General features: G+C 51.2%; 209 protein-coding genes, 5 tRNA genes, 1 pseudogene and 1 riboswitch (2 of these 216 only partly in view). Of the genes and pseudogenes, 83 read left to right on the top strand and 132 right to left on the bottom strand.

The window, feature by feature from the left end; translation table 11 throughout:
* The 6 genes from LDL70_RS07820 to LDL70_RS07845 all read right to left on the bottom strand — a co-directional run.
* On the bottom strand, positions 1-627 hold the 5' portion of the coding sequence (locus tag LDL70_RS07820; protein WP_156831460.1) for a hypothetical protein. The gene continues 162 nt to the left of window position 1, outside the view; the window shows 627 of its 789 coding nt (coding positions 1-627); its start codon is at positions 625-627; its stop codon lies off the left edge, out of view.
* Positions 628-1131: 504 nt separating this feature from the next.
* Entirely contained in the window at positions 1132-1845 is a 714-nt protein-coding gene (locus LDL70_RS07825; RefSeq protein WP_033316175.1) for a GGDEF domain-containing protein, read from the bottom strand.
* A 309-nt stretch (positions 1846-2154) separates the two neighbouring features.
* Entirely contained in the window at positions 2155-2805 is a 651-nt protein-coding gene (locus LDL70_RS07830; RefSeq protein WP_028233863.1) for a transcription termination/antitermination NusG family protein, read from the bottom strand.
* Positions 2802-3962, bottom strand: a complete 1161-nt coding sequence (locus LDL70_RS07835) for a helix-turn-helix domain-containing protein (RefSeq protein WP_033316181.1) — start codon at positions 3960-3962, stop codon at positions 2802-2804. Before LDL70_RS07835 ends, LDL70_RS07830 begins: the two co-directional genes overlap by 4 nt.
* On the bottom strand, positions 3959-4357 hold the full coding sequence (locus tag LDL70_RS07840; RefSeq protein ID WP_225684782.1) for a helix-turn-helix domain-containing protein: 399 nt from the start codon (positions 4355-4357) through the stop codon (positions 3959-3961). The genes LDL70_RS07835 and LDL70_RS07840 overlap by 4 nt, the downstream gene beginning before the upstream one ends.
* Positions 4354-4635 carry a DUF2312 domain-containing protein gene (locus LDL70_RS07845; RefSeq protein ID WP_022711876.1) on the bottom strand — a complete coding sequence of 94 codons (282 nt, stop codon included), beginning with the start codon at positions 4633-4635 and terminating at the stop codon, positions 4354-4356. Before LDL70_RS07845 ends, LDL70_RS07840 begins: the two co-directional genes overlap by 4 nt.
* Positions 4636-4739: 104 nt before the next feature.
* Between LDL70_RS07845 and LDL70_RS07850 the strand changes: the two genes are divergently transcribed.
* Positions 4740-5327, top strand: a complete 588-nt coding sequence (locus LDL70_RS07850) for a hypothetical protein (RefSeq protein WP_225684783.1) — start codon at positions 4740-4742, stop codon at positions 5325-5327.
* A gap of 212 nt (positions 5328-5539) precedes the next feature.
* On the opposite strand, the gene LDL70_RS07855 is transcribed toward LDL70_RS07850, so the two are convergent.
* Positions 5540-6028, bottom strand: a complete 489-nt coding sequence (locus tag LDL70_RS07855) for a phage regulatory CII family protein (RefSeq protein WP_022711878.1) — start codon at positions 6026-6028, stop codon at positions 5540-5542.
* A gap of 413 nt (positions 6029-6441) precedes the next feature.
* Between LDL70_RS07855 and LDL70_RS07860 the strand changes: the two genes are divergently transcribed.
* The 6 genes from LDL70_RS07860 (at position 6442) to LDL70_RS07885 (ending at position 10205) form a co-directional block, all read left to right on the top strand.
* Entirely contained in the window at positions 6442-6939 is a 498-nt protein-coding gene (locus tag LDL70_RS07860) for a hypothetical protein (RefSeq protein WP_225684784.1), read from the top strand.
* A 239-nt stretch (positions 6940-7178) separates the two neighbouring features.
* Positions 7179-7397 (top strand): hypothetical protein, encoded by a 219-nt coding sequence (locus tag LDL70_RS07865; RefSeq protein ID WP_225684785.1) that lies wholly within the window; start codon positions 7179-7181, stop codon positions 7395-7397.
* Positions 7398-7517: 120 nt separating this feature from the next.
* Positions 7518-7724, top strand: coding sequence for a helix-turn-helix transcriptional regulator (locus LDL70_RS07870; RefSeq protein WP_225684786.1), 207 nt, complete (start codon positions 7518-7520; stop codon positions 7722-7724).
* 428 nt (positions 7725-8152) lie between these two features.
* A complete protein-coding gene (locus LDL70_RS07875; RefSeq protein ID WP_225684787.1) occupies positions 8153-8926 on the top strand; it encodes a DUF5131 family protein in 774 nt (257 codons plus the stop codon).
* Between the two features lie 2 nt (positions 8927-8928).
* Positions 8929-9117 carry a hypothetical protein gene (locus tag LDL70_RS07880; protein WP_075655016.1) on the top strand — a complete coding sequence of 63 codons (189 nt, stop codon included), beginning with the start codon at positions 8929-8931 and terminating at the stop codon, positions 9115-9117.
* Positions 9117-10205, top strand: a complete 1089-nt coding sequence (locus LDL70_RS07885) for a tyrosine-type recombinase/integrase (protein WP_225684788.1) — start codon at positions 9117-9119, stop codon at positions 10203-10205. Before LDL70_RS07880 ends, LDL70_RS07885 begins: the two co-directional genes overlap by 1 nt.
* 171 nt (positions 10206-10376) lie before the next feature.
* On the opposite strand, the gene LDL70_RS07890 is transcribed toward LDL70_RS07885, so the two are convergent.
* A tRNA-Cys gene (locus LDL70_RS07890) sits at positions 10377-10450 on the bottom strand.
* 155 nt (positions 10451-10605) lie between these two features.
* Entirely contained in the window at positions 10606-10866 is a 261-nt protein-coding gene (locus tag LDL70_RS07895) for a hypothetical protein (RefSeq protein ID WP_225688459.1), read from the bottom strand.
* 480 nt (positions 10867-11346) lie between these two features.
* On the opposite strand from LDL70_RS07895, the gene LDL70_RS07900 reads away from it, so the two are divergent.
* Positions 11347-11421, top strand: a tRNA-Asn gene (locus LDL70_RS07900).
* 271 nt (positions 11422-11692) lie between these two features.
* Positions 11693-11767 (top strand) — tRNA-Asn (locus LDL70_RS07905).
* 135 nt (positions 11768-11902) lie between these two features.
* On the opposite strand, the gene LDL70_RS07910 is transcribed toward LDL70_RS07905, so the two are convergent.
* The 13 genes from LDL70_RS07910 to LDL70_RS07965 all read right to left on the bottom strand — a co-directional run bounded on the left by LDL70_RS07910 (position 11903) and on the right by LDL70_RS07965 (position 24746).
* Complete coding sequence (locus LDL70_RS07910; RefSeq protein WP_075655012.1) at positions 11903-12598, bottom strand: response regulator transcription factor; 696 nt, start codon at positions 12596-12598, stop codon at positions 11903-11905.
* Positions 12595-15354, bottom strand: coding sequence for a sensor histidine kinase KdpD (locus LDL70_RS07915; RefSeq protein WP_225684789.1), 2760 nt, complete (start codon positions 15352-15354; stop codon positions 12595-12597). The genes LDL70_RS07910 and LDL70_RS07915 overlap by 4 nt, the downstream gene beginning before the upstream one ends.
* A gap of 31 nt (positions 15355-15385) precedes the next feature.
* Positions 15386-15949, bottom strand: coding sequence for a potassium-transporting ATPase subunit KdpC (gene kdpC / locus LDL70_RS07920; RefSeq protein WP_225684790.1), 564 nt, complete (start codon positions 15947-15949; stop codon positions 15386-15388).
* Positions 15950-15960: 11 nt separating this feature from the next.
* Positions 15961-18021: a potassium-transporting ATPase subunit KdpB gene (gene kdpB / locus LDL70_RS07925; RefSeq protein ID WP_225684791.1), complete on the bottom strand. Its 2061-nt coding sequence runs from the start codon at positions 18019-18021 to the stop codon at positions 15961-15963.
* Positions 18022-18108: 87 nt separating this feature from the next.
* Positions 18109-18294 (bottom strand): hypothetical protein, encoded by a 186-nt coding sequence (locus LDL70_RS07930; protein WP_225684792.1) that lies wholly within the window; start codon positions 18292-18294, stop codon positions 18109-18111.
* Positions 18295-18324: 30 nt separating this feature from the next.
* Positions 18325-20022: a potassium-transporting ATPase subunit KdpA gene (gene kdpA, locus LDL70_RS07935; protein WP_225684793.1), complete on the bottom strand. Its 1698-nt coding sequence runs from the start codon at positions 20020-20022 to the stop codon at positions 18325-18327.
* A 119-nt stretch (positions 20023-20141) separates the two neighbouring features.
* Positions 20142-20231 (bottom strand): potassium-transporting ATPase subunit F, encoded by a 90-nt coding sequence (locus LDL70_RS07940; RefSeq protein ID WP_022711895.1) that lies wholly within the window; start codon positions 20229-20231, stop codon positions 20142-20144.
* 74 nt (positions 20232-20305) lie between these two features.
* On the bottom strand, positions 20306-20428 hold the full coding sequence (locus tag LDL70_RS18005; protein WP_255618250.1) for a hypothetical protein: 123 nt from the start codon (positions 20426-20428) through the stop codon (positions 20306-20308).
* A gap of 184 nt (positions 20429-20612) precedes the next feature.
* A complete protein-coding gene (locus LDL70_RS07945) occupies positions 20613-21749 on the bottom strand; it encodes an aldo/keto reductase (RefSeq protein WP_225684794.1) in 1137 nt (378 codons plus the stop codon).
* A 58-nt stretch (positions 21750-21807) separates the two neighbouring features.
* Positions 21808-22647, bottom strand: coding sequence for an ABC transporter substrate-binding protein (locus tag LDL70_RS07950; RefSeq protein WP_225684795.1), 840 nt, complete (start codon positions 22645-22647; stop codon positions 21808-21810).
* A gap of 30 nt (positions 22648-22677) precedes the next feature.
* Positions 22678-23340: an amino acid ABC transporter permease gene (locus tag LDL70_RS07955; protein ID WP_022711898.1), complete on the bottom strand. Its 663-nt coding sequence runs from the start codon at positions 23338-23340 to the stop codon at positions 22678-22680.
* A complete protein-coding gene (locus LDL70_RS07960) occupies positions 23337-23978 on the bottom strand; it encodes an amino acid ABC transporter permease (protein WP_075654996.1) in 642 nt (213 codons plus the stop codon). The genes LDL70_RS07955 and LDL70_RS07960 overlap by 4 nt, the downstream gene beginning before the upstream one ends.
* Positions 23979-24746 (bottom strand): amino acid ABC transporter ATP-binding protein, encoded by a 768-nt coding sequence (locus LDL70_RS07965; protein ID WP_210307614.1) that lies wholly within the window; start codon positions 24744-24746, stop codon positions 23979-23981.
* 501 nt (positions 24747-25247) lie between these two features.
* On the opposite strand from LDL70_RS07965, the gene LDL70_RS07970 reads away from it, so the two are divergent.
* Positions 25248-26096 carry a D-amino-acid transaminase gene (locus LDL70_RS07970; protein WP_151159112.1) on the top strand — a complete coding sequence of 283 codons (849 nt, stop codon included), beginning with the start codon at positions 25248-25250 and terminating at the stop codon, positions 26094-26096.
* Between the two features lie 472 nt (positions 26097-26568).
* Positions 26569-27600, top strand: a complete 1032-nt coding sequence (locus LDL70_RS07975) for a P1 family peptidase (RefSeq protein WP_225684796.1) — start codon at positions 26569-26571, stop codon at positions 27598-27600.
* 59 nt (positions 27601-27659) lie between these two features.
* On the opposite strand, the gene LDL70_RS07980 is transcribed toward LDL70_RS07975, so the two are convergent.
* The 4 genes from LDL70_RS07980 to LDL70_RS07995 form a co-directional block, all read right to left on the bottom strand.
* Positions 27660-28085: an OsmC family protein gene (locus LDL70_RS07980; RefSeq protein ID WP_225684797.1), complete on the bottom strand. Its 426-nt coding sequence runs from the start codon at positions 28083-28085 to the stop codon at positions 27660-27662.
* Between the two features lie 4 nt (positions 28086-28089).
* Positions 28090-29085: an LLM class flavin-dependent oxidoreductase gene (locus LDL70_RS07985; protein WP_220159801.1), complete on the bottom strand. Its 996-nt coding sequence runs from the start codon at positions 29083-29085 to the stop codon at positions 28090-28092.
* A 156-nt stretch (positions 29086-29241) separates the two neighbouring features.
* Positions 29242-32334: an efflux RND transporter permease subunit gene (locus LDL70_RS07990; protein ID WP_075654984.1), complete on the bottom strand. Its 3093-nt coding sequence runs from the start codon at positions 32332-32334 to the stop codon at positions 29242-29244.
* Between the two features lie 9 nt (positions 32335-32343).
* Positions 32344-33504, bottom strand: a complete 1161-nt coding sequence (locus tag LDL70_RS07995) for an efflux RND transporter periplasmic adaptor subunit (RefSeq protein ID WP_225684798.1) — start codon at positions 33502-33504, stop codon at positions 32344-32346.
* Positions 33505-34079: 575 nt separating this feature from the next.
* On the opposite strand from LDL70_RS07995, the gene LDL70_RS08000 reads away from it, so the two are divergent.
* Complete coding sequence (locus tag LDL70_RS08000) at positions 34080-34385, top strand: hypothetical protein (RefSeq protein WP_225684799.1); 306 nt, start codon at positions 34080-34082, stop codon at positions 34383-34385.
* 212 nt (positions 34386-34597) lie between these two features.
* On the opposite strand, the gene LDL70_RS08005 is transcribed toward LDL70_RS08000, so the two are convergent.
* Together LDL70_RS08005 and wrbA are read right to left on the bottom strand one after the other, a co-directional pair.
* Positions 34598-34873, bottom strand: a complete 276-nt coding sequence (locus LDL70_RS08005) for an HU family DNA-binding protein (protein WP_022711909.1) — start codon at positions 34871-34873, stop codon at positions 34598-34600.
* Between the two features lie 380 nt (positions 34874-35253).
* Complete coding sequence (wrbA, locus tag LDL70_RS08010; RefSeq protein ID WP_022711910.1) at positions 35254-35853, bottom strand: NAD(P)H:quinone oxidoreductase type IV; 600 nt, start codon at positions 35851-35853, stop codon at positions 35254-35256.
* 276 nt (positions 35854-36129) lie between these two features.
* Between wrbA and LDL70_RS08015 the strand changes: the two genes are divergently transcribed.
* The 4 genes from LDL70_RS08015 to LDL70_RS08030 all read left to right on the top strand — a co-directional run bounded on the left by LDL70_RS08015 (position 36130) and on the right by LDL70_RS08030 (position 39886).
* A complete protein-coding gene (locus LDL70_RS08015) occupies positions 36130-36876 on the top strand; it encodes a competence/damage-inducible protein A (protein WP_022711911.1) in 747 nt (248 codons plus the stop codon).
* Positions 36877-37055: 179 nt separating this feature from the next.
* Positions 37056-37952, top strand: a complete 897-nt coding sequence (locus LDL70_RS08020) for a universal stress protein (protein WP_022711912.1) — start codon at positions 37056-37058, stop codon at positions 37950-37952.
* A gap of 600 nt (positions 37953-38552) precedes the next feature.
* Positions 38553-39050, top strand: coding sequence for a xanthine phosphoribosyltransferase (gene gpt / locus LDL70_RS08025; RefSeq protein ID WP_022711913.1), 498 nt, complete (start codon positions 38553-38555; stop codon positions 39048-39050).
* Between the two features lie 356 nt (positions 39051-39406).
* Entirely contained in the window at positions 39407-39886 is a 480-nt protein-coding gene (locus LDL70_RS08030; RefSeq protein ID WP_022711914.1) for an NUDIX hydrolase, read from the top strand.
* 171 nt (positions 39887-40057) lie between these two features.
* Here LDL70_RS08030 and LDL70_RS08035 read toward each other — a convergent pair whose 3' ends face one another.
* From LDL70_RS08035 to LDL70_RS08075, 9 genes are all read right to left on the bottom strand, one after another.
* Positions 40058-40804, bottom strand: coding sequence for an SDR family oxidoreductase (locus LDL70_RS08035; protein ID WP_225684800.1), 747 nt, complete (start codon positions 40802-40804; stop codon positions 40058-40060).
* A 129-nt stretch (positions 40805-40933) separates the two neighbouring features.
* Complete coding sequence (gene alaS, locus LDL70_RS08040) at positions 40934-43594, bottom strand: alanine--tRNA ligase (RefSeq protein ID WP_225684801.1); 2661 nt, start codon at positions 43592-43594, stop codon at positions 40934-40936.
* A 298-nt stretch (positions 43595-43892) separates the two neighbouring features.
* Positions 43893-44978, bottom strand: coding sequence for a recombinase RecA (gene recA / locus LDL70_RS08045; protein ID WP_028233868.1), 1086 nt, complete (start codon positions 44976-44978; stop codon positions 43893-43895).
* Positions 44979-45298: 320 nt separating this feature from the next.
* Positions 45299-45961, bottom strand: a complete 663-nt coding sequence (locus LDL70_RS08050; protein WP_075654967.1) for an OmpA family protein — start codon at positions 45959-45961, stop codon at positions 45299-45301.
* A gap of 240 nt (positions 45962-46201) precedes the next feature.
* Positions 46202-47203 carry an ABC transporter ATP-binding protein gene (locus LDL70_RS08055; protein WP_225684802.1) on the bottom strand — a complete coding sequence of 334 codons (1002 nt, stop codon included), beginning with the start codon at positions 47201-47203 and terminating at the stop codon, positions 46202-46204.
* Between the two features lie 62 nt (positions 47204-47265).
* The gene (locus LDL70_RS08060; RefSeq protein WP_151159102.1) at positions 47266-48333 is read right to left on the bottom strand and encodes a Gfo/Idh/MocA family protein; all 1068 of its coding nucleotides are present in this window, start codon (positions 48331-48333) and stop codon (positions 47266-47268) included.
* Complete coding sequence (locus LDL70_RS08065) at positions 48330-49169, bottom strand: carbohydrate ABC transporter permease (RefSeq protein ID WP_225684803.1); 840 nt, start codon at positions 49167-49169, stop codon at positions 48330-48332. Before LDL70_RS08065 ends, LDL70_RS08060 begins: the two co-directional genes overlap by 4 nt.
* Positions 49170-49179: 10 nt before the next feature.
* Entirely contained in the window at positions 49180-50109 is a 930-nt protein-coding gene (locus LDL70_RS08070; protein WP_022711922.1) for a carbohydrate ABC transporter permease, read from the bottom strand.
* Positions 50110-50283: 174 nt separating this feature from the next.
* Positions 50284-51558, bottom strand: a complete 1275-nt coding sequence (locus tag LDL70_RS08075; protein WP_121993202.1) for an ABC transporter substrate-binding protein — start codon at positions 51556-51558, stop codon at positions 50284-50286.
* Positions 51559-52203: 645 nt separating this feature from the next.
* Between LDL70_RS08075 and LDL70_RS08080 the strand changes: the two genes are divergently transcribed.
* A complete protein-coding gene (locus LDL70_RS08080) occupies positions 52204-53082 on the top strand; it encodes a BadF/BadG/BcrA/BcrD ATPase family protein (protein ID WP_022711925.1) in 879 nt (292 codons plus the stop codon).
* On the top strand, positions 53082-53474 hold the full coding sequence (locus LDL70_RS08085; protein ID WP_225684804.1) for a pyrimidine dimer DNA glycosylase/endonuclease V: 393 nt from the start codon (positions 53082-53084) through the stop codon (positions 53472-53474). The genes LDL70_RS08080 and LDL70_RS08085 overlap by 1 nt, the downstream gene beginning before the upstream one ends.
* Positions 53475-53553: 79 nt before the next feature.
* Here the strand turns inward: LDL70_RS08085 and LDL70_RS08090 are convergent, their stop codons facing one another.
* Positions 53554-54957, bottom strand: coding sequence for an L-serine ammonia-lyase (locus tag LDL70_RS08090; protein ID WP_022711927.1), 1404 nt, complete (start codon positions 54955-54957; stop codon positions 53554-53556).
* Between the two features lie 223 nt (positions 54958-55180).
* Positions 55181-55417: a hypothetical protein gene (locus LDL70_RS08095; RefSeq protein ID WP_225688617.1), complete on the bottom strand. Its 237-nt coding sequence runs from the start codon at positions 55415-55417 to the stop codon at positions 55181-55183.
* Positions 55418-55860: 443 nt separating this feature from the next.
* On the opposite strand from LDL70_RS08095, the gene LDL70_RS08100 reads away from it, so the two are divergent.
* Positions 55861-56862 carry a DUF1624 domain-containing protein gene (locus LDL70_RS08100; protein WP_225684805.1) on the top strand — a complete coding sequence of 334 codons (1002 nt, stop codon included), beginning with the start codon at positions 55861-55863 and terminating at the stop codon, positions 56860-56862.
* A gap of 35 nt (positions 56863-56897) precedes the next feature.
* On the opposite strand, the gene LDL70_RS08105 is transcribed toward LDL70_RS08100, so the two are convergent.
* Positions 56898-57284 (bottom strand): MerR family DNA-binding transcriptional regulator, encoded by a 387-nt coding sequence (locus tag LDL70_RS08105; protein WP_022711931.1) that lies wholly within the window; start codon positions 57282-57284, stop codon positions 56898-56900.
* Between the two features lie 278 nt (positions 57285-57562).
* Positions 57563-58984 carry a magnesium transporter gene (mgtE, locus tag LDL70_RS08110; protein WP_116087907.1) on the bottom strand — a complete coding sequence of 474 codons (1422 nt, stop codon included), beginning with the start codon at positions 58982-58984 and terminating at the stop codon, positions 57563-57565.
* A gap of 497 nt (positions 58985-59481) precedes the next feature.
* Between mgtE and LDL70_RS08115 the strand changes: the two genes are divergently transcribed.
* Both LDL70_RS08115 and LDL70_RS08120 read left to right on the top strand, forming a co-directional pair.
* On the top strand, positions 59482-59841 hold the full coding sequence (locus LDL70_RS08115; protein ID WP_022711934.1) for a hypothetical protein: 360 nt from the start codon (positions 59482-59484) through the stop codon (positions 59839-59841).
* On the top strand, positions 59842-60189 hold the full coding sequence (locus LDL70_RS08120; RefSeq protein WP_022711935.1) for a VanZ family protein: 348 nt from the start codon (positions 59842-59844) through the stop codon (positions 60187-60189).
* Between the two features lie 160 nt (positions 60190-60349).
* Here LDL70_RS08120 and LDL70_RS08125 read toward each other — a convergent pair whose 3' ends face one another.
* Complete coding sequence (locus LDL70_RS08125) at positions 60350-61615, bottom strand: Glu/Leu/Phe/Val dehydrogenase (RefSeq protein ID WP_022711936.1); 1266 nt, start codon at positions 61613-61615, stop codon at positions 60350-60352.
* A gap of 371 nt (positions 61616-61986) precedes the next feature.
* Positions 61987-62183: riboswitch (cobalamin riboswitch) on the top strand.
* A 61-nt stretch (positions 62184-62244) separates the two neighbouring features.
* On the opposite strand from LDL70_RS08125, the gene metE reads away from it, so the two are divergent.
* The 3 genes from metE (at position 62245) to LDL70_RS08140 (ending at position 66534) form a co-directional block, all read left to right on the top strand.
* Complete coding sequence (gene metE / locus LDL70_RS08130; protein ID WP_225684806.1) at positions 62245-64593, top strand: 5-methyltetrahydropteroyltriglutamate--homocysteine S-methyltransferase; 2349 nt, start codon at positions 62245-62247, stop codon at positions 64591-64593.
* 372 nt (positions 64594-64965) lie between these two features.
* Positions 64966-65820, top strand: coding sequence for an acyl-CoA thioesterase (locus tag LDL70_RS08135; RefSeq protein ID WP_225684807.1), 855 nt, complete (start codon positions 64966-64968; stop codon positions 65818-65820).
* Between the two features lie 210 nt (positions 65821-66030).
* Positions 66031-66534, top strand: coding sequence for a Dabb family protein (locus LDL70_RS08140; RefSeq protein WP_225684808.1), 504 nt, complete (start codon positions 66031-66033; stop codon positions 66532-66534).
* 69 nt (positions 66535-66603) lie between these two features.
* Here the strand turns inward: LDL70_RS08140 and LDL70_RS08145 are convergent, their stop codons facing one another.
* The 7 genes from LDL70_RS08145 to LDL70_RS08175 all read right to left on the bottom strand — a co-directional run bounded on the left by LDL70_RS08145 (position 66604) and on the right by LDL70_RS08175 (position 74708).
* Complete coding sequence (locus LDL70_RS08145; RefSeq protein ID WP_225684809.1) at positions 66604-67776, bottom strand: iron-containing alcohol dehydrogenase; 1173 nt, start codon at positions 67774-67776, stop codon at positions 66604-66606.
* 34 nt (positions 67777-67810) lie between these two features.
* Positions 67811-69196, bottom strand: coding sequence for an aldehyde dehydrogenase family protein (locus LDL70_RS08150; RefSeq protein WP_213598089.1), 1386 nt, complete (start codon positions 69194-69196; stop codon positions 67811-67813).
* Positions 69197-69223: 27 nt separating this feature from the next.
* Positions 69224-70594: a glutamine synthetase family protein gene (locus LDL70_RS08155; RefSeq protein WP_225684810.1), complete on the bottom strand. Its 1371-nt coding sequence runs from the start codon at positions 70592-70594 to the stop codon at positions 69224-69226.
* Between the two features lie 82 nt (positions 70595-70676).
* Entirely contained in the window at positions 70677-71747 is a 1071-nt protein-coding gene (locus LDL70_RS08160; RefSeq protein ID WP_075654949.1) for a TRAP transporter substrate-binding protein, read from the bottom strand.
* 175 nt (positions 71748-71922) lie between these two features.
* Complete coding sequence (locus tag LDL70_RS08165; protein ID WP_075654947.1) at positions 71923-73248, bottom strand: TRAP transporter large permease subunit; 1326 nt, start codon at positions 73246-73248, stop codon at positions 71923-71925.
* On the bottom strand, positions 73245-73805 hold the full coding sequence (locus tag LDL70_RS08170; protein ID WP_116087403.1) for a TRAP transporter small permease subunit: 561 nt from the start codon (positions 73803-73805) through the stop codon (positions 73245-73247). Before LDL70_RS08170 ends, LDL70_RS08165 begins: the two co-directional genes overlap by 4 nt.
* A gap of 129 nt (positions 73806-73934) precedes the next feature.
* Entirely contained in the window at positions 73935-74708 is a 774-nt protein-coding gene (locus LDL70_RS08175) for an N-formylglutamate amidohydrolase (protein ID WP_225688461.1), read from the bottom strand.
* Between the two features lie 213 nt (positions 74709-74921).
* Between LDL70_RS08175 and LDL70_RS08180 the strand changes: the two genes are divergently transcribed.
* Together LDL70_RS08180 and LDL70_RS08185 are read left to right on the top strand one after the other, a co-directional pair.
* Positions 74922-75770 (top strand): MurR/RpiR family transcriptional regulator, encoded by an 849-nt coding sequence (locus tag LDL70_RS08180; RefSeq protein ID WP_051139069.1) that lies wholly within the window; start codon positions 74922-74924, stop codon positions 75768-75770.
* Between the two features lie 266 nt (positions 75771-76036).
* On the top strand, positions 76037-77272 hold the full coding sequence (locus LDL70_RS08185) for an MFS transporter (RefSeq protein ID WP_225684811.1): 1236 nt from the start codon (positions 76037-76039) through the stop codon (positions 77270-77272).
* 76 nt (positions 77273-77348) lie between these two features.
* Here LDL70_RS08185 and LDL70_RS08190 read toward each other — a convergent pair whose 3' ends face one another.
* Together LDL70_RS08190 and cckA are read right to left on the bottom strand one after the other, a co-directional pair.
* On the bottom strand, positions 77349-78452 hold the full coding sequence (locus tag LDL70_RS08190; protein WP_022709445.1) for a branched-chain amino acid ABC transporter substrate-binding protein: 1104 nt from the start codon (positions 78450-78452) through the stop codon (positions 77349-77351).
* Between the two features lie 115 nt (positions 78453-78567).
* Entirely contained in the window at positions 78568-81189 is a 2622-nt protein-coding gene (gene cckA / locus LDL70_RS08195; RefSeq protein ID WP_225684812.1) for a cell cycle histidine kinase CckA, read from the bottom strand.
* Positions 81190-81740: 551 nt separating this feature from the next.
* Here cckA and LDL70_RS08200 point away from each other — a divergent pair.
* Complete coding sequence (locus LDL70_RS08200; protein WP_225684813.1) at positions 81741-82892, top strand: flagellar biosynthetic protein FliO; 1152 nt, start codon at positions 81741-81743, stop codon at positions 82890-82892.
* A gap of 94 nt (positions 82893-82986) precedes the next feature.
* On the opposite strand, the gene dksA is transcribed toward LDL70_RS08200, so the two are convergent.
* Positions 82987-83403: an RNA polymerase-binding protein DksA gene (dksA, locus tag LDL70_RS08205; protein ID WP_022709440.1), complete on the bottom strand. Its 417-nt coding sequence runs from the start codon at positions 83401-83403 to the stop codon at positions 82987-82989.
* A gap of 473 nt (positions 83404-83876) precedes the next feature.
* Here dksA and LDL70_RS08210 point away from each other — a divergent pair, with 473 nt between their 5' ends.
* The 4 genes from LDL70_RS08210 to LDL70_RS08225 all read left to right on the top strand — a co-directional run bounded on the left by LDL70_RS08210 (position 83877) and on the right by LDL70_RS08225 (position 87828).
* Positions 83877-84401 (top strand): histidine phosphatase family protein, encoded by a 525-nt coding sequence (locus LDL70_RS08210; protein ID WP_225684814.1) that lies wholly within the window; start codon positions 83877-83879, stop codon positions 84399-84401.
* A gap of 172 nt (positions 84402-84573) precedes the next feature.
* The gene (locus LDL70_RS08215) at positions 84574-86049 is read left to right on the top strand and encodes a YcjX family protein (protein ID WP_225684815.1); all 1476 of its coding nucleotides are present in this window, start codon (positions 84574-84576) and stop codon (positions 86047-86049) included.
* Between the two features lie 9 nt (positions 86050-86058).
* Positions 86059-87114, top strand: coding sequence for a YcjF family protein (locus LDL70_RS08220; RefSeq protein ID WP_225684816.1), 1056 nt, complete (start codon positions 86059-86061; stop codon positions 87112-87114).
* A 177-nt stretch (positions 87115-87291) separates the two neighbouring features.
* Entirely contained in the window at positions 87292-87828 is a 537-nt protein-coding gene (locus tag LDL70_RS08225) for a hypothetical protein (protein ID WP_028233258.1), read from the top strand.
* A gap of 48 nt (positions 87829-87876) precedes the next feature.
* On the opposite strand, the gene LDL70_RS08230 is transcribed toward LDL70_RS08225, so the two are convergent.
* From LDL70_RS08230 to folP, 4 genes are all read right to left on the bottom strand, one after another.
* Positions 87877-88542: an O-methyltransferase gene (locus LDL70_RS08230; RefSeq protein ID WP_225684817.1), complete on the bottom strand. Its 666-nt coding sequence runs from the start codon at positions 88540-88542 to the stop codon at positions 87877-87879.
* 68 nt (positions 88543-88610) lie between these two features.
* Positions 88611-89138, bottom strand: coding sequence for a 2-amino-4-hydroxy-6-hydroxymethyldihydropteridine diphosphokinase (gene folK, locus LDL70_RS08235; protein ID WP_075654932.1), 528 nt, complete (start codon positions 89136-89138; stop codon positions 88611-88613).
* Complete coding sequence (gene folB, locus LDL70_RS08240; protein WP_022710840.1) at positions 89135-89497, bottom strand: dihydroneopterin aldolase; 363 nt, start codon at positions 89495-89497, stop codon at positions 89135-89137. The genes folK and folB overlap by 4 nt, the downstream gene beginning before the upstream one ends.
* Before the next feature lie 112 nt (positions 89498-89609).
* Positions 89610-90476: a dihydropteroate synthase gene (gene folP / locus LDL70_RS08245; RefSeq protein ID WP_225684818.1), complete on the bottom strand. Its 867-nt coding sequence runs from the start codon at positions 90474-90476 to the stop codon at positions 89610-89612.
* A gap of 193 nt (positions 90477-90669) precedes the next feature.
* On the opposite strand from folP, the gene LDL70_RS08250 reads away from it, so the two are divergent.
* Positions 90670-91305 (top strand): DUF922 domain-containing Zn-dependent protease, encoded by a 636-nt coding sequence (locus LDL70_RS08250; protein ID WP_221719678.1) that lies wholly within the window; start codon positions 90670-90672, stop codon positions 91303-91305.
* Between the two features lie 206 nt (positions 91306-91511).
* Here the strand turns inward: LDL70_RS08250 and LDL70_RS08255 are convergent, their stop codons facing one another.
* Positions 91512-92537: an NAD(P)/FAD-dependent oxidoreductase gene (locus LDL70_RS08255; RefSeq protein WP_225684819.1), complete on the bottom strand. Its 1026-nt coding sequence runs from the start codon at positions 92535-92537 to the stop codon at positions 91512-91514.
* 463 nt (positions 92538-93000) lie between these two features.
* Positions 93001-93324: a 2Fe-2S iron-sulfur cluster-binding protein gene (locus LDL70_RS08260; RefSeq protein ID WP_028233614.1), complete on the bottom strand. Its 324-nt coding sequence runs from the start codon at positions 93322-93324 to the stop codon at positions 93001-93003.
* A 1572-nt stretch (positions 93325-94896) separates the two neighbouring features.
* On the opposite strand from LDL70_RS08260, the pseudogene LDL70_RS18055 reads away from it, so the two are divergent.
* The 4 genes and pseudogenes from LDL70_RS18055 to LDL70_RS08275 form a co-directional block, all read left to right on the top strand.
* Positions 94897-96204: pseudogene (locus LDL70_RS18055) on the top strand (kinesin); the annotation flags it as partial.
* Positions 96196-98670, top strand: a complete 2475-nt coding sequence (locus LDL70_RS18060; RefSeq protein ID WP_370637819.1) for a hypothetical protein — start codon at positions 96196-96198, stop codon at positions 98668-98670. The pseudogene LDL70_RS18055 and the gene LDL70_RS18060, both read left to right, overlap by 9 nt.
* Positions 98671-98868: 198 nt before the next feature.
* Positions 98869-100320, top strand: a complete 1452-nt coding sequence (locus LDL70_RS08270) for an NAD-dependent succinate-semialdehyde dehydrogenase (protein WP_225684821.1) — start codon at positions 98869-98871, stop codon at positions 100318-100320.
* 187 nt (positions 100321-100507) lie between these two features.
* Complete coding sequence (locus LDL70_RS08275; protein ID WP_370637820.1) at positions 100508-102151, top strand: ABC transporter substrate-binding protein; 1644 nt, start codon at positions 100508-100510, stop codon at positions 102149-102151.
* A gap of 67 nt (positions 102152-102218) precedes the next feature.
* Here the strand turns inward: LDL70_RS08275 and LDL70_RS08280 are convergent, their stop codons facing one another.
* Positions 102219-102668 (bottom strand): universal stress protein, encoded by a 450-nt coding sequence (locus LDL70_RS08280; protein ID WP_075654927.1) that lies wholly within the window; start codon positions 102666-102668, stop codon positions 102219-102221.
* Positions 102669-102989: 321 nt separating this feature from the next.
* On the opposite strand from LDL70_RS08280, the gene LDL70_RS08285 reads away from it, so the two are divergent.
* Positions 102990-103562: a hypothetical protein gene (locus LDL70_RS08285; RefSeq protein WP_022711693.1), complete on the top strand. Its 573-nt coding sequence runs from the start codon at positions 102990-102992 to the stop codon at positions 103560-103562.
* A 70-nt stretch (positions 103563-103632) separates the two neighbouring features.
* On the opposite strand, the gene LDL70_RS08290 is transcribed toward LDL70_RS08285, so the two are convergent.
* Both LDL70_RS08290 and LDL70_RS08295 read right to left on the bottom strand, forming a co-directional pair.
* Entirely contained in the window at positions 103633-104430 is a 798-nt protein-coding gene (locus LDL70_RS08290) for a hypothetical protein (protein ID WP_022711694.1), read from the bottom strand.
* Positions 104431-104623: 193 nt separating this feature from the next.
* Entirely contained in the window at positions 104624-105433 is an 810-nt protein-coding gene (locus LDL70_RS08295) for a helix-turn-helix domain-containing protein (protein WP_022711695.1), read from the bottom strand.
* A 258-nt stretch (positions 105434-105691) separates the two neighbouring features.
* Here LDL70_RS08295 and LDL70_RS08300 point away from each other — a divergent pair, with 258 nt between their 5' ends.
* Complete coding sequence (locus LDL70_RS08300) at positions 105692-106897, top strand: MFS transporter (RefSeq protein ID WP_075654926.1); 1206 nt, start codon at positions 105692-105694, stop codon at positions 106895-106897.
* Between the two features lie 151 nt (positions 106898-107048).
* Here the strand turns inward: LDL70_RS08300 and LDL70_RS08305 are convergent, their stop codons facing one another.
* A complete protein-coding gene (locus LDL70_RS08305) occupies positions 107049-107321 on the bottom strand; it encodes a hypothetical protein (RefSeq protein ID WP_075654925.1) in 273 nt (90 codons plus the stop codon).
* A gap of 190 nt (positions 107322-107511) precedes the next feature.
* Here LDL70_RS08305 and LDL70_RS08310 point away from each other — a divergent pair, with 190 nt between their 5' ends.
* Positions 107512-107880 carry a hypothetical protein gene (locus LDL70_RS08310; RefSeq protein ID WP_022709434.1) on the top strand — a complete coding sequence of 123 codons (369 nt, stop codon included), beginning with the start codon at positions 107512-107514 and terminating at the stop codon, positions 107878-107880.
* A gap of 27 nt (positions 107881-107907) precedes the next feature.
* Here the strand turns inward: LDL70_RS08310 and LDL70_RS08315 are convergent, their stop codons facing one another.
* Positions 107908-108432, bottom strand: coding sequence for an N-acetyltransferase (locus LDL70_RS08315; protein WP_225684822.1), 525 nt, complete (start codon positions 108430-108432; stop codon positions 107908-107910).
* Positions 108433-108680: 248 nt separating this feature from the next.
* Between LDL70_RS08315 and LDL70_RS08320 the strand changes: the two genes are divergently transcribed.
* Positions 108681-109436 (top strand): GGDEF domain-containing protein, encoded by a 756-nt coding sequence (locus LDL70_RS08320; protein WP_225684823.1) that lies wholly within the window; start codon positions 108681-108683, stop codon positions 109434-109436.
* 95 nt (positions 109437-109531) lie between these two features.
* Here the strand turns inward: LDL70_RS08320 and LDL70_RS08325 are convergent, their stop codons facing one another.
* The 15 genes from LDL70_RS08325 to LDL70_RS08395 all read right to left on the bottom strand — a co-directional run bounded on the left by LDL70_RS08325 (position 109532) and on the right by LDL70_RS08395 (position 126615).
* Positions 109532-110605: a linear amide C-N hydrolase gene (locus LDL70_RS08325; RefSeq protein ID WP_225684824.1), complete on the bottom strand. Its 1074-nt coding sequence runs from the start codon at positions 110603-110605 to the stop codon at positions 109532-109534.
* Between the two features lie 26 nt (positions 110606-110631).
* The gene (locus LDL70_RS08330) at positions 110632-111438 is read right to left on the bottom strand and encodes a hypothetical protein (protein ID WP_075654921.1); all 807 of its coding nucleotides are present in this window, start codon (positions 111436-111438) and stop codon (positions 110632-110634) included.
* Positions 111439-111608: 170 nt separating this feature from the next.
* Positions 111609-111929 (bottom strand): Dabb family protein, encoded by a 321-nt coding sequence (locus LDL70_RS08335; RefSeq protein WP_225684825.1) that lies wholly within the window; start codon positions 111927-111929, stop codon positions 111609-111611.
* 214 nt (positions 111930-112143) lie between these two features.
* Positions 112144-113799 carry a GMC family oxidoreductase gene (locus tag LDL70_RS08340; RefSeq protein WP_225684826.1) on the bottom strand — a complete coding sequence of 552 codons (1656 nt, stop codon included), beginning with the start codon at positions 113797-113799 and terminating at the stop codon, positions 112144-112146.
* Between the two features lie 39 nt (positions 113800-113838).
* Positions 113839-114615 carry a 3-ketoacyl-ACP reductase gene (locus LDL70_RS08345; RefSeq protein WP_225684827.1) on the bottom strand — a complete coding sequence of 259 codons (777 nt, stop codon included), beginning with the start codon at positions 114613-114615 and terminating at the stop codon, positions 113839-113841.
* Complete coding sequence (locus LDL70_RS08350) at positions 114612-116147, bottom strand: FAD-dependent oxidoreductase (protein ID WP_225684828.1); 1536 nt, start codon at positions 116145-116147, stop codon at positions 114612-114614. The genes LDL70_RS08345 and LDL70_RS08350 overlap by 4 nt, the downstream gene beginning before the upstream one ends.
* 9 nt (positions 116148-116156) lie before the next feature.
* Positions 116157-117272: an ABC transporter ATP-binding protein gene (locus LDL70_RS08355; protein WP_225684829.1), complete on the bottom strand. Its 1116-nt coding sequence runs from the start codon at positions 117270-117272 to the stop codon at positions 116157-116159.
* Positions 117273-117275: 3 nt separating this feature from the next.
* Positions 117276-118160 (bottom strand): carbohydrate ABC transporter permease, encoded by an 885-nt coding sequence (locus tag LDL70_RS08360; RefSeq protein WP_022709424.1) that lies wholly within the window; start codon positions 118158-118160, stop codon positions 117276-117278.
* Complete coding sequence (locus tag LDL70_RS08365; RefSeq protein ID WP_022709423.1) at positions 118160-119038, bottom strand: carbohydrate ABC transporter permease; 879 nt, start codon at positions 119036-119038, stop codon at positions 118160-118162. Before LDL70_RS08365 ends, LDL70_RS08360 begins: the two co-directional genes overlap by 1 nt.
* A gap of 151 nt (positions 119039-119189) precedes the next feature.
* Positions 119190-120431, bottom strand: coding sequence for an ABC transporter substrate-binding protein (locus LDL70_RS08370; RefSeq protein WP_370637623.1), 1242 nt, complete (start codon positions 120429-120431; stop codon positions 119190-119192).
* A gap of 199 nt (positions 120432-120630) precedes the next feature.
* A complete protein-coding gene (locus tag LDL70_RS08375) occupies positions 120631-122157 on the bottom strand; it encodes an aldehyde dehydrogenase family protein (protein WP_225684830.1) in 1527 nt (508 codons plus the stop codon).
* Positions 122157-122936, bottom strand: a complete 780-nt coding sequence (locus tag LDL70_RS08380; protein WP_225684831.1) for an enoyl-CoA hydratase/isomerase family protein — start codon at positions 122934-122936, stop codon at positions 122157-122159. The genes LDL70_RS08375 and LDL70_RS08380 overlap by 1 nt, the downstream gene beginning before the upstream one ends.
* Positions 122929-124554 carry an acyl CoA:acetate/3-ketoacid CoA transferase gene (locus LDL70_RS08385; RefSeq protein ID WP_225684832.1) on the bottom strand — a complete coding sequence of 542 codons (1626 nt, stop codon included), beginning with the start codon at positions 124552-124554 and terminating at the stop codon, positions 122929-122931. The genes LDL70_RS08380 and LDL70_RS08385 overlap by 8 nt, the downstream gene beginning before the upstream one ends.
* 4 nt (positions 124555-124558) lie before the next feature.
* Positions 124559-125569, bottom strand: a complete 1011-nt coding sequence (locus LDL70_RS08390; protein ID WP_225684833.1) for a Gfo/Idh/MocA family protein — start codon at positions 125567-125569, stop codon at positions 124559-124561.
* Complete coding sequence (locus LDL70_RS08395) at positions 125566-126615, bottom strand: LacI family DNA-binding transcriptional regulator (protein ID WP_225684834.1); 1050 nt, start codon at positions 126613-126615, stop codon at positions 125566-125568. Before LDL70_RS08395 ends, LDL70_RS08390 begins: the two co-directional genes overlap by 4 nt.
* A gap of 170 nt (positions 126616-126785) precedes the next feature.
* Between LDL70_RS08395 and LDL70_RS08400 the strand changes: the two genes are divergently transcribed.
* The 4 genes from LDL70_RS08400 (at position 126786) to LDL70_RS08415 (ending at position 130683) form a co-directional block, all read left to right on the top strand.
* Positions 126786-127958 carry a dihydrodipicolinate synthase family protein gene (locus LDL70_RS08400; RefSeq protein ID WP_225684835.1) on the top strand — a complete coding sequence of 391 codons (1173 nt, stop codon included), beginning with the start codon at positions 126786-126788 and terminating at the stop codon, positions 127956-127958.
* A 126-nt stretch (positions 127959-128084) separates the two neighbouring features.
* Positions 128085-129404 (top strand): Hsp70 family protein, encoded by a 1320-nt coding sequence (locus tag LDL70_RS08405; RefSeq protein ID WP_075654908.1) that lies wholly within the window; start codon positions 128085-128087, stop codon positions 129402-129404.
* Positions 129405-129480: 76 nt separating this feature from the next.
* The gene (locus LDL70_RS08410; protein ID WP_028233253.1) at positions 129481-129723 is read left to right on the top strand and encodes a YdcH family protein; all 243 of its coding nucleotides are present in this window, start codon (positions 129481-129483) and stop codon (positions 129721-129723) included.
* 210 nt (positions 129724-129933) lie between these two features.
* Complete coding sequence (locus LDL70_RS08415; RefSeq protein WP_225684836.1) at positions 129934-130683, top strand: F0F1 ATP synthase subunit A; 750 nt, start codon at positions 129934-129936, stop codon at positions 130681-130683.
* 25 nt (positions 130684-130708) lie between these two features.
* Here the strand turns inward: LDL70_RS08415 and LDL70_RS08420 are convergent, their stop codons facing one another.
* Positions 130709-131635: an alpha/beta hydrolase gene (locus tag LDL70_RS08420; RefSeq protein ID WP_225684837.1), complete on the bottom strand. Its 927-nt coding sequence runs from the start codon at positions 131633-131635 to the stop codon at positions 130709-130711.
* Between the two features lie 214 nt (positions 131636-131849).
* Between LDL70_RS08420 and LDL70_RS08425 the strand changes: the two genes are divergently transcribed.
* From LDL70_RS08425 to LDL70_RS08455, 7 genes are all read left to right on the top strand, one after another.
* Positions 131850-132311, top strand: coding sequence for an EF-hand domain-containing protein (locus LDL70_RS08425; protein ID WP_221719700.1), 462 nt, complete (start codon positions 131850-131852; stop codon positions 132309-132311).
* A gap of 135 nt (positions 132312-132446) precedes the next feature.
* A complete protein-coding gene (locus tag LDL70_RS08430) occupies positions 132447-132671 on the top strand; it encodes a hypothetical protein (RefSeq protein ID WP_028233250.1) in 225 nt (74 codons plus the stop codon).
* A 228-nt stretch (positions 132672-132899) separates the two neighbouring features.
* A complete protein-coding gene (locus LDL70_RS08435; RefSeq protein WP_022709411.1) occupies positions 132900-133097 on the top strand; it encodes a hypothetical protein in 198 nt (65 codons plus the stop codon).
* 153 nt (positions 133098-133250) lie between these two features.
* Positions 133251-133550, top strand: a complete 300-nt coding sequence (locus tag LDL70_RS08440) for a hypothetical protein (RefSeq protein WP_225684838.1) — start codon at positions 133251-133253, stop codon at positions 133548-133550.
* 39 nt (positions 133551-133589) lie between these two features.
* Positions 133590-133835: a hypothetical protein gene (locus LDL70_RS08445; RefSeq protein WP_022709409.1), complete on the top strand. Its 246-nt coding sequence runs from the start codon at positions 133590-133592 to the stop codon at positions 133833-133835.
* Between the two features lie 227 nt (positions 133836-134062).
* The gene (locus LDL70_RS08450; protein ID WP_225684839.1) at positions 134063-134749 is read left to right on the top strand and encodes a hypothetical protein; all 687 of its coding nucleotides are present in this window, start codon (positions 134063-134065) and stop codon (positions 134747-134749) included.
* Positions 134750-134969: 220 nt separating this feature from the next.
* Complete coding sequence (locus LDL70_RS08455; protein ID WP_022709407.1) at positions 134970-135233, top strand: hypothetical protein; 264 nt, start codon at positions 134970-134972, stop codon at positions 135231-135233.
* Positions 135234-135327: 94 nt separating this feature from the next.
* Here the strand turns inward: LDL70_RS08455 and LDL70_RS08460 are convergent, their stop codons facing one another.
* A complete protein-coding gene (locus LDL70_RS08460; protein WP_370637625.1) occupies positions 135328-135579 on the bottom strand; it encodes a hypothetical protein in 252 nt (83 codons plus the stop codon).
* 361 nt (positions 135580-135940) lie between these two features.
* On the opposite strand from LDL70_RS08460, the gene LDL70_RS08465 reads away from it, so the two are divergent.
* Positions 135941-136402 (top strand): DUF2165 family protein, encoded by a 462-nt coding sequence (locus LDL70_RS08465; RefSeq protein ID WP_370637821.1) that lies wholly within the window; start codon positions 135941-135943, stop codon positions 136400-136402.
* 172 nt (positions 136403-136574) lie between these two features.
* Here LDL70_RS08465 and LDL70_RS08470 read toward each other — a convergent pair whose 3' ends face one another.
* Positions 136575-136997, bottom strand: coding sequence for a VOC family protein (locus tag LDL70_RS08470; protein WP_225684840.1), 423 nt, complete (start codon positions 136995-136997; stop codon positions 136575-136577).
* 824 nt (positions 136998-137821) lie between these two features.
* Between LDL70_RS08470 and LDL70_RS08475 the strand changes: the two genes are divergently transcribed.
* Complete coding sequence (locus LDL70_RS08475; RefSeq protein WP_225684841.1) at positions 137822-138892, top strand: porin; 1071 nt, start codon at positions 137822-137824, stop codon at positions 138890-138892.
* A gap of 255 nt (positions 138893-139147) precedes the next feature.
* On the opposite strand, the gene LDL70_RS08480 is transcribed toward LDL70_RS08475, so the two are convergent.
* A complete protein-coding gene (locus LDL70_RS08480; protein WP_225684842.1) occupies positions 139148-140050 on the bottom strand; it encodes a LysR substrate-binding domain-containing protein in 903 nt (300 codons plus the stop codon).
* Positions 140051-140167: 117 nt separating this feature from the next.
* Between LDL70_RS08480 and LDL70_RS08485 the strand changes: the two genes are divergently transcribed.
* The gene (locus LDL70_RS08485) at positions 140168-141088 is read left to right on the top strand and encodes a DMT family transporter (RefSeq protein ID WP_225684843.1); all 921 of its coding nucleotides are present in this window, start codon (positions 140168-140170) and stop codon (positions 141086-141088) included.
* Between the two features lie 432 nt (positions 141089-141520).
* Here the strand turns inward: LDL70_RS08485 and LDL70_RS08490 are convergent, their stop codons facing one another.
* On the bottom strand, positions 141521-141742 hold the full coding sequence (locus LDL70_RS08490) for a hypothetical protein (protein WP_139316355.1): 222 nt from the start codon (positions 141740-141742) through the stop codon (positions 141521-141523).
* Positions 141743-142028: 286 nt separating this feature from the next.
* Here LDL70_RS08490 and LDL70_RS08495 point away from each other — a divergent pair, with 286 nt between their 5' ends.
* Positions 142029-142340: a hypothetical protein gene (locus tag LDL70_RS08495; protein WP_225684844.1), complete on the top strand. Its 312-nt coding sequence runs from the start codon at positions 142029-142031 to the stop codon at positions 142338-142340.
* Positions 142341-142600: 260 nt separating this feature from the next.
* On the opposite strand, the gene LDL70_RS08500 is transcribed toward LDL70_RS08495, so the two are convergent.
* Positions 142601-142676 (bottom strand) — tRNA-Thr (locus tag LDL70_RS08500).
* Between the two features lie 141 nt (positions 142677-142817).
* Here LDL70_RS08500 and LDL70_RS08505 point away from each other — a divergent pair.
* Both LDL70_RS08505 and LDL70_RS08510 read left to right on the top strand, forming a co-directional pair.
* Positions 142818-143591, top strand: coding sequence for an NAD kinase (locus LDL70_RS08505; RefSeq protein ID WP_022711433.1), 774 nt, complete (start codon positions 142818-142820; stop codon positions 143589-143591).
* Between the two features lie 371 nt (positions 143592-143962).
* Positions 143963-145498: a DEAD/DEAH box helicase gene (locus LDL70_RS08510; protein ID WP_225684845.1), complete on the top strand. Its 1536-nt coding sequence runs from the start codon at positions 143963-143965 to the stop codon at positions 145496-145498.
* 56 nt (positions 145499-145554) lie between these two features.
* Here LDL70_RS08510 and sufA read toward each other — a convergent pair whose 3' ends face one another.
* A complete protein-coding gene (sufA, locus tag LDL70_RS08515; protein WP_075654899.1) occupies positions 145555-145935 on the bottom strand; it encodes a Fe-S cluster assembly scaffold SufA in 381 nt (126 codons plus the stop codon).
* 311 nt (positions 145936-146246) lie between these two features.
* On the opposite strand from sufA, the gene LDL70_RS08520 reads away from it, so the two are divergent.
* A complete protein-coding gene (locus LDL70_RS08520; protein WP_225684846.1) occupies positions 146247-147101 on the top strand; it encodes a hypothetical protein in 855 nt (284 codons plus the stop codon).
* A 56-nt stretch (positions 147102-147157) separates the two neighbouring features.
* On the opposite strand, the gene LDL70_RS08525 is transcribed toward LDL70_RS08520, so the two are convergent.
* The gene (locus LDL70_RS08525) at positions 147158-147604 is read right to left on the bottom strand and encodes a carboxymuconolactone decarboxylase family protein (protein ID WP_225684847.1); all 447 of its coding nucleotides are present in this window, start codon (positions 147602-147604) and stop codon (positions 147158-147160) included.
* 86 nt (positions 147605-147690) lie between these two features.
* Here LDL70_RS08525 and LDL70_RS08530 point away from each other — a divergent pair, with 86 nt between their 5' ends.
* Positions 147691-148185 carry an Rrf2 family transcriptional regulator gene (locus LDL70_RS08530; RefSeq protein WP_225684848.1) on the top strand — a complete coding sequence of 165 codons (495 nt, stop codon included), beginning with the start codon at positions 147691-147693 and terminating at the stop codon, positions 148183-148185.
* A gap of 35 nt (positions 148186-148220) precedes the next feature.
* Here LDL70_RS08530 and LDL70_RS08535 read toward each other — a convergent pair whose 3' ends face one another.
* From LDL70_RS08535 to LDL70_RS08560, 6 genes are all read right to left on the bottom strand, one after another.
* Entirely contained in the window at positions 148221-148628 is a 408-nt protein-coding gene (locus LDL70_RS08535) for an SUF system Fe-S cluster assembly protein (RefSeq protein ID WP_225684849.1), read from the bottom strand.
* A gap of 5 nt (positions 148629-148633) precedes the next feature.
* Positions 148634-149878: a cysteine desulfurase gene (locus LDL70_RS08540; RefSeq protein ID WP_225684850.1), complete on the bottom strand. Its 1245-nt coding sequence runs from the start codon at positions 149876-149878 to the stop codon at positions 148634-148636.
* Positions 149879-150010: 132 nt separating this feature from the next.
* Entirely contained in the window at positions 150011-151288 is a 1278-nt protein-coding gene (gene sufD / locus LDL70_RS08545) for a Fe-S cluster assembly protein SufD (protein WP_370637627.1), read from the bottom strand.
* Between the two features lie 8 nt (positions 151289-151296).
* On the bottom strand, positions 151297-152052 hold the full coding sequence (sufC, locus tag LDL70_RS08550) for a Fe-S cluster assembly ATPase SufC (RefSeq protein WP_022711442.1): 756 nt from the start codon (positions 152050-152052) through the stop codon (positions 151297-151299).
* Positions 152053-152142: 90 nt separating this feature from the next.
* Positions 152143-153666, bottom strand: coding sequence for a Fe-S cluster assembly protein SufB (gene sufB, locus LDL70_RS08555; RefSeq protein WP_225684851.1), 1524 nt, complete (start codon positions 153664-153666; stop codon positions 152143-152145).
* 221 nt (positions 153667-153887) lie between these two features.
* A complete protein-coding gene (locus tag LDL70_RS08560) occupies positions 153888-155102 on the bottom strand; it encodes a cysteine desulfurase family protein (RefSeq protein ID WP_225684852.1) in 1215 nt (404 codons plus the stop codon).
* A gap of 287 nt (positions 155103-155389) precedes the next feature.
* Between LDL70_RS08560 and LDL70_RS08565 the strand changes: the two genes are divergently transcribed.
* Positions 155390-156064 carry an alpha/beta hydrolase gene (locus tag LDL70_RS08565; protein ID WP_022711445.1) on the top strand — a complete coding sequence of 225 codons (675 nt, stop codon included), beginning with the start codon at positions 155390-155392 and terminating at the stop codon, positions 156062-156064.
* Positions 156065-156106: 42 nt separating this feature from the next.
* Here LDL70_RS08565 and LDL70_RS08570 read toward each other — a convergent pair whose 3' ends face one another.
* Positions 156107-157228 carry an anhydro-N-acetylmuramic acid kinase gene (locus LDL70_RS08570; protein ID WP_225684853.1) on the bottom strand — a complete coding sequence of 374 codons (1122 nt, stop codon included), beginning with the start codon at positions 157226-157228 and terminating at the stop codon, positions 156107-156109.
* Positions 157229-157479: 251 nt separating this feature from the next.
* Between LDL70_RS08570 and tyrS the strand changes: the two genes are divergently transcribed.
* Positions 157480-158733, top strand: a complete 1254-nt coding sequence (gene tyrS / locus LDL70_RS08575; protein WP_022711447.1) for a tyrosine--tRNA ligase — start codon at positions 157480-157482, stop codon at positions 158731-158733.
* A gap of 71 nt (positions 158734-158804) precedes the next feature.
* Here the strand turns inward: tyrS and LDL70_RS08580 are convergent, their stop codons facing one another.
* A complete protein-coding gene (locus tag LDL70_RS08580; RefSeq protein WP_225684854.1) occupies positions 158805-162446 on the bottom strand; it encodes a DUF3971 domain-containing protein in 3642 nt (1213 codons plus the stop codon).
* 383 nt (positions 162447-162829) lie between these two features.
* On the opposite strand from LDL70_RS08580, the gene bcp reads away from it, so the two are divergent.
* Both bcp and LDL70_RS08590 read left to right on the top strand, forming a co-directional pair.
* The gene (gene bcp, locus LDL70_RS08585; protein WP_225684855.1) at positions 162830-163327 is read left to right on the top strand and encodes a thioredoxin-dependent thiol peroxidase; all 498 of its coding nucleotides are present in this window, start codon (positions 162830-162832) and stop codon (positions 163325-163327) included.
* A gap of 256 nt (positions 163328-163583) precedes the next feature.
* A complete protein-coding gene (locus LDL70_RS08590; protein WP_225684856.1) occupies positions 163584-163943 on the top strand; it encodes a hypothetical protein in 360 nt (119 codons plus the stop codon).
* A 68-nt stretch (positions 163944-164011) separates the two neighbouring features.
* On the opposite strand, the gene prfB is transcribed toward LDL70_RS08590, so the two are convergent.
* The 3 genes from prfB to LDL70_RS08605 all read right to left on the bottom strand — a co-directional run bounded on the left by prfB (position 164012) and on the right by LDL70_RS08605 (position 169406).
* Positions 164012-165140 (bottom strand): peptide chain release factor 2 gene (prfB, locus tag LDL70_RS08595; protein ID WP_225684857.1). Its coding sequence is split into 2 segments (ribosomal slippage): positions 164012-165070 and positions 165072-165140, totalling 1128 coding nucleotides; the frame shifts between segments, so codons are not numbered across the junction.
* 231 nt (positions 165141-165371) lie between these two features.
* Positions 165372-167840, bottom strand: a complete 2469-nt coding sequence (locus LDL70_RS08600; RefSeq protein ID WP_022711452.1) for a penicillin-binding protein 1A — start codon at positions 167838-167840, stop codon at positions 165372-165374.
* A gap of 381 nt (positions 167841-168221) precedes the next feature.
* Positions 168222-169406, bottom strand: coding sequence for an N-acetylmuramoyl-L-alanine amidase (locus LDL70_RS08605; RefSeq protein WP_370637822.1), 1185 nt, complete (start codon positions 169404-169406; stop codon positions 168222-168224).
* Between LDL70_RS08605 and LDL70_RS08610 the strand changes: the two genes are divergently transcribed.
* The gene (locus LDL70_RS08610; RefSeq protein WP_225684859.1) at positions 169333-169524 is read left to right on the top strand and encodes a hypothetical protein; all 192 of its coding nucleotides are present in this window, start codon (positions 169333-169335) and stop codon (positions 169522-169524) included. The genes LDL70_RS08605 and LDL70_RS08610 overlap by 74 nt on opposite strands.
* Before the next feature lie 1135 nt (positions 169525-170659).
* Entirely contained in the window at positions 170660-173635 is a 2976-nt protein-coding gene (locus LDL70_RS08615; RefSeq protein ID WP_225684860.1) for a ribonuclease E/G, read from the top strand.
* A gap of 108 nt (positions 173636-173743) precedes the next feature.
* On the opposite strand, the gene LDL70_RS08620 is transcribed toward LDL70_RS08615, so the two are convergent.
* Positions 173744-174847: a pyridoxal phosphate-dependent aminotransferase gene (locus LDL70_RS08620; protein WP_370637823.1), complete on the bottom strand. Its 1104-nt coding sequence runs from the start codon at positions 174845-174847 to the stop codon at positions 173744-173746.
* 594 nt (positions 174848-175441) lie between these two features.
* Here LDL70_RS08620 and LDL70_RS08625 point away from each other — a divergent pair.
* The 6 genes from LDL70_RS08625 (at position 175442) to aat (ending at position 181061) form a co-directional block, all read left to right on the top strand.
* The gene (locus tag LDL70_RS08625) at positions 175442-176779 is read left to right on the top strand and encodes a M48 family metalloprotease (protein WP_116087922.1); all 1338 of its coding nucleotides are present in this window, start codon (positions 175442-175444) and stop codon (positions 176777-176779) included.
* Between the two features lie 108 nt (positions 176780-176887).
* Positions 176888-177661, top strand: a complete 774-nt coding sequence (locus LDL70_RS08630) for a DsbA family protein (RefSeq protein ID WP_022711458.1) — start codon at positions 176888-176890, stop codon at positions 177659-177661.
* Between the two features lie 178 nt (positions 177662-177839).
* Entirely contained in the window at positions 177840-178289 is a 450-nt protein-coding gene (aroQ, locus tag LDL70_RS08635) for a type II 3-dehydroquinate dehydratase (protein WP_022711459.1), read from the top strand.
* Positions 178290-178507: 218 nt separating this feature from the next.
* Positions 178508-178981, top strand: coding sequence for an acetyl-CoA carboxylase biotin carboxyl carrier protein (gene accB, locus LDL70_RS08640; protein WP_121993418.1), 474 nt, complete (start codon positions 178508-178510; stop codon positions 178979-178981).
* A gap of 104 nt (positions 178982-179085) precedes the next feature.
* Positions 179086-180441, top strand: coding sequence for an acetyl-CoA carboxylase biotin carboxylase subunit (accC, locus tag LDL70_RS08645; RefSeq protein WP_022711461.1), 1356 nt, complete (start codon positions 179086-179088; stop codon positions 180439-180441).
* Between the two features lie 86 nt (positions 180442-180527).
* The gene (gene aat, locus LDL70_RS08650) at positions 180528-181061 is read left to right on the top strand and encodes a leucyl/phenylalanyl-tRNA--protein transferase (RefSeq protein WP_245257327.1); all 534 of its coding nucleotides are present in this window, start codon (positions 180528-180530) and stop codon (positions 181059-181061) included.
* Positions 181062-181073: 12 nt separating this feature from the next.
* Here the strand turns inward: aat and LDL70_RS08655 are convergent, their stop codons facing one another.
* The 12 genes from LDL70_RS08655 to LDL70_RS08710 all read right to left on the bottom strand — a co-directional run bounded on the left by LDL70_RS08655 (position 181074) and on the right by LDL70_RS08710 (position 192288).
* On the bottom strand, positions 181074-181499 hold the full coding sequence (locus tag LDL70_RS08655) for a DUF2155 domain-containing protein (RefSeq protein WP_051139045.1): 426 nt from the start codon (positions 181497-181499) through the stop codon (positions 181074-181076).
* Positions 181500-181721: 222 nt separating this feature from the next.
* Positions 181722-182117 carry an NADH:ubiquinone oxidoreductase subunit NDUFA12 gene (locus LDL70_RS08660; RefSeq protein WP_022711464.1) on the bottom strand — a complete coding sequence of 132 codons (396 nt, stop codon included), beginning with the start codon at positions 182115-182117 and terminating at the stop codon, positions 181722-181724.
* Between the two features lie 215 nt (positions 182118-182332).
* Positions 182333-182836 carry a GNAT family N-acetyltransferase gene (locus LDL70_RS08665; RefSeq protein WP_225684862.1) on the bottom strand — a complete coding sequence of 168 codons (504 nt, stop codon included), beginning with the start codon at positions 182834-182836 and terminating at the stop codon, positions 182333-182335.
* The gene (gene gatB / locus LDL70_RS08670) at positions 182836-184335 is read right to left on the bottom strand and encodes an Asp-tRNA(Asn)/Glu-tRNA(Gln) amidotransferase subunit GatB (protein ID WP_022711466.1); all 1500 of its coding nucleotides are present in this window, start codon (positions 184333-184335) and stop codon (positions 182836-182838) included. The genes LDL70_RS08665 and gatB overlap by 1 nt, the downstream gene beginning before the upstream one ends.
* A gap of 247 nt (positions 184336-184582) precedes the next feature.
* The gene (locus LDL70_RS08675; protein ID WP_225684863.1) at positions 184583-185050 is read right to left on the bottom strand and encodes a GNAT family N-acetyltransferase; all 468 of its coding nucleotides are present in this window, start codon (positions 185048-185050) and stop codon (positions 184583-184585) included.
* A 103-nt stretch (positions 185051-185153) separates the two neighbouring features.
* Positions 185154-186572 (bottom strand): trigger factor, encoded by a 1419-nt coding sequence (tig, locus tag LDL70_RS08680; protein ID WP_116087516.1) that lies wholly within the window; start codon positions 186570-186572, stop codon positions 185154-185156.
* A gap of 412 nt (positions 186573-186984) precedes the next feature.
* Positions 186985-188451, bottom strand: coding sequence for an amidohydrolase family protein (locus LDL70_RS08685; RefSeq protein ID WP_225684864.1), 1467 nt, complete (start codon positions 188449-188451; stop codon positions 186985-186987).
* A gap of 295 nt (positions 188452-188746) precedes the next feature.
* A tRNA-Leu gene (locus LDL70_RS08690) sits at positions 188747-188829 on the bottom strand.
* 134 nt (positions 188830-188963) lie between these two features.
* Positions 188964-189545 carry a GDYXXLXY domain-containing protein gene (locus tag LDL70_RS08695; RefSeq protein WP_022711470.1) on the bottom strand — a complete coding sequence of 194 codons (582 nt, stop codon included), beginning with the start codon at positions 189543-189545 and terminating at the stop codon, positions 188964-188966.
* On the bottom strand, positions 189542-190717 hold the full coding sequence (locus LDL70_RS08700) for a DUF2157 domain-containing protein (protein WP_225684865.1): 1176 nt from the start codon (positions 190715-190717) through the stop codon (positions 189542-189544). The genes LDL70_RS08695 and LDL70_RS08700 overlap by 4 nt, the downstream gene beginning before the upstream one ends.
* Before the next feature lie 93 nt (positions 190718-190810).
* Positions 190811-191749, bottom strand: a complete 939-nt coding sequence (locus tag LDL70_RS08705; RefSeq protein WP_225684866.1) for a sterol desaturase family protein — start codon at positions 191747-191749, stop codon at positions 190811-190813.
* An 83-nt stretch (positions 191750-191832) separates the two neighbouring features.
* The gene (locus tag LDL70_RS08710) at positions 191833-192288 is read right to left on the bottom strand and encodes a hypothetical protein (protein ID WP_225684867.1); all 456 of its coding nucleotides are present in this window, start codon (positions 192286-192288) and stop codon (positions 191833-191835) included.
* Positions 192289-192737: 449 nt separating this feature from the next.
* Here LDL70_RS08710 and LDL70_RS08715 point away from each other — a divergent pair, with 449 nt between their 5' ends.
* Both LDL70_RS08715 and trmFO read left to right on the top strand, forming a co-directional pair.
* Positions 192738-192890 carry a DUF1127 domain-containing protein gene (locus LDL70_RS08715; RefSeq protein WP_022711474.1) on the top strand — a complete coding sequence of 51 codons (153 nt, stop codon included), beginning with the start codon at positions 192738-192740 and terminating at the stop codon, positions 192888-192890.
* 395 nt (positions 192891-193285) lie between these two features.
* Positions 193286-194689 (top strand): methylenetetrahydrofolate--tRNA-(uracil(54)-C(5))-methyltransferase (FADH(2)-oxidizing) TrmFO, encoded by a 1404-nt coding sequence (gene trmFO / locus LDL70_RS08720; RefSeq protein ID WP_225684868.1) that lies wholly within the window; start codon positions 193286-193288, stop codon positions 194687-194689.
* Between the two features lie 141 nt (positions 194690-194830).
* Here the strand turns inward: trmFO and LDL70_RS08725 are convergent, their stop codons facing one another.
* From LDL70_RS08725 to yajC, 4 genes are all read right to left on the bottom strand, one after another.
* Entirely contained in the window at positions 194831-195706 is an 876-nt protein-coding gene (locus tag LDL70_RS08725) for a phytoene/squalene synthase family protein (RefSeq protein WP_225684869.1), read from the bottom strand.
* Between the two features lie 4 nt (positions 195707-195710).
* A complete protein-coding gene (locus LDL70_RS08730) occupies positions 195711-196100 on the bottom strand; it encodes an Mth938-like domain-containing protein (RefSeq protein WP_022711477.1) in 390 nt (129 codons plus the stop codon).
* A 189-nt stretch (positions 196101-196289) separates the two neighbouring features.
* Positions 196290-198539: a protein translocase subunit SecD gene (gene secD, locus LDL70_RS08735; protein ID WP_225684870.1), complete on the bottom strand. Its 2250-nt coding sequence runs from the start codon at positions 198537-198539 to the stop codon at positions 196290-196292.
* A 290-nt stretch (positions 198540-198829) separates the two neighbouring features.
* Positions 198830-199171 carry a preprotein translocase subunit YajC gene (yajC, locus tag LDL70_RS08740; RefSeq protein ID WP_225684871.1) on the bottom strand — a complete coding sequence of 114 codons (342 nt, stop codon included), beginning with the start codon at positions 199169-199171 and terminating at the stop codon, positions 198830-198832.
* Positions 199172-199639: 468 nt separating this feature from the next.
* Here yajC and LDL70_RS08745 point away from each other — a divergent pair, with 468 nt between their 5' ends.
* Positions 199640-200506 carry an ATP-binding protein gene (locus tag LDL70_RS08745; RefSeq protein WP_075654874.1) on the top strand — a complete coding sequence of 289 codons (867 nt, stop codon included), beginning with the start codon at positions 199640-199642 and terminating at the stop codon, positions 200504-200506.
* Positions 200507-200614: 108 nt separating this feature from the next.
* Here LDL70_RS08745 and LDL70_RS08750 read toward each other — a convergent pair whose 3' ends face one another.
* From LDL70_RS08750 to LDL70_RS08805, 12 genes are all read right to left on the bottom strand, one after another.
* Positions 200615-201838 (bottom strand): LysM peptidoglycan-binding domain-containing protein, encoded by a 1224-nt coding sequence (locus tag LDL70_RS08750; RefSeq protein ID WP_370637824.1) that lies wholly within the window; start codon positions 201836-201838, stop codon positions 200615-200617.
* Positions 201839-202261: 423 nt separating this feature from the next.
* Entirely contained in the window at positions 202262-202939 is a 678-nt protein-coding gene (locus tag LDL70_RS08755) for a protein-L-isoaspartate(D-aspartate) O-methyltransferase (protein WP_022711482.1), read from the bottom strand.
* Between the two features lie 137 nt (positions 202940-203076).
* Positions 203077-204357: a serine--tRNA ligase gene (serS, locus tag LDL70_RS08760; protein ID WP_225684873.1), complete on the bottom strand. Its 1281-nt coding sequence runs from the start codon at positions 204355-204357 to the stop codon at positions 203077-203079.
* Between the two features lie 155 nt (positions 204358-204512).
* Complete coding sequence (gene tatC / locus LDL70_RS08765; RefSeq protein WP_022711484.1) at positions 204513-205349, bottom strand: twin-arginine translocase subunit TatC; 837 nt, start codon at positions 205347-205349, stop codon at positions 204513-204515.
* Positions 205346-205996 (bottom strand): Sec-independent protein translocase protein TatB, encoded by a 651-nt coding sequence (tatB, locus tag LDL70_RS08770; protein ID WP_225684874.1) that lies wholly within the window; start codon positions 205994-205996, stop codon positions 205346-205348. Before tatB ends, tatC begins: the two co-directional genes overlap by 4 nt.
* A 111-nt stretch (positions 205997-206107) precedes the next feature.
* Positions 206108-206332 carry a twin-arginine translocase TatA/TatE family subunit gene (locus tag LDL70_RS08775; protein ID WP_022711486.1) on the bottom strand — a complete coding sequence of 75 codons (225 nt, stop codon included), beginning with the start codon at positions 206330-206332 and terminating at the stop codon, positions 206108-206110.
* A 286-nt stretch (positions 206333-206618) separates the two neighbouring features.
* Entirely contained in the window at positions 206619-207329 is a 711-nt protein-coding gene (gene scpB, locus LDL70_RS08780) for an SMC-Scp complex subunit ScpB (protein ID WP_151159353.1), read from the bottom strand.
* 35 nt (positions 207330-207364) lie between these two features.
* Positions 207365-208267 (bottom strand): ScpA family protein, encoded by a 903-nt coding sequence (locus LDL70_RS08785; protein ID WP_370637825.1) that lies wholly within the window; start codon positions 208265-208267, stop codon positions 207365-207367.
* Between the two features lie 37 nt (positions 208268-208304).
* On the bottom strand, positions 208305-209327 hold the full coding sequence (gene nagZ, locus LDL70_RS08790; RefSeq protein WP_225684875.1) for a beta-N-acetylhexosaminidase: 1023 nt from the start codon (positions 209325-209327) through the stop codon (positions 208305-208307).
* A 132-nt stretch (positions 209328-209459) separates the two neighbouring features.
* On the bottom strand, positions 209460-213044 hold the full coding sequence (locus LDL70_RS08795; RefSeq protein ID WP_225684876.1) for an SPOR domain-containing protein: 3585 nt from the start codon (positions 213042-213044) through the stop codon (positions 209460-209462).
* Between the two features lie 189 nt (positions 213045-213233).
* The gene (argS, locus tag LDL70_RS08800) at positions 213234-214991 is read right to left on the bottom strand and encodes an arginine--tRNA ligase (RefSeq protein ID WP_225684877.1); all 1758 of its coding nucleotides are present in this window, start codon (positions 214989-214991) and stop codon (positions 213234-213236) included.
* A 128-nt stretch (positions 214992-215119) separates the two neighbouring features.
* Positions 215120-216319 (bottom strand): deoxyguanosinetriphosphate triphosphohydrolase, encoded by a 1200-nt coding sequence (locus tag LDL70_RS08805; protein WP_225684878.1) that lies wholly within the window; start codon positions 216317-216319, stop codon positions 215120-215122.
* A 266-nt stretch (positions 216320-216585) separates the two neighbouring features.
* On the opposite strand from LDL70_RS08805, the gene erpA reads away from it, so the two are divergent.
* Both erpA and xth read left to right on the top strand, forming a co-directional pair.
* The gene (gene erpA, locus LDL70_RS08810; protein ID WP_075654866.1) at positions 216586-216912 is read left to right on the top strand and encodes an iron-sulfur cluster insertion protein ErpA; all 327 of its coding nucleotides are present in this window, start codon (positions 216586-216588) and stop codon (positions 216910-216912) included.
* An 80-nt stretch (positions 216913-216992) separates the two neighbouring features.
* On the top strand, positions 216993-217772 hold the full coding sequence (gene xth / locus LDL70_RS08815) for an exodeoxyribonuclease III (RefSeq protein WP_225684879.1): 780 nt from the start codon (positions 216993-216995) through the stop codon (positions 217770-217772).
* Positions 217773-217879: 107 nt separating this feature from the next.
* Here xth and LDL70_RS08820 read toward each other — a convergent pair whose 3' ends face one another.
* Complete coding sequence (locus LDL70_RS08820; protein WP_183956639.1) at positions 217880-218626, bottom strand: tetratricopeptide repeat protein; 747 nt, start codon at positions 218624-218626, stop codon at positions 217880-217882.
* A gap of 777 nt (positions 218627-219403) precedes the next feature.
* Here LDL70_RS08820 and LDL70_RS08825 point away from each other — a divergent pair.
* The 3 genes from LDL70_RS08825 (at position 219404) to LDL70_RS08835 (ending at position 221340) form a co-directional block, all read left to right on the top strand.
* Positions 219404-219946 (top strand): thermonuclease family protein, encoded by a 543-nt coding sequence (locus LDL70_RS08825; RefSeq protein WP_225684880.1) that lies wholly within the window; start codon positions 219404-219406, stop codon positions 219944-219946.
* Between the two features lie 133 nt (positions 219947-220079).
* The gene (locus LDL70_RS08830; RefSeq protein WP_225684881.1) at positions 220080-220742 is read left to right on the top strand and encodes a uracil-DNA glycosylase family protein; all 663 of its coding nucleotides are present in this window, start codon (positions 220080-220082) and stop codon (positions 220740-220742) included.
* Between the two features lie 118 nt (positions 220743-220860).
* Positions 220861-221340, top strand: a complete 480-nt coding sequence (locus LDL70_RS08835; RefSeq protein WP_022711499.1) for an Lrp/AsnC family transcriptional regulator — start codon at positions 220861-220863, stop codon at positions 221338-221340.
* Between the two features lie 444 nt (positions 221341-221784).
* Here LDL70_RS08835 and cobT read toward each other — a convergent pair whose 3' ends face one another.
* Positions 221785-222810 carry a nicotinate-nucleotide--dimethylbenzimidazole phosphoribosyltransferase gene (gene cobT / locus LDL70_RS08840; RefSeq protein ID WP_225684882.1) on the bottom strand — a complete coding sequence of 342 codons (1026 nt, stop codon included), beginning with the start codon at positions 222808-222810 and terminating at the stop codon, positions 221785-221787.
* Positions 222811-222990: 180 nt separating this feature from the next.
* Here cobT and LDL70_RS08845 point away from each other — a divergent pair, with 180 nt between their 5' ends.
* Positions 222991-223695, top strand: coding sequence for a TIGR02281 family clan AA aspartic protease (locus tag LDL70_RS08845; protein WP_022711501.1), 705 nt, complete (start codon positions 222991-222993; stop codon positions 223693-223695).
* A gap of 138 nt (positions 223696-223833) precedes the next feature.
* A complete protein-coding gene (gene dusA / locus LDL70_RS08850) occupies positions 223834-224823 on the top strand; it encodes a tRNA dihydrouridine(20/20a) synthase DusA (protein WP_370637826.1) in 990 nt (329 codons plus the stop codon).
* A gap of 152 nt (positions 224824-224975) precedes the next feature.
* Here dusA and LDL70_RS08855 read toward each other — a convergent pair whose 3' ends face one another.
* The 4 genes from LDL70_RS08855 to LDL70_RS08870 all read right to left on the bottom strand — a co-directional run bounded on the left by LDL70_RS08855 (position 224976) and on the right by LDL70_RS08870 (position 229708).
* Complete coding sequence (locus LDL70_RS08855) at positions 224976-226136, bottom strand: alpha-D-ribose 1-methylphosphonate 5-triphosphate diphosphatase (RefSeq protein WP_151159030.1); 1161 nt, start codon at positions 226134-226136, stop codon at positions 224976-224978.
* Between the two features lie 24 nt (positions 226137-226160).
* Positions 226161-226910 carry a DUF1045 domain-containing protein gene (locus LDL70_RS08860; RefSeq protein WP_022711504.1) on the bottom strand — a complete coding sequence of 250 codons (750 nt, stop codon included), beginning with the start codon at positions 226908-226910 and terminating at the stop codon, positions 226161-226163.
* A 343-nt stretch (positions 226911-227253) separates the two neighbouring features.
* Complete coding sequence (locus tag LDL70_RS08865) at positions 227254-228711, bottom strand: NAD-dependent succinate-semialdehyde dehydrogenase (RefSeq protein ID WP_022711505.1); 1458 nt, start codon at positions 228709-228711, stop codon at positions 227254-227256.
* Positions 228712-228826: 115 nt separating this feature from the next.
* Positions 228827-229708, bottom strand: a complete 882-nt coding sequence (locus tag LDL70_RS08870) for an AEC family transporter (RefSeq protein WP_370637633.1) — start codon at positions 229706-229708, stop codon at positions 228827-228829.
* A gap of 445 nt (positions 229709-230153) precedes the next feature.
* On the opposite strand from LDL70_RS08870, the gene LDL70_RS08875 reads away from it, so the two are divergent.
* Both LDL70_RS08875 and LDL70_RS08880 read left to right on the top strand, forming a co-directional pair.
* Positions 230154-230435: an acyl carrier protein gene (locus tag LDL70_RS08875; protein ID WP_022711508.1), complete on the top strand. Its 282-nt coding sequence runs from the start codon at positions 230154-230156 to the stop codon at positions 230433-230435.
* 226 nt (positions 230436-230661) lie between these two features.
* Positions 230662-230686, top strand: the 5' portion of a protein-coding gene (locus tag LDL70_RS08880; protein ID WP_225684885.1) for a beta-ketoacyl-ACP synthase. It continues 1139 nt past the right edge of the window; only the first 25 of its 1164 coding nucleotides appear in the window; it begins with the start codon at positions 230662-230664; its stop codon lies beyond the right edge, outside the window.

Consider the following 230686-nt stretch of genomic DNA (forward strand, 5'->3'; position numbering starts at 1 on the left):
CCATACCCCCGGATGCAAATGTGATCCGCGCTCTGGCACAAAGAACCGGGCATTCTTGTATCGCGCATTGCGCTTGGTGGAAGCTGCCGTTCGCTTACGATTATAACCAGCAGTACGTTCAGCAATTTGCAAATCAGCCAGAATGCGTACAATCAATGCCACGCGAACATTGCCATACTGATCAAGAGGACAATCCTTTGAAGGAACGGCATAAAGCCCCTTGTCCATATGCCCTGCGGAGATCAGCTGGCGCTCAAAGGATTTGAGATTGCGCTGACCACCGAAAAATTGCGGCGTCAGAAAATTAGCAGGCGGCGTTGAATTCTTAGCCCATGACTTTCCTGCAATGATAACAGCTGCTGAAAGACTAGAACTACTTGCCTGCTCATAGGCAACACCCCGTTTTGCAAAAGGTGTCACTCGATCAAGCTTAGCCTCCATCTCATCCTGCACAGCCAATCGGCCAACTGCCGCGGTTCTGTTCAATGCATTGATCGTTGCCTTTGGAACTACTTCCTGCTCGAACCGGTCAAGCTCCTGCTCCCACCCCTTCGTGTCAAAACTCATGAACACGGATGGACCATCAGATAACAATGGTCCACTCAATGATGAGGTGACATTCAGCATGGTCAATTATTCCAGTGAAAGAGAGATCAGCAATACTCAGTCCTGACCGCCAAATATTCGCGCATGTTGAAATGTGCATGAATCTCAACACTCATGGTCCGCACGCATTTTACCGCGCACTACATTAATTCATACGCATTTGACGGAATAATATTCGCATGATTAGTGAAAGATGCTGCTGGCGGGGAAAATAATCCGGTCGGCAATTTCTATTGTACTTACGTGCAGCAAGGTCACGACTAGAACGTGGCTTGAGTGACGGGCTCGACCCCGTCTGCACCGGAGTGTGAATACAATGGAAACAAAGTTGAAACGCAAGTTAGTCGCCGTTCGGGCTTATGTTCGTAAGCGATATGGAAAGTTAGAATATGTATGTGCGCATTTTCGCTCACATCCTAATCAGCTTTCCTTTAACTTTTAGGAAGAGTCACGCCCTTTCCCCTCAGCCAGCAGCACCCATCACTAAGCACCTTCATTATCTGGTTTGTGCCTGCCATAGAGCCGCTATCTTGCTCTTTTCTTGCGATACATTCGCTCATCAGCAAGAGACATAATATCTTTGAATTTCTGATTAGATTTTAATGGCATATATCCAACAGAAAGCGATAAAACATGCGTAATACCAGTCTGTCGATGCTGAAACTCATCATGCGCTTTCGCATTCATCTGCTCAATTGCTCCATCAACATCAGCACATGATGCTTTTGGTATGAAAGCACAAAACTCATCCCCACCAATACGCGCAATCAAACTATCTGACGGCAATACGTTGACCATTGCCTGAGCGACAGAAACAACAGCATCATCACCGACAAGGTGACCATATTTGTCATTTATCACTTTCAGATAATCAATATCAGCTAACATAAACCAGCCTCGAACACCCGCTGCACTTGCTGCATTAAACTGCTCGATAAAACTACGGCGGTTAAGGATACCGGTTAAAGGGTCCACACTCGCGATGCGCGTAAGCTCATTGGCTCTGCGGATGGCGCTGCGATAAGAGAGTTCCAGTTTTTCCAGACGAGAAAACCAAAAAATACCAATCGGTATCGCGATCAGAAATGGTAGCGTCAATCTAACAAAGACCGTTATTAAATCGGACTCTGTTCCCGTGATTATTCGAACACCAGTTGAAAATGATATTGAAATAGCCGCTGCAAATACTGCGACTATTGCCGTTCGTTTCAACACAAACTTCGATAACAACCGCCCCACCTTCCGGGATCATATCTTATTAAAAAAACTGCAATCTAGCTTTTTAATCCGCGATGCAGTTTTACCGATATGGATTTCAGAAACACCAACATTTGTGCATCATACGAATATAATCCACAACTCAGCTATGATGCGGGTGTATTGATTTGTTAGGGCTCGAAATTTCCACATAGCTTCGCACTTGGGGAGAAGCGGTTGCCGGTCTTCCGGTCGCTTCTCCGAGGTCTGTGCCGAGCTCTGCCATATAGGCTGCTACAGGGTATCGGAAGCACTACGCTCCACAGTCCACAGTCGTCTCTGCGACTATGGCTATGCCGATTTGATCAAATTGGCAAGAGGCACTTCTATTGTCCGCTCTTGACCAAATATGAAGGCAAGAACACGGGCTGCTCTTGCCCCGACATAGCCTTCTATGACGCCCTCAAAAACACCTGCAGAGCCAACAGGAAACGATACGCGTTCACCGTTTTTGTAACGTGGGAAATTCTTTAAATCATTAAATGAACCAACGTCATTCAAACATTTGAGATCATTCATATATTTATCGCTAACAACCAAAGCGCCACATTGGCCAAACACAACAGAAATAGCACCATCAATACGCGACAGGCCTACCCAACTTTCAGCACACGGAACAGCTTTAACAAAGAGATATCCGCCAAATACTGGCACCTCAATCTCCTTTGCAGGACGGGTATATCGACGTGGCTGCAAGGCTTTTTTCATGGGCAACCATGTCTCAATTCCAAAGTTACTCACCGATTTACTAACAGCTTTCTCTTGTTTGTTCGCAGTTTTGAGAACAAACCACTGTTTTTCAGACTGCTCATTACCGGCTGCAATAGCCAAAAATTTCTCTTGCATCCGTATTTTGATGCGATCTGGATCCCGTTCATCAAGCTGTCGTGCTGTTTCCAAGATACGCGCTTCCTCAAATGGTCTGTTATTTGGCATCATCATTTTTCAATTCCTCGCAACAGAGCCTGCAATTCATTCAATGCATCGGGTCCGCCCTCCGGCAGATAGACATATTCCATAGTTCCGGTATTAGGCAGCCAAGGCCAGCCACGCGCAGCATGAGCATCAAACCACGCCTGCCACAGATCGCCACCAACCTTCACCGCAACCATGCGCTCAGCCACCGGCTGCAAATAGGCCGGAACAAGCGCACCGCGACGAACAGAAGCGTTTTCAAACAGTTCATTCACAACTGGAAAACCAAACTTAACCTGCTTTTCGGAAAGCAGTCTCTCAGCCGTGAAAGTGCCGTCATCAACCATTCGCTGCTCAAGTGCAGTCAGCCTGCCGATATGTGTCGAACCTGCAATCAGTTGCTCATAAACCCGTGCAGCCCACATTTTGCCAAATGGTGCGGCCCGATCCAGCGTATTGGCAACGACCTCAGCCTTCGCCGGTAACTTTTCCCAACGCTTTTCGCTAAGATAGACCGCAAATGTACAAAATTTGCTCCGACCGGAAACCTTGGAGGCCTCAAGATAGCGACCAAGTTCCTGAGAAGCCTGTTGACGATCATCGTCACTCAGACGCATCCATGCCTTAAACGCCTTCGGTTCACTATCCGTCACGAATGTCGGCCATTGCTGGTAAGCTTTTTTGAAAGCCCGTTCGTTTGCCCTCCTGATTTCCCTGTTTTCAAGTTCGCTTGCGCGCCCTCTCTCAAGTAATGGTTTATTTAATGGTTCTATTACGGTTTGGGTGACATGGTGACACCCGTCTATGTCGTCAGTGTCACCCGTCTCTGCATCCAGTGTCACGGGTGTCGTGGTGTCACCCGTGACATGGTGACACCCGTCAGACACAGTTTTACCCCTCACAAGAGCTTCCAATTTCATCATATCGAAATCGTATCGTGTAGCCTGTCCGGGGCGACCGCCGCCCTCAGCGACCACGATCAACAGACCTTCATCAACAAACTCTTTCAGAAGGCGCTGCACGGTACGCTCTGACAACTCAGTTTCGTTTGCCAACCGTCCAACAGTCGGCCAAATTCCGCGCCCCTCATCATCAGCGAAGTCACCTAGCCGGATCGCAAGTATCTTGCGGCTTGGAGAACCGATCTGCGCCTTGAAAAGACGCGACATGACTGCAATGCTCATTGTGCAGCCCTCCGCAGTTCGCGCAAATTCCGCCCCATAGCAGCCCGTTTGCGCCGGTAGGTTCTAATCCCATACAAAACGGTGGTGTGATCACGATTACCCATGCGACGGCCGATCTGGGAGGATGAAAGCTCGGTCAGGCGCCAAGCCCAATAATAGATGGCCTGCCGTGCCATAGAGACTTCACTATCACGGCGTTGAGAACGGATTTCCGTTAAGCTGACATTGAACACACGGCAGAACCGGTGCGCAATCTTATCAAGACGAGGCCTATACCCCTTATCGCCCGGCATTTGCGCAATCATCGCCGCGTCATTTACAACGGAAGCAATAAACCGCTCGAATTTGACGGCTGTCGCATTGCGCATCGCAATAACTGCAGGATTGAAATTCATATCAGCCCCCGAAACAAAGGCATGCCAAGCGCATCAGCATAGAGCTGCACCATGGCCTCCTCTTCCTGCCGCTCATGATCCTCTTTTTTGCGTAACCGGATGATCGTGCGTACAGCCTTCGTGTCGAAGCCGGAGCCTTTCAGTTCGGCAAAAACCTCTTTGATATCATCACCGACAGTTTTCTTTTCTTCCTCAAGACGCTCAATTCGTTCAATAAAAGCACGAAGTTGCCCCACTGCGATGGTCTGCGAGCTGTCTCCTCCAACATCGTCAGTCATGATCTTGCCTCCGCAAAAGATTCGGATGTACAAAAACATGACAAAACGTAATGTCGGACTAAAAGATCACTGAACAAAAACGAAGGAACGAGCAGAATTAAAAGATGCATGAATGGATCGCGACTAACTTTCTGAACCTTCTGACCGTCATTGGCTCGGTAATTGCAGCATGTGCCGCACTCTGGAATGTTCACCTCACGCGCACTCAATTGCGACTTCACCACAATGCAGAAATGAGCAAAAATCTGCCTGTTATCCATGCAATAATAGGTGGAGAAATCGATAATTGGATTTGGGTGACAGTAACAGTCAATACCAGAGATCTGGGCATCTTCATTGAAACCGTTCATATGCGCAGTCGCAACAACCCAATGATGGTTCAATTTGCTTATGGAGATCTGATTGATAGCGGAATTAAAAGAATTTATTCCACCACTGACTTCAAGAGCGCCGCAGAGAGTTTTGAACTCATGGGAGAGATACGCTCCAACTCCAAGTTTAGATTCTGCTTCTGGTATCATTTGGAACCACCAGTGCGCACACGCTTTTCTAAGTTACGCACATGGATCAACAAAAACGAAAATTCGGATTCAATCTTTGTGAGCCTCCTGTCCATGGACAACCAGAGCCAACGCACCGAAATGGACGTCGCTATAAAAGCTAAGGCGAGAAAAAGCAGTGCAACCCCATAAAAATAATAAAATGTTTCAGTCATGATCTTGCCTCCGCTTTTTATCGGAACGAACAGGCACGAGACAAAGCCGCTGCAAACGGCCTTCTATGGTCAGCCGCGCCAGCCGGTCAGCATTATTAGGAATTTTTTTCAGCACGGCTTTAGATTTGGCCGCACCATACCGAGAGTGGGAAACAAACGGTTCGGAGCCGTGGAAGCGAAAGTGACACATCATGCGTCACCGCCTTTTGAAAGCGCGCCATCAACCTTCCGTTGAAATGCTCGAAGCATTTGCACGGCTTCCTCAATTTCAATGTCAATTTGCTGCTTTTCACGGGGTGTGATTGAACCGTCTGCAATCGCCTGCGCGTATTCATGCATCACATCAGATACAGACTTACTCAGGCGGGACATATCCCCGATATCCGGCAAGGTGTTGCCGAAATTCTGATTGCCAAGCGACACCAGTTTATAGCCAAGCTGTGCGGCCATAATGGAAACAATGCCGTTCGAGCGCGTGTCGAGCATTAAATCCATAGCCACATCAATCGGCATATGGTTGATCGCCTCATCCGGCGCACCATAACGCGAAAGCGCCGAAGCATTGACCCGCGTCACCTTTTCAAAAGCAGAAACACCGCCAGCCATCGGCAGCAATCGACGTACAGCAGCCTTGAGAGCCTGCCGATCTTGCTCAGTTGTCGGGCGAATTTTCACCATGACAGAACCTCATAAAAAAGACCTGTCTTCGCGCTGACGGGAGCCAAAGCACGAAGACAGGCCAGCATCTGCCGTGGGAGGTGCCGGCAGAGATAAGGGAAAAATCTTTTGTGTGATTTTCGGTGACAGCTGCAGTGCAGCCGTGTTCTGTGAGGCGAAGCAATCATTGCACCACCTCATGACTTTGAAAATTAACACATACAGCAACGGGTGTGACTGCAATAGCATCGGCCAATTGCTGAAGGCCAATGCCGTTAATGGAACGCCTTGCAGCGGATGCAACTGTCGAATTCCAGTACTGTGCTGGAATAGAACCACGACGACGCATTGCCTTTGCAGTCCCGTATGGAACCGAAAGATCGCGGGCGAATTCGGCCAAGGAGGGCCACTGGTCAATGATATCTGAGTGCGTCATGGCTTCAATGGGTACTATTAATACCCACGCCAGTCAAGCCAATAGGATATTACTTATACCCTTGTCAGTGGGTATAAATTGCACCATGACAAACAATAGCGAACAACGTGAAAAAGAACGCCGCGCAGAAAGATTAACTCTAGCGCGGGTGAGAGCCAATGTAGGCGGCACAAAAGCAGCCTCAGTAAAATTTGGCTGGAATGCTAACAACTATAAAGCCCATGAGTCAGGGCGGAATGGTTTTGGGATTGCTGATGCTAAAAAGTATGCAAAAGCATACAACGTTTCAGTCACTTGGCTGAATTTTGGCATCGGATCAGTAGAAGAAACTTTCACAGATACCGACGAACTAAAAATTGAAGCAATCAATCTTTTTGATAGTCTTCCTGCTGCACTACAGGAGGCTGTAGTTCAGAACATGAGGACGCTTGCGACCTTAAGCACTCCACAAACTCAAGCAGACAAGCAGGCGGAAGACAACCAAGCAGATGAATAAAATCATTTCGTAGCTTCTCCTTGTCTACTTCCGTACTCATGAAACGCCCTCACAGAGAATATTTGTTCTCATTTCGTTCATGTTAAATGATCAGTTTGAAATTGGTCAAGTGAAGAGTCGTTATTTAGTATATTATACATACCCATTTTAAATTTGGGTATTTAAAATACCTTTTTGACTTGACAGTAATGGGTACACATAATACCCATTATGCACCGACCCAATATTAAGGTGCAAATATGATCATCTATGAAACCCGCCCTGCTCCGGCACCATCAATTCAAGAATTGTGCATCGTCTCTGGCATGGCCGCAATCATGCAGGACATGGATGCTGCAGGTGAAGCCGTTACACCGGATAACTTGCGCGGACGTGGCTACACAATAGCCGACATTACCCACTACGGCCTCAAAGCCGCCAACCTTGCCCGCAAGCGCTCAGTTAAAACGGTGATGTGAGCGACTTAGAAGCGGCAATCATTCAGATTATTCTGAATTGCAGAACCGAACCTGACTAAGCCACCCCAACAATCTGACACTGCCACAACTGCCGCACCTTCCGGCAGAAGGAGAACTTGTATGCAAATTAAGGTCAATATCAAAGCTCGTATAGCTCAAGCAGGCATCCGCGGCCGCCAATTGGCACCACTGCTCAATATCACGGAGCCAAATGTCTCCTTGCTCATAAATGGCAAGTCCAAATCCATTTCCTACAAGCAGATGGCTACATTATGCCAGATATTAAACTGCCAGCCAAACGACCTGTTTGAGTTAGTGCGGCCATGACAAGATTTCTATTCATTCAGACCGTTCCTTTGTGCTGTTTCCATGAAGGAATGAGAGGTGATGGATCGCGTTCCAGCGCGATTCATCACCGCCAATCTTGCTACAAATATTTGATTTTGTCCGTTTATAAGGCCGCAAAAACAGCTCTCTCCCAGCTATTCACAGGCCATGCAGCACTATTGGAGGCAGGCAAGTGAAACTGACAATCGCACAGAAGGAAACGCTTTTACTTATCGATAACGGTGAGGTCTACCGCGCAAATCATGGGTATGCAGCATGGCGTATAAATGGCGCAAACCCTCAGGTTGTTGGACGTTTAATTGCAATGGGTTTGGCTACATGGGGGCAGCGTAACGACACGCTTAACCAGTATCCATGTGTATTAAGCCTCTCAGGCCGCACAGCCTTGGCGCAAGGAGATTATGGTAATGGCTGAAAACAGTAGAATCGAATGGACTGACCACACGTTCAATCCGTGGATTGGTTGTACCAAAGTTTCCCCTGCATGTGACGGCTGCTATGCTGAAAACCTCATGGCAAATCGTCTCGGTCGTGTTGAATGGGGTGCCGGCGAAGACAGGCGACGCACCAGCGAAAGCAATTGGCGCAAGCCTTTGGCATGGGACAAAGCAGCATCTGGCCTAACCGGCGCGTCATTGGTGTTTTGCGCATCACTTGCCGATGTGTTCGACAATGAAGTTGATGACCTTTGGCGGCGAGATCTGTTTAAGCTGATCGAGGCAACACCGAACCTTACGTGGCTGTTGCTGACTAAGCGCATTGGCAATGTTATCAAAATGACAGATCCAATGCGCGGCAACCCTCTTCTGCCGAATAATGTGGCGATCGGCGCGACCATTGCGAACCAAGAGGAATACGATCGGGATAACTGGAAGCTTAAGGAGGTAAAGGAGCGGCGGGAGCCTGTATTCACCTTTGGCAGCTTCGAACCCCTGCTCAGTCCTATACGACTGGATGCGCACGCGCCGGACTGGATTATCACCGGTGGAGAAACAGATCAGGGCGCTCATAAAGCGCGATACGCGAATCCGGAATGGTTTCGATCGCTGAAGCATCAATGCGCCAGCCTTAACCGGTCGTTCTTCATGAAGCAAATGTCACGAAAAGCGGAGATACCGGCCGATCTATTAATCAGACAATGGCCGGGAATGCGTGCCGCTTTGGCACAGGGAGGTGAGTAAGCATGGATCACAAAGCCGAAAGAGAGAAAATGCGTTACACCCGCGCGCAAATCCGCAGTGCAGCAATCATTGCCAAAGAGCAGGGCGTGAGTGTGCGCCTAGAAGCTGACGGCTCTTTATCAGTGCAACCTGCACCACTCACAGATACCTATCCTCATTTGATTGAACATAAAAATATAGTGCGGCTGTAATGACCAAACTGAGACGTAAACTCCCACCTCATGTTGTGCGTGAAGTGAGCAGACACGGCAAAGTGAAATATTTTTACCGGATCGGGAAAGGTTTGCGCGTGCGCCTGCCCGATGATGTTAACTCACGGGAATTCAAAGAAGGCTACAAGCAGGCTGTAATGGGCTATATAATCGAAGAAGCCCCGCGTGGTATTCCTGCCCAGCCCTATAGCTTGCGATGGCTTATTGACCGTTATCGCGAAAGCTCCACCTGGAGAGCATTTTCGATTGCAACACAGCGCCAACGAGAGAACATTTTTATTGAGGCAATAAAACGCTCCAATAATACCCGCTACACAGCAATTGACCGCCGCTCGATGGTTATGGCTCTTGAAGCACGAGCTGACACGCCTGCCCAAGCTAATCACTTCCTGAAAGCAATGCGAGGTCTCTTCAGCTGGGCACTCCAAAATGATTATGTGACCATTGATCCAACTGCAGGCGTATTGCCGTTAAAATACAAAACCGTTGGTTTCGCGCCATGGACAATGGAAGATCTGCTACAGTTCTATGATCGATGGCCAGTAGGGACCAAAGCTCGTCTTGCGGTAGAATTGTTACTGCATACCGGATTGCGTCGATCTGACGTTGTGCGCGCTGGCCGCCAGCACATGCGCGGCAATATTTTCAGCATTAAAACTCAAAAAACCGGCTCCCAGATTACCGTAGAGTTTCCTAAGGCGTTACTGGATGTGATTTCCGTTACTGAAACCGGCATCAACACATTCCTCATCAGTGAAGCTGGTAATGCATTTGAAGTTGCCAGTTTTGGAAACTGGTTCAGAGACAGATGTAATGATGCCGGCATCAAGAAAAGCGCACACGGGTTGCGCAAACTTTCTGCAACTCTATCTGCAGAAGCCGGTGCAGCCACACATGAGCTAATGGCACAATATGGCTGGTCAAATGTTAAACAAGCAGAACTTTACACCAAAGGCGCAGACAGAGTGCGCCTGGGCATTAAAAACTCCAGACGCGTTGCAGACCAGATTGAGAGTGAAATCGCTCTCACCCGCTCAAGAAGAAAAAATAAAAAACAAGCCGATTAAAAATGGAATTTTACAACCATTAATGCCAGCTAATTCTCTAGCTGGCTTTTTTATTTCATTGTTTTTCATGATAGAAATTCAGAGATTATCTACGCACTTTGCCCTCACCTCGTTCATTAGTGAGGGATTTAAGCAAAATAAATCATATATAACAGTTGCTTAGAATTTGGATGGAGGCCTCGCCCGGAATCGAACCGGGGTGCAAGGATTTGCAGTCCTCTGCGTAACCACTCCGCCACGAGGCCATCCGTATGTGGTTGAGTGCTGAATAGGTTAAGCCGCATGACTCGTCAAGTACCCCCGCCATGCTTTCCGCGAAATTTTAAATTTCCTATCAAAATAATGCAGATAGCCGGGGTTTTATTCACAGCACATACAATAATCACTCAGGAAAAGCCGGTTACTCATGCTGCTCCGCCTTCTCTGCTTTCTTACGCGTCCGGTATTCACGCCAGCGGCGCAACAAACCAACCTCAGACTTACGCCTGATCCGTCTGATGCGTCTGGAATCACGGGAAAGAATGATCAGTCCGAGCGGCAACATCCAAACGCCGAGCACCGGCAAAAAGCTGAATACACCACCGACAATAAGTCCGCCGCCAAGGATTCGCCTGAGCCAGACAGATTGCGGGAGCGGCAAATGTTTCCCGAACAATCTGATCCGGTGCTGCGTAGCAGCCTCCCCGCTTTCAGTACTCTGCTGTTCTGCAGCATTATTTATATCAGCATCCGGTTTCAGCAATCTGTCTGCCCTGCCTGCACTCTCTCTGTTTATATGCCCCTTATATAAGTGTCCTTTTGTTCAAAAAAATACCACTTCCGCCAAAGCTGCATTTTTCTGAAAATTACGACTGCTGTGAATGGGATCATGAAATACTATCCGCCAAGTTGCGGAATCAGAGCGCATAATCATTACTCCTGATTCCGCAACGCGTTGCGTGCAATGCACAGCGCCAGCAACTCTAAGATGTTGGAAACACTCAAAGCAGCGTCTTTAAACTGCGATATTTCAGATTTTAACACCTGAAATACACGCCTCATCCACAGTTCCGCTAAAAAGTTGATTGAAAAGCGAAAAAGGGCTTGGCAAAACCAAAATGCTTTTGCTATACGCCAAATCGCTGAAAGCAAGAGCACCTGTTCCTCGGTAGCTCAGCGGTAGAGCAACCGGCTGTTAACCGGTTGGTCGCTGGTTCGAATCCGGCCCGGGGAGCCACTCTTTTCTCATAAAGAGCGTGCATAAAATTTCCAAAAACTAAAATCAGAAATACCTATACTGCGTATCGTAGTGCTCGTTTTCACGCATCATCTAATTATTTGAAATAAATGATTTTTATCATTTTCAGATGATGGCCGCTGTCTTTCAAACTGAAAAACAATACTCCCCGTCATAAATCTGCTTTTTTCCTGTACAATATCAAAATTAGGGCTTGGCAAGAGCATTTTGCGTTGCTATACGGCTGTCATTGCAAATGCAGAGCAACTATTCCTCGGTAGCTCAGCGGTAGAGCAACCGGCTGTTAACCGGTTGGTCGCTGGTTCGAATCCGGCCCGGGGAGCCACTCTTCTTTAAGAGTTCCAATCTGCACAAATCTCCCGATCAAAAATTATCCTAGTTCTATCACTCAGAGTTTCTTGACGCGTATAAAATACGTTTCGCCAGAGACTTTATAAAATCTCCGGCGAATCCATCACATTTAAGCGTCCGGCTCACGCAACCGGTAGCCGACACCTGTCTCTGTCAGAATATAAAACGGCTGATCGGGCGAATCTTCGAGTTTCTGGCGCAATTGGCGCACATAAACGCGCAGATATTGCACATCACTCATGCCGCCCCAGATCTGATTAAGAATGAAACTATGCGTCAGCACTTTGCCTGCGTGCTGCACCATGATCCGCAAAATATCATATTCTTTCGGCGAGAGCTTAATCTCCTGCCCTTTGAGCCGTACGATGCGCTTCACCAGATCAACCGACAGCTCACCGGTCTGGAAGACCGGCTTTTCACCCTGCTCCTGCAATTTATGACGCAGTGCCACGCGGATTCGCGCTGCCAGTTCTTTCATGCCAAATGGCTTGGTCACATAATCATCCGCACCAAGCTCGAGCGCTTTGACGATTCCACTTTCATCCGTACGGCTGGAAAGAATAATCACCGGCAGATCAATCAGTTCCGAGCGCCATAGCGTCAGAAGATCATGTCCCGACATATCCGGCAGGCCGAGATCCAGCAGCACCAGATCAGGCCGGTCATCTCGCATAATCTCTCTGGCGATAGCTGCGGATGGTGCCTCAAGGATCAAAAAACCTTCCGTCCCCAGCCCGACGCGCAAAAGTTTACGGATTGGCGGCTCATCATCCACCACAAGGATTTTGACGATATTCTGTGTCATCGGGGAGATAATCCCTCTTCTGTTCCGCTCATCATTTCAGCGCAGCTGCTAAGCGGTAATCGGATTGTAAAAACAGCACCACTGCGACCACCGTGGTCGCTGCGATTGGCCGCTGTAATGGTGCCGCCCATCGCCTCTGTAAAGCCCTTGCAGATTGCCAGCCCAAGCCCTGTACCGGCACGCACCTGATCGGTTTTGCGCACGCGGTAAAAACTGTCGAAGATCCGCAATTCATCACCCGCCGGTATGCCCGCGCCCTCATCACTGATGCGCAGCACAATATCGCCCTGCTCCGCCTGCCCATAAATATAGACCAGACTGCCTTCCGGTGCATATTTAGCGGCATTGTCCAGCAAGTTGAACAACACCTGCTCAAACAAAACCGGATCAAGTTTCAGCATCGGCAGATCGGCGGCAATATCGGTTTCAACACGGTGATGTTGGAGAATTTTCGCCGCACGTTTCAAAGCACTGCCGACAATATCGCCCAGATAATGCAGCGATTTATTCGGCTGCATGGCACCTGATTCAATCCGCGTCATATCCAGCAGATTGGCGATAAAGCGGTTGAGCCGCTCGGACTCATCCACCACAGTTGTCAGCAGTTCTGCACGGTCAGTATCAGGCAGAGAGCCGGAATAGCTCTTCAACGTATCCGCAGCGCCAAGAATAGCAGCGAGCGGCGTTTTCAGGTCATGAGAGATCGAGGTCAGCAAGGCCGAGCGCAACCGGTCTGCCTCCACTGCAAGCTGCGCACGATCCAGATCATCCACCAGTTGAATACGCGCAATCGCCAGTGCCGCCTGCTCTGCCAGTGCATCAAACAAACGTTGCTGCTCCGGCGTCAGGATCGGCCCTTGCCGGTCATCATCCAGCCCGACCACACCAATTGTATTACCGACAGCACGCAACGGCAGATAAAGGCGCTTGGCACCAGGCAAGGTGTCCGCACCACGCCCTGCAGGATGGTCATGCTCCCATGCCCAGCGGGCAGCAGCAATATCTGCATCGGCAAGCGTATCATCCGGCGGATAACCGGCACGCACGGAAATAGACGTATTGGCTGTGCCTTCATCCGGCAACAGCACCACCACACGTACTTTGAGCAGCGCTGCAATCTGATAGACCGTTGCCCAGAGCACATCTTCCAGCGTTCCGGCACCAGCCAGCTTTTTACTGAACTGATAGAGCCCTTCCATTGTTCTGGCACGGTTACGCGCTGCAGCAGCCTGCCGCTGCACACGCGCAGTCAGATTACTGGCGACCAGCGCCACACAAATGAAGAATGCCAGTGCAATCACACTCTCCGGCCCTGCAATATGCAAAGTGTAGAGCGGCGGCAGGAAGAAGAAATTGAAAACAAGCGCACTGACCAGCGAAGCGAACAAGGCAGGCCGCAGACCGGAGGCCACAGCCGTCGCCAGCACGGCCATCAGAAACACCAGCGCGATATTGCGTACATCCAGCACATGATCGAGCAAAGTGCCAACAACCAGCGCAATCGCGATATAGCCAAGGCTCAGCAGATAAGGCCGCAGCGAAAATGCTTTTTCCTCTGCGGTCGCCACCTGACGCACCGGCGCAGCTTCCTGCTGCGTACCGGAAATAATATGGATACTGAGATTACCGGCCTTACGGATCAGGTCATGCGAGACTGACCCTTCAAACATTTCACGCAGACGCGACTTATTCGGCTTACCGATAACAATATGACTGAAATTATGCGCCAAAGCATAGTTGATTATGTCCTGCGCCACATCATGGCCGGTCAGCGTAATAATTTCACCGCCGAGCTGCTCTGCCAGCCGTGAGGTGGCGGCAATACGGTCTTTCTCTTCTTCCGAAAGCGTTGCCGCGCGGGATGTCTCCACATAGAGCGCTGTCCACGGCGTACGCAGCCGGTCGGCCTGTCTGCGGGCATAGCGGATCAGTGCCGCGCCATGCGGCTGTTCATCAATGCAAACAAGCACACGTTCACCGGCAGACCACGGTCCCGAAATGGCATTGGCTTGCATATGGCTAAGCAACTGATCGTCGACACGTTGTGCCGTGCGCCGTAGGGCAAGTTCGCGTAAAGCAGTGAGATTACCGGCAGAGAAGTAATTTTGTGTCGCGCGTTTCGCCGTCTTGGGCAGATAGACCTTGCCTTCTTTCAGGCGCTTAATCAGGTCTTCCGGTGTAATATCAACAATCTCGATATCATCAGCGCGGTCGATAATACTGTCCGGCACGGTTTCGCGCACACGGATACGGGTGATCTGCGCCACCACATCATTAAGGCTCTCGACATGCTGGATATTCAGCGTGGTATAAACATCAATGCCGTTGGCAAGCAGTTCCTCAACATCGAGATAGCGCTTGGGGTGTCGACTGCCCGGAGCGTTGGTATGCGCCAGCTCATCCACCAGCACCAGCTTGGGATGACGCGCCAGCACGGCATCGAGATCCATCTCCTCGAGTACATGACCTTTATAATCGACACGTGCACGGGGAATAATCTCATAGCCTTCGGTCAGAGCCTGCGTTTCCTGACGACCATGAGTCTCGACAACCCCGATCACCACATCCTCGCCGTCAGCCAAAAGACTACGGCCGGACATCAGCATTTCATAGGTTTTACCAACGCCCGGAGCCGCCCCGAGAAAAATCTTGAGGCGGCCGCGTGTTTCCTGTTCGGCTTTGGCGAGCAGCGCATCCGGCGACGGTCTGTTGTCACCATTGCGCATGCTTTCCTGCAGCTGACTGTCATCATTCATCAATTATGATCCGGACTCTGCATGTTCTGTCTTATTTAACCTGATCCAGTGCGAGATTAAGCGCAAGCACATTCACAACCGGCTCGCCGAGCACGCCCAGCAAACGCTCCTGTATCTGAGCATCGACCAATGTTTTGAGCTTGGCCTCATCCAGTCCGCGTGCCTTGGCAATGCGCGGTATCTGGAACAAAGCCGCTTCCGGCGTAATATGCGGATCAAGCCCGCTGCCGGATGCAGTTACCAGATCAACAGGCACCGGCTGGTTTGGATTCTCAGACTTCAGTTTGGCCACATCTGTCTTTACGCGATCCAGTAACGCAGCGCTGGTTGGCGCCAGATTGGAACCGCCGGACGATGCAGCATTATAGCCATCGCCAGCAGCACTTGGGCGACCATGAAAATAGCGCTCAGAGGTGAATTGCTGGCCGATCAGGGATGAGCCGATCACCTTATTGTCCTTCACGATCAGACTACCATTGGCCTGAGAGGGAAACAGGGTCTGCGCCACGCTGGTCATAGCCAGCGGATAAGCAACACCAGTAATCACAGTCAGACTGACAATCATCACCACAGCAGGACGTAATTGTTTCAACATGGGTTTATTCCTTATACCAGTGCCAGAGCGGTAATCGCCATATCAATCAACTTAATCGCTACGAAAGGCACGATAATCCCGCCAAGACCATAGATCATCAGATTGCGGCTCAGCAGTGCACCCGCACCAACCGCCTGATATTTAACCCCGCGCAGTGACAGCGGGATCAGCGCCACGATAATCAACGCATTAAAGATGATGGCCGAGAGAATGGCACTCTGCGGGCTATGCAGCCCCATAATATTCAGCACGCCGAGCTGCGGGTAGAAAGCGAGGAACATTGCCGGAATAATCGCGAAATATTTGGCAATATCATTGGCAATCGAGAAGGTTGTCAGCGCACCGCGCGTCATCAGCAATTGCTTGCCGATTTCCACGATCTCAATCAGCTTGGTCGGATCACTATCGAGATCGACCATATTGCCCGCCTCACGCGCAGCTACCGTACCGGTATTCATCGCCACGCCCACATCAGCCTGTGCCAGTGCCGGCGCATCATTGGTACCGTCACCGCACATTGCCACCAGCTTGCCCTTGGCCTGCTCCTCACGGATCAGCGACAGCTTGTTCTCCGGTGTTGCCTGCGCGAGAAAATCATCCACGCCCGCTTCTGCAGCAATCGCCGCCGCTGTCATCGGATTATCACCGGTAATCATCACTGTGCGGATGCCCATACGGCGCAGTTCCGCAAAGCGCTCACGGATACCGCCTTTGACAATATCCTTCAGCGAGACAACGCCCATCAGCTGCCCGTCTTTGACCACAGCCAGCGGCGTACCGCCTGCCTTGGCAATTTGCGCGGCAATTGACTGGATTTCCTGTAGCTGGGCAGGTGTAGAAGCTTTACTGCCTTCTGCCTCGACATATTTCAGCACCGCATCCACCGCGCCTTTGCGGATGATACTGCCATCCACATCAACGCCGCTCATCCGGCTTTGTGCGGTAAAAGGCACAAAGCTTGCATGCAGGCTTGCCATATCGCGGGCACGGATACCGTATTTCTCTTTAGCCAGCACAACGATGGAACGGCCTTCCGGTGTCTCATCGGCCAGTGAGGCAAGCTGCGCCGCATCAGCCAGTTGCTGTTCGCTGACACCTGTGACGGGACGGAACTCTGTGGCCTGACGATTACCAAGCGTAATTGTGCCGGTTTTATCGAGCAGCAGTGTGTCCACATCACCGGCAGCTTCCACCGCACGACCGGACATTGCCAGCACATTAAACCGCACCAAGCGATCCATACCGGCAATACCAATAGCTGAGAGCAAAGCTCCGATAGTGGTCGGGATCAGCGTGACGAACAAAGCCACCAGCACAATCACCGGCACTGAACCGCCCGCATAAGTGGCAAAACTCGGAATGGTCACCACAGCCAGCACAAAGATCAGCGTCATACCGGCAAGCAGAATGTTCAGTGCAATCTCATTGGGTGTCTTCTGGCGTTCTGCGCCTTCTACCAATGAGATCATCCGGTCAATAAAGGTCGATCCGGCAGCAGCGGTAATACGCACCCGTATCCAATCGGACAGCACTTGCGTACCGCCGGTCACAGCCGAACGGTCACCGCCTGATTCACGGATTACCGGCGCGGATTCACCGGTGATAGCCGCCTCATTCACCGAGGCCACACCTTCGATAACCTCACCATCGGAAGGGATAATGTCTCCGGCTTCCACCAGCACAATATCGCCGACCTTAAGGCTGTTACCCGCAACAACCGTATAATTGGTTTTGCTGTCACCGCTCAGCAGTTTGGCTTCGGTTTCGGTACGGGTGCGGCGCAGGGATTCCGCCTGTGCTTTACCGCGCCCTTCAGCCACCGCTTCGGCAAAATTGGCAAACAGAATAGTAAACCACAGCCACAGAATAATCTGGAACGAGAAGCCCAGATCAGAGCCGCCGCTTGCCATATCTTTGATAAACAGCACAGTCGTCAACAGTGTGACAACGGCAACGACAAACATCACCGGATTTTTAGCGAGGCTTCGCGGGTCGAGTTTGCGAAAAGCGCCGCCAATGGCAGGCAGCAGGATTTTGGCATCCAGAATACTGGAAGATTTTGACTGGCTCATGAGAGCCCTCCGTCTTGATTTTATGCAAGTTAATTCAAAACTGCATAGAATTTTCATTGATATAGAGTGATAAGTTAATGTTTTAACTTAAACTCCGGTCAGCGCCTTCACGAGGAAAACACCGGCCAGCATCGCCAGCACAAGGATCAGCATGATACTGGTGAGTTTGGGACAATCATCCTTGTCCGTGCCGCGCAGATTTTGCTTCTGCGCGGTATTGGAGCCGCACAGATTTTGCTTCTGTGCAGTATTCGAACGGAACAATTGCTTCATCAGAAAGGAACTCTTCGCCATCATGCACCTTTAAAACAGCTGACCGGAAAGCATCGCGAAATGCTCGACAACCGGCCCCAGCGCCAAGGCCGGGAAGAAAGTCAGACCGCCGACAATCATCGTCACGCCAAAGACCAGCCCGACAAACAGCGGACCTGTGGTCGGCAATGTACCGGCAGAGGCAGGGACAGTTTTTTTGGCGGCCAGTGAACCGGCAATCGCCAGCACCGGCACAATGAGGAGAAAGCGCCCCATCAGCATCGCAAAACCAATGGTGAGATTGTAGAAAGGCGTATTGGCATTGAGACCGGCAAAGGCACTACCGTTATTGTTGGCACCGGAAGAATAAGCGTAGAGCACTTCGCTGAAGCCATGCGGACCTGCATCCTGAATGCTCGACAGTCCTTGCGGCAGAACCACAGCCAATGCAGCAAAACCGAGAATGGCAAGCGATGGTCCGAGCGTGGCCAGCAGGCTCATCTTGACCTCTTTGGCCTCGATTTTCTTGCCCAGATATTCCGGTGTGCGGCCAACCATCAGACCGGCAATGAAGATCGCCAGAATGAAGAACAGCAACATACCATAGATACCGGCACCAATACCGCCAAGATTTGGAATCTGCATATTGAATAGCGGCACCAGACCGCCGAGCGGCATCAGGCTGTCATGCATATTATTGACCGCACCGGTGGAGGCCGCAGTCGTGACCTCAGAGAACAGCGCCGACAGCGCAATGCCAAAGCGCGCTTCTTTGCCTTCCATATTGCCGCCAACAACACCAAGCGCCTGCATCAGCGGATTACCGCCGGATTCAGCCCAATAGAGTACCGAAGTCCCCAGCACCACCAACACACCGAAGACGGCGAACAATACCCAGCCCTGACGCTGATTGCCGACCATACGGCCGAACACATTGGTCATGGCGGTAGAGATCACAAAAATCGACAGCAGATGAATAAGATTGGTCAGTGCAGTCGGATTTTCAAACGGATGCGCTGAGTTGGCATTGAAGAAGCCACCGCCATTAGTACCCAGATGTTTGATAATCATCTGCGAGGCCACAGGCCCTTGCGCAATGGTCTGCTGCGCACCTTCAAGTGTGGTTGCAAGCGTATAGGCATTGAGATTTTGCGGCACACCCTGCCAGACCAGCACAATCGTGCCGATAATGCAGATCGGCAGCAGCACATAGAGCGTGGCGCGGGTCAGATCGACCCAGAAATTGCCGATTGTATTGCTCGAAGAACGGGCAAAACCACGGGTAATCGCCATAGCACCGGCAATACCTACCGCTGCAGAGACAAAGTTCTGCACTGTGATTCCGGCCATCTGGGTGAAATAGCTCATCGTGCTTTCACCACCATAGCCCTGCCAGTTGGTGTTGGTCATAAAGCTGATGGCCGTATTAAAGGCAGATGTCGGCTCCACAGCCTGCATACCCGCAGGATTATAAGGCAATGCCCCTTGCAGACGCTGCAACAAATAGAGCGCTACAAAACCGGCAATGCTGAACATCAGCAGCGATGCCGCATAGACCGTCCAGTGCTGTTCTTCTTTTTCATGGGTTCCGGCCAGTTTATAGAGGCCGCGTTCAACCGGTGCGATCACCGGCGAGAGGAAGGTTCGTTCACCGGTGAACACGCGGGTCAGATATCCGCCTACCGGTTTCACCAGCAGAATTGTGAGCCCGAACAGGATCGCAATCTGCAATATTCCGTTGAAAGTCATTGGAAGATACTTTCTGTCTTTTAAAGCATTAGTACGAAGCGCCTACGCGGGGAAATCAGTTCACCGGACTGATTTCTGTTCCCGCTTCGATGCGTAGGACAATGCGGCAAAACAAAGTGTTAGAAGCGCTCAGGTCGTGCCAGTGCGTAAAGCAGATAGAGGCTGAGCAATGCGGCTACCGAGCCGCCGAGAACATAATCAAACCACATGACGCGCCCTCACAGCCAGTCGCAAACAAGGGCGTAAAAATAAGACAGGCCGATAAATCCGGCGCCTGCGGCAATCATGATGACATCCATTTTTCGAACTCCTGAATTTCAGCCGGTGCAAGTGCAGCGGCCACTTCCGGCAGCAGCGCTAAGCGCGACGAGCCGAAATCAGGCGGAACTATGGCGCCAAAACGCATAGTGGTTCGAGAGAGGGAAAGAAGGAGAGATATAAAAATCTCATATATAAAATGCTGTTGCCTTGCACATCACGCCAAGTAAATAAATCATAATTAATTGTTATAATTCAAAAATTTATTTAAATTTCTTAAGGTATAAATTTAAATAGAGAGGCAATATATACCGCTCTCCGTATAATAAAAATCAGCCTTTGCCATAGGTGAAATCATCCACCTTCGGCATCCATTGCGGCGGCGCGTAAGAGGCAGGTTTATCGCCAACCGATGTACCGGTATTCAGCACCCCCGCCTGATAATCCGCATCAAACAAAGCATAAGGCTGCGGTGAAGGCAGAGCACTTGCGGCATCCAGTCTTGCGCTCAGTTCCGCAGGTATCTGCAGTTCAAAGGCCGCAATATTATCCTGCAACTGTGCCAATTTACTCGCACCGATAATCAGTGATGCAACAGACGGGCGATTCAGCACCCAGCTCAAAGCCACCTGTGCCATCGGACGCTCAAGCTCTGCTGCCACATCCTGCAAGGCCGAGAGAATGGCGTGATTGCGCGCCGTAAACAGCCCCATGCCTTTGCCGGATGCATCAGTAGTCAGGCGACCTTCTCCTGCCCAGCGATCACCCTCAACGCGGTATTTCCCTGAAAGCAGCCCCATGGATAACGGGCTCCAGACGGTAATGCCCAAGCCCATATTCTGCGCCAGCGGCACAAATTCCTGTTCAATATTCCGCTCGGCAAGTGAATATGGCAATTGCAGACTGATCAGCGGTGTCAGCGCATGGCACTCCGCCCATGTCTGTGCCCGAGCCGCATACCATGCAGGCACATCAGACAGTCCGCCGTAACGAATTTTTCCTGCCCGCACCAGATCATCCAACGTGCGCACCACCTCTTCCGCTGGCGTTATCCGATCCCATGTATGCACCATATAGAGGTCGATATAATCCGTTCCCAAACGGCGCAGAGAATCCTCAACCGCCCGCATCATCGCTTTGCGGCTGTTACCACCTGCATTGGGATTGCCGGGTTCAAGACTGTTGCTATATTTGGTCGCCAGCACCAGCCGTTCACGATTACCTTTCTCGCGCATAAACTGCCCGATCAGGCTTTCACTGGCACCTGCACCATAGGAATTGGCGGTGTCAATAAAATTGCCGCCCATATCGGTATAATGATCAAATATCGCGCCCGATATCTCATCGGCGCTGCCCCAGCTGCCGCTGATCCCGCGAATAGCTGCATTGCCGAAAGTCATGGTGCCGAGCGCCATCCGGCTAACCCGCAAACCTGAGCGACCAAGCGTATAATAATGATCCAGCGCCATGAGCTTTCTTTCTGCAAAAGAGAGACCGGACTAAAATTAATCCGGTCTTTTATTATTTTTAGTCAATCAGACGTGGCTCGCCGACATCACCGGCTGAAGCTTCCATGCCATTGGCAGTCAGAATAGATTTGATTGTACCATCTTCATGCAGTGCCTTGATATTGGCATCAAGCGCTGCACCAAGTTCCGGATTTTTCTTGGAATAAGGGAAGCTGCCCTGTCCGGCCTCAGTCGTGGCTTTCACACGATCGTCGCTCTTGGCAACCTTCACTTCAATATCCGGCATGGCTCCGGCCTTCTTGGCGACAACACCGGTAGAATAGCCGTCAATACCAACAGCAATACGTCCGGCAGCCAGATCCTGCTGCATGCTCACGGAATTCGGATAGAGCTTGAGATTGCTGCCGAGCAGCTTCTTCAGGTCAGCAACCCAAAGATACCCCTGCACGGTACCAACGCTTTTCCCCTCAATATCCTTGACCTCTTCAAAACCTTCCTTGGTATAAATACCCATCTGGTCATTATAGAGCGGCCATGAAAGGTTCATCACCTTGGCGCGTTCTGCCGTACGATACCAGTCGCCGGTGGTGATATCGGCCTTGCCAGACAACACATATTGAATACCGGCAGCGGTATCCACGGCAACGGCCTTAACCTTCAGGCATTCCATCTCGGCGATCTTATTGGCAATATCGCCGTCAACGCCTTTGGCTTCGCCTTCCGGTGAGAGATAGGAATAAGGCGCATAAGTGGTAACAGCGATGGTCAGCACACCTTCTTCAACAGTTTTAAAACTGTTTTTCGGTGTGCAGCTCTGTGCATTGGCCTGCACTGCAGCCAGTGCCGTCGCACCGGAAAAAACCGATGCTGCGACGATCATTTTTCCCATTAATTTCATATCACTGCCCCATATTGTTTATTGTTATATTTACCGCGAGAAACGTCCCGCACGTTTTTCAACCCAGCTTACCAGCATAGATGCCGGAATGCAGATCATTGCATAGAGAATACCTGCCGCCAGCAGAGCCGGAAAATACAGGAAAGTCGTCGAACCGATTTCATAGGCACGGCTGATCAGTTCCGGCATGGCAATGGTGAAACACAGAGATGTTGCCTGAAAAATCAGGATCGAAAAACCGAGCAAAGCCGGTACAGCCACACGCAATCCCTGCGGCAGGATCACATAGCGCAAACCGTCAATCCGGCTCATATTCAAAGCCATCACCGCTTCTTTCTGCCCTGCAGGCACGGATTCAAGCCCTGCACGGATGATCTCGCTTGTATAGGCACCGGTATTCCAGCTCAGCGCCGCAATCGCTGCCACAATCGACGTCATCGTGATACCGGCACTCGGCAATCCGAAATAGATGAATTGCAGCAGGATCAGAGCCGGAGCACCGCGCCCGATTTCGACAATCACCAGACACAGCCCGCGCGTGAATTTCGACTTTGCCTGCACACCCAGCGCCAGTAGCAAGCCAAAAGGAATGCCAATCGCCAGACTGGCCAGTGTGACTTTGACACTCAGAGCCAGACCATCAAGCAGTTCCGGCATCCATGAAATGACATCATCAATCGGAAAATCAATCAACGCGCCACCTTTGCCCGCAGATAGATATCCGCAGTCCGTGACAGCCATGCAACCGGCAGGCTGAGAAGAATGTAAAGCAAAGCCACCACGGCAAATACCTCAAGGCCGCGGAAGGTCATCTGTGACAGCTGGCTGCCCTGATAGGCCAGTTCTGTCACGCCAATGGCTGAGGCAATCGCACTGTCTTTAAGCAGGCCAATCGCATAACTGGCAGCAGATGGCAGCGATACGCGCAGCATCTGCGGTGCCACCACATCCTTGAAAGCATGATAACGGCTGAGATTAAGCGCTTCTGCAGCTTCAAACTGCCCGTGATGGACAGCCATCATGCCGCCGCGAAAAATCTCCGCCATATTGGCTCCGGCAATCATGCCAAAACCGGTCAGCGCCGCCATAAACGGATTGATTGTTATGTAACCGGTGCCAAGACCGAAAAAGATCACAAACAGCCACACCAGAGGCGGGATACCGCGAACCAGATTGATATAGGCGGTTGCCAGCAGGCGCAGCGGCCAGAACTTGGAACGCCGCATCAGCATCAGGATCAGTCCGAGTATCGTACCGACAGCCAGAGCCGAGACCGTGAGTGCAACAGTCCAGGGCAATCCGCGAATGATATAGGAGAAATCTGCCAGCATTTAACGCTCATTCACCGCTTTGAGGAAACGCTGCGCCCGCTCCGTCTGCGGATTGCGCATCACTTCGCGGCTGGGCCCGCTTTCAATCACATTACCGTCGGCCATTACCATCACTGTGTCAGAGACGTTCTCGGCAAAGCCCATCTCATGGGTCACAACAATCATGGTCATGCCGCTGTCAGCCAGCCTGCGCATGACACTCAGCACTTCCAACCCCAGCTCGGGATCAAGCGCCGAGGTCGGCTCGTCAAACAACATCACTTTCGGATCAAGTGCCAGAGCGCGGGCGATAGCAATCCGCTGCTGCTGGCCACCGGAACAGCGCATCGGATATTGCTGCGCTTTGTCAGCAAGACCGACTTTCTCCAGCAGATCCATCGAGCGCTCATCGGCCTCTTTCTTCGAGCGGCCAAGCACACGCTCCTGTGCCAGACTGACATTGCGCAGCACACTCATATGCGGGAACAGATTAAACGACTGGAACACCATGCCGATCGAATGGCGCAGATCATGCAATTGTTTGGCAGAGGCTTTTTTCTCGGCCTGCAGGGTCACATCACCAACCGTGACAATACCGGCATCCGGCGGCTCAATATAATTGATGCAGCGCAGCAATGTGCTTTTGCCCGAACCGGACGGCCCGATAATCGCCAGCACCTCACCGGAGGTCACAGTCAGATCGATCTCTTTGAGAACAATATGCGCGCCATAATGCTTTTGCAGTTTTTCAAGCCGGATAACCGTTTTCTGACTGGTTTTCACCCGCAGTTTCTCCCCTTATGCATTCTCCATGCCTGTCCGCAACATTGCACAACCGGCACAGGATATTTCGACGGATCACAGCGTTCTTTTATCTGATTGCAGACCGACGCTTTATGCCGTCCGGCTTGTTTCTGTTTTTATTGTTATAAAACAAAGCCCGTCATACATATTTATAAACCGGACAGGCTGAGAGCCTGTAACCGGCATAGTTCCTCTTATGCTTATCAGCTTAGGCAAACTGGCCGTGCCAGCGAGAGCATAAAAAATAGCGGTTCCGATAACCCGTGGTTATGACTTGACCGCTATTAAAAGTTATTGCTCTTTTTGCGCCCCGAAACACGCTTTTCCGGCATTTTATGTCGCATTATCACAGACAGAATATCTGTCATGCAGAATATGCAAATCTTGCATAACAACCAAAAAACAAAGCATTGGCTCTGCCGGATTTTTTTTCATAGCTTCAGTTTCAGCAGATTCCCATAAAATTTTAACGCCAAGGAATGCGTTGTGAGCCGAATTGTATATGTAAACGGTGCCTATGTCCCTGAAGAAGAAGCCAAGATCTCGGTCTTTGACCGCGGTTTCGTATTCGCAGACGGGATTTATGAAGTCAGTGCAGTTATCGATGGCAAGCTCGTTGACAATGATGCCCATATGGCGCGTCTCGGCCGTTCTTTGAAGATGATTGATGTACCGGCGCCGATGAGCGACGAAGACATCATCACCATGCAAAAAGAGCTGATCAAGCGCAACAATCTCACTGAAGGTGTGGTCTATATGCAGATCACCCGCGGTGCTGCGGATCGTGACTTCGTTTACAGCGCGGATATGAAACCGACACTGGTTGCTTTCACACAGGTGAAAAAGCTGATCGGTTCCGCCTCCCAGCAGAACGGTATTGCCATTCACGTTGTGGATGATATCCGCTGGCAGCGCCGCGACATTAAAACTGTGATGTTGCTGGCTCAGGTACTTGCCAAGCAGGAAGCAACCGCGCATGGTTGTCAGGACGCATGGATGCAGGAAGACGGCTATATTACTGAAGGTGCGTCCTCCAGTGCATTCATCATCACCGCAGAAGGCTCACTGATTGTGCGCCCGAATTCGAATGCAATTCTGCCGGGCTGCACACGTCTGGCCATGCTTAAAATTGCTGAAGAACAGAGCCTGAAGATTGAAGAACGCCGCTTTACGCTTGAAGAAGCCTTCAAAGCGAAAGAAGCCTTCCAGACCAGTGCTTCCGGTTTTGTGACCCCTGTTGTGAAAATTGCAGGCACAGTCATTGCAGACGGCAAGCCGGGTGCAATTACCCGCAGCCTGCAGGAAAAATATATCGAGATTGCTAAAGCAGTTTAAAAAACAGAACCGGTTTTCTTTGAAAACTGTGTTTCAAAAACTGTCGGCTTAATTTTTTCGATAAAACTGAATTCATCCGGCCATAATTTCGTAATTCTGGCCGGATACCGTCATGATCGCAAGCGCCCCGTAAACGGTTCTGATCTTTTGGGCCTCCCCCGGAAAAGACCGTTTAATTTCCTTGGCACTGATCATATGTCGGGCATTAGCACCACACTGAAACGGCAGTATCGCCGCAGAAGTGATACTACGTTTCTTTTTAATGCCTGATGATAATGCCCTGACAGCCCCTCCGGAAACCGGTCGGGCTGTCATTCTTTATCTGCGATCTGTTTCTTACCTCATGCCTCTACGGATTTAGAGCCGTTGCATTTAAGATGGATTTTTAACCGCTCTAAATCTTTGTTTTCACGCATTATCCGACGCAATCCGCTTCGCACTTTTGTTGGAAATGCTTTAACAGGAGTATCCTATGTCTGCTTCAGCACGCGATTTCGGTATTGTTTGCGGCATCATGCCGACCGGTGCGCATAATGCCATTACCGATGTTCCGGGCGTTAAAGTCGGTCACACCACCATCCGTGAAGGCAATATCAATACCGGTGTTACTGCGATTGTGCCGCATGACGGCAATATGTTCCGCAAGAAGGTTCTGGCAGCATCAGAATCCATCAATGGCTTTGGCAAAAGCGCCGGTCTTGTGCAGGTCAACGAGCTTGGCTCACTGGAAACGCCAATCCTGCTGACCAATACACTCAGCACCGGCACCTGCGTAAATGCACTTATCAAGCGCGCTATTGCTGCGAACAGCGATATCGGCCGCACCACCTCAACCGTTAATGCGGTTGTCGGCGAATGCAATGACGGCCCGCTCAATGATATTCAGGCTATGGCCGTTACCGAAGAGCACGCTTATGCGGCACTCGATGCTGCAACCACCGGTGCAGTGGCACAGGGCAATGTCGGCGCTGGCACCGGCATGACCTGTTTCGGCTTTAAAGGCGGCATTGGCACTTCATCCCGCCGCATCAAACTGGATGGCAAAGACTATCATCTGGGCACATTGGTACTCTCCAATTTCGGTCGCAAAGGCGATCTGACACTGCCGGATGGCCGTCATCCGACACCGGATTTCCCCGACAACGAAGAAAAAGGCTCGATCATGATGATTATGGCAACCGATATTCCGCTGGAGCACCGCCAGTTACAGCGCGTCATTCGCCGCTGCGGCGCGGGTATCGCACGTCTTGGTGCATTCTGGGGTCATGGCAGCGGGGATATTGTGATCGGCTTTACCACCGGCAACACTATTGATCACGACCAGAAGTCCGATCTGGTGACCATGCAGGCGCTGCATGAAGATAAGATTGACCAGTTGTTCCGTGCAGCTACAGAATCCACACAGGAAGCCATTCTCAATTCCATGTGCGCTGCAGAGAGCTTTACCGGCCGTGACGGTAACAGCCGAAAATCGCTGGCAGACTGGTTGAAGCTCAATAGCTAATCGCCAATATTCCACCCAATGAAAAAGCCTGCCGTGATAATCGCGGCAGGCTTTTTAATTTATCCAGAGACCGTGAAAGCCACATCAGCATTGGCCTTCAGTGTATTGCTGACCGTACACATGGCTTCAGCCGCTTCTGCCAGTTCATGGCGCTCATCATCAGACAGTTCACCGGCAATCAAAAACTGCACATTGAACCGCGTGATGCGATATGGCTCATGCTCCGTTTTCTCACCGCTGACTTTGACCTCATAGCTGCTGATACGCTCAATCAAACCGAGCTTGCGCGCGGCTATACGTGCACTCATCACCAGACAGGCCGAGAGAGACGCATAAAGCAGATCAATCGCGTTGAAACCCGCACCGGAAACCGTATTTTCCAGCGTCAGTTCCCCGCCGGTCAGCGAGCGGATCAGCGGCTTCTCCTGCCCCTGTAATGTCGCTACTGCGCCTGTTTCTCTGGTACGTACTGCCAATCCAACCATGCTCTTATTCCGGTTTTAGTCCGACTGCTTCCGCCAGCAATTCAAATGAATGCAGACGCGCCTGATGGTCAAAAATTTGCGCTGTAATCATCAGTTCGTCAACATCGGTGCGGGCAACAAAAGCATCAATCTGCTGGCGTATCGTTTCTTTATTGCCCACAGCGGAGCAGGCAAGTGCGGCCTTGATAATCGGCACAAAGCGCGGATCGAGATTTTCCTCATAGCCTTCTACCGGCGGCGGCAACTGCCCTGCATTACCGGTACGCAAATTCACAAAAGCCTGCTGGATGGAAGTGAACAGCAAACGGGCTTCCGCATCCGTATCAGCTGCAAAGACGTTAAATCCGGCCATCACATAAGGTTTATCGAGATATTGCGACGGTTCAAAACGGTGCCGGTAAAGCGCAATCGCATCATCCAGATCACCCGGGGCAAAGTGGGAAGCGAAAGCATAAGGCAGACCAAGCATAGCCGCCAGCTGTGCTCCAAACAGGCTGGAGCCGAGAATCCACACCGGCACATTCAGGCCCGAACCCGGATAAGCACGCACCCGCTGTTCTGTAGTCGGCTCGCCGAAATAACCCAGCAGCTCCACCACATCCTGCGGAAAAGACTGCGCATCCGAGCTGGAATTGCGCCGCAAGGCATAGGATGTCACCTGATCCGTGCCCGGCGCACGCCCTAGTCCCAAATCAATACGGTTCGGGTAAAGCGAGGCCAAGGTGCCGAATTGTTCGGCAATCACCAGTGGCGAATGGTTGGGCAGCATAATACCGCCTGCCCCGACACGGATGGATTTTGTGGCGCCGGCCACATGGCCGATCAGCACAGCTGTCGCCGCACTGGCAATGCCCGGCATATTATGATGCTCGGCCAGCCAGTAACGCCGGAAGCCGAGTTTCTCGGTATGTTGTGCAAGCTCAACGCTGTTCTGCATGGCTTGTGCTGCGGTGCTGCCGAGTGTGATCGGCGCGAGATCAAGAACGGAAAATTTGGTCATGCATCATATATATAGTAATGACTACACAATACCAGAGCCTCAAATCACCACAGTGAATAATTTTGTATTTTTCTTTGAATAAATCCGGAAGCAATATCTTCAAAATAAAAAGGCCGGTCATAAAGACCGGCCTTTTTCTTATTTTACAGAACCATCTTAGTGATGGGCAGACTGCACTTCCGCCTTCAGCTCTTCCTCTGTAGGAACCGAAACCAGAGGTTTAACGGTCTTCGCAGAGATCAGCGTGTAGAACATCGGCACCACAAACAAGGTGAACATTGTACCGACCATCAGACCGGTGAAGATCACCAGACCCATGGAGTAACGCGCTGCCGCACCGGCACCGGTTGCCATCATCAGCGGCACAACGCCGAGCGCCATAGCTGCAGTTGTCATCAGGATCGGACGCAGACGGGTTTTAGCCGAAGCGATAATCGCATCGTGACGGCTCAGTCCGTGTTCATGGCGCTGCTGATTGGCGAATTCCACCATCAGAATACCATGCTTGGTAATCAGCCCCACAAGGGTAATCAGACCAACCTGCGTATAGATATTCAGCGTACCGAGACCAAGGTTCAGCGGCACAATCGCACCGAAAATCGACAGCGGAACGGTCATCATAATAATGAACGGATCGCGGAAGCTTTCGAACTGTGCAGCCAGCACCAGATAAATCACGATAACAGCGAGCGAGAAGGCGATCAGGATTGTATTACCCTGCTCGATTTCCAGACGTGACTGACCCGAATAGTCAATGAAGAAGCCTTCCGGCAGCTTGGCATTGGCAATATCAAGGATCGTTTTCAGACCGTCACCGGTTGTAACACCTGGCAGCGGCAGAGCCGAAATCGTTGAGGAGTTCAGCTGGTTGAACTGTTCAATTGCAGTCGGGGAAGCCTGATTTACAATCTTCACCACGGCAGACAGTGGCACCATCTCACCCGAAGCACTGCGAACATAGAATTCACCGAGCTTGGACGGATTGCGGCGATACTCATCCGGCACCTGCATGATAATATCATAGCTGTTATTATCACGGTCGAACTGGGCAACCTTACCACCACCGGTCATCAGACCGAGGGTCGCGCCGATTTCGCTGACAGTCACGCCCATTGCGGATGCACGTTCACGGTCAACTTCAATCGTTGTCTGCGGAGAATTGAACGACAGGGAGTTCTGAACAATGATGAACTGTCCCGAAGCCTGCGCTTCATTCTTGATTTCCTCAGAGATTTCGAAAACCTGATCCGACGAACCTGTCGACTGGATAGCGATCGAAATCGGCAGACCACCACCGGTACCCGGCAGCGACGGCGGAGCAAAGATGAAGGCCTGTACGCCGGTCACATCTTTAATACGCTTGGTCAGGTCTTCCTGAATCTGCTTCTGCGAACGGTCACGCTGCGACCAGTCTTTCAATGCCCACAGAGCAATACCTTCGTTTGTCGCACTGCCGAAACCGACAATGTTAAAACGGGCTTTCAGTTCAGGCAGATCTTTTGTCAGTTCATCGATCTGGTCTGCATAAAGCTTGGTATAGTCTGATGTCGCATATTTAGGGCCGCTGAACATCGAGAACAACGCACCGGAATCTTCTTCAGGAGCGAGTTCCGATGAGGTGTTCACGAACAGGAAGCCCATAACACCAACCAGAGACACAACGACCAGCATGGTGATCGGACGATAGTTCAGAGAACCGGAAACCCAGCGTTCATAGCCGTTTTCAAAACGGGTGAACAAACGGTCTACAAACTGGGCAAAGCGGCTGGCTTCACCATGTTTCAGCATGCGCGAACACATCATCGGAGAGATGGTAAGCGCCGCCACACCGGACAGAATAACCGCACCGGCAAGTGTGAACGCAAATTCACGGAACAGCGAACCGGTCAACCCACCGGTAAAGCCGAGCGGTGCAAACACCGCAGCCAGTGTAATCGTCATCGCCACGATGGAAGAGGTAATTTCCTTCATGCCCACAAAGGATGCATGGATCGGTGTCAGACCTTCTTCAATATGGCGGTGAATATTCTCAAGCACCACGATCGCGTCGTCCACCACCAGACCGATGGCCAGAACCATCGCCAGCAAGGACAGAAGATTGATCGAGAATCCGAGAATGAACAGGAAGAAACACACACCGATCAGCGAGATAGGAATGGTAACAATCGGGATCAGAACCGAACGGAACGAGCCAAGGAACAGCAGGATCACGATAACAACGATAATCATCGCTTCTGCAATTGTCTTGAAAACCTCAACAATCGAAGAAGAAATCTGCTCGGTCGCATCATAAACCAGAATGATGTTCATGCCCTGCGGCAGGCTGTCCTGAATGCTCGGCAGTTCCTTGTTCACGGCTGTTGCCATGTCAATCGGGTTAGCCGAAGGCGTCGGGAACACACCGATAAATGTACCGCTGGAACCGTTGAATGTCACAACAGTATCCGTGCTCTTTGCGGCCAGTTCAACATTGGCAACATCGCGCATACGGATAATATCGGAACCTTCCGCACGGATCGGCATCTCCGCAAAAGCCTCAGGCGTCTGCAAAGTGGAACGCAGAGTAATCGCAGTTGCGAAATATTCGTTCTTTGTCTTACCCGGTGCCGACAGGAAGTTGGATGCTTTAATCGCAGCCAGCACTTCCGAAGCTGTCACATTACGGGCAGCCATACGGATAGGATCAACCCATACGCGCATGGAATATTCCTGACCACCGAGGATCTGCGCATCAGCCACACCTTCAATGGTGGACATGCGCGGACGGATCACGCGGTCAATATATTCCGTGATCTGCTCATTGGTCATATTCGGGTTCTGTACGGCCAGATACATGGTCGCAAAGGACTGACCGGTACCTTTGGAGATGACCGGATCTTCCGATTCACTCGGCAGATCGCCGCGAACCTGATTGACCTTGGAGATAACCTCTGTCAGCGCCGCATCGGGATTAGCCCCGAGCTTCATCTGAACCGTAACAGTGCTGAGTGACTGGCTACTTTTGGAAGTCACATAGTCAACATTTTCAGTCGTCGCCACTGCTTTCGCAATAGGCGCGGTGATGAAGCCCTGAATGAGCTCCGCGCTGGCACCGGCATAGGCGGTCGTAACGGTAATAACCGTTTCGTCCACTTCCGGATACTGCCGCACTGACAGATTGAAAATCCCCTGCAAACCAAGCAGGATAATCATCAGTGCAACAACAATCGAAAGAACCGGCCTGCGTATAAAACTATCAGAAAAGCTCATCTCTCGACCTTATGGTTTCTTCTGGGCATCAGCAGGATTGACCTTATTGTCAATATGCGCACCCATCCCGTTGCTCAGGCGGTTCTGGCCGGAAGTCACGACAATATCGCCTTCCTTGACGCCGCTCAGAACTTCAACATTATTACCGGTACGGCGGCCAAGCTTCACAAACACCTGATGCAGGATCAGATCATCAGTTGTTGCTGCTGCATCTGTCTTTGGTGCCTCTGCTGCCTGCGCGGTATCGGTTTTCGCAGCTTCTTTTTTCACCACAGTGAAAACATAGTCACCATAAAGGCTGGTCACGACACTGGTCAGCGGCAGAACAATCACATTGTTTTCTTCCGGCAGAACAACACGAACCTGTACGAACTGACCCGGTACCAGTGATTTTTCAGAATTATCAACCTGTGCCTGAATGGAAACCAGACGGCTTGCAGGGTCGATTTTCGGATCAATACCGATGATTTTGCCTTTGAAAGCGTAATCTGCAGCGGATGCACCGATCTGAACTTCCTGACCGATCGACAGGTTCTTCAGTTCCTGTTCCGGCACGGTGAAGTCCACACGCATCGTGTCAACATTCTGCAATGTTGCCACAACATTGCCGGGTGCCATGAACTGACCAATATCCACGCGGGAAATACCGATCACACCGGAGAAAGGTGCAATAAGACGCTTCAGATCAACTGTTGCCTGTGCCTTGGCAACATTTGCCTTTGCAGAAGACAAAGCCGCAGCGGTTGTATCAACATTGGATACAGCGCCGACGCCCTGTGTGCGCAATGTCTGCGCACGCTTGTAATTCTGCTCGCTCAGCTCGGCTTCAGCCTTGCTTGCTGCGAGATCAGCTTTCTGGATTTCATCATCCAGCTGCACCAGAAGATCGCCTTTTTTGACGTGCTGGTTAGGCTTGAAGAGGATTTCTTTGACAATACCGTCGATCTGGAAAGTCAGATTGACACCGTCTTCAGCACGGGCGGAACCGATTGCTTCAACGCCGGGCAGCCACTGGCCCGGTTTGACCTCGAGGGTTGAAACGGCCTGTGACGGCTGCTTCATATTTGCAAAGAAGTCCTTAATGGCCTGCGCACGGAACAGGTTAAACCCGATCAGCCCTCCGCATACCAGAACAAGCAATATAATCGCGATGATGAAACGCTTAATCATCTTATGTGGCACTCCTGCCGCAGAATGGATACAGAACGAAGAATGTCCAATCGGCATGGCTGGACACACGTTTTTATTAAATAGGGTGCGATAACTGTACGTTAAGCTGAAAATTGTCAACTCATGCTTGGTCACGCTATGGTCATCAGCATTGTCCGGCAACGAAATTACCGGCTCATATCAGGCCGGTTGATAAACCCGTTTCCGGCTCAACGCATTCACAAGAAGGAAAATGCGGATCAGAAATGTCAGGATTTGCCCAATTTCGGCACAAGATTTTGTCTGCAAACGGTAAATTTATCTCCGATCAATATAATTTTTGCCGTTTTCACATCAACTCTTTGAAGCTTAGACTAAAAACCGGATTTTTACACCTTATATTATCGGCCGCGCATCTTCCGGCATTACTCACGAAATTGTTATGAATTTTAACCATTCCGCCGGCGCGATCCGGCGGCTGTGCACTACGGGAATTGTTTTCCTGCACTATATTATGCCATGATTCATTGCTGATTATGAAGACAGCTATTATGCCAAATTCATCTCAGCCTGTAACAAACGGACAATGCTTTCCCATGAGAAAACGACAAACGGCAACATTATCCGCATTCATGACAGGGGCAGCCCTGCTGCTGACCTTGCCCGCCTCGGCTCAGGACATGCGCGCACCGGTAAAGGCAACGCAGGAAACTCCCGAACCTGTCTACTCCCTGCCCGGTGTTAAACCTGCCAAACCCATTGTGACACCGCCGCAGGCAGAACCGGATGAAACCTATCTTCAGAGCAATCCGGACGGGAGCTTTATGGTCGGCAAGACCAGAGTGAAAATCAGCGGCTCGATCATCATGGATATCGGCAACAATCCGCCGAGCAATAAATAACAAGCGCCGCTCAAAATTCGGGCCACATATATTCCTGCATAAAATAAAAGCCGCAGAGACCAGACAGTCTTCGCGGCTTTTTTATATCAATTCAGATCGGCCGGAAATTACCGGCACTTGCTGCTCTTGTTAAAATCACAGCAATGCCGTTTCCGCAGATCTCTGGCCGAGCAGGAATAATCTGAATTTCCCCTGCCCTCGTCACAGACTGATTAGCTGTTAACAGCGTCTTTCAGGCCTTTACCAGCCGAGAATTTTGGTACGTTGCGCGCAGCAATTTCAACTTCCTTGCCGGTCGAAGGATTACGGCCTGTGGAAGCTGCGCGATGGGAGACGGAGAAAATACCAAAACCTGGCAGACGAACTTCGCCGCCGTCCTTCAATGCACCGGTGACGGATTCAAGCACAGCGTCAACGGCTGAAGCAGCATCGGTCTTGGTGAGACCTGATTTTTCTGCAACGGCAGCAACCAGTTCATTCTTGTTCATGAGGTAATTCCTTTCGTGTTTTTTTCCGCTGGTTACGACTCAGCCGGATTGGCGAAGTTTATTCAAAGAAACAGCTGAACCAAGCAGAGTTTTCCTTTTCGACCCCGCAAAAGCAGGGTTAAACACAGAAATAACCCCTGAAAACCGGCATTTTGCCCTCTGTAGCACCAAGAGGTTCCCAATTTTACACGATCCAAGGCACGAAATGCCGGCATTGCGAATCTGCAGACTGCTAAGGGATTCTGTCGCTGACAGGCCAGAATTCACCTGTTTGCCGGTCATTTTTCACGCAAGTTTCCGGCCGTGAACGCGCAATAAAAAAAGCGGCCGGAGCCGCTTTTTCAGATTATCCGCGAGGGCATTCCTGCCCTGCTCTATAATCAGCCGTGAACTTTAGCGGCGATTTCAGCAACGCGCTTGCCCTGGAAGCGTGCACCTTCGAGCTCCTGCTCGGAAGGCTGGCGGGAGCCGTCACCATCGGCAGTGGTTGTCATACCATAAGGTGCGCCACCGCGAACAACATCATTACCGAGCTGCCCCTGATAGGCATAGGACAACGGAACAATAATCATACCGTGATGCTGCAGCTGCCACTGGGTGGAGATCAGCGCCAGTTCCTGACCGCCATGCTGTGTTGCAGACGAAGCCATAACGGAACCGATTTTATTCACCAATGCGCCTTTGGCCCACAGACCGCCGGTCTGGTCAAAGAAGTTTTTCATCTGTGAAGACATGGTGCCGAAGCGCGAAGAAACGCCAACGATGATCGCATCATAATTTTCGAGATCTGCAGGTGTTGCAACTTCTGCTTCCTGATCCAGCTTGAAGCCGGAAGCCTTGGCAACTTCAGCAGGCACCAGTTCTGCAACGCGTTTAATATCCACCTGAGCACCGGCTTCGCGCGCACCTTCTGCAGCGGCTTTAGCCATCTGTTCCATGTGACCATAAGCGGAATAATAAAGTACCAGAACCTTAGCCATATTCGAAAATTCTCCGTTTTAATCAGGTCTGCCGATGCTGTTCTGAGACAAAACCGACAACCACATTGATATCCATGCATCCTATTTAATACAGAAATTGAAATGCACCAGTCGCGACTTACAGGACGCACTGTTCAACATTCAGGACAATAACCGGCTGTTAACACAGCAATGCTTCCGCTTTATGAAACAATGCGGATCGTAAATCAGCACATCAGGATCACTTGACGATCGGTGCCCAGTCCGGTCATGTTCTGGTTGTGAATGGAGTCTCCCATGACGAATAAACAACCCGTGATTATCCGTGCGGCAATGCTGGCAATCGGCGACGAACTGCTCTCCGGCCGTACCAAAGATAAAAATATCGGCTATATGGCCGACCGTCTTTATGATGCCGGTATTGATCTGACCGAAGTTCGTATTGTCGCCGACGATCAGCCGGCCATTGTTAAGGCCGTGCTTGAGCTGAGTGAAGCATATGATTATCTGTTTACGTCCGGCGGTATCGGCCCGACCCATGACGATATCACTGCGGATGCCGTATCCGCCGCTTTCAGCCTGCCTTGTATTTATGATGAAAAAGCCATGGCATTGCTGGCTGCTCATTATAAATCCAGAGACATGGAATTCACGCCGTCGCGCCAGCGCATGGCGCGTATGCCGCAAGGCGCACAGCATATTGACAATCCGGTCTCTGTTGCCCCCGGTTTCATTATTGCCAATGTCTATGTGATGGCCGGTGTGCCTTCCGTTTTTCAGGCAATGGTCGAGAATATTCTGCCAACTTTGCGTACCGGCAGCCGCTTTCATTCCCGCACAATTATCTGCCCGTTTGGCGAGGGCGTGATCGGCATTCCCCTGCGTGAAGTTCAGGAAACCCATCCTGAAACAATCATCGGCTCTTATCCGAAATTCGAGAACGGTAAGTTTTCGACAGAGCTGGTTGTGCGTGCACGCGATGAGGAAAAACTCGCCGCGGCAGCCGCAGCTGTTGAGAAAATGCTGGCAGATATTCAGCAATAATTGCAAGCATTTGCGTTTATCACCGCCATAAAATACGTTATAATACACGTCAGGTATTATTGAGGAAACGGACAGCAGATTATGACTGATCCCCCGCTATAAAAGGGGGATTGATGCCGAGAAATAAAATCATCTGAATTTGCGCAGCTTTCACGCGTAACGAATACGGAGTGTTATCCATGTCCTATCGTACCGTCATCGCCTATATCCGCAGCACACAGGAATTGCAGAGAATATACAGGGCTCTTGCGCTGCTCGCGCAAGACGGGGAGCCCATGCATGTAACCGGCCTCTATGTTATTCCGACACCGGTTATTTATTCTGATGCAAGCGGCTTTATAGATGCCAGTTTTTATGAAGGGCATCTTCGGCATCATCAGAAAAATGCCGAGGCTGTTGCCCACCTCTTTCAGGAACAGATTACCCGCTATGCCACAACGTCTGAATTCCTGATCGTCCGCTCCGAAAGCGACAATGCGAGCCAGACCATCAATGAATTCGGCATGGCTGCAGATCTCATCCTTGCCGGACAGGCCGATCCGGATGATCCGGACACACAGATCACCCCTCTGGATCAGCTCGTATATAATACCAAAACCCCGACACTTATCGTGCCGTATAATTTCCATCCGCCCCGCAGCATCCGCCAGCTCGCTATCGCTTTTAACGGAAAATATGAAGCGTCCAGCGCTGCTTTCGATGCTTTGCCGCTGGCACGCCATTGCGCAACCGTGCGCATTGTCTGGGTCAACGCACCAAAACCCGAGAGTGAAGAAGCAGCAACAACGGTTATCCCTGCCCCGCACCGCGACCCTGACGCGCCGCGCGAAGCACCGGAAATCGCGGTCAGATTGCAGCAGGCCTATCAGCGCCACGATATCTCAGCCAGAATTGATCTGATCCCTTCCGAAGGGCAAACCGTTCAGGATCGCCTGCGCGCCTATGTCGAAGCCAATGAAATTGATGTGCTGATTATGGGGGCTTACAGCCAGTCGCGCTTGAAAGAGCTGATCTTTGGCGGTGTCACACGCTCATTTTTGGCGAATATGCCCTGCCTGACACTGTTTTCACGCTGATCCTTGTTTCCAGAGCATTTCCGGCAAAAGTGCGAAGCGGTTTTGCGTAGGATAATGCGACAAACTAAAGAATCTAGAGCGAGTATTGCGATCCAGCATGGACGTAAACCGCTCTAGAGCGTGTTGCGTTGAATTGCATTCACTGCGCTCGCTCTATCTCTTTGTTTTTACGCATGTCACTATCGGAAAACCAGCACCCCTTTTCCGCGACATGCTCCAGCGCAGAAGTGCTCTATATCCGGCGCCAGAAACGAAAGAAAACGAAAACAAGTGAAAATCACGCACAACTGCAGATTTATCTGCGGTTGTGGCAAAGTTAATATTGCCAGAAAAGTGCTTTTTCGTTTATCACGGTAAATCACCTGAAAACGGTAAATCTGCAATGATGTGCCGAATTTAGGGTCTTGTACTCTGCCAGAATACCGTCATTATTTCTGATAAGAAGCGGATGTAATGAATCCGGTTCCCGGCGGATATTTTACTGTTTTCAAACTCTCTGCCGGTTTGAATCATACTGAAACGAAACAACAGTACAGAGCCACCGCAACTTTCATCTGAGACGGCGGATCTGTCAGACTATTTTATAAACGGAGCATTTCGATGTCCTTGCCTGATAAAGCTTTCCCGGTTTCCTGGGACCAATTTCATCGCGATGCCCGCGCACTCGCATGGCGTATTTCCGGACAGGGTAAAGACTGGCACGCAATTGTCGCCATCACCCGCGGCGGTCTGGTACCGGCAGCCATTATCTGCCGTGAGCTTGGCATCCGCATGATCGAGACCGTCTGCATTGCCTCCTATCATGATTACAGTGAACAGGGTGAATTGCGCGTTATCAAATCCATCGGTGAAAAACTGCTGGAAAACGGCGGCGAAGGCGTTCTGGTCATTGATGACCTCACCGACACCGGCAAGACCGCAAAAATTGTACGCGATATGATGCCAAAAGCACATTTTGCGACTGTTTATGCCAAGCCGCAGGGACGCCCGCTGATTGATACATTCGTCACCGAAGTCTCGCAGGACACATGGATTTATTTCCCTTGGGATATGGGTTTCACCTATCAGGAACCGATTGCCAAAGGCCATCGTGGTTAAATGATTTGTGTCGCCGTCAGATTTTTCTGATGGCGACACTGCAATGCCGGCTCCGAACAACTGATAAAACCGGCAGCTGTGCTAAATTTTTATCTGCGTAAACTACAAAAAATAAGCGCTGCCAGATCATACTGACCGGAATGGGTGGTCAACATGATTTCCTGACAGACAAAGCGCCGGAACTTAACAAATATAACTCGTCTTATTTTTAAGATGATCACACCTCAGACAATTAAAAACCACATTGATGAGGATAATGATTTGCATAAATAAAATGCAGATCAGAATAAGCATATGAATAAATGCCATATATTCAAAAATGGCCAACAAAATATATAAAAAGGTAAGTAAACTCAGTGAATATACAGGGAAGCGGAATTGTCGCGACAGATAAACGAATTTTAACAGCTGCAGGACGTCTTCTGCAGGTTGCGGCATTGGTCTATCGAAATCCCGGCCCCTCTCCTGAAATTCTGTTGATTACAAGTCGCGGCACCGGTCGCTGGATTACACCAAAAGGCTGGCCTAAAGCCGGCAAGACATTGCATGACATGGCACTGCGTGAGGCTTTTGAGGAAGCGGGCATTCGCGGCTCTGTTAATCCTGATCCTGTTGGCCAGTTTGATTATATGAAATATGATCTGCCAGCCGAAGCCATTCCAAGCTTTACCGTTAATGTCTATGCCGTTGAATTTGAACGCATGGCGAAGAACTGGCCGGAGCGCGGTCAGCGTATCAGTGAATGGGTCAGCCCTGAAGAAGCCGCAGCGCGTGTTGATGAACCGGAATTGAAAAAACTGCTGCTGAACCTGCCGGACTTCATCTACAGCAAATAAATTTCAGTAGTGCGCCGTGTCCGGACTTGGCACACAAACTCGTTCTGATTTTAAAGGCGCTGTGCATCAAGCACAGCGCCTTTTACTTTGTCTCAGATTTCCACTGCAATGCTGCAGGGCGCCCTGCATTTTCGTCTCTGCTTAAATCAGTACGGTTTTGGGCATTATGCTTCAGCGACCACCGGATACATCCAGCAGCGCACCGGATGTATAAGATGAAGCATCACTCAGCAGCCAGACAATTGCTTCGGCAATTTCAGCGGCTTCACCCGGACGCCCCATTGGCGTATTCACACCCAGCCTGTGCGCTCTGTCCGGCTGCCCGCCGCTGGCATGAATATCCGTATTCACCAAACCCGGCCGCACAGCATTGACGCGCACCTTCTGAGCGCCGAGTTCTTTTGACAGGCCGAGCGCCAATGTATCCACGGCAGCTTTTGAACCGGCATAGTCAATATATTCAAACGGCGAGCCAATCCGCGAAGCAACGGATGACACCAGAACAATCGAACCGCCCTTGCCGCCCCGTTCAACAGACAGGTGTCGTGCACTTTCACGTGCGCAGAGATAGGCACCCAGCACATTCACGTCGAACATGCGTTTCAGCCGTTCCGCACTCATATCAGCCAATTGCTGTGACGGCGCAACAATACCGGCATTGACCACAACGCCATCCAGCTGACCAAACTGCTTTTCAGTCTCGTCAAACATCGCGATGACATCGGCTTCAACAGCGACATCGCCCTGTAAGATGATCGCTTGTCCGCCTGCTTTGCGCACATCCTCGGCAGTCAGCTCTGCAGCTTCGCGATTTCCGGCATAGTTAATCCCGACCGACCAGCCTCTTTCACCGCACAAAATTGCTGCCGCCCGCCCGATACCACGGCTTGCACCTGTAATCAGAACAACTTTACTCATAGTTCTCCGCCCGTTTCCTCAACCCAAATTCGTGATGAAGATACCTCCTCCGGCATCTTCATATCTTTTATAAACAAAAAGCCGCCGGAAAATTCCGGCGGCTTTCTTATCTCAGCATGTTCTCAAAGCTCAGCCTTCAATGGCTTTAACGAGGGCAGCCAGTGCTTCATCAGCCTTGCTGCCATCAGGACCACCAGCCTGCGCCATATCTGCACGTCCGCCGCCGCCCTGACCGCCAAGCGCTGCCGACGCAACACGTACCAGATCAACGGCACTAAAGCGGGATGTCAGATCATCCGTCACCGCAACAACTGCACTGGCCTTACCGTCTTCGCTTACACCGATGAAAGCAACAATGCCGGAGCCGAGTGCTTTTTTACCTTCATCCGCCAATGGCTTCAGGTCTTTCGGTGCAACGCCGGTCACACTGCGTCCCATGAACTGAACACCATTGATGGTCTTCGCTTCATTGTCCGATTTGGAAGAGCCGCCACTGAGAGCCAGTTTCTTACGGGCTTCCGTCAGCTCTTTTTCCAGTTTGCGGCGCTCATCAATCAGACTGTTCACGCGATCAAGCGCTTCAGACGGCGTGGTCTTCAAAGCAGATGCAATCGCTTTAACACGGTCATCCTGTTCTTCCAGATAAAGACGTGCGGCCTCACCGGTCAGCGCTTCCATACGGCGAACACCGGCTGCAACCGCGCCTTCCGATACGATGCGTACCAAACCAATATCACCGGTCTGACGGACATGCGTACCACCGCACAGTTCCAGAGAATAGGTTTTACCGGCTTTTTCGCCCTGCGTCGCAGTACCCATGGAAACCACGCGGACTTCATCGCCGTATTTCTCACCGAACAGAGCCATCGCACCGGCTTCGATTGCATCATCCACGGCCATCAGGCGTGTCGTTACCGGTGAGTTCTGCAGAATGATCTCATTGGCAATGCTCTCAACCTTGCGCAGCTCTTCTTCGCTGATCGGTTTCGGATGCGAGAAGTCAAAACGCAGGCGTTCAGGAGCAACGAGAGAACCCTTCTGCGCCACGTGATCGCCAAGCGTTTCGCGCAGAGCTTCGTGCAGCAGATGGGTTGCCGAGTGATTGGAGCGCATACGGCTGCGGCGGTCATGTTCAACCACCAGCTCAACAGCATCACCGGTTGCGAGCTTACCCTCACGGATTGTTGCCTGATGGACAAAAACACCGTCAGCTTTTTTCACAGTATCGGTCACTTCAATGACAAAACCATCGCCATAGATGAAACCGGCATCACCCTGCTGACCACCGGATTCCGCATAGAATGGTGTCTGGTTGACGATAATGCTGACAGTTTCACCCTGTGCAGCTTTATCGATGATCTGACCATCACGAACCAGAGCGGTTACAACGCCCTCAGCCTTTTCGGTATCGTAACCGAGGAACTCTGTCGCGCCGACTTTATCGCGTACCGAGAACCAGACTTTTTCCGTTGCCGCATCACCGGAGCCTGACCAATTGGCACGGGCTTCAGCCTTCTGGCGTTCCATCGCAGCGCTGAAACCATCGGTATCAACAGTAATACCGCGCTGGCGCAAAGCATCCTGCGTCAGGTCAAGCGGGAAACCATAGGTATCATAGAGTTTGAACGCAGTCTCACCATCAAGGCTCTGACCTTCGCTCATATTCTCTGTTGCATCGCTTAAGAGACCAAGGCCGCGTTCCAGTGTTTTACGGAAACGGGTTTCTTCAAGCTTCAGCGTTTCAGAAATCAGAGCTTCTGCACGCACCAGCTCCGGATAAGCCTGTCCCATTTCACGAACCAGTGTCGGCAGCAAACGATACATCAGCGGGTCGCGTGCACCAAGCAACTGCGCATGACGCATGGCACGACGCATAATACGGCGCAGCACATAGCCACGACCTTCATTCGACGGCAAAACACCATCGGCAATCAGGAAGCTGGCAGAACGCAGATGATCGGCGATTACGCGATGGCTGGCGCGCTGTCCGCCTTCAGCTTTAACGCCGGTTGCTTCTTCCGAAGCACGGATCAGTGCTTTGAACAGATCAATATCATAATTGTCGTGAACGCCCTGCAAGACGGCAGCAACACGCTCCAGTCCCATACCCGTATCAATCGACGGACGCGGCAAATCAATGCGCTCTTCTTTTGTAATCTGCTCGAACTGCATGAAAACGAGATTCCAGATCTCGATAAAACGGTCACCGTCTTCATCTGCTGATCCCGGAGGGCCACCCCAGATATGGTCGCCGTGATCGAAGAAGATTTCCGAGCAAGGGCCGCAAGGGCCGGTATCACCCATCGACCAGAAATTGTCATTGGTAGCGATACGAATGATACGATCATCCGACAGACCGGCAATCTTTTTCCAGTAATTCGCAGCATCGTCATCCGTATGATAAACGGTAACAAGCAGCTTATCTTTGTTCAGACCAAATTCTTTGGTGAGCAAATTCCATGCAAAGGTAATTGCCTCCTCTTTGAAATAATCGCCGAAGGAGAAATTCCCCAGCATTTCAAAGAATGTGTGGTGGCGTGCAGTATAGCCGACATTATCCAGATCATTATGCTTACCACCGGCGCGCACGCATTTCTGCGCAGTTGCAGCACGGCTGTAAGGGCGCGTTTCAAGACCGGTAAAGACGTTCTTGAACTGAACCATACCGGCATTGGTGAACATCAAAGTCGGGTCATTGCGTGGCACAAGCGGGCTCGACGCCACCGCTTCATGGCCATTCTTACGAAAATAATCGAGGAATGTTGACCTGATCTCGTTAACGCCGCTCATTATTCACCTTTGGGTTCTGCCCGATTTTAACCGTAGTAACACGGCCTGTCATATCTCAAATAAGTATGGGATCCGGTTTGCGCAACAGCTTGATCCGGCCAGATAATTACCCGATCGCCTTCAGCATGTAACCATATCCGTTATTGTTACTGCCTGCTTTTAAACAGATGATCATGCAGTGTCCAGATATCCGCCCATATATCTGCATGCATTGAAGTGCCGCAGCAACAAAAATACCCCGCATCACGGCATGTAATGCGGGGTATTGCGATCTTATCAATGACCTGAGCGCAATCAATTACGCTTCAGCGGCATCCGGTGCATCATCTTCACCGCCGCCATTGTCGAGCATCTGCTCGGCAATCAGACCGGCATTCTGACGCAAAGTCAGTTCGATCTCATTGGCCACTTCCGGATTTTCTTTCAGGAAGTTTTTCGCATTATCGCGTCCCTGACCAAGGCGCTGCGAATTATAAGAGAACCATGAACCGGATTTCTCAACAATACCGGCCTTTACGCCAAGATCGATCAGCTCACCAGTTTTGGAAACACCGGCACCATACATAATATCAAACTCAACCTGCTTGAACGGAGGAGCCAGCTTGTTTTTAACAACCTTAACGCGGGTCTGATTACCTACGATTTCATCGCGCTCTTTGATCGAACCGATGCGGCGGATATCCAAACGAACAGAAGCATAAAACTTCAGCGCATTACCACCGGTCGTGGTTTCAGGCGAGCCGAACATCACACCGATCTTCATACGGATCTGGTTGATGAAGATAACCATCGTATTCGATTTGGAAATCGAAGCGGTCAGCTTACGCAGAGCCTGACTCATCAGACGTGCCTGAAGCCCCGGCAGGGAATCGCCCATCTCACCTTCAATTTCCGCACGCGGTGTCAGAGCTGCAACGGAGTCGACAACCAGCACGTCAATCGCACCGGAACGCACCAGCGTATCCGTGATTTCCAGCGCCTGTTCACCGGTATCCGGCTGCGAGATCAGCAGGTTTTCAAGGTCAACGCCGAGCTTACGGGCATAGACCGGATCAAGTGCATGTTCCGCATCCACGAATGCACAGATGCCACCTTTTTTCTGCGCCTCAGCAATGGTGTGCAGCGCCATTGTTGTTTTACCCGAGCTTTCAGGCCCGTAAATTTCAACAATACGCCCTTTAGGCAAACCACCGACGCCCAGCGCAATATCCAGAGACAGCGAACCGGTCGGGACAGTTTCAATTTCCACTACCTTGTCATTCTGGCCAAGGCGCATGATCGAGCCCTTACCGAATGAGCGCTCAATCTGTGACAGTGCCGCGTCCAGAGCCTTTGATTTGTCCACTGATTTATCCTCAACAAGTCGTAATGAATTCTGAGACATTTTACACTATCCCTTTGCGTCACTTGAAGTCCGCAGAATGAAACTTTATGGATAATATGTATCCTATTTGTTCTCAATCTGCAATAGGCTTAAGCTATTGATTTTAAATCAATATAACATTTTGTTCTTCTGATGTTCTAATTTATAAATAATGCAACGCTAAAAAAGATTTCGAAAATTAAAACAAGACGGGAACGGATTTAGCCAAACGTCGATTCGATCATATTGTCGTAGCGGCACAGACTTAGCCCTCTTCCGGCAGGCAATAAAAAACCGCCCCGGCATGACCGGAGCGGCTCTTTGAAACAGCTTTAAAAGCCTTACACGCCTTTGAGCGGAGAAATCTCGATTTCCACGCGACGGTTCTGCGCACGACCATCCGGTGTTGCATTGGAAGCAACCGGCTGGGTTGAGCCGAAGCCCATAATCGCAAAACGACGGCCATCGATGCCCTGACCGCTCAGATAATTACCAACGGACATAGCGCGGCGCTGCGACAGGTTCTGGTTATGTGAAGCAGAACCGGTTGAATCCGTATGGCCTTTAATATCAACCAGTGTCTTGTCGAATTTACGCAGAACAATCGCCACTGAAGACAGTGTCGAATAGAATTGCGGCATTACAACATCCTGATCGGTGTTAAAGGTAATGCTGGAAGGCATGTTCAGGATAATGCGATCACCGTTACGGGTAACCGAAACGCCGGTGCCCTGCAGCTGAGCACGCAGTTCATTTTCCTGACGATCCATATAGTTACCGATTGCACCGCCACCCAGCGCGCCAAGACCGGCACCGATCAGAACAGCATTACGCTGCGCAGTGCTCGAGCCGCCGACCATCAGACCGCCCAGCGCGCCGACAGCAGCACCGATACCTGCACCGCCGGCGGTGTTGGAGATCTTCTGTTCGCCTGTATAAGGATCTGTTGTACAACCGGCCAGAAAGGTCGCTGCGGTTGCGGCAATAGCAATCTTTTTCAACATGGTTCAATTTTCCTGATTCAAGATGTGCCGCAGGATAACGGCAAATACGGCAGCATGTTGGTTAATTTTGGACGTAAGGTCAAATTCATATCGCGAAAAGCGTGTTTTAAAGTTTCACACTTCAATAAACACGCTTTAAAGCTGATAATTACATCCATAATTGCCCGTAATATTGGGCAATACAGAAATGCAACCGGAAAATCCGCAAGGATTTTACGCTTATTTCAAGAATCGCAGCGCTTAGCGGATCGCACGCCCCTCGCCGTCAAAGCGATGGACTTTATCGCTCTCCGGCGTCGCATAAATCGCAGTTCCCGGTTCCACGCGATACTGGCCGAAAATACGAACTGTCAGCAGCCCTGCAGTCTCCGTATCCAGATAGACATTGGTATCAGCACCGAGTTGTTCAACGTGAACGACAGAGCCTTTCCACTGACCTGAATTTGTATCCAGCGTAATATGTTCCGGCCGGATACCGATGCGCTTTGCCTGATCGTCATTCAGCGCAGTAGCATCGACGAAGTTCATCTTCGGTGAACCGATAAAGCCTGCGACAAACTCATTGTCCGGTGCATTATAGAGATCCATCGGTGCACCGACCTGCTCAATCTTACCGGCATTCAGCACAACAATCCGGTCTGCCAGCGTCATCGCTTCCACCTGATCATGGGTCACATAAATCATGGTTGCAGACAGCTGGCGATGCAGCTTGGCGATTTCCAGACGCGTATTCACACGTAATGCCGCATCAAGATTGGAAAGCGGCTCATCGAACAGAAACAATTTCGGCTCACGTACCAGCGCACGGCCAATCGCCACACGCTGACGCTGACCACCGGAAAGTTCGGCCGGACGGCGCTGCAAATAGCTCTCCAGTGAAAGCATGCCGGAAGCCTGCGTAACCCGTTCATTGATTTCAGCTGCCGGTTTACCCGCCTGTTTAAGACCAAGCCCCATATTGGCTTCAACCGTCAGGTGCGGATAGAGCGCATAGCTCTGAAACACCATGGCAATACCGCGCTTGGCAGGCGGCGTCTGATTAACCACCTGATCGTCAATACGCACTTCACCGGAATTGGCATCCTCCAGCCCCGCAATAATACGCAGCAGTGTGGATTTTCCGCAGCCGGACGGCCCGACGAAAACGACCAGTTCCCCGTCCCGCACATCCAGATCGATACCTTTGATAATATCGACCTGACCATATGATTTACGGATATTATTGAGTTTCAGAGTTCCCAAAGTCGTTTTCCTGTCAGAATGTTTTCAAGGCCAAAGCTACGCAATGCAAATCGCAGGCTGTTTTATAATTTCACAGCCAGACCGCTGCGCACGCTTTCATCCGCGGCAAGACAAATACGCAAAGACTGTACCGCATCGTCCATATGACGGGTCAGGTCAATATTCTCAGTGATCGCTTTCAGCATGAAAGCCTGCTCGCGGTCACACAATTCCTGATGATCCGGCTCACCCTGCATAGATAAAAGCTCGTCCTGCCTTTTGAACTTGCCCTCTGCATCGGTTTCAGCCTGATGCACGCGGATCACAGAGGTTTTGGTGTGGGTATTGATATCAGCAGAGCTTGCGCCCTCTTCCATCACGATGGAAACACAGCCCTTAGGCGAGATCACATCTTTCACGAAGAAAGCTGTTTCCGACATCATCGGCCCCCAGCCTGCTTCATACCAGCCGACCGAGCCATCGGCGAACAGCACCTGCAAATGGCCGTAATTATACATGCCTTCCGCAACTTCATCGCTCAGACGCACGCCCATGCCGCGCACTTCTACAGCCTTGGCATCGGTGATCTGGCACATCACATCCAGATAATGCACACCGCAATCAACAATCGGCGATGTGGTTTTCATCAGCTGTTTATGCGTCTGCCAATGGGCACCGCTGGACTGCTGGTTCAAATTCATACGGAAAACATATGGCCCGCCGAGATTGCGCGCCTCTTCAATCAGGCGTACCCATGACGGATGATGGCGCAGAATATAGCCGATCACGAGCTGGCGGCCTGTCTCTTTGGCTTTTGCAACTACACGCTCCGCATCCGCCACGGTTGTCGCCAATGGCTTTTCAACGAAAACGTCACTGCCGGCTTCCATTGCCATAATCGCATAGTCCGCATGGCTGTCCGAATAGGTCGCAACACAAACCAGATCAGGTTTCAGCTGCTGCAATGCCTCTTCATAGGAGGTCAGCAGCGGATAGGAGCGCAGTTCCTCCGGCAGATTAACGCTTGAACGATTAACCAGACCGACAATCTCGAAGCCCGGATTTTTATGATAGGCCAGCGCATGGCTTAAGCCCATATTCCCCAGACCGGCGACCATTACGCGCAGTTTTTTTGCCCCGACTTCACTCATTTGACTGCTCCTGCGGTAATGCCGCGAATTAACTGACGGGAGAATATGAAATACAGGATCAGTACCGGCAGGATTGCCAGCGACAGCGCGGCCAGAACCGCATTCCAGTTGGTTACATATTGCCCGATAAACATCTGTGCGCCCAGCGTAACGGTTTTGGTTTCCTCAGACGGCGCAAGGATCAGCGGGAACCAGAGATCATTCCAGATCGGGATCATCGTAAACACCGCAACAGTTGCCATAGCCGGACGCACCAGCGGCAGCACGAGGCGGAAGAAAATACGATATTCACTCAGACCATCCATACGGCCGGCATCTTTGAGGTCTTTCGACACCTGCCCCATAAATTCAGACAGGATGAATATCGCCAGCGGCAGTCCCTGCGCCGTATAAACAAGGATCAGCGATGTCAGCGTATTCACCAGACCACTGGCAACCATCAGTTCCAGAATGGAAACGGTGCCGAGGCGGATCGGGATCATGATGCCCAGTGCCAGATATAGCCCCATCAGCGTATTGCCGCGAAAGCGATATTCCGACAGTGCGAAGGCGGCCATTGCCCCGAAAATCAGCACCAGCGCAATCGCAACCACTGTAACGATCATACTATTCTGGAAATAGAGGAAGAAATTCCCCTGCGACGTGACTGTCTGATAGCCGATCAGACTGAATGTTTCCGAATTCGGCAATGACAAAGGCGAACGGAAGATTGCTGCCTTGGTCTTGAAGGAATTGATGATGATAATCACCACCGGAAACAGGGCGATCAGCGTATAGAGGATAAGGATCGCATGGGCGGCGATACTGCGTACCGGAGACTGGTTTGCGCGGCTCATATTATTATCCTCAGAACTGGTAGCGACGCAGACGTCGCTGAATACCGAACAGATAGACACAGACGCCGATCAGAATGATGAAGAACATCAGCGAGGCGATCGTTGCACCCATATTCTTGTCGCCAACCTGAAGCTGGAAACCGAAGAAGGTGCGGAACATGAATGTGCCGAGAATATCGGTGGAATAATTAGGCCCTGCCAGCGCACCCTGCGCCGAATAGATCAGATCGAACGCATTGAAATTGCCGACAAAGGTCAGAATGGAGATAATCCCGATGGATGGCAGGATCAGCGGCAGCTTGATCTTCCAGAACTGTGATGCGCCGGTAATCCCGTCGCATTCCGCAGCTTCAATAATCTCATCAGGAATAGACAGCAGCGCCGCATAGATCAGCATCATCGGAATACCGATAAACTGCCAGACCGAAATCAGGCCAAGTGCTGTCAGCGCATATTCTTTCTGGCCGAGCCATGGTGCGAACAGGCTCTTCAGCCCCACCAGATCCAGCATATTCGGCGCCACGCCCCAAAGCGGTGACAGGATCAGCTTCCACACGAAACCGACAATCACAAAGGACAGAATGGTCGGAATAAAAATCGCCGAGCGGTAGAAAGCGGCAAAGCGCAGTTTCGGATGGCTGAGCAATGCGGCAAGCAAAATACCGATCGGGTTCTGCACCACCATATGGATGATAAAGAACCACATATTATTGCCCAGCGCGTTCCAGAAACTCGCCGACCAGCGCTCATCACCGAGCAATGTGCGGAAATTATCCAGACCGACAAAAAAGCTTTCCTGATTTTCAACGCGGAACAGCGACAATTGCATGGTTCCGAAAAGCGGCAGGATCATAATAGCCGTATAAACCAGCACCGCCGGTGCCAGAAAAACCGCTATATGCCAGCGGAAAGGCGGTTTGCTTGTCGAATTTCGCGCCATACCGGTCGTAAGCTTTCAAACAGGGCATTTCCGGCAGAGCGACTTTTGTCTTGTGCCGGAACATGCATAAAAAACAGGTAACAATAATAACACGGCAAAAAAGCCATCCGCCTGCCCCCGCACACATCTTCATCAGACAATGGCACGGGTTGCGGCGAATGGCTTCAATTCATGTTATTTCGCAGGCTTGTACCAGCTGTCGAGGCCTTTTTGCAGCTTTTCGCCGGCCTGTTCAGGTGTCACTGTACCATTGATAACATTGGCGGATTCAATCCAGGTTTCGTTTTCCAGATTTGGTGTACCGCGCGAGAGGATCTGGTAGGTCGAGCGGATGGTCGACTTACAATCCTTACGCCAGCCAACCATTTCCGCAGCCAGCGGGTCTTCCAGTTTGATTTCATTGGAAGACAGGCTGAAGAAGCCCGGCAGAGCATTCGCATAAATGGTTGCGAATTCATCCGATGCCACCCAGTTCAGGAACTTGGCAGCCGCTTCCGGATTTTTGGTCTTGGCATTCATGCCGATACCCAGATCGTTGTGATCGGAGATATAGCAGGTGTCGCCGTCTTTACGAACCGGAGGCGGAAACGCGCCCATTTTGAAATCAACCTGCGGGTTGAAAACGCTGATTTCCCATGAACCGGTCGGATAGATTGCGGCGCGGCCGAGGGTGAACAGGTTCTGGCTGTCCGGATAGGTCTGTGCTTCAAAACCGTCGCCCAGATAATCTTTCCATTTTGCGAGGGTCTTATAAGGATCAACCCAGTCCGCATCGGTCAGCTTCTGTGTACCGGCGATCAGAGCCTTACGGCCTTCCTCACCCTTCCAGTATGTCGGGCCGATATTCTGATAGCCCATCGTTGCGGCTTCCCAGAGATCTTTGGTGCCCATAGCCATCGGAATATAATTGCCGTCAGCTTTGATCTTGTCGAGCGCTGCGAAGAATTCTTCTTCAGTCTTAGGAACGCTGACGCCTACTTTTTCAAAGGCATCTTTGTTATAGATGAAGCCATGAATAACCGAGGCAACCGGCACGCAGAAAGATGTCTTACCGTCATCGGTCTGCCATGCGGATTTTGCCACATCGCTGAAATTCTTCATGCCATCGAGATCGTTGAGCGAAGACAGCTGGCCTTTTTCATAAAGCGCCAGTGACTTGTCGAACGGACGGCAGGTGATGATATCACCGGCAGTACCGGCATCAAGCTTGGCACCCAGCGCCGCATCATATTCGGTTGGTGTAGAAGGATTGAAGGTAACTTTAATGCCAGGATTAGCTGCCTCAAAAGCCGGAATGAGCTTTTCCTGCCAGATCGGCAGATCATCATTACGCCAGCTTTCAATGGTCAGCGTTACATCCTGCGCCGAAGCGGCCGATACAGCACCCAATACGGAAGCACCAAGAACACTTGATGCCAGCAAAGCGGAACTGAAGTTTTTAAAGTTCATTTTACTCTCCCCGCGCGCACTCATTCAGAGGCGTCATTGAAATATGTTTGTTTCTGTTCTCAGAGCACTTCCGATTTTCCGGATAGTCACTTTCAGATTTACCGTTGCAAAAAGCTGCACCGGTTGTTCATTATCAGCTGCCAATTCCGGCATACGGACAAAAAATCATGTCCCTCAGCCTCAGAACAGAACCATTGATTGCAGAAAGAAAAACTTCGGGAATTTTCATGATGCAGGTTGCGGTATATTCCTCAAAATACCCCGTCCGGCACTCACAGCTCCCTTAAGACCTCTTCTCCCGTCTGTCCTCACACAGAGTAATGCGTAAATATCTTTTCCTGTCCAGCAAAAGCAAAGATTTTATCACCATTACTTGCATTCTCGGGCAGTCGTCTTATTCAAACAGCAATATTGGTTCTATTTTTTTCGACCATATGGATCATCATAAAAGACCATCCTTGAATACCAATTCACGTAACCGGAGTGAAAGCTGAGTGATGCGACTCGCAAAAGCATTTGGCGGGCAATTAACTGGCCTTACGGATAATTTAAAACGGTTTAAATGAAAATATTCTCGGAATTGGCAATTTGTGTTACCTGCAATAAAACCCGTATCAGAAACGGGCAGAGAATCGGGAGCACAATGTGGCGGATTATATTCTTGGCATAGACGGTGGCGGCACCGGATGCCGTGCAGCAATTGCAGATACAACAGGTAAAGTCTTAGGTACCGGTCAGGCAGGCCCTGCCAATATCATGACCGATATGGATATATCTGTGGTGAATATTCTTGCGGCTACCGATGCCGCACTGCTTGCTGCCGAATTGCCGGTAAAATCCTATAGCCGCATTACCGCCTGTCTTGGATTGGCGGGTGCCAATGTTTCCGGCGTTGCCGAACAGTTACAGCAAGCCCTGCCCTTTGCCAGAAGCAGCGTGGTCTCCGACGGTATTATCGCGTTACAGGGCGCTATCGGCGATCAGGACGGCGTTGTGGTTATCCTCGGCACCGGCTCTGTCTATATTTCCCGCCGCAATCATACTGTCACTATGAAAGGTGGCTGGGGGTTCAAAGTCAGTGATCTGGGCGGCGGTGCACGCCTTGGCCAGAAGCTTCTGGAAGAATCCCTGCTGGCCTATGACGGTATTTATCAGCGCACACCGCTCAGCAATGCGCTGCTTGATCATTTTGACAATGAGCCGCATGCCATTGTGCGCTTCGCGCATGATGCACGCCCGAATGATTTCGGCCGTTTTGCGCCGATGGTTTTTGAATATGCTGCGCAAAATGACCCGCTGGCAGAAAAAATTCTCAAACAGTCGGTCGAGACGATTGAAGCCGCTCTCGACGTATCCATGAGTGATGATCAGCCGGTTCTGTCTCTGATCGGCGGTCTCGGCGCGCTTTACGGCCCGCGTTTGTCTGCACGCTATCAGCCGCGCCTGCGCGCACCAGAAGCCGACGCTCTGACCGGTGCAGTTGCCCTCGCGGCAAAATTAAACAGCAAAGCCGCCGCGCTCTGATGACCCGTATCAATTGTATACCACCGCAGGAACTGACCGGTCCGCATCTGGTGGCTGAATATCGTGAACTGCCGCGGATTTTCACACTTGCCCGTGCAGCCATTGAGCGCGGAGAAAAGCCGGATGATCCGCGCAATCCGCGCAGCTACACTTTGGGCAAAGGCCATGTGCGGTTTTTCTATCCGCGTCTGGGCTTTCTCGTGCAAAGGCAACAGGCATTGATTGATGAAATGCTGCGCCGCGGCTATCAGCCGTCCTATCAGTCTACAGCACATCTCATTGAAGGCATTCCGCAACAATGGTGCGCTGACTGGCAGCCGGATGAATCGGCAATTGCCATCAATAAAGCACGGATTGCCGAACGGCTGAATAAACCTGATTCAAAAAATTAAAATATTATCATATCTTATTGATATAAATAAAAAACTCCGCATTCATCATGCGGAGTTTTTGTCTTCTATAAAGCTCAAATCAGCACTCAACCACATTCACGGCAAGTCCGCCGAGACTGGTTTCCTTATAGCGCTCATTCATATCCACGCCGGTCTGGCGCATGGTTTCGATACAGGCATCCAGCGGCACGAAATGCGTACCATCGCCCTTCACAGCCAATGATGCACCGGTCACAGCCTTTACCGCACCCAGCGCATTGCGCTCGATGCAAGGCACCTGCACCAGTCCGGCAATCGGATCGCAGGTCATGCCAAGATGATGTTCCAGTGCGATCTCAGCCGCATTCTCGATCTGCTCAGGTGTTCCGCCCAGCACAGCAGCAAGCCCTGCGGCAGCCATAGCCGAAGCCGAGCCAACCTCACCCTGACAGCCAACCTCAGCGCCGGAAATCGAAGCATTATGTTTGATAATACCGCCAACCGCTGAAGAGGTCAGCAGAAAGTCACGAATGCCCTTCTGGTCAGCATCATCATGGAAATGCAGGTAATAGCGCATGACGGCAGGTACAACACCAGCCGCACCATTGGTCGGTGCGGTAACAACGCGGCCACCGGCAGCGTTTTCTTCATTCACCGCCATCGCATAGACGGACAGCCAGTCATTAGCGAGCAGCGGATTATGACGGTTCTGGCGCCATTCTTCATTCAGCCGGTCATGCAACTGCTTGGCACGGCGGCGCACCTTCAGCCCGCCCGGCATAATGCCTTCCTGTGTCAGTCCGCGCTCAATACAACTGCGCATAGCATCCCAGATTTTATCCAGTCCCGCATCCAGCTCTTCACGGCTCATGCGGGTTTCTTCATTGGCGCGTTTCATTTCCGCAATGGAAAGGCCGCTTGCCGCCGACATTTGCAGCATTTCTTTCGCTGTGGAGAAAGGATAAGGCACATTATCGTCAACCTGCTTCTTGCCGCCGCTTACACGCGTTGCATTCAGCTCTTCTTCGGTAACGATAAAGCCGCCGCCGATCGAATAATAAACGCGGCGCAGCAAAACACGGTCGTCACGATCCAGCGCTTCAAAAGCCAGACCATTGGCATGACCCGGCAAAGCCACTTTACGATCCATTACCAGATCGGCTTTGGGGTCAAAATCATAGGCGGGATGACCGCTCGGGCGAATTTTGTGCTCTTCATTCACCTTGGCCAGCAGATCATCCATTTTATCCGGATCAATATTGGCCGGCAAAAACCCGCAAAGACCGAGAATAACCGCCCGATCCGTCGCATGGCCGATACCGGTAAAAGCCAGCGAACCATGCAGATAGGCTTTGATACGCGTCACTTTCGCATTATGCGGACGTGGCCACTCGCCGTCTTTCAGCTCTTTCAGAAACTGATGCCCTGCCGTCATCGGCCCCATTGTATGGGAGCTGGACGGCCCGATGCCAATTTTAAACAGATCAAAAACTGACAGGAACATAGAAGATACCGTTCTTTCATATCCAGAGCATATCGCAGTTAAATGGACTCATTTAGCGTCCGCGAATATGCGACAAAGCAAAGAATCCAGAGCGAGCGTTGTAGCTATAATTATGCGCCACACGCTCTAAAAAGCGCAGGCAAATCACCGCCCGCAAACTCCCTCATCTCAAGCTCTATATAACCCGTTATGCGGTTCTGTAAAACCGGATCAGATAAGTGTCTCATTTAATATGGTGGCAACATGCGCGGATTGCACCAAAAAACAGCAAGAAAGCGACAATGCTTGAAATATCGCCCTTGAAAAAGCAGGATCCAGCAAAACCGACAGCACATAAAAAATCACCGGGCTTAAAAGCACCGGTGATCTGAACGCTCTGAAATTTCTTTTGAATATCCGCAATTACACGGAGAACAAATAGGTCAACAAAATTACAGCGGCCAATCCAATAACTGCCCAAAGGGTTACACCCCAGCAGGACTTCTGAACTGTTTCATCCATGGAATATTTTACTCGTTTCCGGTATTTCATTCATGAGAACATGCACCGCACTCATTGCTATGCCTGTCCTTTATTTATAATCCAAAGCCGGTTCACAAGCAATCTGCAATTGCGACGAAACCATGACATAGCAGCTATGCAAATTTACCATGATAGAAATTGTTATTTAAATTCAATAAATTAATTGTAAAACCTCATCTTGTCATATTTACCATTTCGGCCAAATTCTGTCTGAACTGCATGCAATAACCACACATTAAAGCCAGTTACCCTCCGTTACCGCGCCAGCCTGACCACCAAATCACGACAAATCTCCGGTCATCTGTCAGCTTGTCACCGGCATGAACTCATTATAGCTATAGACAATCAAATCCGTACAAACGCCTCAGCTGAAAGTCTGCAATGAATCCGGCCAGCACTGCTCTTAACGCTGTAACACCGACGAAATCCGGGTCACGTCTCGGACGGCTGGATATTGCCCGCGGGCTGGCACTGATTGCCATGGCGATCTATCATTTCGGCTGGGATCTGGAATTTTTCGGTTATCTGGTGCAGGGCAGCGCCAGTCAGGGCTGGTGGCGGATTTTTGCCCGCTGCATCGCTTCCAGCTTTCTCTTTCTGGTCGGCTTCAGTCTGGTGCTTGCCCATGGCCGCGCCATTCGCTGGCAGCCATTTTTCAAACGTCTGGCGCAAGTGGTTATTGCCGCCGCAGCAATCAGCCTGCTGACATGGTTTTTCATGCCGCAGGGTTTTATCTTCTTCGGCATTCTGCATCAGATCGCACTGACCAGCCTGCTCGGCCTGTTATTCCTGCGCATGCCCGTATGGATCACTGTTGCACTGGCCGCAGCAATCATAGCAACACCGGTTTATTTCCGCGCAGAAATTTTTGACCATCCGGCACTGTGGTGGGTTGGCCTTTCGACCGTTAATCCGGTTTCCAATGATTATGTGCCGCTGTTTCCGTGGTTTGGCGCAGTGCTGCTTGGCATTGCGGCGGCGCGCATCATGCAGTCAACCGGTTTGCTGCGCTTGCTGCAAGGCGGGATCAATCCGCAATGGCTGGAACGCCTGCTCATCTTTATCGGCCGTCACAGCCTGATCTTTTATCTGGTGCATCAACCGGTTCTGATCGGTCTGCTCTATGGATTTTCGGCAATCTTCCCGCCGTCACCGGCAATTCAGGCTGCCAATTTTGTCCAGCAATGCACTGTTCAGTGCAGCGCCGACAGCGATCCGCAGCTATGCCGGATCTATTGCGGCTGTATGCTGGAAAATATCCAGAGCAACCAGCTGACCAATCTCTTGAAAAGCAGCACCACAACAGATGAAGAGCGCGAAAAACTCAGCACATTCTCCGCGCAATGTGTCGCCAAAACGCAAGAAGGGCAGCCTGTTCAATAAGAATAGACTGCCCTTCCGATTAATTAAACGTGCTGTCAGGTACGCACACCCAGCTCGGCCATGCGTCCGATGCAGGCTTCTTCAACCTGATCCAACTCGCTCAATGTCTCGTCAATATCGCGACGTTTCTGGCGCAAATCCTCGCGCTTTTCTTCAACGCGCTTAATGAGCAGGCGCAGCTGACCGGCCTCACCCGGCGGTTCGCGATACATCTGGATAATTTCGTGAATTTCAGCAATCGAAAAGCCGAGCCGTTTGCCACGCATAATCTGTTTAAGCAAATGCCGGTCTGAAGGACGGAAAAGACGTGTCCGACCACGACGCAGAGGATGAATTAACCCCTCGTCTTCATAAAAGCGCAGAGTTCGTGTGGAAATCCCAAACTCCCTCGTCAGCTCCGTAATCGAATAATATTCACGCATTCAGTCCACCAACTTGTTTTCTTCTCTTTGTGACATCGCATTTACGTAAAAGTCAATATTTCATTCGCAATTGCTTGATAGTCATTGCCGGATTATTTTTGCCGGATTGTTTTTGGGAGTACCCGAAAAACAATCCGGCCTGTAAAAATCTCATTTTTGCTGTAAATCGCGAAAATCCCCGCTCACAAAGCAAAATATCATTCAATATTAAATAATAAAAAATACGCAACAAAAAATCGCATAAGGCGCATATTACGCAACTTTAAAACGCATGGGATTTAAGAGAACGAGAAGCCGAACCACCAGGTCGCCAGACCGAGAAAGGCGAAGAAGCCGATCACATCCGTCACGGTGGTCACAAAAACCGCAGACGCAATGGCCGGATCCGCACCCAGACGGTGCAACAGCAGCGGAATGAGAATTCCGCCCAAGGCTGCCGCCAGCATATTGATAATCATTGCACTGCCGATAATGCCGCCGAGATGCCAGTTATCAAACCAATAACCCGCAACTGTGCCGATCATAATTGCAAACATCATGCCGTTAAGCAGCCCGATCAGCGCCTCACGGCGGATAACGCGTGCCGCATTGTGAATATCAATATTACGGGTGGCAATCGCACGCACAGTCACGGTCATGGTCTGGGTCGCCGCATTACCGCCCATTGAGGCAACAATCGGCATCAGCACAGCCAGCGCCACCATCTGCTGGATGGTACCGTCAAACAGACCAATCACTGAGGCAGACAGAAAAGCCGTAAACAGATTGACGAACAGCCACGGCGAGCGCGAGCGGGCAATCGTCATGAAGCTGTCGGACAGTTCTTCATCACCCACACCACCGAGACGCATAATGTCTTCTTCGGCTTCTTCCTGAATAACATCCACCACATCGTCAATCGTCAGCACGCCGACGAGACGTTCATTCTCATCGAGAACAGCAGTGGACAGCAGGTTATATTGTTCAAAAATCTGTGCGGCTTCTTCCTGATCCATCGTCGCGGGAATAGCGTGGCGTGCCTCAACCATCAGGTCTTCCACACGCACAACGCGCTGCACACGCAACAGGCGGTCAAGATCAATCGTGCCAAGCAGATGAAAAGCCGGATCGATTACAAAAACCTGCGAAAACCTGTCCGGCAGGTCATTATCCTCACGCATATAGTCAATCGTCTGCCCGATCGTCCAGAATGGCGGCACGGCGACAAATTCCGTCTGCATACGGCGCCCTGCACTGTCTTCCGGATATTCCAGCGCACGACGCAGCCGGATACGCTCGGTAAATGGCAGCTTGGCCAGAATCTCGTCCTGATCCTGCTGGTCCATATCCTCAAGAATATAAACCGCATCATCGGAATCGAGTTCCTGCACGCCCTCGGCAATCTGCTCGTTGGGCATGGCATCCACGATCTCAAGACGGATCGCTTCATCAACCTCGGTCAGCGCTTCAAAGTCGAATTCCTCGCCGAGCAATTCCACCAGCGACTGACGCTCAGTGGCATCCAGCGCTTCAAGCAAATGGCCGAGTTCTGAAGGGTGCAGATCGCGCACTTCATCGCGCAGAAGATCGGCATCTCGCGCTTCAAGCGCAGCCTCAATACGGGTTACAAGCGCCTCACTGACAGAACCGTCCTCATCATACACATCGTCGCGGATATGTTTTTCGGAATCAATATTTTGGGACGGGTCAGTGTGCTGCATATGAACCGTTTCAGTGAGAGAGCAGAAAATGGACGGGAAAGAACGCAATCAGGAAAACAGCGTCTAACAGAACTGTATATCCGTTTTGTGTCGTATCTGTGCAATGCGCACAGCAACTCTATAAAAAGCCATACGCATAATAACAAGGTACTGCACCGCAGCAAACCACCGGAAAAATGACTTATCATCACCAATATGTCCGATGTGCAACACAGCTGGAATATGGGCAAAAAGCGCTCATCCATAAATCTGCTCTGTAAAGCTGTCATAATTCATTCAAGCGTAGTCTAGAGCGGTTTGCGTTCAGATTGAACCATAGCGTCCGCTCCAGATTCTTTATTTGGTTGCATTTTCACAGCCGTCAAGTTGGGTCAACTTGGCGAATTTAAGAGCGTCAAGTTGATCCAACTTGACTGGGAAATGCTCTAGCCCTCAATCCCCCTCCGTGCTAACGCGGCAGACAGAAGCCTTCCGAACCCGCTCCAGACAGGTTTACGATGAGAAAAGCAGTCATTGCATTGATCGGCATTGGTGGTGTGGTCGCAGCATCCTGCGCTGGCACCTATTTCTATACAATGTCTGCCGGACAGCAGTCTCTGAAACAGCTTGCTCAGGAAGGCGGGTTTTGTAAAGACACCCGTCAGACAGATTGCGCAGACGGCGTAGAATATGCCAAATCCTATCTCTCGACGGAGTTTGGCCTTTCTCCGCGTGGCGTGCAATGGTGCATCGGCGTCGATGAAATCGCCGGCCGTGATTTCCTTCTCGGCGAGACTGTCAAAACGCTGTTTACCGAAATGCTGTATCTTCCCTGCAATGAGGATGAAACCCAGCAGCTACCGACTGACGAGGAATAAATGCGCCGTTTTCCTGTATTGCCTGTTCTTGCCTGGTTGATGCTGGCCTTGCTTCTTGCAGTAACCATTAGTCCGATCGGCTTTCGCCCGCATATTCCGGGCTATGTGACAGCCGAGCGTTTTACAATGCTGCTGGTAATCGGCCTGCTGTTTTGTCTGGCCTATCCGAAGCGCTGGGCGCTGGTTCTGATTATGCTGATTTCTGCTGCCGGCTTGTTTGAACTGATGCAGCGCCTGACGCCCGACAGACATGGCGAAATCTCGGATTTCATTGTCAAATCCGCTGGTGCTATTGCCGGTGTTACACTCGGAAAAATCATTCTCTTCTGGAAACAATCTTTAAAATAATCAAATAGATATTTCATCTTCTTCATAAAATGATAAAGGCCGGTTTTCACCGGCCTTCATTATATTTCATATATGCATCGGGGATTAATTCCCGTTACCTTTTCAGGCAACAAAGTCGCCCCCGTTGCGTCTTACGCAACAAAGTCATCCCCGTTGCGTTTTACGCAACAAAGTCACTTTGCGTGCCATGTGCTTCAATCGCCTGCGAGAGACGCAACAGCGCATGAACATAAGCGGCGGTGCGCATGGTTACGCCTTTGTCCTTGGCAACATTCCAGATAGCGCGACCTTCCCGCTCCATAATCACGCGTAAGCGCGAATGGATTTCTTCCAGCTCCCAATAATAGCACTGACGGTTCTGGACCCATTCAAAATAAGAAACGGTTACACCACCGGCATTAGCCAGAATATCCGGCAGAATGGTTACGCCCATTTTTTCCAGAATAGCATCGGCTTCGGGTGTCACAGGACCATTGGCCAGCTCCACAATCAGCTTGGCTTTCACAGAACCGGCATTGCGTGCATGGATCATATCTTCCATCGCCGCAGGAACCAGCACATCACAAGCAACGCCGACCAGATCTTCCGCTGCCAGTGCCTCATGACCGCCATGTCCGACCGTAGCCAGAACCGAACGGCCATTCTGCTTCGCATGGATCAGTGCGGCAACATCCAGACCGGATGCACAATAAACCGCGCCTTCAGAATCCGACACCGCAACAATCTTATGACCATCACTGGTCATCAGCTTGGCCATATGCTGACCGGCATTACCAAAGCCCTGAATGGTGACATGCAATTCTTCTGACAGCCCGAGATCGGCAGCCAGATGACGCACCAGATAGAAACCGCCGCGTGCCGTTGCATCATCACGGCCAAGCGAACCGCCGAGCGCAATCGGCTTACCGGTAATCACCGCAGGCGATGACTGGCCGACAATCTGCGAATATTCGTCAGCCATCCAGCCCATAATCATCGAATTGGTGTAAACATCCGGTGCCGGAATATCGCGATCAGGCCCGAGAATACGGGCAAAAGCCTGAATATAAGCGCGTGACAACCGTTCCAGCTCTGCCTTGGAGAGTTTACGCGGATCAACCTGAATTGCGCCCTTGCCGCCGCCATAAGGCAGATTCATCACCGCGCATTTAAAAGTCATCCAGAACGCCAGTGTTTCCACTTCTTCAGCTGTTGATTCAGGATGGTAACGGATGCCGCCTTTTGTCGGGCCGCGTGTATCATCATAGCGGCAACGCCATGCAATAAAGGATTTTCGTGATCCGTCATCCATACGGATCATCAGTCGCACCTTGGTAGTCTCTCGGGCAAATTTCAGCTTTTCGATAACATCCGCGTCAATATCCAGATGGCTGGCGGCTTCATCAAGACGAACAAGTGCATTTTCGAGAGGATTATCCTGCGACATCGAAATTTCCCTTTCTTGCGATTGCAGCATGAAAAATTACGTTTTGCATAACTTTTGCCAGCCATTCGCGCAATAAAAATATGGCAGCTATACTGACATTATGCAAAATCAGCACAATATCAGACCGTAAGCACATGATTAATGCGACATGCGCTGACGCGGAAATGTATATTAGAAAAATAATCTGACACCGTGTCTGCACAAATCCCTGACCACGCATATTTTCACCACTTGATTCGTATCAGCGGGATTTCAGTTCTATGTCCTGCCAATGATTTTTACGCATCATTGCGCAACTCCACTGCAATTCATAACTATATATCCATATAAACAAATCTTTATATCATTATTGACATTCGTTCTTTGATGAGGCAGTCTCTCCATATCGTGGTTCTTCCTGCAATTGCGCAATCCTCCCAAACCTTTGCCCGATTGTATGAAAGCTAAGAGGGAATGCGGAGCGGCCAACAAATCGGCTTTCAGGCAACTGAAATGGCAACATTTCGGGAAGGCTGGAGCGAATGATGACCCGCAAGTCAGGAAACCTGCCCGTTACATTTTTAAGAGACAAAAAAGATGCGCACCTCCTGCCGCAGCACCAATTTGCCAGCATTCGTCGGGGTATTGAAATGACCGTTACTACAGCCAATCTCGGTTTTCCGCGTATCGGAAAACAGCGCGAACTCAAATTCGCCCTTGAATCTTACTGGGCAGGCAAATCCTCACAGCAAGACCTGCTTGCCACGGCCAAATTCTTGCGCGCCGCCAACTGGAAGCTGCAGCAGGAAAAAGGCATTAAGAACATTCCGTCCAATGACTTCTCCCTCTATGACCATGTGCTTGATCTGGCTGTAACGCTCGGCGTTATTCCGGCAGTCTATGGCTGGAAAAGCGGCAAGGTTGATCTGGACACCTATTTCGCACTGGCACGCGGGGGTAAGGTCATTATACCGATAGAACTGGCAAGTTGCAGCTGCGGCCGTGATCACGGCAACGGCGCCTCCGGTAATGGCGTACCCGCGCTGGAAATGACCAAATGGTTCGACACCAATTACCATTACATGGTGCCGGAATTCAGCGCCGGCCAGACATTCACCCTGACCGACAATAAAGCGCTCAACGAATTCAATGAAGCCAAAGAACTCGGCATTCACACCCGCCCTGTTCTGCTCGGGCCAGTGTCATTCCTCAAGCTCGGCAAATCCAACGATGCCAATTTTGATCTGAACAAGACACTGGAAGCCCTGCTGCCGGTCTATACGGAAATTCTTGCCCAGCTTCATGCGGCAGGCGCTGACTGGGTGCAGATTGACGAGCCGGTTCTGAGCCTTGATCTTGATGCCCGCGACCATGACGCTATCCGCACGACCTATGAGTTTCTGGCGGAAAAACTGCCGGAACTGAAAATCCTGCTGGCCAATTATTTCGGCTCCTATGGCGACAATCTGCTGACCGCAATCACACTGCCGGTTGCCGGTTTGCATCTTGATCTGGTTCGCGCACCACAGGATCTTGATGCCGCTGCTAAAATCGCCCGCCCCGATCTGGTGCTCTCACTCGGCGTAATCGACGGCCGCAATATCTGGCGCGCTGATCTGCGTGGCATTAGCGAGCGCGTGAAATCAGTCATTGCCAAGCGTGGCGCCAATACTGTGCAGATTGCACCATCCTGTTCGTTACTGCATGTGCCGATTGATCTGGCATCGGAAAAGAAACTCGATGCGGAAATCCGTCAGTCATTGGCTTTTGCCGTGCAGAAACTGGAAGAACTTGCCGTGCTTGGCACAGTTCTTGGCGACAAGCCGGAAGCTACTGAGCCCGCATTGAAAGCCTCGGATAAAGCAATTGCTGCCCGCAAAGCCTCTGCCAAGGTCAATAATAAGGCAGTGCAGACACGCGTTGCAGCGATTACCGATGCGCAGTCACATCGCAACAGCCCGTTTGATACACGCGTCAAATTGCAGGCCAACCACCTGAAACTGCCGCTTTACCCGACAACAACTATCGGCTCTTTCCCGCAGACCACAGAGGTTCGTCAGGCACGTTCACGCTTTACTAAAGGTGAATTGTCTGCTGCCGACTATCAGACCTTCCTTGAGCAGGAAACCGAAACAGCGATCCGTTGGCAGGAAGAAATCGGCATTGACGTTCTGGTTCACGGTGAATTTGAGCGCAATGACATGGTGCAATATTTCGGTGAGCAGCTTGACGGCTATGCCTTCACCCAATCCGGCTGGGTACAGAGCTACGGTTCGCGCTATGTACGCCCTCCGGTAATCTATGGTGATGTTTCCCGTCCGGTTGCCATGACCGTTGAATGGGCAAAATTCGCCCAGAGCAAAACCGACAAGCCGATGAAGGGTATGCTCACCGGCCCTGTCACCATGCTGCAATGGTCATTCGTACGCGATGATCTGCCACGTTCCGAGGTTTGCCTTCAGATTGCTCTGGCATTGCGTGATGAAGTGACTGACCTCGAAGCCGCAGGTATCAGCATTATCCAGATTGATGAACCGGCTCTGCGTGAAGGTTTGCCGCTGCGTAAAAGCGACTGGGCTGCCTATCTGGAATGGGCTGTGACAGCCTTCCGTCTTAGCGCCGCCGGCGTGAAAGATGAAACCCAGATCCACACCCATATGTGCTATTCGGAATTCAACGACATTATGCCTGCGATTGCAGCACTGGATGCCGATGTGATTTCGATTGAAACCTCTCGTTCCAAAATGGAACTGCTGAGCGCTTTCTCCGAACAGGGCTATCCGAACGAAATTGGTCCGGGGGTCTATGACATTCACTCGCCACGTATTCCTGATGTGGAAGAAATGGTCGATCTGATCGAAAAAGCAGCGCAGAAACTCAAGGCGCAGCAGATTTGGGTCAATCCGGATTGCGGTTTGAAAACCCGTGGCTGGGCAGAAACCAAACCGGCTCTTGTCAATCTGGTTGAAGCTGCCCGTCAGCTGCGCGCCGCTGCCTGACAATAAAGACAAGCAGCACAAACAAGATAAAGGCCGTGACAGTCCCCACTGTCACGGCTTTTTCATTATGTGACAAATACGGATTGAATATTGAAAAACAATAAGATGGAATGTCTTCCTGATATAACGGGTCAATAACCGGTATCACTATGCCGTCACCAAACCTTGTATAATGGCCTTATGCGCCGTAAAAGCGCGAAAGATAGAGCATGGCGCAGCTAAATGGACTCATTTAGCGTCAGCGAACATGCGACAATTAAATGAATCTAGAGCGAGCACTGTGATCCAATCTGGACGTAACCGCTTTAGTGTTTAAATACCGGATAAGGACATGCCTTCTGCAATCCGACAGAGGCATGCAAGGACAAATCCATGACAGCGCCCCTGAATGATGACCAGAAAATCCAACCATCTGATGAGATGATTTACGGTCAGGATGTGCCTCTGATTTCACGTCTCGTGACGGTTGTTTTCCCCGGAGACACCAACCATCACGGCACATTATTCGGCGGCGCAGGCTTTGCGCTGATGGATCGCGTGGCGTTCATTGCTGCCACCCGTCATGGCCGTGTGCCTTTTGTTACGGCCTCCTGCGAACGTATTGATTATACAGCGCCGGTTAAGCTCGGGCAGATTGTTGAACTGACGGCCAGAGTTATCCGTGTCGGCCGCACCTCGCTTTCGGTTGAAGTGGAAATGGTGGCAGAAAATATGATCGGCGGCGAGCGCGTGCTGTGTACTCGCGGACTGTTTCACATGGTTGCCAAGACAGAGCTGACAAAAGACAAAGCATGGAGCCTGCCGCCTATGCCGAAGACAGAAACGGCAGAGATTATTGACGACCAGCCGACACTTTTGCGCATGTCGGATGTGGTATTTGCGGATCAGGCCAATTCCTATGGCACCATGTTCGGTGGTGAGGCTATGGCTGAAATGAGCAAGAGCGCTTTCATTGCCGCTACCCGTTATTGCCGTCTGCCAACTGTGCTGGCTTCTTCCCGCAGAATGGATTTCAAATATCCGGTGCGTGTGGGGTCTATTCTTGAACTCGTGTCCAAAGTCATCAAATCCGGTCGCAGCTCTGTCGTTGTTTCCACAGAACTCTGGTCGGAAGATCTGATGAGCGGCGAACGCCTGATGACTGCAAAAGGTGAATTCACCATGGTAGCGGTGGATGAAAGCGGCCATCCGGTGCCGGTACTGGCCGAAGAAGGCTCACGCCCTTAACTGCATCAATTCATGCCGGCAAAATCTTGTAATTTTGCCGGTGCATCCGGCCAGTTAACCGTCAATTGCGCCGCAAATACAACAACTTACAAAAAACACTTTTATTAAAATCATATTTTGTATATTTCTCAAAGCCATAATATTTCATACTAAAGTGCCTTTAATTTCAGAATACTTATTGAATATCATAAAATAAATTTTGAGGCCATTATGCATCAATTCATTAAAGCCACAGCATTATTACTCTTCCTCACCCCTTCCGCGCAGGCGCAATCTATCTGGCACGGCAATCATATTCCCGTTATATTCCAGCAGGATGAAAAACCGGAAATTTTTACAGCGCCGGACTATAAACCCGGTGTCATTCGCCACATTGTCCTGTTTCGCTACAGGCCTGATGTAAGTGATGCACAACGCATGGCCGTTTTACTGCGTTTCCGGAATATGAAGCACACAGCAAGGCGCAATGGTGAGCCTTATATTGTTTCCATTCATGCGGGCAGACAAAACAGTTTTGAAAATCTTGGTCAGGGTTTCGATCAGGCATTTATTGTCAAATTCCGCTCTGAAGGTGACCGGAACTATTATGTCGGCACACCGGCTGTAATTGATCCGGCTTTTTACGATCCGGAACATCAGAAGTTCAAAGAATTTGTTGCGCCGCTATTGGCCGATCGGGGCTCGCTGGTCTTTGATTTTGTTTCCGACAAATAATCCATCCCACAAAAACAAAAAGGCGGCAGCTTCATGCTACCGCCTTATTCTGTACAGTCACTCACACTGTCAGACTGTGCCTTTAAGTGCCTGATTAAGCAGCTTCAATGCGCCTTCTTTTGTCAGCTCAACCGGATTGCCACCGGCTGTCGGATCAACAATGGCCATTTCCGCAATCATATCCTTGCGGGCATCATCCATTTCCAGACCTTTGATAAATTCCGGCAGGCTGTCCGGTACATTAAGCTCTTTGCGCAATTTCATCACTGCTGCAACGAAGCCGTCAAACCCGCCTGCAATACCAAGATAGTCAGCCAACCGTCCGATACGGGTTTCAATTGCCGCACGGTTATGATGCAGCACATAAGGCATAAAGACCGCATTGGTCATGCCATGATGCGTATCATAAAGCGCACCGATCGGATGCGACAGTGAATGGATAGCGCCAAGCCCCTTCTGGAAAGCTGTTGCGCCCATTGCCGCTGCCGCCATCATATTGGCACGCGCTGTAATATCGCGCCCGTTTGCATAGGCGACCGGCAGGTTTTCAAACACCAGACGGATACCTTCCAACGCGATACCATCCGCCATCGGATGATAGCCCGGTGCGCAATAGGCCTCCAAGCAATGCGCCAAAGCATCAAGTCCTGTACCTGCTGTAATAAACGGCGGCATGCCAGTGGAAAGCTCCGGATCAGCAATCACAGTCACCGGCAGCATCTTCGGATGGAAAATCACTTTCTTGGTGTGCGTGGCTTCATTGGTCAGCACACCGGCGCGGCCGACTTCCGAGCCGGTACCGGCTGTCGTCGGCACAGCAATCACCGGTGCAATCACTGCGCTGTCTGCGCGTGTCCACCAGTCGCCGATATCTTCAAAATCCCAGACCGGACGTGTCTGCTTGGCCTGAAATGCAATCAGCTTGCCAAGATCAAGTGCCGAGCCACCGCCGAATGCAATCACACCATCATGATTGCCGTCATTATAGACTTTAACACCGGCTGTCAGATTGCTCTCCACCGGATTGGGCTTCACTTCGGTAAAAGTGCCGTATTTTACACCGGCTTCATCCAGAACTGCCAAAGTCGATGCCACAACCGGCAGCTTCGCCAGTCCCGGATCGGTGACGAAGAGCGGGTTACTGATACCGGCAGCTTTCAGCACTGCAGGCAGTTCTTTAATACGACCGGCACCGAACAGCACAGTGGTCGGAAAGTTCCATTTTGAGATCAATGTTGTCATTGCATTTGCTTTCACATCAAAATTCAAAGGCAGATCAGATTTTTTCACGCAGGTGATAGGATTTCGGACGGGTGAGATTGCCGTAACCGATAGAAGAGAGCGAAGCGCCCTTGCCCGTATCTTTAACACCGGTCCAGACCAGTCCCGGATCGAGATAGTCACAGCGGTTCATAAACACGGTGCCGGTTTCAATCTGATCGGCAATATTAGCCGCACGATCCGTATCCGGTGTCCAGAGTGATGCTGTGAGGCCGAAATTGCTGTCATTCATCAGCGCAACAGCTTCTTCATCGCTGCGCACTTTCATGATGCCGACAATCGGCCCGAAGCTTTCTTCGCGCATCACGCTCATCTGATGATCAACATTGGTCAGCACTTCCGGCGCGATATATGGCGAACCGGCACGATCATTCTCAACCTGCATATTGATATGGGCTTTTGCCCCCTTGCGCAGTGCTTCCGCCTTCTGCTCACGGATCAGATCGGCAAAACGCGCATGTGCCATTGGCCCCAATGTTGAGGATGCATCCAGCGGATTGCCCACCACATATTGACTGGTCAGATCAACAAAGCCGTCAACGAATTTGTCATAGACCGCCTCATGCACATAGATGCGCTCAATACCGCAGCAGCACTGGCCGGAATTGAAAAATGCGCCATCCACGAGATTGGCAACTGCATGCTCGACATTAACATCCGGCAGCACATAGGCCGGATCTTTACCGCCAAGCTCCAGCCCGATACTCATAAATGTACCGGCAGCGGCTTTTTCAATCGCACGCCCGCCGCCGACTGAACCGGTGAAATTCACATGGTCAATTGTGCCGGAGGCCAGCAGCGCTTCCGTGGTTGCATGTCCCAGCACCACATTGCTGAAAACACCTTTCGGCAGACCGGCAATCTCAAATGCTTTGGCAAAGCGTTCACCGGCAAGCAATGTCTGCGTGGCGTGTTTGAGAATAACCGTATTCCCCGCCATCAGCGCCGGAATAATCGTATTCACCGCAGTGAGATACGGATAGTTCCACGGCGCAATTACCATCACCACACCAAGCGGCACATGCTTCACATAGCGGCGGAACCCGTCTTTCTCTTCCGGCACCAGAGGCTTAAGCGCCTCTTCGGCTATATTAATCATATATTGGCCGCGCTCCTGCACGCCGCCATTTTCTCCGCCATAGCGTACCGGCCGTCCCATCTGCCAGGCAATCTCCGGCACCAGCTCGTCATTCATTGCAGCCAGAGCAGCGAGTGCCGCCGAACAATATTTTGCACGCTCGGCAATGCTCAGTGCTGCCCAACCTGCCTGCGCCTGTCTGGCAGCAGAGACAACGGCTTGCACCTGCCCCAGATCAAGGCAGGCACGCTCCGCATAAACAGAACCGTCAATCGGAGAAATCAATCTCGCCACTTCGCTCATGGCTTCATTCCTTTTATAATTCTTAAATCAATAGCGTTCAAAGCCACGATGCAGCTCCCAGTCAGTGACACGGCGGTCATATTCAACCTGTTCCCAATCAGCCGTATGGACATAGTGATTGAGAACCTTCTCGCCCAAAGCCTCTTTCAGGAATTCAGAATTCTTCAGCGTTTCAATGGCATCGCGCAGGGTGTATGGAATTTCTTGCAGCTTCACTGCCGCATAGGCATCGCCGACAAACGGTTCTTCCAGTTCCAGCTTCTCATCAATACCGCGTAAACCCGCAGCAATCAGTGCCGCAAAAGCCAGATAAGGGTTGAGATCAGAACCGCCGATACGGCATTCAATACGAATACCTTTGGTACCCTCGCCGCAAAGGCGGAAACCGGCTGTGCGGTTATCCCGGCTCCATGTGATCTTGGTCGGAGCGAAAGTGCCTGCCTGAAAGCGCTTGTAAGAATTGACATAAGGCGCGAGGAAATAGGTATAATCCGCCGCATATTTCAGCTGTCCGGCCACCCATGAGCGCATCAGCAGCGACATGGTGTAAGGTGCATCCGGATCGTAAAACAGTGACTTGCTGCCATCCAGACTCCACAGGGAATTATGCACATGGCTGGAACTGCCAGCTTTGCAATAATCATATTTCGCCATGAAGGTGATACATTTGCCCTGCGCCTCGGCAATTTCCTTCATTGCATTTTTCATGATGACATGGCGGTCGGCCATATCCAGCCCTTCCGCATAGCGCACATTGAGTTCCTGCTGACCGGAACCAGCCTCACCTTTGGAATTCTCAATCGGAATACCGGCTTTCGCAAGATGATTACGCATCGCACGCAGCACCGGTTCTTCCTTGCTGGTCAGATGGATCATATAATCCTGAATATACGGAGAGGATGTATCCATATGTTTCCAGTATTTATCGCGGGCAGATTTATAAGTCTCATCAAAGAGATAGAATTCAAGCTCTGAGGCAAAATAGGCGCGGTAACCGCGCTCTTTCAGCCGTGCCAGCTGTTTCTTCAGCATTGCGCGCGGTGAGTGCGCGAGATCGGAATGATCGTGATGGTCGAGCACATCGCATAATACCAGAGCGGTTTTCTCCAGCCATGGCGCAATCCGCAGCGTGGACATATCCGGCTTGATGACAAAATCGCCATAGCCCTGATCCCAACTGGCAGCCTCATATCCGGCAACCGGTTCCATATCGATATCATCGGCCAGCAAATAGCTGCAGCCATGGGTTTCATCATAGGCAGATTCAACAAAAAACTGCGCATAGAAACGCTTGCCAACCAGTCGTCCCTGCATATCTGTCAGGCAGACGAGCACGGTATCAATCTCATCATTAGCGACCGCTTTTTTCAGCGCATCAAAAGTCAGGTTTCCGGTCATTTACAACTCCGTGCTTCATCGGCATTTTATTAGAATGGAGTGTCGCCGCCCCTCCGGCGGCGACAGTTTTTGTAAATTTTGGTTATGCTCCGTAGCGATATGGTGCACCGGCTTTGCGCATGGTTTCCTGATATTTCTTCAGGATTTCAACCACTTTGGCATTGCGCGGGCTCTTGGCCGCAATTTCATCCCAGAACTTCATGGCCTCATCTTCAACTTTGCCCCATTCCGCTTCCGGAATAGTTGTCAGCTCAAGCTTGCCGCCGGTGGTGCGGTAATGGGCTTCACCCCACCAGTACCAATGCTGGCGGTAGTAATGGGAGCTGTCCATGCTGAGTTTAAACAGCTGCTGCAAATGCGCAGGCACGGCATTCCATTTTTCCGTATTGGCAAAATAGGAACCTGCCCAGGCACCGCTGATATTATTGGTGAGATAATATTTATTAATATCAGCCCAGCCGACTGTATAAACTTCGGTCGCGCCCGACCAGCACACGCCGTCAAGTTCACCGGTCTGAATGGCCACTTCAATATCTTCCCAAGGCAGGGTCACAGGCACCACACCAAAACGGGTAAGGAACTGACCACCCGTCGGGAAGGTAAAGACGCGCAGGCCTTTCAGGTCTTCCAGCGAGCGGATCGGCTTGGTGGTTGCGAAGTTACACGGATCCCATGAACCGGCACTGAGCCATGTGACACCCGGAATTTCCTTATAGGCTTCTTCCCAGATTTCATTCAGGCCGTACCAGTTGAACAGTACCGGCACATCAAGGCTGTAACGTGAAGCGAACGGGAAATACGCCCCGAACACCGACACGTCCACCGGTGATGCCATGGAGTCATCATCAGACTGCGCCGCATCAATGGTACCCGCCTGCACCGCACGGAACAATTCGCCCTGCGGCACCAGCTGATCGGAAGTATAAAGCTCAATCACCATCTCGCCATTGGCAGCCTTGTTAAAAGCATCGATGGAAGGCTTGATGACGTGTTCAGCCAGAGCAGGCCCTGCATAGGTTTGCAGACGCCATTTAATCGGGCTCTGTGCTTTCACATAAGGGGTGGCGAGTGCAGTTGCGCCAACAGCCCCGACAGTGGTCAATGCAGACTTTTTAAGAAAGTCGCGCTTATTCAGAAATTTGCTGTCACTCATTTGCGTGTCTCCCGTCGCAATGGGCAGTTTCTGAGAAAAGTGGTAACCGGTTTTTCGCCAATTCTCTCAGTTTGAAACTGCGATAACAAACTACTTCACATTCAGTTTTGGTTCCCTTCACCGCAGTTTTGGCTTGTTGCCTTTTTTTGAACTGCGTTATGCACTTCACACTTTATCAGCGTCCCGAATACCAGTTTGGCAGCCACAGAGCGATCTGCGGGAAGATCATCAGAATGATGACCGTCAGCACCATCAGGAAGAAGAACGGAACGATAGATTTATAAATATCAACCATGGTCACGCTGGACGGTGCGAGCGCCCGCATCATGAACAGGTTATAGCCGAAAGGCGGGGTGATATAGGCAATCTGACAGGTGATCGTGTAGAGAATACCGAACCAGATCGCATTGAATCCGAGGCTTTTAACCAGCGGAATATAGAGCGGCGCCACGATAACCAGCATCGCTGTGTCATCCAGAAACATGCCGAGCACCACAAAGGACAGCAGCATCAGGATCAGAATTGTCCATGGCGACAGATCAAATGTACCGATGAGCAGTTTTTCAATCGCCTTTACTGCGCCAAGACCATCATAAACGGATGAGAAGCACAGCGCCGCGAGAATGATCCAGAGGAACATACAAGAGATCATCAGCGAGTTACGGGTTGTGGTTTCCCAAACTGCTTTGGTCATCCGCCCTGTGAACAATGCCGCCAATGTTGCCAGCAAAGCGCCGACTACGGAGCTTTCAACCAGACTGGTTACACCGGTCAGAAACAGCCCCATCATTGTGCCGAAAATAATCAGAGGCAGCAGACCGGCGCGCAGCGTTGAAAACTTCTCCGCCCAAGTAATGCTGTCCAGCTCTTCTTTAGGCAATGTTGGCCCGAGCTCAGGATTAATCCTGCAGCGGATATAGATATAGACTGCAAATAATGTGGCCATCAGCAGCCCCGGCCCGATACCGGCCAGCCATAATTGCAATACCGGCTGACGCGCAATCATCGCATAAAGCACCAGCACCACACTCGGCGGGATCAGAATACCCAGCGAGCTACCCGCCTGAATAACGCCGGTCACCATAATCTTGTTATAGCCGCGCTTCAGCAGCTCCGGCAGAGCAACGGTTGCACCAATGGCCATACCGGCCACACTCAGGCCGTTCATAGAGGAAATCACAACCATCAGCCCGATGGTACCGAGTGCCAGACCGCCGCGAATACCACCGAACCAGACATGGAACATGCGGTAGAGATTGCTGGCAATGCCGGATTCCGAGAGCATATAGCCCATGAATACAAAGAACGGCACCGTAATCAGAGGATACCAGTTCAGCACCGCAAAAGTGGCATTGAACGGCATTTCAAACGCGCCGTTACCCCAGAGCAGCAGCGCCGCCAGCGAACCGACAAAGCCGATCACACCGAATACGCGCTGCCCTGTCATCAGCAGCACCATCATTGTGGCAAACATGAAAAGAGTAATGAATTCCGAACTCATACAGTTTGCCCTTCCTGCGGTGCGGCATCAGGTATGTAAGCAGCAGGTTTGATCGGCGTGCCGCGCCAGATCGCGAAATCTTTGATAAGATTGGAGATGCACTGCAGCAGCAGCAGGAAAACACCGAGCGTCATCAGCGTTTTGATCGGCCACAAAACCGGAGCCCATGCCGTGTAATTGCGCTGATTATAGACATAGGCGTAATTGGTGCTGGAAAGCCCGCCCGCGAACATCACAACGAGATAGAAAATCACGCAGAGAATGGTAATGACATCTGTCAGCGCCTTCTTCTTCGGCGCGAAACGGTCATAAAACAAATCCATCCGCACATGAGCGCCCTGCTGCATCGCATAGGCACCGCCCAGCAGATAATAGGCCGAGAGAATGAACTGGGACATTTCCAGCACCCAGTTCACCGGCGCGCCCAGCACAACCCGCGAAAAGGTGGAGTAAAGCAGGCAGGCTGCCATCAAAAAGATAAGATACATCGCACAGCGACCGACCCGATAATTCAGCGCATCGACATATTTTACGAAGAGTCTGAGTATTTTCGGCACTTTTTTGTTCCCGTTGTTTCAGGCGTTTTATGACCGGTTTTCCGGCTCTTTTGCCTGTATTCACCAGTTACCTGTTTCCCTTGAACCCCGCCTGCTCCTCAACAGACGATGCTCAAGGTCATCATCTCCTCACTTCAGCTCAATTTCCTGTAAGATTGATGACAATCGTGCAGCCCAAAGCGCCTGCCCTTTCTCGTCAGCAATTTCATTATTGCGGATTTCCACCATCGCGCAGAGATCACCGCGTTTACGCGCATGACATTCCACGGTGTAATAAACACGGTCATCCGGCGAATAAGGCTGGTTCACGCCAACATTGATGCCTGAGCTTTCCCCGTCTTTGCGCAAACCCGCGATCATACGCGCACCCAGCCTGTCATCAGCATCATGAATGATCCCGATTTCCCATGGCCGCCCGACACCTTTATAAACCGGCGTATAGGAGTGAATGGTTATAACGCGGCTTTCCTGTCCGCGTTTTTTGCGCGCCTCAATAACTTCTTCGATTTTATCGTGAAAAGGCTTGTGCGACAGGGATATACGCTCCTGCCGCTCCGCCTCTGACAGATTGTGATTGCCCGGTATCACCGTAAACTCACTGATCTCAGGAATAAGATCCGGCGCGGAAAGCGGCCGGTTACAATCAATCAGCAAGCGGGAAAGACCGGCCTCAACAAGCGTAGCATTCAGCGTCTTGCTCATGCGTCGCGCAACCTCAGCCGCACCCGGATCCCATGCAATATGGGCGGACATATCAGCCTCGCTCAATCCGAGGCGTGCAAATTTCTCCGGCATAAAATTCGTGGCATGTTCACAGATCAGCAGATACGGGCTTTCACCCTGCTCATTGAGAACAGTAACAGCCGGTATATCGTCACCGGCATCAGAATAACGGGTATGCATATCATTGCCGTGAGAATCGCGAATTTCCGCCATTCTTCCCCCCTCATGCGAGTAAATTTTATCATTTACACATGTAACTTATGTTACGTTATTTTTTATTTCGCACTATTGTGTATCATCTCATACGCATTATTATCTTTTGTCAAATAGTATTTTTAAATGGGTTGAATCAAAAAGCGGGCCATTCAGTCCACTGATGCAAACAGGTGTTTTATGATGAACAATTTCACCAGTATCGCCGAACTGATAACCGAGCGGATTGACACAATGCCTCCGGGTGAGCGCAATGCCGCACAAACGCTGATAGCCAGTTATCCGATGCTTGGCCTTAAAACCGTTGCTGAATTTTCTGCTCAGGCAGGAGTGAGTTCCCCGACTATTTTGCGATTTATCAACCGGCTCGGTTTTCAGAATTATTCCGATTTTCAGGCGCGTTTGCAGGATGAACTGGCCGCTCAGCTGCAATCTCCCCATAACCGCAATGAAAACCGGCAAAGCCAGCCGGACACCGATTATCCGGCGGTCGAACACAGTCTTGAAAATATCCGCGAAACCTTCCGCCATATCAGTGAGAAACAATTAAGCGATATCGTCACTGCGCTGGCCTGCGCCCGCGGCAATATTTATCTGATTGGCGGGCGTTTTACCGATCCCATTGCGCAATATATGGCTGCGCATATGACCGTGATCCGCCCGCATGTTTTCCACCTGTCGGGGCAGGAAAGCGCATGGCGCGACAGGCTGCTGGATATGGGCAAAAAGGATATATTGATTGTCTTCGACATCCGCCGCTATCAGGACAGTCTGCTGCATCTGGCTGAAACCGCCAAAAGCCGTGGCGTTGATATTGTGCTCATAACGGATCAGTGGCTGTCGCCGATTGCCCGTTTTGCCCGTCATGTGATTGCAGGGCGCACCGGCGTTCCCTCGGCATGGGATTCTTCCGCCGCGTTGTTCGTACTGGCGGAAAGCATCATTCGCGAAATGACCATACAGCTGGAACAAGACAGTGCCGCGCGTATTAAAGAACTGGAAGGTCTGCGCTTCAGAAACCGGCCATAATAAGCTTCACATTTCTCCGGTAGAGATTTTTATAAAAACTCTTTTCTTCCAACCATGCATCTTTCGATGTAATGGGAAGGCGACAAAAATTCAGACGAGCCGCGCGTGTGGGAGGCACAAACGGATTTGACTGAATTCCTCTTCAGGCAGGATTACTGCCCTGAGCTTTTAAAATAAACGCACATAATGAGAGTTGCCTCAGACACTTTCATTTGTGTCCGCCCCCTATCAGAAACAGTCGCACATGCTGTTTCAGGAAAAATGAAATGACAAATTCCTCCCCCGCCATGGTGCTGGACGCCCCAGCCCTGGCCGATGCTGAAACATCTGCTACAAGCGCAGATACAACAAATTTCAAACTGGTTTTGCTGGCACTGGCAATGGGTGGCTTTGCTATCGGCACCACCGAATTTGCGGCCATGTCCCTGCTGCCTTATTTCTCCGCAGGCTTAGGCATTGATGAGCCAACCGCCGGTCATGTCATCAGCGCCTATGCGCTGGGTGTTGTCGTCGGCGCGCCAATTCTCGCTGTCTTCTTTGCCCGTATGTCGCGCCGCACGCTGGCAATGGGGCTGATGGCTGTATTTGCCGTCGCCAATGTGCTCAGCGCTCTATCGCCATCCTATCACTGGATGTTGCTGTTTCGCTTTATGAGCGGCCTGCCGCATGGCGCATATTTTGGTGTGGCCGCGCTGATGGCCGCCTCACTGGTACCGATGAACCGCCGTGCATGGGCTGTTGGCCGTGTTATGCTCGGCCTGTCTATCGCAACCGTGATCGGTGTGCCTTTTGCCACATGGCTCGGGCAGCATCTCGGCTGGCGCTGGGGTTTCGGTGTTACCGGTATTCTGGCCACGCTCACTTTTCTGATGATTATGGCTTTTGCCCCGAAAGACCCGCCCCGCCCCGGAGCCACGCCACTGCGTGAACTGGCCGCTTTGAAGAACCGTCAGGTCTGGCTAACGCTCGGCATTGGTGCGGTCGGCTTTGGTGGTCTGTTTGCAGTCTATTCCTATATTGCCTCAACGCTTTTGGAAGTCACCGGCGTTGCGCCCTATTGGGTTCCGGTTGTGCTGACTGTTTTCGGTGCGGGTATGACCTGCGGCACGCTGATCGGCTCTTGGGGTGCTGACCGCGCCCTGATGCCAACTGCCGGTATTCTGCTGCTGTCAAATGCAATCTTTCTGGCAATCTTCCCATTCGTGGTGATGAATGTCTGGATTTTGACCGCGCTGGTTTTCCTGATCGGCTGTACCGGCGGCCTCGGCACCGTGCTGCAAACCCGTCTGATGGATGTGGCGCAGGATGCTCAGACCCTTGCCGCAGCGCTTAATCACAGCGCCTTCAACGTCGCCAATGCCCTTGGCCCGTGGCTGGCTGGCCTTTCCATTGCCGCAGGCTATGGCTTTGCCTCCTCCGGCTTCGTCGGCTGCGCACTGGCGCTGGGCGGTCTGATCATCTGGGCAATTGCCCTGTGGGATGCACGCCGCAGCGGCACCTGAGACCATAAATACAACCAATAAAAAAGCCGGCAGAACCATCGTTCTGCCAGCTTTCTCTTTAACTCAAAAGACCTGATTAATTGGCAACGATTTTACCGTCTTCCCATTTATAGACCACGAAGGTCGGGGAAGTCAGATCGCCGTTTTTGTCATAGGTCAGGTTACCGATGATTGTTTTGGCTTCCAGACCATCATGCAGAGCCTTGGCAACGGCTGCCGGATCATCGGCTTTACCGACTTTCTCGATGCCGTCTTTCAGCACCTGAACAGCAGCATAACCATTCAGTGTGAACACTTCCGGCGCAATATTCTTGGCCTTCAGCGCGTCCACAGCTTCAGCAGCAGCAGGGTTCTGCGTCACATCAACAGCATTGGTGAAGAGTGTGCCTGCACCGGTTTCACCGGCAATCGCCCAATATTCAGTATTGGACAGGCCTTCTCCACCGATCAGCAGCAGTTTCACGCCCTGATCTGAAAGCTGACGGGATAGAAGACCGGCTTCCGGATGATAACCACCGAAATACAGCACTTCCACGCCGCTGTTTTTGATCTTGCTCACCAGTGCGCTGAGATCTTTTTCACCCGGTGTCAGGGATTCATACAGAACCTCTTTCACACCGGCCTTGTTCAGGCTGTCTTTGAAGCTGTCTGCAAGACCCTGACCGTAAGGGGCTTTATCGTGCAGAACACCGACCTTTTTGTCAGCCAGATTTTTCGCTACATATTCAGCAGCAACAACGGCCTGCTGATCGTCACGGCCGCAGGTACGGAAAACATTTTCCAGACCGCGATTTGTCAGGTTAGGTGAAGTTGCTGTCGGTGTTACCATAACCACACCGGCTTCAGCCAGCGCATCGGAAACGGCCATTGCCGAACCGGAGGTCACAGGACCAACAACAAATTTAACGCCGTCACCGATCAGCTGGTTGGCGCCGGAAACACCCTGTTTCGGATCTGCCGCATCATCAACAAGCTTCAGAACGACTTTCTCACCAAGAATACCGCCGTTTTTATTGATATTTTCTACAGCGGTTTCGGCACCGTTTTTCACCTGAATACCATAGGCAGCCACGCTGCCGGTAACCGGTGCGATCAAACCAATGGTGATATCAGCCTGAGCCTGGGAAGCAAACGCAAGTGTTGCAGCAAAGGCTACTCCGGATAATAAAGACAGACGCATTTCTTCCTCCAATACAGTCCCCAACGGGACAGTTAAAACATAAGCCCCGTATGCGCTTAAAGTTGCGCACCGGTTCAACCTCGCCCCCCGCCTGTCCCAATAACTGGTCAGACACTCAGTCTTCTTTCTCCAGCATCTCCTTCACAGCGGTTGCCAGCTGCTTCAGGGAGAACGGCTTCGGAAGGAACCCGAATTGAGCATCTTCAGGCAGATTCTTTGCAAAAGCATCTTCAGCATAGCCTGAAACGAAAATAAACTTAATGTTTGGATAGGATTTGCGCAACTCTCTTAACAGCGTAGGACCATCCATTTCCGGCATAACCACATCGGAAACGATAATATCGACCTTGCCTTCCAGTTCTTCCAGCACTTCCAGCGCCTCAACGCCGGACGAAGCTTCATGAACTGTGTAACCTCTGGTCTGCAATGCGCGGACACCGCCCATACGCACCGCATCCTCATCCTCAACCAGCAGCACGGTTGCAGAACCGGACAGATCGGCCTGTTTTTCTGCTTTCTTTTCAACGGCAGCAGGCTTTTTGGCGACCACGGCCTGCTCATCAGGCTGACCATTGGCATCCAGTATAACCGGTGCTTTTTCTTCAATGAAACGTGGCAGATAGATACGGAAGACCGTGCCTTTACCCAGTGTCGAGTCACAGAAAATGAAGCCGCCGGTCTGTTTGATAATGCCATAGACCATCGAGAGACCGAGACCTGTGCCCTTACCTACTTCTTTAGTCGTAAAGAATGGTTCGAAAATCTTGGCAAGAATATCCGACGGAATACCTGTGCCCGAATCTTCAACTTCATAGAGCACATAATCGGCCTGCGGCAATTCGCGATAGCCAAGCGCAACGGTCTCGGCTTCTTCAACATTGCGGGTGCGGATTGTAATCGTACCGCCATCCGGCATCGCATCACGGGCATTGACCACGAGATTGACCGCAACCTGCTCAAACTGACCAAGATCAGCTTTCACTGGCCACAGATCACGGCCATGTTCAATTTTCAGGGCAATATCCGTACCGACAAGACGTGCCAGCAACATACGCAGATCAGCCAGAACATCGGTGAGATCAAGCACTTCAGGACGCAAGGTCTGACGGCGCGAGAAAGCCAGCAACTGGCGCACAAGCGAGGCGGCACGGTTGGCATTCTGCTTGATATTCATAATATCAGGAAATGACGGGTCGGACGCGCGATGATTGCTCAGCAGCAGATCTGACGACATGATAATAGCTGTCAGTACGTTATTGAAGTCATGGGCAATGCCGCCTGCAAGCTGGCCGACAGCCTGCATTTTCTGGCTCTGCGCCATCTGGCCTTCCAGCGCCTTCTGCTCTGTGGTCTCCACCGCAGAAACAATCGCTGCTTCTTCTATCGCCTCGCCGCCAATGTCGGACACCGGACTGACATAGAAACGGATATGACGTTCATCATTGCCCGGCAGAACCGTATCAATCGGCGAGATCGTTGCCTGCCCCGCAAAGGCAGATGCCAGCGCACGGGAAATCGTCTCACGGTCACGCGGATGCACCACGCTTTCCAGAGAAATCTGTTTATCCAGCGTATCGCGATCCACATCAGAACCGAAAATATCCAGAAAACGTGCATTAGTCGAAAGAATACGGCCATTCACATCCACCGAAGCAATCGCCATCGGCGCGGAGTTGAAGAAGCGGGTAAAGCGCACTTCGGCGGAACGCTGTGCAGCGGAGGAATCATTGCCCTCGGCGCGGTTCAGCACAATGGTGCGGCTGGTGCCGCGTGAGCCGTCACGCGGCTGCTGCACACGGTGATAAAAGCGCACAGCAAGGCTCTGACCGTTGCTCTTTGTCAGATCAAGATCAATCACCGTATTGCGGCTGGAGCCCGGATCGGCACGAACCGCATTAATCAGCGACATGCCGTTACCGGCAACAATATCCTGCAAGGTCAGCGAACCGGCGGTGAATTTGGTGAGATCAATTCCCAGCCATTCAGCCAGCGTGGCATTGATATAAATGATGCGGCCTTGCGCATCGGCTGAGAAAAATCCGGCAGGCGCGTGATCCAGATGGTCGATTGCTTCCTGCAAATCCTGAAAAAACCGCTCCTGCTCAGCACGCTCTTCCGAAATATCGGTAATCTGCCACGCAAACAAAGGTCCTGCGGTTTCGCTGAGCGGATTGGTTTGCGGTGCAATCACCGGCCGTGCTTTCACACGATACCATGCAGCGGCTTCCATCCCCTTCGGCGAGGCACCGGTGAGACGGATTTCTTCCTGTGCGGCCAGACCGTCACGCACAGCATTGTTCAGACGATAAACCGCTTCAAGCGCCGAAGGCTCACCGGCCAGCACAGCATCAAGTGTCGGCAATTCTGCCGCATTATCCGCCCCCATCATCTGCGCATAGGCCTGATTGGCATAGACAATATGCCCTTTGGCATCGGTGATTACCGTACCTTCAGGCATGGAATCCAGTAGCGTATCGACCACATCGTCATGATCTTCACGCGGGCTGAACTGGATCAGGCCGGTTGCCCAGCCGATCAGGCAGAAAACCCCCATAATCGACAGCAGACCGAGCAGGATCAGCAAAAAGGCATCACCCAATTGTTCACGGAACACAAAATATAATCCCGCTACGGCAATCAGCAGAATACCCAGTGTCAGCAATCTGAGTGCAGCGGGGTTTTTCTTGGCAGGAGCAGTGGTTTTCGGAAAAGAATGCGTCCGTGATGGCTGAGACATAAGCCCCATTATCCCTTTTCTTGCGCCGTAACATCGGCGGTTCAGCAGACCCGTCGCTGATGCGTCGTCCGCAATTTCGGGCATCGGCCTATCGGATCAGGCTTGTGATATCAGGCCTGAACAATTCTGATAAAGCGTAGCCTTATGAGGTTTTTCAGAATTATGCTTTAGAGTATTTCACAGTCAAATGGAATTATCTCATAGTGCCATTATTGCCTGCACAGTCTTCACAAGCCATTAATTCCGGACTGTTTTCTTGTTAAATTGCGCATTTTAAAGACATAAATACCAATTATGACAGGCGTCAGTCACGGGCATTTTCAAGCCGATAAATATGTTTTAAAGTTTCATTCAGCTTAAAGATTTACTTTCCGGGCAATATGCGTTTTTACAAATGCAGATTATGCTCCGATTTTTTACAGGATACCGGTTTCAAGCGCCCGTTACGGCCTGAAAACCGTGTTGAAAAACAAGCCGATTATGCAATTTGTCTGATTATGCGTTTATGAAACGCTGCAGAAATTGCATGATTCTTATAAGGACGATTAAATATGATGGATTGGCTGAGCGGGCTGGTGGGCGAAAATACAGCTCATATAATCAGCTTTATCGGGCTTTTTGCACTGTTTCTGGCAGGTGTTTTTGTTGTTTTTGCTGCTATCAAGCGCATGACAGCCGGAACCTATGTGACCAAAAACCATGATGCGGCTCCGCGCCTGACCGTAACTGATGCCGCCGCCGTTGACGGCCAGCGCCGCCTCGTTCTGGTGCGCCGCGATGATGTGGAGCACCTGATCCTGATCGGCGGACCATCCGATATTGTGATTGAGCAGAATATTACCCGCCATCAGCGCAATCAGCCTGAACAGGCGACACCCCGCGCTCGTCCGCAGGAAGAACTGGCACCGGTTGCTCCGGTTACTGCAACAATCGTTGCTGCACCTGCTGCCCCGCAAATCGCTGCGGCGATTGCAACACCGGAACTCAATATTGCTCCGGCTGATATTATCTCAGCCGTACCGGCCTATAAGCCGGAAGCAGAAGCCGCACCTGCACAACAGCCGCGCCCAGCGGCGACCGCTGCTGCGCAAACACCTGTTGCCGCACCAAGCCAGCCTTTACAAACCCATGCCCAGCAGGTGGCGGCTGCCGCCCGCCAGCAACAGCAGCGTCAGGCTCCGGCTGCGCGACCGGCAGAAACAGCACCAAAGCTGCATCCGGTTTATCCGCTGGGTCAGGTCTCTCGTGGTGTGGTTGCAGCAACATCCGGTCTGGCCGCAGCAAGCAATGCAGCGCAACAGGAGCTGATTGCCGCCGCCAAGCGCGATAATCGCAGCGCCTCACCTTCGCTTGATGATGTGCGTCCGGGTCCTGATGCAAAAACGGCAGAAGGCACGCCTCTGGTCTTGCAACGGGCAACTCCGCAAATCGCACGCCCGGCACAGCAGGAACCATCCTTCAGCACCGCGCCTGCTCCGGCTGCCAAGCCTGCAGTGCAGCCGAATTTTGAGCTTGATCTTGAAAGCGCGGTCGCGGATGCCCTGTCGGATAAGGACTTGTCATCCGACAACGAAATTTCCTTTGAAGATTTGCTCTCGTCCGAAATGGAACAGCATTTCGCAAGCACGGAAAAAGCGGAACCTGCAGAAAAACAGCAATCGAGTTTGCCAGCCGGAATGCTTGATATTTCTCCGCGCAAATAAGCTCCGAAAAACAGATAATAAAAAAACGCAGCGCCCTCCAGCACTGCGTTTTTTAATTTCTCGCGAGTATGTGCGAAGCACAAAACCCTATAATTTAGTCATCGCGATAAACTTTTTCACGACGCTCGTGACGTTCCTGCGCTTCGATCGACAAAGTAGCAATCGGACGGGCATCCAGTCGCTTAAGGTTGATCGGGTCGCCGGTTTCCTCACAAAAACCATAGGTTCCTTCATCAATACGAAGCAAAGCCGCATCAATTTTGGAGATTAGCTTACGCTGGCGGTCACGGGCACGCAGCTCGATAGACCGATCCGTTTCTGATGAGGCCCTGTCAGCCAGATCAGGATGATTAGCATTTTCACGCTGCAATGCTTCCAGCGTTTCGCGTGCTTCACGCAAAATGTCATTCTTCCAAGCGATTAGCTTGGCACGGAAATATGACTTCTGCCGTTCATTCATGAACGGTTCGTCATCCGTGGGCTTGTAGTTAAGGTCGATTAATTCACTCATTTTGAATCACCCCACACCTAGGAGACGAAGCGCCTTATAGGTCTATAAGCGACACGATACAACCTGAAAAAACAGCAGCTCAAGTATTTTCAACCTGCACCTGAAAAAATAGCCGCATTATCCTAAAGTCATATAAGCAGATATCTGCAAAATTTAAAATCGAAGATACCGCATCAACTTAAGTAAAACAAAATTTTCACATGACACTATTTTAAATATCAATGTATAAAAATAAAAACCTAAAAATTAACGATATAATTACTCAATATTATATCCTGAATTACAGAATTTTTTCCGTCACAACCTCCGGATAAATTTCTTTTTTGATATATTTCCCTCTCAATCCGGCAATAACTTCAAAAACAATACGCTGCTGACATAACAAACAAGTTACCCGAAATCCGCTTTCGGCCCTTATTTTTAGCCTGTTCAGCACCCTATCTTTTCAGTGCAAAACCTGCAAAATTGCTCCCATGCGCACAATTTTATTCCTTCGCCATGCCCAAGCCGTTCTGCCTGACAGCAGCGGAAAAGATTTTGACCGGCGCCTGAATGCGGCCGGTGAGACCGATGCTGAAAATCAGGCAAAGCGTCTGATTAATGCAGGTATTCTGCCCGATTTTATCCTCTGTTCTCCGGCATCACGCACGAGACAGACGGCAGATATTTTCAAAACTGCTCTCGCCAATGCACACCCCGCTCATCCGGTCACATTGCAGGAAGCCCCCTCGCTCTATCGTGCAAATGCCGCCGGTTACATTCAGGAAATCCGCAGTCAGATACCGGATACATCCCGATGCGCCCTGATAGTCGGGCACAATCCGAGCATTGAAGATTGCGCATTGCTGTTTGCGCGTAGCAGCCATCAGTTTGAACAGCGGATCGGCTATGGTTTCCCAACAGCCGGACTGGCCGAAATTAAAACACAGGCAGATTTTTCAGCCTTTTCTCCTGAAAATGCACAACTGACAGCTCTTTATCTTCCGCATGAAGACTAAGGTCTTACAGGCTGTTTATAAAACATAATTGACCGTGATAATGCGGATATAAATCAGCATAATGGTTTAACACCCTGCAATTACGGATTTCACATCCTATATTCAGGGAACTGCGTTAAACACCAGAGCGTATTGCGCTTAGCGAATATCAACAGTCTTTACGGGGGCATCTTTGGCCAGACTGACCACTTTAACGGATGAAGCCAAAATTGCTTTTGATACATTGATGGAGCGCACCGGCAACTTGGCAACACCGTCACTGCGACTTGGTGTTACAGGTCTTTCCCGTGCCGGTAAAACCGTTTTCATCACCTCACTGGTGCATAATCTGGTACAGGGCGGACGCCTGCCCTTGTTTGATGCCTATGCATCCGGCCGCATAGCCCGCGCCTATCTCCAGCCGCAGCCGGATGATGCCGTCCCGCGTTTCCAATATGAAGATCATCTGGCGGCATTGGTAAAAGACCGTATCTGGCCGGATTCCACCCGTGCGATTTCCGAATTACGCCTGACAATTGAATATCAGTCGGCTTCCTCATGGGGGCGCATGCTCTCTGCGGGCAAGTTGTCGATTGATATTGTCGATTATCCGGGGGAATGGCTGCTCGACCTGCCCCTGCTCGGCAAAAGCTATGCCGAATTTTCCCGCGATTCCTTTGCGCTCGCCAATGAGACAGCACATCTCGGCTTTGCCGGAGACTGGTTGCGGGAGGCTGCAACCGCTGATGCGCTGGCTCCTGCTGATGAAATGACGGCGCAACGGCTGGCACGCAGTTTCACCGATTATCTGCGTGCAGGCAAATCCGATGAACAAGCATTATCTACCCTGCCACCGGGGCGATTTCTGATGCCCGGTGATCTGGAAGGCTCTCCGGCTCTCACCTTTGCGCCTTTGCCCGACCTGCCTGAAGGCAGTTTCAAAACCGGCTCACTGGCGGCGATGATGGAGCGGCGTTATGAATCCTATAAAACCCATGTGGTGAAACCATTCTTCCGCGAGCATATTGCCCGTCTTGACCGTCAGATTGTGCTGGTTGATGCAATGCAGGCGATTAATGCCGGTGGTGCTGCTGTACGCGATCTGGAGCGCGCACTCACCGAAATCCTCGCCTGTTTCCGTGCAGGACGCTCCAATATTTTCACCGGCCTGATCCAGAAGCGTATCGGCCGTATTCTTATTGCGGCGACCAAAGCCGATCATCTGCATCATGAAAGCCATAACCGGCTTGAAGCCATCGTGCGCAGACTGGTTGACCGCGCCGCCAAGAATGCGGACATGTCCGGCGCTGAGATTGATGTTCTGGCCATGGCCGCGGTGCGCGCCACCCGCGAAGCGACAGTCAACCAGAATGGTGATACATTACCGGTCATCGTCGGCACCCCGCTGAAGGGCGAAGTGATCGACGGTGAAGTCTTTGACGGCGAAACGGAAACTGCGATTTTTCCGGGTGATCTGCCACACAATGTGCAGGCAATTTTTGACCAGCCGGAATTATCACCACGCGACCGTGCGCATGAAGCACCGATCCGCTTCGTCCGTTTCAGGCCACCGGCGATTAAAGCGGATCTGGATGGTATTCATCTCTCGCTTCCGCATATCCGCCTTGACCGCGCCATGCAGTTTCTGCTCGGCGACCGGCTGGCATAAGGAGCAGTCATGTCGGATAAGCCAAGAAAACCCACGAGTTTTAACGTAGACTTACAGGCCGATAACAGCCAGCCGCAGGCACCACGCAAACCGGTTGCCATCCGCGACCTGTCCGCAGTCACAGCAGAGCCGGTCGATGTGTTCGAGCAGGAGGCGATTGATGCCGGTGCGCAACTGACCCCGCCACCTGCAAGTCTCCTCAAGCGGCGCTTTACTCTGCGCAGCGTGTTTTTCACCGCACTGGGCCTGTTACTCAGCTTTGCCGTCGGCATCTGGACGGAGGATCTGATCCGCGCCATGTTCAGCCGTGCCGACTGGCTCGGCTGGCTCACATTCGGCGTTGCACTCATCGCCCTTGCCTCACTGATTGCACTGGTGGTGCGCGAAGGACTGGCATTGCGCCGCCTCTCAGCAGTGCAGGAACTGCGCTTCGCTGCAGCAGAGGCCACCGAGCGCAATGATGCGGAGAAAGCCCGCAAAGTCACAGACAGGTTGCTGGAAGTGGCAGCCAGCCTGCCGCAGACCGCACGCGGACGCACAACATTAGAAGCACTGCGCGGTGATATTATCGACGGCCGTGATCTTATCCGCATTACCGAGCGGGAAATTCTGCATCCGCTGGATCGTGAAGCGCGGATGCTGATCCTCAACGCCGCGAAACGCGTTTCTATCGTCACAGCCGTCAGCCCGCGCGCTTTAGTGGATATTGCCTATGTGATCTTCGAATCATCGCGGCTGATCCGCCGCCTCTCTGAGCTTTATGGCTGCCGTCCGGGTTCTTTAGGCTTTTTGCGCCTTGCCCGCAGTGTGATTGCCCATCTGGCCATTACCGGCACCATCGCCATGGGGGACAGCGTGGTTCAGCAATTGCTGGGTCAGGGTCTCGCCTCGCGCCTCTCTGCCAAACTCGGTGAAGGTGTGATAAACGGCATGATGACCGCACGGATCGGCATTTCCGCCATGGATATTGTGCGCCCGCTGCCGTTTGATGCGGAAAAACGACCGAATATCAGTGACTTTGTCAGCGATATCGTAAAAGCCACAACTCAGAAAAAACCACTCTGAAACCTGTTTATCCCTTGTTTTAATCGTGCTAGAAACCAGCTGTTAACCATTCCGGCCGATTATAAGGGCTGGTTTTGGTATCTTGTTTGACAGCATTTCGCGCCCTGAAAAGTGATGATGCAGGTCCTGCAAAGAACTGAAAAGCCGCCCTCAAACTATCCGGAACAGAGTTCTGTTATGATTACACGTGCCACTGCCGCCTGCCTTATTTTATTCGCTTCTGCGGCCAGCACTGTTTCTGCGCACGCATCGGATAAGGATGAAGCTTTCTTCCGCAATGTCGAAGGTCAGTGGAGCGGCCCCGGTGAAGTTGTTGCCGGTAAATACAAGGGCACGAAATTCGTCTGCAATCTCTCCGGCACCACGCCGGATGGCAACATTGGCATGACACTCGACGGCACCTGCCGCGTCGGCGTCTTCTCGCAGCCGATGAAAGCAACCGTAGTGCGCACCGGCAAAAGCTATAGCGGCACTTTCAATGACGGCGCTGAAGGCAAAGGCCTGAATGTAACGTCCGGCTCGGTCAACGGTAACCGCGTAGTGCTGTCACTCGCACGCAAGCAGCTCAACGGCGCGATGCTGGCACGCGTCACCGACCAAAACACCATGAATGTTACCGTGTCGGTCAAAGTTGAAGATACAATGGTACCGGTTGTCGGCATGAGCCTGAAACGCGTTGACGGCGGCACCGTCAGCAGCATTGCACGGAATTAGACCCCTGCCCCGACAGTTTCACTCTCGGGGCATTTTTATATCAGGAACTCACTTCACAATCGCCAGCGTAAAACCGTCCCAGCCTTTGGAACCTACGGTTTGCAACGCTGTTGCCTCAAGGCGTGGCTCGGCCGCCATCATATCAAAAAACCGCCGGACACCGATCACATTGGCATCCTCTGATTGCGGATCAGTCACAGCACCGTTGCGCACGACATTATCGCCGATAATGACTGTTCCTTTGCGGGAAAGTTTCAGCGCCCATTCCAGATAGACCGGATTATTCGGCTTGTCGGCATCAATAAAAATCAGATCAAACGGCGCGCAATCCTGTAATTGCGGTAAGGTTTCCGCTGCAGCACCAATCAGAATTTCTATCTTTTCCGCAACACCGGCGGCATCAATATTCTGCTGTGCGACTTCGGCATGTTTTGCGGAATATTCCAGCGTAACCACCTTGCCGCCCTCAGGCAGCGCCCGCGCCAGCCAGATTGTGCTGTAGCCGCCGAAAGTACCAATCTCCAGCACATGTCTGGCACCGCACATTTGTGCAAACAGATTAAGCAGCTTGCCCTGATTGACCGCGACATCATGGTTCGGCAGCTCTGCATCCGCATTGCGCTGCAACACAGCATCCATAACCGGATCTTCCGCAATCAGCTTCCCAGCCATATAGGCATCAACCTGTTTCCACTGATCTTCTGACTGGTACATAATCACTCCTGAATTTTGAGCTGACTGGTACCATGCCGGAAAGACAGCAGAATGACAGTAACGGGATTTTACAGCCCGGTATCCTGCCACCAGCGATGGCCATAGCTCAGGCGCTGTATCTCACTACTGTCAACTTTTTGCAGGAGGTCAGAGACAATCTCGCCGCGAATTTTCAACTCGGGAGCAATTGTTGCCAGTGGCACCAGCACAAAAGCACGCTGCTCAATGCGCGGATGCGGCAAAATCAGATCCGGCATCTCGAGCGCAAAAACGCTTTCATAAGCCAGCATATCAATATCAATCGTGCGCGGTCCCCAGCGCTCACTGCGCACACGCTTCAACCGCCGCTCAATCGTCTGGGTCACTTCCAACAATTCCGGCGGCGTTAATATCGTCGAGATTTCAGCACAGGCATTATAGAACCAGTCCTGATCGGTATTTCCCCAAGGCGGTGTACGGAAAACCGGCGAAACGGTTATGACCCTGACATCCTGCCGTTCATCCAGCAGTTGCAGCGCCTGTGCCATTGTCTGCACAACATTTCCGATATTACCGCCCAGACACAGCCAGGCTTTGTGAACCTCGCGTGCTTTCATCTATGCGGCCACCCGACCGTCACTTCAACATAATCCAGCACACCGGCAACCGGCGCATTCGGTTTACGCACGGTAATCTCTGCATGCTGAATTTGCGGAAATGCATCGCACAGTGCCTTGGCTACATCCAGTGCCAAAGCCTCAATCAGATAACGGCGGGTGCCCGTAATAATCTTCTCGATCATAGAGAAGACAATACCGTAATGCACTGTTTTATCAATATCATCATTATCCAGCGAGTCGCCCGGATCAACCGTCAGCGCGGCATCCACATAGAAACGCTGGCCGAGCTTTTCTTCTTCTTCAAAAACGCCGTGATGCGCAAAAAACGCGCAATTTTTCATACGGATCGTGTACAAAAAGCCCTCATTTCTTTACTTTTTCGTTATGAAACAGGTGTTCACAACCAAAGTTCATAATCGTCTGCCATTCATTCGTCAGCAGACTATACCGCAATTCTGAAAAACCGGTTCACGCTTTTTTTGTAAGAGCTGCGGCATTTAAAACCGCATCCGCCATCATCAGCGCATCACGGTTCAGTGCAACATTATGCACCCGAAAAATATCCGCACCGCTGAGACGCAGCATAACACTGGTTGCCGCTGTTGCCGCATCTCTTTCAGCGGCAATTTCACGACCACTAACGGCACCGGTGAAACGCTTGCGGGAGGTGCCGACCAGCCATGGCAGGCCAAAACTCTGCAACTGCTCAAATCGTGCCATCAGCTCCACATTCTGCTGCGTGTCTTTGGCAAAACCAAAGCCCGGATCAAGCATGATCTGCCGCCGATCAACACCGGCTGCTGACGCGATTTCCAGAGAGCTCTCTAAAAACACATGCTGATCTTCAATCACATCAGCGGCAACGTCTCTGTCCCGTCCGGTATGCATAATCACCAGCCCGGCACCGGTTTCAGCCGCAAGATTGGCAATATCAGGCTCTTTCTGCAATCCCCAGACATCATTCACAATATGCGCGCCTGCTGCGACTGCCAATTTTGCAGTCTGCGTCCGATAGGTATCGACAGAGATCAGACAACTCGTTTCCCGCGCCAGCGCTTCAATCACCGGCAATACGCGATCCTGTTCTTCCTGCGCAGTCACAGTCGCCGCATCAGGACGGGTCGACTCGCCGCCCACATCAATAATCACCGCACCGGCATCCAGCATGGCACGGGCAGAATTCAGCGCTGCATCAAGCGACTTATGGCTCCCGCCATCGGAAAAAGAATCCGGCGTAATATTGAGAATTCCCATAATTACTGACTGAACACCCGTTTCAAGAACGCGTCCGTGCGCCAGCCGCCATTCTCGTTTTATAGGGAAACTCTTAATCATATTCGGAATTAACCTTTTAAAATTGCTTTGCTTTCCAAACCAGCCATAAGTTCTTTACACATTTCATGGACTGATAAAAGCCAATGGCTGATAACAGCATAATGCAGCAGAAGACAATTCTGCCGTAATTTGTGCTACAACCGGTAATTTCTGAGTGCTCATTCCGTGAGCGCCCGCAATAAAGGAACAGACAATGTCCGGCAAATTTCTCGCGCTTACCCTCACCGGTCTGGTTCTGTTATCCGGCACGCTCGCCTCTACAACGGCAGATGCGGCCTCAGTGACACGGAAATATCGCTATTTTCCGGTTTATGGCACGACGGCAGAGCAGTTGGACAAATCTTTGGCTAAGAACGGCCCGAAACTCAATAATGGTGGTGAAAGTCATCCGGGCGCGACAAAGATCGCTTTTGATGCCCGTGTAAAATACCGTTCCGACGGCAAATATTGCCGTGTCTCTGATGTGCGCGCCAATGTGACAGCCACTATCTCACTGCCAAGCTGGCAGAGCCGTCGCCGCGCCAGTGCCGACACAAGAATGGTCTGGGATGTGCTGGTGAAAGATATCCGCCGTCACGAAGAAAGCCATATCATCATCGCCCGCTCCCATGCTTCGGAACTTGAGCGGCAGATCCGCTCCATGCGCAATGAGCGTGACTGCGCAAAATTGCGCGCCAATGTCGACAAGATCACTGACCGGATTTTTGCCAAGCACGACAAAGCACAGCAATATTTTGACCGCGTGGAAACCATCAATTTTGAAACGCGGTTTGAAAATCTGATTACCAAAAGTCTTGAGAAACGCCTGCGGCAGCAGAAGAAATCCTGAGATAGTTTCAGACAAAGAAAAAGCCCTGCATAACAAATGCAGGGCTTTTTAATTTTAACTCGCATCAAGCGCCGACGTAAAAAGTGTCAGGCCGTGGCGAAAATGGTGATTTTTGAGAACCGGCGCGGAGCATACTTAAAGTACGTGAGCACCGGAAGCGTAAAAAATTGCCATTTGCAGACCGGCATGGCGCTTTTTCTCGCTTTTTAGCTAACGCCGAGCTTCTTCTGCAGACTAGTCGATGAAGTCGTGTACTGGAACACAACGCGTTCACCCGGGCTGACGATACGCTTGGCGGCCTGTGTCATCAGTGCGGCTTCATGGAAACCGGAAAGGATGAGCTTCAGCTTGCCCGGATACCAGTTGATATCACCAATCGCAAAAATACCAGGTTCGGAAGTTTCGAACTTCTCGGTATCAACGGTGATCAGGTTCTCGTGCAGGTTCAGACCCCAGTCTGCAATCGGACCGAGTTTCATGGTCAGACCGAAGAATGGCAGCATACGTGTTGCCGGCAGAACGGTTTCGCCGTCAGCACCTTTGATCTTCACAGCGGAGAGATCACCATCTTCACCTTCAAGGCCGGATACCTGACCGACTTCAAAGCGGATTTTACCGGCATCAACCAGTTCAAACATTTTCTTCACGCTGTCCGGTGCCGCACGGAATTCCGGACGACGGTGCACAACGGTCATGCTTTTTACGATCGGCTGCAGGTTCAGCGCCCAGTCCAGAGCACTGTCACCGCCACCAACAATCACCACATCCTGATCGCGGAAAGCTTCAACACGGCGCACGGCGTAGTAAACGCTCTTGCCTTCATAGGCTTCAATGCCCGGTACCGGCGGACGCTTCGGCTGGAAGGAACCGCCACCGGCGGCAATCACCACAACCTTGGTTTCAAAAACTTCGCCTTCATCGGTTTCCACATGGAAAGAACCGTCTTCCATACGCTCAAGCTTGGTCACCATACGGTTGAAATGGAACTGCGGCGAAAACGGCTTGATCTGTTCCATCAGCTTGTCGGTCAGCATCTGACCGGAGATTTCCGGCCATGCCGGAATGTCATAAATCGGCTTTTCAGGATAAAGCTCGGCACACTGGCCGCCCGGACGATCCAGAATATCAATCAGATGGCATTTCAGGTCATACAAACCCAGTTCAAAAACAGCAAACAGCCCGACAGGACCGGCACCGATAATGACAACATCTGTGCGGATAACTTCGCTCATATCTTCAATCTCACTGAATCATAACAGCTGCGCCAGCCATTACGATCTGTCACATTAATCTTATGCTCTGCCAGCTGTCACACAGAACATGCTCTGTAAGTGCTGCCCGCGGGAGAGTGGGGCAACATCAATACCGGAAACCCGCTGATCTCCGGCGATCCTGTGCAATGCATCTGAAAAACTCAGATGAAACAGCACCGGACAAAATTCAACACGAGTTCTATAGTCAAGTTTAATTCAAATGCCTATAGTTTTTGCCGAAATTGATTTGATTAATACCTGATCTTTTTACAGGCATGTTACGGCACTCATTCTAATGCCTGACAAAAAAACAGAGATACAGACACAAAACTGTGTTTAAACCGCTGAATGCGGAATGATATTGCGCCAAAACAAATAAATAAAAAGCGGCCTGCCTTTTATGCAGACCGCTTTAGGAACCGTAACGAATTGTCCGGACAGGTCAGCCCTGACGCTCAGGCACCTGAACAACCAGACCTTCAAGCTCGTCGCGCACGATAATCTGGCAAGACAGACGCGAATTGCCGCGCACATCATAGGCAAAGTCCAGCATATCTTCTTCCATCGGCTCAGGACCGCCAACCACATCTGTCCAGTCTTCATCGACATAAACATGGCAGGTTGCGCAGGCGCAGGCACCGCCGCATTCCGCATCAATACCCGGAATACCGTTGCGAATGGCATTTTCCATAACAGTGGAGCCGTTTTCAGCTTCAACTTCATTCCGCATCGCGCCGTCAGCAGAAACAAATGTGATCTTGGTCATGTAGTCATCCTGTAAAATGCCGGCAAAATCATCCGGTGCAGTGCAAACCGCAGCCGATAAAGCTGACACTCTGTAAAAATGTTCGTTGCAGGGCAGATACGTGCTGCAGCCAAGGAGTTCAAGCTGTAAACAGCACCTCCCTGCCCGTCTGCGTCAATTCGATCACTCAAGCACATTCCGAAAACTATGCAGCGGTGTTCGGATGAGACACATAGTAAAACAAAAAGGCAGAGCCTTTCGTCACTATATATGTTAATCATTTCCGAAAGATTGAGCGCTGTGTCACCGGTGCAGAAGCACTAATTTCTTGCCGGACTATGGCAAAATATGCCACAATTCAGGGCATATTATATTCATATCTGATGTCTGCTTAAAGATTTCCACAATTAGATAACGCTTAAAAAAGCCCGCATTTGCTTTGTTTTCAATGCCCCTACGAGTGCCGCGTTAACCTTATCTTTAAACATTTCATCAACCGCAATTTCCGTAGTTCCCATATGGCTCCGGAAGTTTTAACCTATAGACTGCGCAACGTGTCTTTGTATCTGCCGTTAAGAATTGAGCGGCAGCAACTCAGAGCATGGTTTTTGCGTATAAGTATGAGTACGGGGTAAAACGGCTATGGCACAAAATACAAAAGCGCAAAAGCTTGAGCTTGATATGGAACAGGCCCTCTCTGACGGGCTGGATCTGGATTTCAGCGATGACTTTGAGCTGGATTTGAATTTTGACGCACCTGAAGCAGAATTCTCGCTTGATGATCTGGAAAGCCAGATTTCACGCGCAGCAGAAGAACTGGCACTGGAACAGAACGGCGCTTCAACAATAGCCGCCGCTACTGCAAGCACTGCCGTTGCTGCTGCCGTCGTGAAAGGCAAAGCTGAGACGCTGGCACAGTCAGAGCCGGAAAAACCTGTTAAAGAGAAAAAAGCAGAAAAAACCGTTCTGCCTGCCGCACCGGTCACACCGGCTGCGCCTCCTGTTGTTACAGCCTCTGCCAATACCCCGGGCAGCGTGACTGTTTTACAGGCCGCAAACCAGCCGGAAGCCACAGCCCCCGTTCACAGTGCCAAATCTGAAGCAGTATCCGCACGCAGCGATGCAGAAATGCAGGCAGATCCTGTAGCTGCACGCCCTGTAGCCACTCAGGCAGCACCTGCTGCCGCAGCCTCCCCGTTTACACCGGCCAATGACGATCTGCGCAACGATAACTTGTTGCTGCGTCGCACCAATGGCCGCAATGCAAATGTGTTCTGGACTACCACAGCCATCAGCGCCCTCTGGACAGCAGGCGGTCTTACCCTTGCCCATGCGCTGAGCCCGCAGGGTCTCACCTCTTTCTCGGCAATCAAAGATTTCTTCGGCACTCCGGCCGGTATCGGTGTTGCAGCCGGTATTGCCGTGCCGGTTGTGATGTTCTGGGGCTTTGCCCAGATGGTGCGCCGTGCACAGGAACTGCAATCCGCTGCCCGTCAGATGACTGCCGCCGCTATGCGCCTCGCTTCGCCTGAAGCCGCAGCCGGTGACCGTGTTTCCACGCTCGGTCAGGCCGTGCGCCGTGAAGTTGCAGCGATGAATGAAGGTATCGAGCGCACACTCGCCCGTGCTGTTGAACTGGAAACTCTGGTTCAGACCGAAGTGCACCAGCTTGAGCGCGCTTACAGCGATAATGAAGTGCGCATCCGCGCATTGATTGCCGAACTTGGCAATGAGCGTGAGGCGGTCATCAGCCATGCAGAACGCGTACGCTCCTCGATCTCCGGTGCCCATGAGCACCTCAAGACTGAACTGTCTTCGGCCAGCGATATCATCCGTGACAATGTTCTCACCGTTTCCAGCGAGCTGACCTCTTCCCTGTCCCATGCAGGTGAAACAATGATCAGCCGCCTGAATGAAAGCGGCGCGGCCATTTCCGAGGCGATTGATACCCGCAGCACAGATATTTCAACACGCATCAGCTCTTCGGGCGGTGATTTTGTTGAAATCCTTGATACACGTATCGCCACATTGGAAGAACGTTCACGCGGTCTCACCGAGACCCTGACCGAAGCGCTGGATGCACGTACATCCAACATCGCTTCGCTGCTCGGCGATGCAACCATGAATATGGTCACCGAATTCGATCAGCGTCTGGCCAATCTGAACGCCACACTGGCCGAACGCGGTCACTCGCTGCTCAATGAATTTGAAGGCCGCGCACAGGCAATCGACAGCAGCACTGAGAAACTCAATGCCGCTCTGGAAGTCCGTTCGCGTCAGATCAATGAAAATCTGATTGCCCGTACCCGTGAGATCGCAGAAACCTTCTCCGGTGTTCGTTCGTCCATCAGCACTGTGGTTGACGAAACCAAAGACAAGCTCAACGGCGAATTGTCCGGCATTACAGATTCTGTTGCCGGTCTGCTCAATGATCGCGCCGGTCACTTCATCGCTCAGATTGCTGACAGCCGTGAATCCCTGTCATCGACACTCTCCGGTGAAGCTGACCGCATTGCAGCTGCAATGCAGCAGCACAGCCAGACGATTACAGAGCGTGGTGCCGATATTGAACGTGCCATTGCAGGCAATACAGCCAATCTCGACCAGACTGCCAGCCAGCATGCCGCCATTCTGGAACAGCGCACCAATGATATGCGTGAAGCGATGGCTGCCCATAATGCCAAGCTCAACGATATTTTTGCGGAAGAGGAAGGCCGTTTCGAAGGCCGCACTTCTGCTCTCAAGAGCTCGCTCGACCAGCAGCATGCGGAATATGCGCGGGCACTGGATGAGCGTAATCAGCAATTCTCTGACAGCCTGCAGAATAACAGCGCTGCTGTCAGCTCGCTGCTGAATGAACATATCAATACTGTCGGTGATCGCGCCTCGCAATTGCAGGCAGCAATGCTGAGCGGTTCTGAAAGCCTTGATGCCAATCTGCGTCAGCACAGCGATACGCTGGTACAGCGCACTGTTGCCCTGCAGGATGCTGTTGCCAATGCAACCGGCGTATTGCAAAGCTCGTTTGACAATCAGACCGGTATTATTGAAGAACGCACTTCCACCATGGAACGCGCTCTGAGCATCGGTGTGGACAATGTTCGTAAATCGCTGGAGCAGAGCGCTTCGGTGGTTGCCGGAACACTGCGTGAGAAAATCACAGAAGCTGCCGGTTCCCTCACCGCAGAAGCTGCCAAGGCCGGTGATGCACTGCATGGCTTTGGTGAAAACTTCAACGACCGCCTGATTGAAAATCTGGCCGGTACAGAAGCCCGTCTCGGCGAACGCGCCAGCCAGATTGCATCCGGTCTGGAAGCGATTGAAACCCGCCTCACCGGCGAACTCAGCGGCATTGAATCGCGCATTGCGGAAACCGCATCGCGTACCAGTGACGTGCTCGGCTCCCATAGCGAAGCTTTCAGCGCCCGTGTTCTGGAAAACCTGTCCGGCACTGAAGCCCGCCTCACTGAACGTGCGGAAGCCATTGCTTCCGGCATCAATGATGTAAGCAACCGTCTGACCGGTGACCTCAGCGGCATTGAAACACGGATTGCGGAAACCGCTTCCCGCGCCAGCGATGTTCTCGGCTCCCATAGTGAAGCTTTCAGCGCCCGTGTTCTGGAAAACCTTTCCGGTACCGAAGCACGCCTGACTGAACGCGCTGATGCGATTGCGATGGGTCTTGGTGAAATCGGTTCGCGCATTACCGGTGAACTTGGTGTGATCGAAGCCCGCATTTCCGATGCGACACAGAATACCTCTTCCACGCTGGAAGAACGTACCCGTGAGCTGAATGCGGTTCTCGCAGCCCGCTCGCAGGAAATCACCCGTATTCTGGCCGATACCGCAGAACCTCTGGTACAGCGCCTTGCCGATAGCGGTCAGGGTCTTGCAAGCCAGCTGGAAGAAGCAACCCATGCAGCAACCGACCGCCTGCGTTCGGAAAATGCAGCACTGGTCAATGCACTGGCCAGCCGTACGGCTGAGACCATCTCTGCGGTGCAGGAAGCCAAGTCCAGCCTGTCCGATGGTGTTGGCGGCCTGATTGATCGTCTGGCAAGCTCCAATGCGGAACTTGGTCAGCTGATCGACAAAGCCACGCTCAACCTCAACGATATTGATACACGTCTGGTTGAAACAACGTCGAACTTTGCTGACAGCACCAACAAGGCTGCGCAGATCTTCTCCAGCTCCAGCGTTGTGATCGATAATAATATCGGTGCCCTGCGCTCGCTCTCCGGCAATACGCTGTCGCAGATTGCGGATATCGCCAAGCGCTTTGAAGATCACAGTGCGGTTCTGTCCCGTGCATCAGACCTGATCAACACAGCTCAGAATGGCCTGACTGACACATTGTCCGACCGTCAGGATGCTCTGGAACGTCTGTCTGCCGGTCTCCTTGCCAAATCTGAGAACATTGAGAAAGTGATGCAGGGCTTTGAAACCCTTGTTACTTCTGCTCTGGAGCGTACAGAAGGCCGCACCCGCAATTCGACCGAACAGCTGCGCGCTGCCATTTCCGAAGTTGTGGAACAGGCCAGCCAGAAGTTTGCAACAGCAACGGATGAAATCCGCCGTTCGGCCGCTGAAATCCGCGGTGAACTGGATGCAACCCGTGGCGAGCTGAAGCGCGGCGTATTGGATATGCCGGCGGAAGCCAAGGAATCCACCACTGCAATGCGCAAGGCGGTTTCCGAGCAGATCAATGCGCTGAAAGAACTGGCATCCATCGTCAACAAATCCGGTCGTCTGGTCGATGTGGGCGACAGCCGTGCAGACCGCACTATTGCTAAACAGACAGCCGCAGCGCAGCCTGCTCCGGCCTATGTTGCACCAGTGGTCACGCAGACTGCGGCTCCGGTACAGCAGCCACAGAGCTACACAGTTTCCGCAGCACCTGCTCCACAGGAAAGCGCACGCGGCGGCTGGGTTTCCAATCTGCTGGCACGCGCTTCCGCAGATGAGGAAACAGCTTCGGCACCGCGCAACCAGAGCAATGTAACACCGCAGCGTTCAGCCGCCCATGTGGTCGACAGCCTGAACTCCCTGTCGGTTGATATTGCCCGTGCGATTGATCATGAAGCATCGGTAGAGCTTTGGGATCGCTATCGTCGCGGTGAACGCAATGTCTTCACCCGCCGTCTCTACACTCTGAAAGGTCAGCAGACTTTTGAAGAGATCAAACGCAAATACCAGATGGATGGTGATTTCCGCCGTGCGGTAGACCGCTATATGGATGACTTCCAGCGCCTGCTGGAAGATGTTGCCCGTAATGATCGTGATAATATGGTCACCCAGACCTATCTCACATCCGATACAGGCAAAGTCTACACCATGCTGGCACATGCATCGGGTCGTCTGCGTTAACCGGATACCACATTCAGAAAGGCGGGATTTTTCCCGCCTTTTTTATTTTCTGACGACCCCTGACAAAGCGTCTCAGCTGCTCATAATTTTACCATACCGCTCTTGCCAAATGACGGGGCAGAGCTTCTATAGTGAGTTCTACAGAATTACATTGCGGCATGTCATTTACTGCTCTCAAGCATATATACCGGAGGAACTATGTCTCAGACTGCACCGCGCTATCCAGATACCCAGCTTTTGATCAACGGCGAATGGCGCAATGCGCAAAGCGGGCGTACAATTGATGTGTTCAATCCGGCCACCGGCGAAGTCATCGGCAAGGTTGCCCATGCTGAGAAAGTTGATCTCGACGCAGCACTGGATGCCGCTGCCAAAGGCTTTAAAATCTGGAGCGCAAGCTCGCCATTCGACCGTTCCAAATTCATGCGCCGCGCGGCAGATTTGCTGCGTGAGCGGGCAGATGCCATTGCGCCGATCCTGACACTTGAGCAGGGCAAGCCGGTAACGGAAGCCAAAGGCGAAATCCTTGCCGGTGCAGATATTATCGACTGGTTTGCTGAAGAAGCACGCCGCACCTATGGCCAGATCATTCCGGCACGCGCTGCCGGTGTATCGCAGATGGCATTCAAACTGCCGGTCGGCCCTGTAGCGGCCTTCACACCATGGAATTTCCCGATCAATCAGGTGGTGCGCAAGCTCTCCGCTGCCATTGCTGCCGGTTGCTCGATCATTGTCAAAGCACCGGAAGAAACACCGGCCTCACCTGCCGAACTGATCCGCGTTTTTGTTGATGCCGGTATTCCGGCCGGTGTGGTCAATCTGGTTTATGGCGTACCGTCAGAAATCTCCGAATATCTGATCCCGCATCCGGTGATCCGCAAAATCTCGTTCACCGGCTCCACACCAATCGGCAAAATGCTGGCCGGTCTTGCCAGCCAGCATATGAAACTTTCGACCATGGAACTCGGCGGCCACGCACCGGCGATCATCTTTGACGATGCCGATGTGGAAGGCGCAGTTAAAACACTGGCTATGTCCAAATTCCGCAATGCCGGTCAGGTTTGCGTTTCGCCGACCCGCTTCCTCGTGCAGGAAAAGGTCTATGAGCAGGTCGTTGAATCCTTCACTGAAAAAGCCAAAGCCATCAAAGTCGGCAATGGTTTTGACGAAGGTGTGCAGATGGGGCCGCTGGCCAATGAACGTCGTATCCCTGCCCTTGAATCCCTGATTCAGGATGCCGTGGACAATGGCGCGCGTCTGATGACCGGCGGCCGCCGTATCGGCAATGTCGGCAATTTCTTTGAGCCGACCGTGCTGGCCGATGCACCTAAAACCGCACGTATCATGAATGAAGAGCCTTTCGGCCCTGTGGCTGTCTTCTCATCCTTCAAGACACTGGATGAAGTGATTGATGAAGCCAACCGCCTGCCATTTGGTCTGGCGTCCTATGCCTTTACCCGTTCCGCTGAAAATGCACGCGAACTGGGCATGCGCATTGAGGCTGGCATGACAACAATCAACCATCTCGGCCTCGCACTGCCGGAAGTGCCGTTCGGCGGCATCAAGGATTCCGGTTATGGTACAGAAGGCGGCTCAGAAGCGATCAATGCCTATCTGACCACAAAATTTGTGACCCATCTGGTTATCTGACATTATTTTATTGCCAGACATTACGCCCCGCCGGTGATCACACCGGCGGGGTTTATTTTATCCTCATGACTAATAAAATTATTCAGAATTCGTTTGATCTTTCAGATTGTTGCGTTACGCTCCTGACCGCGCCGGCCAAAAACAAAAACACGGCCGCGTGAATGAGGGGAACTACAGCATGACACTGATGACAACAGTCAAAAAACACAAGCTGAACAAGCTCGCACTGGCACTGGCATTCAGCACAGCTTTAACAGGCTCGGTATTGATGAGCGCAGCCAATGCAGCCACACCGGCGGATACGCTGGTGATCGCCATGGCGACCGATGATGTGATTTCGCTGGATCCGGCGGAATCCTTTGAAATTACCACCGCAGAAATTCTGGCCAACAGCTATGGCCGCCTGCTGCGCACAGACTATAAAGACCCGTCCAAGCTGGTTGCAGATATTGCCGAGAGCTGGGAAGTTGCCGAAGACGGCAAGACTTTCACCTTTAAAATCCGCAAGGGTCAGAAATTTGCTTCCGGCAATCCGATTACCGCACATGATGCTGCTTTTTCGCTGCAACGCGCGGTGAAGCTCGATCAGAGTCCTGTTTTCATTCTCAGCCAGTTCGGCCTGACCAAAGACAATGTGGATGAGAAAGTCTTTGCCAAAGATGATGACACGCTGATTTTCACCTCGGAAAAAGCCTTTGCACCAAGCTTTGTTTATAACTGTCTGACTGCCACAGTCGGCTCTGTTGTTGACAGCAAGCTGCTCAAAGAACATGCCAAGCCGGTCACACCGACTGCGGATTCCAATGCAGATAATGATTTCGGCCATGAATGGCTGAAGCGTAATTATGCAGGCTCCGGCGCTTATGCAATCAAGGACTGGCGTCCGAATGAAATCATTATGATGGAGCGCAATGAGTCTTATGATGGTGAGAAACCGCCGCTCAAGCGCATTATCTATCGCTATGTGAAGGAAAGCGCGTCGCAGCGAATTATGCTGGATGCCGGTGATATTGACATTGCCCGCAATCTGGAACCGGGTGATCTTGAAGCCATCTCCAAAGATGAGCGCTTCCACACCGCCAGCGCGCCGAAAGGTACCATCTATTATTTCAGTCTCAACCAGCAGAACGAGACATTATCCAAACCGGAGGTTCGTCAGGCTGTAAAATATCTGGTGGATTACAGCGCTATTCAGTCCACCCTGATTAAAGGTATCGGCACGATCCATCAAAACTTCCTGCCAGCAGGTATGCTTGGTTCAACGGACGAAAACCCGTTCAGCCTTAATGTTGAAAAAGCCAAGGAACTGCTGGAAAAAGCCGGTCTGAAAGACGGTTTCACTATTACCATGGATGTACGCAACACACAGCCGGTCACCGGTATTGCAGAATCCATTCAGCAGACTTTTGCCAAAGCCAATATCAAACTGGAAATCATTCCGGGCGACGGCAAACAGACACTTACCAAATATCGCGCACGTAAGCATGATATTTATATCGGCCAGTGGGGCATCGATTACTGGGATCCGCATACCAATGCCGATACATTCGTGACCAATCTGGACAATAGCGACAATGCGGTTTCAAAAACCAGTGCATGGCGCAATTCATGGGAAATCCCTGAACTGACCCAGAAAACGCTGGCCGCTGTCATGGAAAAAGATGCAGACAAGCGCGCACAGCAATATCTGGATCTTCAGAAAGAGTTCCGCGATACCAGCCCGTTCACCATGATCTATCAGCTGAACGAAGTGGCGGTTGTGTCCAACAAGGTGAAAGATTTCATCATTTCACCGGATACCAACTATGTGCTGAAAGCCTCAAAAGAATAGCCAACAGAAACGGCCGCAGACTTATATCTGCGGCCGTTCTCATATCCTGTTGCTAAGAGGTTGCCTTTTAGCGCACAACCAGAATAGCCGTTTTGGTATGTGTCAGCACTTCACTGGTCTGGCTGCCCAGCAACAAGCGGCCGATACCGCGGCGGCCATGGGATGTCATTACAATCAGATCAACATCACTGTGCTGGCTGAAATCGATAATCGCCTCGGCAGGCCAGCGCTCATCAATATGTTTCAGCGTGGCAGTAATACCGGCTTTCGTAGCCGCCTCACCGGCTGCTTTGAGAATATCCTGCGCCTGTCGCGCCTGATTTTCATTATAGATTTCGATATCTTTCGGACTGGCAATCCAGCCTGCGCTGCTGGCAGTTGCCATCATCGGAAACGGCTCGGTCACAGTCAGAATAGTCACTTTGCTTCCAAGTTTAGAGGCCAGTTGCAGCCCCTGTTCCAGACCTTTTTGTGCAAGCTCAGATCCGTCCGTAGCAATCAAAATATGCTTATACATTATGCTGTCCCTGCCCCGTTAAATGACCTGTCTTCAGTGAAGCCGGAGCCAAAGCATCAGTAAACCTCACGCTGAAGCAGATTTTATCTTAAAACGCATAATACCATGTGTGAAGCCGGATTCCGCACATAGAGATCAACAAAATAGCGCAAAACGGCAGAGATCCAAGAATTACCGGCAATTACAACTTAAAATAATAAAATATTGTGATACCATCATTTCAGTAACATGGTAAAATTATCATGTTACTTCAAAGATAATAACTTTGAAGAAGGTAGACTTTATTCCGGAAAGGTACTCAAACGCTGCAGGAGAAATAAAATGAAACTTATTTCTAGAATTTACGATCATTACGGCTCTGCAAAACAGGTCGTGCATAATCTTGAGGCTGCAGGCTTTCCTCACTCTGACATTGTCATTGTCAGCCGCAAATTTGCGGAAGAAGATACAACCATGTGCGATGAAATCGTCAACTATGCCGGTATCGGCACTGTGATTGGCGGTATTGCCGGTTTGATTACAGGTTTCGGCTTGATCGCGGTGCCGGTTGTCGGCTCTGCGGCTTTAACTGCCGGCTGGCTGGTTGCCGCTTCAATCGGTATGCTGACCGGCGCGGCCATAGGCGGCATTATCGGCAGTGTTATCAGCTCCTTTGCCTCCCACGGCATCAGCAAGGAAGATGCCCGCCTGTGCATTGAAGCTTCCAAGCTCGGCAATACGATTGTCAGCCTGCGCCTGAAAGGCGGAGCCGGAAACCTCACTGAAACACAGGTCAGCCAGATTATGGATGTTCAGGGGGCAATGACAGTCGACCAGTTCCGCGACCGTATCCAGCAACAGCGCAATGCGAAAAATGCGGGTTCCTATACAGGAAAACCGGTTCACCGCACGTGAACTGACAGCGCGACTATGCTGGCTGAGCTTGACGTGATGCCGGTATAACCGGCATCAGATAATGAATAGGCTATCCTTTTTTATGGAAAGCCTCCGGCAAGCTCATCGCATTTTTCTGGCTCGTAAACAGCACGGTCGGATCAATACGCCCGACACCACGATAAGGGCTGGTATGGATCGCCAAAATCCACATACTCATTGTTGCAGTCACAATATAAATGGCGAGCGCTTTGCGCCCTGCTTTCGGCCGATCCGCATGAACAGAAGCTATAACGACCAGAGTCAAAACGGTCAGGAAAAATACCAGATACCACTTGTAATGATTGACAGAGCTTGATCCCAACGCAAGGCGCGCATTGCGGGCATCCTGCATTTCATCAAAATCCCGCACCATCTGCGACATCAAAGCCCCCGGTATATCGCCGCGTGCAAGGCTGATCATCGAGACACGGATATTCTGCAACGCCTCCTCAACCGCGCGGGCGGGCTGAGTGTTGTAGCCTTTATGCCATTCCTCAGAAATCACTGTCACACGGTAAACTGTGAGCGCCTTGAGCAAAACCGGATCATTCAGAGCCTCCGGCCGCGCCATACCGATCAGACGGGTGATAGATGAGCGTTCTTCGCTAGCGGCCTGATCTGCACGGCCATTCACCGTCCAGATATCAGCAGCGACAAAGCCCAGCGCCAAAGCCCATGCCGTTGCAATTGTACCGACAAATGCTGCGATCGGCAGCGTCAGAATATCTTTCGATGCCTGTCTTGCGAAAATGCGCAGAAACACCAGTCCGACTGCATAGAAAATGATGCCACAAACACAAAACAGCAAGAACATCAAAGCTGGTGATATACCGAACAAATGGTGCATTCTGCCCCCTCCGAGCAAATAACGCGCAAACTATATTTTAAAAAGTCCGGAGTGCTTTTGCGCTCTCTTCACTGTTTGCACAATATACTGCCGTACATTAAATAACAGTTCAATGCCAGAGCATGTCTCGCAAAGGTGGGGACTGATTTGAGTACCAAGCCATGCGTAAAAACAAAGAATATCTCATCCCTTTTTATCCGGCATAACCGGCTTGCTGACGCATATAATCTCGCGGAGAACTGCCGAGCATACGCTTGAACATTGTCGTATAGGCCGCAGCACTTTCATAACCGGTATCGAAGGCAACCGATGTAATCGGCTCACCGGAAGCAAGCTTTGGCAGTGATGCGAAAATACAGGCCTGCTGACGCCATGTCACAAAACTCACACCGGTCTGCGCACGGAACAGCCTTGTAAAAGAACGGCGGCTCATACCCATTTTCTCTGCCCAGCTGTCAATATCCGCAGCCGGATCAGGCGCTTTTAAAAATGCTTTGCACAATGCAGCCAGTGCCGGCTTTTCCGGAAACGGCAGTCCCAGCTCACGCACCGGCAGGCGCTTAATCTCATGGAGCAGCAGGTCAAAAAGCAAGCCACTGCGCTCATCATCCGCATCAGGTTTTTGCAGCTTCACTACCTCTGCGAGCAGGCTGCGCACCAGCTCATTAACCGACAACACGCAAGGATGACCGCTATGGTCATAGTCGCGCATATAGACCGATTGCATTTCAACACCGGAGAACATTTCAACCCGATGCTCGATACCGCGCGGAATAAGCAAAGCATGATCCGGCGGGATCATCCAGCGCCCGCGCTCAGTTACAACCAGTGCAACGCCTGAACGCGCATAAAGAAACTGCGTTCGGGAATGGCGGTGCATCGGGATCAGCAAGCCGCCCGGATATTGTCTGGCAAGGGCTACAACCGGATCAGCGGCATGTTCGATCAGATGAAAACCCTGCGAAATCAGTGTATTTATATCATCAGGACTATTTAAATGCATGATTTGGCCCAGTTAAGAAACTTTACGTCCTTAGCACGAAAGCAGGCCAGAGAAAAGCGGACTAAGCAGAATGCTGCCAGTCAGAGAAAAATCAAAAAGCGGCATCCGGTCAGATAAGGTACAGAGCATCATCTTTATCCGGCGCTGAACGCTACATGAAATATTGACCTCTGACTTACAGAAAGAATGCATATATCCGGCTGACGCCGGACAGCGCGTGACTTCAAAAAAAGGCATAACATATCCGGAGCACTTGCAATGACGACCGTGACCAGCCAGTCACCAAAAATAACTGAAGCCACAACTGTTTCACTGATTGTGGTTGTCAGCTTCTGCCACATGTTCAACGATATTATGCAATCGCTGCTGTCAGCGATCTATCCGTTGATTAAAACCAATTATAATCTGGATTTCCGTCAGATCGGCTTCCTGACCATGACCTTCCAGATCACGGCCTCCCTTCTGCAACCGGTCATCGGCATTATCACCGATCGCTGGCCGATGCCTTATTCTCTGCCACTCTCCAGTGTCAGCACATTCACCGGTCTTTTGCTGCTCGCCAATGCCGACAGCTATACGGTACTGCTGATCGGCTCCAGCCTGATCGGTCTGGGATCGGCGATCTTTCATCCAGAGGCTTCACGTGTGGCGCGTATTGCCTCCGGTGGTCGCCACGGCTTTGCTCAGTCCCTGTTTCAGGTCGGCGGCAATTTCGGCTCCGCACTCGGCCCTCTGCTTGCCGCTTTCATCATTCTGCCAAATGGTCAGTCGAGCGTTGCATGGCTGGCAATCATTGCGGTTTTCGGCTTTATCGCGCTCACCCGCGTCAGCCGCTGGTATGCTGAAAAACAGCGTCAGAGCAAAAACAAACCTGCTGCAGACCGCACTCTGCCGCTGCCGCAGGGACGCGTGATGTTCGCCATTCTGGTTCTGGTGCTGCTCACCACGACCAAGAATGTGTATATGGCCAGTATTTCCAGCTATTTCACCTTCTTCGTCATCGAGAAATTCGATGTCACGGTACAAAATGCCCAGCTGATGCTGTTCCTGTTCCTCGGTGCATCGGCAGCCGGTGTTTTCATCGGTGGCCCGATCGGTGACAGAATGGGCGCCCGTTTCGTCATCTGGTTCTCGATCCTCGGCGTTATTCCTTTCGCCCTAATGATGCCTTATGCCAACCTGTTCTGGACCTGTGTTCTGGCCGTTGTCATCGGTATTATCTTCTCCTCGGCATTCTCCGCAATTGTGGTCTTTGCACAGGAGCTGGTACCGGGACGTGTCGGCATGATCGCCGGTGTATTCTTCGGCTTCGCATTCGGTGCGGGCGGTATCGGGGCTGCATTGCTTGGCGATTTCGCCGACAGCCACGGCATTGAATATGTCTACTGGCTGTGTTCATTCCTGCCACTGCTCGGCGTGCTGACAATCTTGCTGCCGCGCCTGCCGAAAAAAATGGCCGCATAATCGGCCTAGAAAAGAGAACGGGGAAGACCTTGCGGTCTTCCCCGTTTTTTTTATCTCAATCATTATTCCGGAGCACACTTTTCCGTCGGGACCTAATCGCCGGAAAAGCAAAAACGGGAACCGCCGCCTGCTCCTGAACAAAGACCGGATATTATTTTTTGATGCTTTCCAGCAGCTCGTCATAGGCCTTGCAGGCTTCATTCATATCAGTGGTACCCTGATATTTGGTCTGCATTTCCTGCGACTTTGTCATAATTTCCTGAGCGCGGCTCGGATCTTTCGTCAACACTTCCTGAATTGCAGCAGTTAAGTCTGTTGCTTTCTTGGTCAGTTCTTCCTGCGTGCAGGCAGATGCTGCGGAACTTGCAGCAGCAGAGATGAGCAGTGCAGAAAAGGATGCAGCAACCAGTGTTTTGAATTTCATAGAAGTATCTCTCTTTATGATCTGTCGATAAACGAGCAATATTTTATGCACCGGCAGCTTATGTTGGTGTTTTTATCTTTCAAAATAACAAATTATTTTCAGTTAAAACAAAAACCACCTGCCAGTGACAATATTTCCATTTCTGCCGAAAATGGATTATAGAAAGCAACAGGACTATGGGGGGAGCAATATGTTGCGAGTGGTGTTTTTGTCTGTTGCGGTACTGGGTATGACGACGAATGTCTGGGCACAGCCCATAGATACATACTGGGCACGCTTGAGCAAACAGGATCATTACAACTCATCAGGCGTGGCGCTGAACTCCGCAGCCACGATTATCCGTCAGGATCGCGCCAATTTTTACATTTTTGGCAAAATGGATCCGGAAGATGAATCCGACGTGTTTTTCAACGACAAGGCGAACCGCGCAAAGCTGGAGAAAATGCTTTCCGAAGGCTCACTTTCCGACCGCGACCGCGCAATTATTGAAAACGGCACACCGCTGATACGCGTGGATATTCATCCTGAACATGTCGAAGTCACTGTCGCGCAGGACTAGAGCGTGTCGCGTTTAATTGCACGCGCCCTAAACAGATTTCAGGTCTTTCCAGAAATAGATCGTACCGGTCAAAGTGCCGAAAGGATCGAGAGCGAAATCCGGCACCTCGCCGACCCGCTTAAAGCCCAGCCGCTCATAGACTGACACTGCAAGACTGTCGCTTGCCGTATCAAGCATCAGATGTGTGCGGCCATGCTGCAATGCCAGAGCTTCCGCAGCCTGCATCAGCAATGTTGCCACACCACGCCCGCGACAGGAGACAGAGGTCATCAGCTTGCTGATCTCCGCACGATGCGGCTGGTTCGCGGTCTGCACCAGAACCAGACTGACTGTACCGGCAAGCTTCTCACCGTCAAAAGCACCGAGAATAATCCTCTCTCCGCTCTGCGCAGAGCTCATCGCACCCTGCCAGAATGCCTCTGCCGTTTCCGGCTCAAGAGGATGCATGAAGCTGACAGAGCCGCCGCTGGCGACTGTTTCAACCAGAAGATCGCGCAGCTGTGCGATATGTATATTATCATAAGGCAGAGGTTTAATTTCGAAGCCAGTCATAACCATCAGCTTTCACAAGAATGAAAATCCGCATAAATTATTTTGAGCGTGTTCCTGCTGTAAACAGCATAAATTACTAGCTTTAAAAAAAGCAATAAATATTTGAATTATCTAATTTAAAACAGAGCCAATATGCTCTCAAAATAAAAAAGCAATTTAAAAAACTTGCCCTCATAATCGGGCAAACTTGCTGGTCATAATTAGGAAAGCTGCTTAAGAGCAACCTTAGCAATGGTCTGGGGGCTGATGTGTATCAAATTCTTTTAAAAGCAACATTCGTGACTGCCATGGTCGTCGCGTTGAGCCAGATATTTTCATTCAGCATCCGTTATGCATCCGGCCAGCCCTTCACTGCTTTTGTTTTTCTGATGAATTCAATCATGCCTGTACTGACCGGCTTTCCGATCAGCATGTATATTTTCATACAAAATGCCAAACTGAAGAAGACATCAGACGAGCTGACTGAGGCTAACAGGCTGTTGCAGATACGCGCCGACACCGACAGCATGACCGGTCTTCTGAACAGAAACGCTTTTCTCGAGCAGGTCAAACACGCCAACAAAAACTGCACGCAAGCAGCATTGCTGGTGATAGACGCCGATAATTTTAAAAACATCAATGATCTTTACGGTCATCACGCCGGTGACAAAGCTCTGACTGCAATTGTCAACGCGCTCCGCTCGCCATTGCGGGTGGATGACCTTATCGGCCGTATCGGTGGTGAAGAATTTGCCGTATTCCTCAGCAATACCGATATGGCTGAGGCGCAGAATATTGCTGAGCAATTACGCAAGAGCGTTGAGGCAATCAATTTCATGCCCCTGCCGGATCAGCCTTATCCGCTGACAATCAGCATCGGCATCGCCCTTTCCTCCGGCATTGTGACCACCGCACAGCTCATCCGCATGGCAGATCAAAGCCTGTATCAGGCAAAAGCAAACGGCCGTAATCAGGTGGTACTCAACCAGCAAAGCCTCGGCCAAAACCGCAACACCACCGGTTAAGACGATTATTAGCGCACGGACATATCAAGCCACAAAAAAGACCGTTCGCAATGTCTGCAGAACGGTCTTTTTCGTTTGAGTGCTAGTGAAAGTGCTTATTCAAGCCCGAGAAACTGAAACGGTTCTGTTTCCTTAAACTGCTCATTCACATTGCCGGCAAAGACATTGGTCTGATTTTCACCCAGATCGAGCTTTTTGACCTTACCGGTCTCAGCGGAGAAATCCATGCCTTTCAGATCGACCCAGAATGTATTGGGTGTGAGTGCAGACTCAAAGAAATAGAGTTTGCGCTTCTGATCGGCCACAGTTCTCCAGCGTGTAGAAGAGATATTCGGCTGATCCGGTGTGGTAATACCATATGGCACCGACACATTGCGAATAACGCCAAACACACTTGCCAGCGCCACATCCGGATTTTCGCTCTTCGGAATGGCATTAATATAGAATGATGCGCGGGCAAAACGGTCTGCGGCACGATTGGTGCCCGGCAGCATGACTGTGCCGCCGATCTGCTGCCAATAGCTGTTCAGTGCCAACTGCTGGTCAAAAGTCGGGGAATTCGTCATGACCTGATATTTACGGTTGTGATGAATAACCTGCTTGCCGTCGATATATTCGATAATTGCGCTGTCACCGCTCGCATCGGAAATGGCCAGATGCAGCGTTGCCAGTCTGCTTTCACCCGGAACCTTATCGGTAACAATCGTATAAGGCTCGGTCTTCAGCGCGGCGACGGCCTCTTCCACCGTTGCATAATTATCAAGCACATATTGCGCCCATGCCGCAATTGTCAGGCCGGGCTTATCTTTTGTGAATTCCGGATATTCGGACTCTACCAGCCACAAAACGCTGGCAGAAAGCCCAACTTCATTCATACCGTCTGTGGTTGCAATATCATAACCCGAAGCGATGACGCTGCCATATTTCGATATCCACTCAATCGAGTTTTCACCGGCCTCGCCATTCCGCTTCATGCCCTTCGGAAACAGCCAGAGATTGGTCGCCACATCCACTTTCCAGTCCATGGAACGAGCCGTAATCACATCATCATTTGCGCCCTGATAGACGACACGCGTGCAGGCTTCCGCAATCAGCGGCGAAGCGAATAAGGACAATGCAACTGTTTTAGCCACAAGCGCGGAACGAACCGCTTTACGGTGCAGAAACATCAGAAAACCCCGCTTTTTGAATAAGATCAGAACCGCATGGACAGGCCGAGAACCGGACCGTGCTGCACGACATCCCATTTAAAGGTGTGGCCGGTAAAATCGTCACCCTGATAATCCTGCGACAGAACGCGGTAGCCAATGCGCAGATTGGTCGGGCGGTCAAACAGGAAAGTCCGGTAGCCGAGATAGGCCTGTGCATTCACGCTGAGTTTGGAACCGACACCGAAACCGCCGATATCAGCCTCACCGGACAGGTTCCAGCGCTCGTTCAGATCAGTTTTCAGACGCACACCGATAAACGGGTCTGTCCATTCTGCTTTTTTGGTGACACTGAATCTTCCGACAGCAAGATCAGCTTTGATCTTTGTCCAGCGTACACCCACTGTCGGCTCGACTGTAAAACGCTGCGGATCGTTGAAAACGGTTACGCCGCCCAGTTCCTGCTCATAAACGCGATAGAATGCACCACCGGCAATCGAGGTTGTCTTCACATTCAGAGCCAGCTCATTGGCGAACAGGTTTTCATCCTGTGTGGTGGAAACATATTGACCGTCGATATAAAAACCCAGCGGGCCTTTAACAATCTCAACATTTCCCATCACCGCCATATCAAGATTATCAAAAATCTCGGAGAACGGGATATTCACATCCGTATGAATACCGGCCAGAGCAGATTTACCTTTGAGCGAAGCACCCCAGACATAAGGACTGACGATAATCTTCCAGCCATCTTCGGCAATATATTGCGGCTGAGCCACATCGGCAGCCATTGCGTTACACATCATAGCCAGACCGGAAAACGCTGAAGTCGTGAGAAGTGCAATATTACGCATAAGCAGGCATGCCCCTTGCCGATAAATTAAGAATCTATTGAGAAAATAGATGATTATGGCAGCGGGTCAACTTCCGTCCGAAGTATTCAGCCGGCATTTCCAATAATTAACATATAAGACAAAAATAAATTGAATAGGCGGATTAAAAAAGCTGCAACAGCAAGCAATGTTCAAACGGTTTTTATTTCCAGATCATAGACCAGCACACCACCTGTACCGCCCTGCGCCGCAGCTACAATTTTCGCGCCGGTTTTCTGATGTTCAGGATCAGCAAGATAGGCATCACGGGACGCAGCATCAGCAAAATCCACGATAAAACCTTCCGAATAGTCTTTATCCATGCCGGTTTCAGGGCTGACACTCTTACCAAGATGCACGGCGAGGAGCCCTTTTAAGCGAAATTTTAATGCCGCGATTTCTGCAAAAATCGCATCCTTCTCAGCCTGTGAAACCGATGCTTTAAAGTGAATGAAAACACAGTGACGGATCATAAGGGCTCCTAGAGCATTTCACAGTCAAGTTGGATCAACTTGACGCCCGTGATAATGCGACCAAATAAAGAAACTAGAGCGAGCGCTATGATCCAATCTGGACGTAAGCCGCTCTAGAGCGTATCCCGAAAAGTGTGAAGCGGTTTTCGGATAAGATACGCGTAAAACAAAAAAGACAGAGCATTTCTATGATTCAATATAAATCAGAAATGCTCTAGTGAATTTGTGTGCGTGCACGCGGACGGAAATCATTGCGCTCATCGGCAAAAATCGCGGCAGGCAATGGCGGCAAACCACGGATAATATCCGCCGCTTTTTCTCCCACCATAATTGTTGGCGCATTGGTATTGCAGGACGGCACGCGTGGCATCACCGAACTGTCACAGACACGCAGTCCCTCCAGCCCATGAACTTTAAGATCAAGACCGACAACTGCATCTTCACCCGTTCCCATTTTGCAGGTGCCTACCGGATGATGATCGGTTTTCGCATTGGCACAACCATAATCAAACAAGTCCTGATCGCTCACCACCTGCTTACCCGGTAGTTTTTCCGCCAGAATAAAAGGCTTCAAAGCCGCCTGATTGAAAATTTCGCGCGCGATTTTCAATCCCTCAATCGACATTTTAACATCATGGGGATCAGACCAGTAATTCGGGTCAATCAGCGGCGCAGCCGCCGGATCAGCCGAGCGCAACCGCACCGTGCCGCGTGAACGCGGATGCAGATAGGCGGAATTAAGCGTGACACCGGCATTTTTAAGTTTTGCAACACCGGCTTCGATACCGGAACCAAGGCCAAGATGAAACTGAATATCCGGTGAACGCGCCTGTGGGTCTGCATACCAGAAACCGCCGGTCTCGAACAGGCTGGATGCGACAGGCCCTGAGCGGAACAACACATATTCCAGCCCTGCCCACAATGTGCGATGCAGCTTGGCAACATTGTCATAGGTATGATCGCCTGTGCATTCTGAAATCACAAACAGGTCAAGATGATCCTGCATATTGGACCCCACACCGGCCAGATCATGCTGAACTGACACACCAACAGATTTCAGATGATCCGCAGGGCCGATACCCGATTGCAACAATAATTTCGGTGAGCCGATAGCGCCGGAGCACACCAGCACTTCGCGCTCGGCACGGATAATCTCTGTGCCTTTTGCTGTGGCAATCTCCACACCAACTGCCCGAGATCCTTCCAGAACAATGCGCGTTACGGCAGCACCGAGCCGGATTGTCAGGTTCTTGCGGTTTTTCACCGGCTCAAGATAAGCAAGAGCTGCCGAAGAGCGACGGCGGTTACGTTGTGTCAGCTGATAGAACCCGACACCGGCCTGTGTCTTACCGTTAAAATCATGATTATAAGGAATACCAAGCTCCTGCCCCGCGCGGATATAAGCATCGCAAATCGGCAAGGCAGAAACCGGCATCGACACACCAAGCGGCCCGCCATAGGCATGATAGTCATCAGCAAAACGCTGATTATCCTCAGCACGTTTGAAATATGGCAGAACCTCGCGATAGCTCCAGCCTTTGCAACCGTCTTCTTCAGCCCAGAGATCATAATCCGCCGCATTACCGCGTGTATAAAGCTGGGCATTAATCGTCGAACCGCCGCCGATGACTTTAGCCTGCGTATAGCGCAGCACCCGCCCCTTCATATGTTTTTGCGGAACAGTCTGCCAGCCCCAGCTGGCAACACCTTTGGTCATCTTGGCAAAGCCTGCAGGCATATGAAACAACGGATTGCGATCACTGCCACCGGCTTCCAGCAGCAAAACTTTAACATCAGAATCTTCTGACAAGCGATTTGCCAGAACACAACCGGCAGGCCCCGCACCGGTGATAATATAATCATAATGCATGGTTCTGATCCTTAAATCAGGTCATTTCAGAAATGCACGTCAGAAGCGCGCAATTGACAGGCCGCCATCCGCAGCAATCACTGTTCCCGTGGCAAAATGCATGGCACCGGAAGCAAGACCGGCACAAATCGCTCCGATATCCGCCGCCTCTCCCCAACGTCCGGCAGGCACCAGTCCTTCAGCAATCAGAGCATCATATTTTTCTGAGACTTTTGCAGTCATATCTGTGCGGATAATGCCGGGACGAACCTCAAAAACCGCAATACCACTCTTAGCAAGCCGTAATGCCAGCCCCTGACTGAAAGCCGACAGACCTGCCTTGCTGACACAATAATCCAGCCGCTCGGGTGAACTGGCAGATGCGGAAACCGAGGTAATATTAATGATTGTACGGGGTTTCTGACTGTGCTTCACCGCCAACATTGAGCGGACAACAGCCTGCGTAAAAAAGATTGTACCCCGCAGATTAACATTCATAACCGCGTCAAAATTTTCCGGACGCAACTCCAGAAAATCCCCGCGAATAACAGAGCCGATACCCGCATTATTCACAAGGCAATCAATTGTGCCAAAGCGCTGAAATATAGCATCAACTGTTGTTTGATGCCCGTCGATATCGGATAAATCCGATTGCCAGTAATGCGCATCGGCACCCAGTGCACCGAGTTCCGCGAGTACAGGATCGTCAGCCTGAACGGCCTCTATTCCGCTGACCGCTATATCAAATCCCGACTGCGCAAGCGCTTTGGCAGTCGCGAAGCCAATACCGCGACGGCCGCCGGTAATCAAAGCAACAGGACGCTGTGCATCTGTCATGACTGCAAATCCTTTGCAGAAATATGTGCGGCCACCCGCAATGCCTGCGCAGCAATTGTGAGTGCAGGATTAACCGCCGCAGATGTCGGCAAAAAAGATGCATCAACCACAAACAGATTGGGATGGTCATAGGTACGGCAAAAAACATCCAGCGGTGCCTGTGCTGGATCATTCCCCATCCGCACCGTTCCGCATTGATGTGACGGTGTACGCTTGTCAAAAACACGGGACAAAACGAGCGGAAATCCAGCCGCCTTCAGCACTGTCTTCAGCTTTTTCACCAGATCAAGATGCGCCTGCCAGTTGGTACGCTGCCACTGCATGATGATGCGTTCGCCATCCACCATAATCCGGCTGTCCGGATGCGGAAGATCCTCGCTCATCGCGTAGAAATCGATGGCATGGGCGGAGAGTTTGTTCAGCATCCATAGCGGTACTTGCGGCAGGCTGGCTTTGAGAATCTGCCCGGAAACACGTCCCAGAAGCTGCACATTCCCTAAAGGTGCGCCACCCTGACCATCGGAAAGATAGAAGTCATTGAGGCCGAAAGTCTTTTGATAAACAGACGTGTTTTTATACCATGGCGACACGGCCAGAACCGCACTCGCATTATGATTCATGAAGTTACGGCCAACCTGTCCTGAGGAATTGGCCAATCCCTGAACGTGCTGCGCATTGGCTGAGCGCAGCAGCAAAGCGGCAGATTGCACTGCCCCCGCAGACAGGATCACCAGTTTCGGTGTCAGGCGATGCTCAGTGCCGTCTTTCACATAGCAGACACTCTCAATATGCCTGCCGTCAGCCGCCGTGTTCAGTTTTGTAACCCGTGCCCCCGTTTGTAAGCGGATATTGGAATGCTGCAAAGCTTTGGCCAGCGCAGTCGTTTCGGCATCCATTTTACCGTCATCGCAATTGGGATGCGCATCCCACGGCGTTTTCGCCTTGCGCAACCAACGCTCCACATCCACACCCAGCGGCAGTGAAAAAGGCTGCAAACCATTAGCCTTCAGCCGTGCCCTTACCTTGGCAATTGCTGGCTCTTCCGGCACAGGCGGAAAGGCATAAGGCCAAGAATGTTTCGGCTCAGTCGGATCATCACCCGCAGCGCCCCGCACCTGATAAAGCTGCTCGGCCTCGCAATACCACGGCTCAAGCTCTTCATAGGCGAACGGCCATGCAGGAGACACGCCCTCCCTGTGTTGCATCTCCTCAAAATCCTCGGCACGGTAACGCAACAGCACCGCACCATAGAATTTTGAATTGCCGCCGACATTGTAATAATTACCGGGATTAAAAGCTGTATATCCGTCTGCACGGGCGCTTTTCTCATACCAAAACTCGTCGGGCCGGAAAAAGCCGCGCTGAAAAATTGCAGCCTGATCGCGATTTTCCGGTCTGTCCGGCAAATGCCCGCCAGCCTCAAGGATCAGAATATCAGCGCCGCTCGCCGCCAGCCCCGAAGCGATTGTTGCCCCGCCGATGCCTGAACCGATAATGACAATATCCGGCTGCCTGGATGAAGAAATACCCATGCACTTATCTCACGCAATACGCTGTTGCGTTTGCGGATCAAAGAACACGGCTTTATCCAGATTAAAGGCCAGCCGCGCGGTCTGCCCTGCATGGATATGCGCATCTGCCCGCAATCGCGCTACCACTTCCTTACCACCGAGCTTGGTCACCGCAAAAGTGTCCGATCCTGCCGGTTCGACAACTTCAATATGGCAGTCACCTTCCGCGATTGTGCCCGCATTGCGGTCTGTACCGTCAGGATCAGTCAGCGCCTCAGGACGGATACCGAAGACCACTTGTTTACCGGCATAGGCATCCAGTTCCTTCTGTCTCGCAGGCACCGGCAGTTTCAGCGGATCGCTATCTGGTCGCTCAAGTGAAATCTGCAGCCCCTGCGCACTGTTTTCTACGGTTGCTGTCAGCAAATTCATGGCTGGGGAGCCCATAAAATCCGCTACGAACATATTGACCGGGCTGTTATAAATTTCTGCCGGAGTGCCGAATTGCTGCAGAATCCCGTCTTTGAGAACGGCAATTTTTGTTGCCAGTGTCATCGCTTCAATCTGGTCATGGGTCACATAAACGATTGTGGTTTTCATACGCTGATGCAGACGTTTGATCTCGGTGCGCATATCCACACGCAGCTTGGCATCAAGATTGGATAATGGCTCATCAAACAGAAAGACCTGCGGATTGCGCACCAGCGCCCGCCCCATTGCCACACGCTGGCGCTGACCGCCGGAGAGCTGGCTGGGTTTGCGATCCAGTAAATGCCCGATCTGCAGCATTTCCGATACGTCGCGGATGGCTTTTTCACGTTCATCTTTCGGAACGCCGCGCACTTCCATGCCGAATGCGATATTTCCGGCAACCGTCATATTCGGATAAAGCGCATAGGACTGAAATACCATGGCAATATCACGTTTGGACGGCGGCAGATCAGCGACAGCTTGACCATTAATAGCAATATCACCTGCGCTGATCGGCTCCAGTCCGGCAATCGTGTTGAGCAAAGTGGATTTTCCGCAGCCGGATGGCCCGACAAGCACCAGAAAACCGCCCTCCTCAACCTCAAGACTGATATCCTTGAGAATTTCTACAGCCCCGTATGACTTGCGAAGGTTTGTGATTTTAAGAAATGACATGAATTATCCCTTCACAGCACCGGACATCAGACCGCGTACAAAATAGCGACCGGAAACGATGTAAACGATCAGCGTTGGCAGCGCCGCGAGGATCGCCGCTGCAAAATGAACATTATATTCCTTCACCCCCGTTGAGGATGAGACGAGATTATTCAGCGCCACCGTCATCGGCGTGGATGACGCACCGGAAAATGACGCACCGAACAGAAAGTCATTCCAGATATTCGTGAACTGCCAGATCACCGAAACCACGATAATCGGCCCTGAAGACGGCAGCAGAATACGCCGGAAAATCTGCATGAAACTTGCCCCGTCGATCTGGGCCGCACGCACCAGTTCTGTCGGAAATGCTTCGTAATAATTCCGGAAATACAGCGTTGTGAAGCCAAGACCATAGATGACATGCACCATGATAAGCCCCCAGATTGAACCGGAGAGCCCCAGCATTCCGAGAATACGCGCCATTGGGATCAGCACAATCTGAAACGGAATGAAGCAGGACAAAAGCAGTAATCCGAAGAAAATATTCGAACCACGAAAACTCCATTTGGTCAGCACATAACCGTTGAGCGCACCGACAATGGTGGAAATCGCAACAGCAGGCACCACCATCAGAATGGAGTTGATGAAGAACGGCTTCACGCCGGTTGGCTGCACACCGATCTGCGCTGTAGACCATGCAGACAGCCACGGCTCGATCGTCCAGCTTTGCGGCAGATTGAGCATGCCGCCCTGCCGGATTTCCTCCAGCGGCTTGAAAGAATTGACCACCATCACATAAAGCGGCAGCAGATAATAAACAGCGAAGATCAGCAGCAGCGTATAGATCAGCGCCCGTGTCAGCCTTTTATGCGAGATTGCATTTTGCGGATTGTCAGAACCACTCATCAGCGCTTCCCTCCGCGAATTTCTGCATAAAGATACGGGATGATGATCGAGAAAATCATCGCCAGCATAATAATCGCCGATGAAGCACCGATCCCCATCTGATTGCGGGTAAATGTATAGGAATACATAAAGGTTGCCGGCACTTCGGTTGCCTGTCCGGGGCCGCCGCCGGTCAAAGCAACAACAAGATCATAGGCCTTGATCGCCAGATGCGCGAGCACCACAAAAGCCGACAGGAAGACCGGTCGCATCATCGGGATAATAATCCGGCGATAGGTCGTGAATGTCGATGCGCCGTCTATCTGCGCGGCCTTGATGATTTCATTATCCACGCCGCGCAAACCGGCCAGAAACATCGCCATAATAAAACCGGAAGACTGCCAGACAGCTGCAATCACCACACAGTAAATCGCGTAATTACGATCTTTAATCCAGTTGAAGTGAAAGCTCTCCCAGCCCCATACCTGCATCGTATGTTCAAGCCCGATACCCGGATCGAGAAACCACTTCCATGCCGTGCCGGTTACAATGAAAGACAGCGCCATCGGATAAAGATAAATCGGGCGCAGAAAACCTTCGCCGCGTATCTTCTGATCCAGCATAATCGCCAGAAACAGCCCGATTACCGAGCAGATAATGATATAAAGCGACGCAAAAATCGCCAGATTGGAAATTGCCCGCCACCAGTGCGGCAGCGCCCAGAGCTTGGAATAATTCTCCAATCCTACGAAATTATAGGATGGCAGCATCTTACTGTCTGTCAGCGACAGAAGCCCCGTATAGGCAATGAAGCCATACACAAAAATCAGGATAATAAAAAAGCTCGGAGCCAAGACAAGTTTTGGCAACAGCTCCTGCAACCAGCTGCGGCTATTCATGGTCAATCACCACACTTGGCACATATCCGGCCAGACAACCGGACAGGCGCTTAAAAAAATTCAATTTCAAATGCTGTCAATAAATGACCGGTCACAATCGGTGCCGGATCACAGAGGCTGCGCAAAGGCAGCCTCCGGTTTTGCAATCAGTTTACTGAGCGGCAGCAACGGCTGCCACAAGCTCTTTCACAGCTTCTTCCGAAGTCAGTTCACCGTTAAATTCGCGGGTTACAACGTCGTAAATCGCATTTTTAACAGCGGCAGGATTGGCATAGCCATGCGCCATGGAACCGAGCATTGTGCCCTTCTCACTGGCTTCCTTCACATCGGCGATTGCCTTTTTACCGCAGGCATCAAAGGCGGTATCCGGTACATCGGTACGTGCCGGTGCCGAGCCTTTAACGACATTGAAAGCGGACTGGAATGTCGGGCTTTCAATCGCGGAAGCCATTTGCAGCTGCGCCGGAACTTTGTCTTCCGCAACTTTGAACATCGCAAACATATCGGAGTTGAAAGTTACAGCGCCCTGTGTCTCTGGATAACGCATACAGACGAAATCCTCACCCGGTTTCTTACCGGCTTTGACAAATTCGCCCTTTGCCCAGTCGCCCATAAATTGCAGACCGGCCTTCCCCTCAATCACCATCGCTGATGCCAGATTCCAGTCACGACCGGAGAAATTGTCGTCCACATAAGAGCGCAGCTTGGTCATACGATCGAAAGCCTGTTTCATCGTATCACTGCCAAGGGCTTCCGGATCGAGATCAATAAAGGCTTTTTTGTAGAAATCCGTGCCGAATGACAGCACCACGGCATCAAAAATCGTGCCGTCCTGCCATGGCTGGCCGCCATGAGCCACAGGGGTAATGCCCTGCTCTTTGAACTTGTCCAGCAGTGCAATCAGCTCATCCCAATTGGCCGGTTCTTTACCGCCTGCCTTGTCGAGTGCTGCTTTGTTGATCCACATCCAGTTGGTGGTGTGAACATTCACCGGAGCGGCAATCCAGTGACCGTCATATTTGGCAAATTCCTGCAACGGTGCGGGAATAACCTTTTCCCAGCCTTCTTTACCCGCGACTTCATCCAGATTGCCGAGTGCGCCTTCTTTTGCCCAGTCACGAATATCAAAACCGAGCATCTGCACGGCGGTCGGCGGATTGCCCGCGGTAACACGGGCACGCAGAACGGTCATCGCTTCTGTGCCGCCACCACCGGCAACCGGCATATCCGTCCAGACGATCCCTTTACCTTCGAGATCTTTCTTCAATACATCCAGAGCTGCCGCTTCGCCGCCGGCTGTCCACCAGTGCAGCACCTCTACATTCTCCGCAGCCTGAGCCGCACCTGCCATAAAACCTAAAGCCATTGCTGTTGTTGTCATAAACTTGCGCATCGTATTCCTCCCGTTTGCAAGTTGTCAGCAGCGGAATCCTCCCGCTTGGTCATTACCTGCTGTCCTCCCGAACAGCATAAATTTTCGGCTCGCAAGATTGATCGGGCTATTCTTTTACGACCAACCGTCAGGCGAAATAGGACGTTACAATTCTCCGTTCGTCAAGCAGTGTTCTGCAAAATTCAAATCGATTAAAATATTATTCTTCAGCCGCGCTCCCGCCACGCACCCAAAGCGTTTTTCGTGAGCCGATATGCATATTCAGAGTCTTTGTTTCCGTGTAATCTTCAACAGCATGGCGGCCAAGCTCTCTGCCCTGTCCGGATTGTTTATAGCCGCCAAACGGCAATTCCGATGCACCATCCATAAAAGTGTTCATCCAGATTGTACCGGATCGCACCTTGCGCCCCACAGTCAGACATGTGTCGAAATCACGGCTCCAGACACTGGCTGACAGGCCGTAATCTATGGAATTTGCAATATGAATTGCCTCTTCCGCAGTTTCAAATGTCAGTACAGACAAGACAGGGCCGAACACTTCCTCACGCGCCACGGCCATATCCGGCGTAACGCCCGACAGCAAAGTCAGCTCCATATATTGACCGCTGTCAAAATCCACGGTTCCGCCGCCGGCACTCACTGCTGCGCCATCCGCTTTGGCACCGGATATATAGGTTTTGATTTTCTCCAGATGCTGCTGACTGATAATGGCACCGACCTGCGTTTGCGGATCAAGCGGATCACCCAGCTTCACCTTTTTGGTAAGATCAATAATGCGGGAGATCACATCATCCGCGATATCTTTATGCAGAATCAGACGTGAACCCGCATTGCAGCACTCACCGGCATTGAAATAAGCTCCGAATACCGCAGCATCGATAAATGCATCCAGATCAGCATCAGGAAAGACAATTTGCGGGTTCTTACCGCCAAGCTCCAGCGACACTTTTTTCAGTGTCTGCGCTGCATTCGCCATAATCAGACGACCGACACCGGTTGAACCGGTGAAAGACACCATATCCACATCAGCATGTGTGCTCAGCAGTGCACCCGCACCGGCACCTGTACCGGTGATAATATTTACAACACCGGCAGGAACACCTGCTTCGGTCAGAATTTCACCGAGGATCAGTGTGGAAGCTGATGTCATTTCCGAAGGTTTGACCACACAGGAACATCCGGCAGCAAGAGCAAAAGGCAGCTTCTGGCTGATAATCAGAAACGGAAAATTCCACGGCGTAATCATCGACACAACGCCGATTGCCTCGCGCAACACAACGCCCAGCGTGCCGTCACCGAGCGTATTATAACTCTCACCATGCAAATCACGGGCAAGTGCCGCCGCATAGCGCCAGATATCAACAGCACCGGCAATCTCGCCCCGCACCTGACTGATCGGCTTTCCCGCCTCGACAGCATCCCAGAAACTCAGTTCTTCTGCACGTTTCTCAATCATATCCGCGATTTTCAACAGGATATTGGAGCGTTCGGCACCGGTTTTGCTGTGCCATATTCCTGTATCAAAGCTCTGTTTTGCAGCTGCAATCGCGCGTTCTGCATCAATATGACTGCCTTCAGGATAACGGCTCACCGGCACTCCGTGCCCCGGCGCAATGCGTTCCAGCATCCTGCCGGATGCTGCGGCCACCCATTCGCCAGCAATCAGCATTTTAAAATCACGAACAGCAATATCTGCCGGAGGCTTGGGCGCAATCAGAACGGCCATTACCATTCTCCTTTAAAATTTGCCGGACGTTTGCCGCTGAAAGCCGCAACTCCTTCTTTGAGATCACCGGTTTTGGCGGCCAGCATGGAACCAAGTGTTTCAACTGCTGCGCCATTATCCTCGCCATTGGCAACACCGATCATCAGCTTGGATATTTCAAGCGCCGCAGGTCCACGTGTCACAATACGTGCTGCATAGGCCTTGGCAGCCTCCAAAGCTGAGCCGCTTTCAACAACCTGATCCACCAGCCCCAATTTGCAGGCTTCTTCAGCAGTGAACATCTCGCCGCCCAGCACCATACGCCGGATAATCTGCGCACCAAAACGCTGCACCAGACGCTGTGTGCCGGACCAGCCGGGAACCATGCCGAGTGATGTTTCCGGCAGGCCGATTGTAACATGCTTTTCGGCAATGCGGATATCCGCAGCTCCGGCAAGTTCCAGCCCGCCGCCAAGAGCATGACCGTTTATCGCGGCGATCAGCGGCATTCTTAAAGTTGCCAGCCGCTCAAAAACCCGATGTCCTAAACGCACCCATTGATGGCCGAATTCATTGGCCTGCATCGCGCCCCATGCTTTGATATCACCACCGGCGGAAAAAGCTTTGCCCGCGCCGGTGAGAATAACAACCCGCACAGCACTATCCGCCTCAACCGCATCACAAGCTGCTGATAATTCCTTCAGCATTTCAATATCAAATGCATTGAGCTTATCCGGCCTTGTGACAGTGATCGTGGCAATGGCGCCGTCACGGGAGGTTATGATACGCGGCTCAGCCATGATCTGCCCCCATAATCTGCTCTTGTAAAATACGTTGCGGCTTTTCCGGCAAAGTCAGGCCAAGAGGCTCATCCCTGAATAAAGCGGCATCCATCAGTTTCAGTTCCGGCGAAATGATGAGCGGAAATTCCGACTGCTCCAGAATATGCGCCTGCAAATCCACACCCGGTGCAATTTCCGTGAGCATAATGCCCTGTGGTGTCAGCTTCATCACGCAGCGTTCAGTCACATAGGTAATATCCTGCCCCTGCGCGACGGCACGACTGCCGGAAAATGTGACATGCTCCGTTTCATTGACCAGTTTCTTCAGCTTGCCTTCTTTTTCAATGACCAGTCCGCCGCTCTCAATGCCGAGCTTTGCGCCCGCATTAAACATGCCGGAAAAGACAATCTTCTTTGCCCGCGCAGTAATATCGACAAAGCCACCGGCGCCCGCTGTCACATGCGGGCGGAAAGACAATCGCGATACATTGACGGAGCCGTCACGCCCGATCTCAAGAAAAGACAGCAGCGAGGCATCAAAGCCGCCGCCCTGAAAATAGGTAAACTGATAAGGCGAAGGCATATAGGCATCAGCATTGGAGGCGCAACCGAATGCAAAATCCAGCAGCGGCACACCGCCGACAGCGCCCTGCTCGATCACCCACGTGACAGAGCCGTGCAGCCCCTCTTCCATCAGAATACGCGGCACATTGGCAGAAATACCAAAACCGAGATTAACGCAGCTTCCCGCTTCAAGCTCCTGCGCAACACGGCGTGCAATGACCTTCTGCACATTGAATTCCGGCACGCGGAAACTCTCCAATGGTCTGAAAATCTCACCGGAAATCGCCGGATCATAAACTGTCTGCGTTGTCTGTTTCTGCTCCGGATCAACAATAATATAATCGACCAGCATCCCCGGAACACGCACATCATGCGGTTTCAGCGAGCCCTGTTTGGTAATGCGCTTCACCTGCGCGATAACAATGCCGCCATTGTTACGGGCGGCCAATGCCTGATCCAGCCCGCCGAGAGTGGCTCCCTCATGCTCATAAGTGAGATTGCCGTGTTCATCAGCCGTTGTTGCCCTAATAATGGCGACCTGCGGTATGATATTGGGAAAATAAAGCCATTCTTCATCCGCAAATTCGATCTTACGCACAACCGGCTCCCGCTGTGCTGCCTCGTTCATGGCGCAGCCCTGCCGGTCAGGATCGACAAAAGTGTCCAGTCCGATTTTAGTTATCACGCCAGGTCGTTTGGCAGCAGCCTCACGATGCATATCGAACAGAATGCCGGAAGGTACATTATAGGCAGGAATTTCATTCGCGCCGATCATCTGCCAGATCAGCGGCGGTTCTGCCGATGACGGGCCGGACGGATAAGACCCGCCGATAATCTTCGCCAGCAGACCTTTTTTGGCAATATGATCGATGCCTTTGATACCGCTCATATCCCCAGCCGCAATCGGATGCAGCGTCGTGAGATTGCGCGGATGCCCCGTTACCTCAAAGTGCTCACCGATAGCTCTGAGCATCAGATCAGGGCAACCAAGTCCGCTTGATGAGGAAACGGTAACCACTGCATGATCGGGGATCAGAGCCGCAGCCTGTGCGGGAGTAATATGCTTGTTCATATTATCATTCTCCCAAACCGGTTCTGATTTGCACGGCACTGCCGCTTTTCACGGATTGCGCCACGGCAAGCGCGGTTGCCAGTGACCAGACACCATCTTCACCGCTGGCAGAAACTGCGCCTTTGCCCTTAACTGCATTGTGAAATGCCTCCAGCGCGGTTTCATAAAGATTACGCTGCTCCAGCGGCAAAACCTGCTCACCCTCCGCATTACGCAAAATGACAGAACCAACAGGCTTCTGCGTCATCACATTACGGGCAATCAGTGAGCCTTCTGTGCCATGGACTTCAAAACCTGTTTCGGCAAATTGCGTGGTGAACCCATCATGAAACTGCGCCAGCACACCGGATTTAAAGCGCAAGACACCCATTACCGCATCTTCCAGCCCTTGTTTTCCCATCCCGCCGGACTGACCGAAAGCCACCGCCTCAACCGGATCATCATTCAGCACAAAGCGCAGTGTGTCCGCATCATGTACGGTTATATCGAGGATAACGCCGCCACCGGCCTGCGGCCTATCAAGCCGCCAGCCCTGCAAATGCGGCGGCAGATAAACCGCATGAAAAACCCGCGCGGAAAGCGGTTTGCCGATCCTGCCTGCAGCAATGGCGTCACGCATGGCACGATGACTGGCAGCATTGCGCAAATGATGATTGGTGGCAAAAACCACCCCCGCCGCTCTGGCCGCCTCAACCATGGCACGGGCATCTTCAAGGGAAAGTGCCAGCGGTTTTTCACACAGCACATGCTTGCCTGCTTTTATCGCGGCGATAGCCTGATTGCGATGCAGCTCATTTGTTGTCGAGATATAGACAGCATCGGTTTCCGCATCATTGACCAGCGCATCAAGCGTGCTGACAGATCGGAGAATTCTGTTCTCTTCCGCATAGGTTTCGCCGCGCTCAGCACTGCTGCTCATCACGCTGACAACCTCACCACCAGTTGCACGGATTGCATCCATCACCCATTCTGAGGCGATTGTACTTGCGCCGATAAGACCCCACCGCACTGTCATCCTGTAATCCTCCGCTGTTCCCCTTGCCTTGTCGCACCGCAGCTTTCCCGCACGACTAGGCGCACGGAACTGACAATCGCCTCGGCTTCCGGTTGCCCCGCATTGATTTGCTTGAGCAGTAACTGTGCCGCCTTCTGCCCCATGCCCTGCGGATCGACGGAGACCGTGGTGAGTGCCGGAACCGCAGATTTGGCCTCAATCACATCGTCAAAACCGATAACGGCAAAATCAGCACCCGGCTCCAAGCGCTGCGCCCTCAACCCGTCACACACACCTAATGCCACCGCATCATTGAAACAAAGCGCGGCTGTCGGTTTGTCCGCAAGCTGCATTGCGCGCATTATGGCATCCACACCACCAGCGCGGGATGGCGCAGAACCGATAATCAGCGCCTCTTCGAGCACAATGCCTGCCCGTTGCAGAGCATCCGCATAGCCCTGATAGCGCTCAGTAAACACGCCTGTATCGGCAAAACCGCCGAGAAAGGCGATGCGGTGATGCCCCAGCACCACCAGATGTTCAACCGCAGCCATTGCCCCGCCGTGATTATCCGACATCAGAGAAGAAACTTTGGCACCAGCCACATTGCGCACAGTCGCAACAACCGGAATTCCGCCTACGATCAGCGGCTTCAGATCAATGGCTTGCGTGCCGCGCGCAGGCGACACAATCAGTCCGGAAATACCGTGCTCACGCATAGAAGTAATGACTTCGCGCTGACGATCCGGACTTTCTCCCGTATGCGAGAGAAACTGCACATAGCCTGCCGACTGCACCACCATATCAACCCCGACCGCAAGTTCTGCGAAGAAGCTGTTGGTCAGATCATTGACGACAAGGCCGATAATTTTTGAATTGGAGCCGGACTGGCGCAGATTGGCCGCGCCGCGATTATAGACATAACCAAGCTCGCGGATAACAGCGGTCACTTTAGCTCTTGTGGCCTCATTTACCAGCGGAGAATTTTGCAGAACAAGCGACACAGTCGACTTGGACACGCCCGCAGCCTGTGCAATTTCAACAACGGTGACACGCTTTTTATTCACGGCATTCTCCCTGTCTTCCTCCATAAAATTAGATCGTTCCAAATTTGTCAAGTGAAGATTAATCCGAAAAATCGATGCAAATTGCCTGTTGCATCTGTAAAAAAATGAATTACTCTTTCAAAAATTGGAACGATCTAAATTATTTTCGCTTTTCCGGAGATTACAGCACCATGGCAATGTTGCGGCTTCCGAATGCAGACGGCACTATCACAGACTATCATCTGACAGGCACTGTCGTGCCTCGTCCGCAAACGGCGCCGCAGTTCAATCGCATCGCCTATGCTGCCGCCCATATTGTCTCCGATCCGCTGCGTGAAACTGATCCGTGGAACCGCCCCGCCATCGACTGGGACGCAACCATGACATTTCGTCATCATCTCTGGAGCCTCGGTTTCAAAATCGCTGAAGCCATGGATACATCACAACGCGGTATGGGGCTGGACTGGAACGGCGCGCAGCAACTCATCCGCCGCTCGCTGGAAACCGCCCGTACTGTCAAAGGTGCAGATCTCGCTTGCGGGATTGGAACTGACCAGCTTGCACCAGTTGAGGCCAAATCTCTTGATGATGTGATCAGAGCCTATGAAACCCAGCTGGAATTTGTGGAGAAACATGGCGGCCGCGCCATTATGATGGCCAGTCGCGCTCTGGCACATATCGCCCACAGCCCCGATGATTATGCGCTTGTCTATAGCCGTATTCTGTCTCAGGCGCAGAACAAAATTGTCCTGCACTGGCTGGGTGAAATGTTTGATCCGCAACTTGGCGGTTACTGGACGGGTCAGGCAGACAGTCCCTTTGAAGATGCACTCACAAATGTTCTGGCGATTATCAATGATAACCGTTCCCGTGTTGAGGGCATTAAAATCTCATTGCTCGACAGTGCCAGCGAGATTGCACTGCGCAATCGCCTGCCTGAGAATGTACTGTGCTTCACCGGCGATGATTTTAATTATGCAGAACTCATTGAGGGAGACGACAATCGCTACAGTCATGCCCTGCTCGGCATTTTCGATGCTGTCGCTCCTTCCGCCTCCTATGCGCTGAGTGCGCTTGCAGCCGGTGACAATGCAACATTCCGTTCGGTGATTGAGCCGACCGTGCCCTTATCACGTAAAATTTTTGAGGCACCTACACAATATTACAAGGCAGGCGTTGTATTTCTGGCATGGCTCAACGGCCATCAAAATCATTTCACCATGCCTGCTGGTATGCAATCGGCACGCGGCCTGTTGCATTACACCGATATTTTCCGGCTGGCAGATCAGGCCAATGTGCTCGACAGGCCGGATCTGGCCATCCGCCGCATGCAAAACTGGCTAAGCACACAAGGCGTGAAATAAGTCTCTTCACTCTTGAAATCCTGCTCTCTGTTCAATTGACCCTGCGTTCCAAACGGCTATAAAGGCGGCTTTCTCAAAGATGCCTCCCCAATATCTCTCTCGGGCACAGATGCAAGGATTTGAACAATGACTGCGGGAAATCACTCACCCTCGGAGAAGATAACCCTCGGCCTCGATTTCGGCACAACCAACACTGTTATTGCCGTAGCAGACGGTAATGGCATTGCCGAAGTTATGAGCTTCCCGAAAGATGATGCTATCGTTTCAGCCTATCGTTCCGTGCTGTGCTTCTGGCAGGATGGTAATAAAGGCCATCGCAATGTCGAGAGCGGCCCGTGGGCGATGGATCGCTTCATTGCTGATCCGCATAATTGCCGTTTCCTGCAATCCTTCAAATCCTTCGCCGCGAGCAAATCCTTCACCGATACGCCGGTCTACGGCAAGCGCTTTAAATTCGAAGATCTGTTACAGACTTTTCTGGAAACACTGGCCGAACGCCTCGGAGACAGACTGCCCTCCCGCGGCAACAAAGTCATCGTCGGTCGTCCGGTTACTTTTGCAGGCCATAATCCTGATGAAGCGCTGGCAATGGCACGCTATGAGAAAGCGCTACGCGCCTTCGGCTTCACGGATATTCATTATGTTTATGAGCCGGTTGCAGCGGCATATTTCTATGCACAAAAGCTGACAGATACATCGACAGTACTGGTTGCCGACTTTGGCGGCGGAACGAGCGACTTTTCGATCGTAAATTTTGAGGTGGGCGCAAGTGGTTTGACTTCAACACCACTCAGTCAGGTTGGTCTGGGCATTGCCGGTGATACATTTGACTACCGTATCATTGATAATGTGGTCTCTCCGAAACTCGGCAAGAAGAGCAATTACAAGTCTTTTGGCAAAGTACTGCAGGTTCCGAACCATTATTTTGCGAATTTTGCCCGCTGGAATACCCTGTTTCTGATGAATTCCCCGTCCACACTTCGGGAGCTTCATGAGCTTGCATCGCAGGCAGAACATCCGCAAGCCCTCAACCACTTCATTGAAATGATTGAAGGCGATTACGGCTTCGAGCTTTACCGCGTCGTGTCTGATGTCAAAGCAGGCCTGTCCTCATCCCAGACATCCGATCTGCAATTCAAAGCCGAGAACTTTAAAATCGAAGCCCAAATTCAGCGTTCGGATTTTGAAAAATGGATTGCCGAAGATATGCAGGCGATCTCCGCCTCCGTTGACAGCGCAGTACGGAATGCCGGTTTGCAAGACAAAGATATTGACCGCGTCTTCCTCACGGGCGGCACATCCTTTGTGCCGGCGATTAAAACCCTGTTCTCGCAGCAGTTTGAACATGCGGATGTTTCCAGCAGCAACCAGTTCGACTCCATCGCCACCGGTCTCGCACTGATCGGTCAGAGCAATGATATTGAACGCTGGTCAGTCAAGTTCTGATTGATCCTGATCAATGTAAAGAGCGCAGACTCATGCGAAGAATCCTTCAACAAAATAAATCAAGGAAGGAAACAGCATGTCCAACACACCGCATACACTTGGCGAAGAATTTCCGGGCAAACTGGATGAGATTCATGCTCTGAAAGCCGCTGATCCGCGCTTTGCCAAAGTGCTTGAGGAATATGACGACGTGAATGATCAGATTCACCGCGCAGAGACAAAGATTGAACCGACCAGTCAGGACAATGAAACAGCTCTGCGCAAGCGTCGTCTTGCATTGAAAGACGAGATTGAACAGGCACTCAGCCAGCAGGCCTGATATCTCGCATAGCGGCTGAAAACACAGTCCTCAGGAGCATTTTCAATCTCATATATTGAAAATGCTCTTTTTTTGACCGGCCAATTATTTTCTACAATTGATAGCGTGCCCTGTCCGAATCGCTCTACTCTGCTGCAAGTACATAGCGCAGGACGACCTGCGCCGGTGTAACCCAACGGGGACGACCCCGCCTGCCAGGGAGTACATCATATGGCCGGACCAATTGAACAATTTCAAATCAAACCACTGGCAGAATTTGGTGAAGTCGGCGGCTTTCAGATCGCTTTTACCAATTCAGCCTTGTTCATGCTGATTGCCACAATCGGCGCCGGTGCCTATCTGTTTTTATCGGCACGCGGCAGAACCCTTATCCCTGACCGCTGGCAATCCTCGTCCGAAATTTTATATGAATTCGTGTCCACGACACTGCGGGATAATACCGGTGAAGAAGGCAGACGTTTCTTTCCGCTGGTCTTTACCCTCTTCATGTTCATTCTCACGGCCAATCTGCTCGGAATGTTCCCTTATGCCTTCACTGTAACAGCGCATATTATTGTAACATTCGGCCTTGCCATGACTGTCTTCCTGACCGTGACAATCTATGGCTTTGTGCGCAACGGAACCAAATTTTTCCGCCTTTTCATGCCGTCAGGCGTGCCGCTTATTCTGGCGCCGATTATTGTACCGATTGAGATTATGTCTTTTCTCTCAAGACCGGTCAGCCATTCGGTTCGTCTCTTCGCCGTTATGCTTGCAGGTCATATTACGCTGAAAGTTTTCGCAGGATTTGTTGTCTCGCTGACAGGCCTTGGCACATTGGGCGTTATCACCGCCATTCTGCCGCTGGCAATGACGGTTGGTATCACCGCTCTCGAATTTCTGATGGCAGTGATTCAGGCCTATGTCTTCACCATGCTCACCTGCATGTATCTGAATGATGCATTGCATCCGTCCCATTAAAATATCAGAGACCTTCAGCCGCCGCTTACTCTGGCGGCTGAACCGGCTTCACATCTTCCAGTACAAAACGCAGCATATCTTCAACGGCATAAGGAAGCATTGATCCGTGACTTTCACCTGCAAATTGATGGAAGCTTGCTGAAACGCCAGGCAACGCAACCAGCTCCTGATAAATATCCCTGCCATTCGGTCCGCCACGCAATGCCTTCAGCTGCGCTGCACGATCCTTGTCAACGCCTTCGCGCATCACTGACTTGCCTGCCGTTTCAATCAGCACTTTGACCGGCTTACCCGTCTCCGTTGCCTGCTCAATGAAACGATCCTTCTCTTTCAGAATTGAGCGATTATTCCACCAGACAGACGGATCAGCGGCGCTATAAGTCTGAAAGCTACCTTTCTCACTAAAAAGCGCATGCAGCGTGAATAAGCCCCCGAGTGAGTGGCCGAACAGGGTCTGATTGTTTTTATCAACGGCATAGCGCCGCTCTATTTCCGGTTTCACTTGCTGTTCAATGAAATTCAGGAATGCGGCATTTCCTCCGGTGCGCGGCAGATCAGCATCATTTCCGCGCGCAGGGATCAGCTCCGCAGGTGTTTCCGGTGTCAGATCATAATATCTGGAGCGCACAATATCTTCGCGCGATTGTGTCGGATAACCGATACCGACAATCAGTGCGCGCAATTGCGGCCTTTTTTTCACCACATCCACGGCCATCGGAAAGGTCGAATTGCCGTCAATCATATAGATGACCGGCATGGGCTTGTCATTTTCCGCAGTTTTTGGCGCAGCAACAAAAATCCGGTAATCAATCCCGTTTGCACGCATATCAAAAACTGAAGTCACCGGATCACCCTGCTCTGCCGCCATCACATTGGCCATTCCATAAAGCTGCATCGCTAAAAAACTGCCAAGAAATGCAATGAGATAAAGTAGTTCAGACGTCTTATTCAAAATACGCATCAGTACCAACATTCATTTATTATCGGGCATTATCTGGTCATGGCAAATTACAGGCCGGATTGAAAATATGACAGCCTGAAATTCATACTGCAGAACATTACAAATTTGTAATTGGCTTGTTCATATTCAGTACACATTTACAGCTAGATATTACTCCTATGCCAATTAAAGGCTCAAGTTAATTTGTGACGGAGTTATAATTACCATGAATACAAAAACTTTAATTCTTGCACTCGTTGCTTCATCTGTACTCGCATCACCTGTTCTTGCACAGGATGCATCGAAAACGAATACTGAAAAAACTGTTGAACAGACCTCCAAAAAGCCTGAGCGTGAGCCGATTGATCTCGCAAAATTCTCCCGCATGGATGAGTTAAAAGCGGCCGACACCGACAAGGACGGCATCCTCTCCCGCGAAGAAATTGAAGCCCATGCTCTCAAAATGATGGTGAAACGCTCGGCAGACCGCATGGAGCGCCGCCTTGATGTGAATGGCGACGGAAAAATCTCGCTTGAAGCCGTTGAGAAAAAGCGCGCGGAACGCTTTGCCGAACTGGATAAAAACAAAGACGGCAAACTGGATCGGAGCGAGTTAAAAGCCGGTAAGCGCCATGGCAAAGACGGACACCATGGCAAACATGGTCAGGGTGAACATCCGAAGCCATAAAACCAACAGCCCGGCTTAATGCCGGGCTTTCTTTTTTCTCGAGCAAAAACCCGTCCCGCTCATCAAAAAGTGAAATTTTTAGTCATTGATTTTCTTTTTATTTTAGTACCAAATTATAGAAACAGGAGAGATATCATGCCTTTTCAAAAGACTGATTATCTTGGAATTTACAAACCTGAACAAATAAAGACACTTCAGACCGCCTATAATGAGGTCTGCGAGATCCTCGGTTATTGCCCGACAACGGACGAGAATAAAGATCAGTTAGCGCGTACCGTCATTCGTATTTATGAAAGCGGAATAAAAGACCCGAAGGAAATCGCCGGATTGATCGCCCGCATTGAAAATCTCCGCTCCTGAACCTGCCTGAAACCTGCTCTGCTTGATCCTAATCAATGCACCACCATCACTTGCGCGATAAAACCTCCCTGTAATCTTTGAAAGAACTGACCGCTTCGGAAATTGCCGCTTGTGCAGAGAACAGCCTGCGAATGCAACCCACATCTGCCTGCAGCTTTTCACGAAACCGGCCAGAGACAAAGGCACAGAGCTTCTGGTTCATATTGAGAACCACTCTCGGAGGGACAAATGTCGACTAATTTCCATCTGGCATCAATGATCGGCTCAATCGCATTTATTGTTCTGGTCGGCTCAGGATTCATTGTCGTTCTGACAGTGCCTTCTCTGGCACAAAAACCTATTTATCCGATGCTGGCGGTTGTCGGTGCGGCTCTGCTCATCACACCGGTTATCGGGTGGTATGTTGCAACCCGGATACAACGGTAAGACCCTGTATTCTGCAGGTGAAGCATAAATATCGCATCTGCAGAATATGCATCAAGAATGTGAGAGCATATCAGCAATCACTTGCTAAATTTCCGCTTGCCTGAAATACTTGATTTATCCTGACATTGCTCCTCAGATCTTGCCCTGAGAACCATGTCAGCGGAACCATTTCTTTGTGGTTACGTTGATATGACAGAGCATAAGGGAGGCAATGAAATGTCCACTCGTTTTCAGATTGCCGTTTTACTCAGCCTGACGATTAACGCAGTTCTTTTCGGAATTGGGATGATCATCGTTCTCACAATCCCTGATCTGGCGCAAAACGCCAAATATCTTATTCCTCTGGTTATTGGCTGCAGTTTTCTGATTACACCATTTATCGCCTGGTTCATGGCACCGCGCATGCGAAACCGGTACTGGCAGAACAGAAACCACAAAACCGGAAGTTTTTGATAGTTACAGGTCAGGGTCTCAAACAATAAGGGTCTTACCATGCGTATGTTTATAATTGCTGTGGCCGCCATTGTTGCACTTTCCGGCTGCACAACGACAGAAAAAGATCTCAGCGTTGGTACAGCGGCAGGCGCAGTCATCGGCGGCATTGCCGGCGGCGGCAGAGGCGCATTGATTGGCGCAGGTGCAGGCGCTCTCGGTGGTCTTCTGGTTCGCAATCTGCGTAACGGTTATTGTGAATACCGTAACAGCCGCGGCCAGATTTATACCGCACGCTGCAAATAACAGCGCAACATAGTGCCGGTCAGAACTGGCCGGTATGCACGACCTGAAAGCGGCCTCTGCAAAGACGGCCGCTTTTATCTTTGCTGTCGCCTCCTGAAAATGAGGTACCCCCGTACAGATATCTGTCTGCCCTGCACTTCACAGCGAATGGTCTGTGCTTTAATTTCAGCACTTCAGAATACGGGAACAGAAGTCCCGCGCGTTATAAAATCAATGAACGGCTCTCAATGTCATCTTTTGCACCCAAAACACCAGGCAGAACCGTTATTGAAATTCTGAAAGTCATGTTCATTACCATGCCCATGACGGCAGTGGTTATGTTTGCCGTGATTGGCACATTGATTTTCATCAATAAATATTATCCGGATTCGACGATTACCTTAGAAGATGTGATGAATTACGTCACCGTCGGCATCACAGTTCTGCTGACAATGCCGCTTATGCAACGCGGCATGCACCGGTATTTTTGGTATGTGCAGAATAATCCAAACTCAAAAATTCCGCCTTGGGGCACAGCGGTTCCGCCGGTTCCTTATGTAAAAAATCCGGCAAGCATTCATCTGCTTCGCATCGCTCTGTATCTGTTCGCAATCATTTCATTATTGCTGATCTTTGCGCCCTTATCCCATCAGAAAGCCCTGTTTCGCACAACAATGAGCGTTCCGGGCATTCACCGGAATTTCTTTCCGTTCTTACAGATCGTAGCCTATTTTTTGATTTTCGGTTTCTTGTTACTGATCGCTTTTGCATCAACACAATATAAGAAATATCTGGCAACAAGAGCAGTTACAGAGGCGGATATGCTTCGTTACAACCTGAACGAATGCTGGCTCTTCGCCTTCTCCGTCACCTATGTTCTGACAGGATTGCTGTGCTTTATCTTTGGCGCCATGATAATTCGCACACTCACTTAAACAGTTATTTTAAAATCACACCCGCATTTAAAGACAATACACATATTGCATCAGAATATCGCAAGTAGTGATTTAGAATGCATCAGTTTCCAAGATAATCTTTGGCCTGAACCGGTATTACTGCCGATTCCCAAGCAAAATTCATACTGAAAGAGACACCTGCTCTTTATCAGGATCAGGCAGTTAATAAATCTCATTCACAGATCAGAGAGATACACCGATGAAAAGCATTTTAGGTATTGCTCTTATTGTTGCTGCAACAACAATAGCTGGCTGCTCGAAGGAGCCAGCATGCACACCGGAAATAATTGCCAAGAAAGCGCAGGAACTGAATGCTGCCTTACAAGAGTCGATCATGAAAGACCCGACTAAAGTGCAGGAATTGTCGGCAAAAGTTCAGGAACTTGCCACAAAATACAATGGCGCGGATGATTCTCAGGCATGTAAGGCATATGATGACTTACTGTCTGCCATAAAAGGCTAAAATATAACGGGCTCCTTATCCTCTAAGGAGCCCGCTTTCTTGAAATACAGCTATATAGATAAGCCCGCACCGTGAGGCTTGATCTGAGCTCATATCAGGCCGTTTTGCGCTGACGGGTAGAAAAGAACACCAAAAGCCCTGCTGCAAAACCATAGGCAGCCCATTTATAAGGCAGCAGATCAGCGATTTCGCTGCGTATAGCACGAACGGCTACAGTACCTGGACGCGTTTCTACGCCCGTTTGGCCATCATTGCGCGCCTGTTCAATTGTCTGCGGTGAAACAACCCACTCTGCATCCGTATATTTATCATAGGCCATAAAACCGAAACCGACGATGAGTGCCACGACGACTGCAGCTATCAGGCGAGTTCGAATATTTATCTGCGATCTTCCATGATTTAAACAATAGTTGCGCAGTAAATTCATCAACAAGAAGTTTTCAAGATATCAGTTCGTCTGAGTTACTTTTGACAATCATTAAGCACCAAAAAAGAATATAATACCGGCATATCCTCGCAGAAAATCCCGCATCTGAATGCGAGTATTTTGTTTATAAAAAATATATCAGCTTAAAATTATTGTTTTAATTATAAAACCAACCTAAGCACTCCCGCAGATAAGCGCTTATTATATCCGAGTGCTTACGCGCCCGATAAATAAAGAAAGTTACAATATGATCATACGTCTATCAAAAATATTTATGGTGATGGCAATTGCCCTATTTGCATCCTTGGTAGCATTTGGCAACATCACAGATTACGGCTCAAACTTTGCATTTGTGCATCACGTATTCCTCATGGATACAATCTTTCCTGATGCAACAATCAAGTACAGAGCCATTGAATCTGAATGGCTTCATCACGTAGGTTATATTGGCATTATAACCCTCGAAACACTGACTGCCATTATCTGCTGGGTTGCCGGTTTCAAACTGCTGGCAGCACGCAATGAACCTGCCAAAGTTTTCAATAAAAGCAAAAACCTTGCAGTTGCAGGTCTCACCCTCGGCTTTCTGACATGGCAGGTCGCCTTTATGTCGGTGGGCGGTGAATGGTTCGGAATGTGGATGTCCAAACAGTGGAATGGCGTACCTGACGCATTCCGCTTCTTCGTGACCATCATTCTGGTTCTGATTTATCTGGTTCAGCCGGATAAAGACGACGAATAAGATTTAAATAACAGCCCTGCCGCAGCCATATGCGGCAGGGCTTTGCTTTGCCTCAACAAAAGCCTGAACTGACGGTCGCGTGCAATACAGCCCGCATTCAAGACTCCGAATGGCCGCCATATTTGATGCTATAATCAGGCTATATTTTGCTAGGACTTATTGCTGGCAGATATCAATCCGCTGGCAGCATCTTCGGGTTCCAGACTATTTCCCATAAATGCCCGTCGGGATCAGTAAAATAACCTGCATAACCACCCCAGAAAGTATTCTGCGGTGCCTTCACGATTTTTGCACCTGCACGCTCAGCTTTGAGCATTACGTCATCGACCTCTTCCCGCAGCAGAACATTATGCCCGATACTGACAGCGGTAGAACTGACCGGATGCTTTTGCAATCCGCAGTCATAGGCCAGATCATCCTGCGCGAAAACTGCGAGTTTCAGGCCAGCGGAGAGATCAAAAAACGCCACGGCACCATGCTCAAATTCACGCCCGAAAATGCCTTCAGACGGCAATCCCAGCCCATCATGATAGAATGAAAAAGAATGTTCGAGATTGGCCACGCCGAGTGTGAGAACAGAAATACGTGGTTTCATATCCATACCCTTCCTATTTAGCGTCCGCACCATACGGACACTTCAATAGTCATGGGCCGTCAGCTTTTGTGACAGAAGGACCCGCAAAGCGGGGGCCGGGCCAACCTTCCCGAACCTAACCTGTTTTTGACCGCCTGATGATAACTGCAGGCCAAATACAGGTCAATATTCGCGTTTTCAGAGCCAGACTGCTGCAAGGTCTGCAACGAATTGCCATTTACAAATAAAGCGCGAATACATGCGCACCAGCACATAATTTGCACTTAGCGAAAGCAGCTCACTACAAGAATCATGAATATTCAATGCGCATTTCAAGTCAAAATGCGACATGCCTGTCCGCCAATTATTTTACAGACGGCGATATTTCGGAAAAGTTCAGGAAAGCTAACGCATGATGAAAAACACTGCTTTCAACTTATTGTGAGTAAAGAAAAGTGCTGCCAGTCATTGAAAATAGCGCTGTAATAAACATGTCACAAATATCATAAAAACCAACGATAATCATCTCGAGCAACATCAATTCAAGTAATTGATTTTATTTAGTAATTTTACGACCCTCCATATTCATGACACTAATTTTAAGGTAAGGCACCTCTTTAAAAAGGTCTCATTCGATCAGGTATTTTTCCACGCCAATCTCACAACAATTTTACCACTCACTAAATTGTGACCAAAAAGATACAGGGTCATTTCCATCTCATATTTCAGTAATTTTTCATATTTCCATACCCTCCCGCCTTCCATATCAACCGAAGCGCAAGATGTTTCCGAATCTCAAAATTGGAAAGTCTCAACAATCAATCGCTTACGCGGGAGAATACACAATGACCATTAAGAGCCTTCTTCTCGGCTCCGCTGCAGCACTCGTTGCAGCAACCGGCGCTCAGGCTGCCGACGCCATCGTTGCACCAGAACCAGAAGCAGTAGAATATGTGCGCGTTTGCGACGCTTACGGCGCTGGCTACTTCTACATTCCAGGCACAGAAACCTGCCTGCGTCTTTCCGGTTATGTTCGCGCTGACTTTAAAGCTGGCGACGATGTGTATTCCGGCCGTGACCGCGAAACATGGTCAACCAACACCCGCTTCACACTGCGCACACACACAGCTTCGGAAACCGAACTCGGTACTCTGAAGACCTTCACCGAAAACCGTTTCAACTTCGGTGACGGCGCACAGGGCAGCCACACTCTGAAGCACGCTTACATTCAGCTGGGCGGCCTGCTCATCGGTAAAACCGATTCAGCATTCCACACCTTCACAGGTTACCTCGGCGACGTAATCAACGATGACGTTGTATCGCCAGGTGCATACAACACAAACATCATCAGCTACACCTTCAAAGGCGGCAACGGCTTCTCGGCAATCATCTCTGCTGAACAGGGTGAAAAAGTTGCTGGTTTTACCGACATCAACGGCAACAAGTATGACGGCGTAATCGACGACTACATGCCACACGTTGTTGGTGGTCTGAAGTTCGAACAGGCTTGGGGCTCGATCGCAGCTGCTGCAGCTTACGACTCTGAAATCGAAGAGTGGGCTGGTAAAGTTCGCCTCGACGTAAACGTAACTGACGTATTCTCCGTATGGGTACAGGGCGGTTACGCTTCTTACGAAGAAGCTGTTGGCATGTACGGCAACTGGGGCGGCGATTGGGCTGTCTGGGGTGGTCTGAAGTACAAGGCAACCGACAAAGCTACTTTCAACCTGCAGGCTGCTTACGAAGATTTCGGCAAACAGGCTTACACTGCAAACGTAGCTTACCAGCTGGTTCCAGGCTTCACAATTACTCCTGAAGTTTCCTACACCAAGTGGAAAGACACCGACAAATACGCTCCAGCCGTTCGTGGCGAAGGCGCATTCGGTGGTATGATCCGCTTCCAGCGTTCGTTCTAATAAAATTTATTAGGGGGATGAATATAACACATCTCCCTAAGAGCGTAGTCTAGACTTGGTTATGACCTCCAGTCATCAAAATACTATCCATTCAGCTACGCTCACGGGACACGGCGGGAAATCAAACATCTCGCCGTGTTTTTATTTTATAAACACAATTAGATATTCCAGCCTCTTTTTATAAACCGCCCTTCGGTATTATCCTTCTCATTGAAAAGGATTGGCACGCCAAGCACTTATCCGAGGATAAGAGTGCTATTCAGGCATATTAAACCGGCGGATTTCCTCATTCATCCAATCTCTGAATGCACAAACTTTCGGATGATCACGACTGCCTTTTGCGTAAATAAGATCATAGCCATGCTCAACATTCAGACGGAATGCAGGAAACAGCTCCACCAGCCGGCCTGAGGCCAGATCCTCGGCGACAAGTACGCTGCGCCCCAGTGCCACGCCCTCGCCTCTGATTGCTGCCTCTATGGACATACTTCCATGACTATAACCGGCACCGCGTATATTACTGCCTTTTACCCCGAAGAGCTCAAACCAACGATGCCAGTCTGTTTTCATTCCGTTTTCATGTATCAATTTACAGGAAAGCAAATCTGAGGCAGTGGCTATACCTCCCGTTTTCTCACGATAAGCAGGGGAACAAACCGGACTTACAGTCTCGTCCATGATGCGCTCACTATCCGCATTGGGATATATGCCATTCCCGTAACGTAAAACGACATGCGCAGAGGAAACATTAAAATCGACAGCATTTTCATTCACCTCTAGATGGATATCGTAATCGGGGTAACAACTCATCAAGCGGTGCAAACGCTGCGCTAACCATTTGCTCGCAAATGAAATACTGCAATTTATGACCAGTTTTGCGTCAGTATTTCTAGTCCGGATATTTTCAGTCTCCCGCGCCAGTTCCGACAGCAAGTGAGTAACTGCGGCAAAGTAATTTGCCCCGTCATCCGTAAACTCAATTTTCCGCGTCAAGCGCTTAAACAGCCTGCACCCAAGATCATCCTCTAATGCCCTGATCTGCCTGCTGACGGCTCCATGCGTAACACACAGCTCTTTTGCAGCAAGCGTCATGCTTAATCGCCTGCCCGTAACCTCAAAAGCACGAAGCGTTTGTAGCGGAGGAAGATGGCCTGCCATATTTTACATCCATACATGACAAAATCTCACGCATAGTGTGATTATAAATGGTTTGTCTGCAAGAGGCTGAGAGCGGTAAATCTTAAGAAAAGCCCGCGCTATTTTGAGGATTTCTCAATGAGTCAAACCTTAAGCAACAAAACTGCATATATGGCAATTTCTCACAAGCCGGTCACGCTTGTCAGCTTTGGTGCTATGTTGCTTCTGGCGCTGATGTGGGGGCTCTCGATACCAGCAACCAAGCTGGGTTTAAACTCAACACCACCATTGACACTCACCGCATTGCGTTATGCAGTCGCCGTGCCGTTTATGCTATTGCTGTTAATCGGGAAAAAGCCTTTACCGTGGAAAGCAGTCCCCACCGTGGCTATGCTTGGCATCATCGGCATTGGTTTGGGACAGGTCGCGCAGACAATAGGTGTAAATGGTACATCGGCATCAGTCGGAACCATTCTCTCCGCAACCATTCCCTTGTTTATTGTGATCTTTGCAACATACCGGTTAAAGCAGCCGATCACGATTATTCAGATATGCGGTGTTGCGACAGCGTTTATTGGCATTGTCGTTGTTGCATTTGAGAACACATCCTCTGACATAACCACCACGTTTTCAGGGCCTGTCTGGATACAGATTTCGGCTATTGCGGTTGCGTTCTATTATGTCTGGAGTGTTGAACTGACGCTTAAATATGGAACTGTTGTAGTCGTAACATGGAGCACATTCTTCGGGCTGCTGGCAATGATCCCGCTTGCTGCCTGGGAAACTTATCAGGCTCCCTTCACACTCACGGCCGTTTCACTCGGTGCAGCTGCATATCTTGGATTAATCGTGAGTGTGGCCGGATTATTCTTATGGATCAGTATTTTAAAGAATGTACCGGCACCGATTGCAGCCAGCATTCAATATCTTCAGCCAGTATTTGGGATCATTGCTTCAGCCATCCTGTTCGGTGACAATATTGGCTTACAATTTTTGCTCGGTGTCTCACTTATATTGGCAGGTCTCGCACTCACTATGCGTAATAAAAAGGCACGGTAAATATAGGTATCGATCAATCAGCCGACGTATAATTGCCAAAATCGCACCATGTATTTCCTTATCTGAACATTGCAACACGCCGCACAGGAATGAAAATTTGATAAGAGCTTGTTTTGAAATGAAAAGAGCTATTCCTCTGCTCATTGCCGCCCTCGCATTAACGGCCTGCGGCGCGGGCAAAGTTGCAATGGACTCAGGTAAAAGCTTTGACCGTTACGCCTGCATGTCCAAAAGCCTCAAAGGACAAGAGCCCTGCTCAAACCCGACTGAGCCGGCAACGCAGCCATAATATGCGATGCTATAATAAGTTCAGGAGCCTACTTAACACCGGACACATCAGCCACAACAAATGCCAGCGACATTATAAAAAACCCCGCCGAAGCGGGGTAAAGTTTCGCAAGCTCATATACTAAACAGCACGTCTCTTTAATTCTACAAATCAAAAGCGCAAAAAATCACTTGAGCAAAAAAACTGCCCCAATTTGCACCGGCTTCCCCACTCTTGTACGGGTTTCCAACTGCAGGATTTCCCGATGGCGGCTTAATTTGTTGTTCTCGGGCAGCATCACACCACGGGCCAGCATTTGCGACCCCGAGACTTGATCCGGTAGCCATTGAAGCTATTAAAAATACGACAATAATAGATTTCTTCATATATCCACCCTCCAATATACAAAATTAATAATATTGTAGTTTGGCACGAAATAAATCCCAGTTCTGAGGCCACAATTAAAGCCCCGCAATTATCGACGGCTAGAACACTGACATAACATCCTGAACTGGTGGCTTAAGCAGTAAACGGATAATTATAACTGTCAGACGCAATTCAGCCTCTCAGCCGACATGTTAATCGGGAGCAGGCACTATCCGCACCAAAACTTCACACATTGCAGCGATGATCAAAGTGAATAAATGAATTCCCCGACATCCGAGGTCGATAATGTATGCTGCTGGGTTTATCGTTCTGTTGTTAATGAGTTTAATTGCCATAGCAGCAAATAATAAACTTCATCATCTGCATAGACTTCCGATGCAATGGAGACTTTCCGGACAGGTTAACTGGTCAGCTCCGAGAGTTATAGCACTGGCTTCATTTCCTGCCATTTTTGCGGTGATCAGCTCTGCGCTTATTCTCACCAGTATTTCAGAGCATCAGCAGTCAACAACTCAATCCCTTATTTTTCTGGGCATTGCAATGATTGGCTTGCAGATATTGCATCTATGGCTCGTCCATAAAAAAAGCAGCCATTAAGCTGCCCCACAAAACTATAATTTTAATCTCTTCTGCGCTCTGACAATAGTGAACAGGAAACCGAATCCTGACTGCGGAGAATCAACCTTCAACAATCAACGACTGAACAGCATCAAACATGCTGCCAAAGAGATGGCAGGAGTAGCCTTTGCATTAAACAATAACATGCGTGGGAAAAGATTATAAATGCTTCGTATTATCAAATCTCAATTCTGAGATTAGTTGAAAAAGCACAACAATTACAATGAGAAGATTGTAAGTGGTGCCCCCAGAGAGACTCGAACTCCCGACCCCCTGATTACAAATCAGGTGCTCTACCAACTGAGCTATAAGGGCAACTGACGGCTAGATAGCATATTCTTTTTGTTTGTAAAACGGAAAATCGCTTAGACGCAGAAAAAATAACAATGTTTTGCCTCTTATCCACATTTAGGCTACAAATCCTCATCCAATCATGCAGCTTTTCGGCAGAAACTGATGAAATACCCGTATAAAAAATTCTTTTATATCACTTCAGGCACTCCGGAATCGGTCTCGGCCGCGGAATCATTACGCAATCGCTATGGTGAATCACCTGCAGATGAAGCAGATGCCCTCATTGTGCTGGGCGGTGACGGGGTCATGTTGCAGGCTTTGCACGATCATATGAATCACGAGCGCCCGATTTACGGCATGAATCGCGGCTCGGTCGGTTTCCTTATGAATGAGTATCACGAGGAAGACTTACCCAAGCGTGTTGCAGCCGCTCATGCCGAAACCATCCGCCCTCTTGAAATGATTACTGAATCACGTGAGAGCGGTACGGTCAAAGCACTGGCCATTAATGAAGTGTCCGTTTTGCGCCAATCTTACCAGGCAGCGAAAATCCGCATCAGCATTGATGACAAGGTACGGCTGGAAGAACTGATCTGCGACGGACTGATGGTGGCCACCCCTGCCGGCTCCACCGCCTATAATCTTTCCGCTCAGGGACCAATCCTGCCGCTCGACTCCCCGCTGCTGGCTCTGACACCCGTCAGCCCTTTCCGTCCGCGTCGCTGGCGCGGCGCATTGCTGCCGAAATCAGTGACTGTGCGGATGGATATTCTTGAAGTCGACAAACGGCCGGTCAATGCTGTTGCGGATCATACAGAAGTGAAATCCGTCACCTCTGTAACCGTGCGCGAAGATACGCAAAACCGTGTCACCCTGCTTTTTGATGAAGAGCATACATGGGATGAGCGCATCCTCAATGAGCAGTTCCGTTATTAAGCGCCATGCGCCTATTGGCGCACAAAACTCGTACTAGTCAGAAAGCCAAGAAAAATCCGGTCAAAACCGCATAGTTAGTCATACACGGATCTGCAAAACCACTGATAAAACAGAGATAAACAGCATCGCTTTATAACAATGCGATGCTTCTATTGGCAGATCATACAGTTGTGGGCTGACGGAATATCAATTATATCAACCTAAATCGAAGCAAAAACGGCATTTTTGTTGACTTTTTGGCCTGTTCCCCGTAACGGCTTTATTAATTTTAACGCAATGCGCAAACATAAGCGCTTTTCCTGTCCTGTTGTCATGCGGACATTACCGGTCGGGTCCAGTGCGCTTCTTCCAAAAAGAGAGCTACGCCTCCATTGACGACATTTGCAGAACTCGGTCTGTCACCGAAAATACTGGCAGCGGTAGAAGCCGCCGGTTACACCACCCCTACTCCTATTCAGGCTGGCGCCATTCCTCAGGCCTTGGAACGTAAAGACGTTCTCGGTATTGCCCAGACCGGTACCGGCAAAACAGCATCCTTTGTATTGCCGATGCTGCATCTGCTTGAAAAAGGCCGTGCACGCGCACGTATGCCGCGTACACTCATTCTGGAACCAACCCGCGAACTCGCAGCGCAGGTTGAAGAGAATTTTGTAAAATACGGCGTTAATCACCGTATTAACGTCGCTCTGCTGATCGGCGGCGTCTCCTTTGATGAACAGGAGCGCAAGCTGGAACGCGGCGCTGATGTGCTGATCGCAACACCTGGTCGTCTGCTCGATCATTTTGAGCGCGGTAAACTGCTGCTGACCGGTGTTGAAATTCTGGTTATCGACGAAGCAGACCGTATGCTGGATATGGGTTTCATTCCTGATATCGAGCGTATCTGCAAGCTGATCCCTTTCACGCGTCAGACCTTGTTCTTCTCGGCAACCATGCCTGCGGAAATCACCAAGCTGACTGAACAGTTCCTGCATTCACCAGCGCGCGTTGAAGTTGCCAAAGCATCGACAACCGCAAAGACGGTGACGCAGCGTCTGGTTAAATCGGCCAAGAAGCCATGGGATAAACGCGCAGTGCTGCGTGATCTTATTCAGGCCGAAGGCGATGAGCTGAAAAACGCGATTATTTTCTGCAACCGCAAAATGGATGTGTCAGAACTGTTCCGCTCGCTGGTAAAGCACGGCTTCAATGCCGGTGCGCTCCATGGCGATATGGATCAGCGCGCGCGCATGACCATGCTGAGCAATTTTAAAGACGGCAATCTTCAGCTTTTGGTGGCTTCCGATGTGGCTGCCCGTGGTCTGGATATTCCGGATGTCAGCCATGTGTTCAACTATGACATTCCGATCCATGCGGAAGATTATGTCCACCGCATCGGCCGTACCGGTCGTGCAGGCCGCTCGGGCAAGGCATTCTCGATCATCACCGGTGCAGATACCAAATATCTTGATGCCATCGAAAAAATGATCGGCGAAAAGATTGAATGGCTGGACGGTGATCTCTCCACTCTGCCTGCACAGGAAGAGACCGAAGAAACCGGTCGCCGCGGCCGCAACAACCGTGGTAAGAACGGCAAGAAATCCCGTGATAAAGATCACAAGGAAAAACAGACACAGCCACGCGTTGCAGAAGAAAAAACTGCTGAAGCACCTCAGGCTGTGGCAGACATTTCCGCGCTTAATGCGCCGCAGCCTGTTCTGCCGGACAATGTCTCCATCGGCACCGCTGTTACAGCGGAACCGGTTCGCCCTGCTCCGCACAAAAACGGCCATGAAGATCGCCGCCAGAACCACAACCAGAATGGTCAGCAGAATAAACGCCATCGTCGTGATTTTGATGATGAGCCGTCACCGCTGGGCTTCGGCGATGATATTCCGGCCTTCATGCTGATACCAATCAACATTTAAAAAAGAAAAACCCGCCGAATGGCGGGTTTTTTATTATCTGTAAGTCAGATTAAAAATCAGGCAGCGCGATGCGCAGCATCCAGTGCTTCTTGTGTAACCGGTGCCAGCTCAACGGATTCACCGCAGCCACAGGCCGATGTCTGGTTCGGGTTATTGAAAACAAAACCTGTGCGCAGAGTTGTCACTTCAAAATCCATCTGTGTGCCAAGCAGGAACAACGCAGCTTCCGGTGCCACATAGACTTTTGCACCTTCATGCTCGATGAGGTCATCACCGGCTTTGGCTTCTTCAGCCAACGCAATCGTATATTCCATACCGGCGCAGCCGCCCTTTTTCACTCCCACACGGATACCCAGAGCATCCTCATGAGAGGCCTGAATTTCGCGCACGCGTTCCGCTGCTGCGTCGGTCAGGGTCATGATGGAAAAACGTCCCATAAAATTTCTCACTTGTATCTGTTACATGGTTCAAGGCCATGTAGTTTCAACTTGCGAGGCCAACCTGAAATCCTGCACTCAGCCCCGATTGTCCGGTTTACCTCTGATACTCTATCTAGTCTCACACAGTCCTGACTGCAAGTAAAGCAACGCTCTGATCCTGCATTTAACGCAAGATTTTCTGTTCTTTACAGCGCATAAGAATAAAATGAATAATTCGCAAAACGCGTAAAATTGCCATGATCTGTTTGCAGTCTTTTGCGAATAAAAGAGCATCTCAGGTTCTTTGCCTCAGCTAAGCGGAGATTTTAATGGGTATTCAGCAGAGCCGTCATAACCCCGCATCGCATCGTCCCGTTGCATTGGCCATCACACAGGGTCGCGCTCAACAACAGCGCCTTACAATCATGCGACTGCTTGGAACCACAATTATCGGTGCAGCTTTGCTGACCGGCAGTGCGATTTATGCCAAGGCGGCAGGGACAGCTGAAACCAAAGACAAGCCTGCAGCACAGCAAAAGGTAAAGCCCGATGCTCTGAAAAAGGCCGGTGAAGCAGCAGCTAAAGATTCTGAGGAAGAAAAAGCTAAGGTCGAAAAAGCCAAAGCGGAGAAAACTGAAGCTGAAAAGCCAAAAGAAGATGCTGTGCCTGCAGATAAGCCGGATGCTAAAAAATCCACAGAAGCTGCAGACAAGCCCGAAGCTCCGGCACCTGAAGCCACAAAAGAAGTGGCTGAAGGCTTGGTTCTGCCCGATTATGTGGATGACCGCAGCACACCGCAGAAATTGCTGGAATCCTATTACAATGCCATTAACCGCAAAGAATATGTGCGTGCCTACAGCTATTATGCTGAAGGCCAGCAAGGCGATGATTTTGAGAAATATGCCAAGGGCTATGCCGGTACAGAATCTGTCAGCATCAAGCTCGGCAGCAGCGAGCCTGATCCGGGTGCAGGACAAATCTACTGGTCAGTGCCGATCGCTATTGAATCCAAACTGGCTGAAGGCAAAGCGCAGGTTTATACCGGTTGTTATACGATCAGCATGAGCAACCCTGCCATGCAGGCAATGCCGCCATTCAAGCCAATGGCAATCATGGCTGGCACATTATCGAAATCACCGCTGCCGCTGGAGAAAAGCGTGCCTGAGGAATGCGGTGCTCCGTAACTCCTCTGTCGATCACCTGTAGGAAAGCCTGTCATCACTGACAGGCTTTTTTTGTTTTACGGCTTACGCGGATGAATGAGCTGCGTGCTGACACCAATCCGGTTCCACAAATTGATCATGCCAATAGCCACAATCAGCTTGGCAATCTCTTCTTCGGAGAACAGCGCTTTGACACTTTCATAAAGAGTATCCGGCACGCCGAGTTCTGCAACCCGCGTCAGATGTTCGGTCCATTCCAGCACAGCACGGTCACGCGCATCAAAACACGGCGATTCACGCCATGCGCTTGTCATATATAAAGTCTGCATATCCATACCGTCTTTATGAGCATCACGGACATGAATATCCGTACAATAGGAGCAGCCGTTAATCTGTGAAGCGCGGATTTTCACCAGATGCAGCAGACGCTTATCCAACCCCGCTGCATCAACAGCTGCGTCCAATGCCTGTATTGACTGATAAAGCTCTGGTGTAATTTTCGCGATATTCATTCTGCTTTGCATATCATTTGTCCGAAATAAAAGTTTGCCCTAGAATCATCGATATAATATATCGATGATAAGAAATTAACAAATCTTAAAGGTATGATATGCGCAGAATGAGCGACGGGGTTGAGGCGGCATTGCATTGCGCACTCGTACTGTCAGGGCTGCCGGAGAATAAGGTTCTGGCGGGAAAACATCTGGCGGAGCTGCATGGCGTATCCGAGAGCTATCTGCTCAAACATCTGCGTGCCCTCACCGCTGCTGATGTGATTATAGCTGTTCCGGGGCCGCGTGGCGGCTACCGGCTCGCACATATTCCGCAACAGATTACATTGCTCGATATTGTGGAAGCGATTGACGGCAAAGAACCGGCCTTTATTTGCAGGGAAATTCGCCGCCGCGCACCGGGAAAATCACAAGATCCCTGCAACTATAAGAGAGATTGTTTCATCAAATCGCGGATGCTGGCCGCGGAACAGCTCTGGCGCGATGCTTTACGCAGCCAGACTGTTGCCGATCTCATGCAGGACGGCGAGCAGCAGATCAGCCCTTCCAGCAAGCTACTCGTATCCGATTATCTTAACTTACATGCCCGCTAAATAAAAAACGCTGCGTTTCCGCAGCGTTTTTAAAATCAGTACCAGCCCACAGCAACCTGAGCTTCCTCGGACATACGGTCCGGTGTCCATGGCGGATCAAAGGTCATGGTCACTTCCACATGGGAAACACCCTCAACCGCGCCAATGGCATTTTCCACCCAACCCGGCATTTCACCGGCCACAGGACAACCAGGCGCAGTCAAAGTCATATCGATTTTGACCGTACGGTCATCTTCAATATCAACCTTGTAGATCAGGCCGAGCTCATAAATATCTGCCGGAATTTCCGGATCATAGACAGTTTTCAGCGCGCCGATAATATCATCGGTCAGGCGCAGCAATTCTTCTTCCGGAATTGCGGAAGCGGAAAACACTTTTGAAGCACTGTTTTCTTCATCTGCTGCGATCACATCTGCGACCGGCACTTGCTGTTTAGTATCCATATTCATCATCCAAAAAACTGTCTTGCTTTTTCAAGCGCTGCAACCAGAGCATCCACTTCCGCGCGGGTATTATACATAGCGAAGGAAGCACGGCAGGTCGATGTTACTCCAAAGCGCTGCAGCAATGGCTGAGCACAATGGGTGCCTGCCCGCACTGCAATTCCTGCACGGTCAATCAGAGTTGAAACGTCATGGGCATGAATACCCTGCATCTCAAACGCAATGATCGCGCCTTTATCCGGTGCATTGCCGACAATACGCAGTGAGTTAATTTTCGCCAGAGACTCATGCGCATAGAGACGCAGATCAGCCTCATGGGCAGCAATAGCCTCACGACCTATGCTCTCTATATAGTCAAGCGCCGCGCCCAATCCAATAGCCTGCACGATCGGCGGTGTTCCGGCCTCAAAACGATGCGGCGGATGATTATAGGTAACATTATCAACTGTCACCTCTTCAATCATTTCACCACCCCCCATAAACGGGCGCATCTGTTCCAGCATTTCCATACGGCCATACAGCACGCCGATACCGGACGGGCCATAAAGCTTGTGGCCGGTCATAATATACCAGTCACAACCGAGATCACGCACATCTACCGGCATATGCACGGCAGCCTGAGAACCATCCACCAGCACCGGAATGCCGCGTGCATGAGCAAGCTCGACGATCTTTTTAATCGGCAGAACCGTACCCGTCACATTGGACATGTGAGTCAGCGCAATCAGTTTGGTTTTCGGGGTAATGCATTTCTCGAATTCATCAAGGTGGAACACACCTTCATCATCCACCGGCGCGAATACCAGTTTGGCACCCTGACGCTCACGAATGAAATGCCAAGGCACGATATTGGAATGATGCTCAAGAATGGTGAGCAGGATTTCATCACCCTCACCGATTTTGGGCATACCATAGCCATAGGCAACCGTATTGATCGCCTCTGTCGCCGATTTGGTAAAGATGATCTCGTCTACAGAACCGGCATTGAGAAAGCCGCGTACTTTTTCACGCGAGCGCTCATAGGCATCGGTTGCGGCATTGGAGAGGTAATGCAGGCCGCGATGCACATTGGCATATTCGTTGGAATAGGCATGCGTTATCGCATCAATAACCGCCTGCGGCTTCTGTGCCGAGGCACCATTATCGAGATAGATCAGCGGATTGCCATAGACTTCACGCGACAGGATCGGGAAATCACGGCGGATTGCTTCAACATCATAATTTTGCAGTACAGACGATAATTGATTCATAATCGTACTCCTGAGCACTTTGTGCTCAAAAAAGCAGGCAAGAGCACTGGGTGCTCACAAAAATCAATAAGGCACCATGTGCTCTATATCAGGGAAGAAGAGCGGGAAATTTCCCGCTCTCTATATGCATTATTATGCGTGTTTTTCGAGCCACGCCTGCAAGATATCTTCAAGCTTTTCAACGAGGGTTTCGTTTTCCAGCTCTTCGATCACTTCTGCAATAAAGGCTTTGACCAGCAGGCCACGGGCTGCATTTTCAGGCACCCCGCGCGCCATCAGATAGAAAAGGTGATCCTTTTCAATCTCACGCACAGTCGCACCGTGACCGCAGGCCACGTCATCCGCAAAGATTTCCAGCTCAGGTTTAGCCGCAAATTCCGCATCATCTGATAACAGCAAAGTGTTACAGGCCATTTTCGCGTCAGTTTTCTGAGCGATCTGCGCAACGCGGATCATGCCCTGAAAAATACCACGCGCTTTGTCTGTCACCACATTGCGCACAACCTCGGTCGAGGTGGTGTTTTCAACGAGATGACCAACATTCATGGTCACGTCAGTCACTGTTTCGCCGCCAAGCAGGTTGAGTGTACGCAGCTGGAAGTCAGAGCCTTCGCCCTTTACATCCACATTGATTTCCTGACGCACCAGCTTGCCGCCGGCATTCATCACGAACAGGATCAGCTTGGAATTCTCACCAATTGTCACATTGATCTGCGACAACTGCGTGGAGAGATCCGTATGCTCACGCACGATAACCCAGACGATCTCTGAATTATCAGCAATGGTCACATGACCGATACTGGTTGCGAAAGTTTCTGCTTCACCGCCGATCTGGCGCTCGATAAATGTCGCTTTGACATTCGAGCCGATCTTGACCGGAAAACGCACATGGGACTGACCGGAAGGCTGCAAATTCTGCAGCTCAACAGCCTGTTCCAGCTCGGTACCGTCAGCAACGGACAGGCCCCAGCCATCGCTGGCATAGGCTGCGTTGATCTGGCCGATCGCATCATCATCACCACGGGTTTTCAGGGTATGGGCAGCAATGCCCTGCCCCAAAATATCGCGGATCGCTTCAACACGTACGCCTTCGATCTGCACAGGCTTCTGCGCAACACCATTGGCAACGGTCAGCACGGCAGAACCGTCAAGCAGCGGCGCAACAGATTTATGGCTCACATTCGCATCAAACGGTGCAACCGAGCGCAGCAATGTGCGCAGATCTGTATAGTGCCAGCTTTCAATACGACGGCCAGGCAGACCGTTGATTTTCAAAGCTTCCAGTGCGTTATCGCGGGCGCTTACGACTTCCGTATCACCCGGCAGATCACCGACGCGGACAGCGAATGCATCAATCAATGCACTCTCAGCCGGCGTTCTGACCTTCTGAAGATGGACGTTCATATTCATCCCTCTCTTTAAGCAGCTGCGCCGATGATTTCAGCGTATCCGTTTTCTTCCAGATGCAGAGCGAGGCTCTTATCGCCGGATTTGATCACCTGTCCTTTGTAAAGAACATGCACACTGTCCGGTACGATATATTCAAGCAGACGCTGATAGTGAGTGATAACGATCACAGCACGGTCAGGCGAACGCAGAGCGTTCACACCATCGGAAACGATCTTCAGCGCATCAATGTCCAGACCGGAGTCGGTTTCATCGAGAACACAGAGTGATGGTTCCAGAAGCTGCATCTGCAGAATTTCCGCACGTTTCTTCTCACCGCCGGAAAAGCCGACATTGAGCGGACGCTTCAGCATGGCCATATCCATATTCAGGCCGCCGGCAGCTTCCTTAACGCGACGCAGCAGTTCAGGAATTTTCAGCTCTTCTTCACCGCGAGCCTTACGCTGCGCATTCATCGCAACTTTCAGGAATTCCATTGTGGCAACGCCTGGAATTTCCAGCGGATACTGGAATGCAAGGAAGATGCCCTTGGCTGCACGTTCCGCAGGATCGAGTTCCAGAATGCTTTCGCCGTTATACAGAATATCACCGGAGGTAACTTCGTAGTCCGAACGACCGGCCAGAATGTAAGACAGCGTGGATTTACCCGAACCGTTCGGGCCCATGATCGCAGCCACTTCACCGGCTTTAACAGTGAGGTTCAGACCACGGATGATTTCTGTATCCGTGTCAGCGATTTTGGCGTGCAGATTAATGATCTCTAACATGAGTGTAACCTTTTATACCGGATCTCTCAGGATCCGAAAATATCAATGAATGTTAGTTAAAGGGGCGAAGTCTCACTCCGCCATCCCTGTTTAACCAACCGAACCTTCGAGCGAGATACCGATAAGCTTCTGAGCTTCCACGGCAAATTCCATCGGCAGTTCCTGAATAACTTCCTTAACGAAGCCGTTCACGATCAGAGCAATCGCCTCTTCTTCCGGAATACCGCGCTGCATCACATAGAACAGCTGGTCTTCAGAGATTTTCGAGGTTGTTGCTTCATGCTCGAACTGCGCAGTCGAGTTTTTCGCTTCGATATAAGGTACCGTATGCGCACCGCAATCATTGCCGATCAGCAAACTGTCACACTGGGTGAAGTTACGGGCATTGGTTGCTTTACGATGGGCAGAAACCTGACCGCGATAGGTATTGTTGGAATTACCTGCCGAAATACCCTTGGAGATGATGCGGCTCGATGTGTTCTTACCGAGATGGATCATCTTGGTGCCACTATCGATCTGCTGATAACCGTTGGATACCGCAATCGAGTAGAACTCACCGCGTGAATCATCACCACGCAGAATGCAGGACGGGTATTTCCATGTGACCGCAGAGCCGGTTTCGACCTGCGTCCAGGAAATCTTCGAACGGTCGCCACGGCAATCGCCGCGCTTGGTCACGAAGTTATAGATACCGCCTTTGCCTTCCTTATCGCCCGGATACCAATTCTGGACGGTGGAATATTTGATTTCGGCATCATCCAGCGCGATCAGCTCAACAACAGCTGCATGGAGCTGGTTTTCATCACGCTGCGGCGCTGTACAGCCTTCAAGATAGGACACATAAGCGCCCTCTTCGGCAATAATCAGCGTACGCTCGAACTGGCCGGTGTCTTTTTCATTGATACGGAAATAAGTCGACAGTTCCATCGGGCAGCGAACGCCTTTTGGTACATAGACGAATGATCCGTCCGTAAAGACAGCGGAGTTGAGTGTGGCGTAATAATTGTCCGAAACCGGCACAACAGAAGCCAGATATTTCTTCACCAGTTCCGGATATTCGCGGATTGCTTCCGAAATCGAGCAGAAAATCACACCGGCTTTGGCAAGCTCAGCCTTAAAAGTGGTGACAACGGAAACACTGTCAAACACCGCATCAACAGCCACGCGGCCTGATGCATAGACATTGTCTGCCGGATTGCCGTCAATCTCGCTCGGCTCACCCTGTTTGCGTACACCGGCCAGAATTTCCTGCTCACGCAGCGGAATTCCGAGCTTTTCATAGGTACGCAGCAGTTCCGGATCAACTTCATCCAGAGACTTAGGGCCGGTCTGATTTTTAGGAGCCGCATAATAGCGGATATCCTGAAAATCAATTTCCGGATAATCAACACGCGCCCATTTCGGCTCTTCCATAGTGAGCCAGCGGCGGTAAGCATCCAGACGCCATTCCAGCATCCATTCCGGCTCTTCTTTTTTAGCAGAAATGAAACGGATAATATCTTCATTCAGCCCCTTAGGAGCCTTATCCATTTCGATGGTTGTTTCAAAACCATATTTGTACTGGTCCACGTCAAGCGTGGCGACCTGATCGATCGTTTCCTGCACTGCAGGCATCGCCGTTCTCCATCCTTGTCAGGGTCAAGGCCCGACAGTTAAAAACGCTATGGCAGCAAAGATTTTGCTGTCATAAACATATAGTGCGCATTGATGCGCTGTAAAAGCCTGTCAGCTGGCGATGTTTTAAAGAGCACCGCCTCAGACTTTGAACTCCGGCCGGTTTCGCATCACATTACTGTGCGCAAAACCACAATGGCCATTCAGAAATACCTGCCCTCTCAGGCGGCATTATTTTCCGATTCGCCCGAAAACTGCGCCTGAATCTGACTGCGTGTCTGATCCCGTCTGGCTACCAGTCTTTCGAAAATCGTCAGAAATGCTTCTGCGTCCTGCATTGTCGTCGACTTTTCTGTCGAAACGCGCAATGCACCGCATTCATCCTCATAGCCCATCGCCGCAAGCACATGGCTTGCGCCAACCTTACCTGATGAACAGGCAGAACCGGCAGAAAGTGCAATACCGCCCAGATCAAAAGCGATCTGCATAGTCTCGGCTTTCATACCGGGCAAGGAAATAAAACTTGTATTCGGCAGGCGCGGCACAGTATCTCCATGCACCAGCACATCATCTGCCAGTTTGCGCACACCGTTCTCAATTGTTGTGCGAATTGTATCCGACCAGCGTGGCAGATTGCTGCCCTCTTGTTGTGCTGCCAAAGCTTCGCGTGCAGCTGCACCAAAACCGGCGATCAGCGGCAAGGCTTCAGTACCGGCACGATGCCCTTTCTCCTGCCCGCCACCGCGCACCAGCGCAGACGGCATAACCAGATCAGAGATCGCAACCACAGCACCAACACCTTTAGGGCCGCCGATTTTGTGGGAAGAGAGAATGAGATAATCGGCAGAAGCTGCAGCAATATCAAGCGCGATGCGCCCTGCTGCCTGCACGGCATCGACAATGAAGAAACCACCGGCAGCTTTTACCAGCGCGCCGATTTTTTCTACCGGCTGAATAACACCAGTCTCATTATTCGCCCATTGAACTGCAACCAGCGGCAGGCCTTTGGATTTATCATGCGCTTTCAACGCCTGTTCCAGCACATCAAGATCAACAATGCCCTGATGATCGACCGGCAGCACAGTCATATTCTCCGCAGCAAAACGCCCGCCGGATAACATGCACGGATGCTCAGTCGCCGAAACATAAAGATGCGACAGGCGCAGTTCCGAGCGCCCCATCTTATAAAGCGGAGTCAGCAATGTGTTTGCTGCTTCGGTTGCACCGGAGGTGAAAAACACATGATCCGGCTTCGCACCGCAAAGGGCTGCCACGTCACGTCGTGCTGATTCAACCAGCGCACGCGCTGCACGGCCTTCCTGATGCACAGAAGACGGATTACCTGTCACATTCAATGCCGCGACCACAGCCTCGCGCGCAGCTTCACTCAGCGGCGCACTGGCATTATAATCGAAATAGATACGCGGCTTTGGCATTGCAGACTCTTTCGCGAAGCACCATATTTGCGTTAAACGCGCAATTATCTTGAAATTTCAAACCAGAGCAGACTATTAAGCTGCATGAGTGTTTTTTTACACCCTCCAGTTTTGAAAGATTCTAAAGTCGGTTGTAAGATTTATGAGCGAAACAGTCAAGGATTTGCTCAGAATTTAAGCCGTAAAGTCATGATTGGTAACAATCAGGCTTATAAATAACAAATACGACACTTGTGTTGCGAACCGGCCAAATGGTCACGCAACCCGGCGGTTATAGCGGAGTACATATGCCAGAAGTCATCTTTAATGGTCCTGCGGGTCGCCTTGAAGGGCGTTATCAGCCTTCAAGCGAGAAGAATGCACCAATCGCCATCATCCTGCACCCGCATCCGCAATTCGGCGGCACCATGAATAACAAGATCGTTTATGATCTGTTTTACATGTTCCAGAGCCGCAATTTCACGACTCTGCGGTTTAACTTCCGCGGAATCGGACGCAGTCAGGGTGAATTTGATCACGGCGCGGGTGAATTGTCCGATGCGGCAAGCGCACTGGACTGGGTGCAGTCGCTGCATCCTGATTCCAAAACCTGCTGGGTTGCCGGTTATTCCTTCGGTGCGTGGATCGGCATGCAGTTGCTTATGCGCCGTCCGGAAATCGAAGGCTTCATGTCGATTGCACCGCAGCCGAACACTTATGACTTCTCATTCCTCGCACCTTGCCCTTCATCGGGTCTGATCATTCACGGCGATCAGGACAAGGTTGCACCACCGAAAGATGTGCAGGTTCTGGTTGATAAGCTGAAAACCCAGAAGGGCATCACGATTACGCAGAACACCATGGCCGGCGCCAATCACTTCTTCTCCGGTATGGGTGATGAGCTGATTGCGGAATGTTCGGAATATCTTGATCGCCGCCTGATGGGCGAGTTGACAGAGGTCCGCCAAAAGCGCCTGCGCTAATCGACAAAAGCAAAAGACCGGCTAATCGCCGGTCTTTTTTATTTATGCCTTTACCAAGACCCCGCCACTCACCGGCTTGTCGCAACCGGTTGTTGAGGGATAAGTCAGCGGCAAGCCTTTCAAACTGCGCACAGCCAGATAGCCCCAGGCCTCAGCCTCCATGGAATCACCGTCCAGCCCGGCTGTATCCGCATCAATCACCGCGGCACCTTCAGCTTTCGCCAAGGCAGAGAGTTCAGCCATAATCGCTGCATTCTTACGCCCGCCGCCACTCACAACATAACTGCGAGGCTTCTGTGGCAGATGGGATGCTGATTGCAGGATCGAAGCCGCTGCCACATAGGCCAATGTACGGGCACCATCCTCAACCGATACAACACCGATTGAAGGCACAGCAAAATCTCCGCGATCCAGCGAGCGACGCTGATTACCGGCGAAGAATGCATTGCTCAGATAATACGCGGCCAACTCGGTATTTACAGCACCACTCAATGCCAGTGCACCACCGGCATCAAAACTGCCCTGCCCGTGCAGTTCCATCCACTGGTCGATCAGCATATTGCCGGGGCCACTGTCAAAAGCTGCCAGCCGCCCTGTCTCATCGACATAGGTCAGATTGGAAATCCCGCCAATATTGACGAAAACAACCGGCATATTCGGCTGCTGCTCCAGATTATGTGCCAAGGCCGCATGATAGGCGGGGATCAGCGGCGCGCCCTGCCCGCCATAGCGCATATCCTCAGCGCGCATATCATAAACCACATCAATGCCGGTTTCCTGTGCCAGCAATGCACCGTCACCGATCTGCACGGTCAGCGCATTATCAGGACGATGCAGCACCGTCTGCCCATGAAAACCGATGACATCCACATCATCTGCGCTTAGACGATTGGCGAACAAAAAGTCCTGCACCGCCACCGCATGCAGCAATGTCAGATCATGCTCAAGTTTTTCAAGAATACCAATACGCTCATCACGCTGCGTGACGCTCCGAGCATCAACAAGTCCTTGTTTCAGACGGGCACGAAACGCATCGGAATAATTCATGCTGCCGGAAGCAATGCGCTCAACCACCTGCTCACCGTCTGTCCGGATCAGCGCCAGATCAATACCGTCCATGGAGGTGCCGCTCATCAATCCGAGTGCGCGATAGAGTGCAGTCATCTTTGTCTTTCCGTTTTCAATATTTCCGGTTTTGCACGGTTGGCAGGTACAAGCAGGTTACATAAACCACACAAACGGCACAAAACGACAGCAATTTGCGATAAAATCGCCTTTTACGATGTCACACCTTTATTGTGATTTGCCCTGCAATAATGTTAAACGCTGGATTGTGTCAGTCACCGGAATAATATTCACGGCCTGCTCTCTGGGGTCTTCCCATATCACAATCCTTTGTCAGACAGGAAAAATCAATGTCCGGCTTTAAGTCCGATTTTCTACGCACACTTTCCGAACGTGGCTTTATTCATCAGGTCTCCGATGAATCAGGTCTGGATGAACTCTTCACCAAGGAAACTGTGACTGCGTATATTGGCTTCGACCCGACAGCATCCAGTCTGCATGCGGGCGGCCTCATTCAGATCATGATGCTGCACTGGATGCAGAAAACCGGTCATCGTCCGGTTGCGCTGATGGGCGGCGGCACCGGTATGGTCGGTGATCCGTCATTTAAAGAAGAAGCCCGCAAGCTGATGACGGTTGAAACCATTGCCGACAATATTGCCGGTATCAAAAAGGTTTTCACCAATTACCTCACTTTCGGCGAAGGCAAAACCGACGCGCTGATGGTCAATAATGCCGACTGGCTGGCAGGTCTCAACTATCTCGAGTTCCTGCGTGATGTCGGCCGTCATTTCTCCGTCAACCGCATGCTGTCCTTTGACTCGGTTAAAACCCGCCTTGATCGTGAACAGTCACTGTCCTTCCTTGAATTCAACTACATGATCCTTCAGGCTTATGACTTTGTTGAACTCAGCAAGCGCTACGATATGCGCCTGCAGATGGGCGGCTCTGACCAATGGGGCAATATCATCAATGGTATTGATCTCGGTCACCGCATGGGCACGCCGCAGCTCTACGCGCTGACTTCGCCGCTGCTGACCACCTCTTCCGGTGCGAAAATGGGTAAGTCGCTCAATGGCGCTGTCTGGCTCAACGCTGACATGCTGAGCGCGTATGACTTCTGGCAGTACTGGCGTAATACTGAAGATGCCGACGTAGAACGCTTCCTCAAGCTCTACACCACCATGCCTATGGATGAGATTGCGCGTCTGGCAGCACTTGGCGGTTCGGAAATCAACGAAACCAAGAAGATTCTGGCCACCGAAATCACTGCCATGCTCCACGGTCGTGAAGCTGCGGAACAGGCTGCGGAAACTGCACGCAAAACTTTTGAAGAAGGTGCAATTTCTGACAATCTGCCAAGCCTGAGCATTGCTAAAGACGAGCTGTCGGCTGGTCTCGGTATTCAGGCTCTGCTGGTTAAAGCCGGTCTTGCATCGTCTAATGGTGAAGCGCGCCGTCACATTCAGGGCGGTGCTGTGCGCATCAATGATGTGGCTGTTCAGGATGAACGCGCCGGTATCACTGCCGGTGACGTTACCGAAGACGGTATCATCAAACTATCGCTGGGTAAGAAAAAGCACATTCTGGTACGTCCGGAATAAAACCAGCGTTAATACAAATACGCAAAAAGCGCGGAGTAATCCGCGCTTTTTTATTATAAAAGCTTCGCCGATTAGAATTCGAAGATCGAGCGGAAAATCCCCGGCGCAATCGCAGAAATCGGATTGACGATAATATTCGGCTGCTTGGCATTGCCTGCCAGCTTATAGGTAATCCCGATCAGACCACGGTCGCGGCCATTGCCGAGAATTGCGCCCAGCACCGGCACTTCACCAAACAGACGGTTCAGACCATAGGCAGGCATGAATGTACCGGTAACGGACATATTGCCGTTGCGGTCGTAGAGAATGCCCTGAAAAGTAGCACCGATCAGCGGGCCGCGAAGGACGCCGTTCTTCAGCGTCAGATAGCCGGAGCCCTTTTCAATCTGCGAATAGCCGCGTTCGAAATCGACCCGCGTCACATCAATATTACCGCGCACTGCCTGATTGAGGCTCTTGCCGCCATTGGAACTGCTAGAGACCAGCTTATCCAGACGCGGCTCATTAATGACCGAGAAATCACGGGCATCAATTGCGCCATAAAGCGGCCCCGTGCCCTGCGAGGTCAGATTAACGGTAATTCTGCCGCCGCGCATCTTGTCGTAAAAATCAAAGAAGCGCAGCACCGCTCCGGCATTGGCCGAGCTCAGCGCCACAGAACTGGCGCCTTTCTGGTTGCTGGACGTTGCGCTGACCTGTGCACCATTGCCCGTCACCGCATTCAGCGACACGCCGGAGACTTTTGCCCCTGCGGTTTCATAAGACACGGTGACATTACGCAGGCTCTCATCATAGAACCCTTTCACATCATCAATCTGTGCATTGACGACAATGCGCGGCATCACCCCGTTTTTGCTTTGACCGGCTTTCTTTTCATCCGTATTGCCTGAAACCGCCTGCTGGATCAGCGCCCGCGCATCAAAAGCCGTACCACGAACATCCGCACGGAAGCCATTACCGGATTTGCGCACTTCAAGGCTGAGATCATCATTACGCGTCAGATTGAGCTTGCGGATATTTGCACTCTGCAATTCATTATTTTCAAGCGTCAGATCACCGCTGACATGAAAACCGGTGCCGTCAAAGATAAAGTTACGAACCAGTACCGGCCCTTTGCCTTCCTTCGGCAGCTTCATATCCATTGTGAGCTTCGCAGGAATGCCTGTACCTTTTTTCCAGCCGAGCCATGGCAGATTGACCTGCGTCTTGCCAAGATCAGCGGAGATTTTGCGCATCTCACCCTGTTCTTCGCCCAGATCCAGCGTCAGCGGGCCTTTAAAAATATCGTTCAGCCCCGGATAATAAGTCTCACGCGTTTTATCATCCAGCTCCAGCCGGATATTTTGCTGACGCTTGATATTTGTATCCGCCAAAGGCTCAACCAGTGCCAGCTTGGCCGGAATATTATTCAGCCGTGCAGTCGCATCGATTTTAGCCACATCATCATTGACGCTCAGAGTGCCTTTGGCCTGCGTCACATTCTGACCGTTAAACGGTTTCTTCAAAGTCACATCGCTGAAAGCCAGATCAGCCTGCCATTTCAGACTATCCTTTGGTGCATCTTTGGTAACCGAAAACGCAACTTTTACTTTCGCATTCACATTGCCGTTGAGATCTTCCGCGCTGAAAGGCAATTTGCGCAAGGCATTGATCGGCTTATAACCAACAAGCTCTGTGATCGCCGGTGCCTCACCGCTGAGATCGAGATCAAGATCCGCAATCACCGGACGCTGACGTCCCCAAGGCACAAATAATGTTCCGCCATCCACATTGATCTGGCGGTTAACCGGTGTAAAGGCCGTACCTTTTTCAAGCTTGATGGTTGTATGCGCACCGCGCACCGCAATCGTGCCCGTTGCATCACGCACCGGCGGTATCTCACCGATCACGTCAAACCGTGTGCCTTCAACCCTGAAATCAGCCTTGATATCGGATTCTGTCAAATCCGGCGGCAGTCCCGGTCCGTTGAAGTGACCGGCAGGCAGTGCAATATCAATCCGGCCTTCGGTCATATGACCACCAAACAGGTTTTTCAGCACCCAGTCGCGCGCGCCGTCAGCCACATTGAGCGGCCAGAGCTGCTTGGCCTGTGCGACCGGCATACCCGGTATGCGCAGCATAAAAATCATCGCCGGAGAGCCGTGACCAAAGATCATGCGCCCCTGCCCGTAAAGCTCACCGGAATCTGTTTTGACATTCAGATCATTGAAATCAACGCGGCTGGCATTCTGCATCAGACGACCGGCAATCTTCACGCCGAATGGCAAAGGCGCTTCGGCAGAATTTTCCGGCGCACTGACGGCTTTTCTGGACACCAGCTCAAAACGGTAAGCCGGTTTCTCCGCAATATCGGTTTCCGTTTGCGTAACCGCAGATCGCGTACTCTTCAAAACAGGCAGAGTGTCTGTCTGCTGCCCTGCAGCTGGCATTTCACCATTCGCAATCCGCGCTGCCTGTTCGCGGATTTTCTGGGCTGCACTTTCCGTTTCAGCAACCGGCTCTACCCCGAATGCACCTTCAAGCACCGTGGATAAGCCGCCAAGATTGAGATCAAGCGCCTTAATTTCAAGTTTCTCGCCACCGGCTATATGCTCAAAAGACAGTGCCATATTGCCTTTGATGCCGCGCTCACGCCCCATATCCACGACAGCATCATCAAGCGTCAGCTGGCCGGAGAGGGTTTCCTTTTGCACCTCAGTAGAGGCCTGTCCGGTTAAAGCCAGAGATGCCGTGCTGTTCACATGAAAATAAGCCGGATTTGGCCGGTCATTGCCCATTTGCGGCATGACCTCTTCCGGTGAACCAAGACTGACCGGAATATTATCCAGTGTCAGGGAGAAGTTAGAAGCATGTGCGGGATCATCGGAACGGATCATTTCCGCCTGCAATGCCGTGCTTTTGCCCTGCCAGACAAATTCGGCATCCAGCGTTACCTTCTGCCCGTTCTGCCTGACCTGCGCATTACGGATCAGGATTTCCTGATCTTTCTCCATCGCGCGAAAAGCAAATGTCACATCGTGCAATGCAATTGCTTTTGTGCCGCGCATATCCAGCAGCGCCAGCGTCTGATCAATACCGGCAAAGACTTCACGTGACAGCTGATCAAAATCGACCAGTCCCCTGTCATTAAACGGCAAACGGATAAAAGGCTTCGGCTTGGTTTCCCCCTCTTGCAGGCGGATTAAAGCATCGCCGATTTCAATCTGGGCAACCTGAACTGAGCCGGTCAGCAGCGGCAAAGGTGCCAGCCCCAGTCTGACAACGCCCAGCTTTTCTACGGACACATCCTGAATGCGACTGTTCAGAGCAACATCACGCGCTTCAATTGCCAGATGTCTGTTACCGTCCAGCGAAACCTGCGCCTTGCTGATCGACACACCGGCATCAGGCCCTAAGATTTCCTGCAATCTCTGCTGTGCTTCATCGCGCAACATATCGCTGCTGATACCGGTACGCAGTACGAGAAAACCAATGCCGGCCAATACAATCAAAGCGAAACTGACAGAGATGAAAGCGCGCCAGCATTTCGCAATAAAGCCTTTGCGCTTTCTGCGCGCTGCCTTGCGGGCTGCTCTGTTATGTAAGCCGGTCTTATAATCAGGGCAGTCTTTCAGCACAGCTTTATTCTCAGGCCCCGCACCGGATGACGGATACTGATCAAGATGCTGTATGTCACGCTTGTTAAAGCGGATTTTTCTTGGTTTTTCTTTCAAAAACTTAAATCACTATCCGGATTGGCTGCACCTGAACTGCATAATTTTCAAAAGAAATTCTGTCATTTCTCATCAATATAAAACAGATCAGATTGCTGTCATTGATGAATCGTTATTTCAAAGCCCTGATTAACTGACAAAATTTCAGAAACAACACATGATTACAAGTCGCGGAAATAAATCAAATCACCTACCCCCGAGAAAATGACACCGGATGCTTTGAGTTTTTCTATTATCCGGCACAACATTAATCCTCGTGCAGAATCATTGTAGAACACATCCTCAACCATTCACATGAATAACAGGCAGAGCGGGTGTCGCGGATCAGATGAAACGTTACACGCTCAGTCCTTGCTCCCATAAGGATGAAGAAAGGCGCACTTATGACCAACCCGACAGATAATGTTGCCGCAATTGCTTTGCAGGCAGGTGATCCGGCTCCGGCATTTTCCCTGCCTAAAAACGGTGATGACACGCTTTCATCTGCCTCTCTTCAGGGCAAAGCCTATGTGCTGTATTTTTATCCGAAAGACGACACCAGCGGCTGCACCCGCGAGGCAATTGACTTCAGCGCATTGAAACCCGAATTTAATGCCATCAATGTCAGCATTATCGGCGTATCCCCTGACAGCGTGCGCAAGCATGACAAATTTATCGATAAACATGATCTCACCATTGAGCTTCTTGCTGATGAAGAAAAATCTCTGAGCAATGCTTATGGTGTCTGGGTAGAAAAGAGCATGTATGGCCGTAAATATATGGGCATTGAGCGCTCCACCTTCCTGATCGGCAAAGACGGAAAAATCGCACAGGTCTGGCGCAAGGTAAAAGTTGCCGGTCATGCCGAGGCTGTGCTTGAAGCCGCCCGTAAACTCGGTTGAAGACCGAAAATATACGGCACGGAAACCCTTTATTAACTCTGTTACGGTGTATGATCTGCGCAACAGTCCAGAATAGTTTTACCCGTCCGCACAGTTTGTTATAGTTAAGAAGTGATCTGCTCAGACGGTACTTGCGAGGCAGTAAAGGCAGCTTATTCTGCCATACAAAACCCGCAAATCTGTCTGAGATAATATCACAGAGCTGCTTTTATTTGATGAAAAGCAGAACGAACAGCAGGCTTTACGGGATAAGACTATGTCAGTCACAGGTAAGATCATGACCCGTTATCTCTCACCACTCTCCGCATCGGTTGCGCGACTGCGTTTGCCGTCCCGCGCAGGCAATTTTCTGCTCGCCGGTCTCATCGGCTATGGTGTGAGTGCAGGTGTGCTGGTTGCCGGTGCTTTGGCTGCGTCTGTTCTGCCGGCTCAGGCTCCGCTGCCTGACACATCCCTGACCATGCTGAAATCTGAGAAGAGTGTCACCGCTCAGCCGATGCCGCCAATGCCGGATCAGATTTATGATGCCAGATTCCACGAAGGCGCTGTTGATCTGAACACCGCTGCCAGTTTTGCCGGAATTGATCCTTTCATCACCGGCCCGGTTCCGAAATAACCGATCATAAAAAAGCCGCCGGTAAGATCATCTCACCGGCGGCTTTTTTTTCATTTAATCAACTCAGATCAGTCAATATCCTGTACATCGGCATCCTTGCCGTGTACGCGCTGCGCCAAAGCAGCTTCCATAAACTCATCCAGATCACCATCCAGAACATCGTCCGGACTTGAGCTTTCAACACCGGTGCGCAGGTCTTTGACCAGCTGATAAGGCTGCATGACATAAGAGCGGATCTGGTGTCCCCAGCCGATATCAGTCTTGGAAGAATTCACCTCATTGGCGGCTTCTTCACGCTTCTTCAGCTCTTCTTCGTAAAGACGCGCACGGAGCATCGACCAGGCCTGTTCACGGTTTTTATGCTGTGAACGCTGGGTCTGACACTGCACCACAATACCGGTGGCAATATGCGTAATACGAACCGCCGAATCTGTGGTGTTAACGTGCTGACCACCGGCACCGGAGGCGCGGTAAGTATCAATACGAACATCGGATTCCGATACTTCGACTTCAATATTGTCGTCGATCACCGGATAGACCCAGATACTGGCAAAGGATGTGTGGCGGCGGGCATTGGAGTCAAACGGCGAAATACGCACCAGACGATGCACACCTGATTCCGTTTTCAGCATACCGTAGCTATTATGGCCTTTCACGAGGATGGTTGCGGATTTAATACCCGCTTCTTCCCCTGCCTGAACTTCCAGAACTTCCACCTTACGGCCGTCGCGCTCACCCCAGCGCGAATACATGCGCAGCAGAATGGACGCCCAGTCCTGACTTTCCGTACCACCGGCACCGGCATGAACTTCCAGATAAGCATCATTGCCGTCAGCTTCACCGCTGAGCAGCATTTCAATCTGACGCTTGTCGAGTTCCGCCTTGATCTCGCGAATACCGTTTTCCGCATCGGTGATGATGGACTTGTCGCCCTCTTCTTCACCCATCGCGATCAGCTCGATATTGTCATCGAGCGAACGGGTCAGCGCCAGAATACTGTTAATGCTGTCATCCAGCTGCTGGCGTTCACGCATCAGCTTCTGTGCTTCCTGCGGGTCATTCCACAGGGTCGGATCTTCAGCACGGCTGTTCAGATATTCGAGTTTCTTCAGTGACTGATCCCAGTCAAAGATGCCTCCTCAGCAGGCTTATGGCCTGCTTGATTTCGTCAACCAAGTTCTCAATCTCGGCACGCATAGCTGCGGCTCCTTTGTCAGTCTTAATAATTTCGCAGTCAGCACATGGCCTTAATAAAAAAGCATACAGGCGCTACAAGCAGTTTCAGAAAAAGTGGAAACCGGTTTTTCGTCCGAAACTGCGTTAATATAAAGATATAGAGCGGTTTTCCTGCTTAGGAAAAATAACCGCTCTATAGGCCTGTATGCTGATTGTGTTTAAGCCTGTCAATATTTCAGGCTCAGGGCAGGCTTAATAAAGACCGCCAGATCCGGAATTAATTGCCTTATTCGCCTGCGGCGATTGCGGCTGCACCGGCGAGCCTTCCTGGAAGCTGTCGGCACCGATCACAGAATAGCTGTCAGCTGGGCCTGTCCCCGGTTTAAAGGCTTCCATAATCACATCAGGGCCACCCGGCGTTGCACGCATACCGGTACGGCGGTTGATCGCAATCATGGTCATGCCTTCAGGCACACGGAAGTCCACTTTCGGCGCTCCCTGCATTGCCACGGTCATGAAATCCTTGAACACCGGCACAGCGAGGCCGGAACCTGTACCGCCGCGGCCGAGTGGTGCAGGCTGATCCATACCGAGATACAGACCGACAACCATATCCGGCGTGAAACCGACAAACCACGCATCTTTTTCGTCATTTGTCGTACCGGTTTTACCGGCAATCGGACGGTTCAGGCTCAGCAGCATACGCGCAGTACCGCGCTGAACAACACCTTCCATCATCGATGTGATCTGATAGGCGGTCATCGGGTCGAGCACCTGATCGCGCTCGTCAACCAATTCAGGTTCTTCCTGATTGTTCCACTCTTCCGCATTACAATTCTGGCACTGACGCATGTCATGCTTGAAAATAGTCTTGCCGTAACGATCCTGCACGCGGTCAATCATTGAAGGCGTGATCGACCGTCCGCCATTAGCCATGATCGAATAGCCGGTGACCATGCGCAGCACAGTTGTTTCACCGGCACCAAGCGACATGGAAAGCACCGGCATCATCTTGTCATAAACACCGAAACGCTCTGCATATTCCGCAACGGTCTTCATGCCCATATCCTGTGCCAGACGCACAGTCATCAGGTTACGGGATTGCTCGATACCATAACGCAGGGTTGAAGGGCCGGAGAATTTGCCGGAATAGTTTTTCGGGCTCCAGACGCCGAGCGAACCGCCCTGATCGACAGAGATCGGACCATCAAGCACCACGGATGCCGGTGTGTAGCCATTATCCAGCGCTGCCGCATAAACAAACGGTTTGAAGGCCGAACCCGGCTGGCGATAGGCCTGCGTGGCGCGGTTGAATTCCGACTGCGCATAGGAGAAGCCGCCAACCATAGACAGCACGCGGCCGGTATGCGGATCCATAGCAACCAGCGCACCGGAGATTTTCGGCACCTGACGCAGACGGTAAGCATCGCTGCCCTCGCCTTTTTTCTCCACATAAATCACATCGCCGACCTCAAGCACACCTGCCGGTGATTTCGCTGTCGAGCGCTTGCCGCCGATATTCATGCGCATCGCCCATTTCATATCCGCAGCGGCAACGCGGCCGGTCGCCCGTTCTTCACTGATTTTACCGGACGGATCACGGGCCGGCTGCAATCCGATTTCCAGCGCATCCGGTGTGGCGTCCAGCACAACAGCCAGATGCCATTCCGGCACGTCGGTCAGACCGGCAACTTCACCCAGTTCCTGACCCCAGTCTGTGCTCAGATTGAGATGTTTGACAGGGCCGCGATAGCCTTGCGCCTCATCATAACGGATGAAACCGTTATGCAATGTTTTACGCGCCATGACCTGCAATTGCGGATCAAGCGTTGTGCGCACGGAAAGCCCGCCTTCAAGCAGCGAAGCATTGCCGTAACGGGTTACAATCTGACGACGCACTTCTTCAGCAAAATATTCACTGGCAAACAGACGGCCATCCGCATTATGCGGCTTCACGCCCAGCGGTGTTTCTTTGGCTTCTTTTGCATCCTCAACAGAAATATAGCCGTTTTCCTGCATACGATCGATCACCCAGTTGCGGCGTTCAATCGCGCGCTGGGCATAACGATACGGATGATAATTGGCAGGGCCTTTGAGGAGTGCTGCAAGATAGGCAGATTCGCTGATGGTCAGCTCATTGACCGACTTGTCGAAATAGGTCAGCGCAGCACCGGCAATACCGTAAGCGCCCATACCGAAGAACATTTCATTGAGATAAAGCTCAAGGATCTGGTCTTTGCTGAAAGTACGCTCCATACGCAGCGCAACAATCGCTTCCTTGATTTTACGGTCATAGGTCTGCTCGGAAGTGAGCAGCATATTTTTGGCAACCTGCTGCGTGATGGTCGACGCGCCCACAGGGCGGCGGTCATTACCGGTCAGCTTGTTGACAATATTAGTGGACACAGCACGGGTAAGGCCGAGATAATCCAGCCCGTGATGCTGATAAAAGCTCTTGTCTTCCGCTGAAACAAAGGCTGCTTTCACACGATCAGGAACCGCCTGAATCGGCAGGAACATGCGGCGTTCTTTGTAATATTCCGCCATCAGACTACCGTCTGCGGCATGCACGCGCGTTGTTACCGGCGGCTCATATTTGGCCAGCACTTCATAATCCGGCAAGTCCTTGCTTATGCTGCCGACATAGAAGGCAACGCCTCCCGCAACGATCAGCATCAGCACCGTTCCGATGCCGAAAAAATATCCGATGAGCCGTACCATATTTTATCCGGTGTCCGTTTCAGATTATCTGCTACATATCATTAACTTAGAGCATTTCACAGTCAAATTGGATCAATTTGACGACCGTGATAATGCGGCTACTAAAGAATCCAGAACGAATGCCGCGATCCAATTTGGACGTAATCCGCTCCGGTAAAAATTCACAGGCAATTTTAGCAGGCTTTGCAGCGTAAAATTGTTTTCAACCTGATGAACCCTTCCAAGCCATTCATCTCTGAGCCCTGACCTGAACCCTGATCCGGCGTTAAGCCAGACCAACAGCGTGGTAGTGAACAGCAAATACGTCAAAGACAAGATGAATTTACTGTTTTTAACTCTTTATTCATTTCTGTGACGCTTTTGACGCAGCCCTCACAGATTTTACGGCTGCGCCTGAACATTGTTGCGCAGCGTATAATATTTATCCACTGCATGGGAAATACGCTCCACCGCACGTTTGCGCCATGAAGCATCTTTCAGCAGCTTCTCATCGTCTTTATTCGACAAATATCCGATTTCGACGAGAACCGAAGGAACATCCGGTGCACGCAACACCTGAAATCCGGCAAAACGATGAGGATTATTAATCAGATTAACCTTGCCCTGCAGAGATTTGACCAGCCCGTCAGCAAAATTCAGCGAAAAAGAATGGGTTTCACGCTGGGTCAGCTCCATGAGGATATCATGAACAACCGGCGCTTCTTCGCTGTAAATACCCGCACTGGCATCAGAATTATTTTCACGTTCCGCCATAGCTCTGGCCACATCATCCGATGCCTTGTCAGACAATGTATAGACCGTTGCACCACGGATATCCTTATGACGGATCGTATCGGCATGAAGCGAGATAAACAGATCCGCCTCATGCTGGCGCGCCAGACGCACCCGCTCCCCGAGCCGCAGGAAAGTATCATCCTCGCGGGTCATGAGAACATTGATATTCTTGTTCTTCATGAGTTCATCACGAAGCTCGCGCCCGAAAGCAAGCGTCACATTCTTTTCCAGCGTGCCGCTCACACTTTCCGCGCCGCTGTCGATGCCGCCATGTCCGGGATCAATCATCACAGTAAACTGGTGGCTTGAGCCAAGCGTATCGCTGATGGCAGGAGATGCCCCGCCAGTGTCCGCATTTAATGAGGCCGTAGTCACTTTCTGATCGGCAAGAGCCTGCGCAAATTCTCGGTCGGAACTGGCAACAATATCGGCAACCATACGATAGCCGGACGAAGATTCGTTTTTTACAACTTCCAGTTTTTCAACTTTGAAAGGCCCTTTGGCATTGAGAATCAATCGCGACCGCGTCTGCGCAATCAATCCGTAGCGCACCTCGGAAATCAGACCGCGCGGCGTCAGTGATTCCTTGTCAAAACCGAAACTGGTTTCCGGCAGGTCGATCACAAGACGATGCGGACGCTCCAGAAGATGCGTCTCTACATTCGGCTCATTGTCAAACATAACCACGATACGGCTGCGCAGATCATCACCGGCCATTTTGAAGGTCAGTGCAGAGAGTTCAGATTTGCCGCCCTGCGCTGAAAATGCAGAATTTATCGGTATTATTGCCACAAAAGCCGAAAGCAGCGCCTGCCGCCGCAAAAACTTGCGAAAAGCCGGTTTTAAAGAAAAAAGATTGGCTGTCAGAATTCGTAAAAACATCGTCTCGATCAAATTATTGCAAAGCTGAGATTCGTTCAGATCCTGCACATCATTTGCAATCCCCTGCCCGCAAATCAGCATTTACGAACACCCGCCCGCGATCGGGCATTATGATTGCCTTTGCGGCAGTTCGGTGACGTCTGAGCAGTTTCATTTCTCCTGTTTCAGAAAAACCACACTGCCTCACCCGCTCTTGCCGGATGCTGCAACCGCCCGTAACACAGATATGCTAGAGCTTTATCGTTAATGAAGCCTTTGCAAATTTCATCAAATCTGCCTCTGCATCCGGCATTCATGATTACAAAATTTCAATGCCATTTCCCGTCGCAACCGGCAACTGACAAAGCTGCGTGCACAAATCACGCATGAAATAAAGCCGGCTTAGATTCCGCCCGCCGTATCTTCACTTAAATCCCGTGTCAGCGACATCAGAAAATCACTCTAAAACATTGAGATAAATGTCGAAATTATAAAATTCATGCCTGATTAGTTTGAACGGAGTGTGACGCATTATTATATTCTGCTTGTCAGAGGGGCGATCAGGTCCTAAAAGCATTATCAGGTTACAGATCCGCCATCGGAATCATTCTCTGTCCAGCGTCCGGTTAACACCCGCGGACAGGCTCTTATCGTGGCAGATCAGCTCAGAACCTGACGTTACAACCGTCAGAAAACTGCAGAACGGCCGTTTGTGATAATTCTGATTTGAAAGATTATCCGGCGGCTCAGCGTAACTGAACAAGGATTCAGCACTGGCACGGTTCCCCCGGCCACTGCTCATAAAGACTGCGGACTATGTGAGAAATCATAATCGGCAATCTGTTATCTGCGGCATCACGCGTTGTAAGAAACGCAGTTTACAATGCCGCAACACTTTTGAATTGCTGCATATTTTATCCTTTGGGATTTGTGCGGCACTATAATCGGCCTGTTTATCAGGTCTTTCGAGGTCGTTTCGATCGGAACCGCTATGGGTCACGCAGACTTGACCATTGCCAGCCTGAAAATCGCGATTGCCGCAAGGCATCAGCGCGTGAAGACTGTACTCTGCGTTCCGGCGAACCTTAATTTATCCGGCAACCGCGAATATATACGAACCGGCGCTCCCGAAGCGTCTCCGGTTCCTCTTGATTTGCGTTTTTCCGCCGGAAGGAAAAACACTTATGTCGAACAAAATGCTTATCGATGCCTCCCACCCGGAGGAAACGCGCGTCGTAGTGGTGCGCGGTAACAAGATCGAAGAATTCGATTTTGAATCTGAGCATAAGAAGCAGTTAAAAGGCAATGTATATCTGGCACGCGTAACCCGCGTTGAGCCGTCATTGCAGGCTGCTTTTGTGGAATATGGCGGCAACCGCCATGGCTTCCTCGCCTTCTCCGAAATTCATCCGGACTATTACCAGATTCCGGAAGCTGACCGTAAAGCGCTGCTGGAAGCAGAAGCCCGCGCTGCACGTGATGAAGATGATGAAGAGCGTGAAGAAGCACCACGCCGCAATCGCCGTGGTCACAATGACCGTCGCGGCTCGGGTCGTCACCGTCATCACAACAACAGCAGAGATCATGCTGCGGCACCGGCTGTACCGGCACCTGAATTTGTCGGTGACTTCGCTGCCGAAGCGCAGGAAGCCTATGCACAGGCATTGCTCAATGCTGCTCAGGAACAGGCAAATGATGATGCAGATGATAATGCATCCGTCATGGCTGCTTCTTCCGACCAGCCGGTAATCCGTGAAAAAGCACCGCGCAAACAGCACGCATCAGACAGTGACGACGATGACGATCACGATGATGAAGACGATCAGGTTGAATCGGTCGGCGCTGAAGATGCAATGGAAGAACTGCCGGGCAGCAACCGTGCGCATCGCAAGCACTACAAGATTCAGGAAGTTATCAAGCGCCGCCAGATTATTCTGGTGCAGGTGGTTAAAGAAGAGCGCGGCAATAAAGGCGCAGCTCTCACAACCTATCTGTCGCTGGCAGGCCGTTATTCCGTACTGATGCCGAATACCGCACGCGGTGGCGGTATTTCACGCAAGATCACCAATATTCAGGATCGCAAGCGTCTGAAAGATATCGTCAAGGAACTCGAAGTGCCGCAGGGCATGGGTGTGATCCTGCGTACAGCCGGTGCCAACCGCACCAAGGCAGAAGTGCGTCGTGACTATGAATATCTGATGCGTATGTGGGATAATGTCCGCCAGCTGACCATGCAGTCGCAGGCACCTGCCCTCGTCTATGAAGAAGGCAATCTCATCAAGCGTTCGATCCGCGATCTTTATAACAAGGATATCACGGATATTCTGGTCGCCGGTGAAGCCGGTTACCGCGAAGCCAAAGATTTCATGCGGATGCTGATGCCGACCCATGCGCGCGTCGTCCAGCCTTACCGTGAAACCACGCCGATTTTTGCCCGCAACGGGATTGAAGCCCAGCTTGACCGGATGCTGCATCCGCAGGTTACACTGAAATCCGGCGGCTATATCATCATCAACCAGACTGAAGCTCTGGTTGCGGTTGACGTCAACTCCGGCCGTTCAACCCGTGAAAATTCGATTGAAGAAACTGCATTGCAGACCAATCTGGAAGCCGCGGAAGAAGTTGCGCGCCAGCTGCGTCTGCGCGACCTTGCCGGTCTGGTTGTGGTTGACTTCATTGATATGGAAGAAAAGCGCAACAATCGTGCCGTTGAAAAACGCATGAAAGATTGCCTGAAAGATGATCGTGCCCGTATTCAGGTTGGCCGTATTTCGCATTTCGGTCTTCTCGAAATGTCGCGTCAGCGTATCCGTGCATCGGTTCTTGAAAGCACCATGCAGCCTTGCCCGCATTGCGCAGGCACAGGTCTGATCCGCTCGGATTCCTCGATGGCGCTTTATGTCATCCGCTCGATTGAAGAATTCCTGCAGCGCAATTCGCAGAACAATATTACTGTTCGCGCACCGCAGGCCACAGCACTTTATGTGCTGAACCACAAGCGCCACCTGCTTGCAGAAATGGAAAGCCGTTTCGGCCTGACAATTGAACTGCAGATCGATGAAACCGTTGGTCATCAGCATCTGGCGATTGATAAGGGCACACCGGCTGCCGGTCCTGTTAATCCGGTTCCGCAGACAATCCAGTTCATGCCTTATGATGAGGAAAATGATCCGGAAATCATCGATGTGGAAGATGATGCGGAAACCGAAGCAACATCAGGCGATGAAGATAACACACGCGACGATAATAATGACGACCGCAAGCGCAGCCGTCGCCGCCGTCGCCGTCGCGGTGCCCGTGAACGCGATAATTCGGAAACACAGGGCGAAGCCGCTTCTGATGAAGATGAAGGCGATGATGCAGACGCAGATGACGCACCTTCCCAGTCGGAAGAAGACCGTCGCAAGAAGCGTCGTCGCGGCCGTCGTGGCGGACGTAAAAACCGTCGTGGTGAATATGACAATGACAACCGCATGCCTGCGGTGGAATTTGTCGGCTTCAGCCGCGATGAAGCTGTCACCCGTCTGACTGCCTATAAACAGGCTGTGAAAAAAGCTGCGGCTCCTCTGCCTTCACCGGAATTTGTGGGCTTTAACCCGCAGGTGAAATCAGCGGCTCCGGCTGCGGCCCTGACACAGGATGCTCCGGCCAAGACTGAAGCAGCCCCGCAGACTGAGGCAAAATCCGAGAAGAAGACTGCAAAACCTGCCCGTAAACGCCCTGCGAAGCCACGCGGTGCAAAAGCAACGGCTGAAACCGCTGCGGAAACTGTGACTGAAGTGGCAGAACCTGCCGCTGAACCGGCTGTTGCAGAAGCAGTGGTTGCGGAAGCTGAAACTGTGAGTGATGAAGCTCCGGCCAAAACCACACGCAAAAAAGCTGCAGAAAAGCCGGCCAAGCCTGCCCGCAAGCCGCGCGCTATAAAAGCAGCGGAGCCGGTTGCAGAAACACAGGCCGAAGTTGCTGAAGCCGTTATTGTGACTGAAGTGGCAGAACCTGCGGCGGAACAGCAAGCAGAAAAGCCTGCCCGTAAACGCAGCAGCACACAGGAAGCATCCAAGCCGGTTGTGACCTCGCAGATCAGTCAGGCTGAAAAGCAGGAAGAACCGGCAGAGCAGCCTAAGCGCGGCGGCTGGTGGCAGAAAAAGGGCTTCTTTTAAGCCCTGCCGATAGAACCCATAGAATAGAAAAGCCGCCGGAATTTCCGGCGGCTTTTTTTATTTCGTATACATACTAAATTTCAAATTTGTACAAAAAGAGGACTGACCTCAGAGCCAGCTCTCCAAGCGGCGCATTGCTTCACGCATTTCATCAGCTGTACCCGCATAGGAGAAGCGCATTGTGCGGTGACCTTCCAGCGGGTCAAAATCCAGCCCCGGTGTAGCGGCCACATTAATCTCGGCAATCATTTTGCGGGCAAAGGCCATGCTGTCATTGGTAAAGCGGGACACATCACAATAGGCGTAAAAAGCACCATCCATAGGCGCAGCCAGTGTCAGCCCCATTTTCGGCAGATGTTCACCGAGGATAGAACGGTTCAGCGCATAACGCTGCTTGATAATATCCAGCTCATCCGTTGCCTTAAAGGCTTCAATTGCCGCAATCTGTGACAGTTCCGGCGCAGAAATATACAGGCTTTGCGCAATACGCTCATTCGGGCGCACCGCCTCTTCCGGCAGCACCATCCAGCCGATACGCCAACCGGTCATGCAATAATATTTGGAGAAGGAATTAATCACCGTCACACTATCATCAAAGGCCAGTGCAGTCTGGTCAGGACGATCATAGGTCAGGCGATGATAAATCTCATCGGAGATCACACGAATATTGCGTTCGCGAGCTGCCTCCAAAATGGCTTTCAGTTCATCATCTTCAATGATTGCGCCGGTCGGATTGGCAGGGCTGGCGAAAAGCACACCTTTCAGCGGCTTTTCCGCATGGGCAGCAATCAGGCTTTCAGCGGTCAGATTGGCACTTTTACCGTCACCGGTGCCGATTTCAACAACTTCAACGCCAAGCGCTTTCAGAATATTGCGATAGGCCGGATAACCTGGACGGGTAATCGCCACACGGTCACCGGCATCAAAATAGGTCAGGAAGGCCAAATTGAACGCGGCCGATGAGCCGGTCGTCACGGCAATGCGCTGCGGGCTGACTTCAACGCCATATTGCTCAGCATAATGAGCAGCAATCGCCTCGCGCAGACCAATCAGGCCAAGCGCATCCGTATAACCGATTTTGCCGTCAATCAGGGCTTTTTGCGCTGCTTCACGCACACGGAGCGGTGCCGGATCAGCAGGCTGACCAACCGCCATAGAGATCATCGGCGCGCCTTCTGCACGGCGCCGGTTCGCTTCAGCGAGCACATCCATGGCATGAAACGGATCAACTTCACTCCGGTAGGAAAAAACTCTCACTTCTCTGCCCTCAAAAAACACCTGCCCTGCCACTTGTATGAAACAACAGCCTGCAGAACCGGTTAAGCTTTAAACACCGGATGTTCCATAGCCCGAACTGCACAGTGCAACAACAGCATAACAATCACAAAATATTAGCTATAAAACAGCAAAACGAGCCGAAACTTTAAACTTCTTAAGCCTGACTTCAGTTCAGGTCATAAAAAAGGCCTGAAATATCATGAAATAAACTGTGGTTCACAACTGCGGATTCCTGACGGAATATATCATTCTGTTTTTCGCATCCTGTAAGCTAGAACAGCATTATAAATAGTGCAGCTGATTCACACCTGATGCATGTCCCTGTCCAAACTGACCTGTTTGGATACATCATGCGGTAAATGAAAGTGTCCGGAGCGAATGCGATACCGTATTACCGCTCTTGATCGTTTTTAAAACAGGATTTTATTGATGGCCGAAACCGCTCTTCTTTATACAGCCCCTGCGCCGCAACCGGCAGCACCGGCGCCGGTTCCCGTCAGCAACAGGCTGCACCGCCCGCTTTCCCTGATGATTTCCGCCGCTATTCTGGCCAGTTCCGCAGTCACTGCCTCGGCGCAGTCGCGCTCAGTACCGGTCGTGCGTGATGCAGAAATTGAAGCCCTGGTTACCGATTACACGACCCCAATTCTCAATGCCGCAGGCCTTGGCAAAAAGCGTATCGGTACAATTCTGGTCAACAGCCCGAGCTTCAACGCTTTTGTCGACGGACGACGCATCTTTATCAATACCGGTGCCCTGCTCCAGTCTGAAACCCCGAATGAGATTATCGGCGTTATCGCCCACGAGACCGGCCATCTTGCCGGCGGCCATCAGGATCGTCTGCGTGAACAGCTCAAACAGGCCAAAACCATGGCTGTTATCGGCACATTGCTCGGCCTTGGTGCGGGGATTGCCGGTGCAGCCACCCGTAACAGCGCCATTGCCGGTGCCGGCGGCGGTATTGCTGCAGGCGGCGGTGAAATCGCCATGCGCAGCCTGCTGTCCTATCAGAGAACGGAAGAAGCAGCAGCTGACCGTTCGGCAATCAATTATCTGAATAAAACCGGCCAGTCCGCCAAAGGCATGCTGACAACATTCGAGCGCTTTGCCAGTGCCCTGTCGATCAGCGGCACGCAGGTTGATGCCTATCGTATCAGCCACCCGTTGCCACGTGACCGTATTGCCAATCTGACGACTCTGGCTCATCAAAGCCCGTATTTTGAGAAAAAAGACCCGGAAGCCCTGCAGCTTCGTCATGATATGGCACGGGCAAAAATCGCGGCCTATTCCGGTGGCCTCGGCTCTCTGCAACGCATGTTCCGCAACAATCCGCGTGGCGTAGGCGCACGTTACGGCGATGCGATTTACACATTCCTCAATGGCAATCCCCGTAATGCCATTCCGAAAATTGATGCATTAATCAAAGAACAGCCCAAAAACCCTTATTTCCGCGAAATAAAGGGCGAAATGCTGCTGAAAGCCAATAATCCGGCCGGTGCTGCTGCCGAGTTCAAACAGGCTGCCGCGCTTGATCCGCGCAAATCCAGCCTGATCCGTATGAGCTATGGCCGCGCTTTGATGCTGACCGGCAATAAAGCCAATATGGAAGCGGCTATCCGCGAGCTGAAAGCGGGTATGGTACGTGATCCGGAATTTTCGGAAGGTTACGGCTATCTGGCACAGGCCTATGGCCAGTCCGGACAGATGGGGCTTTCGGACCTCGCAACAGCGGATCAGCATTATTATGCAGGCCGCATCAATGAGGCCAAGATTTTCGCAACCCGTGCGCAGACACGTCTGAAATCCGGTTCGCCGGACTGGCTGCGGGCGCAGGACATTATCAATACCAAAACCAAAAAGAAATAAACCACGGTACCAATATCGGTTTTCCGTAACAGAACTTCACATTTCGCCAGTATGGCGGACTACCACCATTAACCCGAACGACAAGGCCGGTTTATCCGGAGTGATCCTATGACCATTCATTTCAAGCGCCGTTTAGCTACCACTGTTTTCGGCGCAGCTGCTCTGGTTTCTGCCGTTGCAGCTTCCCATGCACAAGAAGCAAAGCCGCTCGATAAAGCTGCCGTTGAGAAAATCGTCCGCGAATATCTGATCGCCAATCCGGAAGTGATGCTTGAAGTGCAGGACGCTCTGGAAGAAAAACAGGCTGCATCAGCCCGTGACAGCCAGTCCAAGATTATTGCAGAAAATCATGATTCGATTTTCAACGATGCCAATGATGCCGTTTACGGCAATCCGAAAGGCGACGTGACCATCGTTGAATTCTACGATTACAATTGCGGCTATTGCAAACGCGCAATGCCGGATATGCAGGCGCTGCTCAAAGCCGACCCGAATGTCCGCTTTGTCCTGAAAGAATTCCCGATTCTCGGACCGGATTCCATGCGCACCCATCTGGTTGCACAGGCATTCAAGCGTCTGATGCCTGAAAAATACATGGAATTGCACGAAGCGCTGATGAAAGAGCCGAAAAGCTCTACCGAAGAGAGCGCAATGAAGATTGCTACTTCTTTGGGCGCTGATGAAGCGAAACTGCGTGAATTGATGAAAAGCAAAGAGGTCGTGACCTCCTTCCAGAGCGCTTATAATGTTGCTCAGGCGCTGAATATTTCCGGCACACCGTCTTATATTATCGGTAATGAGCTGGTTCCGGGTGCGGTCGGTCTGGAAACATTGTCTGAAAAAATCGCTGAACAGCGCCAATCAAACACCGGCAACAAATAAAATTCATAATTTTATCTATAAAATTTGAATTTAGTGCCGGAAAATGCAGTTAAAGCCTGTACGGATACAATTTACAGGCTTTAACCGCAAAGCATTCCCCATTATATGGGAAGAGTTAAAGACTTCAGACAAGCTGAATTCATACGAATAACGGAATCGTAAAGCGACACCACACCCGATGGCACAAGTGATTTTCATTCTGAACGGCCCGAACCTGAATATGCTGGGTAAAAGAGAACCGGCAATTTACGGCTCGACGACCCTTGATGATATTCACGTAAACTGCCGCAAAGAAGCTGAAAAGCTGGGTGTGGAAATTGACTTCCGTCAGTCTAATCACGAAGGCGATCTGGTCACATGGATTCAGGAAGCCGGTGAGAAAGGCGCGCAGGTTCTGATTAACCCTGCAGCCTATACACACACATCCATTGCGCTGCTTGATGCCATTCGCGCAGCTCAGGTGACAGTGGTTGAGGTTCACCTCTCAAATATTCACGCCCGTGAAGAGTTCCGCCACAAATCCTTCGTTTCTCCGGTTGCCAAAGCTGTACTGTGCGGCTTCGGTGCGGAAGGTTATTTGATGGGCCTGCGGGCTCTCGCCGGCTATCAGCATAATCGCGAAAGTTGACCGGATTTTCAGAGTGGATTATGCCACGCATACCTAACCAGCATAATGTACCCTGACCGTCAGGCATATGCTAAAAGCAGTTAAGGCAAAAACGGGAACCGGTTTTCCGTTCAAAACTGCGAAAATAAAAATGGGAGCCTATTCCGATCTGCCTTAACCGGATCGGAATAGGCTCTGAAGAAACAACAATATATATCAGCGGTAAAGGGGCCAGACCCATGACGAACAAAAGCTCCGGTATCGATCAGACGATCATTCGCGATCTCGCGAACATCCTCAAAGATACCGATCTGACAGAAATTGAAGTTGAACAGGACGATCTGCGCATTCGCGTATCGCGCAATATCACTGTTCAGGCTGCAGCACCTCAGCAATATTTTGCACCTGCTGCCGCAGCACCGGTTGCCGCCGCTGCGCCTGCTCCGGCTGCAGAAGCACCGAAAGCTGCTGACAAATCCAAGAATGCCGTGCCTTCGCCAATGGTTGGTACAGCCTATCTCGCACCGGCACCAGGTGCCAAGCAGTTCGTGGAAGTCGGCCAGAGCGTTAAAGAAGGCCAGACAGTTCTCATCATCGAAGCGATGAAAACCATGAACCAGATTGCTGCTCCGCGTGCAGGTACAGTGACTGCTATTCTGGTCAGCGACAGCCAGCCAGTTGAATTCGGCGAACCTCTTATCGTCATCGAATAAGATCTTTCACAGATCACGGCTGTATTTTTAAACATACAGCCATCGCTGACCAATTTGAATTAATGCATAGTCTGTCTCAGATTATGCCTGAGGCAGGAGCTCCGATGTTTCAAAAAATCCTCATAGCCAATCGCGGCGAAATTGCCCTGCGGGTGCTGCGCGCCTGTAAGGAGCTTGGCATCAAGACTGTTGCCGTTCACTCCACTGCCGATGCCGATGCCATGCATGTGCGCCTCGCAGATGAAAGCGTATGTATCGGACCACCATCATCGCGCGACAGCTATCTGAATATTCACCAGATTGTTGCTGCCTGCGAAATCACCGGTGCTGATGCAATCCATCCGGGTTACGGCTTCCTCTCCGAGAATGCCAAATTCGCTGAAATTCTTGAAGCGCACGATATTACCTTCATCGGCCCTACCGCTGCGCATATCCGCATCATGGGCGATAAGATCGAAGCCAAGAAGACTGCAAAACGCCTCGGTATTCCGGTTGTTCCGGGGTCTGACGGCGGGGTTGCCAGTGAACAGGATGCAATTCGTATTGCTTCTGAAATCGGCTATCCGGTCATCATCAAGGCTTCCTCCGGTGGCGGCGGCCGCGGGATGAAGGTTGCCAAATCGGCAGAAGATATCTCTGTTGCCTATAATACTGCACGCTCGGAAGCAGCTGCTGCATTCGGTGATGATGCTGTTTACATCGAGAAGTATCTCGAAAAGCCGCGTCACATTGAAGTTCAGATCGTTGGCGACGGTGCAGGCAAAGCTGTTCATCTGGGCGAACGCGACTGCTCGCTGCAGCGCCGCCACCAGAAGGTCTGGGAAGAAGCCAATTCCCCTGCCCTGAATTCCGAAGCCCGTGACAAGATCGGTATGATCTGCGCCAATGCGGTTGCAGAACTGGGCTATCGCGGTGCCGGTACAATCGAATTCCTCTATGAAAACGGCGAGTTCTATTTCATCGAAATGAACACCCGTCTTCAGGTGGAACATACGATTACCGAAGCGATCACAGGTATTGATCTGGTTCATGAACAGATCCGTATTGCCGCCGGTCTTGGCCTGTCGGTCAAGCAGGACGATGTACGTTTCTCCGGTCATGCGATTGAATGTCGTATCAATGCGGAAAACGCACGCACATTCACACCGTCACCGGGCACGATTAAGCATTATCACACACCGGGTGGTCTGGGCATTCGTGTCGATTCCGGCGTCTATAGCGGCTATAAAATCCCGCCATATTACGACAGCATGATCGGCAAACTGATTGTGCATGGCCGTAACCGCGTGGAATGCCTGATGCGTCTGCGTCGTGCGCTGGATGAATTCGTCGTTGACGGCGTTGATACAACCCTGCCGCTTTTCCAGGATTTGATTGCCAATCCGGATATCGCCAATGGCGATTATGATATCCATTGGCTTGAAAAATATCTGGAAAAGAAAAACGCATCGGGTCAGTAACTCCGGTGGCGGGACGCAAATCCCCTCCGCCTCAAAATTTAAGTCCGGAGCTTTTGCTCCGGGCTTACGCCTCCGGCATTTTCCCTATGTCAGAAAGTGCTGATGATCCGGAAATATTCTGGGTACGACCGGAACAACGCGGCATTATCCCGCTCGACAAGTTCCACATTTCCCGCAGTCTGCAAAAAACACTGAAGCGCTCCCCGTTCGAGATCAGCTATGACACCGCTTTTGAACAGGTGCTGGAAGGCTGTGCGATCAGGCGGGATCCCAATGCCGGCACATGGATCAATCAGACGATCCGTGACGGCTATATTGCCCTGCACAAAGCCGGACACTGCCATTCTGTTGAAGCATGGCAGGACGGGCAACTTGTCGGCGGTCTTTATGGTGTGTCGCTGGGTGGCGCATTCTTTGGTGAAAGCATGTTCAGCCATGTCACCGATGCTTCCAAGGTCTGCCTCGTGCATCTGGTGGAGCGGTTGCGTGCACATGGTTTCAAACTGCTGGATACGCAGTTTACTACGGGGCATTTACAGCGTTTTGGCGCTGTTGAAATTCCTGCAAAGGATTATGAAGATATGTTGCTGCCAGCGATTTTAACGCCGGCGCAATTCTGAGGCTGCCAAACCTTATTGCGGCGCAGGAATGTCTGACGTCTGCTTGCAGTCTTTCAGCCAGATATCATACACCGGATGATCCACAGCATTCAGACCCGGACTATCGGCAAACATCCAGCCGGAGAAGATGCGGCGGATTTTACGATCCAGTGTGATTTCATCCACCTGCACAAAGCTGTCAGTGCGCGGTGCTTCATTATCCGAGCGGCTGTAGCAAACCTTCGGCGTTACCTGTAACGCACCGAATTGCACTGTCTCATTTATATAAACGTCAAAAGTTGTGATCCGGCCGGTGATCTTGTCCAGACCGGAAAATTCCGCAACTTTATTGGAAATACGCTCGGCACGTGCCTCAGATGCTACGCCCAGACCGGCAAGTGCCAGCCCTGCAACCAGCAGAAATGTTGTTCCAAAAGATCGTCCGGAAGAAACATTCATACACATTCTGCCTTTGGTACTGGTTGCATAAACGGATGCGGAGAAAACACCCGCTGGAAAATTAGCCTGTTCTTTGCGGCATTTGTGAGAAAAAGACTCGCCGGACAGGGTTTTCCCCAATCCAGAGCGGCAGACAGCTGCACAGGACGTCAATTTAGGGGAAAGATAAAGGCGGCACAGTTGAAAAACCATGCCGCCTGTCAAATCTATCAGGACTGAAACTTAATTCGGTGTCCATGCATCATAGTCGCCGCCCACTTTAGGGCGCTGACCGGATGCGGAGATCGCACCCTGCGGGCGATAAGCATAAGGCGTACCGGTCAGGTTCTGCTGGTGCGGCTTCTGCCATTCGCGTGGCTGATAGTTTTCTTCAGTCGGCGGCGTATCGGTGCGGTGATGCATCCAGCCATGCCAGCCGGCAGGAATTGCACTGGCTTCGCTATAGCCGTTGAAGATAACCCAACGACGGGTGCGGCCTTCAGAATCCTTACCACCGGTATAATAAACATTACCGAACTCATCTTCACCGACGCGCTTACCTTTGCGCCATGTATGAAGACGGGTGCCGATAGTCTGGCTGTTCCACCAGGTAAAGACCTGAATAATAAATTTTTTCATAGCACTTCCGGATCCTGAACTATCCTGACCATAAAGGCACAGGATCATGCAGATTATTCCCTGCTTATGCCCTTATCTGAGGCGTGTCGCAAGGGTCAAGTTGCCGCTGTTTTCAGCATTTCGCAGTTAAGTGGCGCCATTTAACACCAGAGAACACTTAACTCACAAAACTTTGTACGGGCGCAACAGGCACAATTAAATGCGGGATGCTCCGGTTACATAGACCAGCCTGTCAGAGACTTTTCCATTTTAATAACCGGAATATCCAGTTTCAGTGTACCCCAGTCATTCGTCTCGCCGGTCTTTTCAAAACCTTTGCGGGTGTAGAAGTCCAGAGCTTTCTGATTCTTGGCAATCACTTCGAGAGCAAGCTTCTCCACATCAGGAAAAGCCATTTCAATCTCCGCCAGCAACATGGTGCCGATACCCTGAACCTGCTGCTCAGGATCGACATAAAGCTGGTGCAGCTCTGCAATACCGTCTTTGCTCTGGCTGGCATAAGCCATGCCGACGAGGTTGCCCTCGCCGTCATCGGCCACAACAAATTCCGAATAAGGCTTGGCCAGATTGCGTGTCAGCGCAGCAACAGAATGATATTCACCTGTCACCTTATTGACGGTCTCAATACCCAGCACATCATCAAATGTGGCGTGCCAGGTTTTGACCAGCAACTGATGCACGGCCTTCAGATCATCCTTATTTGCAGAGCGCAGCCACATTATTCGATGCCCAGTTTCGCTTTAACCAGATCATTCACAGCCTGCGGATTAGCTTTACCGCCGGTTGACTTCATCACCTGACCAACAAACCAACCCGCCAGTGTCGGCTTTTCTTTTGCCTGAGCCACTTTTTCAGGGTTCGCAGCGATGATTTCATCAACGGCTTTTTCAATCGCGCCGGTATCAGTCACCTGCTTCATGCCGCGGGCTTCGACGATCTCTTTCGGATCACCGCCCTCGTTCCAGACGATTTCAAACAGGTCTTTTGCGATTTTACCGGAGATTGTGCCTTCCTTGATCAGATCAAGAATAGCGCCCAGCTGTTCCGGAGAAACCGGAGCATCTTCAATATCTTTACCGGCCTTGTTCAAAGCGCCGAGCAGATCATTGATGACCCAGTTTGCAGCAACTTTACCGTCACGGCCTTCTGCAACCGATTCGAAATAGTCAGCAATGGCTTTTTCAGTGATCAGGATGGATGCGTCATAGACAGACAGACCCATGGTTTCGACCAGACGGGTTTTCTTGTCATCCGGCAGTTCCGGCAGAGCTGATGCCAATTCATCCACATAAGCCTGTGTGAATTCCAGCGGCAGCAGATCAGGATCAGGGAAATAGCGATAATCATGCGCTTCTTCTTTCGAGCGCATCGAGCGGGTTTCACCCTTTACCGGATCATAAAGACGGGTTTCCTGATCAATCTTCCCTCCATCTTCAAGAATACCGATCTGACGGCGCGCTTCATATTCAATCGCCTGACCGATGAAGCGGATCGAGTTCATGTTCTTGATTTCGCAACGGGTGCCAAATTCACCACCCGGACGACGAACAGACACGTTCACGTCTGCGCGCATCGAGCCCTGATCCATATTACCGTCACAGGTGCCGAGATAACGCAAAATGCTGCGCAGCTTGGTCATATAAGCGCGTGCTTCATCCGATGAGCGGATATCCGGCTTGGAAACGATTTCCATCAGCGCCACACCGGAACGGTTCAGATCGACATAGGACATGCTCGGATGCTGATCGTGCAGGGATTTACCCGCATCCTGTTCCAGGTGCACACGCTCGATACCAACTTCAACATCTTCAAACTGGCCTTTGGAATCAGGGCCAACAGACACAGTTACAGTGCCCTCACCCACGATCGGCTGTTTAAACTGTGAAATCTGATAGCCCTGCGGCAGATCCGGATAGAAATAGTTTTTGCGGTCAAAAACCGACTTCAGATTGATCTGTGCTTTCAGCCCGAGACCGGTACGAATGGCCTGCGCCACACATTCCGCATTGATAACCGGCAGCATACCCGGCATCGCGGCATCCACCAGCGAAACATTGGCATTTGGCTCGGCACCGAATTCGGTGGAAGCACCGGAGAACAATTTGGAATTGGAAGTCACCTGCGCATGAACTTCCATCCCGATCACGATTTCCCAGTCACCGGTGGCACCGGAGATCAGGCGTTTCGGGTCTGGCGTGCGTGTATCGATAAGGGACATGGGCTCTTAAATCTCTGTTTTGCGGCGCGAGTTAAACTCCGCCGTTTTCTCATGCTTCTGGCTAAAACAAACCGGCCTGACTGGCAAGTGTTCTGTGCATCACAACAGCACTGTTTCAGCATCAATAAACGATCATGGCGCGGACTATAAACATTATGGTGCAACAGTGCACCCTGCATTGACGGAAAAAGTACAAATTCCCGTAACAAAGCATGGGCTTGTAAAGATAAATGACCTCACACCACGGTCATATATCGACCATACCAAGCCGGCGATAGAGCCGCTCTGCTCCAAAGGGGTTATTACCCTCCACTTTGAGACAAACATTCTCCGCACCGCGCAATTGGAAAACCTGAAAACAATGCAGCAATAAGGCTTCGCCAATGCCCTGCCTGCGCCAGTCGGGATGCACGACAATATCCTTGATAAATGCACTGCTCCAGCATTGCGCAAAAGCAATGAGTTGCCCTTGGATATCTGTCACCGGAAAGATCAGACCGGCATCATATTCCTCATCATTGAACAGTGCCTGCCACCAGTCACGCAATGGCGGCACTGTACTACCAACAGCTTGATAGGAAGCCGTCAGCAAAACATGGAGTTCTGCAATCATATCCGGCCGGAAGGCGGATAAAACCACATTCTTTGACCAGACAGGCTGCGGCGGCTCGTCACTCAGCGATTTACATAAATGATAATACGGTCTTGGTTGCATTACACCACAATAGCGCAACACGGCCGGCAGTAAAGCACCGCTGACAGCAAACAAAAAAGCCGCGTTTTGCAACGCGGCTTTCTCATAACTTTATGCGGGCTGATTATTCAGCTGCATCATCAGCTTTTTTAGCTGCTTTTTTCTTTGGAGCAGCTTTTTTAGCAGGCTTTGCTTCTTCTGCTGCGCCTTCTTCTTCAGCTGTCAGCTCTTCTTTGGTCACTTTCTTATCGGTGACGGAGATTGTGCCGAGCAGGTGATCAACAACCTTTTCTTCAAAGATTGGTGCGCGCAGATTAGCAACTGCATCAGGAGTTTTACGCAGGAATTCATAAACCTGCTGTTCCTGACCTGGGTAACGACGAACCTGATCGTAAACAGCGCGCTGCAGTTCTTCTTCGGTTACTTCTACACCGGCTTTTTCGCCGATTTCGGAGAGAACCAGACCAAGACGTACACGGCGTTCAGCAAGCTTGCGATATTCTTCGCGAGCAGCTTCTTCAGTGGTTTCTTCGTCTTCAAAAGTCTTGCCAGCCTGCTGCAGGTCGAAATTGATCTGCTGCCAGATGTTGTTGAACTCAGCATTAACCAGACGTTCTGGTGTTTCGAACTGATATTCTGCATCCAGACCGTCGAGGATCTGACGCTTAACTTTCTGACGGGTGATCTGGCCGTACTGACCTTCGATCTGTTCACGAACAACAGTGCGCAGACGATCAAGGCTTTCAATGCCGAGCTTCTTCGCAACTTCATCATTCAGTTCCAGCTCAGCAGCTTTAGCAACTTCCTTCACAGTGATGTCGAAGGTTGCTTCTTTACCGGCCAGATGGGCAGCGCCGTAATTTTCAGGGAAAGTTACTTTGATCTGCTTTTCGTCACCGGCTTTTACGCCGACCAGCTGATCTTCAAAGCCCGGAATGAACTGGCCGGAACCGAGTACCAGCTGTGCATCCTGATCTGCGCCGCCTTCGAAAGGAACGTCTTCCAGCTTACCGAGGTAATCCATGGTAACGCGGTCGCCGTCTTCAGCTTTGCCTTTTTTCGCTTCGAAAGTACGAGCGGAAGAAGCGATCTTCTTAACCTGCTCTTCAACTTCTTCGTCCGAAATATCAACAACTTCACGGGTCACTTTAAGACCGGAAACGTCTTTGATTTCGATTGCCGGCAGAACTTCGTAATTCATGGTGAATTCGAAATCAGCTTTACCGGCCAGAACCTTTTCGGCTTCTGCTTCGTCTTCGCTCATTGCAACTTCTGGCTGGGTTGCAGCTTTTTCGTTGCGGTCAGCAAGGATCGAACGGGTTGAATCGTTCAGAATTTCGTTAACGATCTCAGCCATGAAAGACTTGCCGTACATCTTACGCAGATGTGCTGCAGGAACTTTACCAGGACGGAAACCATCGATCTTAGCGCGACCGCGAGCGGTTTCGAGGCGCTCAGCAAGCTTTGCTTCAAGATCCTGTGCCGGAACCACGACTTTGATCTCGCGCTTCAGCCCTTCATTGAGCGTTTCGGTAACCTGCATGTCAAAACCTTCACTTTGTCTTCGTTTCGCATGACCGGCCACATGACCGTAGCCGCCGTGGCTAGCGAAATTTCTTGTTTTTCTGTTTGTCACATACCGCGCACAAATATGCGCAAAGGCTATGGGACATCCCGGAACGGATATAAAGCCTGCCGGATTATGACAGTGACTCTATATATAAATGGTACGGATTTTAAGCAGCCATACCTGATTTCTGCTATTGAATTTCCTGCACAATATCTGCTCATTCACCGGCATAAAGTCACATTTCGTAACAGAGCCCGTGCGACAGCATTGCGCCAGAATCCCATTTATCGCAAACCCATTACAATCAGCGCCCGCAAAATACAAGATGCGATTGAATGTTCACCCTGCAATCCATCGGATTTTATCGGCCTTTTACCGATGCGGATTATGCAGTCAGTATATTTTTATAAACAATACCGTCTTTCATAATCAGCTTCATATTCTTGTCCGGATCAGCAATCAGAGACACATCCTCCAGCGGATTACCGTCGATCAGCAGCATATCCGCCATTGCACCTTTTTCGATAACGCCGACAGCTGCACCATAAGGATTACGGTTTCCTGATAGCGTCAGCAATTCGGCATTGGTGCCGGTCGCCATTTTCAGCACGTCACCATTATCAAACCAGCGCGCCAGTTTCGCCAGCTGACGTCCCTGCGAGGCTGTGCCCTTCGGGTTGAACAGAATATCCGTCCCCCATGCCATTTTGACATTATATTTAGGCCCCAGTTCAAATGCACGGATCGTGCCTTCGGCAATCATTTTCTGCTGGTCGCGCTGTATCTGCGAGGCATAAACATTGGCATCCTCATCCGCCAGAAACGGCTGAATGCTCCACCATGCACCGGCATCAGCCATTTGCCTGACGGTTTCCTCATCGGCCAGCTGGCCATGTTCAATTGACTGCACACCGCAAGCCAGCGCCCGCTGAATACCGGCTGAGGTATAAACATGCGCACAGACATATGTGCCCCAATCCTTGGCAGCCATGACCGCAGCACGGATTTCAGCCTCGGTAAATTGCAGGGAATCCAGCGCATCATAGGCCGATGCCACACCGCCGCCGACCATAATCTTGATCTGGCTGGCGCCCAGCATCAGCTGCTCGCGCACGCGGCGCAGCACTTCGGCCTCACCATCCGCAATCGCAGCAATACCGGCAGATTCCGCAAGGCTCAGATCATTCGCACTATGGCGCGGAATATCACTGCGCTGGCGGAAATCGCCATGACCGGAGGTTTGTGACACCATCGCGCCGGACGGATAAATACGAGGTCCCGGAATACGCTTTTCATCAATCGCACGCTTCAGCGCAAAGGAAGGCCCGCCCATATCGCGCACGGTCGTAAAGCCACGCATCAAAGTGCGCTGTGCTTCCTGTGCAGCAACAAGATGCACATAGGCAATGTCAGACGTCATCGCCACCATTTGCGGAATAGCCGCCAGAATACTGTGCCAATGGGCATCGATCAGACCCGGCATCAGCACGCGATTGCCGCAATCAATCACCTGCACCTCAGCAACATTCTCTGAAGCTTTGAGAATATCCGCAATTTTTCCGCCGCTCACCAGAACATTATGCCCTTCAATCAGCTTTGAGGATTTTCCGTCGAAAATACGCAGATTTTTCAGCAAAACAGGCTGGCCTGCAACAGAAACGGGCGTCTGAGCCAGTGCCGAAACCGGATCAGCCACCACAGCACCTGCCATTACAGCCGCAAGACCGCTCAGGACAGAACGGCGGCTCAGCCCGCGACCAATGCGTTCATTCAGCTGTGTGATTGCCGGACTATGGCACAAGCATCCAAATCCATGAGCATATTGCCCGTAACGCGCACCATAGTTTCCCATAGTCTCAAACCTTTCTAAAGCTTTGATAAGACTGCATCAGCATAAATATATTATGCGGAAACTTCGGCCATAAAGTTTTAGAATTGATGAAATTCAGCACGATCCGGCAGGATATATTTGCTGCGGAGACTATAAACAGCAGGCAATGAGAAAAGAGGACATCTCAAACTGCATTGCAACCCAATTTGTAACACGGTTTGTATCACAAAACCGGCCAAAAACGCACCTTCGCCAAAATTGCAGCATCAAATACGCAGCAATTACAAAGATTTACAAAGAACAGAGAGAATAAAAGTGGTGCGGATAGAGGGACTCGAACCCCCACGGTCTCCCGCCAGAACCTAAATCTGGTGCGTCTACCAATTTCGCCATATCCGCAACCGAAGCACGTATGCTTTGATGTGCGCCGCTCTATAGCATTCAATTTTCAGGCTTCAAAGGGGAAAAACAGATTATTTTTGATAAGAGACTGTCATACACAGATCTTATCACTTCCCCTTTGCCTCCTCACCTCAGAACAGCGGTTCATCAAAAACCTGTTTGCCGTCAATTCTGAGCGCACGTATCGCCGCGACGCCTTTTTCATTCACTGACAGGACGATATCCACGTTGCTGTCGCGCTGGGCATTTTCAACGGCCAGCCCCTCGCCCTCCGGCACATAATAGCGCTCAATGCCATAAACAACAGGCAGGATTGAATAGCTGTCAAAGAGCTGAAACGGAGCCTCAACCTCCCCGCGCAAAAAGATTTCGCCGTCTTTTAATGCATCCGGAACATCAAATTGCGCCCGCTTCGCCTCCCACAAACCATCAGCCTGTTTCGCCAGCACGACATAAATATAATTCAGTCCGCTTTTGCGTTTCGGCTGACCGCTAATCATATGTGCAGGCAAGCGGGAAATTTCATAGCTCAGAATAACATAATCGCCGCGCATCAGATCACGCGGATCAACCGGCAAAGTCCGCAGCACCACTTCCGAACCGCTGCGCAGAATACTGATACGCTGCTGAACACCTGCCAGCATCACACCCGACTGCAGCAATGCCGCAAGAATTGCAGCCACATAAAGCCAGCGTTTTTTAAGAAAACTCATGGTTGCTGCTCCCCATCATGAACGGACACCGCTTTTGCAGGTGTGCCATGCAGATATTTTTCCATGCGGGTAACCAGATAAGCCAGCCCCATCACCAGCAGACCGCCAATCAGGAAGACACCGGACGTGCCAATCATCGTCCCCACAGTCACGGTCGCCAGATACAACACATGCAGAGAGAAGCCCGCATAGGCGAACCAGCGTAATTGTCCGCTTTTTTCACCGGCGATAATCAGCGCAAAAATACAGACAGCAATTGCCACCAGCGAATAGACCGCATCGGCACCGGCCTCATAACTATTGAACAGGTCTTTATGCTCAACCTGAAAGATAAACAGCGCGATCAGCAGAGAAGCCAGACCATAACCGGCCAGCTGCGAGCCAAATCCGTAGCTGTAGCGTTCAAAAGCCGGCCAGCGCCCCTGACAAATCACCAGCACAGCGCCAAGGGCAATCATCAGGATCAGGATCGCCTGATTTTCAATGTCAAAATACAAAGTGAGGAAATAGGCCAGTGTCAGTGCTGCCAGCAAATGCATTGCCTTATCCGCTTTTGTGTAGATAATGGCACCAATACAGGCGAGAATATAAAGCGGCATAATCCAGCGATAAGATGCAACCAGATTGACCTGCCCGCCAAGCTCATTCAGCACGGTTGACAGATAAAAGCCACCGATACCCAATGCCGCAGCGGTCAAAATCGGCGCGCGCAGCAGCACCGCAGCAATCAGCACACCAACACCCCATGCAAGTGCCGCCGTCGTCATATCACCGGACATATGATACATCTGCCCGATCAGCGCGATACCGGCACCATAGGTAATTGCCGAGAGCAGATAGAGCGCCGGTGCAAAAATCGCCGCCAATGTGTTGCTTTGCCCGCTTTCACCGCGCCTTTGCAACCATGCGCCGCCAAGATAACCGCTCCACATGACAAACAGGATAAGCGCCACGCGCCAGACACGCGGTATAACTTCCCAATTGGCTGCAACAAACAGGATCAGCGCTGCGCCAAGCAATAATGCACCAAGTACGGCGAGAACACCGCCAATACCAAAGCCGTTCTTGCGGGTTTTAACATCAAGACGCAGCCTGTCTGCGGTTTCCTGATCCAGCAGCCCTTGTGACTGCCACTGGTCGATCTGACTTGCAAGGGAAACAAAAATGGACAAATGGCGATCCTGTTATAATGGTTGCTGCGGCTTGCATAAGAACAAACCTGCCCGATGCAAGAGACGAGCGCATAGCTTTATTATCGTGTTAAATTAAGACGAGTGCTCAGGCAATCCCGGTTTGCCGGCTTCATCAGGGTTCAGGCGCACATAATCCGCTTTCAGATCTTCCGATGTTTTACGGCTGCCGTCATGGCTCCAGCCGGGCGGCGCTGCCATATACATCAGCCTTTGCCGCAGGCTCAGCCCCGGCACAAACACATCTTTCATCATCCCCGCCCATTCATGAAATGCCACCCGCACCGGATTGAAAGTACCGATATTGCGCACAATCCCGTAGCGCGGAATATCCTCCGGCAGTTCCTCCACAAATGTGCCGAATAATCTGTCCCAGATAATCAAGGTACCGGCAAAATTCGCATCCAGATATCGCGGATTGGTCGCGTGATGCACTCGGTGATGCGACGGCGTATTGAAGATCAATTCAATAGGCTTCCACATTTTGCCGATTGCCTCAGTATGAATCCAGAACTGGTAGATCAGATTAAAGCCATAGACAAAAGCAATCACTGCCGGATGAAAGCCCAGCAATACCAGCGGCACCTGCAATATAAACATGCCGGTAATCTGCCCTGTCCAAGACTGACGCAGCGCCGTGGTCAGATTATAGTGCTGGCTGGAATGATGATTGACATGCTCCGCCCAGACCCAGCGCACCCGATGGGCAATACGGTGATACCAGTAATAGCGCAGATCATCGAAAATAAAGGCAGCGATAAAGACCCACCAATGCAGGCCGAGGTCAAAAAAACGAAACTGCCAGACCCACAGCAAAGCTGTGACAGAAACAAAACCGAGCAACAGCCCTGCCACAACATTACCGGTGCCCATTAGCAGGCTGGTCAGTGCATCACGGGTTTCAAATTCGCCCTTGCGATGCCAATAGCGCACCGCAACCAGCTCAATCATGATCGCAAGGAGATATAAGGGCACTGCCAGCAGTGTCACGTCCAAGAATGCCGGATCATTCATTAAGACAACTCCCCTTTTTATTGTTGAGGCCGCGCTAGAGCGGTTTACGTCCAGATTGGATCATAGCGCTCGCTCCAGATTCTTTATTTGGTCGCACTATCACGGGCGTCAAGTTGATCCAACTTGACTGTGAAATGCTCCAGCCATTCACAGACCTGATCACGTGTCTTTTTGTCATCGAAAGAAAAAGCAGCCGCGGGCCATGTAAAATCATGCATCTGCAGAAACAGTTTTGTTTCGCCCTGCTTCCGGATTTCCGCAATATCTTGCGCTTTTAAAATGCGTGTCAAAAATTTAGCACCCACCGCATGAACAATACCGGTTCCCTGCTGCGGCAGGTCGAAAAAAGCAGTGCGCCGGTCTTGAGTATAATAAATGCGGGTGATCAGGCTTTCCGGATAATCCTGCCGGAAACGCTCCAGCACATCCTTATCGCTGTCTAAAACCGCCTGCCGGTTACCGCCAAGCAGATGAACAGCCACTGCGCCGGTGATAATACCGGCGACGATCATGCCAATGAGTACAGGCAAACTCAGCAAGCGACCTGATCTCCCCCTATAAACAAGCCGTTCCCCTTCATGAAAACAAGGTTCCCACGAAAATTCCCCGCATTCAAGTATCCAAAAATCGCACTGCCACTCAATAACCAGCCCGCAATTTTACCAGTCGCTAACCTTAATGCCGTGCTGCTTTGCATAGCTCTTGAAATGTCACAATTTCTACACAACCCACAGGCGATATTTTTGTGAGGCTTAATGCGCAATATCGCATTTAAATTACCCGCAATCACAGTTTAACGAACGAAAATTGCGACCGACACCAATTTTGTCCAAATAGCGACTAAATAGCGATTTAAATCGTTTAAATGAGGTCTGCAAGGCTCGCAGAGGAGCTATGCAATCTTGTCTCTCCTCATTTCTGATTACCCGGGCTATATACAGGACAACAGATTACACAACACAACTGAACACAATCGAGGGTTTTAAAAATGAACATCATTCGCTCTTTCAACAACTGGCGCCGTTACCGTGACACAGTTTCCGAACTGAACCGTTTGTCCAACCGTGAACTCGGTGACCTCGGTATCTCCCGCTCCGACATTCCTTACATCGCCCGCAAGTCCAACACTGCCGGTATGTAATTAAAGCAAGTCATTGCTAAAACTGTCAGGATCGGGAATTCGCCTGAACTGATAGTATGTATGCCACGAAATATCTGTGCCGGAGTTTTTCAACCACCGGCACAGACGGATAAACATCCTCCCCTTTCATGACCGGTATTCCTCCTCCCGTACCGGTCATGTTTTATTGCCTGCTGTTGTCCCTCCCGTTTTTCAGCAGGCATAGCGCTGTCAGGACTATGTCCTCCATTCTGCGCTGACTGATATCCCCCCATATCAGTCCTCCTTAAGATAGCTCTGTCGCCCTCCCTCCTGCGACAGGGCTATTTTTTTATCCATTATTCCTATCCGCAAAAGCTTGTGATCTGGCACAGAGGTGATTGATGCCGCGTTGCAAAAGCGGTATTGGACAAAGCATGTCCAATTTATCATCCTATTCACCTGTTCACATTATCGGCGGCGGCCTCGCAGGCAGCGAAGCGGCATGGCAGATTGCTGAAGCAGGCATTCCCGTCATCATTCATGAAATGCGTCCAGTGCGCGGTACAGATGCGCATAAGACCCACGGACTGGCTGAGCTTGTATGCTCCAATTCCTTCCGCTCGGATGATGCTGAAACCAATGCCGTTGGCGTGCTCCATGCTGAAATGCGTCTGGCCAATTCGCTGATTATGGCCTGCGCCGATGCCAATCAGGTTCCGGCCGGTGGTGCGCTGGCTGTTGACCGTGACGGTTTCTCTGATGCGGTCACTGCAAAGCTTGAAGCGCACCCGCTCATCACCATTCAGCGTGAAGTGGTCGAAGGTCTGCCACCGGAAGACTGGGGCAATACCATCATCGCCACCGGCCCGCTGACCGCAGCAGAACTGGCAGAGGCAATCGCACAGGAAACTGAAGCCGATTCCCTCGCCTTCTTTGATGCGATTGCGCCGATCATCCATTTTGACAGTATCAATATGGATATCTGCTGGTTCCAGTCGCGCTATGACAAAGTTGGTCCGGGCGGTACAGGCAAAGACTATATCAACTGCCCGATGGATAAAGAGCAATATCAGGCCTTTATTCAGGCTTTGATTGACGGCGAAAAGACCGAGTTCAAAGAATGGGAAGGCACACCTTATTTCGACGGCTGTCTACCAATTGAAGTGATGGCAGAGCGCGGCCCTGAAACATTGCGCCACGGCCCGATGAAACCGATGGGGCTGACCAATGCCCATAATCGCGATGTGAAGCCCTATGCAGTTGTGCAGCTTCGTCAGGATAATGCACTCGGCACGCTCTATAATATGGTCGGTTTCCAGACCAAGCTGAAATATGGCGAACAGACCCGGATTTTGCGCATGATTCCGGGTTTGGAGAATGCAGAATTTGCCCGCCTCGGCGGTTTGCACCGCAATACCTATCTCAATTCACCGATCCTGCTTGATACCAGCCTGCGCCTGAAATCCCGCCCGCAGATCCGTTTTGCAGGCCAGATAACCGGTTGTGAAGGCTATGTGGAATCTTCAGCGATGGGCTTGCTCGCCGGTCGTTTTGCGGCTGCACAGCAGCGTGGCGAGACTTTGCCGCCACCGCCTGTCACGACAGCTTTCGGCGCCTTGCTCAATCACATTACCGGCGGCCATCTTGTCAGCGATGATGAACCGGGCAAACGTTCTTTCCAGCCAATGAATGTGAATTTCGGCCTGTTTCCGGAAGTTACAGTTCCGAAACAGGAAGGTGTGCGTCTGCGCGGCAAGGAAAAGACACAGGCCAAAAAACGCGCTCTTAGTGCCCGCGCTTTGAGTGACTTCAAAGTCTGGCTGCAAGAACAGCAATAACATTTTAAAGCCGCCTCCAGAGCATGTCTCCCAAAAGCGGGTACCTGTTTTGGGGTAAAGACATGCGTAAAAACAAAGCACTAGAGCGAGCACAGTGCCACAGATTAAACGCAACACGCTCTAGAGGCGGCTTTTTATTACTTATGATTTGAGTGAGGACTTTAAGTAAATCCACTGGCGCCGTAATTGTGACAAGTCAATGCCCTGCTCGGCCACCAGATCAGCTTTGCGCTCTGCGCGCTTCAGCACCAACGGAACCAAACGCACCGGCAGATAGGCTGCTTTCAGGCTTGCCGGCATCGGTTGTTTTTCAAAAGCCGCGTAATGTTCCCGCGCCAGAGCTGTCACCACAGCCACGACACGCTGCATCGCCGCTTTGTCATCACCCTTGATAAATTGCTCTGTTGTAACACCCACCGCCTGCAACATATCTTCCGGCACATAGACCTGCCCGCGACGGCGATGCAAAGGCATCAGCCGCAGCAAACCGCTGACAGCCTGCGCAACACCCGCATGGCCGGAGAGTTCAGCCGAGGATTTTGCCGCATCGGCATCCAATATCATGGCTGCCATTTGCAAAATTGCACAGGCAGTTTCGCCGCAATAGCCTTCCAGATCATTGCGGCTCGGCATTGCATCATTATACAGATCAAAAATCCGTGCCTCACAATAAGCATCAAACACGGAACGCGGCAGCTGATAATTCTGAATGGCTTGCAGCAATAAAGCAGCCACCGGATTGCCGGTCACTGCACCATGTTCGGTGCCATTGATAAGATCACGCCACCATTGCAGGCGCACTTCCCCCGGCAATGCATCATGCACCACATCACGGATACGGGCGATTTCTGCATTGAATGCATAAAGTGCGGCAAGCGCAGGCCGCCTATCTTCCGGCGCATAAAGCACTGCCACATAGCGGTCAAAATCACTCTGGCGCAAAAATTGCAGGCAATGCTGATAATGTCCGGTCTCGGCCGCTGAAAATGTCACGGCTTTATTGTCAGTTTCAGCCACACTCTCACTCCACGGCAATCAGAGCGGCGGCAACGGCGCGGTCTTCCGCAAGCAGCACATTATAGGTGCGCACAGCAGCGCCGGTGCTCATCGGATCGGAGGAAATGCGGTGCTCACGCAACACGGCCTTAACATCTTCCGGTATCCGGCGCAGATCCATACCCGTGCCAACCAGCAGAATTTCAATATCGCTTGCCTGTTGCAGGATCATATCCAGATCAGCCACCGTCAGAATTGGTGACTGTTTTGGCTCCCAACCATGAATGCCGGATGGCAGACACATTAATGAACCGCGATGCGACATTTCCGCAAAACGAAACCCGCCATTTCCATAGGCATCAATCGGTGCCCGTCCTGGAAAATGCGCCTCACGGATTTCAATGCCAGTGTTCATTTCGTCTCTCTTTATCTTGATCGCTATAATCTGCTCAGCCCCGCATGGATGGCAAGCAATAATATGCGCCCCTTCTACAACAATATGGGAGTTTTACCAGTTCATTACAGTGCATTTCAGCCTGATTAAAACAGCATTGCCCGCAGGAGAACCTGCGGGCAATGTTTATTCTTATATTTTGCTGATTACTCAGTTTGCGGTTTGCGGTTCCGCATTTTCACTGACATCCGACGGTCTGATACCGAGCAGCCAAAGCAACGGCCCCGCAATATAGATCGACGAATAGGTCGCGATAATAATCCCCAGCGACATCATCACTGCAAAGGAACCGATATCCGCACCGCCAAAGATGTAGAGCGGGATCAGCGCCAGCAGCGTGACCAGTGAGGTCAGAATTGTACGGGACAGCGTCTGATTGATCGCAGCATCCACCAGCATACTAACCCGCGTCTGCGGATAGCGGCGCAAATTATCACGCACGCGGTCATACACGACCACAGTATCGTTAAGTGAATAGCCGATAACCGTCAGCAGCGCCGCAAGGCTCCACAAATTATATTCAAAGCGGAACAGCGCAAAAACACCGATCATGATGATAATATCATGCGTTGTTGCCAGTACCGCACCAACAGCGAACTGCCAGCGGAAACGCAGCCACAAATAGGCAAAAACGCCGATCAGTGCCAGTCCGAGCGCTGCATTACCAATCCGCGATAAATGATCGGAAACCGTTGGCCCAACCACTTCAACGCGCTGGAAATCATAATCCTGCTCGAACTCGTCGCGCAATTTCACGACTACGGTTTGCTCGGCATCATCACCGGCATCCTGCGAGCCGATCAGCAGCTCGGCAAGGTTTTCATTTTTACCCTGCACCACCCGCGCACCGTCAATATTCAGCTCGGACAGACGCAAACGAATATCATCCAGATCCGCAGGCCCTTCACGCGACTGCAGTTCGACAGAAGAACCGCCGTCGAAATCGATACCGTAATTCAGTCCCATGGTGAAATAGAACACGAGGGCAGCAACACAGGCAGCGGCAGAGATAATTGCCGTAATGCCGCTCAGTTTCATAAAGCCGATCTTGGTATTGGTTGGCACCAGTTTGAGGAAACGTGCCGGAATCACTGTTGGCTTCGACTGGCGAACCCAGAGAGAAATCAGGAGACGGGAGAAGGTGTAGGTTGTGAAAAGTGACGTCGCAACACCGATGGTCACGATGATCGCAAATTCATGCAACGGCCCGCTGCCAAACATCAGCAATACCAATGCCGCGATCAGCGTTGTCAGATTGGCATCCACCACACAGGCACGCGCACGGGAAAAACCGGATTCAATCGCCTGTACAACAGAATAACCGTTACGGCGATCTTCACGCATTTTCTCAAACAGCAGGATATTGCTGTCCACCGCCATACCGATTGTCAGCACCAGACCGGCAATGGTTGCCAACCCGACTGCAACGCCGAAGAATGACACCACGGCAATCATCAGCATGACATTGACGCCAAGCGCAATCACAGAGATCAGACCAAGCAGGCCATAGGACAGCACCATAAACAGAGCGACAACCACAAGCGCGCTCAGTGCAGTAATCAGTCCGTAGCTTGTATAATTCTGGCCAAGTGCCGAAGCAATGCTGCGCTCTTCCAGAACCTGAACCGGAGCTGCAAGCGGCCCCGAACGCAGAACAACACCAAGATTGCTCAATGTTTCCAGATCAAAGTCACCTGTGATTTGCAAATTGCCGGTCGTAATCGCTTCCTGAATACGCGGAGCCGACACAATCTGATTATCAATCACAACAGCAAGAACAGAGCCGGTATTCTTGGTCGTAAAGTCGGCCAGATCCTTTGTACCCTCTTCCGTCAGGGAGATGGTAATCACTGAATCCTGCGCGGTATTTACGCCGACTTCCGCATCGGCAATGTCTTCACCGGTAAGAACCGGTGCTTTTTTAACAATATAGCCAACTGGCGGATCATCAAATGAATAGATGATTTCCGAATCCTGCGGAACCAGCCCTTCAGCCAGCGGATCAGGCGTCGTTACTATTTTCGCCTGACGGAAATTGATATCGCCTTTCAGGCTCAGGAGATCTTTGATGAGCTGTGCATCATAAACATCCGGCACTTCAGCGCGTATCTGGTTTTTGTTCTGCACATTGATACGGGCATTATCATAACCCAGCTCAGACAAACGATCGGCCATAACGGCTGCGCTTTTATCCAGATCTTCCGCAGTAATTTTCGGCGATGCCAGAACAACGCGCGTACCGCCTGTCAGATCAAGACCGGTGATAATCTGCCCTTTCGGGAAACCGTCAGGCAGACCCGACAATTGCTGAGCGGAAAAGAAATTAGGTAATGCGAAGATAAAACCGGCCAGAACGACCAGCCAGATCAGTACCGATTTCCAGCGCGGGAAATAGAGCATCGGCAATCCATCCGTAAAATTGATGCCGCTTTGCAGCAAACCCGCAAAACAGACAGGATCAGACGTAACAGTAATGTTTTGAGAATAACTGCCGAATAAAACACGGCAAATTCTGCTTACACCACCTCATTTTCTGATCTTATACGTGATTCGTACAAATCTCAGCAGGCACACAGGCGGATGGCGCAGATTTTAAGCTGATGATGCGCTATTGCAGCACATCAAATTATAGTTTCAGGCCAATAAAAAAGCCCGCTCAAAGCGGGCTTTAATAACAATCAGCAATAAGCTTACTTGTTTTTGTTGTCGGCAACCGGTTCACCACGGGTGCGCACATCACCAATGGTGGAGCGCAGAATGCGGATTTTGATACCGTCAGCAATTTCAGCTTCCAGCTCATTATCATCGATCACTTTGGTAACTTTAGCGATGATGCCGCCACCGGTAATGATCGTGTCATTGCGGCGGATATTGGTCAGCATTTCACCGCGTTTTTTCATCTGATTACGCTGAGGGCGGATAATCAGGAAATACATAACAACGAAAATAAGGATAAACGGCAGAATGCTCATCAGCATATCCGCGCCACCGGCACCACCGGCGGCCTGAGCGTAAGCAGGGGTAACAAACATGAAAGTGACTCCTCGTCAAACTGAAAACTGTCCGATGCTTCTCGGCTGCAGAATTCCTTAAACCGATTGCGGGTTAGGGAATTATGTAGCCAAAGCCGTCATATTTCACCGGCATGCATCAAATTTATTCACTGCGCATTACAACGGTTATACGCCGTTATGCAACCATAGATGCAAATTCTTAATCCACTTTACCAGTGCGGCCATCATTTTTTTCACTCCGGCCTTGGCTACAGGCACAAATACAATATTTTCACACAACCGTACCCATGGGTACTATTCAAAGACAATAATCTTGATAAAGTCAGACTATTCTTGAAGGCAGTCTTTAAGAAGCAAACAGAAACAGTCCGGTAAAGCCGGCAGCGAATGCTCAAGTGCTTTACTTAAAATCCGGGCATTCTTGCATCCCGCCATAAGTCTGATGACCGGATACAAGAGTGCCGCGGATAGAATACAGGCTTTAAAATGAACACGACTGAGCAAATATTGAGTGCAAAACTGGATCAGCTGCTGGCTGTTCTTGAGCGCATGGCACCACCTGCCCCGAAACCATTGCAGGCAGAGAGTGCCGATACATTTGTCTGGGAGCCCTCCCGCCTTGAACTGGCACCGGTCAAAAAGGTCAACCGTGTTGATCTCGGTCTCATTCATGGTGTTGACCATGTGCGCGACCAGCTGGTGAGCAATACCGAGCGCTTTGCCCGCGGCCTGCCTGCAAATAATGTGCTGCTCTGGGGCGCACGCGGCATGGGCAAATCCTCTTTGGTCAAAGCCGCGCAGGCTTCAGTCAATCAAACCGCCGAAAAACCGCTGAAGCTCATTGAAATTCACCGCGAAGATATCAACAGCCTGCCGGTATTGATGAATCTCATCAAGGAGAGTGACTACCGTTTCATTCTGTTTTGTGACGACCTGTCCTTTGACCATGACGATACATCTTACAAATCACTGAAAGCTGCGCTTGAAGGCGGTGTCGAAGGCCGTCCTGATAATGTGATTTTCTATGCCACATCCAACCGCCGTCATCTGATGCCGCGTGAAATGATTGATAATGAGCGTTCCAGCGCTATCAATCCGTCTGAAGCGACAGAAGAAAAAGTCTCGCTCTCCGACCGCTTTGGTCTGTGGCTTGGCTTCCATAAATGCAATCAGGATGATTATCTGGCAATGGTCGACGGCTATGCCGCGCATTACGGCTTCAATTATCCGGTTGAGAAGCTGCATGCGGAAGCCCTTGAATGGTCAACCACACGCGGCAACCGTTCAGGCCGCGTTGCCTGGCAATATGTACAAGATTTGGCAGGCAGGCTTGGCATTTCCATTCATGCATAAACAAAAAAGCCCGCTGCATGATGCAGCGGGCTTTTTTTCAATTCAGAGCATAATTTTAAAGAGTTAGAACGTCCTTTGCATGGCACATGGCGCTCTATATTCTCAGAATTAAGTTTCCAGATATTTCGACGGATTAACCGGCGTAGAATTCTTACGCACTTCAAAATGCAGCTTTGGTGATTTTGCATTGCCGCTCATACCGGAACGGGCAATTTCCTCACCGCGGCGCACTTTCTGACCGCGTTGCACATTGATCTTGCTGTTATGACCATAGACAGTCACAAGACCATTTTCGTGGCGCACCAGAACAGTCTGACCGAATTCCTTCAGCCCGTCACCGGCGTAGATAACCACACCGTTTTCGGCTGCTTTAACCGGCGTACCTTCCGGCACCATAATGTCGATACCGTCATTCACAGTACCGCCGTCACGCTGACCAAAGCTGGTCAGCACCTTGCCGCGTACCGGCCAGCGCATCTGCGAGATACCGGTTGCAGAAGGCGCCATGGCGACATCCTGCTCGGCTTCTTCAATCACCTTATTGCTCGCCTGCGGCGGTGTATAAGGCTTCACGCTGCCATCCGGCACCTGTTTTGCAGCTGCAGGCGGAGTTGAAGCTGTTTTTACTGTCGTATCAACTGCGGCCTGAACCGGCTTGGCAACAGCCGCGACCTGCGTTGCTGCAGCAGTCGCCGCAACAGGGATCACCAGAGACTGACCAACGCGGATTGTACCGTCGCTCATGCCGTTCGCTTGTTTCAGAGCTGCAGCCGTCACACCATTGCGCTGGGCAATCGCATGCAGCGTATCACCGCTCTGCACAGTATAACCGCCGGTCGCAGCAGCTACTTTTGCGCCTGCATTGGCAACAGCATTATTCACTTTGTTCGTCGCAGCCTGCTGAGCATTGGCAACAGCCTGTGTGCCGTTTGATTTCAGCTGACCAAGGGTCTGCGTACCGCCATTGGCAGCAGCAACCAATGCGCCGCCGGCAGCGGCTTTAACGCCCGGAATTGTCAGTGTCTGCCCTGCCCGCAACATATTCGGGTCAGTAATATTATTCGCAGCCATCAGATCATTCGGAGACACATTAAACCGGCGGGCAACGCCGTAAAGTGTTTCACCCGGCTGCACCATCGCATTATTAACCGAACTTGCCGCAGCATTGGTCATATTGCTGCCAGCCATTGCAACCTGCTGTGTCGCCTGATCGCGTACGGACTGAACATTATTCTGCACAACCTGTGCAGCGCCCATCGGTGCGGCAGTTCCTACCGGCGGCAACTCGTTACGCTGCACATTACCGGAAGCCACACGCTGCGCAGCCGGCATCGACGGATAATTATCCGCGCCGTTATTCTGCTGATAGGACTGATTCTGTGACTGCATAATCGCGCGCTGATTATTCGTCGATCCAGTCGTAAGGCCATCCGTAAAGCGTGTCATATCCCCGCTACAGCCAGCAACCACACCTGCAAGCAGGATGACCGCGCTATGACGCAGAAGACGCTCGGACGCATGATGCAAAACTTTTTTACGCATATTCAACCCGTCCATACCCGAAACTCTAAGTAGACTTATTAAAGCGCGTTAATGTTACCTGCTGGTTAAAATTGCTGTAAAAAAATTAAAAGATTCATCAAACGGATACCATAATCGCTAAATCAGGCAAATTTGATACACGACATGCTACTCCGAAGCCTGTCAGAGCACTGTGACAACTATAAAAACCGGGAAATAAAATCAGCCGAAGTTTCAGAGAAACGCAGCAGAGCCTTCGATAAACGGCTGATAACGCACCATCATCAGGTCTTCGCGCTCAAAACGGCTGCCGACTTTGGCCATGCGGCACATGACCTGCTGCCCGTCACCCTGCCCGACCGGTGCAATCATCACGCCATGCGTTGCCAGCAAATCCAGATATTGCCGCGGCATTGCATCCGAAGCCAGCCAAACGATAATACGGTCATAAGGACCACCGGCTACACCGTGGCGGCCATCTGCATGTTTGCAAACAACATTTTCGATCTGATGCGCCTGAAACTGATTACGCGCTGCTTCTGCCAAAGTTTTATAACGCTCAATCGTTGTCACACGCGCGGCAAGGCGCGCCATGACAGCGGCAGTGAAACCCGAGCCTGTGCCGATTTCCAACACGCGATGTCCCGCTTCAAGCGACAAAGCAGAGAGAAAACGTGCCTGATCGTCCAGCCCCTCAATTGATTCGCCGCAAGCCAGCGGCAAAACACGATTGCTATAGGCAAAATCCTGATAGGCGGAATTGATGAAATGCTGACGCGGCGTGGCTTCAATTGCTGCAAACAAACGCGGATCGTGCAATCCACGACTGCGCATACGCAATACAAAAGAGGCAAAACCTTCTTTGCCGCTCATGCGATATTTGCCCGTATTTGCCTGCATGTGAATATTCATGAACCCTGCCCGAAGTCAGATTTATAGCCGATCAGGCAGCATCATCCTTTAAAATTGTAAATTCAGAGATAATGCGAAGAAATAAAAATGCCGGAGACATTTTCGCCTCCGGCATTTCCTTAATCCAGACCTGAATATCAGGCTTTTTCGATACGGGTCATGCCGCCCATATAAGGCACCAGAGCCTCAGGAATGGTGATGCTGCCATCTTCTTCCTGATAATTTTCCATCACAGCGATCAGCGCACGGCCGACAGCAACACCGGAACCGTTCAGCGTGTGAACAAAACGGTTCGCTTTTTCACCGGCAGCACGGTAACGCGCATTCATGCGGCGTCCCTGAAAATCACCGCAGACCGAGCAGCTGGAGATTTCGCGGAATGTGTTCTGACCCGGCAGCCATACTTCGATATCGTAGGTTTTCTGTGCGCCGAAGCCCATATCACCGGTGCAAAGTGTAACAGTGCGGAATGGCAGACCGAGACGCTTCAGAACTTCTTCAGCACAACCGGTCATGCGTTCAAGTTCGTCTTCCGAGCTTTCCGCATCGGTGACCGATACCATTTCCACTTTCCAGAACTGGTGCTGACGCAACATACCGCGTGTATCGCGACCGGCAGAACCGGCTTCCGAGCGGAAACAAGGTGTCAGCGCAGTCACACGCATCGGCAATTCAGCGCCATCCACAATCTCGCCATTGACCAGATTGGTCAGCGGCACTTCCGCTGTCGGGATCAGCCAACGGCCGTCAGTGGTGCGGAACAGATCTTCCGAGAATTTCGGCAGCTGGCCTGTACCATATACCGCATCATCACGCACCATCAGCGGCACCATGGTTTCAGAATAACCATGTTCCGTGGTGTGCAGATCAAGCATAAACTGACCGAGCGCGCGTTCCAGGCGCGCAAGCGCACCTTTCAGCACGGTAAAGCGCGAGCCGGACATGCGGGTAGCGCGCTCGAAATCCATCAGACCGAGGGCTTCACCCAGTTCAAAATGCTCTTTCGGTTCAAAACCGTAGTTACGGATATTGCCGATACGACGTGTCTCGACATTATCATTCTCGTCTTTACCGACAGGAACGCTGTCATAAGGCACATTCGGCAGGCTCGAGAGAACATCATTCAGCGCTTTATCGAGACGACGCTCTTCTTCTTCCGCTTCGGTGAGAAAGGTCTTCAGCTCGGCAACTTCCGCCTTCAGGCGGTCAGCGGTTGCCATATCTTTTTCGCCCATCGCTTTGCCAATCTCTTTCGACGCGGCATTGCGGCGCTCCTGCGCTTCCTGCACCTTGGCGATATGCTGACGGCGGGCTTCATCCAGCGCCAACACATCGGAGGATACAGCAGAGGCTCCGCGCTTTTGCAGAGCAGCATCAAGAGCTTCAGGGTTTTCGCGTATCCATTTAATGTCCAGCATTGGAAGTACCGTTATTTTTAGGTTCAGGTTCACCGTAATCACAACAAGCGGTTACGGCAGGCTCTTATATCGCAACACGATCACAACTGATCCGCTGCAATGCATGAAAAGGCAGCATAAATGCTGCCTTCAATTTCTATCACATGATACGAAAATCAGGACGATTTTTGCTCATTATCATCTGCAGGTGTGAGATTATTGAGAATTTCGGCCTGAGCGCGCTTCTTCTCAATCATCTGTGCCAGCCAGATCGAGATTTCGTAGAGCAGGATTGCCGGTATAGCAAGACCGATCTGGCTTGCAGGATCCGGCGGTGTCAGCACGGCAGCCACCACAAAGGCAATCACAATCGCATATTTGCGCTTATCCCGCAGGCCCTGCGCAGTCACCAGCCCAACCTTGGCCATCAGCGATGTGATAACCGGCAGCTGGAATACCAGACCAAAGGCGAAAATCAGCGTCATAATCAGACTGAGATATTCCGACACTTTCGGCAGCAGGGAAATCTGCACTTCGCCATCCGCACCCGATTGCTGCATGGCAAGGAAGAACCACATCACCATCGGTGTGAAGAAGAAATAAACCAGTGCGCCACCCAGCAGGAACAGCAAAGGCGAAGCGACCAGAAACGGCAGGAATGCCATACGCTCATGCTTATAAAGACCGGGCGCAACAAACTTGTAAATCTGCGAAGCAATCATCGGAAAGGCAAGAACCAGACCGCCGAACATCGCCACTTTCACCTGCGTGAAGAAGAACTCCTGCGGTGCGGTATAGATCAATGCAGCTTTGCTGCGATCCATCCCTGCCCAATCCAGCGCCCATTGATAAGGCAGAACCAGCAAATTGAAGAGATGCTTGGCAAAAGCAAAGCAGAGTACAAAGGCCAGAAAAAAGGCCACAATCGACCAGATCAGGCGGCGGCGCAGCTCAATGAGATGCTCAAGCAAAGGCGCAGCGCTCTGGTCTATTTCATCCTGATCACTGCTCACTGCTCAGTTCCTGTCTTTTTTGTTGTTTTCGCTGCAGCTTTTGTACGGGGCGCAGCAGCTTTTTTCTCTGCGGCTTGCTTTACCGGTGCAGCTTTAACCGCAGAATCGCTTTTTGCCGGCGCTTTCTTTGCTGCAGGTTTTGTCGCTGTGTCAGTCGTAGTTTTTGAAGCTCTGGGTTTCGCGGCTTTTTTCACCGGTTCTGCAGCAGCAGGCTCGGCAACAGCAGCTGAAGGCTTTGCAGCAACAGGCTGTGCAGCAGGCGTTGCTGCTTTCGCCTCTTCCTCTTTGATTTCAGAGAGATCGAGCGGCGAATCCATAGGCACGGCCGGTGTTTCCTCCGGCTTCGGCGATGCATTATTCAGGCTGGCACGCAAATCATCACCGGCGCTGCGCACCGGTTCAAAAATATCCGTCACCGTTTTGCGCGGGTCATATTGCTTCACGCCGTCAATTGTCTTTTTGACTTCGTCCAGCTCTGCCTCGCGCATAGCTTCATCAAAATGCGTCCGGAACTCGTTCGCCGTGGCGCGCAGCTTTCCTGTTGCCTTGCCAAAGGCGCGCAACATTTTCGGAAGATCCTTCGGGCCGACAACAACGATCATAACAACCGCAATTACCAGAAGCTCCGACCAGCCTATATCTAACATCGGCGTTCCATTTCACCATCTGTCCGCCTTTGGCCTGTGTTCAAAGCGAACGCGTGGCCAAAGTCTTTCTGCGCCGCATAAGGCGGCACAGTCCGGCAGAATGATCTGTAATTACAGTTTTGTCGTTTTCTTCGTCGGCTTGACCTGTTCGCCGGTCTCATTGTCGATGGTCTTGGAAGAAGCAACATCGGTTTCTTCAGGCTCGTTCATGCCCTGCTTGAAGTTTTTGATGCCCTTGGCAACATCGCCCATCAGTTCAGGAATTTTGCCGCGGCCAAACAACAGCAGCACAACCGCCAGAACAATAAGCCAGTGCCAGATCGAAAAACTACCCATCTTATATCCCCTAAATGCTCTCGCGGCATATTCATACCGGAGCAGGATTATCCAAATTCAGTCTCTATTTAAGCGCAATCACAGCATTGTTCAAACAGAACCGGTGAAATTTCTCTTTGTTCTACAGCATAGTTACAAAAATAAAAAACATTTATCCGGCAGAACCCCGCTGAAGCCCCTGTCCGGTAACGTGCCGCTGTTTGAAATGGCTGCAACCCTGCCGCTGCTTAAAAGTTAACAAGCACAGAATTATGACAATTTTAACAGTAACAGCAGCGAAAAGGGGCTATTTATCTTGTTCATCCTCGACCTTCGGCATGAAAAGACCTAGCTCTTCAATATCACCGGCAGTCAGCGGGTCTTCATCCGCCAGCAACTCATCCGGCCGCACACTCGGCACCGGCACAGAGAAATTCGAAGGCAGACGTGCGGAGAGCAGCCCTGCCCCGCGCAACTCATCCATACCCGGCAGATCGCGAATCTCTGCCAGACCGAAATGATCCAGAAAACTGTCTGTCGTGCCATAGGTCACCGGACGTCCCGGTGTGCGTCTGCGACCGCGCAGTTTCACCCAGCCGGTTTCCATCAGCACATCCAATGTGCCTTTTGAGGTTTCCACGCCGCGAATATCTTCCATCTCCGCACGGGTTACCGGCTGATGATAAGCAATAATCGCCAGCACTTCGAGCGCCGCACGCGACAGTTTCTTCTGTTTGACCAGATCGCGGCTCATCAGAAAGCTTAAATCCGATGCTGTGCGAAACGCCCAGCCGTCACCGGCTTTGACCAGATTGACACCGCGCAGACGATATTCACTTTGCAGCACTTTCAGCACAGGCAGCAGTTCCACATCCAGCGGCAATCGCTCCGACAGCATTTTCTCCGTCACCGGCTCGGAAGATGCGAAAATAATCGCCTCAACCATACGCACCACATCACCCAGCGCCTCGCGTGACGGCACGGACGGATTGGCATCATCTGAAGATATGATCGGCATTTCAGCCTCAGCAGCTGTCAAAATTTCAGTCTCGCTCACGCTTCATCCTTATCTTCGTGATCCGTCTTCAGATCATCGGGCACACTGCTCACCGGCTTGCGTTCGGCAGCGCGTACAAAAATCGGTTCGAAAACTGCATTCTGGCGTAATTCCATCCGCCCTTCACGCACCAGCTCAAGACTGGCGGCAAAAGAACTGGCAATCGCACTCGCACGGTCTTCCGGCCGTGCAATATAATCCAGCAGAAATGCATCCAGCGCCACCCAGTCCTGCAATTCCCCAACCATGCGCACCAGCAGCACCCGCGCCTCTTTAAGCGACCAGACTGTGCGCTTGGCAATCTGCACATGGGAAACCGCCTGCCTCTGACGCTGTGAAGCATAGGCCGTGAGCAGATCATAAAGCGAAGCGCTGTAAAGGCTGGTCTTTTCCACCAGCACCGTTTCCGGCATACCACGGGCAAATACATCGCGCCCCAGCCGGTCACGATTGACCAGCTTGCCCGCCGCATCACGCATCGCTTCAAGCCGTTTCAACCGGAATTGCAAGACAGAAGCCAGCTGTTCGCCGGTCTCACCATCCTCATCTTTGACCTTGGGGATCAGCAGACGCGATTTGAGATAGGCCAGCCATGCCGCCATCACCAGATAATCGGCAGCCAGTTCCAGCTTACGGTCGCGCGCCAGCTCAATGAATTTCAGATATTGCTCGGCAAGCGCCAGCACGGAAATCTGTGTCAGATCAACCTTCTGATTGCGTGCCAAGTGCAACAGCAAATCCATCGGGCCTTCAAAACCCTGCACATCCACATGCAGAGTCAGATCTTCGGCACTATCCGGCGGAATAATGAGTGCCGTTTCCGACTGCCACAGATCATCCATCGGCACATCGGCCTTTGGTGTCTGGGGATTATCCGTCTTTGCGGTTTCGGTACTCATCATCCGGCCTGTTATTTATTGAAGTTCTGCCCGACTATCAGGCAACAGCGACCTCTGGGAATAAAGCGTTAAATTCCGCACGGATCGCTGCCTCATTGCTCAGATCCGCTTCACCTGCAAAGACTTCAGCCAGTTCCGCACGGCGCAGGCTCTCATCTTGCAGATCAGGAATAGCAGCGGCAACGGCAATGGTTTCTTCCAGCACGCCGCTGCAATGCAGCACCACATCACAACCGGCAGCGATAATCTCACGGGCAATATCATCCAGATTACCGGACAGCGCCTTCATGGAAATATCGTCGCTCATCAGCAAGCCGTCATAATCCAGCATATCACGGATCACGCAATTGATAACCACCGGTGACAGCGTTGCAGGACGTTCCGGATCAAGCGCCTTGTAAACAATATGCGCAGTCATAGCGGCCGGCAGATCATCCAGCTGGCAGAATGGTACAAAATCACGGGCACAAAGTTCGCTCAAAGGCGCATCAACGCTCGGCAGTTCCTTATGACTGTCGGCAAATGCACGGCCATGCCCCGGCATATGTTTCATCACCGGCAGCACACCACCGGCCATCAGTCCTTCAGCAACCGCATTGCCCAATACCGCAACAGTTTCCGGGTCATAGGAATAAGCGCGCGAACCGATCACCTCATGAGAGCCTTCAACCGGCACATCCAGCACCGGCAGACAATTGGCATTGATGCCAACGCCCATCAGATCAAAAGCATGAAGACGGCCAAGCAACCAGGCGGCGCGCATACCCTGTTCTTCATCCTGTTCATAAAGCGCACCGATCTGCGATGCTGACGGATAATTCGGCACCAGCGGCGGGCGCAGACGCTGCACACGTCCGCCTTCCTGATCGATAAAGATCAGTGTCTCATCCCGTCCGGTTACATCGCGGATTTGCGCGGTCAATGCGCGCAACTGCTCCAGACTTTCCACATTGCGGGCAAACAGAATAAAGCCCCACGGACGCACACGACGGAACAATTCCTGCTCGGCTTCGGTCAGCATTGTACCTTCGAAACCGGTAATCATGGCTTTAAATGTCATTGCGGCAATGCTCCTCGCCTATTGGAATATGACAAATCAGATAATGCTCTCTGCATAACCCATAAAGAGAAAATGCGCTGCGTATTTTAAAGATACACAGCGCATTTCATGTTTGTTTTACATATTTTCAGATCAGAGTGTCGGGAAGCAGCTGCCGCCGGCAGATTTCAGACGCTCACAGAGCGCTGCGGCTTCAGCCTTGGTGCCACCCGGAATACGGACACGGTAATAAGTACCCTTACCGGCAATATCCGCTCTTTTGATATCAACACCACGACCACCGATAACATTACCGTAACGCGAGCTCATATTGGCATAGCTCTTCTGTGCCAGTTCTGCACTCGGCTGCGAAGCGATCTGAATGAACCATGTACCCGCAGGAACATTGGCCGAAACATTGGCCGCAGGCGCAGTGGCGCTGGCAACCTGCTGTGGCGCAGTATTTTGTGCAGGACGCTCCACATTGCCTACAACATTAACCGGCTGCTCGGCAGGACGGGATGGCACAACCGGAGCTGTTGTCACTTCACGCGGTTTGACCTGTTCACCGGAAGCGGTGAAAGTCTGTGTCTGTACAACACGCGGTGCTGCTGCACTCTGTGCAGAAGGTGCCGGTGCATCAGTACCCAGACGTTCAGGAACAGCGCTCTGGCTGATCAGGCGGGATGCCTCATCAAGACCATTATCGGTTGCAGCTGCATTATTATTTGCAGGCGCAGTGGCCGCCGGTGCTTCACTCGGTACGATTGTACCGTCAGCGCGCACAACCATAGTTTTGACCGTGCGCGGTGTTACCAGCTCACGCTCAGCCTCTTGTGCCTGATTATTGGCAGCAGGAGGCGTCGCACTATTGGTGCTTTCCGGCTCATCTGACAATAAGCGGTCTTCTTCCGCATCTGCACCCTGCAACAGGCCTACATCAACCGGCTCTTCTTCCGTATTGATAAGGGTCTTCTGTTCAGGCGCAGCAGGCTTGGTACCGGAAACCTGATCGTAAACAGCCTTGTCCTGATTTGGTACAACCATACCGCCCGGATTTTCCGGCTGGACTTTAACCGGCTGGCTGTCAGCCCGCAGAACTGCAGGTTCGCCGCCGACAACACCGCCGGATTTGAGCATATAGTAACCGCCGCCCAGAACGATCAGAGCTGCTGCAGCGACTGATGCCCAGAGGATAGGTTTACGCAACGGGTTCTCTTCACGCGGACGGGCTTCCGTATAGTCATCCTCATCACGGGCAAAATTCTCGGACAGATTATAGGTGTCGAAATCATTATTCTGCGCACCCTGAGCCGCCCAGTGATTATAATAATCATCCTGCGTGGCATTGCCTGTCTGGCCTGCACCGCTCTGCGCGGAAGAACCACGCAATGCTGCACCCGCTACGGCTGCTCCGGCAAGACCAGCTGCAGCACCGGCAATAGTGCCGAAACCTGCACCAGTTGAACCGGTTTCTTCCGGCTCAGCTTTGACGCTCGTATGATAGTCTGCGAAATTATCCTGCAGGATATTTTCAAAAGCCTTATCCGCCTCACTGGTTGTATCCGGTGCGGCAGCTTCATTCACACTGATCGTGCTGAAAATTTCTGCAAATTCTGATTCGAGACTGTTCAGCCCTGTTTCTTTAACATCATCGCCATAGCTGACCTCAGGCAGATCGAGCGCCTGTGTCTGCTCAACCTTGTTTTCCGACACAACAACGGATTCGATTTCCGGTGCCGGTACAAACGGCTTGGAGGCTGCACTCTGAGCAGGCTGATAGGCCGGAATCTCCGGTTCATCATTCAGATCTAGATCAAGCGGCAGCTCTTCCGATGCTTCTGCAACGGCGAAATCATCGGCAGGCTGCAGGTCTTCATCAAATGAGAAATCGAAATCATCATTGCTGAAGAAATTATCCGCCGCAGCCGGTTCTTCATAAGCCGGTTCTTCGTAGGAAGCTGCAGCAGGAGCAGTCTCACGCACAGGCTGCGAAGCATAGGCAGACGGAATAGCAGCAATCGTATCCGCAAAGCTGCTGACGGAGCGTTCTGCTGTGCTTGCAGCAGATGTGGTTGCAGCCGCAGCTGCCGGTGTCGCCGCACCGAATGTGTAGGAAGAATAACCACGCACTGCATTATGCGCCAACGGAGTCACAGGCTCATTATACGCCAATGGAGCCACCGGCTCATTATACGTCAATGGAGCCTCCGGCTCCGGCACATAAGATTGCTCTATGGCCTGTTCTGCAACGGGCGCATTTTCTTCTGCTTCGTAGAAATCATCGCCAAAGTTGAAATTTTCAGTTTGCTGATCTTCTTCAAAAGCGACAGCCTGTTCCGGCTCATAGGTTTCTGTTGTTTCTTCCGCGTAATCAGACTGTGATCTGGCGCCGAACAGATCCGCAAAGGAACTGGCTGCCGGAGCTTCAGCTGTATCTGCACTGTCCTCTTCCCAATTGGTCTGGGCGCTGGCTGTGCGGTTTGGCAAACGGCTCAGATCAGGAGCTGCAAAGAACTCATCATCAATCTGATCGTAATTCTGCACCGGTGCAGCCTGCGTATAATCATCCTCGCCCTGCATATCTGTATGGGCATAATGATCCGCAACCGGCTCCTGACCGTCGAAATCGGCAACAGCAGGGGCAACCTCAATGGACGGCGCATCAAACAATGGTTCGATATCGGTTAGCGGAACAACTTCATCCTCATAAGCCACGACCGGATCAGCATAGGCCGCTGCTTCTGGTGTTGCTTCAAACGGTACCTGATAAGCATAATTATCCGTCTGAGCCGGTGCCGCAGCAGGTGCTTCATCCTGCAGCAGGAATGAAAGTTCATCCTCAAAGCTGGTATCAGACTGCTGTGCTGCATTCACAGGGCGGTAAGCCTCGCTTTCCGCAAAAACATTGTCATAGCTCTGGGCAACAAATTCCTGTTGCGGCTCACGGCCGATATCAGAAAAATCGAAATCGTCTGTATTCAGTTCAGGCAGATCAAAATCCTGAGCGGCCTGCTCTTGCGAAACATTGGCCGCGGCTTCAGAATATTCAGGCGCATTGGAACCATAACCCGACTGATAAGGCTGGGCATACTGGTTCTCCTGATAATACGGCTCAGCAGCAACCTGCAAAGCGGTTTCCGGTTCAAAGCTCTGGCTCAGCTCATTTTCCAGCGAAGAGAAATAATCTTCATTCGCAGCCTGCACAGGCTCTGAAAATGCTGCATCCTGAGGCAGATCGGAATAGGCCTCATAATACGCATTCTGCGGTTCCGCAGCTGTATAATCCTGCTCTTCCGCATAATATTGCGGAATATCCTGCTGAAAAGCAGGCTGGGACTGTTCCGGTGCTTTTTCTTCTGCATAAGCACGCTGCAACGGCGCATAGCCGGTAAAGCGCGGCTCGACAGCCTGCTGGTAAGAGCGGCTCTCTGTAGCTGTCTGCTGAACAGGGCTGAACACTTCATCCTGCGGCTGGAAATTGCGGGCTGGCTGTGCCGGTTCAGCAGCGAAGTCCGCCGCGAATTCAGCATCAAAATCTGCCATCAGTTCCCGCTCAAGGCTCATCTCGGAAGACATTTCCGGTTCAGCCTGCGCATTCTGCATATTTTTTTGTTCTGCCGGTTCATCAAAGCCAAAAATGCGCGACAATTCAAACAGCGGATCATTATCCCGCGCCGATTCGTCGCGAATATCACTGTGATTCTGATTGCGGCCCGTCACGCTACTGTCAGTCATGGCGTTTTCCTAATTTCAACTGGAGCGCCCGCCGACGTCTCCCTAATCATTGCTAATATAGCAAGGCAATGTGGGCAAAACTTGACAGTAGTTTCCTGCAAAAACGGCACGAAAACGCAGCAAATGCGCCTTTCGTGCCGGTCTTTACCTGAATATCAGAGGCGGTAACTTAAACCGCCCTCACTCTATTCAGCGCATTTCTGTCGGAGCATCCGCGCCGATAATCGACAATCCGGATACCAAGACATCAGAAACAACCTGCACCAGCCCTAACCTGGCAAGTGACAAGTTTGTATCGTTAACCTTAATAAAACGTAAGTCCGGGTTGTCCGAGCCACGATTCCACTGAGAATGGAACGCACTTGCGAGGTCATAGAGGTAAAATGCGAGCCTGTGCGGCTCCTGATGGATAGCCGCAGTCTCAATCAGACGCGGATATTCGGCAAGCTTACGCACCAGCGCCACTTCGCTCTCATCGGTGAGCAGAGACAGGTATTTTGCCGCCTCTTCACGCTCGATTTTTTCCAGACCAAGCTGTTCTTTCGCCTGACGGAAAACCGAGTTCGCACGCGCAGATGCATATTGCACATAGAATACCGGATTGTCTTTGGACTGTTCGGTGACCTTGGCAAAGTCAAAGTCCAGCGACGCGTCATTCTTGCGGTAAAGCATCATGAAACGCACAGCATCGGAACCAACTTCATCCACTACATCGCGCAGCGTAATAAACTGGCCTGAACGCTTGGACATACGCACCGGCTCGCCATCACGGAACAGCTTGACCATCTGGCAAATCAGTACTGTCAGCTCAGCCTTACCTTCAGCAACAGCTTTCGCCACCGCTTCCAGACGCTTGATATAGCCGCCATGATCAGCACCGAGGACATAGATCATTTCCTCAAAGCCGCGATCAAACTTGTTTTTGAAATAGGCAACATCCGCAGCAAAATAAGTGAAGCTGCCGTCAGACTTAACCAGCGCACGATCCATATCATCGCCGACTTCGGTCGAACGCAGCAATGTCTGCTCACGATCTTCCCAGTCATCCGGCAGCTGGCCTTTTGGCGGCGGCAGCTTGCCTTTATAGACATGGCCTTTGAGCGTCAGATCATTGATCGCGGTGCGGATCAGCTTGGCATGGTCAGCATGCAGGCTGCGCTCGGAGAAGAACAGGTCATGATGCACATTGAGGGAGGCCAGATCATCACGGATCAGCGCCATCATGGCATCAATCGCACGGTCTTTTACCAGTGGCAGAACTTCTTCTTCCGGCTTTTCCAGCAGCGACGAGCCAAATTCTTTGGCCAGTGCCTGACCAAGCGGCACCAGATAATCGCCCGGATAAAGACCGGCAGGAATTTCGCCAATATCTTCGCCCAGCGCTTCGCGGTAACGCAGCATCACGGATTTGGCGACAACATCAATCTGCGCACCGGCATCATTGATGTAATATTCTTTGGTTACGTCATAACCGGCAAATTTCAGCAGATTGGCCAGCACATCGCCGACAACCGCGCCACGGCAATGGCCGACATGCATCGGACCGGTCGGGTTAGCGGAAACATATTCCACATTGACCTTGCGCATACCGCCCATTTTTGAACGACCGTAATCAGTGCCTTCTGCCAGCATAACGCCCAGCTGACGCTGCCAGTAATCATCATTCAGACGCAGATTGATAAAGCCCGGACCGGCCACATCAACGGATGCAACATCTGCATCGCCTTTCAGCGCTTCAGCGATTTTGGCTGCCAGTTCACGCGGATTGCTGCCAACCGCCTTGGAAAGCACCATGGCCGCATTGGTGGAAATATCACCATGTGTGGCATCGCGCGGCGGCTCAACACCAACACGGGAAACATCCAGTTCACCACCGTCTTTGTCTTTTAAACCAAGATCTTGCAGTGTCTTTTTAATTTTAACGTCGAAATCAGCAAAGATATTCATAATCTGTCCTGTCGGAACATAAATGCGGAGCAAGCCGCAATTCACATTCAATCAATTGAACGTCATGCAATGGGGAAGCTCAGCGCCTCGCAAATCACACAGTCAGAAATGGCAGTTTTGCAGCCCGTTTAAGCCAAGTCGGGCGTATGGTCAAACAATCGTCGGTGTTCACGCACGGCATAATTATCAGTCATACCTGCAAGGAAATCCGCAATCTGGCGCGCAAAGGCTGAAGTCTCGTTACCGGCAATCCCTGCCCGCCAGTCGGCAGGCATCGCATCCGGCGCCGTCATATAAGCATCGAACAGGTCTTTCACGACCTGATCGGCATTTTTGCGGATCGGCACGACCTGCGCGTTGAAATAGAGATTCCGGTAGAGAAACTTCTTCAAGGTTTTCTCGGCAATCGCCATATCCGGCGAAAAGCCCACCATCATCTCACTGGCCGCACGCACATCATCCACACTCTGCGGATTGAATTTTTTGATCTGATCCTGCGCATGCGCAATCACATCCTCAACCATACGGGTGATCTGCCGGCGCATCAGTTCATGGCCACGACGCACCGGATCAAGCTTCGGATAAAGGCGATGCACTTCCTGCAAAATATCGCGGGTCAGCGGCACTTCTTCCAGTTGCTCAAGCGTGAGCAGACCGGAACGCAGACCATCATCAATATCATGGGCATTATAGGCAATATCATCGGCAATGGCCGCACATTGCGCCTCAAGACTGGCAAAGCCGGAAAGCTCCAGATCAAAACGCTCATTATATTTGAGGATCGACCCCGGAACCGGCTCACCATCCGAATAAGGGCCGGTCAGCGGGCCGTTATGTTTGACCAGACCTTCCAGCGTTTCCCATGACAGGTTGAGCCCGTCAAATTCCGCATAGCGTTTTTCCAGCAAGGTCACGATGCGCAGCGACTGCGCGTTATGATCGAAGCCGCCATAGTCTGCCATTTTCTCATTCAGGGCATCTTCGCCCGTATGGCCAAACGGCGTATGACCGAAATCATGCACCAGCGCCACGGCTTCAGCCAGATCTTCATCCAGCCGCAATGCGCGCGCCAAAGCACGGGCAATCTGCGCCACCTCAATCGTATGCGTCAGCCTTGTGCGGTAATGATCGCCTTCATGGGCGATAAACACCTGTGTCTTGTGCTTTAATCGTCGGAAAGCAGTAGAGTGGATAATGCGGTCGCGGTCACGCTGATAAGGCGTGCGTGTTCGGCTCTCGGTCTCATGCACCAAGCGTCCGCGCGTTTGCGCAGGATCGCATGCATAAGGAGCACGTTCACGATAGCCGAAACCAATACTGTCCATCATTCTTCCTGTTATGATTTGTGTTTCATCAACCAAAAATCTGCAAGCTTGCGCAAAGCACATCAGGCCTTTCGCAACAATTGCACTCTGCTGCATTATCATGATTGCAGTGCAAAATAACAGGTTTGATATGCAGTGCAGTATAAAACTTTAGGGCAAATGACGTGTGACAGGAGATTGCACCCTCTGCGCCTCTGACCTATATTATAGTCCTATCAACATATATCCTGTGCGGAACTTGAACCGCCCATGATTTTAAGGTGACTATTATGACGGACATTTCCGTATCGGATGCGGCGGCCAAACGCATTGTCAAAATTCTGCAAAAACAAGCCGACAAATCAGCTCTGCGTATTTCCGTTGAGGGCGGCGGCTGTTCAGGCTTTTCCTATAAATTCGATCTCGTCAGCGATACCAATGATGATGATCTGATCATTGAAAAAGACGGTGCCAAAGTGCTGATCGATAGCATTTCCGTACCTTATATTGACGGTTCGGTTATTGATTTTATTGATGATCTGATGGGACAGTCCTTCCAGATCAACAATCCGAATGTCACATCATCCTGCGGCTGCGGTGTCAGTTTCGCAATCTGACCGGTTTCTGCCATGAATAGCTGCCGCATAATCTGAAATGCGGCAGATTTTTTTATAAAACTCAATACGGGGATACGTCTTTGAAAATTGCCACATGGAACATTAACGGTGTCAAAGCACGTATCGAAAATCTGCTGCACTGGTTGCAGGAATGCCAGCCTGATGTGGCTTGTCTTCAGGAAATCAAATCCGTGGACGACCTGTTCCCGAGACTGGAAATTGAAGCCCTCGGCTATCACGTAGAAACTCACGGCCAGAAAGGCTTTAACGGCGTTGCCATTCTCTCGAAGGTCTCACCGGTTGAAGTCAATCGCGGGTTACCAGGTGACGACAGCGATGAGCAGGCACGTTTTATCGAAGCCGTATTCACCACTGAAAAAGGTGTGATCCGTGTTGTTTCGCTCTATCTGCCAAACGGCAATCCGGTGGATACAGAAAAATACCCTTACAAGCTCGGCTGGATGCAGCGTCTGGAAGACTGGGCGAAAACCCGTCTGGAACTGGAAGAGCCGCTGGTGCTCGCCGGTGATTACAACATCATCCCGCAGCCGATTGATGCCAAACATCCGGAAAACTGGGTGAATGACGCGCTGTTCCTGCCGCAGAGCAAACAGGCATTCCGTCGTCTGGAAAATCTCGGCTTCTATGATTCAATCCGCAATGTCAGCGATGAACAGATGTTCTCATTCTGGGATTATCAGGCCGGTGCATGGCAGAAAAATAACGGTATCCGCATCGACCATCTGATGCTGTCGCCGGAAGCTGCCAATCTGCTGGATGGTGCGGAAATCGAGAAACACACACGCGCATGGGACAAACCGTCCGACCATGTGCCGGTTGTTATTCAGCTTAGCTGCTGAAATAAATTATCTCAAAGATTAGAAGACCATAGCGCCGCAACCTGAATCATTTTGCTAAGTTGCGGTGCCTGCACAACTATTTCTACTCAGAGTAAAACAAACAAGTGCTAGTGCTGGCCGACGAGTGCAATCGCATTACGGCGGTCAGCCTCACCGGCAACCGAAAACGCCTGTTCCTGCATCGCACGGATCCATTCGCAATCCTGATCCGAACAACGCTCAAAAGCAGCCGTCAGCATCGCAAGGCCGCGAACGGTTTTGCCGGCCTGAAACAGCATATTGCCGAGCATAGCCTGCGCATTGGCATTGCCTTTTCTGGCAGCCAGCTGGAACCATCGTGCAGCCTGCGTTTTGTTCTTCTCTACCCCGTCACCTTTGAGCAGCATAGCGCCAAGCTCATATTGGGCAGTCGAGTCGCCAAAATTGGATGCGGCCTGCACATAGAGATCACGGGCCATATCAGGATTGGAATTCACAGGGGTGCCGGGAATACCGCGTTTGAGATAGCGCGCCATCTGCACCAGTGCACCGGCCACATAAGATTCGTTCTGCGAACCCGGCTCTGCGCCTTCATGGACGATTTTTTCAAAAATTTTATAGGCTTCGTAATCGTTTTCCGGAACACCGTCGCCCTGAGCATACATGCTCGCCAGTTTCCAGTTCGCGCCCGGATGTCCCTGATCTGCCGCATAGCGCAGAGCTTTCAGCGCTTCATCCTTATGGCCGTTCTTAAAGGCGGATACCCCGAATTTGAAAACCTCAAACGGATTGCTCTTCTTGTCCGCATTGTCCGGAATATCAAAGGCAAACGCGCTGCTGCACACCAGATAGAGTGCAACACCGGCTCCACACACAGAATACGCGATTTTCTTAAACGACCCGATCACGACAGCATTCTTTCATTATCGTTTGCCAAAATAACTTTGGTAAAGGACAAGTTAACAAGATGAGAAAAACTAGCCATTTTTTCAGGCAAGATTGCGACCTGTGAATAAAGTCGGCTAAACAGATTTCCTTCAGCAGAGCCCGCACCTGAAGTCATCATGCAAGACTGCACGCTAACCTGCGGATTTTTTTGAGAAAAACTATAATTCTGCAATTACCGACCTCAATGAAGGGCAAAGATTGTTTCACATTTTGTCAGGACTAAACTTTGCCTGCCTCCTATCGGTGCTCCGCATTTATGGCGGGAAATAGGCCAAGTTCGTCTCCGTGAACCTTAGCGCGGCTGAAAGGTAAATACTGTTACCAAAACAACACAAATTTACGCTGATATATAAAATTGCCCCCTCAAAACCACGAAACAATCCGGTTTCAGAGCGTCATAGTTGTCATCCCGTTGCGAAACATAGTTAAGCAAGTGATTATAAATCTTGGTTTTATAGAGAAGCAGGATTTTCTGAAGAATCGCTATCCAGAATCGATTCTCTGTGTATCAGCAGAGATGCAGATACGATTTCAGCCGTGCTTGCGATAATCCTCTTTTCTTCAGACAACAGCGCCTTATAGTCCGCCTTATGAAACCATCTGCTTCGGGGCGCAGACCTCAACCTTACAGACGACAGCCGCAGCGCCGCAGCAATCGCAGGCACTATCGCAAACCCTATTCCTTCCTTCGCCGGTCAGGGATCATGTCTGCACTGCTGTTACTGGGCATATATGCGTTGATGCAGACCTTTATGCCGCAATGGGCAGAAACTGTTTCCGGCAGCAATCAGCCGCGTCAGCCTGTTCGTGCGAACAAGAATGAAGCCCTGCCTGCGCAACTGAGCGGTCGCGGCGGAAGTCTGCATATTTACGATGGTGATACAATTGCCATACAGGGGCAGCGCATAAGGCTGAAAGGCATGGATACGCCGGAAACCCAACAAAACTGTAATATGGACGGTAAAGATTATAACTGCGGGCGCAATGCGACTGCGGAATTACGCCGCCTGATCGGCAATCAGACTGTTACCTGCACAGCGGACGGACGCGACCAGTATGATCGTATCCTTGCCTTCTGCAAGGCCGGAGAGACGGATCTCAACCGCACGATGGTCGAGCAAGGCTGGGCAGTGTCCTATGGACTCTATCAGCGTGAGGAAGCACAGGCACGCAAGAATAAACGCGGATTATGGGCGGGGGAATTTGAACGCCCCGGCAAATGGCGGCGGGAAAATCAGTCACGTTAGAGCATTTCACAGTCAAGTTGGACCAACTTGACGGCTGTGATAATGCGACCAAACAAAGACTCTAGAGCGAGTGACATGAATACACTTAAGTGCGACACGCTCTAGAATGAGCGTAACCGGAGCAATCAGTAATATGGCAACGGCATTGCAGACGCTGCAACATCAGATCAATGACTGCAGAATTTGCCGCGACCAGCCGCTTGGTCCACGCCCGCTGGATCATGAGCCAAGGCCGGTATGCATCTCCTCCCCGACAGCCAGAATTGCCATATGCGGTCAGGCACCGGGTATCCGTGTGCATAATACCGGCATTCCGTTTAACGACCCCTCCGGTGTGCGGTTGCGCCAATGGCTCGATGTGACGCCGGAAAAGTTTTATGACGCAGAGCGCTTTGCGATCATTCCCATGGGTTTCTGCTTTCCGGGCTATGACAAGCATGGCGGCGACCTGCCCCCGCGCCGTGAATGTCGCCTGACATGGCATGACCGGCTGTTTGATCTCATGCCGCAAATCGAGCTGATTATTGCCATTGGCAGCCATGCACAGGCATATCATCTCACCCGCAATCCGAGTTATCGCGAATATTTACAGGCACAGCAAAAACCGCTCAATATGACCGAGACTGTGAAAAACTGGCGGCGCTTTATCGAGAGCAATCAGAATGACGGCCCTGCCGTGCTGCCGCTGCCGCATCCGTCATGGCGAAACAGCGGCTGGCTGAAGCGTAATCCGTGGTTTGAAAACGAGCTTTTGCCGGTGCTTCGTCAAAAAATCCGGCCTTTATTGTCGAGATAAAAATAATTTCTAACTTAATGCAATTTGATAGTATTATATTCTTCGCGTTTAATCGCGCGCTCATCCATAAGGTATATAGTTTCAAAATTATACAATTCGGCGCTTAATGTGAGGCAAAATGGACAGACTTGACAGAAAAATTCTCCGTCTGTTGCAGGAAGATGCAACGCTGGCAGTAGCAGATATTGCCAAAAAAGTTGGCCTGTCCACCACTCCGTGCTGGCGCCGTATTCAGAAACTGGAAGAAGACGGCATTATCAAGCGCCGCGTCGCTGTGCTTGATCCGGTCAAGATCAATGCGCGTGTCACAGTCTTTGTTTCGGTGCGCACCAGCTCTCACAGCCATGAATGGCTGAAGCGTTTTGCTGAAGTCGTGCAGGAATTTCCGGAAGTGGTGGAATTCTACCGCATGAGCGGCGATATCGATTATCTGCTGCGCGTTGTCGTGCCGGACATTGCCGCCTATGACGCTTTCTACAAGCGCCTGATCAGCAAAATCGAGATCCGTAATGTTTCTTCATCTTTTGCGATGGAGCAGATCAAATATACGACAGAACTGCCGCTGGATTATATGGTGCTTGATAAAGACGGTAACTAAACCCATCCCCAAACGGTGAAGCAACATAGAAACAGACAGAGCATTTCCCGTATTACAATTCCAAAAGGAAATGCCCGGCTCCACAAAAAATGGCACTATCCCACGGCAAGGATAGTGCCACTTTTGCTACAGGCGACATGAAATACCGGCCAATATAAATTGTAAAAAACGCAGCGGATATACCAGCGTAAATACATCCTTCGGCTGACTTCTCAGCAAATATTACTTTGAGTAAAATTGTCGCCTGCTCTTAAAACCCTCATACTCCAATACGCATCTATCTTAAAAACTGACAGGCTGCGCACAACCGCAATTAATTGCAGTTTTGGCAAATTATTTTTGAATCCCAATAAAAAATTACCGAAAAAGCACCGCCTCAAAGTTGCAAAAAATCCGGCGCGCTCACACGGCCGGATTTTTTTATTTCTGAGACTATGTTTCGAATTACGAAACGCTGCGGCCGTTCATACCGGCATCTTCAGCAGTTGCCATAGAGACATGACATTGAGCAGCGGTTTTCACCAGACCGGCTGCCAGTGCAGCACCTGTACCGGAACCAAGGCTGATATTCAGATCAAGCAATGGTGCCTTACCCATTTTCTCCAGCAAAAGGCGATGCCCCTGCTCGGAAGACACGTGGGAGAACAGGCAATGATCCAGCGCATCACCATTCATCGCCAGCAGAATGGCTGCGGCGGCGCTGGCGACATAACCGTCAATCAGCACCGGAATTTTCTCGGCACGCGCGGCCAGAATTGCACCGGTGATCGCAGCCAGTTCACGGCCACCCAGACGACGCAGCACTTCCAGCGGATCACGCAGATTACCTTCATTGAGAGCAACGGCTTTTTTCACCGCAGCGATTTTTGCAGGCAACACACTTGCATCTTCACCGGCTGCCAGTGACACCCAGTCCTCAGCCTGACCGCCAAACAGCGCCAGAGAAATCGTAGCCGCAATGGTTGTATTGCCAACGCCCATTTCACCGATGCACAAAAGATCCGTACCACCGGCAATTGCTTCCATGCCAAAAGCCATAGTTGCCGCACAGGTGCGCTCATCCATCGCCGCAGTCACGGTAATATCCTCAGTCGGATGCTCCAGCGCCAGATCAAAAACCTTCAGCCCCAGATCATTGGCGATGCAAATCTGGTTGATGGCAGCGCCGCCGGCAGCAAAATTATTGACCATATCCATAGTCAGCGATTGCGGCTGCGAGCTTACACCCTGCGCCAGCACACCATGATTACCGGCAAAAATTGCCACCAGAGGACGCATGATCTGCGGCTTGGCTTTACCGCTCCATGCAGCCAGCCATTCCGCGATCTCTTCCAGACGCCCGAGTGAGCCGACAGGTTTGCTCAAACGCGCTTCACGTTCACGCACTGCTTCGCCAGCGAATTCACTCGCTTCCGGAAGCTGGCTGATAAGTTCACGAAAATCATCAAATGGCAGTCCGCTGGTACTCACGTTATCAAATCCGTCTTTTAGCCGTAGTGGGGGAAATTCATCTGCGCCTGCTATACGCCCTGCTCACAGTTTTTCAAAGTGCAGAAAAATGAAATTATTGTGCCCGCAGGCCAAAGCCTCCATATAAAGACATGCTCTGCTTCGGCAGGATCATCCGACAGTCTCAGGAACAATGACTTCATGAACCGTTTATTCTGGCTGGTTATCGCAGCAATTGCCATTCTTCTGCTCGTTCTGATCGTCAATGACGAGAGCGGCACAACACTCGGCCTTGCCAATGATGATTTTGCCGATGCGGCCTATATGAGCATTTTCGGCATTGTCGTGGCTGCCGGTTTGCTGGGTTCCGGTATTCCGCTCAATCATATGATGCGCAATATTGCGATCTGGGCGGTGATTATTCTCGGCCTCGTCACCGGCTATCAATATCAGTATGAACTGACCAATATTGCCAATCGCGTCACCGCTGGGCTGATACCCGGTAATGCAATCAGCGGAAATAGCGTTGATGGTGCTGAAACTGTCAGTATCGGTCAGTCGTCCAACGGGCATTTTGAGGTCAATGCACTGGTGAACGACCAGCGCGTGCGCTTCATGGTCGATACCGGTGCCTCCACAATCGTGCTGACACAGGCTGATGCTGAAAAAGTCGGTATTGATGTCAGCAGTCTCAGCTATACGAATCCTGTCAGCACAGCCAATGGCCGCACTATGGCAGCATCGGTGCGGTTGCAGGAAATCCGCATCGGCAATATCACCCGTCAGAACCTGCGCGCACTGGTTTCACAGGAAGGCCAGCTCAGCGGCAGCCTGCTGGGTATGAATTTCATGAACAGCCTGAGCGCCTATACTGTGCAGCGCGATCAGTTGATCCTGACAGACTGAAAAAGCCGTCAAGCTGGACAGGCCGGTCTTTAACCATTATGTCCGCGCAGAAACATCCGCAGAGAAGACGCCGTAAAGAAGATCATTGTGACCAGACCAGAAAAACTCTATGCCGCCAAAACCTTTTCCATCGCGCCTATGCTCGACTGGACGGACAGGCATTGCCGTTTTATGCACCGTCTGCTCACGCGACATACTTTGCTCTATACGGAAATGGTGGTGGCTGATGCTGCCATCCACGGCAAACGTGACCGCCTGCTCGGCTTCTCGGAACAGGAACATCCTGTCGCTCTGCAACTTGGCGGCTCTGATCCGGTGAAACTTGCCGAGGCCGCTAAAATCGGCGAATCCTTCGGCTATGACGAGATCAATCTCAATGTCGGCTGCCCGTCAGACCGCGTGCAATCGGGTGCTTTCGGTGCCTGCCTGATGCTGACACCGCAACTGGTGGCAGACTGCGTTGCAGCCATGAAACAGGCCGTGAAAATTCCGGTAACGGTGAAATGCCGTATCGGCGTGGATGATCAGGATCAGGAAGCCGCACTCTCAGACCTCAGCCGCATGGTGATTGCGGAAGGCGCAGATGCACTGTGGGTGCATGCGCGTAAAGCGTGGTTGCAGGGACTATCGCCGAAAGAAAACCGCGATATCCCGCCGCTGGATTATGACCGCGTCTACCGGCTGAAACAGGATTATCCGCAGCATTTTGTCGGCATTAATGGCGGGATTACCAGCCTTGATGACACCACAACCCATTTGCAGCATACAGACGGCGTGATGATGGGTCGAACGGCTTATCACACACCGATGGTGCTGCGTGATGTGGATCGCCTCGTTTATGGTGATGAAACCGCACCGATGTCGATGGAAGAAGTGCTGGACATGATGTGTGATTATGCTGACCGGCATATTGCGGATGGCGGCCGTCTTGCGCATATCAGCCGCCATATGGTCGGGCTGTTTCAGGGTCAGGCGGGTTCGCGCCGCTGGCGGCAAATTCTCTCGACAGATGCCACACGCAATGATGCGGACAGCAAGATCATCCGCAAAGCCTATCAGGTGATGTCTGAAACCGCTGCCGAGGTAGAAGAAAACAACGCCGCCCGTGCGGAACAGGCAGCGGAATAATTGCAACTATTCTGCAAATATAAAGCGCAGACCTAATCTGCCTTATGGTGAGACGAAAATTGTGCCTTTTGAGAACCGGAGCGCAGCGTACTTATAGTACGTGAGCACCGGAAGCGGAAAAAGGTGCAATTTGCAGGCCATCAGAGGGCAGATCAACTCACTCTTTTAGATTCTCGCCAGACTGAGCGCACTACCGGCACATCGTCAATGGCGTGAACGCGCACGAGATCAGCACGCAGGCCTTCTGCGATTGAACCGCGATCTGTCATACCGACAGCTTTTGCCGGATTGGTGCTGACCATGCGGATAGCCTGCGGCAGATCAATATGCTCCACCACATGAGCAAGGTTGAAAGCGCCCTGCAACATGCTGAAAGGGATATAATCCGACGAGATAATATCCAGATAGCCTTTTTCGGCCAGTTCCAGAGCAGAAACGTTGCCGGAATGCGAACCGCCGCGCACGACATTCGGCCCGCCCATCATCACGCCGATACCGTTGGAGTGCGATGCCGCAGCGGCTTCAACAGTTGTCGGAAACTCGGCAACAGCCACACCATGAGCCACGGACTCATCGACATGGGCTTGCGTCGCATCATCATGGCTTGCCAGCATAATGCCGTTGGCATGGCAATAATCAGCAATCAGCGCGCGGTTTTTCGCGGAGTTGCGCTGTGATTCACCGACACGGCGGTCACAATAGACCTGATAATCGTCTTCGCTGACTTTGTTCTTGCGCATGAAATAGATGCGGTAAGATTCCATATCCGGAAACTGCCGCTGCCCCGGTGCGTGATCCATCAGGGATGCAAGGCGCACTCCCGATGCGCCGCGCAGCTGCTCAAACGCACTGATACAATCATTGGACGAAACTTCGCAGCGCAGATGCAGATAATGCTCGGCGCGCAAACGGCCTTTGCTTTGTGCAGCCTGCAAGGCATCTGCCAGCAATAGCATATCATCAATCACGACTTCGCATTCGCCGTCATGGCCGACACGCAGCGCATCAAAAACCGTGGTAATTCCCGAGGCGGCGATCTGCGCATCATGCGCCTGAATAGCCGCCAGCGGGTTCCAGCGCACTTTCGGGCGCGGTGCATAATGGCCTTCAAGATGATCCGTATGCAACTCAACCAGACCGGGGATCAGATAATCCCCGTGCATATCCTTACCCGATGCCGAGATTGTATTATCAATCGCAGCAATCTTTCCGTCGCGCATGACAACCGTGCCCCTGATAATTTCATCAGGCAGCACGATCCGTGCATTGGTCAGAATTGTTTCGGCAGATTTACTTTGGTTTGGAGCGGACATATCTTCTCTTAAAGTTTTATAGGACTATTCAGCCGCGGCTTTTTCCAGCTGCAATTCCGCTGAAACCGTATTCTGCGCAGCAACCGGCTTACCCGTCAGCGGGTGAAGCGAGTGCACTTCGAATGGTACACCTGATTCTGCCTCGGTAAACAGAGCCAGATTGGTGATCTTGACCGGTTCATTCAGCACGGGCGCGAAAAACTCTTCCAGCACATTACGCACATGCGCCTGTTTTTCCTCCGGCACTGCGCCGGTCAGGGTCATATGAAAGCGGAATTGCTCGAACACATAAGGATAGCCCCACTGGTCGAGATTGGCACGGTGGATCGCATCCATTTTCTCGGGCTTGCGCTTGGCCAGTTCCTGCGCATTCAACGGCGCACGAAAGCGCTCAAAATGCACCACCACATCATTAGCCAGCTGCTGAAGCTCCGCACAAGGCTCGGACACGACCAGCGCAAAGAAAGGTCCAATCTGCGAAACTTTAAGCTTAGGCAGCTGTACAGCCTGATAGCTGGAGGCAAAATGCATCATCGCAGAGAGAAGCTGATGTTCTTCATAATCATCATGCAGGCGAAACGGTGCTTTCAGCGTCGCATGAAAACCGTAGCGGCGCGGCTCTTCAGTCAGAGCACTGACCTCATCAGGGCTGACGGAACCAATCACCGGCGTGCGCACAACCATACCGTTAAAAGCATTGCGGCCAAGCCAGTTTGCAGCCACCCGCAGCAACGGATCATGAGCAGAGGGTGTGAAATATATTCCGTATCGCATAAAAATCCCTTTTTCACAGGTTTACGAACCGGCATGTCAGACGATGTCATACCATGCTTTGCCATAAGTGGCCTGATGATGCGGGCTCTATACAATCACAGTCCGCACCTATTATGACAAGATGCTGAAAAAACGCCTCAATACCCAAAAAACTGAAAAACACCGGACAGGTTTTTACAAAAAGACGTTTTGAATCAACAGAGTTAAACGTCTTTTGGCCAGTCCGGCAATCACCTTGGTAAAATAGGTCAGAAAAGATTTCCGATAACTGCCAAAAATCTCAGCCTGAAACGGATGGCATTGATATCCATATGCCATCCGGCGATTTAAAATATGCTCAGGCTTACAGGCCTAATCCGCCGATGCAGACATATTTGGTGTCGAGATAGTCTTCGATTCCCTGATGTCCGCCTTCTTTGCCAAGACCGGACTCTTTCAGACCACCAAACGGTGCCTCAACGGTTGAGATCAGTCCTTCATTGACGCCGACAAGACCATATTTCAGCCCTTCCATCACACGGAAGGCGCGGCCGAGATCCTGCGTATAGAAATAGCAGGCAAGGCCGTATTCGGTATTATTGGCCTGTTCGATCACATCTTCTTCGGATTTGAATTTATAAACCGGAGCAACAGGGCCGAAAATTTCTTCTTTAGTGAAACGCATACGCGGTTTGGCATCGGCAATCACGGTCGGTTCGAAATAGCTGCCGCCCAGTGCGTGGCGCTTGCCGCCAGTGACAATGCGGCCGCCTTTTTTGGTCGCATCAGCGATGAATTCTTCAACCTTTTCGACTGCATTCATATCAATCAGCGGCCCCTGCTGGGTACCGGAATCCATACCATTGCCGACTTTAAGCTGCTCCACAGCTTCTGTGAATTTCTCAACAAAGCGGCTGTAGATTTTGGATTGTACGAAGAACCTGTTGGTACAAACACAGGTCTGGCCGGAATTGCGGAACTTGGCCGCAATCGCACCGGCAACCGCGCGATCCAGATCAGCATCATCAAATACGATAAACGGCGCATTGCCACCCAGTTCCATCGAGACTTTTTTGACAGTGCCTGCTGTCTGTTTCATCAGCAGCTTGCCAATTTCGGTCGAGCCGGTGAAGGTCAGTTTGGCAACCTGCGGATTACGGGTCAGTTCGCCGCCGATTTCGCTGGCAGAACCGGTGAGAATATTGACTACCCCCGCCGGAATCCCTGCTTCTTCACACAGCACGCCCCATGCCAGACCGGAATAAGGTGTCTGCGTTGCCGGTTTCACCACGACTGTACAGCCCGTTGCCAAAGCAGGGCCGATCTTGCGTGCCAGCATAGAAGACGGAAAATTCCACGGTGTAATCGCTGCGACAACGCCCACCGGTTCTTTGGTCACCATAATACGGCGATCTGCCCAAGGGGACGGCACCACATCACCATAAACACGCCGCGCTTCTTCCGCATACCACAGAATATAGGCGGCAGAGCTTGCTACCTCACCTTTGGCTTCCGTGAACGACTTGCCCTGCTCCATGGTCAGAATTTCAGCCAGAGCATCCTGATTGGCCAAAATCAGATCATGCAATTTGCGCATTTTCTGCGAGCGCTCATTGGCTGTGGTTTTGCGCCAGGTTTTAAAAGCTTGCGCTGCAGCTTCAATCGCGCGCGCGGTCTCTGCCTTACCGGATTTCGGGATGGTACCGATCGCCTTGCCGGTCGCCGGATTCATAACATCGATCGTGGCACCGCTATCTGCAGCCACCCACTGGCCGCCGATCAGATTAGCCTGTTTGATAAACCGGCTGGTATTCGCATTCATAACTTCTCTCCTCACGACAATACATGCAATTACCCTCAAAATCGCATGCTTGTTTCCCGCTCAGATCAAGGGCTTTGGCGCGGATAATGTCAAGGGATCAGCGCGAAAAACCGCCTCACCCCCAAACCGCCTGCGCCAGACCGATCCACATTGCCAGCGTAACGGCAGATGCGGCCGTCGCCAGCACCATCGAGGTTGAAGACAAGCCCTGCCCCACGCCGAATCGGGTGGCAATCAGATAGGAATTAACGCCCGACGGCAGCGCCGCAGCGGTAATCGCAACCTTAGCCGTCAAAGGCGGCAGCCCGACCAGCCATGCCATAGCAAAAACCACAGCAGGCATCAGCATCAGTTTGAAAGACGCATTCACACCGGCGGCAATCACATTGCCGGAAATGCCGAATTTCTTCAGCCCCATCCCCATCGCAAACAGTGCTAAAGGCCCCGATACATCTGCCAGCATTGAAATCAGTTGCATCGGCAATTGCGGAATGGAAAAGCCCGAAAGGCGTACCAACCATCCGGCGAGAATGCCGATAACCAGCGGATTGCGCAGCAAAGACGTGATAAATTTAACCGCCGTGTCATAACGGCTAGTTTCACCGCTGATTATGCCGTCCTTGCGCAAAGCCCATTCATTCAGCATCAGCGATGCGGCCATCATCAGCGGCATATGAATGCTGATAATCAGCGAAATAATCACCAGCCCCGCCTCGCCGTAAACGCCGAGCATCAGCGGCATACCGAGAAAAACCAGATTGGAAAAAGCGCCGGTCACACCGGCGACCACACCTGCACGACGGTCACGGCCGAACATGAAACGGATTCCGCAATGCGCGGCAGTCCATGCAATAACGACACCGGTAAAATAGACCAGCCACAATTCCCAAGGATTACTCGACTGAAAATCGGCAGTCATCATTGTGCGGAAAAGCAACAACGGCGTAGAGACGACAAATACGAAATCAGCAAGACCGTCTCCGGTCGTATCGCTCAATATCTTCAGCCTCGCAAATAGGTAGCCAAGCATAATAATGCTGAAGATAATTGTAATTGTGGCCGCGAGACCCATATTTCACCATACTTATCTGCAATGCCGCGAAGAAATTATGCTTTAAAGCATTCTTGATTCCTGCGCAGATTTACAAATTTCTTGTAAATCGCCAAACTCTTGCTGATTTCTTCATAAATTTGCGCAATATGAAAGATCAGTCAGGGCATATTCTGAAAATTGCATAACGGTTTTCAGAATATAATATGTGTAAATTGATCCCCGCTTATCAGACAAGCTGTTGCAAAATGGCACAAGCGGAAGATCTTCATATTCTCAGGGTCTTACTCAGAGGGGGAATATATCTTTCCCTTTTGAGCGAAAAACGCTAGACACGCCCTGATTAAACAACGATGCCTGCTGGTTCGGGCCTGATACAAGGATTTTCAAATTGTCCTCAACATTTGACAAAGTAGCTGATATTATTGCTGAAACCAGCGAAATTGACCGCGCTTCCATTACGCCTGAAAGCCATACAATCGACGATCTGGGCATCGACAGCCTCGATTTCCTCGACATCGTTTTCGCAATTGATAAAGCTTTCGGTATCAAGATTCCTCTGGAACAGTGGACTCAGGAAGTGAACGAAGGCAAAGCAGATACTGAAGAATATTTCGTTCTGAAGAATCTCTGCGCAAAAATCGACGAACTCGTCGCTGCCAAACAGGCCTAATTTAAGTTAAATTGACGCGCAGTGTGGAAAACAAACCATACCGCGCGTTTTTTTACAGGCAGTGGTTTATATAAATGTGAGTAAATCACAAAACATTGATCGCCGCTTGATGCGGCTTTTGTCATTGATAAGTATGTTTCAGGGATAAATCTGTCCCTGTCATCATTATACCACTGTAAGATCCTGCCTTCGGGTAAGTTACGACCGGAAATCAAGCGAGCAGCTCATGCACAGCAAAAAAGTTCTCATCA

Source organism: Pseudochrobactrum sp. XF203 (assembly GCF_020341615.1).
GTDB classification, from domain to species: Bacteria; Pseudomonadota; Alphaproteobacteria; order Rhizobiales; family Rhizobiaceae; genus Pseudochrobactrum; species Pseudochrobactrum saccharolyticum.

What these genes read in the sequence shown, in the direction of transcription:
- LDL70_RS07830 (WP_028233863.1), bottom strand. Translation starts at nt 2,805, where the DNA reads ATGATGATGCCAAATAACAGACCATTTGAGGAAGCGCGTATCTTGGAA.
- LDL70_RS07835 (WP_033316181.1), bottom strand. Translation starts at nt 3,962, where the DNA reads ATGAGCATTGCAGTCATGTCGCGTCTTTTCAAGGCGCAGATCGGTTCT.
- LDL70_RS07840 (WP_225684782.1), bottom strand. Translation starts at nt 4,357, where the DNA reads ATGAATTTCAATCCTGCAGTTATTGCGATGCGCAATGCGACAGCCGTC.
- LDL70_RS07845 (WP_022711876.1), bottom strand. Translation starts at nt 4,635, where the DNA reads ATGACTGACGATGTTGGAGGAGACAGCTCGCAGACCATCGCAGTGGGG.
- LDL70_RS07850 (WP_225684783.1), top strand. Translation starts at nt 4,740, where the DNA reads ATGCATGAATGGATCGCGACTAACTTTCTGAACCTTCTGACCGTCATT.
- LDL70_RS07855 (WP_022711878.1), bottom strand. Translation starts at nt 6,028, where the DNA reads ATGGTGAAAATTCGCCCGACAACTGAGCAAGATCGGCAGGCTCTCAAG.
- LDL70_RS07860 (WP_225684784.1), top strand. Translation starts at nt 6,442, where the DNA reads ATGGCTTCAATGGGTACTATTAATACCCACGCCAGTCAAGCCAATAGG.
- LDL70_RS07865 (WP_225684785.1), top strand. Translation starts at nt 7,179, where the DNA reads ATGATCATCTATGAAACCCGCCCTGCTCCGGCACCATCAATTCAAGAA.
- LDL70_RS07870 (WP_225684786.1), top strand. Translation starts at nt 7,518, where the DNA reads ATGCAAATTAAGGTCAATATCAAAGCTCGTATAGCTCAAGCAGGCATC.
- LDL70_RS07875 (WP_225684787.1), top strand. Translation starts at nt 8,153, where the DNA reads ATGGCTGAAAACAGTAGAATCGAATGGACTGACCACACGTTCAATCCG.
- LDL70_RS07880 (WP_075655016.1), top strand. Translation starts at nt 8,929, where the DNA reads ATGGATCACAAAGCCGAAAGAGAGAAAATGCGTTACACCCGCGCGCAA.
- LDL70_RS07885 (WP_225684788.1), top strand. Translation starts at nt 9,117, where the DNA reads ATGACCAAACTGAGACGTAAACTCCCACCTCATGTTGTGCGTGAAGTG.
- LDL70_RS07910 (WP_075655012.1), bottom strand. Translation starts at nt 12,598, where the DNA reads ATGACACAGAATATCGTCAAAATCCTTGTGGTGGATGATGAGCCGCCA.
- LDL70_RS07915 (WP_225684789.1), bottom strand. Translation starts at nt 15,354, where the DNA reads ATGAATGATGACAGTCAGCTGCAGGAAAGCATGCGCAATGGTGACAAC.
- kdpC (WP_225684790.1), bottom strand. Translation starts at nt 15,949, where the DNA reads ATGTTGAAACAATTACGTCCTGCTGTGGTGATGATTGTCAGTCTGACT.
- kdpB (WP_225684791.1), bottom strand. Translation starts at nt 18,021, where the DNA reads ATGAGCCAGTCAAAATCTTCCAGTATTCTGGATGCCAAAATCCTGCTG.
- LDL70_RS07930 (WP_225684792.1), bottom strand. Translation starts at nt 18,294, where the DNA reads ATGAAGCAATTGTTCCGTTCGAATACTGCACAGAAGCAAAATCTGTGC.
- kdpA (WP_225684793.1), bottom strand. Translation starts at nt 20,022, where the DNA reads ATGACTTTCAACGGAATATTGCAGATTGCGATCCTGTTCGGGCTCACA.
- LDL70_RS07940 (WP_022711895.1), bottom strand. Translation starts at nt 20,231, where the DNA reads ATGTGGTTTGATTATGTTCTCGGCGGCTCGGTAGCCGCATTGCTCAGC.
- LDL70_RS18005 (WP_255618250.1), bottom strand. Translation starts at nt 20,428, where the DNA reads ATGCGTTTTGGCGCCATAGTTCCGCCTGATTTCGGCTCGTCGCGCTTA.
- LDL70_RS07945 (WP_225684794.1), bottom strand. Translation starts at nt 21,749, where the DNA reads ATGGCGCTGGATCATTATTATACGCTTGGTCGCTCAGGTTTGCGGGTT.
- LDL70_RS07950 (WP_225684795.1), bottom strand. Translation starts at nt 22,647, where the DNA reads ATGAAATTAATGGGAAAAATGATCGTCGCAGCATCGGTTTTTTCCGGT.
- LDL70_RS07960 (WP_075654996.1), bottom strand. Translation starts at nt 23,978, where the DNA reads ATGCTGGCAGATTTCTCCTATATCATTCGCGGATTGCCCTGGACTGTT.
- LDL70_RS07975 (WP_225684796.1), top strand. Translation starts at nt 26,569, where the DNA reads ATGTCTGCTTCAGCACGCGATTTCGGTATTGTTTGCGGCATCATGCCG.
- LDL70_RS07980 (WP_225684797.1), bottom strand. Translation starts at nt 28,085, where the DNA reads ATGGTTGGATTGGCAGTACGTACCAGAGAAACAGGCGCAGTAGCGACA.
- LDL70_RS07985 (WP_220159801.1), bottom strand. Translation starts at nt 29,085, where the DNA reads ATGACCAAATTTTCCGTTCTTGATCTCGCGCCGATCACACTCGGCAGC.
- LDL70_RS07990 (WP_075654984.1), bottom strand. Translation starts at nt 32,334, where the DNA reads ATGAGCTTTTCTGATAGTTTTATACGCAGGCCGGTTCTTTCGATTGTT.
- LDL70_RS07995 (WP_225684798.1), bottom strand. Translation starts at nt 33,504, where the DNA reads ATGATTAAGCGTTTCATCATCGCGATTATATTGCTTGTTCTGGTATGC.
- LDL70_RS08000 (WP_225684799.1), top strand. Translation starts at nt 34,080, where the DNA reads ATGAGAAAACGACAAACGGCAACATTATCCGCATTCATGACAGGGGCA.
- LDL70_RS08005 (WP_022711909.1), bottom strand. Translation starts at nt 34,873, where the DNA reads ATGAACAAGAATGAACTGGTTGCTGCCGTTGCAGAAAAATCAGGTCTC.
- wrbA (WP_022711910.1), bottom strand. Translation starts at nt 35,853, where the DNA reads ATGGCTAAGGTTCTGGTACTTTATTATTCCGCTTATGGTCACATGGAA.
- LDL70_RS08015 (WP_022711911.1), top strand. Translation starts at nt 36,130, where the DNA reads ATGACGAATAAACAACCCGTGATTATCCGTGCGGCAATGCTGGCAATC.
- LDL70_RS08020 (WP_022711912.1), top strand. Translation starts at nt 37,056, where the DNA reads ATGTCCTATCGTACCGTCATCGCCTATATCCGCAGCACACAGGAATTG.
- gpt (WP_022711913.1), top strand. Translation starts at nt 38,553, where the DNA reads ATGTCCTTGCCTGATAAAGCTTTCCCGGTTTCCTGGGACCAATTTCAT.
- LDL70_RS08035 (WP_225684800.1), bottom strand. Translation starts at nt 40,804, where the DNA reads ATGAGTAAAGTTGTTCTGATTACAGGTGCAAGCCGTGGTATCGGGCGG.
- alaS (WP_225684801.1), bottom strand. Translation starts at nt 43,594, where the DNA reads ATGAGCGGCGTTAACGAGATCAGGTCAACATTCCTCGATTATTTTCGT.
- recA (WP_028233868.1), bottom strand. Translation starts at nt 44,978, where the DNA reads ATGTCTCAGAATTCATTACGACTTGTTGAGGATAAATCAGTGGACAAA.
- LDL70_RS08050 (WP_075654967.1), bottom strand. Translation starts at nt 45,961, where the DNA reads ATGTTGAAAAAGATTGCTATTGCCGCAACCGCAGCGACCTTTCTGGCC.
- LDL70_RS08060 (WP_151159102.1), bottom strand. Translation starts at nt 48,333, where the DNA reads ATGAGTGAAGTCGGGGCAAAAAAACTGCGCGTAATGGTCGCCGGTCTG.
- LDL70_RS08065 (WP_225684803.1), bottom strand. Translation starts at nt 49,169, where the DNA reads ATGAGCCGCGCAAACCAGTCTCCGGTACGCAGTATCGCCGCCCATGCG.
- LDL70_RS08070 (WP_022711922.1), bottom strand. Translation starts at nt 50,109, where the DNA reads ATGGCGCGAAATTCGACAAGCAAACCGCCTTTCCGCTGGCATATAGCG.
- LDL70_RS08075 (WP_121993202.1), bottom strand. Translation starts at nt 51,558, where the DNA reads ATGAACTTTAAAAACTTCAGTTCCGCTTTGCTGGCATCAAGTGTTCTT.
- LDL70_RS08085 (WP_225684804.1), top strand. Translation starts at nt 53,082, where the DNA reads ATGACCCGTATCAATTGTATACCACCGCAGGAACTGACCGGTCCGCAT.
- LDL70_RS08090 (WP_022711927.1), bottom strand. Translation starts at nt 54,957, where the DNA reads ATGTTCCTGTCAGTTTTTGATCTGTTTAAAATTGGCATCGGGCCGTCC.
- LDL70_RS08100 (WP_225684805.1), top strand. Translation starts at nt 55,861, where the DNA reads ATGAATCCGGCCAGCACTGCTCTTAACGCTGTAACACCGACGAAATCC.
- LDL70_RS08105 (WP_022711931.1), bottom strand. Translation starts at nt 57,284, where the DNA reads ATGCGTGAATATTATTCGATTACGGAGCTGACGAGGGAGTTTGGGATT.
- mgtE (WP_116087907.1), bottom strand. Translation starts at nt 58,984, where the DNA reads ATGCAGCACACTGACCCGTCCCAAAATATTGATTCCGAAAAACATATC.
- LDL70_RS08115 (WP_022711934.1), top strand. Translation starts at nt 59,482, where the DNA reads ATGAGAAAAGCAGTCATTGCATTGATCGGCATTGGTGGTGTGGTCGCA.
- LDL70_RS08120 (WP_022711935.1), top strand. Translation starts at nt 59,842, where the DNA reads ATGCGCCGTTTTCCTGTATTGCCTGTTCTTGCCTGGTTGATGCTGGCC.
- LDL70_RS08125 (WP_022711936.1), bottom strand. Translation starts at nt 61,615, where the DNA reads ATGTCGCAGGATAATCCTCTCGAAAATGCACTTGTTCGTCTTGATGAA.
- metE (WP_225684806.1), top strand. Translation starts at nt 62,245, where the DNA reads ATGACCGTTACTACAGCCAATCTCGGTTTTCCGCGTATCGGAAAACAG.
- LDL70_RS08135 (WP_225684807.1), top strand. Translation starts at nt 64,966, where the DNA reads ATGACAGCGCCCCTGAATGATGACCAGAAAATCCAACCATCTGATGAG.
- LDL70_RS08140 (WP_225684808.1), top strand. Translation starts at nt 66,031, where the DNA reads ATGCATCAATTCATTAAAGCCACAGCATTATTACTCTTCCTCACCCCT.
- LDL70_RS08145 (WP_225684809.1), bottom strand. Translation starts at nt 67,776, where the DNA reads ATGACAACATTGATCTCAAAATGGAACTTTCCGACCACTGTGCTGTTC.
- LDL70_RS08150 (WP_213598089.1), bottom strand. Translation starts at nt 69,196, where the DNA reads ATGAGCGAAGTGGCGAGATTGATTTCTCCGATTGACGGTTCTGTTTAT.
- LDL70_RS08155 (WP_225684810.1), bottom strand. Translation starts at nt 70,594, where the DNA reads ATGACCGGAAACCTGACTTTTGATGCGCTGAAAAAAGCGGTCGCTAAT.
- LDL70_RS08160 (WP_075654949.1), bottom strand. Translation starts at nt 71,747, where the DNA reads ATGAGTGACAGCAAATTTCTGAATAAGCGCGACTTTCTTAAAAAGTCT.
- LDL70_RS08165 (WP_075654947.1), bottom strand. Translation starts at nt 73,248, where the DNA reads ATGAGTTCGGAATTCATTACTCTTTTCATGTTTGCCACAATGATGGTG.
- LDL70_RS08175 (WP_225688461.1), bottom strand. Translation starts at nt 74,708, where the DNA reads ATGCATACCCGTTATTCTGATGCCGGTGACGATATACCGGCTGTTACT.
- LDL70_RS08180 (WP_051139069.1), top strand. Translation starts at nt 74,922, where the DNA reads ATGATGAACAATTTCACCAGTATCGCCGAACTGATAACCGAGCGGATT.
- LDL70_RS08185 (WP_225684811.1), top strand. Translation starts at nt 76,037, where the DNA reads ATGACAAATTCCTCCCCCGCCATGGTGCTGGACGCCCCAGCCCTGGCC.
- LDL70_RS08190 (WP_022709445.1), bottom strand. Translation starts at nt 78,452, where the DNA reads ATGCGTCTGTCTTTATTATCCGGAGTAGCCTTTGCTGCAACACTTGCG.
- cckA (WP_225684812.1), bottom strand. Translation starts at nt 81,189, where the DNA reads ATGTCTCAGCCATCACGGACGCATTCTTTTCCGAAAACCACTGCTCCT.
- LDL70_RS08200 (WP_225684813.1), top strand. Translation starts at nt 81,741, where the DNA reads ATGATGGATTGGCTGAGCGGGCTGGTGGGCGAAAATACAGCTCATATA.
- dksA (WP_022709440.1), bottom strand. Translation starts at nt 83,403, where the DNA reads ATGAGTGAATTAATCGACCTTAACTACAAGCCCACGGATGACGAACCG.
- LDL70_RS08210 (WP_225684814.1), top strand. Translation starts at nt 83,877, where the DNA reads ATGCGCACAATTTTATTCCTTCGCCATGCCCAAGCCGTTCTGCCTGAC.
- LDL70_RS08220 (WP_225684816.1), top strand. Translation starts at nt 86,059, where the DNA reads ATGTCGGATAAGCCAAGAAAACCCACGAGTTTTAACGTAGACTTACAG.
- LDL70_RS08225 (WP_028233258.1), top strand. Translation starts at nt 87,292, where the DNA reads ATGATTACACGTGCCACTGCCGCCTGCCTTATTTTATTCGCTTCTGCG.
- LDL70_RS08230 (WP_225684817.1), bottom strand. Translation starts at nt 88,542, where the DNA reads ATGTACCAGTCAGAAGATCAGTGGAAACAGGTTGATGCCTATATGGCT.
- folK (WP_075654932.1), bottom strand. Translation starts at nt 89,138, where the DNA reads ATGAAAGCACGCGAGGTTCACAAAGCCTGGCTGTGTCTGGGCGGTAAT.
- folP (WP_225684818.1), bottom strand. Translation starts at nt 90,476, where the DNA reads ATGATTAAGAGTTTCCCTATAAAACGAGAATGGCGGCTGGCGCACGGA.
- LDL70_RS08250 (WP_221719678.1), top strand. Translation starts at nt 90,670, where the DNA reads ATGTCCGGCAAATTTCTCGCGCTTACCCTCACCGGTCTGGTTCTGTTA.
- LDL70_RS08255 (WP_225684819.1), bottom strand. Translation starts at nt 92,537, where the DNA reads ATGAGCGAAGTTATCCGCACAGATGTTGTCATTATCGGTGCCGGTCCT.
- LDL70_RS08260 (WP_028233614.1), bottom strand. Translation starts at nt 93,324, where the DNA reads ATGACCAAGATCACATTTGTTTCTGCTGACGGCGCGATGCGGAATGAA.
- LDL70_RS08270 (WP_225684821.1), top strand. Translation starts at nt 98,869, where the DNA reads ATGTCTCAGACTGCACCGCGCTATCCAGATACCCAGCTTTTGATCAAC.
- LDL70_RS08275 (WP_370637820.1), top strand. Translation starts at nt 100,508, where the DNA reads ATGACAACAGTCAAAAAACACAAGCTGAACAAGCTCGCACTGGCACTG.
- LDL70_RS08280 (WP_075654927.1), bottom strand. Translation starts at nt 102,668, where the DNA reads ATGTATAAGCATATTTTGATTGCTACGGACGGATCTGAGCTTGCACAA.
- LDL70_RS08285 (WP_022711693.1), top strand. Translation starts at nt 102,990, where the DNA reads ATGAAACTTATTTCTAGAATTTACGATCATTACGGCTCTGCAAAACAG.
- LDL70_RS08290 (WP_022711694.1), bottom strand. Translation starts at nt 104,430, where the DNA reads ATGCACCATTTGTTCGGTATATCACCAGCTTTGATGTTCTTGCTGTTT.
- LDL70_RS08295 (WP_022711695.1), bottom strand. Translation starts at nt 105,433, where the DNA reads ATGCATTTAAATAGTCCTGATGATATAAATACACTGATTTCGCAGGGT.
- LDL70_RS08300 (WP_075654926.1), top strand. Translation starts at nt 105,692, where the DNA reads ATGACGACCGTGACCAGCCAGTCACCAAAAATAACTGAAGCCACAACT.
- LDL70_RS08305 (WP_075654925.1), bottom strand. Translation starts at nt 107,321, where the DNA reads ATGAAATTCAAAACACTGGTTGCTGCATCCTTTTCTGCACTGCTCATC.
- LDL70_RS08310 (WP_022709434.1), top strand. Translation starts at nt 107,512, where the DNA reads ATGTTGCGAGTGGTGTTTTTGTCTGTTGCGGTACTGGGTATGACGACG.
- LDL70_RS08315 (WP_225684822.1), bottom strand. Translation starts at nt 108,432, where the DNA reads ATGACTGGCTTCGAAATTAAACCTCTGCCTTATGATAATATACATATC.
- LDL70_RS08325 (WP_225684824.1), bottom strand. Translation starts at nt 110,605, where the DNA reads ATGTTTCTGCACCGTAAAGCGGTTCGTTCCGCGCTTGTGGCTAAAACA.
- LDL70_RS08330 (WP_075654921.1), bottom strand. Translation starts at nt 111,438, where the DNA reads ATGCGTAATATTGCACTTCTCACGACTTCAGCGTTTTCCGGTCTGGCT.
- LDL70_RS08335 (WP_225684825.1), bottom strand. Translation starts at nt 111,929, where the DNA reads ATGATCCGTCACTGTGTTTTCATTCACTTTAAAGCATCGGTTTCACAG.
- LDL70_RS08340 (WP_225684826.1), bottom strand. Translation starts at nt 113,799, where the DNA reads ATGCATTATGATTATATTATCACCGGTGCGGGGCCTGCCGGTTGTGTT.
- LDL70_RS08345 (WP_225684827.1), bottom strand. Translation starts at nt 114,615, where the DNA reads ATGACAGATGCACAGCGTCCTGTTGCTTTGATTACCGGCGGCCGTCGC.
- LDL70_RS08350 (WP_225684828.1), bottom strand. Translation starts at nt 116,147, where the DNA reads ATGGGTATTTCTTCATCCAGGCAGCCGGATATTGTCATTATCGGTTCA.
- LDL70_RS08355 (WP_225684829.1), bottom strand. Translation starts at nt 117,272, where the DNA reads ATGTCATTTCTTAAAATCACAAACCTTCGCAAGTCATACGGGGCTGTA.
- LDL70_RS08360 (WP_022709424.1), bottom strand. Translation starts at nt 118,160, where the DNA reads ATGAGTGGTTCTGACAATCCGCAAAATGCAATCTCGCATAAAAGGCTG.
- LDL70_RS08365 (WP_022709423.1), bottom strand. Translation starts at nt 119,038, where the DNA reads ATGAATAGCCGCAGCTGGTTGCAGGAGCTGTTGCCAAAACTTGTCTTG.
- LDL70_RS08370 (WP_370637623.1), bottom strand. Translation starts at nt 120,431, where the DNA reads ATGCGCAAGTTTATGACAACAACAGCAATGGCTTTAGGTTTTATGGCA.
- LDL70_RS08375 (WP_225684830.1), bottom strand. Translation starts at nt 122,157, where the DNA reads ATGGCCGTTCTGATTGCGCCCAAGCCTCCGGCAGATATTGCTGTTCGT.
- LDL70_RS08380 (WP_225684831.1), bottom strand. Translation starts at nt 122,936, where the DNA reads ATGGCTGAGCCGCGTATCATAACCTCCCGTGACGGCGCCATTGCCACG.
- LDL70_RS08385 (WP_225684832.1), bottom strand. Translation starts at nt 124,554, where the DNA reads ATGAACAAGCATATTACTCCCGCACAGGCTGCGGCTCTGATCCCCGAT.
- LDL70_RS08390 (WP_225684833.1), bottom strand. Translation starts at nt 125,569, where the DNA reads ATGACAGTGCGGTGGGGTCTTATCGGCGCAAGTACAATCGCCTCAGAA.
- LDL70_RS08400 (WP_225684835.1), top strand. Translation starts at nt 126,786, where the DNA reads ATGGCAATGTTGCGGCTTCCGAATGCAGACGGCACTATCACAGACTAT.
- LDL70_RS08405 (WP_075654908.1), top strand. Translation starts at nt 128,085, where the DNA reads ATGACTGCGGGAAATCACTCACCCTCGGAGAAGATAACCCTCGGCCTC.
- LDL70_RS08410 (WP_028233253.1), top strand. Translation starts at nt 129,481, where the DNA reads ATGTCCAACACACCGCATACACTTGGCGAAGAATTTCCGGGCAAACTG.
- LDL70_RS08415 (WP_225684836.1), top strand. Translation starts at nt 129,934, where the DNA reads ATGGCCGGACCAATTGAACAATTTCAAATCAAACCACTGGCAGAATTT.
- LDL70_RS08425 (WP_221719700.1), top strand. Translation starts at nt 131,850, where the DNA reads ATGAATACAAAAACTTTAATTCTTGCACTCGTTGCTTCATCTGTACTC.
- LDL70_RS08430 (WP_028233250.1), top strand. Translation starts at nt 132,447, where the DNA reads ATGCCTTTTCAAAAGACTGATTATCTTGGAATTTACAAACCTGAACAA.
- LDL70_RS08435 (WP_022709411.1), top strand. Translation starts at nt 132,900, where the DNA reads ATGTCGACTAATTTCCATCTGGCATCAATGATCGGCTCAATCGCATTT.
- LDL70_RS08440 (WP_225684838.1), top strand. Translation starts at nt 133,251, where the DNA reads ATGTCAGCGGAACCATTTCTTTGTGGTTACGTTGATATGACAGAGCAT.
- LDL70_RS08445 (WP_022709409.1), top strand. Translation starts at nt 133,590, where the DNA reads ATGCGTATGTTTATAATTGCTGTGGCCGCCATTGTTGCACTTTCCGGC.
- LDL70_RS08450 (WP_225684839.1), top strand. Translation starts at nt 134,063, where the DNA reads ATGTCATCTTTTGCACCCAAAACACCAGGCAGAACCGTTATTGAAATT.
- LDL70_RS08455 (WP_022709407.1), top strand. Translation starts at nt 134,970, where the DNA reads ATGAAAAGCATTTTAGGTATTGCTCTTATTGTTGCTGCAACAACAATA.
- LDL70_RS08465 (WP_370637821.1), top strand. Translation starts at nt 135,941, where the DNA reads ATGGCAATTGCCCTATTTGCATCCTTGGTAGCATTTGGCAACATCACA.
- LDL70_RS08470 (WP_225684840.1), bottom strand. Translation starts at nt 136,997, where the DNA reads ATGAAACCACGTATTTCTGTTCTCACACTCGGCGTGGCCAATCTCGAA.
- LDL70_RS08475 (WP_225684841.1), top strand. Translation starts at nt 137,822, where the DNA reads ATGACCATTAAGAGCCTTCTTCTCGGCTCCGCTGCAGCACTCGTTGCA.
- LDL70_RS08480 (WP_225684842.1), bottom strand. Translation starts at nt 140,050, where the DNA reads ATGGCAGGCCATCTTCCTCCGCTACAAACGCTTCGTGCTTTTGAGGTT.
- LDL70_RS08485 (WP_225684843.1), top strand. Translation starts at nt 140,168, where the DNA reads ATGAGTCAAACCTTAAGCAACAAAACTGCATATATGGCAATTTCTCAC.
- LDL70_RS08490 (WP_139316355.1), bottom strand. Translation starts at nt 141,742, where the DNA reads ATGAAGAAATCTATTATTGTCGTATTTTTAATAGCTTCAATGGCTACC.
- LDL70_RS08495 (WP_225684844.1), top strand. Translation starts at nt 142,029, where the DNA reads ATGTATGCTGCTGGGTTTATCGTTCTGTTGTTAATGAGTTTAATTGCC.
- LDL70_RS08505 (WP_022711433.1), top strand. Translation starts at nt 142,818, where the DNA reads ATGAAATACCCGTATAAAAAATTCTTTTATATCACTTCAGGCACTCCG.
- sufA (WP_075654899.1), bottom strand. Translation starts at nt 145,935, where the DNA reads ATGGGACGTTTTTCCATCATGACCCTGACCGACGCAGCAGCGGAACGC.
- LDL70_RS08520 (WP_225684846.1), top strand. Translation starts at nt 146,247, where the DNA reads ATGGGTATTCAGCAGAGCCGTCATAACCCCGCATCGCATCGTCCCGTT.
- LDL70_RS08525 (WP_225684847.1), bottom strand. Translation starts at nt 147,604, where the DNA reads ATGCAAAGCAGAATGAATATCGCGAAAATTACACCAGAGCTTTATCAG.
- LDL70_RS08530 (WP_225684848.1), top strand. Translation starts at nt 147,691, where the DNA reads ATGCGCAGAATGAGCGACGGGGTTGAGGCGGCATTGCATTGCGCACTC.
- LDL70_RS08535 (WP_225684849.1), bottom strand. Translation starts at nt 148,628, where the DNA reads ATGGATACTAAACAGCAAGTGCCGGTCGCAGATGTGATCGCAGCAGAT.
- LDL70_RS08540 (WP_225684850.1), bottom strand. Translation starts at nt 149,878, where the DNA reads ATGAATCAATTATCGTCTGTACTGCAAAATTATGATGTTGAAGCAATC.
- sufD (WP_370637627.1), bottom strand. Translation starts at nt 151,288, where the DNA reads ATGAATATGAACGTCCATCTTCAGAAGGTCAGAACGCCGGCTGAGAGT.
- sufC (WP_022711442.1), bottom strand. Translation starts at nt 152,052, where the DNA reads ATGTTAGAGATCATTAATCTGCACGCCAAAATCGCTGACACGGATACA.
- sufB (WP_225684851.1), bottom strand. Translation starts at nt 153,666, where the DNA reads ATGCCTGCAGTGCAGGAAACGATCGATCAGGTCGCCACGCTTGACGTG.
- LDL70_RS08560 (WP_225684852.1), bottom strand. Translation starts at nt 155,102, where the DNA reads ATGCCAAAGCCGCGTATCTATTTCGATTATAATGCCAGTGCGCCGCTG.
- LDL70_RS08565 (WP_022711445.1), top strand. Translation starts at nt 155,390, where the DNA reads ATGCCAGAAGTCATCTTTAATGGTCCTGCGGGTCGCCTTGAAGGGCGT.
- LDL70_RS08570 (WP_225684853.1), bottom strand. Translation starts at nt 157,228, where the DNA reads ATGACTGCACTCTATCGCGCACTCGGATTGATGAGCGGCACCTCCATG.
- tyrS (WP_022711447.1), top strand. Translation starts at nt 157,480, where the DNA reads ATGTCCGGCTTTAAGTCCGATTTTCTACGCACACTTTCCGAACGTGGC.
- bcp (WP_225684855.1), top strand. Translation starts at nt 162,830, where the DNA reads ATGACCAACCCGACAGATAATGTTGCCGCAATTGCTTTGCAGGCAGGT.
- LDL70_RS08590 (WP_225684856.1), top strand. Translation starts at nt 163,584, where the DNA reads ATGTCAGTCACAGGTAAGATCATGACCCGTTATCTCTCACCACTCTCC.
- LDL70_RS08600 (WP_022711452.1), bottom strand. Translation starts at nt 167,840, where the DNA reads ATGGTACGGCTCATCGGATATTTTTTCGGCATCGGAACGGTGCTGATG.
- LDL70_RS08615 (WP_225684860.1), top strand. Translation starts at nt 170,660, where the DNA reads ATGTCGAACAAAATGCTTATCGATGCCTCCCACCCGGAGGAAACGCGC.
- LDL70_RS08620 (WP_370637823.1), bottom strand. Translation starts at nt 174,847, where the DNA reads ATGGATGTGCTCGCTGAAGCGAACCGGCGCCGTGCAGAAGGCGCGCCG.
- LDL70_RS08625 (WP_116087922.1), top strand. Translation starts at nt 175,442, where the DNA reads ATGATTTCCGCCGCTATTCTGGCCAGTTCCGCAGTCACTGCCTCGGCG.
- LDL70_RS08630 (WP_022711458.1), top strand. Translation starts at nt 176,888, where the DNA reads ATGACCATTCATTTCAAGCGCCGTTTAGCTACCACTGTTTTCGGCGCA.
- aroQ (WP_022711459.1), top strand. Translation starts at nt 177,840, where the DNA reads ATGGCACAAGTGATTTTCATTCTGAACGGCCCGAACCTGAATATGCTG.
- accB (WP_121993418.1), top strand. Translation starts at nt 178,508, where the DNA reads ATGACGAACAAAAGCTCCGGTATCGATCAGACGATCATTCGCGATCTC.
- accC (WP_022711461.1), top strand. Translation starts at nt 179,086, where the DNA reads ATGTTTCAAAAAATCCTCATAGCCAATCGCGGCGAAATTGCCCTGCGG.
- aat (WP_245257327.1), top strand. Translation starts at nt 180,528, where the DNA reads ATGTCAGAAAGTGCTGATGATCCGGAAATATTCTGGGTACGACCGGAA.
- LDL70_RS08655 (WP_051139045.1), bottom strand. Translation starts at nt 181,499, where the DNA reads ATGAATGTTTCTTCCGGACGATCTTTTGGAACAACATTTCTGCTGGTT.
- LDL70_RS08660 (WP_022711464.1), bottom strand. Translation starts at nt 182,117, where the DNA reads ATGAAAAAATTTATTATTCAGGTCTTTACCTGGTGGAACAGCCAGACT.
- LDL70_RS08665 (WP_225684862.1), bottom strand. Translation starts at nt 182,836, where the DNA reads ATGTGGCTGCGCTCTGCAAATAAGGATGATCTGAAGGCCGTGCATCAG.
- gatB (WP_022711466.1), bottom strand. Translation starts at nt 184,335, where the DNA reads ATGTCCCTTATCGATACACGCACGCCAGACCCGAAACGCCTGATCTCC.
- LDL70_RS08675 (WP_225684863.1), bottom strand. Translation starts at nt 185,050, where the DNA reads ATGCAACCAAGACCGTATTATCATTTATGTAAATCGCTGAGTGACGAG.
- tig (WP_116087516.1), bottom strand. Translation starts at nt 186,572, where the DNA reads ATGCAGGTTACCGAAACGCTCAATGAAGGGCTGAAGCGCGAGATCAAA.
- LDL70_RS08685 (WP_225684864.1), bottom strand. Translation starts at nt 188,451, where the DNA reads ATGGGAAACTATGGTGCGCGTTACGGGCAATATGCTCATGGATTTGGA.
- LDL70_RS08695 (WP_022711470.1), bottom strand. Translation starts at nt 189,545, where the DNA reads ATGAGTTTTCTTAAAAAACGCTGGCTTTATGTGGCTGCAATTCTTGCG.
- LDL70_RS08705 (WP_225684866.1), bottom strand. Translation starts at nt 191,749, where the DNA reads ATGAATGATCCGGCATTCTTGGACGTGACACTGCTGGCAGTGCCCTTA.
- LDL70_RS08715 (WP_022711474.1), top strand. Translation starts at nt 192,738, where the DNA reads ATGAACATCATTCGCTCTTTCAACAACTGGCGCCGTTACCGTGACACA.
- trmFO (WP_225684868.1), top strand. Translation starts at nt 193,286, where the DNA reads ATGTCCAATTTATCATCCTATTCACCTGTTCACATTATCGGCGGCGGC.
- LDL70_RS08730 (WP_022711477.1), bottom strand. Translation starts at nt 196,100, where the DNA reads ATGAACACTGGCATTGAAATCCGTGAGGCGCATTTTCCAGGACGGGCA.
- secD (WP_225684870.1), bottom strand. Translation starts at nt 198,539, where the DNA reads ATGCTCTATTTCCCGCGCTGGAAATCGGTACTGATCTGGCTGGTCGTT.
- yajC (WP_225684871.1), bottom strand. Translation starts at nt 199,171, where the DNA reads ATGTTTGTTACCCCTGCTTACGCTCAGGCCGCCGGTGGTGCCGGTGGC.
- LDL70_RS08745 (WP_075654874.1), top strand. Translation starts at nt 199,640, where the DNA reads ATGAACACGACTGAGCAAATATTGAGTGCAAAACTGGATCAGCTGCTG.
- LDL70_RS08750 (WP_370637824.1), bottom strand. Translation starts at nt 201,838, where the DNA reads ATGCCGGCTGCGCAGCGTGTGGCTTCCGGTAATGTGCAGCGTAACGAG.
- LDL70_RS08755 (WP_022711482.1), bottom strand. Translation starts at nt 202,939, where the DNA reads ATGAATATTCACATGCAGGCAAATACGGGCAAATATCGCATGAGCGGC.
- serS (WP_225684873.1), bottom strand. Translation starts at nt 204,357, where the DNA reads ATGCTGGACATTAAATGGATACGCGAAAACCCTGAAGCTCTTGATGCT.
- tatB (WP_225684874.1), bottom strand. Translation starts at nt 205,996, where the DNA reads ATGTTAGATATAGGCTGGTCGGAGCTTCTGGTAATTGCGGTTGTTATG.
- LDL70_RS08775 (WP_022711486.1), bottom strand. Translation starts at nt 206,332, where the DNA reads ATGGGTAGTTTTTCGATCTGGCACTGGCTTATTGTTCTGGCGGTTGTG.
- scpB (WP_151159353.1), bottom strand. Translation starts at nt 207,329, where the DNA reads ATGCCGATCATATCTTCAGATGATGCCAATCCGTCCGTGCCGTCACGC.
- LDL70_RS08785 (WP_370637825.1), bottom strand. Translation starts at nt 208,267, where the DNA reads ATGAGTACCGAAACCGCAAAGACGGATAATCCCCAGACACCAAAGGCC.
- nagZ (WP_225684875.1), bottom strand. Translation starts at nt 209,327, where the DNA reads ATGACATTTAAAGCCATGATTACCGGTTTCGAAGGTACAATGCTGACC.
- LDL70_RS08795 (WP_225684876.1), bottom strand. Translation starts at nt 213,044, where the DNA reads ATGACTGACAGTAGCGTGACGGGCCGCAATCAGAATCACAGTGATATT.
- argS (WP_225684877.1), bottom strand. Translation starts at nt 214,991, where the DNA reads ATGAATATCTTTGCTGATTTCGACGTTAAAATTAAAAAGACACTGCAA.
- LDL70_RS08805 (WP_225684878.1), bottom strand. Translation starts at nt 216,319, where the DNA reads ATGATGGACAGTATTGGTTTCGGCTATCGTGAACGTGCTCCTTATGCA.
- erpA (WP_075654866.1), top strand. Translation starts at nt 216,586, where the DNA reads ATGACGGACATTTCCGTATCGGATGCGGCGGCCAAACGCATTGTCAAA.
- LDL70_RS08825 (WP_225684880.1), top strand. Translation starts at nt 219,404, where the DNA reads ATGTCTGCACTGCTGTTACTGGGCATATATGCGTTGATGCAGACCTTT.
- LDL70_RS08830 (WP_225684881.1), top strand. Translation starts at nt 220,080, where the DNA reads ATGGCAACGGCATTGCAGACGCTGCAACATCAGATCAATGACTGCAGA.
- LDL70_RS08835 (WP_022711499.1), top strand. Translation starts at nt 220,861, where the DNA reads ATGGACAGACTTGACAGAAAAATTCTCCGTCTGTTGCAGGAAGATGCA.
- LDL70_RS08845 (WP_022711501.1), top strand. Translation starts at nt 222,991, where the DNA reads ATGAACCGTTTATTCTGGCTGGTTATCGCAGCAATTGCCATTCTTCTG.
- dusA (WP_370637826.1), top strand. Translation starts at nt 223,834, where the DNA reads ATGCTCGACTGGACGGACAGGCATTGCCGTTTTATGCACCGTCTGCTC.
- LDL70_RS08855 (WP_151159030.1), bottom strand. Translation starts at nt 226,136, where the DNA reads ATGTCCGCTCCAAACCAAAGTAAATCTGCCGAAACAATTCTGACCAAT.
- LDL70_RS08860 (WP_022711504.1), bottom strand. Translation starts at nt 226,910, where the DNA reads ATGCGATACGGAATATATTTCACACCCTCTGCTCATGATCCGTTGCTG.
- LDL70_RS08865 (WP_022711505.1), bottom strand. Translation starts at nt 228,711, where the DNA reads ATGAATGCGAATACCAGCCGGTTTATCAAACAGGCTAATCTGATCGGC.